We start from the raw sequence: 230,686 nt of genomic DNA, 5'->3' as shown, positions 1-230,686 counted from the left end.
AATCTTTTTACTGGATTCCATGTCTCTTTCAACTTCATCTTCAGTCAAATTTCGAATCCCGAAATTGTTCGAGTATGGTGCCAAGAAGCCATATAAGAGGGAGAAGACAAACCCGCCAAGGTTGAAAATTGCCCAAGGTAAGAATTCGAAGTTGCTCACTCCAAGGGTGGTGGCCATGAAGACACCTGAAACCGTCCATGGCATCAATGCTTCTGTGATGGTAACGGAATCTTCCATGCTTCTCGATAGATTAACTGGATGCAGTTTTTTCTTCTTGTACACATCTCCGAAGATATCTTTGATTAAAAAGTATGTCACCAAGGCATTGGACGTACAGTTGATTACGGCAAAGCCAGTGACAAGTGACGCAAAAATGACACTGCCTATTGACTTTAGATAAGAGATGATTTTTTCAAGGACGACATTCAGAGCCTGTGAAACCTCGATGGCTGCTGCAAAGAAAAAGGCACAAAACACAAAGAAAGTGGCATTATACATTGAATACAGGCCGCCGCGATTCAGGAGACCCTGCATCGCTTCTGAAATGACAGTTGAATCAATACCCGGGTTTGATTCCGTCACCATCTCAACATTGAATCCTTCAACAGCAGCAGTGAACAGCTGAGCAACTGTAGCTTGTTGGAAAAAGAACGCGATGACCATTGCCGTCAAGGCAGAGCTGAACAAGACGATCAGCGGGCTTTTCTTCATCAGGGAGCCGGCAATGACGATGACAGCAGGCAAGAGGACAAGGATATTCAAGTTGAAGAGTTGATCGATCCCTAAAAGCATTTCTTTGATGTTACTAAGTTGACCCGGCGTCGATTCAATGCTTAGACCGGCAAAATAAAAGACTAGGGTGGCGATGATGGATGAAGGGATTGATGTATACATCATATGCTGTATATGTTCGTACAAGTTGGAACCAGCGGCTAACGAGCTCATATTTGTCGTATCGGATAGCGGTGAAAGTTTGTCCCCGAAATAAGCGCCGGAAACGACGGCACCAGCAGTTATCGCAAGTGAGACGTCCATTGTTTGGGCAATACTCATCAAGGCGACCCCGATCGTACCAGCAGATCCCCAGGATGTCCCAACACATGTAGATACTATGGCGGTAACGATGAAAGCTAATACATAGAGATAACCAGGATGGATGATTTCAAGACCATAATAGACGAAAAATGGTATTGTACCCGATAACATCCAAGTACCGATGATCAGTCCGATGCTAAATAGAATCAGGATAGCGGGCAGTGCTGTTTTGATTTTTTCCCCCATGACGGTAAGGATCTTTTCCCACTTATGCCCACACCAAATAGCGTATATGGAAAACACGACGCCTGCAAATATCAACATCAGCTCAGCTTGATATTTCAGAATTCCAATTCCTCCAATGAAAATGACAAGGGCTATCATGATTGGAATCATGGCCATGCCAACGGATGGACGTCTAATACCCTCTTTACTCATTATGAATCATCTCCTCGATATTTAAGATTTGGTAAGAGATATTGATTGGAATGCGTTTTCTAAATCACTGATCAGGGAATTAGGGCTTTCAAGACCGATAGAAAAACGAACCAAGCCTGTGCTGATCCCTGCTTTTTTAAGTTCATCTGCGTTGTGTGGTTTTATTGGTGAGTTGACTAAGCTCTCATAGCCACCCCAACTTACTCCAATTTTGAATAACGTCAATGAATTAATGAATGCAGCGACGTTTTCAAACCCTCCTTCCTTGAGTTCAATGCTAAGAACGCCTGAATAACCTTTCATTTGCTTTTTCATATAAGGGTACTCTTCCGCTTTAAGAAGACTTGGATGATAAATCTTAGCAATTTCCTCTTTCGTTTTTAAATAATCTATCACCATCAAAGCATTTTGCTGATGCTGCTGCATCCGAATGGGCAATGTTCTTAATCCTCGAATGATGAGAGAGGCATCGTGAGGAGAAAGGGTTGATCCATTCAGCTGAAAGCCGAATTCAAAGATCCGATCAACAAGGGCATGACTCCCGATGACAGCTCCGCCGGTTACATCACTATGTCCACCGATATACTTCGTCAAAGAATGGATGGAAAGATCAAATCCATGGGTCAACGGTTTTTGGAAAAGGGGGGTCGACCATGTATTATCGATAACTGTATAGATGCCGTACTTTTTCGCAAGCGCAGAGATGCTCTCCAAGTGAATGACATTCATATTCATTGTTCCAGGGCTTTCCACGTAAATGACCCTTGTGTTTGGTTGAATGTGTGACTCGACATCGTCAAACGTAGTGGTATGTGAAATGTTGAATTTATTGAAAAAAGCGAGAAGCTGTTTTGTCGGTCCATAAATGTCATTTACGAAAAGCACATGATCCCCACTCTTCAGGAGCGAAAAGAAGACGGAACTAATTGCACCCATCCCTGATCCAAAGCACTTACACTTTTCTCCGCGCTCAAGTTTAGCTAGTTTCATTTCTAAAAGTTCGGTTGTCGGATTCACACCGCGTGTATAAACATAGTTCTCCCTTTCTTTCGTTTGTGCTTGTGAAAACGCTTCAAAATTTTCGAACGCAAAAAGACTGGTCTGATAAATCGGAGGAGATACCGCTCCTTTATGTTCAGAAGGGTGATCGCCATATTGCGTACAAATTTGAGTATCGTAGTTATCCATTTTGCCATCTGCCTTTCCTCTGTTGACTCTATTTGCTATTATATTATCATACTGTCAACCTGTATGAAAGGTTAGATTATTCAGAATATAAAATAAGTCCATTTTCTTATCAAACCTATCAATAGTATAATGAGAAAAATAGGTTATTCGTTGGGGTGAAGGAATGAAAGCTATAAAGAAAAAACGCTTATCAGAAATAGGAGCAGATGAAATAAAGAAATATATAGAGGATGAAGGATTAAAATACGGGGACCGCCTGCCTTCCGTGGCTGAGCTTGTAGACATTTTGCAAATCGGCCGGTCTTCCTTGAGGGAAGCACTGCAACTCCTTGAATCACAAGGGGTCATCGAGGTATTGAATGGAAAAGGGACGTTCATCAGGGAGAGTAAACCATTTCAAATCCAAATGGCTTTCGAAGTAGAAGATAAAAAGAATTTTCTCCTTGAAACACTGGAGGTAAGGGAGGCACTCGAGAAAAAGGCAGTCGAACTGGCGGTGAAGGCAGCGAATGATGAAGATGTGGAGGAAATGACTTATCACCTTCAGCAATATGTCCATTTTCTCCAAACGGGGCAACGACAGCTTGCAAACCAAGCCGATGCACGTTTCCATCAGGCCATTTACACAGCTTCAAAAAACATAATGCTTGAAAGCATCATCGACTCCGTTTGGGATGCATTTCACGAGTTCTGGAATGAGCCTTTTGGCATCGATGACATCTTTGATCAGAGCTACCCCTACCATGAAAAGCTGCTTCAGGCGATTCGTGAACGGAATTCTAAATCAGCTCTAGAGGCCTTTGATGAGATCATTCTGTCTGTGAAACAGTCCATTTATAATATTAACTGATGGGAGAAACTTGATTTAGGACGGGTTTTACTTTATGTTTCAAACATTATAGTTCAAGAGCAGTGATGAAAGGTTCAATATGACTTTGAAAAAGGAGCCCATCCTTCATAACGTGAACATTTTATATGATGACTCAATGTGTTTGAGATAAACGATTCCGAAGCCGGGGGAAGTGTCCAATATCAAAGCCGCTTGAATTAGTGCGGCTTTCGAATTTTTCAAGCTGTCCAGGTGCAACTGTTATCTGAAACTCTTTTGGTCATTTCCTTGGGGTATTGACGCTAGGGAGATGCAAGAGGCGGTGACGGTTCCCTGGTATAACTATTTTATGGTGTGACATTACTTGAAATTATAACCAATAAAAGAAGGAAATAAGACGAAGTTGTCAAATCTATTCAAAAGCACGATATAACTTAGGAGGTCATTCCATTTGAGTATCCCTTTCGAAGTGAAAAGAAACTTTCAGGTTTCCAAAGAAAAAGCATATGCGAGTCTATTAGACCTTGATTCTGCCAAACACTGGATGCAAGGATTAGTGGAAATAGAGAGAATGGACGAAGGGCCACTCCGTGAAGGCAGTCAGTGGAAAGAAACGAGAAAAATGTTCGGCAAAGAGGCTTCGGAACATTTTGAGGTAGTAGAGCTTAAAGAACCGGATAAGATAGTTCTGCGATGCGACGGAACGAAGGGAACGACAGGCAAAGGTGAATTTGTATTTACCTATTTACTTGCTTCATCAGGTGATCAAACAGAAGTTACGTTACTTGGTGAAATCAGAGGACTGACCGGCCTGTCAAAATGGTTCGGCAAATTGATGGTAGGCACATTTAAGAAGGCTTGCAAAAAGGATTTGGATTCCTTGAGAGATTATCTGGAAAAAACCAAAGTGGCAAGCTCCTGAATCTACGAACGTCCCAGTAAATCGACAGACAGGAGAATCATTCATGAAACACGAATGGAGAAGAAAAGAGAAGAATTTATATCTGCCGGAACAAACACCTGAAGTGGTCACTGTCCCAAAGCAGAAGTTTTTCATGATCAAGGGAAAAGGAAATCCAAATAGTGACGAGTTCTCGGAAAAAATCAATGCCTTGTATTCATTGTCATACGGTGTCCGGATGATGCCAAAGCAGGGTTACACCCCTGAAACGAGATCCAAGTCCCAACCCGCCACAAACATACTTCTTCCAGTAGGGAGGGGACGGTCTAATTGACGAGACCTATTAGAAGAACTATCATTTGTTGAGAGATGATTCGGAAGTTTTATGATGACAGTTCCAATCAGAAATGGTATAATTTTTAGCATAAAAATATCTTGTTGTAAATTTTATTCCTTTCATACAAAAGTGAGTGATTGTTTTCCACTCCAATCAATTTTGAAGGTTAATAATTAATTAGCTGTTTTATCTTGTACATTTTATTTAATCGGAATAATAATACCTTTTTAGGAAGTGGATTTTTATAGAGTTAGCTCTATTTTCGCCACACAATTGTCAATTGACAATTGTGTGGTTTTTTTATGTGAAAAAAAGGGGGAGAAAAAATGAAAACTTGGCAATATGCATCCATTGTTTTTTTTGGTGGATGCTGTTATGGGGTATTATCTACATTTGTCAAACTTGCTTATTCTGCAGGTTTTTCAGTGACAGAGGTAACAGGTGGTCAATATTTATTTGGAGCTTTGCTTACCTGGGTGCTAGTTCTGTTTACAAATAAAAAAAATATAACTTTAAATCAAGCTTTCAAACTATTATTATCTGGAATTCCATTTGGACTAACAGGTGTGTTCTATTATCAAGCGCTGCAGACACTTAATGCTTCGCTTGCAATCATTTTTTTATTTCAGTTTGTTTGGATCGGAACGCTATTCGAGTGGATCTTTTATAAAGAAAAACCAACTAAAGGTAAAATCATCTCAATTGGCATTCTTATAATCGGCTCCATTTTAGCTGCGGGCGCAGTTGCAAAAAGTGAAGTTGTTCTATCAATGCAAGGAACTGCTTGGGGGTTACTTTCGGCTTTGACGTTTACCACTTTTATATCACTCAGCAGTTCTGTCGGAAAAGATTCTCCACCCGTCTTGAAAAGTGCTTTCCTTTCCACAGGTGGTTTAATTGTCGTATTTTTAATATATCCACCCATGTTTTTATTTGATTTACCTACCTTGACGGGTGTTGCACAGTATGGTTTAGTGCTTGGTTTTTTTGGTGTTGCGTTACCACCTCTCTTATTTTCAATTGGAATGCCCCATGTTGGACCAGGACTTGGCACAATCTTAACAGCTTCTGAACTTCCAGTAGCTGTAACAATGTCGGCTCTTATATTAGCTGAAGTTGTCAGTTTTTCACAATGGATAGGAGTTGTCATCATTTTATGTGGAATTGTGATCGGCAATTTAAAATTAAAAGGTAGAATAAAATCCATATCATAAAGAATAAAAGGTCCGTCCCTCATTGCGGTAAAGTTTTACCGTGGTGAGGGACGGACCTTTATTTTCTCTTGATTTAGAGGAAGCATTCAAATGGATTGAACAGAGCCCTGCATTGAGTTGGAGAAGGAATATTCATAGATGGCAGTGCTTACATCTACACGCAAGTAGACAGATTCGACGTCTTCCGGGATGACAATCGGGTCATCTTTCAGTGGCTGGCTGAATGTGAAGTTGTCACAGACGGGTCAGTTCGAGAATTTGGCCATGTTCTTCATACCAGGTGATTTACCGGGCAGACCAGATATTGGAGGACTACAGGAAAGAAAAGTGATTGTCCTGTGTAGTTGAAAGAATGTGTGCGGCAAAATTCGTGGAGATGTAAAGGAACTGTTAACAGAAAAAATGGCGTACGTAGGACGCCATTTTTTCCTTAAAGATTGATCTTATTACGCTGCCCATTATCGATAATTCGGTTGTCAGGTACGGAGGGAGTATTGAGGGTGGTATCCATACTGTCAGCTGTCAGTTCAATCACAGGGCCGTTGTGCGGGATAGATGACACATCCCAAATCATTCCATCAAAATAGTTGAACTGTCCAGTAACTTTCATGATTCTGGTTGTTATGGATGTGGGTTGAATTTGGAGGTTTTTAAATTGGTTCCCACTAATTTCGTATGGGATTGTAGAGCTGCTAGTCATGGTGATCATTTCTATACAATCATCCAGTGACAAGCTGAGAAATCGGTTCGCATTGATCCAGGCCAATCCAGTAGAGGGACGGTTGGCAACCAGCTTTAAACCAATTTTCATTCCGGCTATTTTAATATTTTCAAAATGAACGAAAGAGATTTCATGGCCTGCACCGCCGGAGAATAGTGACAAGCCGATACCCTTGTGACTACTGTGCCAGTTGACAATATTAATATCTCTTATTTGGGTCCGGTGCCATGTATTATAATATTTGTATTTCCCATTTAAGAAGATAACCTCTGAATTAAATGCCGGGTCATTGATAGCAATATATGCCCCTTCCAGTAAAGCGTTTTGTTGAATTTCTAATACCCGAAAGTTCCCCTCGACAATAAACTGTGTTCCATAATCGAACAGTAATTTGACGCCTTGCTTAATAACGATTGGTGCTGTAATTAAATAATTCCTATTTCCCAACTTTACGGTCTTCCCATTATTGTTTCTAGCATAGTCAATGGCAGCCTGTATTTTAAGGGAGTCATTCGCACCGCTGAAGCTTTCTACATAGATGTCTTCATTCATCATTTTTCCCTACTTTCCTATGTTTAGCATTGTTTCATGAGAATCAACACAAATGTAATGCTTGTCTTTTATCTTATTCTCTGAAAATCCAAATTGTTCCAAAAATAAATGAGAGTTTTCAACAGAAATCAACCCTAGTTTTTTGTTCCGTTTCCATCTACTTTCATTTGCTTGATTTTCCTCTTGGATTAATCGACACGATTTTTTGTCAGGTGGTTTCGGTACGATCGACCTATTCTCCAAGTGTCAGAACAGGTTGATAACAGTTACTTGGAAAAATGGCAAATAATCCAAAAAAAATCTTTCTATTGAACTGGAAATCTGTTAAAATACATGCAAGCTTAAGTTCTTTATAGTGAACAATTATCGATAAAATTCGATAATTACCATTTTGGAGGTGAAGTTTTTGTCGTTGAAAGTCGATGATATTAGTGTTTCTAGGGGGAATTCTATGAATGACGATGTGTTCTTCATAGAAAACGTCTCTTTGTCATCTGCTTCATATCTCATGGTCCGAAGGTTATTTGATATTGTTCTGGCTACTTCTGGTTTAGTAGCTGCCATTCCACTTCTGGTTATTTTTTCAGTAGTTATTAAATTGGATACAAAAGGCACGGTGTTTTATCGACAGGAGAGGGTAGGAGTGAAAGGGAAATACTTTCAGTTGCTAAAGCTCCGCACTATGGAAATGGATGCCGAGAAAGAGGGACCAAGATGGGCAGGCATAAACGACCCACGGGTGACCAGAATCGGCAAGTATCTCCGAAAGACAAGGATCGATGAGCTTCCCCAGCTTATCAATGTGTTAAAAGGCGATATGAGTATGATCGGACCAAGACCGGAACGCCCTGTCTTTACCGAGATTTTCAATCAGAAAACACCAGGGTTTATCAAGCGGTTGGCCGTTAAGCCTGGATTAACAGGATGGGCCCAAGTAAACGGAGGATATGATATCACCCCCGAAGAAAAGCTCGCTTACGATTTGGAGTATATTCGTAAGAGGAGTTTCTTCCTCGATGTAAAAATACTTCTTTTGACTTTCAAAATCGTGATGACTGGTGAAGGTGCCAGATAAAATAATAGGAGGAACATTAGTGAATGTAATGTATATGTCTTCCAGACCGCCATACCCTCCGCATAAAGGGGACCAGCTGATTGCGTGGGAACAGATCAAGCAACTAAAAGCAAATGGTTACCAAGTTCATCTGATTGCATTTGTAAAATCGGAGCAAGAAGGGGAGCTCGTTAGGGATAAACTTGCCCCTTACTGTAAGGAGGTCATCCTATTTACTACCCATCCACTACAAAACCTGCTCAGGTCGTTAAAAACGATTTATAACTTTAAACCGATTCAAGTCAACCTATTTTTTCATCCTAAAGTAAAGGAACGTGTGATGGATATTTATAAAAGGATTAACCCGGAAATTATTCACGTGCAGACGGCTAGGGTTGCCGAGTATTTCATCGATACCAATGTCCCGAAATGTATCGATATGATTGATGCTCTGTCACTGAATATGGAGCGGCGTGCGAAAACTGAAAGCAATTGGCTAAAGCCATTATTCCTGCTGGAGTCACAACTGATGAAACGATATGAGAAAGTGATATTGAAGAAATTTGACCGGGCAATGATCGTTTCTGAAAGTGATAAAAAATACTTAAGTAACGGACATATTGTTGTAAATCCAAATGGAACCTCTATCACGAAACATCATCTGTCTCACTACCCTAAAATCACAAAGGAAAAAATCATCCTCTTTCATGGAAACATGCAATACTATCCAAATGTCGAAGCTGTTGTTGACTTTGTAAAAGAGGTTTGGCCTCATATTCATCAGGCATACCCGGAGTACCAATTTTATATTGTAGGAAAGGATCCGGTAAAGAAAGTGACAGCTTTGCATGGCAAAGATAATGTGGTGGTTACCGGGTTTGTTGAAGATATATGCAGTCGACTACTACAGGCGCAAATTGGTATTTATCCAATGAAATCAGGTACAGGAATGCAGAACAAAATTGTGGAATCGATGGCCTGCGGACTTCCGACAATCGCTTCCCCAATAGCTTTGCAGGGGATTTCAGGAAGACGAGGGGATGAGCTGATTTGCACGGGAAGTAAAGAAGGGATAATTGCAGCTGTTAAAGGTCTGATTGAAAGTCCCGGATTACAAGAAAATTATGCTGTTACAGGCCAAGCTTTTGTCCAGAGCAATTACTCCTGGGAACATAACTGTTCCAGGTTAATCCAAACCTGGAAGGATGCCGTTATGCAAAGAAATCCTGAAGCATCGGAAAAAAAGGTACAAATGCTCGTTCATTAGTGAAAGAGGGTGTTTACATGCGGATTGTATTGTTATCAGGAGGCTCAGGGAAGCGGCTATGGCCGCTTTCCAACGATGCTAGGTCCAAGCAATTCCTGAAAGTCCTGAAAAATGAAAATGGAAAGATGGAGTCAATGGTCCAGCGTGTTTGGAGGCAGCTCAGGAAAGTTAACCTTGCTGATGAGGCGATTGTCACAACAAGTAGTTCTCAGGTGGAAATGCTCCATACCCAGATCGGTTCGAATATTCCCGTGGTGGTCGAGCCAGAGCGGAAGGATACGTTTCCTGCAATCGCATTAGCAGCCGTATATCTTTATGCCGTGGAAGGATGCGGCCTGGACGAGGTCATAGGAGTGCTGCCAGTTGATCCATTCGTGGAAGATCATTTTTTTGAAACCATAACCGAGCTTGAGCGGGGGCTGCACGAGAGTGGTGCTGATTTAGCTCTCCTGGGGGTAACACCGACCTACCCGTCTGAAAAGTATGGGTATATTGTCCCGGGGAGTGAAACGCCAGGCGACTTTATTAAAGTAAGCAAGTTTTGTGAAAAGCCAAATGAGACAGCAGCAAAAAAGCTGATCCATCAGCGGGCACTTTGGAATTGTGGAGTGTTTAGTTTCCGGCTGGGTTATATTATTCAACTGCTCAAGCGTAAAAATATCCCTGTCCAGTACGATGCTTTACTGAAGTATTACAGTCAGCTTCAATCCAATAGTTTTGATTATGAAGTAGTCGAAAAGGCGAGCAATATCATCGCCATCCCATATTCAGGTTACTGGAAAGATCTTGGAACGTGGAACACCCTGACGGATGAAATGGAAACCCCGGTAATCGGAAACGGGGTCATTAGTAATGATGTAAAGAAATCTTGTATCGTGAATGAACTGGAAATCCCCATCATATTGATTGGAGTGGAGGATATCGTGGTGGCTGCAAGCCCGGATGGATTGTTGGTGACGGATAAAAAGAGCAGCCACAAAATCAAGGAGTATGTTTCCCATTTTCAAGATGGTCCGATGTATGAAGAATACTGGTGGGGATGGAGCAGAGTTCTTGAATATAGCAAAAGGGAAGAAGGGACAGAAACACTTACGGAAAAAGTCCATTTGACCGCCGGCAGGAATTTACATGATCAGGGTCAAGGGGACCGGGAAGTGTGGACGGTAACGGAAGGTGAAGGAACACTGGTCTTGAATGATGAATTCTCGAAAGTCGGCACTGGAACCACCCTTACGATTCCAGCAGGGAAAACCTATTCTTGGAAGGCGGGAAATGATATGGAATTGATCGTCATCCGGAGCGGAGAACATCTAATGGAGCATCGAAGAAAAAACAGCAGGTTAGACGTGGCCTTGAAGAAGCCAGTGTATTCGAAGTACTCATAGGCGGGGAATAAATATGAAGAGGCAGTATTTATATATTGTAACCATCGTCCTGCTTGCGGCAACGGTCGTGCTGTTAATTGGCTCATTATCCAGGGAGACTATTGAAGAGCCTGGCAGTGTCAGGGTGGAAGCGTTTGGGGCGGAAGGAAATGATCTACAGGATGACTCTTCAGCCATCCAAGCAGCAATTGATTATAGCTACAAAAACGACAATCTGCCTGTCCAATTACTGGGGAAGACCTACATACTGAAACGGGGATTGCAATTGAAAGAGGGAGTCACGCTCGAAATGGGTATGGCTACGAAACTTTCGGTTGAAGGAAATTTCAACGTTTTGGAGGTAGAGAAAAAAACGTCTATTACGAATGGAACCATTGAAATTACCACTCCTGAATTCCGTAGTGCTGCGATTTATGTTAGTGGTAAAGAACAGGTCTGGACGAACGATCGGATTCATATTGAAAATGTGACGTTGTATAACTCAAGCGGTACCAATCGAGGAAAAGGAATCTTTTTTCACGCCGGAACATCTGGAGAATTTATCAGCTTTGTGAATGTTTCAGGAGTGAGCGTGAGTGGATTTCACTCGGCGGTGCTTTTAGAAGCTACACCACCAGATGGAGGAGAGGAATACAATTTTATAAATGGTAACAGGTTCGTCAATATGACTTTGGATGACTGCATTGTCTGTATCCAGGTCAACAGTGCTGTTACCATTCCGAATGAGGCATCGGGGAATATGTTTGAAAATCTGCAGATCCAACTGACAGAGCGAACGGACAAAGCGGTGATTCTATCCGGATCCAATAACATCATAGAGGGCATGGTGTGGGACGTAGCTTTCATGAAAGATCGTCAAGCCTTAATAGAATTGACAAAAGATTCGTTTGAGAATCTTTTGAAAATGAATTTACCGAAAGACAGGGTCGCAGATGAGGGGCGGGGGAACCATTTTTCAACCTTTGAAGAGTGACTTGATTGGTATAGGATATTCTACGATAAATATCGGAAGGAAGGTTGCCATGAAAGTGTTAATAACTGGTGGGGCGGGCTTTATAGGATCGCATATTGTGGAAGCGCTATTAGATTCACAATACGAGGTTGTCGTGGTAGACAATCTAGTGACAGGGCATTTGAAGAATATTCCTCCACAGGTGCGTTTCTATCAGCAGGATGTTCGAAGGAATATGGATGATCTTTTTGCCAAAGAGGAGCCGGATTATGTTAGAGAAGGGGACATTCGCTCAAGTGTATTACAAAATGACCGTGCACAATTAATGCTGCACTGGTCACCTTGCCATTCACTGCAAGAAGGACTATTAGAAACCGTTCATTTCTATCGGCAGGAATCCCTTGCAGGTTTGAGGGGGTGAGTTCATGAGGGAACAGATGGATTTAAAAGCATTCTTCCATATTTTTAAACGAAGGGTAACGACCATTTTGATCACTACCATCTGCGTTTCGCTATTGAGTGGTGCAGCTATTTTTTTCTTATTGAAACCCACTTATGAAGCAAAAGAATATATCCTGATAGGAAACTTCGGTCATGACGGGGAGGTCTACACTGACACCCAAACCATTAACAGGCTAATTGCTTCAACTGTTGATTTTATTACCAGTCCGATTGTATTGGAAACTGTACAGGATCATTTCGACCTTTCCCCGGAAGAGCTGGAGGATAGAATCACAGTAAAAAACAAGGCGGATTCCCAGATTATTTCTATTGTTATACGAGATACTGATCTGGAACGGTCCAGGGAGCTTGCTCACCTTCTGGCTACCACTTCAGTGGAAAAGATGAAGAGTTCTTTGGAAATGGAAGATATAACGATGCTCAATAATAAAGAAGGAACAAACAAACCGGAAAAAGTGGGGAATCCAATCGTAAACCTATTGATAGGAACGATGGTGGGATTATCTTGTGGTATTGGATTGGCTTTGTTAAAAGACCACTGGGATGACTCCGTACAAAGTATCGTTCAAATTGAACAGGAATTGGGTTTGCCAGTGTTAGGTGTAGTGACATCCACTAAAGACGATCTGCCGAAAGTCTACCGAAAACAATTTAGAGAGCCGAAAGGAAATGTGGGAAAAGGAGGAGAAATCCATGCAAAGTCCCATTGAAGATATCATCTGTGGAAAAGACCAGAAAAAGAAGGGGATTGTCAACTTTGATCAAATGAAGGTAATCAGTAGCAAAGTAGAGAAGCATGACCCTTCAGTACTGATGGTTACTTCAATTCCTGCTGGAAAATCGGTAGGCATGATAACAGCAGAACTGGCGGCAGCTATTGCACTTCAAGGGAAAAAAGTACTTCTTGTGGAAGGGGATTTAAAGAAACCTTCGCTCCATGAATGGTTCCATATGGAGCAACCTGATGGAATTCATCAGGAGTCGTTAAAAACCGTATTCCCGACTTTTCTGCCGGGGCTGGATGTGGTTTTGGCAAACCATTCTGCCGAAAAGCCGATTGATATTTGGCTTTCACCGTCTTTTAGGCAGCATGTCGCGTCTTGGCAGGAGACCTATGATCGGGTTGTATTATCTGCTCCTTCTTTACATTCCGGTGTTGAAATGGAGCTGCTTGCTGAAGAGTGCAGGGAGGCGGTGTTGGTCCTTCAACGAAAGGATAAAACCGAAGATATAAGGAAAATCCAAGCCAAACTTGAAACGGCAGAATGTAAAATAATCGGTGTGGTTTACCAACAATGACTCATGACGAAGGGGTTAACATTCATGAGGGAGAATAGAAATTCCATTGTGAAGAATGTTTTTCATTTATTTTACAGTACCGCGCTATCTAGCATTATGAATGCAGCAGCATTGATTGTTCTTGCCTCTTTTATTCACACAGAGGATTATGGAAGGTTTAGTGTGGTGCTCGCCTTTGCTATGATCATGGCCTATTTGTCGGAAGCTGGTTTAAACCAGATTGTCCTGCGTGAAGGGGCGAAAAAAGAAGCCCCTATTTTTGAAATCATGGCCTCTTTTATAAAACTGCGCCTAGCATTGACACTGACAACGATGGTGATTGGATTCCTTTTAATTCATTGGATTTACCAAAATGACACGGAATTGATTATACTTTCCTACTCCCTGATTCTTCCGCTTGTGACCGGGATTTCCATGCAGAGCATCAGTATTACCTATTTTCAGATGCTGGAGAAGATGCAATATTCCGGATTAATACGAATCATCTCTGCAGGGCTGCTGATTACCGTTATCATGGTCGGGAAATGGTTTTACATAGATCCTATGATCGTCTTTTTCCTATATGGATCGGCCTATTTTTTGGCTGGATGCTTTGGAATATACTTGACGGCTAAAAATCTGACATTTTCCTTCAAATCGTCATTTTATAAAGGGCTGCGCAAGAACTGGGTTCCTTTTATGGTGACCGGTTTATTGTTTATCCTTCTCCCTCAGATCGGTCCAATTGTATTGGAACAGACACTGTCTTGGGAAAAAGTCGGGTATTTCGCTGTAGCTTACAGGATCCCACAAGCTTTGCAACAAGTGCCTTTTATCATTGCCGGCGCATTTTATCCAGTCTTATTCCGTTTATTCCAGGCTGGTGACCATCAGGAGCATGTAAGGAAGAGCATCTCACAGGTGAAATTGATGGGGCTCGTTGGTATGCTGGCCGCTATCCCTTTTTACCATCTTTCTGATTTTGTCATCGCGCTTTTATTTGGGGAGAGATGGATGGAGGCTGCGTTTTTACTGAAGGTATTATCCTTGGTCATGGTTTTTCAGGGAGTCAGCATCGCTCTGGGGGATGGGTTGACGACAAGGGCACTCCAGTCGAGAAGGATGATTATACAGGCTATTGCCGTGGCATCGGGGGTGCTTTTTTATACTGTATTCAGTCGATTTTACGGTTTGTCAGGAGCAGCGACAGCCGGAGTTCTCATTGAATTGGTCCTGTTATTCGGATTATTGTTCTGTCATCCAGATCGGACCATCCTATTCAAACGAGCAGTCTTCCCATATTTGTTTCCCTTTTTTCTCAGTCTTTTGGCGGTAGAGCTATTCTTATCTTCTTTCCCGTTCCTTGCTTTTTGCATCCATTTTATCCTTATTCTTTCCCTTGCAGGACTGGACAAGGAATGGAGGAAGAAAAGCATGGGAATTTGGAGAAAGTCTCCCTTGTACCAAAAATGGAAGTCGAAATTCAGAAAGGAGGCACACGATGGGGTATCCTGATGCATCTAACTTACCGCGAAACAGCCTGATGCTGTTTCTATTGCTGTTTTCAGTTATGCTTGGCAAGTATCACATCTACATCGGCTTCGCGTTCAAACCGTATATGATGTATCTAGGCATTCTTGTCTTGTTCCTTGCGGCTTTCTTTCGATTTCAAAAACTGCAGGTTTTTGAGGTGTTGCTTCTTTTCTTCTATTTGGTGTATGTATTTTCCGGTGCTTTTTCCCTGTATGCTACTTCCAGCTTAAGAGTTATGCTTGGGATCATTCTATATGTCATCTTCTATATCTTGATGAAAGGGATCCTCGGCATGTTCAAGAAGAAGGAACTGGAAAACGGGATTGCGAATGCTGGCCTTCTATTTAATGGTGGGAGTCTTCTCCTTTATGTGTGGGGGTTGAAAAGCAATGGGTTTTCCTTACTTGGAGACGGAGTGATACGATATGGGGCTTGGTTTGACCGAGATTACCCCAGATTAATTGGCCTGATAGAGGACCCGAACTATTTCGTATTTTATAATACGCTTTTTTTTACTTTCTATCTATGTAATCGTGACTCGTGGAAAAATAATTTCGGGCTCTTTTTGTGTTTAATAACGAGTGTCCTCACGTTTTCTAGAGGTGGATTGTTGATTCTTATGGTCATCTTCATGGTATTTTTTATCCTAAACAAACCTGCTAACCAATGGCGGTTATTTATTTCCACCATTTCTTTCCTAAGCATTGCATGGGTGGCAAGCTACCTTCTGGGTTTCCGTGTCCTGGATATACTCCAAAACAGGTTTCAGGACTTTTCTAATGATGGAGGAAGCGGAAGGCTTGAGTTATGGGGACGTGCGTGGGATTTCTTTATATCCAATCCTTTGTTCGGAATTGGAGCAAGCAACTTCGCCGATTACAACGCTTTTGAATACGGTGATCAACTTGTCGTTCACAATACATTCCTGGAAATCTTGACAGAATCGGGGCTTATCGGACTACTTATCTATGTCTTGTTTGTCTTCACCGTACTCTTTCAAATTTTCAAAGCCAATTTTCATAGGAAGCATCCATTTCTCTTTTTGACTTTCCTTGGATTCATTTTTCAGATGATGTTTCTGTCCCTGATTTTTAATGACATGTTCTTACTATTTCTTGCAATCTTATCTACATACTGTTCCTATGAAAGAGAAATTGGCTTGAACAATGAAAACGTACCTATGATAAAGGAGGCAGGATAGAGATGAACGTATTGATGCTGACGGATAAATTGACCATGGGTGGAGCAGAAAATTATTTTATCAAGCTGGAAAATAAAATGAAGGGCACTGGCTTCCATTTTTATACTGCTGCCGGTGGAGGAGAACTTACCGACCAAATCGCCAATAAACATAACTATATGGAATTATCTAGGAAAAATCACATTCTAAATTTATGGCGACTCACCCGGCATATCAATAAGCAGGAAATCGACGTCATCCATGCGAACAGCCTTCGGATGGTCTTGTATGCTGGATGTTTAAGGATGCTTGCCTGGAAACGAAAGATGAAAATTGTCTATACCAAGCATAATATCACTTCACTTGAAAAATTCCCGAAATTATTTTCGTCTTTGATGAATCATTGTGTAACAGGCATCATTACGGTAAGTGAGTACGAGAAAAGAGTGCTCGTACAATACGGGGTCATGGAAGAAAAGGTCACCACCGTTTACAATGGGGTTGATTTGGAAAAGTTCCCTTTCACGGAAAAGCCCCAGCCAGAGGTATTTAAAGTTGGTATCCTGGCGAGGTTGTCTCCAGAAAAAAATCATAGTTTGTTCTTAGATATTGCCGCCTCTATGAAGTCGGAAAAAGATTTACAATTTTATATTGCAGGCGACGGGCCAGAACGGGAGTCTATCCAGGAAAAGATTCAAAAGTTAGGAATCAACGATCGGGTAAAGTTACTCGGTGAAGTACAAGAACCCCATCCGTTTATTCAATCGATGGATGCACTCCTGCTTACCTCAGAGAGGGAGGTATTTCCCATGGTCATCCTAGAGGCAATGGCAACAGGCACTCCTGTGATAACCATTAACAAGGGAGGGATATCGGAAGCCATCGCAGACGGGGAAACGGGAATGATGGTAAACAGTCATTGCGTCAAAACTTTTTGTGAAAAAATCTTCTCATTAAAATCCAACTGGGAACTAAGGAAGATGATCATTTCTGCTGCCCGTCAGAAAGTAGTGAGAAATTTCACCTCCACGCATATGGTTACTCACACTTTCAAACAATATTAAATTACTATAATCAAATATCAAGCAATACTAAAAGATTTGAGGGGGATCCTCAGGGGTATAATTAGAGAACTCAAAAAGGTTTATAAAATGATTGTTCCGCAGGTGGCCGTTTATTAGGACTCTTCCCCCAAAAACAATTGCGCTCTCAGGGTTCCTCTGCTATGATCATTATAATTATAAATGAAATGGAGGTTTTCCTTTTGACAGCATCAATGAGATTGCGTTTCCCGCTTTTCACTCGTTAATTGAATACGTTTGAAAGCTCTGCCTATGTTCAGAGCAATGGGATTGATCTGTCTATTTTTAAGGAAACCTGTATTTGTCGGTATTTTTAAAGAGGGGAGGAGTATCCCCTCTTTTTTTGTGTCTTTAAAAAACTAATAGGCAAGGCTTGTTTTTATACTAAATAATAGAAATGAGTTGGTGGGAAATGAACATAGTAAATCAAAATCACAAGGAGAATTGGTTAAGGAATATCATTCTCTTTCTAAGCAGTCAGACAATCTCGCTATTTGGGTCGTCCCTGGTACAATATGCGATCATGTGGCATATCACGTTAACCACGGAGTCCGGTTTGATGATGACGTTGTTCATCATTTGCGGTTTTATTCCGACCTTCCTTTTGTCCCCGGTTGCGGGTGTTTGGGCGGATCGCTATAACCGGAAGTTGCTGATTGTTTTATCGGATGGACTGATCGCGTCTTCAACGTTGGTTCTCGCGATTCTCTTCTTAATGGGGTATGATTCGATTTGGTTGCTGTTTGTCATGGCAGCGGTCCGTGCCCTTGGAACCGGGATTCAGACACCTGCTGTCGGAGCGATTTTGCCGCAGATTGTCCCGAAGGAGAAGCTGACGAAGGTGAACGGGGCAAATGGAAGCATTCAGGCTGTCATCATGTTCGTATCCCCCATGGTCAGTGCGGCATTACTCGGGATGGCATCGATTGAAATCATTTTCTTTATTGATGTCATTACGGCAGCCATTGCGATTATCACACTGCTGGCCTTTTTAAAAATCTCGGTGCATGAGAAGGCAGCGGACAAACAAACAACAAGCTACTTCAGTGACTTTAAACAAGGCTTGCAATATGTCAACAGCCATGGGTTCCTGAAGAAGTTCTTCCTGTTTTTCTCCATCTTTTTTGTTCTGATGGCACCGGCAGCCTTTTTGACTCCGCTGCAGGTCACCCGGAGCTTCGGGGACGATATATGGAGACTGACGGCCATCGAAATTGCCTTTTCCATCGGGATGATGGCAGGCGGTGGAATCATTGCTTCCTGGGGCGGATTTAAGAATAAGATTGCCACAATGACATTCGCAAGTCTGATTATGGGGGTCTGCACCTTTGCCCTTGGCATCGTTCCGGTCTTTTGGTTCTATCTCGTATTCATGGCTATATTCGGAGTGGCCATGCCGATTTTCAATACACCGACAATGGTATTGTTGCAGGAGAAAATCGAAGAGAATTATTTAGGAAGAGTCTTCGGGGTCATGGGGATGATCTCCACCTCGATGATGCCGATTGGAATGCTGATATTCGGACCCTTAGCAGATGTCATCGCCATTGAATGGCTCCTCATCGGAACAGGCGTATTGACCATCCTTCTTTCCATCATGTTGGGCCGCGACCAAGTGTTAATCGAAGCGGGCAAGCCTGCCCCTGCCCTTGATTGAATGTAATCTATCTCATCCTGATAAAAAGGGCTGTCATTGTGGCAGCTCTTTTTTGTGTCATGAAATAAAGGAACAGCAATATTTAGGGAGAATACTTATACTAAACAGGAGTACTCGAATTAGATGTAAAGCTGATGCAAAACAGTTGGCCAATACGGTGATGAAATGAGAGGGGGAACTTGGACATGACCAATAACCTACCACCAGAAAGCGAATTGCCCAAGATGAGTAAGCCCGCGAACCGAGAGCTGCATAACGCTGGGTATTATCGCCTTGAGCAGTTTACCAAAGTGTCGGAATCCGATATTCTGAAGATTCATGGGGTTGGACCGAAAGCAGTGAGAATACTGAATGAGGCTCTTAAAGAGAAAGGGCTATCTTTTGTAAAAAAATCATAAACCGGTTTTAAAAGGTGATGCTGGAAACAAAAAAGTGTAGTCATGGTAAGATGGACAATCTATAAAATAAAGGAAGTGGATAGAATGGATTTACAAACGGTTATGCAGGAGCTAGAAGCACTTGGGAAGGAACGAACCAAGAAAATATACATATCCAATGGTGCTCATGAGCCGGTATTTGGTGTCGCAACAGGTGCGATGAAGCCAATCGCCAAGAAAATCAAGAAGGATCAGGCGTTGGCTGAGGAGTTATACGCAACAGGGAACTACGATGCCATGTACTTTGCCGGCATCATTGCCGATCCAAAGGCCATGACGGAGGCGGATTTCGACCGTTGGATCGACGGGGCGTATTTTTATATGCTGTCCGATTACGTGGTGGCGGTCACATTGGCTGAAGCAGATATCGCACAAGACGTTGCCGATAAATGGATCGCAAGCGGTGAAGAACTGAAAATGTCGGCGGGGTGGAGCTGCTACTGCTGGCTGCTAGGGAATCGCAAGGATGAAGAGTTTTCGGAATCGAAGCTTGAGGGTATGCTTGCAAAGGTGAAAGAGACCATCCACGATGCGCCTGAACGGACGAAATCAGCGATGAATAATTTCGTCACTACAGTAGGGGTTTCCTATGTCCCCCTTCATGAACGGGCCCTCCAGACGGCAAAAGGGATCGGACCGGTGGAAATGAAGCGGGATAAGAAAAAGAACAGTATCCTGAAGGCTGCCGATGATATTCAGAAGCAAGTAGAGAGAGGGAAGATTGGGTTTAAGCGGAAGTATGTGAGGTGTTAAGTGACTATGATAACGATGGGACGGTTCATATGCTTCAGTAGCATATGAACCGTCTCTTTTGTGTTCTTTCCTGAATGCAACAAGGGATTCATTCCCCTGCGTCGAACTTTACTTAAGAGATTAAAAGGAAATGGAGTCGTTCATATGAAGTTTCTATGTGTGGGTTACTTAAACCCGGAAACGATGGAGGTGGGGCCAAGGATGAAACTATGCTCTCGTGAAAATCATTTCTAGGGGGAAAGCTTATGAACTTTGAATTAAATGAAGGAATCGAGGTCTTGGAGAGAACCCCGAAGACCCTTGAATGTTTACTTGCCGGTTTGTCGAAAGGATGGTTGGAGTGTGATGAAGGTGAAGGGACCTGGAATGCCATTCAAGTTGTGGAACATTTAATCGAAGGGGAGAAACATAATTGGATACCGAGGTTGAAAATGATCTTTCAAGAGGGTGAAAGTACGGTGTTTCCTGCTTTTGATCGTTTTTCACACTTAGAAGAGAGTATTCAAGGAAGTCTTGAGGAGAAGATAATGGAATTTGCTTCGCTCAGATCAACGAATGTGAATGAGTTAAAGGCGTTATTGTCTAATCACCGGTACTCCCTTGATGCGACGGGTATGCATCCTGCTTTCGGCAAGGTCAGCGCCCGGGAATTAGTTTCCACTTGGGTGGTCCATGATTTGTCCCATCTCTCTCAAATTGCAAGGGTATTTTCCAATCGTTATATGGAAGATGTGGGACCTTGGAAGGAATATTTAGGGATATTGAACAGAACGAAGCAGTCTTAAGCATGAGAGAGTGGGCATATGACTCTAATGATATAAAAATTCCGGTGCCTGACCTCCGGTGCGTTATTACAATAATGCACCGGAAGTCAGGCACTGTTTATGGAGTTGGGTGGGAGGACGATTTAGGATTTACATCTGTATAAAATGGATGGTTGATCCAATCACTATTTTTCACAAAGACCTTCCATTCTCCCGAAAATCTACTATTTATCTTTAGTTTATTTTTTATCGTTATCCTCTTCTATCATTCTTCTGTCGTAATGGATCCGAAGTTCATGCCCCATTCCTGCAAGTATTGGACAACTGGTCTCAAACCTTCACCAAGATAGGTTAACTCGTATTCCACTTTAGGTGGTATAACAGGAAATACCTCTCTGTGGACAATTCCTGCTTCCTCCAGTTCCCGTAATTGTTCTGCGAGCATTTTATGGGTAATCCCGACGATGTTTCTATGAAGCTCCCCATATCGCTTTTTTCCTTCGAGAAGTTGGCAAATAATTGTGGTTTTCCATTTTCCTGAAAATATAGAGACCGAAAGTTCTATGGGGCAATGAAATTGTTTTCCGTTTATTTCGTACATTTCATGAGATACCGTCATAACCATTACTTCCTTTCTAGTAAGTATTAAACGAAAAAGTGCGTACTTACTTTTAAATAGTTTATTAGGTAACATTTGGTTTGTAAAATAAAAAAACGTTTCAAGGAGGTTTACATGGATAAATTTGTGAGGTTAGGTAATGTGAATGTAGCCTATTCCGTGAATGGAGACGGACCAGGATTGCTGCTGGTCCATGGGACAGGTGGCACATATGAGAATACTTGGGGAGATATGATCCAGTCTCTATCTGGAAATTATAAAATTATTTCTCCCAACTACAACCGTTCCAGTGACACAAAGGATCAAACGGGAAAATTGCAAATGGATGATTTGATTGAACAGCATATACAAGCGGTTCAGCAAGAAGGTATCGGGCAATTCCATGTAGTCGGCTATTCTCTTGGGGCAGAGATTGCTGCAGCCATAGCGGCTAAATATCCGGACCGGGTGAAATCAGTCACACTGATAGCCGGATGGGTAGAGAGCAATTTATCGTCCACCTTTCAATTTGACCTATGGCAAAAACTTTATCATTTGGATCGTACGTTGTTTGCCCAATTTTTGATTCATACCGGATTTAGTCCGGATTTTTATCATCGATTCAGCAGTATCGAGGAATTGCATCAAATGGCACACCAATTTGGAGGGATTCTATCCACGGGAACAGATAACCACTCAGAACTTGATAAACGGATAAATATTCGTCCCCTGCTTACCAGTATTTCCGCACCGGTCTTAGTCATTGGTTTAACATACGATCGCATGGTCCCTGTTGAAAAAACGAAAGAACTTGCCTCGTTAATAAAAGGAGCTCAATACAGGGAAATTGCCTCCGGGCATTTGGTTCCTTGGGAGAAAGGTGAAGCCCTTATGAAAGAAGTATCGAGTTTTCTTTATTCAAACTCCTGATATATGGATATCTCAAATCAATCAAAATTAGAACAAAAGGAGTGGAGATATAATGCATAAGGAAGTTGTATTGAATGCATTTAACTATAGACACGCATGCAAGGAATTTGAAGCTACGCAAAAGATTGCTAAGGAAGACTTTGACTTTATTCTCGAAACTGCAAGATTATCCCCGAGTTCATTTGGTTTCGAACCATGGAAATTTATCCTGTTACAAAATTCATATATACGTGAAAAGTTGAGTCCGGTCACATGGGGAGGGCAAAAGCAGCTCAAAACAGCAAGCCATTTCGTCATCATACTGGCACGGACAAAAAATGATATGTCTGCTGACTCGGATTATGTCATGGATATCATGCGCCATACTCACAAATTACCTGAAAATATTATAGAACAAAGAAGTTCTGCTTATGAGAAATTTCTTCAAACTGATTTTAATATATTTACAAATGAAAGAGCTATGTTTGAATGGTCATCCAGACAAACGTATCTTGCAGCTGGTAATATGATGACTTCTGCCGCATTAATCGGTATCGATTCCTGTCCTATAGAAGGTTTCAATAAAGTTGAGGCAGAGAATATCCTCGTAAAAGAAGGCCTTTTGGATAGGGATCACTTTGGTATAGCTTGTATGGTTGCTTTTGGTTTTCGCTTAAATCAGCCTCGAGAAAAAACGAGACAATCCATTGAAGAAATTGTTCAGTGGGTTCAATAATTCGGAACGCTAATACTTGCCTAGTATAAAAACAGTCTAGTTTCACATCGATTAGACTGTTTTTTTTATTCCTACCCTATATGTACTGTATAGAAGGAACTCATACATTTGGAGTGTTTAGTATCGTTCATATCAATGTCTACAAATAGGTAGAAATGGTTGATCATTTCTGAATCAAAATTTATACACAATGGATTAATATATGAATTTAATATACCGAATAAAAATTTTTGGAACATCCATAATAATGATTGGGCACACTTTATCAATGTATATCTAAAATTTGGTGAATTCTAGAGGCAGGAGAGAGAAAAACATCCATGTTCCAAGACAACCTAGAGATTTCTTTAAAGGAAAAGTTTAAGGGATTAAGTGATTTTTCCTTCCGAGAATTGAATGCGTATAAAATATTTTTTATTTCATCATTGGTAAATAAAGAAGACGTCAATAAATATGTAATCGAACACTTGCTTGAAAATAATTCAAATGAAGTCTCTAAGTTTCCTGTAACCAAAATCGAAAAAGATTCCTCAACAGAAAATGCAGAGAATAAAATTTTAAGAGGGAATATTATTGTTAGTAAAAAAAATGAACCATTCTTTTGGTCGATTAGCCTCCCGTCTGACGCAGGGAGAAGCATTGAATCGTCTGATCAAGAGTTTAGCCTTTATACATCGTTAGAAAGCTTTACAGAACAACTTGATATTAATCTTACTCTTATTAGAAGGTTTCTTCCCACAGCAGACTTAAAATCAGAGATATTTGAGCTAGGTAAGATATCTAAGAGTCAAATAGCCTTGCTGCAAATTGAAGGATTAGCTAATGAAGATGAGATAGAGTTGATTAAAGAGAAATTGCAGAACGTAGATGAAAAATTCATAATCAATTCCGCATTTTTGGGGCGCAGATTAGAAAATTCGCCTTTTAGCAGTTTTCCGCAATACCAAATTTCGGACAGACCAGATTTAGTCAGTCTTGCCCTTTCTTCAGGAAAAATTGTGTTAATCATTGATCAAAATCCGTTTGCTCTTATTGGTCCTGTTTCATTTTTAGATTTTTTTGAATCCACGGAAGACTATATATATAGCATTCGAACCGCATTTCTAATTCGAATCCTTAGATTGATTGGCTATATATTCTCTATCATGCTAGTGCCATTATATGTTGCCATTACCACTCATGATTATGAAGCCCTTCCGCTTGAGCTATTGTTTATCATCATTGAAAGCAGATCCGATGTCCCTTTTACTCCTTTTTGGGAATCGATACTTATGCTTCTTACTTTAGAGATTTTAAAGGAAGCAAGTAAAAGGATGCCTACAAAGACCGGAAATACACTTGGAGTGGTGGGAGGTATCATCATTGGGGATGCTGCCATCCAGGCAGGAATTGCAAGTAATGTACTGATTGTCATAATCGGTATAACGGCAGTCTCTTCCTTTGTTACTCCCAATTATTTAATGGGTGTTTCATCAAAAATTATACGGTTACTATTTCTTGTATTATCCTTTCAATTTGGATTATATGGTGTGATTATCGGTTTTTGTTTTTTAATCATCCATTTGAACTCCATTTATTCCATTAAAAAACCGTACTTGATGCCAAGTTCCTAAGAAAAGTTTATGGAGAGGGTTAATGATGAAATATCAATATTTTTTTAAATCTTTAAACCATACAAAGACTGCATCTTCTCCCATTAATGGGTGGCTTTTGGTGTTTGTCGTGAATCGTCTTCAAGTAGGGTACACAGTGTTATTATTACCAACTCAATTAGTCCGTGGAGATCATTACTGGATCATCCTCTTGGCTTTTATCATTTCACAAGTAAACCTGTTTTTGATAAGTAAATGGCTTAACCATCGTAATGGTTCAGAACCCATAGAGCTAAAATCCTTACTCCCTAAACCCATCCTTTATCCAATCGTTATGATTGGTATACCCATTTTGCTTATCAAATTTCTCGTGATCATAATAGGGTATACAAAGATCATTCAAATATATCTATTACCGGAACAAAGGCAATACATAATATTGATTGTGTTATTCACTGTTATTGCATATTTAACATCCAAAGGGGTTCATCAAATAACCAAGTTTGCTTTTTTTGCCTTTCTTTTTTCAGGTTGGATTATCTTTGCTTATATACAATTTTTCTTTTCACCTAACGTATCAATCAGAGAATTTTTCCCATTAATCGGTGAATTTAATTCCGGAAGAGATATCCATAGTTTTCTATATGTGTTATCTGCCTTTTCAGGTCCTGAGCTCCTTTTGTTTATGAAAGCTCGGATAAAAGATGATGGAAAGACATATAAATATTTAACCATTGGGAACACTGTTACCTTTATAGAATATTCACTGTTATTTATACTAGCCGTTCTCTTTTACGGTTCCGATTATTTGAAAAAGGTAGAATACCCACTCGTAACGATGGCAAGGTACATTCACACCCCTTTCATTGACCGTCTTGAAATGTTTATTATTCCTTTCTTTTCATTTCCATTGATCTTCTCATTATCACTTGTGAACTTTTATATATATAAAGGGCTGCAGTATTCATTAAGGTTCAAGGAAAACGATATTTCCTTTTTTTCCTTTCTCGTATTGATTGGTTGTACCATACTTTTTGTTCAAAGTAATTATTGGGTAGAAAGTTTCCAGGAGAGAGTATGGATTTCATGCTATATCTATACTACCGCCATATTATACTCACTTCTCCCACTGGGATTTCTTCTCATAAAAAGGATGAAGAAAATATGAGGAAATTAGCTTGTTTTATCTTTTTCGTACCAGTTGTTTTTTTGACATCTTGTGCTGGTAATCCTAACAATATTGTAGAAGACATTGCTCCCACGATTTTGTATTATTTTGAAAAAGGAGAGAGTGAAAAGTATCAAGTGTCCACGATGGTCCCTCCTGTTAAGAATGAAAAGAGAGTTGTTTTGTCAACAGAAGAAACGCTATTAAAAGATGTTAAAAACAAATTAAATAATCAATACTTTCGTGATGTGAAGGATGGTCAATTAAGATTAGTCTTTTTCAGTGAAGAATTAGCCAAAGAAGAAGGGATTAGAGAAATTATCAATGCTCTTTATATGGATCCCGCTATCTCCGATCGACTTTTTTTGGGAATCATTAAAGGTGATTTCAAAAAACTACTCTATCAAAATGAAATAGCAGATTATTTTCTTTTCAAAGAAATGAAGCATAATGAAAAGCGCGGAGAAATAATGGTAACGGACATGCACCAATATTTGAAAGCGGTTAATTCGAATTATGCCGATCCATACATACCGTATTATTCAATGACAGAAAAAGATCTGCATTATAATGGGGTTGCCTTCATGAAAAACCATAAAATGGTTCATCATATAACATTATTAGAAGCGAAGTTTTTTGATGTTCTTTTAGATAATTCAAAATTTCAAGATGTAATTCCTCTTAAAAATTTGCATGTAAGTATTGGTCTCATCAATACAGATCTGAAAATAAAAATGAATGAAACCAATAAAACAGTGAATTTAATTATTGGACTTAAAGGAATTATTAGTGAATACCAGGGAGAAAGGGATTTATCTAAAAGAAAAGAACAGTTGAAATTGAAGGAAGAAATTAAAGATGACATTCATAAAAGGACATTAGATTTATTAAGGTCTTTCCAGAATCAAAATATAGACCCATTGCAATTAGGGTTACATACAAAAAGGGCATTTTCACAAACATATCAAGGAAATGAGTGGGAGGAAGAATGGCCGCAATATAACATCAATTTAAAAATCGATTTAAATATTAAAGATTATGGAACTTACCAGCAAGAGAAAACTGAAGGAAATTAACAAGGGATAGCATCAGAAAATGAACGTTGTCAGCAGGGCCCATGCCCATCAAGCTTACAAACTAAATTACTAGATACGAAATAATCCTTGTTTCAAAACTAGCGAATGTTGGAAAAATAGGCCTACCAAAGAGGGCTGTTAAAACACGATTTTTTTGCTAGGCAGCTTGTCTATGCTTCACCGTCGTTTCATACACAACCCCTAGAATATCAAAAACGGTCATCTTCTTATATCGATGACATTATTTACGACCGTTCTTTTTTAGCAGCTGATAAAAACGATAAAGAATTTTCAAAAGTCCTTCTGTGCCAACTGAATCGCCTGAAACAGTAACGGAAAGTAATGCCCATTAAACGTTTACTTTTATCATTTATGACAATGCCTTTCTTCTTTTCACGTATCGCTTGATTTTTCAGGCGTGTCTGCGTTTGATCGTCGGTTAAACGATGGATAATGACACATGCTGGAAGCTTCTGACTTTGACCAATGTATGCCTCGGGGATTTCTATCGTTTCATCAGGGGTTAGACCAGACATCATTTGTGTCATATTCATAAAAAAACACCATCCTTCTCGTAAACTTCTTACTGTTGATTTTTAATAAAGTTTAATTAAAATGCAAGGGCAAACGCTGATTATTAATAGAAAATTATAGCCCCTATTTTGAACAAAGTTTGATCAAAATAGGGGCTATTTATCATACTTGTATAGCACATTATTATAATAAAGATTGATTATTTCGGTAGGCGAATAATCGTAAATTGCGCCCCTTATATAAAAATCATCTACTTATATCATGAAGAACACTATTTTTATGATGTGGCTCTTTCTTTATTACAGGTGTATTTTTTCCAATTATCACACATATCACAACAATAATGGCTAAAACAATCGTTAGCCATGTAATGGATTCTCCTAAGAATAATACAGAAAATCCGATCATTAAAAAGGGCTGTAAATATTGAATCTGTCCTACTCTTGCAATCCCTCCTAAAGACATCCCGCCATACCAAGCGACATACGCTAAAAATTGGCTTACAACAGATAAAAAGAACAAACTTATCCAAGCTTCGATAGGTGCTTGTAACATATCAACTGATATGCTTAAGCCAACAGGAATAATAAAAAACGGGGCTCCAATTAATATAGCCCAAGCGATGACTTGCCAACTACCAAGCTCTTTTGATAGTTTTCCACCTTCTGCATAACTTAATCCAAGTATTAAGACAGCTACAATTAGTGCCATATCTTCTTTTTGTAATTGACCTAAACCTAAATACACGGCATAAAGAAGCACTGTTATCGCCCCAATAATACTCGAAATCCAATAGCGTTTCGAAGGTCGCTCACCTCCACGCCACATAGCAAAACCAGCTGTCGCAAGTGGAAGTAAAGCCAGTTCAATTGCGCCATGTGATACAGGCAGTGATTTCATTGCAAATGTTGTTAATAAAGGAAAGGAAAGTACGGCACCAACAGCGACAATACATAAGCTTTTCATTTGGTTTTTATTAGGTAATGATTCTTTTTTTATGATAAAAATGATACTTACGATTATCGCTGCAATAACTGTCCTACCCAACCCAACAATTGTTGCACCAAAATAAGGGACAGCGATACTTGTAGCTGGTAATGTAAGACTAAAACAAACTATGCCAATAAAACCGAGTAGCATTCCTCTTTTTACGTTGTTTTCCACTCATATTCCCCCTTCACAAGCATACAAATGTATTTCATAATCATGGTTAAACGGAATAAGCGAATTAAACATGATTGTAATGGATATAAACTCTTTTTAATACAGTAGAATTCCACATCTGTCATGGGACAGATACAAAGGAGAATATATATGACAACAAAATATAGAGGTATTTTAAAATGGGTGAAACAACAAATAGAGGATGAGCAGTTAAAAGCAGGAGATAAATTACCTTCTATTCGGATGCTCGCTGCACAATTTCAATGTAGTAAAAATACGGTTGTAAAGGCATTACTTGAATTGGAAAAACAACATATTGTCTATGCTAAACCCAAAAGTGGCTATTACGTTGTTGATTATTATCAAACACCTAGTCCACATGAAAATGATATTGATTTTTTATCTGCTGGTCCAGATAAACGTATCATGCCTTATGAGGACTTTCAGCATTGTATGAACCAGGCGATTGACCATTATAAAGAGCAATTATTTACTTATAGTGAGCAACAGGGACTTTTTTCTTTACGAAAGGAGCTTACGAATTATTTACAGCATTTACAAGTATTCACGAAACCTGATCGACTTGCCATTACTTCTGGCTCACAACAAGCGCTTCATATTCTGTCTGTCATGCCGTTTCCGAATGGGAAAAAGAATGTATTAATTGAGCAGCCTACTTACTTTGGCATGATAGATACCTTACAGTTAAATCAGGTTACAACGTTAGGAATTGAATTAACAATGGAAGGTATTGATTTTCAAAGACTTGAATATTTATTTCGTACCAACGATATTAAATTCTTTTACACCATTCCAAGATGCCATAATCCGCTTGGTCATCATTATACAAATGAAGAAAAGAAAAAAATCGTTGTTCTTGCAGAAAAATACGATGTATACATAGTAGAGGATGATTACTTAGCAGAATTAGATACAGATTCAAAAACAGACCCTTTGTTTGCGTATGAACCCAACGGAAGAGTCATTTATGTAAAGAGTTTTTCGAAAGTATTCTTACCAGGGCTACGTATTGCTACTGTTGTACTCCCTGAAAAAATGATTGCCCCCTTCGTACGCTATAAATTTAGCGCTGATTTCAATACATCGTCACTTTCACAAGGAGCATTAGAAATCTATTTGAAAAATGGTATGTTTCTATATCATTTAGAAAATGCAAAAAAATTGTACATGAAAAAAATGAAAACATTACTAGAAGCTTGTAAATTGTATTTACCGAACTATATACAATTTACAAAGCCAAAAAGTGGTTTTTATCTCACCATCTTTTTGCCTTCACATATAGAGGTCGATAAGCTGATTTACCTATTACATGAAAAACACATTTATGTAGACAACGCTTCTAGAATGTACTTAGCTGAAAACAAACAGCAAGCAATCAGACTAAGCATTTCACAAGTAAAGGAAGATAAGATCCATCTCGGTATTCAACAATTAGCCACTTATATAATCGATATGTGTGAAAAAAAGAAATACAATCCTCTCTCGTTTACATCCTATCATTAAACTCAATAAGAGATCTTTGTTTCAATGTATCTTATATATAATCAATCCAACTTTATTTAAAATTATCGAACTTTGTTTTAACTTAGCTTGATGGGTATGCGGTAGGGCACCTAATTGTAGTTAAAACGGCAGTGATGACTGCCGTTTTATCAACGCTTTATTAATTTAGTTTGGTATATATTTGACCAGAGGGACATAATTATTCTTCTTCAACCTTCTCCTTAGTACAATCTTTCACCATTTCATCTGTATTTTAGCCTGAATACTGGAAATATTGCGAAAAAAAAAGGAATAGAATAAATTTCAAAGGAGGAAATAAAATGGATAAAAGAGTTCAGTTTGACTTTGTCATTGAATTTACCAATGGCGGTGGGATTCAAGGACAGGGATTCCGTCTAGATATTACGGAAGATACGATATCTGATCAGGAGTTAGCAAATTATATCGTGCAGGATATGAGATTACTTATGGTTGGTAAGGTGAGAATTCTTAACAAAAAAATTATGATTGAAAAACACAAACGCAGACCTATTAACGAAAAATCTGAGAAGGAAACATATATTGATTTAAGTCATACAATTGAACATGGACTAGTCACTTACAAAGGATTACCTGCTCCTATTATGTGTGATTATTTAAGTAGAGAGGAATCACGTGATCTATATGAAGAAGGAACTGAGTTCCAGATTGGCAAAGTTGAAATGGTTGGTAACACAGGAACCTATTTGGATTCTCCCTTTCATAGGTATAGCCAAGGCAAAGATCTGTCAGAAATGAATCTAGTAAACTTTGTTGATTTAGATGGGATTGTTATTCATGTTGACCATAAAAAAACAATGGCTATAGATGCTGACTTTTTTAGAGAAAAAGAAATAAGAGGAAGAGCCGTACTGGTGAACACGGGTTGGGATCAATATTGGAATAGTGAAATGTATTTTGAAAACCATCCGTACCTTACCCAAGATGCTGCACAATATCTAATAGATTGTAAAGTAAAACTAGTAGGTATTGATTCTATGAATATTGATAATACACAAGGAAAATCAAGGCCGGTTCATTCGCTACTACTTCAAGAAGAAATTCCGATTGTAGAGCATTTATGCTGTCTTGATCAACTTCCAGATGAAGGATTTACCTTTACAGCCATTCCACCAAAATTGAAAGGGGTTGGCACCTTTCCGGTTAGAGCAATGGCAAAGATCTTATAAATTTTTTAGCAAATAGTGAGAAAACAAAAATGATCCAATTCTGCAAAATTTGACTATAAAATACTGCACCTCCAAATGTTAGATGTGTCTAACATTTGGAGGTGCAGCTCAATTTTCTGAAAAGCGTCCGTTTGTTCAATCTGGTTTACTTTTTTTCCATGACGGCAAAGTAATTTTCTTCATGATCGGCAAAGTTAAATACCCTACCAGAAGGCATATTGACGATTTCACCGACTTTGATATTTTTATTGGATAAATCGGTATATAATTCATCAAAGTTTTCCGAGAAAAACATTAACGAAGGGGTACCAAGATTTAATCCAGGTGACATTTTAGCAACGAATTCCTTATTGTGCAGAATGATACTTGTTTCTGTGTCCTTTGTTGGAGCCATTTCAATCCATCTCATTCCTTGACCGTTATCTTCATCGGAAATTACGCTAAACCCTACTTTTTCTGTCCAAAAATTTATGGCCTCATCTTGGTTATTTACATACAACATAATTTGACCGACTTTATTGATCATTGATTTTTCCACTCCCTGGTAATAAGTAATTACAAACTCCATGCTCCAAATCATGACTATTGGTGCTGGTTTCTTTACTGAACCCGCCTCCGTGCGCGTGATATTTCTTATTTCAATTGCTGAAGAACTTCTTCTAGGCGGTCCCAAGTTTCGGTGATTCCTTGCATCATGCCCATGTCCATAACGTTCTTGAGAGCATCTGCCGAAGCATATACAGCGCGGTTGATCAGCTTCGTCTTGCCGCCCAAATCGATGAATTCTAATGTAATATCAGTCGATGGCATGGTATCATTCGTATTGCCTTCAGCATCCGAGAAGGAATCGACGTAGATGATCTTTTCCGGCTCGATGATCTCCTTATAAACCCCTTTCCCCCAAGATTCCATACCGTAAAATTCACCTTGGTTTTGATCCACGCACTTCATGCAGTAGTGCCAAACACCGCCCGACCGGAAATCCACGTTGCAAACAGGAAGCTCCCAGCCTTTTGGTCCCCACCAGTGTTTGAGATGCTCGGGGTCTTTAAACATATTAAACACGAGGTCGCGCGGCGCATCGAAAATTCGTTCCAGTACAAGTACCCGATTATTCTCCACCCTAGAATTCATAGTGTTGTTAGACATTTTCATTCCTCCCCATCATTTTTGTTAAGGTATTTCGGATGACTTACTAAAACGGTATTTCGCTTTTTTTGGTGAAAAATATTGGACCCTGCAATCAAAATGTACCCAATAATGAAAAATATCCAAAGATCGCCCATTGCTATAGTTGAATACATGGCACCCACCCGTCGAATCGATGACAAATCCGGCATAAGCCCATTCCTTCATCCGCGGAAAGGCGGGCATGATATCCGGAATAGACCCTAAAAGCATTAATGCCATCAACAGTCCGGTAAAAAAACAGTATCCGATTGTAATATTCTTCAAAGATGCCTTATTTCCTTCTTTAGTTTAGTCATTCTTGATGAGTTTCCGATCTTCTACAAGAAGTGAAAAGGTTTGACACGACCTCATTCCTCCAATGTCGTTTTTTATAATTTAGATATTTTTGTATTATTGATCAAGGATATTTGTTCATGCCCTCATTTAAAAAGAGCTATGAAACTACATCTTTCGACAAAGGGTTCATATAACTTAAAAGCTGGTTCATATATCAGAATCCCGGATCATAAATCCCCGATACCGGTTCATATATCTGAAAAGTGGTTTATAAAGAGTGAAAACCGGTTCATAAAAAGGGTGAGGAGGTGATAATCGAGGCTGTAGACCATTAAAAAGTCTCATGACGATCCTTTTGACATGAAAATAGAGCAGTTTCATACGTTTTGAAACAAAAAAGGAGCTATTTTTATATAAAATTAGAGTGTAGGAGACAAGTCTCTGGGTGTGATGGACCAAGTAAACTGGCCCGCGGCAACCGCCACGGGCCAGACATCATTTCTTATGTCTTCGGAAATGTAAATCCTTCCCCAAACACATCTCTTACATCATGGACAACAACAAACGCTTTCTCATCAATTTGTTGGATCGCCTTCTTTAAGAGAAATAACTCCTGTTTATTAATGACAACATACAAAATATCTTTTGATTCATTCGAATAATGCCCTCTTGCATTAATGATGGTAACCCCGCGATCCATTTCTTGGCTGACTTTCTCAGCGATGGCTATCGTATTTTGAGAAATGATCGTGACGGCCTTTCTTGTATCGAAACCATCAATCAAGTAATCTAATATCTTCGTACTGATGTAGATGGATATTCCTGTGTACATCGTATTCTCGAGCCCAATGACAAACGATGAACCAAGAACGACAAGGATATCGAACACAAACATCGATGTACTGACACTCCAGCCGAAATGCTGATTGAGCATGCGGGCAATGATGGTGGATCCTCCCGTCGTACCGCCTGAACGCAACACAAGCCCAAGACCGAGACCGATGAACACACCGGCAAAGACCGTCCCAAGCATGATGTCGACGGAGTTCCCCATGCCTTCTGTCAATTGAATGAAGAGGGAGGTAAAGAAAATCGCAAGCATGGTGTACCATGTCACGCGTTTATTGAGCACTTTATACCCGATGGCTAATAAGATGCCGTTCATGACGAAGTTTGTGATACCCGGCGACCATCCCAATACATAATAAAGGGTCATGGAGATACCCGTAACGCCACCTTCACCAAGTTCGTTCGGGATTGCAAACAAGTTTACCCCAAGGGCAAAGAACAGGGATCCTATAATAATTAACGTAATTTCTTTAACAGTCGTATTCATTTCATCACTCCGTTCTAGTTGAATACTAGGATACTATAGCACAGGGTAACCGCATGAGGAAGCACTGTTTTTTATTTTTTTATTGCAAATGCAACAAAATTAAGGTAGATTTTAAATATATTATTTACCAAAAATAAGGGGTTCATTATGAAAGGAATTCTTCGTGAAATTGGAATGATTGCAAGGGCGCTGGATTCGATCAGTAATATTGAATTTAAAGAATATGATCTTACAAAAGGGCAGTATTTGTACCTTGTGCGCATATGTGAAAACCCGGGGATCATTCAAGAAAAGGTAGCTGAGATGATAAAAGTGGACCGGACAACAGCAGCTCGAGCGATAAAAAAACTTGAAATCAATGGCTTTATTGAAAAGAAAGAAGATGAACAGAACAAAAAAATCAAAAAACTCTTTCCAACAGAGAAAGGGGAAACGGTTTATCCTTTTATAAAAAGAGAAAATGATTATTCCAACATCGTTGCATTAGAGGGATTTTCCGAAAAAGAAGTAGAAACCATGTTAGATCTCCTTCAAAGAGCAAGAAAAAATATTGAAAAAGACTGGGATTTTGTCAAAAAGGGAAACAAGAGACATTATTGATGATAGAAAGGAGCCCCATATGACGATCACGATTAAAAAATGTACCCTTGAAGATGCACGCACCCTTCAAGAAATTAGTTATGACACATTTAATGAGACATTTAAGCATCAGAATTCACCTGAAAATATGAAGGACTATTTGGAAAAGTCTTTTAACTTAAAACAGGTAGAAACCGAATTATCCAATCGTTCTTCACACTTCTTTTTTGTTTATGTTCATCATGAAGTCGCTGGGTATTTAAAGGTCAACACCAATGATGCCCAGACGGAAGAAATGGGTGATGAATCACTTGAAATCGAGAGGATTTATATAAAGAATGACTTTCAAAAACATGGGCTTGGAAAATATCTGCTGAATAAAGCGATGGAAATGGCGATGGAACATCATCTAAAGAAAATCTGGCTAGGCGTATGGGAAAAGAATGAAAATGCGATTGCCTTTTATAAAAAATTGGGGTTTGTTCAAAACGGTGCCCATTCTTTTTATATGGGGGATGAAGAACAAACGGATTTGATTATGACCAAAACACTCATATAACATTTCTGAAAGGTGGATCATTATGTATATTCCAAACGATTTTAAGGTCACAGATGAATCGGTGGCTTACGAGATCATGAAAGAACATAGTTTTGCGACTCTTTTTTCTCAACACAATGGAATGCCATTTGCCACTCATTTACCGTTAATTCTAAACCAGGAGAATACGTACTTATACGGACACTTTGCCCGTCCGAATCCTCAGTGGAAAGAGATTGAAAATCAAACCGTCCTGGCTGTTTTCCATGGTCCTCATTGTTATATCTCCCCATCCTGGTATGAGACGAATAAAGCAGTACCGACATGGAACTACGTGTCCGTTCATGTGTATGGAGAAGTCGAGCTTATAAAGGACGATAATGAGCTGATTGGTTCCTTACATGAAATGGTATCGAAATATGAAGCTCCAGACAGTTCATACAGACTACAGGATGTAGACCCTAAGTTTCTCGCTGGTATGAGCAAAGGAGTTCAAGGGTTCAAAATAAAAATCAATCAGATCGAAGGAAAAGCGAAGTTAAGTCAAAACCATTCATCGGAGCGGCAAGAGCGAGTGATCTATCAACTTGAACAAATTCCACATACAGATGAACAGCAGATTTCCTCACTTATGAAGGCAAATCTAAAAAAGTGATGGTTTACGGTTAGTGCATAAACCTGCGCATTACTAAGGTAGATTTGAGATTGTGAAAAAAATCTTCCAGAAGGTTGATAGGGGCTTCTATACATCTATGAAAAAAACACTTGGCATGATGATCACGGGCATTTGGGTAACTTTATTTTTCTACTTTTTTAACATGTTGATGCCTAGAGGTATTTTATACTTATTCATTTCGGTTCCGGTTATCTTGATTACATCCTTATTTATTTTAAGGAAATCGGGCTTTAAGATGTAATGGTTTAGGAAAATGGGGCCAGACCCCCGGTACGCTAAAGTGGTAGTGTATCGGGGGTCTGGCCCTTCATTTCCTGACACAGCTACTATAATTATGAAACTCCTTTGTTTCTTCCAGTTTGTTTGGAAACCACAAGAAACCAAATCATTGCTGGAATAAGGACAAGTGAAATAATTCCCCCACCTATCGAAAGGGCCGGATAACTTGAGAAAGCAACGATGACTCCTGATAGAACACCGCCGGCAGCACCGGATAAGGCTACGAATACGTCCACCGTTCCTTGGGTTTTTGCCCGGGTAGCAGGATCTGTCGAGTCGACAAGAATGGCTGTGCCGCTGATCAATCCGAAGTTCCAGCCAAGCCCAAGAAGTGCGAGTGCAATGGCAAGAATCAGGATTGAATCGGTTGGTGACATCGCTGCCAGGATTCCGGAAGCAAGAAGCGTAAGGGCAGATGCAAGAACCATGGGCATCCGCCCGACTTTATCAACAAGGACCCCGGTAACAAGTGAAGGAAGGTACATCGCACCGATGTGAATGCCGATAATTAGACCGATGGCCGATAACCCATGGCCATGATGGCCCATGTGGACAGGAGTCATGGTCATGACGGCGACCATGACGATTTGAGTCAAGATCATTACTGTCGCCCCTAGGAAAATGCCCCGTTTGTTTCTTTCGGAAGAAGTGATTATTTCAGTCTCAATTCCGCCATCCTTTGTTTTCAATGGTGTCGAAAGAGCTCTCGCCACCATATATGGGTCTGGGCGCATAAAGATAAAGATGACAATCCCGGCAAGGGTGTATGCAGCAAATGCCAGAATGAATGGTCCTCCCAGAGGTGGTATACCGATTGATTCGGCAAAACTGCCCATCACATCAACCAAGTTAGGACCGGCGACAGCACCTAATGTGGTCGAAACCATGGCAAAACTGACAGCAGTGGCTCTTTGTGAAGGTTTTGCCAAGTCTGTGCCTGCATAGCGCGTCTGCAAGTTAGTGGCAGTACCCGCACCATAGATCAGGAGAGATAAGAAAAGAAGGATGATCGAATTGGATACAGCCGCAGCGACGGTCCCCATTGCACCGATCCCTCCAATCAAGAAACCGGCAGAAAGACCAATTCGTCTTCCATAGCGCTGGGACAGCCGTCCAACAAAGAGGGCAGCCCCGGCTGAACCCAGAGTGAACAGGGCAACTGGCATGCCTGAGAAGCTGTCCGTCCCCAGCATATCCTGAGCGAGAAGCGCCCCTACCGTTATACCGGCAGCAAGCCCTGCGCCTCCAAAGATTTGAGCGATCATAATGATCATCAACGTACGTTTATATAGAACCTGTTGGTGTTCGGAAGAGTCCCTACATCTTGTAATGGCTTCTTCATTATTTGTAAAACTAGAACTCTTTTTCATCTGTTATCCATCCTATTCATTAGTGAGAGGTTATTCAAATTGATAGATGATTCGTTTATCAATCTCTAATTCTCCTAAAGAAATTATAGGAGTCTACTCCATTGTAGGTATGTTAGGGAGAAAAAAACAACCGGCTCCCGCCGGCTGTTTATCACTCTCATTAACTCTTCTGAGCATTCATCGCTTCCGATTCTTCCTTACTTGGACCGTACACACCCGGTACCTTCAATCCAGCCTGTCTCATAAGGACCGTCAACTGTCCACGGTGATGGGCCTGGTGCTGAATAAGCAGGCGGAATACGGCCTGTACTGGCATATCCATCCCAAATAGATTCACCATTTCGTTCATTTTCTCATCGGAAACTTGTTCAGAAACGGCTTCTGAAAGACGTGTGCTTACGGTTTTATACGTTTCGCTGATTTCTGAGGCAGATGTTGGTGCCTCTTTCCGAAGGTCAGGGACCTCAAAGGTAATTCCGAGCTGAGCAGGGAAGTAATAAGTGGCTCCCGTGACGTGCCAGGCGACACTTCCAATGCTGTACAGATCAGGTGCAACTTCTTGCTTCAATGACTCATCCGTCAGGGCATCCAGGACCTTTTGGGTTACTGCGGCTTCTTGTTTCCATTCTTGTAAGAAATCATTTACTGTTGTGAACATGGCAATTCCTCCCTTAATGTAATCAACATCATTGTAGCATGTTGAGTGATCATGACGCCTCTTTTAAGGACTGATGTTTTTCGACAATTGAATAACCCAAACAAACCGCGACGGCCGAGCCAGTCGCGGTTTTTCACACTGAAAACTAAATCACTCTGAAACGAGCAGATTCGTCTTACAACTGTTAAATTCCCCAATCCAATGGGGACTTACGTTCTGATCGGTGACAATATAATCAATCTTTTCAAGTGGGGCAATCCGGACGGTGACTTCTTTGCCGAATTTGGTGTGGTCCGCTGCCACATAGACTTCTTTCGAGAGCTCGATGATTTTCTTCCTTGTGACGGCTTCTTCAAGGTTATAATCCGATATGCCTCGCTCGGTTGTGATTCCGCTGGCGCAAATAAAGGCTTTGACAATGTTAAGCTCATCGAAATTAAATATATAATCGTAGGCAACGACGGAGCTTTCGTGTCTTCTGATTTTGCCACCGATAATGATGAGTTCGACTTCGCTGTTGATGAGCTCCGTGATGACAGGCAGTGAGTTGGTCACGACGGTCAGGTTTTTTCTGTTTTTGATGGCTTTCGCCAATTGGTAGGTCGTGGAGCCGCTGTCGATGTAAATGCAATCTCCCTCTTGAATCTGTTCATGGCATAGAAGGGCAATGCTTTCCTTCTCTTCCAGGTGGCTCACCATTCGATCAGCCATTGCGGATTCTCCTATGTCCGTTTCAACTAATTTGATTCCTCCATAAATCTTCTCGATCTCTCTATTTTCAGAAAGAATATTTAAGTCTCTCCTAAGTGTATCAATGGATATGCCTAACTCTTCCGTAAGTTCTGAGTGTTTTAGTATCTTCTTTTCTTTTAATAAGTCCATGATTCTTTGACGTCTTTCCAGTGGAAACATAACCTCACCCATTCTGAATTGTTACTTGTAGTGTAAGGGTATTGCTGAAAACTTTCAATCATGAAACTGTAAAAATATGAAAACATCTCTGTAAATATATGCATGAATTAATGATGAGTTATTAAAGATATGGGCAACTTTTACACAACGTTTACATAAAACGTGACGACTGTTTACACAAAGTTTTTATACTGAGGTTGTGATTGAGGAGGTGACGCGTTTGCTTACATTACATGGAGTTCGCAAACAATTCGATAAAAAAGTCGTGTTAGAAGATATCACGATTGATATTAACCAAGGAGAGATCGTTTCGCTTCTGGGTCCGAGCGGAAGCGGAAAAACGACGCTGCTCAACATCATCCTCGGGCTGACGAACATGGATGATGGAAGAATCCTATTCAACGGGCAGGACGTTTCAAACGTCTCGATGAAAAAGCGCGGATTCAACATCGTCTTTCAGGATTATGCGTTATTTCCTAATTTGAACGCCTATCAGAATATCGTGTATGGCCTCAAAAACCAGAAAACGAAAATCTCAGAGGCAGAACTGCAGGAATACATAGACTTCCTGGAGCTTGAGCCTCATTTGGACAATCGAATCGGCGAGTTGTCAGGCGGCCAGAAACAGAGAGTCGCCCTTGCACGGACACTTGTGACCAGGCCGAAAGTGTTGTTACTGGATGAACCGCTTAGTGCACTGGATGGCGTGATTAAAGAGTCCATCAAGGATCGGATCAAGTCGATCGCAAAGGAGCTGGGGCTTACGACGATCATCGTCACCCATGATCCCGAGGAAGCACTAACGCTTTCCGATAAAATTCTCATTATTAATGAAGGAAAGGTCGCCCAGTATGGAACGCCTAAGGAAATTATCCAACAGCCAGAGGATGAGTTCGTCCGGGAGTTTATATTAAAGCAATTGCAAATTAAGCGAAACAATATTTATGCCCTGTTCGGTGATAGCCATGATTAAAGTGAAACCGGAAATGAGGATCATCTTTTACGCTTCAGTGGGAGTGTTTCTGATCTTTTTGATCCTGCCTCTCATGGTCTTACTTATGAAGTCACTTGAAAATGATCAGGGATTTACGTTTTCGACGTATCTCGATGCCTTATCGAATGAGGACATTTTAACCGCGATGGGGAACAGCTTTAAAGTATCGGCGGTAACCGCATTGATTACAACGGTCCTGGCATTTGTGATGGCCTACTCGATCAATGCAACGAGAATACTGCCAGCTTTCAAGGGAGTGTTGAAAACAGGTATACTCCTGCCCATGCTGCTTCCGACGATTACATACGGGTTTGCCATTATGTACTCCTTTGGAAATCAAGGGCTGTTTTCGAAGCTGTTTGGCAGGCCGTTCTTTGACATGTATGGCTTTAACGGGCTGCTCATCGGTTATGTGATCTACACATTGCCGCCCGCTTTTCTCGTCATTCATAATTCGTTTCAGTACATTGACAAGAAATTTATCATCGTCTCCAAGCTGATGGGGGACAGCACCCTTAGAAGCTTTATGAATACGATTATCCGCCCGCTGTGGGGGACGCTCGGAGGGGCATTTGTCCTTTCGTTCATTCTAAGCTTTACAGACTTCGGGATCCCCGCTTCCATCGGAGGAACGTACACGGTTGTTGCGACCCTGTTGTACCGGGTGATGCTCGGCTCGATCCCGGACTTCAATCAGGGGGCCGTCATTGCCGTACTGATGCTGCTGCCTGCTGTCCTTGGGATCTTGCTCCTTCGCTATTTGGAGAAATTGAATTTTCACTATGACAAGGTGACGGACACGGAGCTGATGCGAAACCGATGGCGGGATACGGTCCTTGGATCACTGGCTTTTCTCATCCTGGCAGGGATGGTCGCGACGTTTGCGATTATGTTCATTGCTCCGTTCCTGAAGCAATATCCGTTCAATAATACCTTTACCTGGGAGCATATCATCGACACGTTCAGCTCCAATGATTTAACGGGAGTCTATAAGAATTCTCTTTACGTTTCAGTGTTGACCGCGATCTTCGGAACCATTGTCGCCTATGGAGCGGCCCTGATCAACGGAAGGACAGCCGTGAAAGGGAAATCCGTCATGGACGGGATTGCGATGGTGACGAATACGGTTCCCGGGATGGTGCTGGGGCTGTCGTATCTGCTTCTATTCAATGGGACGAGCTTTAAAGGCACCTTTGCCATATTGATCTTCTGTAATTTGATTCACTTTTTCACAACACCTTATTTAATGGCGAAGCATTCTCTGTCGAAGATGAATCCAGGCTGGGAAACGACGGGAGAGCTACTCGGGGACAGATGGTTCAAAACCGTGCGCCGGGTCATCATTCCGAACTCAGCCACGACCATTCTGGAGATGGCGGGCTACTATTTCATCAACTCGATGGTCACCATCAGCGGAATCATCTTTCTGATTACGGCCGAAACGTCATTGGTCTCGAGTAAAATCCAGCAACTTCAGCACTTTGCCAAGTTCAACGAGATCTTCGTCCTGTCCCTGCTGATTTTCGGGACCAATCTAATCGTCAAGCTGCTGCTTGGATACTGGCAAAAGAGGGGATCACTTCAAACGTTTTGAAAGGTTTGCGGCACATCATACCGGTCGCAAGCCTTGAAAATAAAAAATCAACTCAAAGGGAGAAATGAACATGCTAAGCAAAATGAAAAAAAGGTTCCTGCATCTAATGGTTGTATTATGTGTTGCCACACTGGCAGCATGCGGCAGTTCAGCTGCAGGGGAAGAAGAAAAAGTGGTGATCGCAACGAATGGGGATGATGAAGCGGTCGAAGCGATGGAAACCGCATTGAAGGGTGCAGGCTATGAAGGGAAATATGTCGTTCAATCCCTCGGAACATCTGAATTAGGCGGAAAGCTTTTAGTAGAGGGAGAGAAAACGGATGCTGATTTGATTACGATGAGTTCTTACTATATTGAAAGTGCTCAGAAAAAGTATGACATGTTTGCTGATTTAACCTTCGAACCGAAGGCATTGGATAAAAATCCAGCCTATTATACTCCGATTCTATCGAATACAGGTTCCATTTTTGTCAACACAGAAATCCTGAAGCAAAAAGGCTTAGAGATGCCAACGTCCATTAAGGACTTGGTAAAACCGGAATACAAAGATCTCGTATCAATTCCAAACATTATGGATTCCTCCACAGGTTGGCTCCTCGTCCAATCGATCATAAGCGAGTACGGTAAAGAAGAAGGCAAAACGATCCTACAACAATTGATTACGAATGTCGGGCCGCATCTTGAAAGCTCAGGCTCCGGTCCCATTAAGAAGATACAGGCGGGCGAGGTCGCCGTTGGATTCGGACTCCGTCACCAGGCAGTGGCCGCTAAGGAAAATGGAGAGCCGATCGACTTTGTCGATTCGACAGAAGGGAACTTCTCGTTAACTGAATCGGTAGCAGTTGTGAAAAAGGACGAAGCGACAACGGAGCTTGCGCAGGAAATGGCGAAGGTCATCATTGAAGACGGCCGAGAAGAGTTAATCGAGTCCTATCCTGTGGCGCTCTATGAAGGTGAAACCGTATCTGAGAGCAATAAACCGGCTCATTCGAAGACATTCTCAGAGCCGTTGACCGTCGATTTGTTGAAAAAACATCAGGATTTCTTTAAGTCTGCAAAATAAGGGGAAGGGAGAGGGTAGGAATGTATATGTATAAGCTATTAACACCAGGTCCCTTAACGACTTCAAGCACGGTCAAAGAGAAGATGTTGGTTGACCGCTGCACGTGGGATCAAGACTATAAGGTGATCACTCAAAAAATACGATCCCAGCTTCTTGAACTGGCAGGGTGCAGAAATGAGGACTATACGGTTGTCCTGATGCAGGGGAGCGGTACATTTGCGGTAGAGTCCGTCATGATGACCGCCATCTCTGAACAGGATAAGCCACTCTTGATCACCAATGGTGCTTACGGCGAGCGGATTGTCAAAATGGCTGAGGCCATTGGAATGACATTCAACCAGTACAGTGTGGAGTATGATGAAGTCCCGAAGGAAGAAGAGATTCGGAGAATACTAGAGTCAGACCGGGACATTACCCATATCGTGATGGTTCATTGTGAAACAACCACCGGGATCCTGAATCCATTAGAGATGATCTCAACTGTATCGAGGGAATACGGGAAAACCCTCATCATTGATGCCATGAGCAGCTTCGGTGGAATCCCGATCAACGTACCGGAGCTTGAGATTGACTACTTAATCAGCTCTGCGAATAAATGCATCCAGGGCGTGCCCGGCTTCGGCTTCATCATTGCGAAACGCGATAAGCTGATGGCCTGCGCGGGAAACAGCAAAAGCCTGTCACTGGATTTATATGATCAGTGGAAAGGGATGGACGTGGACGGCAAATGGAGATACACGTCCCCGACCCACGTCGTTGCAGCCTTCTCACAAGCGATCGATGAACTGCTGGAAGAAGGCGGCATTTCCGCGAGGTTTGAACGGTACCAAACGAATAATGGGATCCTGAGAGAAAGATTAAACCAGATCGGCTTTGAATCTTATATTGCAGACGAGTTCCAGTCGCCGATCATCACATCATTTGTGTACCCGTCGGATACATTTGAGTTCGAAGACTTCTACAGCTATGTAAAAGAAAGAGGCTATGTGATTTATCCCGGGAAGCTGACGGAAGTGAATACCTTCCGTATTGGAAACATCGGTGAAATCTATGAAGACGATATTCAAAAACTGTGCGACGTTATCGCACAATACATGGAGGATGAGACGAAATGAATAGAATGGAAGCTGTCATTTTTGACTGGGCAGGAACAACTGTAGACTATGGTTGTTTTGCCCCGGTAAAGGTGTTCATGGATATCTTCAAACAGGCCGGCATCGAAGTGACCATGGAGGAAGCGCGTGCCCCTATGGGGATGCTGAAGATCGACCATATCCGGGAGATGCTATCCATGCCGAGAATTTCTGGTCTATGGGAACAAGAACACGGCAGACCGTTTCAGGAAGAGGATGTAGAAGCTCTTCATTCAACCTTCGAAACCACTCTTTTAACGAATCTTGCAGACTATACGGATCCGATTCCCCATGTCATTGACACGGTGGAAATCCTCAGAGATATGGCGCTGAAGATTGGATCCACGACGGGCTATACAGGCTCTATGATGGAGATCGTCGTGCCACATGCAGAGAGGAAAGGCTATCGTCCGGATTTCTATATCACGGCGGACGACACAAACTCGTTTGGACGACCGTTCCCTTATATGATCTTCCGGAACATGGAGGCTCTTCAGCTGACGGCCCCGTGGAAAGTCGTAAAAGTCGGTGACACGGCATCTGATATGAAAGAAGGCGTCAATGCGGGAGTCTGGACCGTGGGTGTGATTGAAGGAAGCTCGGAAATGGGACTGACCCTGAAGGATTTCGCAAGGCTTTCAGAAACGGAAAAGAACCAGGTCCGATCCAAAGTGGAACAGGTTTTCTATGCGAACGGAGCTGACTTTACGATCCGTACCATGAAGGAGCTACCGGAGCTGATTGAGAGAATCAACGAAAAGATCGAACAAGGAAAGCGGCCGTATGAGCATGAACGAATTGAAGCGTGAGGGCGATATTAACAGCAGTTCCTTGCGTTCCCAGTGGAATCAGCGGTTAACCCAGAAAAGTAACACGTTTCTTCAGGAGGATGAACGTTCATTTTTAAAGCAATCGATGTCGACTCCCTGTCTGGAAGCGATGGCTGATGCGGAAGGCTGCTATATCACGGACGTGAATGGGCGAAGGTATCTGGACTTCCATGGAAACAGCCTTCATCAGGTCGGCTACAAAAACCCGTATGTCGTCGAGGCAGTCAAAAGGCAAGTAGAAGAGCTGCCGTTTATTCCTAGGCGGTTCACAGCGGACATCACGATTCGAGCGGCGCAGGCACTCGTGAACAAGACGATGTCAAAGGATTACCGGGTCCTGTTTACGCCATCAGGAAGTGCAGCTGTTGGACTCGCTCTTAAAATCGCCCGCAAGGCGACAGGCCGCCACAAGGTCATCTCCATGTGGGAATCGTTCCATGGAGCAGGACTTGATACGATTTCAGTAGGCGGGGAATATGCATTCAAGAAGGACATGGGCCCACTCATGCCCGGAGTACTGAAAGGGATCCCGTATAATAGCTATCGCAATCTCCTAAACAGTGAATCTACTGAAGAGATCGCGTCCTTTTGCCTCAGGTATCTGGAATACATGATTGAAAACGAAGGGGAAATCGGTGCGATCTTACTCGAGCCGATCCGGGCAACCGATACGCATATCCCACCGCGCAACTATTTCAAAGGACTGCGGAGGATCTGTGATCAATATGGTATTCTCTTAATCTTTGATGAAATCCCAACGGCCCTGTACCGCAGCGGAACATTCTACGTTCATCAGCAATTCGGCGTGGAACCGGACCTTCTTGTATTAGGAAAAGGCTTGGGAGGGGGAATCATCCCACAGGCTGCCGTCCTTGCCAAAAGGGAATACGATTGTGCTGGGGATATCTCCCTCGGGCATTATACACACGAAAAACCGGCACTCGGAAGCGCTGCCATTTTATCCACAATCGACTATATCGACGATCATAAGCTCGGGGAGCGGTGCCAGGCACTTTCTGCGTTTGTGCGTGACGAGCTGGACAGGCTTGCTGAGCGTCATGAATGCATCGGGGACGTACGGATTGCAGGACTCATGATCTCGATTGAACTGGTGAAGGACCGGGGAACGAAGGAAAAACACGATGATTTAGCCGAGAGCGTCTTGTATTACTGCCTGGAAAGAGGATTGTCGTTTAAGATTTCGGGTGGGAATTGTATGACGTGGCATCCTCCGCTTGTTGTGACGGAGGAGGAGTTGGGATTTGCAGTTGGTTTGATTGATGAGGTACTGGAAAAATTAGTATGAAAAATTGGGGAAGCAAGTAGAACACGCATGACGGTTCTCTTGCTTTTTTTTCATAAAGAGGAAGCATCAGATCCCTCCCCTTGCACTTGAAAAGTGAGACAGGAAGCTCACTCTTCGTCAAGGATTAGTCATAAAGTCACGTTTGATAGGTGAAGAGGTTTCGTTCATTGCCAAATGTGGTAAAAAAGAACGGTGAATATTTTCCTTTTTTTGTCATGATCTCACTTCTAAATAGAATGATGGAAAAAAGGGTGGTACTATATCTTTAGTGGAATAATCTGTAAGGGAGATGCCGGTATGGGACTCTATAATGACTTGAGTTACATTCAAAGTGTGATTCATTCCCGATCGAGCGATATTCAGGAAAAGATTTCTCGGTTGAGGGAAGCAAAAAGCGCCATTCTGAATGAGCAAAGTCAACTTCTAAATGAAATGAAGCAAATCCAGCAGCCGGAATTACATAAAAATTGGATGGGTCCGAGGTCCGATGATTATCATGAGGAACGAGATTCTGCGTTTCAAGCGATGAGGCAAATAGGACATGAAAACTATGACGAATACGTCAGTTCCATAGAATCAAAGATTCATTATTTGGAAGCGCAACAAGGGGTTATTAGCTTCTACGGCAATCTGGCCAATGACGCAGAATATTTACTGTCCAAGGGTGAAGATTTTTATGATCAGGTTTCCCATAAAATCAGTGATTTGAGAGGGAGGTTATTTTAGATGAATGTGATCCCGGGATCTGGCGGTGGATCAGCGCAACAAATAAAGCTCAACCATACTGCGGTCATGGCGAAACTGAATGAAGCGAACAACTCCCTGGAACGGCTTCAGCTTAAGCCGCCCGCACAGGAGCAGTTGGGACGGAACAAGCTGAATTATACAGATGCATGGATTCAGCGTGAACAGAACATTCAATTGTTATTGAAGGAATATATCGCCACAGTGGAAAAGAATATTGAAGATACCAAAGCAAATGTAGAAGCTTTAAAACAACAGGATGAAGCCATAACAAGATCCTGATAGAAAGGCAGACGCGACCATTGAAAGTATATGAAGCCCCCACTTTACTCGACGCAATGTCATCACGTCGACATGAATACGAGACATTAAGAGACCAACTTCTTACACTTAAAAGCACTTTTCAAGCCATTGTGGAACTTGACGATGAATTCCAGGGAAAGGGTGCCGATGCCATTAAAGGCTTCTACGGCGCTCAAATCGATGTCGTTGAGGTTTGGATTGAACTTGCTGAAAGTAACATCGCTTTTTTCAATGGCATTCAAGGTGACGCCGATGGGCGCAACCTTAGCGGGGAAACGGTGGAACTTCCATTTCTGGAGGAAGATCTTCATCAAAGCGAAAGACGTTCAGATGAAATGATCGCTGCACAGCAACAGGAACTCCAAAGCATCCTAAATCGTATAAGCGACATCCATCCACTGAATGTCTTTTCGCGGGATCGATTCGATACCCATATGGAAGAGGCAAGGAGGCAGCGAGAAGATACACTTGACTCTGTTAATCGATTTGATGAAGAATTAAAAAGGGAATACCAACACTTAGAGATCAGCGAACAGATACTCGCAGGGCTCATGAAGGAATTAATGGAATCGTCCAGGCAAGGGAATCAAATATCACCGCTGTATTTCAACGCAACAGCCTATTACTCCAGTGATGCCTATCAGCTGACGGACGACATCACAGCACAGACAGACTCTTATTTAAAATTCAAGGAATCTCAAGAACAGGCAAGAGAGCCCAAACCGATCGCGGAAGAAGAAGTCAACGAAAACCCCACCACCGAATCCCTTAACAGTTTCAAAGAAATTGGACAGGATCTCTGGGCCGGGATGGAGAAAAGAAATGAAACCAAATTTGACTCCGTCTATGATTTTGGAAACTATATCACGGCTGGCGGACTAGATTTAGGCAAGGGCTTCGCGAATGGTCTGAGTGAACGCGCTGAAGTAGCAACTGACTCAGGCTCTGACTTTATCAACTATTTGACGATGGGTGGAATGGATCTCTTTAACGGAGCAGTCAATCCAGATGACACTTACTCTAAAGAACACTGGTTGGACAGCTTTGGCCTGGCAGCACTTCTTGTCGGTGGGGCGAAACCTGGGTTAAAAGTCAAAGGTGGCACGAATATATCAACTCCTGCACCTAAGACAGTTCCGAAAGTTTCATTGACTCATAGATGGGATCAGATCCGGTTAGGGATTAATGATCTTTATAATCGTCCTATGATGGTTGCTGATAATGGGATGTTGATTGGTGGAGAGCCTGGGTGGAGTAGGTTTTCTGTGGAGAGGACGGTTAAGGAGAGACAAATAGGTACCGGTGATAGGGTTGGTACTAAGGGTACGGGTAAAGATGTAGAAATTCCTTCAATTAGAAATAATGAATTTAATATGTGGTTTGATAGCTTATCAGTTGATGAATTTGACGAAATGTGGAGTGTACCTCATTTGAGAAGTAAGATAGAAGATAGGATTAGGCGTCCAGGGGGTTACCATGAGTGGCACCTTGTGGCAAGAACACCCAAATTTAAACAATGGGGTGTTAGTATGGACGATATAAAAGAAATGAGGTCCTTAACTAAAGATGTCGAATTTGTAAATCCTCCCGGACGTCATGGTAGGCGGGGTTCTACAAAAGCTCATAATGAAATTTTAAAAATTATTGATACTGCTCCCGATTATGAAAGCTTTGTTAAGAGGTTAAATGAATGGGCTAGTAATAGAATGAAAAATGGAGTTATGGATTTACCAGAAGGTCTAAGGAGGTAAAAAAATGAAAAACGATGTTTCTTTATGGTTGGGAAACTTCAGCAATTTTGATGAGCTAGAGAAATACACTGAAATAAAATATGATGAAGATGGTGATAGTATTCCTTCTGATTTTGAGAGAGATTTTAAATTAGGGTATTATGACAGAGACTTAATCGAAAAAGATTGGATACAGGATGCTGAAGATGATATAAAAGAGCTTCTAGTGGATTTTTCATATGATGATCAATTAATAAAGCAGTTTATGGATGTTAAGTTAAATTCGAAATATAATACCATTATTTTAATTTATAACTATAATTATGATACAGATGGTAGAGCTGTAAATTCAATAAACAAAAATGCATACAAACTAGATTTTATAGGTACAGCAGAGTATATAGATTAAACTTGCTATTATACAGTTTAGAGTAAAGCACTTGAATGTCTAATAGGCAACTGGTGCTTTGTTTTTTGTGAAAAATTTTTGTTTCGGACAACATAGTTAATGCTTGTATGAAAGTAATAGCTCATGACTTCAGTAATGACTTTATCAACTACCTGACGATGGGTGGCATGGACCTCTTTAACGTTGCTCTGAACCCTGATGATGTCTATTCAAAGGAAAATTGGTTAAACAGCTTTGGCCTGGCAGCACTACTCGGCTATATTCGTGAAATTAGTCATTGAGGTGACGAGATGAACATTAGCATTATAGCAAAAATCATGAATAAGGCAGGAAAGCAGATAACAATAGAACCTGACAAGTTAGTTGAAATAAATCCCCCTTATGAAAACTATCACTATCTAAAAAAAGTAAGGGAAGAGTGGGAATTTGGCTCACTGTTGGTTGAGAGACAAGAAGTCCCTAATGAAAAAGTGATAAAACAGTTCAAATCAGAAAAGGAAGCAGCAGTGTACTTTTTAATGAATAGGCTGACTGCCTTCTATTTTGCTAAAAGAATCCGTCCGTTTATGATGGAACATGAGGAATTTGATATTGGTGGTCCGGAATTTAATGAAAGAAAGTTTCATGAAGCCATATATCTAATAGGGATCCCCCCAACTCTGTTTTCTTTAAATGACACCATCTTAAAAACTAACAGAATAATAATAGATGCAGAAGATGATAAATTTATAGTTAAGTATAGAGGTGAAGATGGGAAGACTATCAGCTCTACTTCACCTATCAGTAAGAAAAGAGCACTCTTCTTTGCTTTTAAGAAACTATTTCTGATTTATATATTTAATAAAGAAGTTAAAGATCTACTGATAGAACATGGGGAGGGAAATAATCTTACCGATGAAGACATTAGTGTATTCTTAATTTAAAAATCTTTATAAATAAAACTTAAAGTAGTATTTAGATGAATAGAAAAAAGTTTACAATACTTAACTAAAAACACTTGAGGCATTAAAGGAAGAAAAAGCACGGGAACAGTTCTCGTGCTTATTTTTATACTCTGGGGAAGCATCAGAACCGTCCCCGTGCTATATTGAACAAGGGCGTGCAATAGAAGGTAATGCTGCACAACAAGCAGCTCGGGAGAAAGCTTTAAATAAAAAAATAGAAGAATTATTTGAAAGTGGTATGTCTTGGGAAGAATCTGAGTTACAAGCAAATAGTTGGTTGGAAACGCAAGCAGCACTTCACAATCCAGACCAAATAGCAGGCGGTAACCCGCTAAATGTTGGCGGCATGGGAGATAAAAGAATAAACTCATCAATTGGATCACAGTGGAAATATAGAATTGATATTGTCGATGAACAAATAGAAGAACTAGCTCAATTAATGACACCTGAGCAGCGTAAAAATACGTATTTAAATGTTAAGCTTATACATTAGAGGAGGTTTGTAATTTGAGCTTATTTAATGATTTTAAGAAGGTAAGTGAAGTAGAGGAATATACAATTCATAAATATAAAGATATGCTCCCAAAAGAGTTGATCGAAGCATGGAAAACATATGGGTATGGTACATTTATGAATGGTTATTTAAAAATAATTAACCCTGATGAGTTTAGCTCTTTAGTAAATGATTCTTATTTAAGAAGCGAAGGAACAATACCTATTTTCAGTACATCCATGGGTGATGTTATACTGTTTGAAAAGGATGAAAACCAAGAGTCTTATCTTGTAATGATTAACTACCGAAAAGGTAAAACAAAAGTGCTAGCTTCAAAATATTCCCTATTTCTTAGATTTTTAGAGGAAGAGGCGTTTAGACAGAAGGCATTAGATTGGCTTCCTTATCCAGAAGCAATAGAAAAATATAAAGAACCAGAGTATGATGAATGCTTTGGCTATACCGCTTTACTAGGTTTAGGTGGAGCAGAGAAAGTCAAGAACCTAAAGAAAGTAAAAATGAAGGAACACATTCTTATTATTACTGAATTTATGGGACCAGTTCAGTAATCTTCAAGAGAATGTTACAGACTTAACTAAAAGCACTTGATTGTCATTATTGGCATCAAGTGCTTTTTTTAACCAACAGTGGGCTTGATTTAGGCAAGGGCTTCGTGAGTGGTCTCAATGAACGAGCCGAAGTAGCAACCGACTAAGGCTCTGACTTTATCAACTATTTGACGATGGGTGGAATGGATCTTTTTAATGGAGCAGTAAACCCAGATGACACTTACTCTAAAGAACACTGGTTGGACAGCTTTGGCCTGGCAGCACTTCTTGTCGGTGGGGCGAAACCTGGGTTAAAAGTCAAAGGTGGCACGAATATATCAACTCCTGCACCTAAGACAGTTCCGAAAGTTTCATTGACTCATAGATGGGATCAGATCCGGTTAGGGATTGATGATCTTTATAATCGTCCTATGATGGTTGCTGATAATGGGATGTTTATTGGTGGAGAGCCTGGGTGGAGTAGTTTTTTCTGTGAAGAGGACGGTTAAGAAGAGAGAGATAGGTACTGGTGATAGGGTTGGTATTAAGGATACAGGTAAATGAAAGCATTTAGATGATGTACTAAGAATAAAAGAAGTTGAAGTTAATTTTAAAAGAAATGATAAACATGACTCCGAAGAGTTTGTAAGACAACTGAAATACCAAGAAAAAGGCATGAATGAACTTACAATTGACGTGTATCTTGAAAATAGAGAAAGATATATTGCTGAAGTGCGGGCAATAGAAGGAAATGCTGCTCAAAGAATGGCTAGACAAGAAGCACTTAAAGATAAAATTGCTGAACTGCGAAAACAAGGACTTTCCAGAACAGATGCGACAAAGAAAGCTTCAGAATGGCTAGAAACAAAAGCAGCACTTCATAATCCAGATCAAATAGCAGGTGGAAGAGCAGACATTATTGGGGGTTTTGGGGATAAAAGAGTAAATTCCTCAATAGATTCCCAATGGAAATATAGAATTGATGTTGTTGATGAACAAATTAAGGAAATAGCGAAGAATATGTCGCCTGAGCAGCTAAGGAATACTTATTTAAATGTGAAATTAACTCAATAATCAAAGGAGGCAATGTAATTGGAAACTATATTTAGCGGTTTTATAAAACATGAAACAGTTGATGAAGATGTTATTTTAAAATATAAGGATAAAATTCCTGAAGGATTAATGGAAGTCTGGAAAAAATATGGTTTTGGTACTTTCGTAAATGACTTTTTAAAAGTAATTAATCCAGACGAATATTTAGATATTTTAGGGAGAAGTTATCCAAGGTATGAGCAGGCGATTCCTATTTTTACAACTGCAATGGGTGATATTATAGTATGGGAAAAAGATAAGTATGTAAATTTATTAAACTATAGGAAAGGATATGTTAATGTTGTTTCATCCGGATTTGAATTCTTTTTTGAAGACTTAAAAGATAATGACTTTATGAACGATGAATTAATGTGGGAGCCTTATCCTGAAGCGATTAGTAAATACAGTGCCCCTAACTATGACGAGTGTTTTGGATACTCTCCTCTATTAGGTTTAGGTGGAGCAGAAAAAGTAGAGAATCTTAAAAAAGTCAAATTGAAGGAACATATTCTTCTTATTACTGAATTTATGGGACCTGTTCAGTAATACTAGGGAGTTTGTTACAGGATTAACTAGGAAGCTGGGGACGGATCTCCTCTTTTTTCATTACGGACTTAATGGGAATGGTTCCGACTCCACTTTTGTAAACGAATCGGGCAGGATTTGTGGGCCGGGATGGAGAAAAGTGTATACAATTTTTCTTTTAAACTATGCCAATTTTATGACTCTATTAATAAGACTGAAGTGAAAAATGATCCTGATTTTATAGAAACGCTAAAAGAATTATATCTTTTGGGGTAAAGAATGCAAATATGGATTTCCATCATCAAAAACATCCAGAGTAAGAAACTCTGGACGCTTTTTTGTGAAGAATGTCAGCTGCCTGTCTGTTGTTTGTCTTTTTCCACGGCTTTCAGTCGTTGCCCTTCGTCTGCAGAGGTACTCTTCTCTTGATCGTTCCCGTTCATAAGGTCACTGGTAGCACTTTTGAATTCTTTTAATGTACTTCCGAAAGCACGTCCGATTTCTGGGAGTTTGGAAGGTCCAAAGATGATCAACGCGATGACTAGTACGAGAATTAATCCTGGGATTCCGATATTCGTTAGCATAATTTTCGCCTCCTGTTGGGTTTATAGAATGGGCATGCCATGGCGTGCGAACGCAGCTGCTTCTAAGTCTGACATTCCCTGAACTTCTGCAAAGGCCGATAGTTTGTCTGAAATGTTCGGTGCGTAGGCAGCCGGCGGTGCAGCATGGCCCATGAGCCTTCTGCGGGATGCATTTTTTCTGGCGAATGGTCCCCAGATCGCAAAGGTCATCCCGGGTGATTGAATATTAATGAAGAAGGTTCGGCCGTCTGTAGAGAACGTTGGTCCGGCAAGCTCGGAATTGTTTACTTTATTTTCTGCGAACACGTATGTTTCGCCTTCTGGTGTCATCCCGATGACACGATCGACACCGCCTCCGTCTTCAGCAATCCATAGATCTCCCCATGGAGTGATGCAAATATTATCAGGCATTTCCAGATCATTCTGCGCAGTAGATTCATAGAATAGCTCCAGGGTGTTGGTGGCCGGAATATAGCGGTACACACGGCCCAAATCTTTATCTCCAGCGGATGTATCATCAAACCAGAACACGCCGCCTTCAAAATAAGCCCCCTCGAGACGGCTGAAGGCAATGCATCCTTGTCTGCCTGCATCAAGGGTCGGTTTCTCTGGATTTACATCTTTCCATACAACCCCGAATTTCTGACCGGTATGGAATTGACTGGTTTCGTCTTTGCTCATCTCTTCGATGGCTGCCGCTTGAAGCTTGCCGCCTTTTTGCAGGGCACCGACCTTTTGACTGCGGTCGTTCGGAAGGAAGCGATACAAATAACTGGGACCAGCATCTTCGGTTAAATAGACGATCCCTGTTGTCGGGTCAATGGCCGTGGCTTCATGGGAAAAGGCACCCATGTCTCGGATCGGGGTTTTCGAGATGGTGTCTTCAGGGTTATGTGGATCCACTTCAAATACATAGCCATGACCTTCTTCCAGCGTTTCTTCACACGTGAGCCATGTGCCCCACGGAGTCGCCCCGCCTGCGCAGTTACGGATGGTACCGGAAGAAGAGACATATTCCTTCATGACTTGGCGGTCAGGGCCGACGACTAAGGAAGTGGTCCCGCCCGATTCTTCACGGCGGTAAGGATTTTTCCCGATCACGGGGTATGGACTATTTCCGCTCAATTCATGATTTCTCACGAGAATGGTGGAGTTATTGGGGCCACTATAGGCGGCCATCCCATCGAACTTGGCAGGGACGGGTCTGCCATCCGATAATGCTTTGCCTTCCTCTGAAATGATCCGGTATTGGAAACCGCGGGGAAGGTCCATCACGCCGCCAGGGTCCTTGACAAGGGGACCATAGCCGCCAGTCGTTTTCCTGTTTTGGGATGTGCCGGCAAATGCTTTATTTCCCCCGAAAGACATTAATCCAGTGCTACCGAGGGCAAGGGCAGCAGTACTGATCCCGCTTGCTTTCAGGAAGTCTCTTCTGTTCATATCGTGTTTATTCACGTCTTTTCACTCCTTAGAACTAAATTTTCTTGACCTGCATGTGATTCCGTCGATTGAGAAGCGCGTTTCTTATAAGCGATCGTTGAACATGTAATGCTGATTTCATATAAAAGGAGAAGCGGCAGGATGACGAGTACATCCGAAAGGAAATCCGGCGGCGTAATCAACACGGAAATGACAATCAGCAAAAAATAGGCGATCCTTCTTGATTTCTTCAATTTGGCCGGGTCCAAAATGCCAAGTACCGTCAGAAAGACGATCACTAAAGGCATTTCAAATAACAATCCAAAAGGTAGTGTAAGATGCAGCATAAATCGAAAGTACTTTTCCGCCGTGAACATCGTTTCAAATTGGCCGGCTGACAGGGTGGTTAAAAAATTCAGGACGATGGGAAAAAGTAAAAAGTAACCGAACCCAATGCCGGAAATAAACAAAAAGAACAGGGCGGGTATGAAGCGTAAGGTGACTTTTCGTTCTGTCGGGCTCAGACCCGGAGCGACAAACCGCCAAATTTGATAGGCAGCGACAGGAATGGTTGCAGCCAGTGAGAAGACAGCGGCAATCATCAAGTACACCCATAGAATCTCACTCGGTCCGAGAATCGCAAGCTTCATGTCTAAATCCCTGATCAGCCACCCGTAGATCGGTTTCATAAAGGCCATCCCCACTACAAGGAAACCAATAAAAGCGAGTACCGTTTTAATGGCTCGGCTCCTGAGCTCCTCCAAGTGTCCGATCAGCTGCTGGTTGCGATCTTTCATGGCCTCAGCCTCCTTGGTGCTAGTTCATTTGCATGTGTTTACCTTTTTGGGCCTGCTTTTTATGGGCCCGGTTGTGCGCTTCATGACGATCATCTTCCACCTCAGAAGACGTCTGTTTCCCTTGGGGAACGGTGGACGTTGAAATTTCCTTCAGTCCTTGTGAATCTTTTTCGTAAACAAATGAAGCTCTGGTAGAAATATCTGCACCAGGACTCGAGACGAATGGAACGACACGATAATCGGCTCTCCACTCGTTCGGCGTGACATGACAGCGGACATACCCGCGATAATCGTTGAAAAATTTAATATGTTCGTTCTGCGCAAGAATACGGTCCGTGTCAGCGCGCTTGTCCGCCCCGTTTCCTCCTGATGTAATCGACGTGCCGACAAACTCGGCTCCAAGCATGTTGGAAGACGGATCATCAAAGTCTGCCAGGATATTCGAAGCCCAGTTCGCGTGTACATCACCTGTCAGGACGATCAAGTTATCCATGTTTTCTTTACGGGCAAATTCCGTGATGCGCTCCCTTGCAGGTGTGTAGCCATCCCAGCCATCCATGCTGTAACGAGGTTGATCAGGGCTTGGACCATAATTTCGTTTGGCAAAAAAGATTTGCTGGGCAAGTACATTCCAGGAGGTGGTGGATTTGCCAAGATGATCAAGGACCCATTGTTCCTGCTCGCCGCCTAACAATGTGCGTGAAGGATCCAGGGATTCTGCCGTCTGCGGAGAGCTTTTATCTCCATTCGCTTGATCAGAACGATACTGACGTGAATCGAGCACCATAAAATTAGCTAAGTTCCCATATGAGAACTGACGGTAGAGCTGCATGTCTGTTCCATGAGGCATCGAAGATCTTCTTAATGGCATATGTTCATAGTAGGCTTGGTAGGCAGCAACACGCCGTTTCACGAACTCTTCCACAGACTGGCCATTTTCAGGAATCATGTCAGCATAGTTGTTTTCCACTTCATGGTCATCCCATGTGACCACCCAAGGAAATGCCGCATGAGCAGCTTGTAAATCCTTGTCTGAACGGTATTGAGCATGACGGTTTCGGTAGTCCTCCAAAGAACGGATTTCCGGACCTTTATGTTGTCTTACATTTCCTGTACTTGCTACATACTCATCAGGACCGTATTCATAAATGTAGTCTCCAAGATGGAAAACGAGATCAAGGTCATCTTTGGCCATGTGTTTATAGGCAGTATAATAGCCATGCTCATATTGCTGGCAAGAAGCAAAGGCAAAAGCCAAGCTTGCGACGTCTTCATTCAGGGCAGGAAGGGTTTTCGTTTTTCCGATCGGGCTGAAATCCTTCCCGACTTTGAACCGGTAATAGTACACCGTACCTGCTTCCAGGTTCCCTACCTCGGCATGAACGGAATGTGCGAGGGCCGGACTTGCAACTTCCGTGCCGCGCTGAACAATACGACGGAAATGTTCATCTTTCGCGATTTCCCACTTCACTGGAATGTTACGATCAGGCATGCCGCCGCCATTAAGCGGGTCGGTGGCTAAACGTGTCCATAATACGACACTATCCGGGAGCGGGTCACCAGAAGCTACCCCAAGTAAAAAAGGAAAATCTTGAAACTCGGCTTCTTCTGCAGAGACAGAGAAACCACCCATCGATTGAGCCATCACCATTCCTAAAGAAATGCCAGCGACTTTCCCAGCCCCTTGAAGGAAGCTGCGACGGTCAACCCCTTTATGTAAGGTCTCTTCATTAAGTTTTTGAATCCAATTTTCCATCGATTTCTCATTGGTCATGTGGATGACTCCCTTCATGAATCTATTGAATGGAACAGTTCATATTATAGGAGACCATTTTTAATTTACTGTAAATGAATGTAAACAGAGGATAGAACAGGAGGGTAGTCATTCCTGGGAAAAAAGATCGGTTATTGTTTGAATATTTCATTAAACGGGAGATAGTTAGCAGATTTCACCAGTATTAAGTAGGCGGGAAGTCTCGGTTTTCTTAACATTGGTGAAAAGAAAACTACATAATAAAATGAATATATTGGTAAAGATCAAATAGAGGGAAAGACAGCACGAAACTTAAGGGAGGGAAAAAGAAGGCTGCTGGATGGACACGGATCAATGCTATAAGTAGGTGTGTTTGAGACAGTACATTTTATCGTTGCAGTCCCAGTAGGGGAAGGGATCTGATGAGGATAAGAAGTTATTACATTTAAGAAAGTAGCTTGACATAACTGGGGAGGTCTTCAAGTTTGGTAAACTAAAAAAGACTTACTGAATTTGATGGATAAACGCAAACAGCAGCATGTAACCGTCTGAGTTCTTTTGATATTTGAATTTCGGCTGGTTTGGGGTAAAATTAATTGAAAATTAGAATAATAGAACGATAGATAGGAGGGGGAAGGTGGGAACCGAAATTTTTGAGAAGAGGGAGATGTACTCAAGGGTCTATTTATATATGATTTCCTTCCTGGGATGGCTGACTGTTATTTCAGCTGTGCTTACCGTGGAGCCAGTTGAAAACTATCTTGTCCTTTTGCTTTTATTTATTTTCCTTATTGTCAGTGAATATTATCCTATGCCTGTATGGAGAGGATTTACGGCCATTACTTTTCCTATTGTGTATGTCATTTTCTTGTTGTTTGGCTTTTCGGTCACAGCCATTACATACGCCGCGGCTGTTTTGCTGGTTAATGTAAAGCATCAACGACCTTTAAGAACCATTATTTTTAATCCTGCCCAATTGGTTCTCAGCCTTTTGGCAGCGACTTTTTTTCTGAAGGAGCTTGACCCCTTTATTCAACAGGCAATTGATACATCTTTCCTGCAGGGGATATTTCAGTATTTCTTTATGCAGCTCTTTTTTTTCTTGGTAAATAATTTGATTGTAGATATCGTCCTTTTGCTCAGGCCGCAGGCTTATACTTTAAAATCTTGGGCCACAAAAACCATTACAGAGTTAAACTGTGTGTTGATTTCCTTGCTTTATGGGGGATTGTTATATGTGCTTGGCAGCCAAAATAGAGGGGAGATAGATGTATTTTCTTATTTCTTTTTCTTTTCGCCGCTGGTCGGTTTCGCGCTTTTAAGCTCAGCCATTGTGAGGCTTCGGGCTGAAAAGAAAAGGTTGAAATCCCTTTTTGTTATCACCTCCCAACTCAACCAGCTAGTACCAGGAGAAAAATGGCTGAATGAGCTCAAAACTACTTTCTCAGAGTTTATCAATGCAGATGCATTTGCATTATGGGTCAAGGAGAATGGACAATGGAACATGCAATTTCAGATAGGGGATTCAGTTCATGTGATAGAGTTGGATCAGGAGACGGCTGAAGAATTTGAAGAAGTGAAGGAACCCATTATTCATGGGGATATGAGCATGAATGAAATGAAATCAAAGAGCTTATTTGATAAGCGCCTAAAAGCCCATGTTTATTTCCCTTTGCGGATCGAGAAAGAAACGGTCGGGATGCTGGTAGCTGCAAGGAACCGAACCAAAAGTTTTACGGATGAGGATGTTCAATCGATTGCGACACTATCAAACCAATTGGCAGTCACTATCAAGACTCGAATGCTGTTCCAAGAGAAGGAAAAGCGAATTTTACTTGAAGAGAGGAATAGAATTGCAAGGGATATCCATGATGGGATTGCACAGACACTCGCAGGGGCTGTTATGAAATTAGAATCGGCCGGCCGAAGGTTCAGTAAGAAGCCTGAAGAAACCCTGAAACTCATGGATGAAAGTGTCAGTGGGCTGCGGGAAGGTTTGCGTGAAGTTAGAGAATCCATATATGCCTTGAGGCCGTATCCTACAGAAAGAGTGGGTCTGTCAAAAGCTATAGAGGCAAGAGCGGCGGCAGCCAAAAAAGAATTTTCGCTCAATATCTCCTTCAAAGTTAGAGGAGATGAAGTGGAATTAAGTTCCATGGTTGAGAAAGTATTGTTTGATATTTTTCAGGAAAGCTTGCAGAACGTCATCAAGCATGCAAAGGCCACTGCCGTTGAGATTCTGTTGTGTTATCAATCCGAGAATATTTTACTGCGGGTCAAAGATGACGGTGTGGGATTTTCACTTTTTCAAGCCATGCTGGATGCGAGGGAGAATCCTCATTTTGGAATCCTGCAAATCAATGATTCTGCTGAAAAAATCCATGCATCCCTTCAAATCGACAGCCAAGAAGGTGAAGGAACGGAAGTGACCATTATTGTTCCTAGAATGGGATTGGAAGGAGAAAGCGACAATGATTAAATTATTATTAGTGGATGACCATGCAGTGCTGCGGGATGGGCTGAAAACAATCATCGAGTCAGAAGATGATATTAAAGTTATAGGGGAAGCCGTTTCAGGAAGCGATGCATTGAATAAGGTAAGAGAGTTGGCTCCCAATATCATTCTAATGGATATCAATTTGCCGGGGATGAACGGAGTAGAGGTAACAAGAATTTTAAAACAGCAATACCCTCATATCAAGGTTCTGATATTAACCATGCACAGCCATGAAGAATATTTTATGTCGGCCATCAAAGAAGGAGCAGACGGATATCTCTTAAAGGATGCACCATCGGATCAAGTGGTAGAGGCAGTAAGAACTGTGTTTCATGGAGAATCGGTTATTCATCCTTCCTTGACTAGAAAACTTTTAACCTTCCATCAGCAGAAACAAAGAAAGGACAAGGAAGAAAATTTACTCACGGAAAGAGAGAGGGAAGTTCTTACTTGTCTGGTTGAAGGGTTAACCAATAAAGAAATTGGTAAGAGGCTGTTTGTAAGTGACAAAACGGTTAAAATCCATGTGAGCAATATATTTAAAAAACTAAATGTTAAAAGCCGCTCACAGGTGATCATCCATGCTGTTCAAAACAAATTAGTGCCCTTCCCGCCAAGTTCTTGAAAGCGGAATAAGTGAAGCTATATTTAAACCGACCATGGGCCTTAGCCTATGGCCGGTTTTGTTGTGTTTGCACTCTATTGATTGCCCTTTGACATCTCACCTGATGTGTTCGTTTTTGAGGCAAAGAGTACTAGTTCATCTACTACTAAAGTAGTAATCATATACTGCTCATGCTCTGTTTATTTACTACAGTTGCATAATAGTCGGAAGATTAGGAAAATGAGAAAATAATTTTAAAGAAAGGAGTTGAAAAAATGAAGTTAAAAACGATTTTCATTTCACTTTTGTTGATGATATCGATGTTTTCTTCATCTTGGGCTCATCATGAGGCATCAAGCATTGACCGTAAGGCAGTTGTAGATGAGAACCTAGTTGAGGAGATGGCCTCAGCTTTGGAGCCTGTTGAAGTGATTGTCACCTTTAAAGAGGGAGCACATGAAAATAGGGCAGACATCTTAAAGAAAGCCGGTATTAATGCAGGTTTCAGCTTTGAAAGCCTGCCAATGGCAGGAGTGCTGGCCACCAAATCTCAGGTGGAAAAGCTTGCGGAATCCCCGGAAGTTGTTTCGATTTATTTAAATAGAGATTTGGCATATGAAAATGAAGATGCCACTTCCATAACGGGTGTGGATGAAGTACGTACCAACCCAGTTATGACGAAACAAAATGGAGGTCTTCCTGTGTCCGGTAAAGGAATCGGAGTGGTCATCAACGACAGCGGGGTGGATGGAACCCATAATGACCTTGAATACGGCAGTCATCTGGTTCAAAACGTGCTTGGTTCCACCAATCTCCACGCAGTGGATGCAATCCTTCCAGTTACATACACAGAGAATGTCCCTAACACCGACAATAACTCAGGACACGGGACTCATGTCGCTGGTATTGTTGGCGGTACAGGATCCATGTCGGGAGGGAAGTATGAAGGGGTTGCACCAGGTTCCAACTTAATTGGATATGGTTCCGGAGCGGCACTGGCTATGCTCGATACGATAGGGGGATTTGATTATGCCTTGACCCACCAGCGGGAATATAATATCCGGGTCATTACGAACTCCTGGGGAGATACGAGCCAGGCCGGTAAAGAGTTTGATCCCTATGATCCTATTAATATCGCCACAAAGAAATTATTTGACAGAGGGATCATAACAGTTTTTTCAGCGGGCAACTCTGGACCAGATGCTTCTACGATTTCAGGGAATTACAAAAAAGCCCCTTGGGTGGTAACGGCAGCAGCAGGAAACGATGCCTATGAACTTGCTGACTTCTCTTCACGAGGAGAACAAGGAAAAGGAGGTACAGTAATAATCGACGGAAAAGAGTGGACTTGGTCTGACAAGCCTACAATCACGGCACCGGGAGTGGACATTATTTCGACGCGCGTTGTGTCGCCGCTTCCGCTTCTTGGAGCAGCTAAGGACGCCGAATACATTGATCCCGCTTATATACCGTACTATACAACGATGAGCGGTACTTCGATGGCGGCACCCCATGCTGCAGGAGTCATTGCGCTATTATTGGATGCAAATCCGACTCTTACCCCTTTGGAAGTGAAGAGTATCTTGGAGAAAACGGCCAGGCCAATGCCAGATTATGAAGTATGGGAAACCGGTGCAGGTTATATTAATGCCTTCAAGGCAGTTGAAAGAGCTTTTCAACAAAATTAATAGATTTTGAGAGAGGAGAATACTATGAAGAAGATTGGTTTGGTTTTACTTGCGGTGTTCTTGATTATCCCTTCATTCTTTGTCGGAGGGGCAGCTGCCGAGACGACAGGTACTTCAGGTGCAGTTGTGGATTCGAAGATTCAGAAAGTATTGGAAACGGCTTCAACTGTAGAGGCTATTGTTACATTCAAAGGGGACGGTGCTCCTGAAGCCGATCATCTTGACTTATTAAAAGAGGCAGGTGTGACGACAGGGGTTACGTTGAAGTCTCTTCCGATGGCCGGAATCATTGCCACAAAGGCGGGAATTGAAAAACTTGCAGACTCTCGAGAGGTTCAATCCATTTACTTAAATGAGAAATTAGAATTTTTCAATGCTGATGCAACAGCCATCACTGGCGTTAACAAAGCAAGAACGGATCAATCTTTTCAAGAGAAGAACGGAGGTTTCCCTGTAACGGGTGAAGGCGTTGGTGTGGTTGTCAATGATAGCGGTGTCGACGGCACTCACAAAGACCATGAACTCGGAAGGAATCTTGTCCAAAATGTCATGGCCTCTTTGAATTTAAACGCACTTGAACCGTCTCTTTTACCAATTACTTATCAAGAAAACGTACCGAACACAGACACAAATTCCGGACACGGAACGCATGTGGCAGGTACGGTTGGCGGAACAGGTGCCATGTCTTCCGGAAAGTATGAAGGGGCAGCGTCTGGAGCGGATTTGATTGGTTATGGATCAGGAGCGGCACTATTTGTTCTTGACGGGATCGGCGGGTTTGATTATGCCATTACCCATCAACCGGAATACCAGATTAAAGTAATCACTAACTCTTGGGGCTCTTCCGGTGATTTTGATCCGAACCACCCAATTAACATCGCAAGTAAAAAAGCATATGACAGAGGAATCACTGTTTTGTTTGCTGCAGGGAACGAAGGACCTGGTGAAAATACACATAATCCGTATGCAAAAGCACCATGGGTCATTTCGGTGGCAGCTGGTGTGAAGGACGGTACACTTGCTGATTTCTCATCACGTGGCACAAAGGAAGCAGGCGGAACGTTCGTCATGGACGGCCAGGAATGGACATGGAAGGATGAACCATCCATAACAGCTCCAGGTGTAGATATCGTATCGACTAGGGTATTGGCCCCTGTTTCCAGTCTAGCGATTGACCAGGATGCCGAGACCCTTGATCCAGCACATGTGCCATACTACACAACAATGAGTGGAACATCTATGGCAACTCCGCATGTAGCGGGAATTGTGGCTCTCATTCTCGAGGCAGACCCGACATTGTCACCAGCAGAAGTAAAAGAGATTCTTCAACAAACAGCGACCAATATGCCAGGATACGAAACATGGGAGGTGGGAGCAGGGTATGTGAACGCATATGCAGCTCTTGATGCCATTTACAACGGAAAGGAATATGGTCAGACTCTTAATGTGAATCAGGCTTTCAACAGCAGCGTTGATTCGGAAACACAAAGAGAAGACTTTACTGTGGACTATGATCCAGCTGCTTTACTCTCTACTAACCAGCATGAGTTCACTGTGGAAGAAGGCTTAACTTCCCTGACAGCAAAGATCAATGCTAAAGGCCTGCTTGAAGAAACAGGAAACCCTGTTAACCTCATCCTTATTGCACCGAATGGAGAGGAATACAGTTCAGGCATCAGCGTGCTTTTTCCATTGTATACTGATCGCACTGTCTCTGTTAATTCTCCTCAGCCTGGTCAATGGAAAGTGGAATTAAGAGGGCTTAAAGGAAGTGAATCCAATCCGCTTGGTGTGAGTATTCCTGAAACGGTTAATGGAACTCTTGCATTTTCAAAAGTCAGTGGGTTTACGGGATTGAACGATATTAGCGGACATCCAGCTGCTTCTGCCATCCAGATGGGGATAAAGGAACGTCTCTTTGATGGTCTTACCAATGGCAATTTCAATCCTGATTCATACATTGACAGAAAGCATCTTGCCCGATACTTGGTGATGGGTGCTGAAATCCGTCAATCTTTACCTCTCGATGCAAGTGGTACCTTCACTGATGTGAAATCGGAGGATAAAGCATTTGTAGAGGCTGTGACTGCCAAGGGGAGTGCTTTCCGTGATGAAAGTCATAACCAGAACGCAGTTGTACGTGGGGATGAAACCACCGGTAAATTTTCTCCTAATGCAAGTGTAAATCGTGCAGATCTTGCTTATTCCCTTGTTCAAGCCATTGGATTACAAGAAGAAGCACAACAATTTGAAGGAGAATTAACGGTTCAGTATAAAGATGAAAGGATTGCAATCGAAGATGCTTCCGTTGTGCCGGCAGAGTTAAGAGGGTATGTGCAGCTTGCGCTGGACTTAAATATCCTTAATGCACAATTTTCAACTGTACAAGGACCTTATGACCTGAAACCAGTGATCAAGGCTTCCTTTAATCCAGAAGAAAAAGTCACGCGTGGAGACTTTGCGGTCGCGATGACACGCTATTATCAAGCATTTCTAAAATAAGAGAACAATTGAACGAGCAATTAAAAAAGTCATTTAAAACTGATATGAAAAATTGACCATATTAAAGAAGCTGCACCAACGTCGTAAGGTACAGCTTCTTTTTATTTTGATCCCATCACTTACTGGTAATTTGCGGCATTCTATGAGGAGTGTGATGATTATTCTGCTCTCGCGATATGCTAAGGAGCGGGCAGTTCTTGGCTTGAAGACGATTCACAGGGATTTGCCAAAAGAGATGCAAGGTGGAGATTTATGAGGAGATGACGCCTTCTCGTCAAGGGGACGCTGTGCGGAAGATTGCGAGTCTCTTTGAGAACGAGTTTGATTGGATTCGGGAAGAGCTTGGGGAAGGTGAGGTTGGTTCGTTTATAGGATTGATGATAGGGAGAGTGTTGGTGCGGTGAAAAGTGTTTTAAGAAAAAAATGCTAAGAATAATAATTATTTAAATGTATTCTCTAAGGAACCTAGCGATTTATGCTATGTTCCTATTCTTATGTACAAACTAACGAAAGCGTGGGGACGGACCTTGTGCTTCTTTTTACATTAAGAGAAAGCAGCAGATGCTCCGTCTCCATACGTCCTAGTTTTCAATCACTCCAAAAACGGTTATAGAATAGAGAAAGAAAGATTGTGTAGCAGATTTTGTCCTATAAGATGATATGCTTTCGTTTTAACATGGGCAGTGAGATAATTTGAGAAACCACAAGCTGGAGGAGGAGTTATCAATGAAAAAAGTCATGAATGAACCTGAAGATCTGGTCGTGGAAATGTGCAATGGGATGGCCATGGCTCATCCGGAGCTCGAGTTTATGAAAAAGTATAAGGTCATGAAGAAAAAGGATTTGAATGAAGATAAGGTAACCTTGATCAGCGGCGGGGGAAGCGGACATGAGCCTGCACATGCGGGGCTTGTAGGAAAAGGGATGCTCGATGCTGCTGTGTGCGGTGATGTGTTTGCGTCGCCTTCGCAGATCCAGGTCTATCAGGCGATTAAAGCGACGGCTGGTAAAAAGGGAGCCCTGCTCGTCATTAAGAATTACAGCGGGGATATTATGAATTTTAAAAATGCCGCTCACTTAGCTTCAGAAGATGGCATCCCGGTGGAATACGTCAAAGTCGATGATGATATTGCGGTGGAAGACAGCCTTTATACAGTGGGACGCCGTGGTGTTGCGGGGACCGTGTTGGTACATAAAATTGCCGGAGCGGCTGCTGAAGAGGGCAGGGACTTGATGGAAGTCAAAGCCGTGGCGGAGAAGGCTGCTGGAAATGTCCGCAGCATTGGCTTCGCACTGACATCCTGTACCGTCCCAGCCAGTGGATCTCCGACTTTTAAATTGGATGATGATGAAATCGAATATGGCGTCGGGATTCACGGTGAGCCAGGGACAAGAAGAGAAAAAATCGCGTCCGCTGATGAATTGGCACAGCGTATGGCGAACGACCTTCTGAAGGATCTGAAAATGGAAGATGGGGATTCATCCGAAATTGCGATCCTTGTCAACGGCTTTGGGGGTACGCCGCTGCAAGAACTCTACCTTTTCAACAATGCCGTTACCAGAATTTTGGCGGGTAAAAAGCTCGCGATTAACCGTGCCTTTGTTGGCAATTATATGACCAGCATCGATATGGCAGGAGTTTCCCTGACAGTAATGAAGCTGGACGAAGAGTTGAAAACATTGCTATCAAGCGTAAGTACGGCGCCTGCGTTCAGAGTGGACGGACCGGTTCCGGGTGTCGAGTACATCGACCTTGAGGAGGATGATGAACCGAAGCCGGTATCATTTGAGGTGGAAACACTGGAAGAGAACGCTGTAATCAAGAATAATACAGCCTCACTTGAGAACATCATCTACCTCGTGGATAAAATGAGCGACATCATCGTTAAGAATGAAGTACCTTTCTGTGAATTGGATTCACATGCCGGGGACGGAGATTTCGGAATGAGCGTTTCTAAAGGCTTCAAGCAATTAAAACGGGAGTGGAAAGACATCCTTAGTCAGGAGAATCTCACAATCGGCAGCTTCCTGGATGCAAGTTCCATGGTCATCATGGAGTATTGCGGCGGTGCTTCCGGTCCGATATGGGGTTCTGCATTCCGGGCTGCAGGCAAAGCGGCGCAAGATCGAATGGAGCTGACCGTGGAAGAATTCGCTGATATGCTGCAGGCGGCCGTGAAGGGAATACAGGATACAGGCGAAAGATCCTTCGGCAGAGGGGCAGAGGTCGGCGACAAAACCCTCGTGGATGCACTCGTCCCTTGTGCGGATTCCTGGTCAGAAAGTGCCAAAGCCGGTGATGACTTCAAGACAGCCTTTGAAAAAGGAGCAGCCGCCGCTGTAGAAGGAGCCGAGAAAACCAAGGAAATCGTTGCCCGGATGGGACGTGCCGGTACCGTAGGGGAAAGAAGCCTCGGTCATCCGGATGCCGGTGCATATGCGCTGGGGGTTATTTTTACAGAGTTATCCGAGAGTTTGAAGTAAAGGTTGGGAAGCAAAGGGACGGTTCTCTGGAAGCACATGGAAGCAAAGGGACGGTTCTCTTGCTTCTTTTTTTTGTGCGTTGGAAGCAGGAGAACCGTCCCTGTGCACATCCTCTGCACATCAAAAAAAGCAGTACCAGAAAAACATCTGTTTTCCGGACCTGCTTTTATTATAAGGATTTATCAGAGCCCTTTTCCTTTGAAGTAATTAGATCTGCCACAAGGATATAACGCTCAGGTGATGCCCCGATAAAATGAAAGGGATAGCATGTGGAAACCGTTAATGTTGCTTTAGGTTTTGGTACAATGACGGTTGAATCGTCCTTGTCCACAATACGTACTTTCTTTACCTTATACGTAAATTCACCCGCTGTGGTATGAACGATAAGCAGATCGCCTATACCAACATCTCCAAGTTTACGAAAGACTGTATCGCGATGCCCTGACAAAATAGAATTGTCCTTTTCACCAGGCAACACACTGCCTGCAAAATGACCCACGCCTTTTTCCAGTTCATCTTCATCTGTTCCATGAAAGATTGGCAGCTTTGCCTCCAACTTTGGAATAATAAGCTCACCTATATTTTCTCCTTTTTCCGGACGTTTGGAGTAAAGGGACTTTTGTTGTCGTTCTTTAGGTTGTTCCTTCACACCCGATTCTACCTTATAGTCCCTTGCTTCGACTTGACCTGTTTGAGAGAGCCAATACCCCTTCAGAAACGTATAGGCATTCGTCCCTCCAAACCATAGACCAAATACAATAAACAAGACAGAAAGGGAAAGAAGAAGCACGCGCATGCTTCTTCTCTTGTTGGGCTTTCTCATTGATTCATTCCTTTAACTCCGATGCGTCGGAATAAGAATACACCGGCTATGATGAAGGCAATCCCAACGAATGTTTTGCCGGCATAGTTGGAAGCTGTCGTTGGAAGCTCACCGCCTTTAACGGTTTTCGCCAGAGGTTTTACTGTCTTGCTTTCTAATGCTTTTGGATTTTCTGTCACGATTTCCTCTGCCTGCATCATGTCTTTACCAGTTTCCTGGATTAGTCCGGAGTCAAACATGTCAGCGGTCAATAAGATATCGGCAAGAAACGCTCCTTGATGGTTGTATAGTTCAATCAACAAATCATACCCATCTGTGGTGTCCATCGTCATTAAAGATTCAATCGATACGGGTTGTTTATCACCGTCTTTTACAAGGTAATAATTCGTCTTCAATTCAAATAAATTAAGCATGTCATTCAAAATATCAAAGAGCTCTGCCGTTTGTTGAACTGACAGTTCTTCCGCCGTTTCAAAATTCTCAAATGCCATCATTCTTTCACTTAGCTCAATCATCTGATCGATTAAAGCAGGATCTTCAAAATCAAGTGTCTCAAGATGTGTAAACAGTTTCTCGAATTCTTCATCCGTCAGTCCAATCTCTCCGAATAGATCAAATAGTTCGTCTGAACTGTCATCCCCGTTCACATAGAAATCAACGGCTAGCTCAAGATCTTCTATATATTCATAGTTTTCCATAGAATCATCGTTGTCATTTAATAACTTCTCCAATACTTCTTCTGAATCAAGTCCATAATCATTCAGAAGGTTCTGAAGATTTTCTTCATTAATCGGAGTACCTTCCCAACCGTTTAAATAGAAATCGACATATTCATGAAGATCTTCAGAAAAAATGATCCACGTTCCTTCTAATACATCTTGTCCTTCTTCTAGGTCACCATATTCAACAAGAAGTGCATTTAACTCCTCGCGGCTAAGGCCGAATTCTTCTAATACCACCCCAACGGCTTCTTCCGACAGAGGGGTACCAAGATTATCAATAGACTCAACATCTTCTAAATACCATTCTTTACTTTCAATGTAATCGATATAATCTTGCTTATTCCAGCCAATACCCTTTAAAAACTTTTCAAACTCTGATTCATTCGGCTCAATGGCATAAGTCATAACAGGTAAGACTCCAAAGCCGATGACAAGAGCCAAAAGTACAGAAACTAACTGTTTCATTCCTTGTCCCCCTAGGTTTCTCTTTATGATTTCTAGAATATTATAATTCTTGGGGCACTAATAGGATATAGGTATTTTTATCCAGGTATAAGAGGGCGGTTCTCTTGCTTCTTAGTCTGGTTTGATAGAATGTCATAATATAATTAAGTAGAGATAAATACGATTTAATAGTTAATATAATAGAGGCACGAGGACAATCTCGTGCTTCGATTTTTTTATTAGGCAGCTTCAAAGATGTCCCGATGTTTTCCAGATGTTTCAGCTTTGTAAGATCAAGACCGGGGAAGCGGTGTAGATAGCTGAGTGATGATGCGAATGCGAAATCTTGGAACCAATGCCGATCTGAAACGTAAATAAGGTAAAGGCTCAAGAGTGGGAGGCAAAATCATGAGGCAGCTTTATATCAAGCAAAAGGTATTCAGTCTTAGCGGGAAATTCACGGTAAAGGATCAAGAGGAGAAGGATCGATATTATGTAGAGGGAAGCTTTATGAAGGTTCCGAAGACTTTCTCCATAATGAATACAAGCAGGGATGAAGTGGCCCTTATTACGAAGAAGACGTTCAGCTTTTCACCGAAGTTTTTTGTCGAGGTGAATGGTCAAGAGGTATTGACGATCAAGAAGGAATTCTCCTTTCTGAAAGCACGCTATACGATTGATGCGGCAGGCATTGAAGTGCAAGGTAATTGGTGGGATATGGATTTTCAAATATTACAGCATGGCAACGTTGTAGGCGAAGTGGGCAAGGAATGGTTCACTTGGGGCGACAGTTACAGGGTGAAAGTAATGAATGAAGAGATGGAAACGATGATGATTGGTCTTGTTATTGCGATTGATTGTGTGAAGGCGGATGAAGCGGCTGCTTCTTCAGTTAATTGAGAGTGTAAGAAGCACGGGGATTATCGTGCTTCTTTTTATATTTTGAGGAAGCATAAGAACCGTCCCCGTGCTTCCCGTGCTTCGGATAATCTACTAAACGAGAAAATAAGTAAAACGTTGCTTAATTGCAACGTTTTATTTATTGAATAAAAGACTTATAGAGTCTTTTTCCTTTTTATAAACTTATTTTCTGCTAAAGAATGGCACTCACGCAACGATTGTTGCTTAATTGCAACATTTTATGATCTGCATTATAGTTTAAATATTGTAAAACATTGAATAATCAGTATTTTAGGAGCTTTCTAATGTTGGCACACTTCTTGCAATAGAAATAAATGAGTGGATCACTCAGAGGGAGCGAGCACATTGTTAGTGAAAGATGCGATGACTAGTACTTCTATAAAGTATTTTGAAAACGATTACATTGAAGTTGTTGCAAATCGTTTACTAGAATCTCGAGTGAAGGGCGGGTTGGTTTATAACATTAAGGATGAGTTGGTGGGATGTTTTACAGAGAATGATCTTTTAACTGGCATGCTAAAAAAGAAAAGAGCATTATCTGAAATTCATAAAACGAACTTTCATTTTCTTAAGGAAATGGATGAATTAAAAAATCTGGCCGAGACTGATCACGAAATCTGGCCGGTAATCAATAAGAACGGACAGATTTCCGGATTTTTGACGAAAGATCAGTATTTAGCCACCTTCGCAAGATTTTCTCAACTAGAAGTCAGCCGATGGGACGCGATTTTCAAATCTGCACATAATGGTATTCTCTCGATTGATCTCGAGGGGAAAATCACATCGATTAACCCTCCTGCGGAAAAAATGGCCATGACGTCAAAAGAGAAAGCGATTGGTAAATTTTTGACGGATGTCGTAACACCAAGTGGATTATTAAATGTGATCCGGACTGGTAAAGGGCATACAGAAAAATATCGTGTGGGAAGAAGAATGTATTTAACGCACAGAACACCACTTTATGATGGTGAAATTCTTACAGGGGCAGTAGGCGTCTTTCAGGATATTTCAGAAATAGAATTCGTTTCAAATGAACTGGAATCCGTCAAGCAGCTATTAAGAGAACAGGAAAGTGTACTAGAAAACTCAACCGACGGAATCTGTATTACAGATGGGGAAGGAACCATTATTAAGAATAACAAAAGCTTTTGTCAACTTTTTAGTCTTGATTCCGACACAGAAAATAAGACACCTGATTTTATTAAAGAGATTGTCAGTGAGGTGGTAGCCAAAGGCAAACAGCACAATGTCATGGAAACAAGTATCGGTAACAATAATTCATTAATCATATCCGCAAATCCAATAAAAAATAGCAGCAATCAAATGATTGAGAGAATTGTCATCTATGTTAAAGATATGACTGAGTTCGATGCTTTGAGGACTGAGCTTGAGAAAACAAAGTCATTGTTGGAGACCCTGCACATATCTGAGAAAACGGGTTCTTTTATTGCTGAATCTTCAGAAATGAAGAGGTTGATCGAAACCGTTGAACAGGTGGCTAAAGTAGATGTCACGGTTTTATTAACAGGTGAATCTGGAGTAGGAAAAGAAGAAATAGCCAAGTTAATTCAACAAGCAAGTCCGAGGGTGGAACAGCCATTCATTAAGGTGAACTGTGGTGCAATCCCTGAAACTCTCATGGAATCAGAGCTGTTTGGTTATGAAGGTGGAGCATTTACGGGTGCATTAAAAAAGGGAAAAGCAGGTTTGTTTGAACAAGCAAACAATGGAACGATTTTTCTGGATGAGATTGGAGAAATTCCTACCCATCTTCAAGTGAAATTATTGCGTGTTCTTCAGGAAATGGAAATAACCCGGGTGGGTTCAGCAGTCCCTAAAAAGATAGATGTTCGTGTCATTGCTGCTACAAATAAAGATCTGCAAGAACTGGTTCAAGAAGGAAACTTTCGTGAGGACTTATTTTATCGGCTAAATGTGATTCCGATTTCTATTCCTCCTTTGAGAAAGAGAATGGAGGATATACCACTCCTGGTGGATACGTATTCAAGAATGTTTGCTTCTAAATATGGTAAGCATCTTAGTTTTTCAAAGAAAGCCATACACGTTCTTAGTAGCTATAAATGGCCGGGAAATGTTAGGGAACTGGTCAATATTGTTGAAAGAATTTATGTAACATCTACAAACCATGAGGTTAGTGAGCAGGATGTGCTTTCTATGTTCAATAAAATCGATGAGCAAAAAGCGAGTACTAATAAGGCCATCGTTGTAAATGAAATATTGCCACTAAAAGAAGCAATAGAAGAGCTTGAAAGAGAACTGATTTATAAGGCATCACTTATTGAAAAATCTTATCGGGGCATTGCCCGGGTACTTAAAGTAAACCCCTCCACAATTGTTAGGAAGGTAAAAAAATTAGAAGGGGGACCTTTAAAATCATGAGTACAATACAGTCGATTGTTTCCCCTAATAGTATTGCCATCATAGGGGCTTCAGAAAGATTTCATCAAAATGCTGGGCGCGTGATGGTCAATCTCCAAAAATCAAATTTCGCTGGGGAAATCCATTTGGTGAATCCTAATTATGATTCGATTTCAGGAATGGCTTGTTATCCAAGCGTACTTGAGATTAAGGAAGAGATTGATCTGGCATGTATAATCATTCCTTTTATACATACTCCGAAAATTTTAAAAGAATGCGTAGAGAAACAAGTTAAGAATGTGATCATCCTAAGTTCAGGTTTTTCTGAAAGCGGTCCTGATGGAATCATCAGGGAAGAAGAACTTAAAAATATCGTAAAGGGAACAGATACAAGGGTTTATGGACCCAATTCACCTGGTTTCTATCATTTTATTGGGAATTGGGGGATCTCATTCTCACCTCGATTTGAACCTAAAAATTTTCACAAAGGGTCTGTTGGGTTGATCAGTCATGGCGGAAGTATAGGCAGGGCAGTCCTGGATGCGAATGAGAAAGGACTTGGTTTTTCCTACTGGCTTTCTCCTGGTAATGAGATGGATATTAACATGAATGACTGCTTTGAGTTTTTGATTCATGATCCTGATACAGAAACGATTCTTTTAATTATTGAATCGATTTCAGAAGAAGAGCGGTTTTTTCGTCTTCTTCATCAAGCCTATCTTCAACGTAAGCCTGTTGTCTTACTACCAATTGGCCATTCGAAAATTTCAAGGGTTGCCGTTAAGCATCACCTTGGTAGAAATAATGATTATGCGATTCCGTGGGATATGGTTAACCATCCAGGATTAATAAAGGCAGAGAGTATTGATGAAGTGGTGTCGATTTCCTGGTTTTTCGATTCATACAAGAAGGCAAAGGGAGGACGAACCGTCATTTTCTCATGGGCAGGCGCTACTTCGATTTACTTGGCGGACTTATGCGATAAATATGATATTGAACTTACTCCTCTATCTGAAGATCTACAGCAACAAATGATTCGCATAACAGGAATTCAGAAATCCTTTATGAATCCATTAGATGTAACCACCATTGTTTATGACGATCTATCCAAATTGACATCCTGCTTGGAGGTACTCCATGAATCAGGAGATTATGATAATATCATCGTTCCGTTTCCGTTCCAAGTAGACTATCAAAATGAAATATTATCTGGACAAATCCAACAGTTGATGAAAGAAAGTAATTGTATATTTTTACCTATATTTATGTCTCAGGGATACAACGATGAATTAGCCATCGATATTTTGAAGGAGACCAAGAAGCCATATTTCTTCCAGGAAAGCACAGCCATCAAATCATTTTCTGCCTATGTAAATTACTCGGCATCTCAAAAACAAGGGGAGGAACAAAATGAAGAAACGATTAAGTCTGGATGACGCGCTGCTTCACATTAATAGTGGTGACACATTGTTGGTCGGAGGTTTTGGCCTTTCCGGGACCCCACTGACCCTGATAGATGAACTGGTGAATTCAGATAAAGACAATCTAACCATCATCAGTAATAACCTGGGAGAGGAAGGGAGAGGCCTTGGGAAACTTTTAATTGCCGGAAAGCTCAAAAAGGCAAAAGGATCGTACTTCACGACAAACCGGGACGCAGTCATAGCCTGGTCAAAGGGTGAATTGGAAATTGAACTCATTCCCCAAGGCACTTTAGCGGAAGCGATTCGCTGCGGCGGGGCTGGAATCGGTGGTTTCTATACGAAGACCGGTGTGGGGACGAAACTGGCTGAAGGAAAGGAAGAAAAAGTGATTGACGGTGAACCTTACATTTTTGAAAAAGCAATCAGAGGAGATGTAGCCATTATCAAGGCACTGAAGGCTGATACGCTGGGAAATTTAGTTTATGACAAGACAGCAAGGAATTTCAATCCAGTGATGGCAACGGCAGCGAAGATCGTAATAGCCGAGGTGGATGAAATTGTGGAAGCGGGGTCATTTGCTCCCGAAGAAGTCGTTACACCTCACTTATACGTGGACTATATCGTTCAAAACCGCTACGTGAAGGAAGGGGGAAGATACGTTGAGTCAGTATGAAAGAATCACAATTGCTAAGAGGGTTGCTCAAGAATTAAACGAAGATGAAATCGTAAATTTAGGAGTCGGCATTCCCACCCTTATCCCGGATTATCTAGGAGACAAAAAAGTATACCTCCAATCGGAAAATGGACTGCTCGGAATGGGACCTACTCCAACTGGTGAGGACGTGGATATGGATTTGATTAGCGCAAGTAAGAAACCCGTTTCCATGGATATCGGCTCTTCATTATTTGACAGCTCTGATTCCTTCTTGATGATACGGGGAGGGCATATTGATACGGCGGTCCTTGGTGCTTTACAGGTCGATCAAACCGGAGAAGTTGCCAACTGGGCAGTGCCAGGTGAAACCATTCTGGGAGTTGGGGGAGCAATGGACTTAGTTGCAGGTGCCAAACGCATGATCATCGCTTCGATGCATTTGTCCAAAAACGGGAGTTCGAAACTTGTAAAAAAGCTTTCTTATCCAAGTAGCGGAGTGAGAAAAGCGGACATGATTGTAACGGAGCATGCGGTATTCAAGTTCATCGAAGAAAAGATGTACTTAATTGAAATCCTCTCCGACATTTCTGTAGAGGGGTTGAGAGAAATAACAGACGCACCATTTTATATAGTAGAAAAAACAAAAATAAAATCAAATTAAGGGGGACGTAATGATGAAAAAATATTTAATCGTATTGGTAGCCTTTTTATTAATGACTTTAGCTGCATGTTCTTCAGATGAAGCTGGAAGCACTAAGAAAGATAGTGCTGATGGGCCCCCTAAAGACATGGCGTTCGGATCAGCAACAGTGGGTGGCTTCTGGTACACATTATCCGGTTCAATGGGGGAAAAAATGAGTGAAGTATTTCCTGACTCATCTGTAACAGTGGTCGAGGGTGGATCTGTTTCCAACCTATTGGGGTTAAGTCAAGGCACGTTCGCTCTTGGATTCAGTAATGGTCAGACGGTTCCAGAAGCATTAAAAGGAGAAAATGCATTTAAAGAAAAAGTGGATAATGTCAGCACGGTTGCCACCCTATATCCGAATGTATTTCATATCGTCGTCCGCGCTGATTCTGATATCAAATCCGTAAAGGATTTAAAAGGGAAGAAAGTGAGTCCGGGGATTAAGGGATATAGTGGAGAACTTGCGTTTCAGGATATTTTAAAACTTAATGATATGTCTTACGATGATCTTGGCGGAATTGAGTATATTGGTACTGCTGATGGAGCAGATCTTCTTCGCGACGGTCATATCGATGCCATTGTAGGAATGGTAGCAGCACCGGTCTCCACTTTCCAAGAACTTGATACCACACTTGGAATTCGCTTAATTCCTTTGGATGATGAAACGATTAAAGGACTGCATGAGAAAAATGAAGGATACCTGGAATATACGGTTGAAGGCGAAACGTATTCAAATGTAAAGGAAGATGTTAAAACGGTTGCCGGGTACACCGTACTATTAGTTAACGATGATCTAATGGATGAAGAGACAGTTTATGAGCTTACGAAAATGATGGTAGAAGAAAAAGATACTTGGACAACATTATCACCGATTATGAAGGACTTTAATGCAGAGTATTCAGTGAAAAATAATGTAGGGAAACTTCATCCTGGAGCAGAGAAATATTATAAGGAAGTTGGCGCTCTTGAGTAAGTAATATACACATTATATCCATGAAAAAGAAGGTGAAAGTATGACTAAAAAGGATTCGTCAACAGAAATAGAAGCCTCGGAAATTGTAACTCAATATGATGAAGACGGTAACCTTAACAGTAAGCTGCGCTCTCTAAAGGGTGCAGCTGCAAAAATCATTTCGATTGTTGCTGTCCTTATGTCTTTGTTCCATTTATATACGGCATTCTTTGGCGTATTTGAGTCGATTCTACAGCGGTCTGCCCATTTGGCGTTTGCCCTGATCCTTACATTTGCGATTTATAAGCCATCCAAAAAAGCAGTGAAAAATGAGAGCATTCCCTGGTATGACTGGCTGTTTATGATTTTGTCGATTGCTTGTTATTCCTATTATGTGATGAACGCTCAGGTGATCTCATCACGGATGAGTTATATTGAACCGCTCACCATGCTTGAGATTACCATCGGGATCGTATCAGGCTTATTGTTAATCGAAGCGACCCGGCGTGTGATTGGTAATACGCTTGTCCTGATTATTTTCATTTGTTTGGTATATGGAATTTGGGGACACCTGATTACCGGTGAACTTTCCCATCGAGAGTTTACAGCTATGTGGATCGTGGACCATCTTTTCTATACAGTGACGGGCATTTTCAGTGTCCCTCTTGGAGTATCAGCCACTTTTATCTTCCTGTTTATCTTATTTGGGAAGTTTCTGGAGGTTTCCGGTGCAGGACAATTCTTCATTGATTTATCCGTTGCAGGTATGGGGAAATATCGCGGAGGTCCTGCCAAAACGGCCATTGTGGCAAGTTCCATCTTAGGAACCATCTCAGGAAGTGCAGTGGCAAATACGGTGACAACCGGTGCCTTCACGATTCCATTAATGAAGAAAACGGGATATAGAAGCCATTTTGCCGCTGCAGTGGAAGCGGTTTCTTCTACAGGGGGGCAAATCATGCCTCCAATCATGGGAGCATCGGCTTTCATCATTGCTTCTTATTTAGGGGTTCCTTATATGGATATAGCAGTGGCTGCCATTATACCGGCGGTTCTTTATTACTGCTGTTTATACTTTCAAGTCGACTTACGAGCGAAGCGACTCGGACTGAATGGTTTAAAGAAAGAAGATCTGCCAAAGGTTTCAACCGTATTAAAGACGGGCTTTATGTTCTTTGTACCGTTAGTCGTGATCGTCGTGATGTTGGCATCAGGTACATCTCCTATGCGAGCCGGCTTATTTTCAATCGGTGTGACGATCCTGGTGGCAGCTTTTAAGAAGTCTACTAGACTATCATTCTCAAAAATGTATAAAGCTCTCGATTTAGGGGCAAGGGCTGCCATTGAAACAGCGATTGCATGTGCAGCGTCAGGTTTTATTATCGGGATTATTGGCTTGACTGGTATTGGTCTCAAATTCAGTGGAATGATCATTGATATCTCAGGTGGAATTTTGATTGTTACGCTCATTTTCACCATGGTCACTAGCATCATCCTGGGGATGGGTCTTCCAACGGTTGCGGCTTACATCGTTCAAGTACCACTGACCATTCCAGCTTTGATTGAACTTGGTGTATCACCGCTTGCAGCCCATATGTTCGTGTTTTATTTTGCCGCTTTATCTGCAATTACACCACCAGTGGCACTGGCAGCATTTGCTGCAGCAGGACTTTCTGGATCAGATCCGATGAAAACAGGGATGACAGCTGTAAGACTTGGACTTGCCGCATTCATCGTTCCTTATATGTTTGTTTATGGAGAGACATTGCTCCTGGTAGGGGACGTTCCGAATATTATTCTATCAGTGGTCACATCCATTATTGGCATCATAGGGGTTGCTTGTGCTGCGGAAGGGTGGCTTTTAAGGAATGCACTTTGGTATGAGAGGGTCATTCTATTTATTGGGGCAATCCTAATGATAAACCCGGGGATTGTAACAGATCTTATTGGATTCGCCATCCTGGCACTCGTTTTCTTCTATCAAAAATTCAATCCGAAAAGTACGTCTGTTGAACATACAATATCCAGCTAAGGGGGGCTTTCATGTGCAAAATATTACAGTGGTAGGTTCGGGTGTAATGGGAAAAGGAATTGCGTATACCTGTGCGGTTTCAGGTTTTAATGTGTACTTGAATGATATAAACGAAGAAATCCTGCACAAAGCAAAGAATGATATTTTCAGTTTATTGGAAGGCAGCTTACAGAAAGGCTTTATTTCTGAACACCAATATGGGAAAGCAAAGGATCGCCTTCTTTTTGAATCAGATTTGGAATCGGCGGCAAAAGATGCGGATCTTGTCATTGAAGCAGTTCTTGAAAAAATGGAATTAAAGATTGATATTTTCAAAAAGTTGGATCGTATCTGTTCCGAAGAGACGATTTTAGCCACTAATACATCAACCATGAGTCCGACAGAAATTGGGGCTCAAACGTCACGCCCCGATAAAGTGGTAGCTATGCACTTCTTTAATCCGGTTCATAAAATGAAGCTGATCGAAGTCATTAGGGGGTTAGAGACATCTGATGCAACAGTAAAGCTTGTGAAAGAAGTCGGTGAGAGACTCAAGAAAGAAACGGTCGAAGTAAATGAATTGCCTGGGTTTGTGACTTCCAGAATGAATTGCCTGATTGGAAATGAAGCCATGAATATGCTGATGGAAGGAGTGGCATCGGCTGAAGATATTGATAAAGCATTGAAGCTTGGTCTCAATCATCCGATGGGGCCACTTGAATTGGCAGATTTAGTAGGTTTGGATACCCGTTTAAGAAATATGGAGTACTTACATCAGACACTTGGTGAAAAATATAGACCTAGTCCTCTCTTACTGAAGTACGTAAAAGCGGGACGATTTGGGAAAAAGAGCGGGAGTGGATTTTATCACTATTCGTAAGGGAGATGAGAGCGTGCATCAATATGAAAATTTGCTTGTTCGAATCGAACAGGGGGCGATGTGGCTGACGATTAACCGCCCGGAATTCCGAAATGCCCTGAACCTCGAAACCCTTCAAGAGATGGAGGATGCTTTCGGATGGGCAGAGGCAAGCGATGAAATAAAGGTCATCATGGTGAAAGGGGCAGGGGAAAAGTCATTCGCTGCAGGAGCGGATATTAAACAGCTGCAGCAAAAGAAAATGCTGGATGCCCTGATACCAGGAATGCAGGGACTATATAAAAAAATTCAACAATGCAGCAAAGTGACGATCGCGGCCGTTGAAGGCTATGCGTTGGGTGGAGGTTGTGAGCTTGCTTTGGCCTGTGATATACGGGTTGCTACAAAAAGAGCAAAGTTCGGTTTGCCTGAGCTCAACCTTGGTATCATTCCCGGAGCAGGAGGGACACAGGTTCTTTCCAGGATTATTGGGAAGGGGCGGGCCCTTGATATGATTCTCACCGGTAAGATTATTGATGGAGAGGAAGCAGAAAGAATCGGCCTTGTTTCATACCTTGCTCCTGAGGGTGAATTGGATAAGCAAGTAGAAGAGGTGACCGCTCAGATTTATAAAAAAGGTCCAGTTGCTATCAAACTGGCAAAGCTTGTCGTTCATAAAGGCTTTGATATTGATCTCGAGACAGCGATGCTGATGGAGAAGCTTTCACAAGCGGTAGCATTTGGAACAGAGGATAAAAATGAGGGCACATCAGCATTCCTGGAAAAACGAGCAGCGGAATTTACTAATCAATAAGGGAGAGGTACAAATGGACTTTAATTTTTCAGAAGATATAAAATTTTTAAGAGATAATGTACGGAAGTTTGTGAAAGAAGCAGCAGAACCTTTGGCGATGGAAATTGAAGAGAAGGATATGATACCGGAAAAACTGGTTGAAATGTCAAAGGAAATGGGACTCTTCGGTTTAAGTATCCCGGAAGAATACGGTGGCCTGGGACTTGATATGGTGGGGAAATGCGCCATATATGAGGAGCTTGGTAAAACACATAATGGCTATACAACCCTGATCGGGGCTCACACGGGGATTGGGTCTGTAGGGATCGTCGAGTTAGGGACAGAAGCACAAAAGCAGAAATATTTGCCTAAAATGGCCACTGGAGAATGGATTGGGGCATTTGCCTTAACGGAACCAAGTGCCGGCTCCAATGCAGCGGCGTTGAAAACCACTGCGGTCAGAAAAGGCGATAAATACATCCTGAACGGTTCCAAGCATTACATTACAAACGCAGTCGATGGGCATGTATTTACCGTAATGGCTGTAACAGATCGCGCCAAAGGAGCAAAGGGAATCACATCCTTTATCGTAGAAAAGGATTTCCCCGGCTTTGTTTTAGGTAAGGTTGAACAAAAAATGGGGTTAAAAGGATCTCATTCAGCTGAGCTCTTCTTTGAAAATATGGAGGTTCCTGCAGAAAACGTCCTTGGAGCAGAAGGACAGGGCTATATCAATGCTTTGAAAATCCTGGCAAATGGACGCGCCGGTCTTGCGGCAAGAAACCTTGGTTCTTGTGTCAAGCTTCTGGAACATTGCTTGCAATATACACAGGAACGGGAACAGTTCGGCAAGCCGATCATCGAGGTACAGGCCGTTCAGCATATGCTTGCAGAAATAAGTATGCAGATCGAGGTTCTTAGATCGATGACTTATCGCGTTGCCTGGATGACCGATCAAAAGATGAGGGTAGTGAAAGAAGCCGCCATAGCGAAACTATTTGCTTCGGAAGTATATAACAAGGTGGCGGATTTAGCGGTACAAATCCACGGTGGAATCGGATATATGAGCGATTATCCAATAGAGCGTTATTATCGTGATGCCCGAATTACAAAAATTTATGAAGGAACGTCTGAAATTCAGCGCAACATCATCGCGAATGAGCTGAAACGCGAATCCTCATACGTGGGGGTGTAAGGAATGAACCAGCCATATATCGTTGAATCAGTCCGGACGGCGATTGGAAGAATGGGAGGAACGGTAAAAGGTGTTCCTGTAGACCATCTTGCAGAGAAAGTCATTAGGGAAGTATTGAATCGAAGTCATTCTGAAGTGGAAGTAGATGAAGTCATTCTTGGTCAGGCAAAGCAAAGTGCAGATACCTCAAATCTTGCCCGTCTCGCTGCATTACGGGCGGAGCTCCCGATTGAGGTTACGGGCTATACGGTTCATAGACAGTGCGGATCAGGCCTTCAAGCTATTAATAATGCAGATATGCAAATAAGACTTGGTTATTCGGATGTAGTCATAGCCGGGGGAGCTGAAAGCATGAGTACAGCCCCCTATTATATTCGAAATGCACGTTATGGTTTTCAAGTCGGTAATTCGCAAGTACTGGATCCGAATACGGAAAGTCAACCGTGCTCCCAGCCAATCGAAAAATACGGAAACCTGACGATGGGTCTGACAGCAGAAAACCTTGCTGACAAATATACCATCAACAGATCGGAGCAGGATGAGTTTGCACTGCGAAGCCAGGAGCTTGCTCAGTCTGCCATTGAATCCGGAAGATTTGAGAAGGAAATTGTTCCAATTGAATATAAGGAGAAAAGAAACACTCTTCAATTTAGTGTAGACGAACACCCTCGGAGCACTACGATAGAAAAACTCTCAAAGCTGAAAGCGGTCTTTAAGGAAAACGGGACCGTGACAGCCGGTAATGCGAGTGGAAGGAATGATGGTGCGTCCGCGGTCCTATTGATGAATGAAGATAAAGTGAATGAGTATGGGATTAAGCCGAAAGCCAAAATCATCGCTCAGGCTGTAAGCGGAGTATCTCCGGAAATTATGGGGATTGGACCAGTGACTTCTACATTTAAAGCTTTAAAGCAATGTGGACTATCGATAAATGATATGGGTCTGATCGAGCTGAACGAAGCGTTTGCCGCCCAGGCGCTGTCAGTAATTCGTGAATCAGGGATGGATATCAATAAAGTAAATGTCAATGGAGGGGCCATTGCGTTGGGTCATCCAATTGGAGCAACGGGAGCGATCCTGATGACGAAGCTTCTTCACGAAATGGAACGCAGGGGTGAAAAATATGGTTTAGTCACGCTTTGTATTGGCGGTGGTCAGGGAATCTCGACTATTATTGAGAATCTTCAAGTCTAGCAGGTGATGTGCCAAAAGGGAGTGTTGTAATGGATAAGCCCCATATTGTTCAGATTCTGCCCATGTACCATCCGGATGGGGAGGAGCGATTGAACAAATACGCCGAAGTAAAGAAGTTCACTGAGTTTAACGAAGCGGAAATATGCGATTACCTCCAACACCATCATGTGGATGGAATCATCCTCCGGGCTCCCGCCAGGATCACATCTGCCATTTTGGATAGTTGCCAGCAAGTAAAGGCCATTTCCGGGGCGGGTGTGGGACTTGATAATATCGATGTACGATATGCATCGACAAAGAGGATTCCCGTTTTACATGCACCAAAGCTAAATAGTACGGCAACCGCAGAACACGCGGTGAGCCTGCTATTGGCGGTCATGAAAAAAACGGCTTTTTTCGACAGGGAAACGAGAGCAGGAAACTTTCAGTCAAGGGATGGAGAATATACCTATGAACTGGAAGGGAAGCAACTGGGCATTGTTGGATTCGGCAGCATAGCTCAAAAAGTTGCTCAGATTTTAGTACATGGTTTCGGGATGAAAGCGATGGCGTATGTAAGGAAAATAGACAATGAAAAACAGCAGGCTGCTGATCAAAAAGGGGTGGAATTAACCACATCTTTGGAGAAGATATTCTCCGAGAGTGATGCAGTGAGTTTACATATCCCACTGACGAAAGAAACAGATAAACTTGTTGATCATCGATTGCTGTCGCTTATGAAAGAAACAGCCGTCCTCATTAACACAGCCCGGGGCGGTGTGATAAATGAGCCGGATTTAGTGGATGCGTTAAATCAGAATCGGATTCTCGGAGCGGCAATCGACGTGTTTTCAAATGAACCGCCGCCGGCTGATCATCCATTTTTTCAGTTGAAACAAGTGACAATGAGTCCGCATATCGGGGGAATTAGCATAGAAGCAGCTCGTCAGACCTCGATCCTGATTGCAGAGAATCTGATCCGTGTGATCAATGGAGAGAACCTTTCAGTCATTGCCAATCAAGCTGAACTTTCAGAAACCGGAAAGGGGGCATTTTCATGACAGCAGAACATTTGCAGAAAGTAAGATCAGATTTTGAAAATAGCCCGTTCTGGAATTTTATCGGATTAGAGCTAAAAGAATTGAAAGAAGGTTATGTTCTACTGGCACTTCCCATCCAGAAAGAGTTTATTAATGTGAGAAATTCAGTTCATGGAGGTATATATGCGTCTGTACTTGATACAGCCATGGGCATGACGGGACGAACATTAGGATTCGATGAAGTAGCGACACTCCATTTAGATATTCAATATCTAAAGTCAGTCATGGACGGGAAGGTTTATTCAGAAGCATCGATTATTCATCAAAACCGGAATACGGTCTTCATTGAAGGAAGGCTTAAAAATGAAGACGGTGAACTTCTAGGCCACTGTACTGGAACATTTAAGCTCTCAAAGGGTGAGAGAATATGATGAATACGGCCATAACAAACATGTTTAACATTCGATACCCCATCATCCAAGGCGGGCTTCAGGGACTTGGAACCTCTCCTCTCGTTTCCGCAGTATCAGAAGCTGGAGGGCTTGGTCTCATAACAGCAGGTAGCTATTCTTCCAAGGAAGAGATGTTGGAAGATATCGACGCTGCAAGAAGCCTCACCTCTAAGCCATTTGGAGTCAATATTGCCATGGGGATCCGTAAACCGATGGATGAATTCGTTGATGGTGCCATAGAAGCCCGTGTACCAGTTGTCTTTACTTCAGGGAACAACCCTGAGAAATATATGGACAGTTTGAAAGGAAACGGAATAAAGGTGGTTCATGTTGTCCCATCCGTCAGGTTTGCCAAAAAGGCGGAAGCGATCGGCTGTGATGCAGTGGTGGTGGTTGGATATGAGTGTGGAGGCCACCCAGGAAGAGAAGACGTCACAAGTCTTACGTTAATACAGAAGGCTGTGGAGGAACTTTCAATACCAGTCATTGCAGCAGGAGGATTTTCAACAGGGAAATCCGCTCTTGCTGCTTTTGCTTTAGGGGCTCAAGGCATCCAGATGGGTACAAGGTTTTTAGCTTCAGAGGAAGTGGTCCTCCATGAATCCATTAAAAGGAGATTAATTGATTTACAAGAAACCGATACCATCCTTGTGAAAAAATCGATTGGAAAAGCAATGAGAGTGATGAAATCGGAACGGGCAGTCGAGCTGGTAGAAAAGGAGAGAGCAGGAGCCACGCTTGAAGAGATATTCCCTTACATTAGCGGTGAATCTTATCAGGAATTACTCACTACCGGAAATGACCATTCAGGTGTCATTTCATTGGGTCAGACAATCGGATTAATTAAAGAAATTAGAAGTGCCAAAGAGATCATCCAGAACATCGTGGCAGAATACGAGCAGCAGCTTGAGCGATTATACCAGAATCATAGAGGGGAGTGAGGTCATGCCACACTTAGAGAATCAGGTAGCCATCGTGACTGGGGCAAGCAGGGGAATCGGAAGGGAGATTTCCAAAAAGCTTGCCTTAGAGGGGGCCACTGTTTATTTAGTAGACATCCATGAACAGGCTTTATTGGAGACGTATCACCAGTTCATTGAAGAGAGTCTATCGGTTAAGGCAATAACAGCAGACGTCACCAAGGAAGCGGAAGTGGAAAAGCTATTCGCCGAGGTGGAAGGGGATCATGGGAAGGTAGATATCGTCATTAATAATGCCGGGATCATTCGTGACAATCTATTGTATAAGATGAGTTCCAATGACTGGGACGATGTGATGAATGTTCATTTAAAAGGGACGTTCCTTTGCAGTAAATATGCCCAGAAATCAATGGTGAAAAATCAGTACGGACGAATCATTAATCTATCTTCCGTTTCAGCACTCGGGAGCAGAGGTCAAGCGAATTACGCTGCAGCGAAGGCAGGCATACAGGGTTTTACAAAGACGTTAGCCATCGAGCTGGGGAAATATAATATCACGGTTAACGCGATTGCACCTGGCTTTATCATGACAGACATGACCAAAGCAGTAGCAGAACGGCTAGGGATCACTTTCGAAGAATTGATAGAAGCCAAAGTAAAACAGATCCCGGTCAACAGGGCTGGTACACCGGAAGATATCGCACAAGCAGCAAGCTTTTTTGCGAGCCCTGATTCTTCCTTTATAAGCGGTCAGGTGTTATATGTTGCCGGTGGACCAAAAGCATAGGAGGTCAAGGAAATGAAACAGAAGAACATTGCCCTTATCCCAGGGGATGGGATAGGACCTGAAGTCGTGTCAGAAGGTGTAAAGGTATTAAAGATGATTGAGGAAATCGATCCACGGCTTACTTTCAGCTTTACGGAGTTCCCTTGGGGATGTGAGTATTATGTGGATACTGGGAAGATGATGGCTGACGATGGCATTGATCAATTGAAGGAATTCGATGCCATCTATTTTGGAGCGGTAGGATATCCCGGAGTTCCCGATCACATCTCTCTTTGGGAATTACTCTTGGAAATTCGCAAAAAGTTTGATCAGTATGTAAACCTCAGGCCGATTAAACTCTTGCACCCTGATTTAACCCCCCTTAAGAATAAAAGTGAAAAAGAATTAGACTTTCTAGTGATTCGTGAGAACAGCGAAGGGGAATATGCTGGAGCGGGTGACTGGCTCTTTAAAGGAAAGCCTGAGGAAGTAGTATTACAGACGGGCGTCTTTTCACGGAAAGGTACTGAACGGATTATTCGCTATGCATATGAAGAAGCCCGTAAACAGAAGAAGACGCTGACGAGCATCAGCAAAGCGAATGCCCTTAATTATTCCATGGTATTCTGGGATGAAGTATTTACCGAAGTAGGGAAAGAGTATCCTGATGTTCAAACATATTCTTACCTTGTGGACGCAGCAAGCCTTTATTTCGTCCTTCAGCCGGAAAGGTTTGAAATTGTCGTGTCATCCAATTTATTCGGAGATATCCTGACGGACTTAGGTGCTGCGATTACAGGTGGCCTTGGTTTGGCAGCAGGAGCCAATATCAATCCTGAACGAACGTATCCTTCCATGTTTGAACCCATCCACGGCTCTGCCCCTGATATTGCCGGCAAGGGTCTTGCAAATCCCTTAGCTGCCATATGGTCTGTCAGTCAGATGATGGATCACTTTGGTGAAAAAGAATGGGGGCGTACCATTTTGTCAACCATTCAGGAGATTCTTTCCCAGAAGGATTCTCTCACCCCTGATCTCGGCGGAGGGGCAACGACTGAACAACTCGGGAATGAATTCAGGGATCTATTAAAGCATCATGCGCCTCTCCAGGATAAAGTACAAAGGGGATAAGGAACCGCCCTCTGAATCATTCTCGCACAGTGTGTTTTGTAGTAGATTGTTAGAGACTTAAAGAGAGAAGGGACAACATGTTACGTTTTTCTCTCATCATGAGCATGTGTTTTCTTTATATTATTGAGGCTTTTGCGCCAAACGTTTATATTGGTTTGGTTTTTAACATGGTTGCCACTGCCGTATTTTTACTCTTCCTTCCTTTATTAGAATGGAAAGGCCGGATATTTACACTTGGTCTGTTTGCTGCAGGGGGAATCATTCACTATAGTGTTGGAGATACAGGCTTCGATCTAGTACAGGGAATCACGCAGAATATGCCCCTGTTATCGATTCTCATTTTAGCTCCACTTCTGTCAGTGCCACTGAGAAGAGAAGGGATCATTGATTCTGTTATCCTTTATTTGAATGAGTTGAAAAACAACCCCCGGAAAACGTTTTATGGAATAAGCACGTTTATGCTAACACTTGCACCTATCTTGAATATGGGTGCCTTAAGGATTGTTCACGGGTTTGTGGAAAGTATACACCTTCCCTCCAAGTTACTATCAAGATCCTATTATGTAGGGTTTACCCCGGCGGTTATATGGTCACCATTTTTTGCTTCTGTGGGGATTGTCTTATTTTATTTAGATATTACCTATCTCTCATATGTCGCCGTAGGAGTCATGTTCGCCGTTATTCAAATGACGGTGGGAATCGTTCTTTTTCGACCTAGGATTGTAGAAGAGACTGCTGCAGCCGAGGAAAAAAACGTAATGATATCACATGATAAAGATAAAGGGCCTAAGAAGGATATGTATCTCCTCTTTGGTTTTGTCCTTGGATTGGTTGTGCTGTTGATTGTCATGGAGCAGGTATTTCAGAAGTCCATGCTGCTCCTGGTTAGCATTATTTGTTTTCTGGTTCCTGTAGCCTGGGTGATCTTCCGGAAAAGGAAATCAATCGTTAAGGAAGAAATTATTCTCTATAAGAAAAAGCTGCACTCGCAAAAAATGGAGATTTGCCTATTCTTAAGTGCAGGGCTTTTCGGGAATGCTGTTTCCCATACACCCGTCAAAGAACTATTGGAGAGGTCCATACAGTGGTCGGCCACACAATCCATTGGCGTTTTGTTTCTCTTTATCATCCTATTGGTGACCTTTATGGCGTTTCTCGGAGTGCACCAGATTATCGTAACACCGTTAATTCTAACCTCACTTGACTTTACAGCCATGCCTAATGTAGCGGTTGCCAGTGTAGCGTTTATGTGTATTTTTACGTGGATGCTATCCTCCGCGATCTCTCCGTTAAATGCTATGAATATTATTATTAGTCAGTGTGTTCAGAGGAATGGTGTCACAGTGGCCTTTAAGTGGAATGGGGTATATTTTCTTTCGATAACGGGGTTGGCGTTTGTGTATGTTTATGTTTTGAATTGGATATGAGGAAGGTCCGTGCCTGAGATTTAGGGACGGACCTTTTCTTCATGTTCATTTTAATTTTGTGAAGATTTCTGATGCTCATAACAATAAATCTTTCCCTTAAAAGTATGATTCCCTAAACAATACGCCCTAACCTTGTCAGAAACCGGCTTATTGCAAACAGCACAAGTAGAACTGGAATTGGTCTTGTGTTCAGGTGCATTCAATACCTGCTTATGTTCTTCTCTAACTTTTAGGTCAGTAATATTTGCCTCTAAGAAAGCTTGATAAATGGAAATGATGTCACTCTCAATTAATAGAGGTTCTGTATGCTGAATTTTCAATACCGATTCTTTCCGATGAATAAACTCCGACAACTCTATGTCATACACAATCAGTTCGTTAGAAGCGATCTTACGGTAACCCGGATCCACTTTAAATGTAGAGCGTTTTGTAAAAGAACTCACCGGAAAATTATTGTTTTCCACAACGACCTATAAAACACTACCCACAATTTGTTATAATTATGAAGAAATGTTACATATGTGTAACAACGGAAAAATTATGAGTTGGATCTAAGAGCTAAAACAGCTCTTCTTTTTTTGTAGAGAAAACATAAAGTAAGAAGTATTAGCAACAGAAAGAGGTTATAAAATTGAAAGACCAATTAATACACATGCGAGACAAGTTAAACAACATAAATAAGAGGAATCGGTCTGTGAGGCTGTTGAAGCTTTACAATAAGTGGAGCTTCGATTTGACGGAGCTTGATAAGTTGGATGAGAAAGAGGAAAAGGTCAGTAGTAAGTTAGTGGAGAAAATCGTGAAGCAATCAAAGTCAGAGCTTACGATTCTTAAGCCTTCCATGGACAATGATGATTCTATGATGCTTTCTAAGAAGCTAACGGATCTATCGAGAAATATGAAGGGTATTGAAGAGGAAAAAGGGATTCATGATCTTTATTTGGGCTTCCCATTTTTGTCGGGAACGCTGCAGGATGGTACGTTCTTTCAAGCTCCGTTATTCTTATATCCTGTGAGACTGGAGCGGAATAATGTGAATAGCCAGAAGTGGCTGCTTCGTTTGGATGAGGGGGAGCCTCAGATTAACCGGACGTTATTTTTGGCTTTTAAGAAATACAATAACCTAACCTTTACGGACGATTTCTTTGAAAAAGCGTCTGAGTTAGCTACTACTCTCGATTATGAGGGCTGGTTGAGTTTTCTTAAAGAATACGATTTGAATATTTCGTTCTCACCAAAAGGAATTACGAAGTTAGCTCAATATAAAACTGAGGACATTCCTGAGGTTTCCAATTTAGCCCTTACTGAAAACGCCATTGTTGGACATTTCCCTCAAGGCAGTACAGCTTTGGTAAAGGATTACGATTTGCTGATTGAAAAATCGGAAGAGGGGAACGGTTTATCTCTTGCAGGTGAACTGATTAACCCTGAGGCTAATCAATTTGAAGAAGGGGATGAGGATGATAGAGAAGACATCGAAGAGCTGGATAACGATATCTCAATCTTAAATCTTCTGCAGGCGGATGGTTCTCAAGAGGAGATTTTAAAAGAAGCCAGATACAGAAAAGGCCTGGTCGTTCATGGCCCTCCTGGAACGGGTAAATCCCAGGTCATCGTAAATCTAATCACCGATGCTCTTCAGAGGCAGAAGAAAATCATGGTGGTCTGTGAAAAACGTGCTGCCCTGGATGTCGTTTATCAACGGCTGGACGGTCTTGATCTAAGTAATCATGTAGCGTTGGTTCATGATGAAAAGCAGGATCGAAAGAAACTATATGCGAAGTTATCATCTGTGCTTGAGCAGAATGAAATTACCTTTGAAGAAGCGATCAGTACATTGAAGTCTACTTCTTCAAAGCTCCAGAGCCAGGAAGATCTACTCAATGGAATCGCTAAAGCTTTATATGAAAGGCAGGCCTTTGGACTGCGCTTATACGACTTATATGGTCTGGCAAACTCCGTTGAGGAAACGACTCAAATGATCGATTTAAACGGAGTCATGCCAATCTTGAATAGAGAGAAGTTAGATGATTTTTCAGAAAAGATCTACACCTATGCTGAATGGTATGAACGATTTGGGAGCGATGACTACCAACTCAAGGAGCGTAAAAGCTTCGCCAACATGGATATGAAAGAAAAGCTCCGTGCCATTGAACTATTAGATGGGGTGATGGCGAAAGCGAAAAATTCTGTTAGTTATCTTGAAACGCTGGATCATGAAAAAATCACTCCAGCCTACACGTGGATGATCGAGAACAAATTAGACAAAGTTTATCCGGATTTAGATGATCAAAACAAACGAACCCTTCAAGGGTTACGCCTGTGGTGGTGGACATCCTTCTACGGCAAGTCCATTATTGAAGAGCTATTGGACGGGGAGAAATTTAAAGGAACGAATTCGACAGAATGGTTGAAGATCAAACAAGCCCTAATTACGATGCATAAGTTAGGAGCAGAAACGAAAGCCATGTCGGATGAAATAGAGAAGCTGCGTAAGTACTTGAAAGATGAAAAAATCGATGCCTTTAAAACGAGAATTTCTGAGGGAGATATTCCATTAAAAGAAATAGATGAAATCGTGGAGTATTTTCATCGAGATTTTGAAGAACTTCAGCAGATGGATAACTACTGGATGAGATGCGACACAGAAGTTCAGGAAGTAATCAAGAAACTCCAAAACAAAGAAAATCTCTCTGACATGTCCTTATCTGACTTCTGGGTGGACTTATTTAGAAACTCTGCCTATGTTCATTGGATTGATGACACAGAAAAGAAATATCCTGACGTTCAAAAGATTTCAACCAATGAATTTGGGAGAATCAGAGAATCGTTTTCAGCTCTCATTGAACAGAGAAGAGCAGTAGCTACCCAATTTCTCATTCATACCCTTACGAAAAATGTGGACTTTGCACAATCGACTCATCCAAGGAAAGTGAAGGAACTGAAACATCAAGTCGGGAAGAAACGGATGATTTGGTCTCTAAGAAAACTGGTGAACGAATTTGCCGCGAATGGACTTGTGGATATTTTGCCGGTCTGGTTAGCGTCCCCAGAGATTGTGTCATCCATTTTCCCTTTAGAAGAAGGACTTTTTGACTTAGTCATATTTGATGAAGCGTCTCAGTGTACAGTCGAGCATGGCATTCCATCTGTGTATCGTGCCAAACAGCTCGTTGTGGCAGGAGATGAAAAGCAGTTGCCTCCAATGACGACTTTCCAAGGAAGCGTCCAGAACGATGATGAGGAAGAAGTAGAGTACGAGACGGATGAATCCGTCAGCCTATTGAATTTGGCAAAAAGAAGATTTCCGGAAAAGATTCTACAGTGGCACTACCGTTCTAAATATGAAGAATTGATCAATTTCTCCAATCATGCCTTCTATAACGGTCATGTCCAAATCGCACCGAATGTCATTCCATTTAAGAACCCGCCTGCTATCCAGTGGAAAAAGGTAGACGGCAGATGGATCAATCAATCCAATGAAGTGGAAGCGATAGAAGATGTGGCGATATTGAAGGATCTCCTGATCAACGAACCGGGTAAATCCGTCGGAATTATCACTTTTAATGCCAAGCAGCAAACGAAGATCATGGACATCATTGACAAAACTGCAGGGGAAGACGAAGAATTTAATGCGGCCTATCAGCAAGTCATGTCACAGGAACTGGACGAAAGAGTGTTTGTGAAGAACATTGAAAACGTCCAGGGGGATGAAAGGGATATTATCCTCTTCTCGATCGGCTATGCGAAAAACGAAGAAGGCAAGATCTACAATCGCTTTGGCTCATTAAATCAAAAAGGCGGAGAAAACAGATTAAATGTCGCCATTACGAGGGCAAAGGAAGGCATCATCGTCGTTTCCAGCATCGAGCCGGAAGAACTCAATGTGGCCAACGCCGCTGAAATGGGACCAAAACTGTTTAAATCGTATCTAAAATATGCGAAAGCAGTGGCGAACTCCCAATTAGAACACATAGATGCCGTCATCCATGAAATAAACGAAAACGTAAATACTCATGTGAAATCGCAAGAGCTTCACTTTGACTCACCATTTGAAGAACAAGTCTATAAACAACTTCGCAATCTCGGCTATGAAGTCACCACCCAAGTCGGCATGTCCGGCTACCGAATCGACATGGCCATCGTCCATCCGAACGATTCATCCCGATACATCCTGGGTGTCGAATGCGATGGAGCCATGTATCACAGTTCCCAGAATGCGAAGGAACGTGATGTATACCGTCAGAAGTTCCTTGAAAGCAGAGGCTGGACCATTGAGCGGATTTGGAGCCGGAATTGGTGGAAGAGTCCTGGGAGTGAGATTGAGCGGATTCATGAGCGGGTGAAGGAATTGGTGAAGAGTGAGGAAGTTAGGGGGAAGGTGAAGGTTAGGTAATTACTTGGGGGGGATTTTAGAAGGGGTCAAAAATTACTTACTGATGCCTTTCTTTCTTATTTAATGCTGAAACAATCCACCAGGACATCTTGGACTCGGTAGGGCTGGATTTCACCGTTTATACGAAAAAGAAGAGGGATCCGAAATTCAGGGAGAAAATCCTAAGGGCATACGGGTATAGTTGTGCCATTTGGGGTTTTAATGTAAGACTTGCCCACACACTTGTCGGAGTAGAAGCAGCCCATATCAAATGGCACCAAGCCGGTGGTCCGGATACTGAAGAAAACGGAATAGCTTTGTGTTCTTTGCACCATAAGCTATTTGATAGGGGAGTGTTCACGTTGACACCCGAGCGAAAGATGGTGGTGTCTCAGGATGCACATGGGACACATGGGTTTGAGGAGTGGCTGTTAAGGTATAATGGGCAGACGGTTAGGGAGCCTATTCAGTCTTATTACTATCCGGCCCAGTCTTTTATGGATTGGCATGTTAGGGAAGTTTTTAAAGGTCTACAATATGGAATGTAAATTAACTAGTAAAGTAGAATGGATCATTAATCCGGATAACAAAAGCATGAGTAAAATACTGAACTTCCAGATCTAAAATTGACGCCTCACATATCAAGAGTGCAACCCAAAAAGGTAAGCACGGATAGATGAGTGCTTTCTCGTGTGATACAGGCTTGGTAGGCTTGCTCATGGAAAGTTACTCTAACCGCTTTTATTTCTTGATATACCACGGATGTTTATAAATTTGGTCATGACAATGACATGGCATTTTACATGTAGCCTGTTAAAGTAATAAACATGTTAACATAAAAATTTGATTTGAATCGGCTTAAATATAATTAAATTGTATTATCTGTTTCTTTATCTAATGTAGGTGTATAACTACATGATAAACCTGGGGAGGATGTATTTTTTTGGAGAAATCAATAAAGTTTAGTCTAATTAAAGATGCGCGCTTAGAATATGAAACACTCAATTCAGAAGATAGTGAAGAAATTGTAAACCATATAATTGAAGACTATCCTGAAGTGCACTGGGTAATAGCCTTTCTCGACTGCTTGTTTCTCAGGCATTTAGCCAGGCATCGGTCATCTTGCCGTTTGAATCACACTAGCCACCGTATTTCTTGAATGACCTTTACTCGCACTGATCGTACGCTGAATCACCCCCTCCAAATGAAGGGTTAGAATGTTATGACAATTAATAACAAAAACTCTCCCTATAAAAGATTTTTCATACGGTAACGCATGCTTCTCAATTATACAGGGAGGTATTTATATACCACAAGTGGCTAAATACTTCGCACTTAGTGGCTTTCTCTACCGCGTTAGGTGGCTCAAAACTATGCACTAATGGCTCATTCTGTCTGCAATAGTCAAAACTAAATTCTAATTAAAAATTCTGGAATGACTGTCTACTAGAGCTTATTCAGATTGCACAAGTACAAAATGCCTACATATTGCTAAGTTTTAATGAAAAGACAGCTGCCTAAATGGAGCTGTCTTTTCGTTGTAACTTATCTAGATTTTTTAATAAAGTAGATGCTATACCTTTTGCTAATAAAGGGGGTACAGCATTCCCTACTTGCTGGTATTGTTCATCTTTCCGTCCATAAAACTTAAAAGAATCTTGGAAAGATTGTAGCCGTGCAGCTTCCCTAACGCTCAGCGCTCTTGCCTTTCTTGGATGCTGCCACATTGACTTCCGAACATTTACAACAGTGGGTGAGGGTTCGTCGTAATTTAACCTCAGGTATACAGTATTTTGAGTTCTAGAAGCGTCGCTATAACTAGATTTCAGCTCATCGGAAAGGCTATGGAAATTCTTTCCGTTGGTCATTCTTATCTCTTCGAACCTTCTTTGGATAAGAGGTGTACTATTAGTATTTATGTGGTTGTGTAATATATCAGTATGATTCAATTTTTCTCTATAGTATCTTACCAAAGGAGATCTTATTTGATTGAATGAATAGACTTCCGCATTGTATTCTGACAAATCCTTTTGAGGTTCAATATCTTCTAAATCTAAAATCGCATCTTTAACAGTGTATTTGCCGGAAGGTAATTCATCGGGCAAATCTAATTCTAAATTTCTATTTTTAATTCCCATCAAAATAAATCTTTTTCTTTTTTGTGGAACGCCGTATTTAGAAGAGTCTAAAACTTTGTATTTTACCGAATAGCCATAATGATTAAAAACTTTTTCAAGATAATCTACCAAGTTGTAGGAGTACACTTTTGCTTTAGCTGCAAAGAACTCGTTTTCCTGTAAAATATCTAATTTTAAACAATCTATATCTTCCTCTTTTAGTTCCTGACAACGAGTTAGAAATCGATTATATTCATTAAATTTAATTAAAGGTGTTATTAAGTCATTTGATGTAATAGACTCTTTCAATAGTTGAGACAAAAATTGCTTAATATCTATTAACAAATCAACTAATATAGGATTCTGAGTAGGATACTTTGAGATTAGACTCAGTGTTTCTTCAATTTCACCTATCTCTTTTTTGTTTTTAAGCTCTATTCGTTTACTCTTTAAAAATCTGCGTTGAAGAGTCCTTAACCTTATTAATAAATCAGTTTGGCTTATAATTGGTAGTGGAACATCAGAAAGAGCATAAATTTCTGCAAAAAATTCTTTTGTTAGATTATTTGTTTTAAGCAATTCGATGGTATCTGTTTGATAAATAGGATCCTCTTCAGTGGATATTGAGTTCAAATGCGAAATGGAACTATAGTCACCTTTTGCTGCGTGTTTACTTTTAGTCACAAAAAACTTGTGAGTTGAGGATTGCATAGTTTTAACGTTTTCCAATACAAAAGCTACTGGCTTTATCTCATCAATAGCTCTGACAAATTCTTTTACCAACTGGTTGTTACCTGAAATTAAATAATTTTTTTGTCGGTTAGCATTAGAAAAGCCTTGACATGGAGGTCCACCAACCACAACTGTAGAACCAGAGTCTAATTGAAGATCTTCTTTCACCTGCTTAAATCTAATTTTAGTTATATCACTTTTACCGTCTTTATCTCGCAGAATTATTTCTTGGTTATTTCCATGATTCTTAATATATGTCTTTTGAGCTGCGTCATTTATTTCAATGGCTCCAGCCACCTTAAAACTTCCGGTTTGTTCAAAACCATTACTTAACCCTCCAGCCCCTGCAAATAAGTCCAATAAGTTATATATTTTCTTTTTCATTAATAATCACTTCCCACAAATGTTTCTTATATAAGCAGCATAGTCTAAAAGTGGTAATAGAGCAACTATTTATTATAAAACTGGAAGGGGTGTGGTGTCTAGTGTAAGATCAAGTTTAAATTCTTTTAGGCTTGTGGGTGGACTTATCTGAATAGATTTATGAGTGTTTTTCTTTCGCATGACCTATAAAGGAGATAACCTTATCTATGGTAGAGCCATAATCCTTTTTAAATTCATGCTCCCAAATTCGCAAAAGCTCCCAATCATTTTCAAGGTAATATTTGTTTATTTCCTTATCCCTTTCCTGGTTCCTCTTTAATTTTTTCAACCAATACTCCTGATTTGATTTCGGCATATTCCCATGCGAAGGACAGACATGCCAAAAGCACGAGTCGATAAATATAACTACTTTATACTTCTTAATTGCAATGTCGGGCTTTCCAGGCAGAGATTTTACATTCTTGCGAAATCGAATTCCTTTTTTCCATAACTCACGTGAAACCCTGTTTTCTAACTTGGATTGTGACCTAATAGCTTTCATGTTTTTGGTTCTTTGTTCTTTGGTTAGGTTGTCTGTCATAATTATCATTTCCTTTTTTACATATATCTAAATTTTCCCCCGGAAAAAACAGGGAGAAACTATAATTAGTTTGAAAAATGAAAAAAAGATATGTATATACCTTCAATTATGTGTGCCTTTCTGAATAGGTGCTATTCTAAAACGAATTTGAGAAGGTCAATCTCAGACGTATGAATTTAAGTGCCTAGCTGTACTTAAGTGTTAAACCTGCTAGAATAATATATATGGAATCCAATTGGAAATAGGTGAACTATATGAATGAAGTAACAACACAACCATCGGCTGCTCCTGTAATTCAGGCATTAAGAAGTATTGGATACAACTCTCAGACAGCTATAGCTGATTTAATAGACAATAGTATTGATGCAAAAGCACTTAATATTAGCCTTGAATTTTCATATAACGAAGGTAACGGCTCTATTAAAATTATAGATAATGGTAATGGTATGGATGATAATGAACTACAAACAGCAATGACCATTGGATCTAAAGACCCAAGAGATAAACGTGAGCGTGATGAATTAGGTAGATTTGGAATGGGGTTAAAAACTGCTGCTTTTTCTTTAGGAAAGAGATTAACTGTTGTTAGCAAAAAAGACTCTAAGATTTCTGTCAGGTGTTGGGATTTGGACTATGTTAGTGAAAAGAATGAATGGTTGCTATATACATCAATTCCAGAAGATATTTCATTGGGATTTGACGAAATACAGGGCGATAACGGTACTGTAGTGCTTATAGATAAACTAGATAGATTCTGCGGTTATGGGACTAAAAATATAGTAAAGTCAATTAGTTTCTATAGCAAGGTAAACCGCATCCGGAAGTACCTAGAGTTGGTTTTTCACGTTTTATTAGAAAGAGAAATTTTAATGGAGATTAACGGTAATCAACTGCTAACATGGAACCCATTCTTAGAAGGGAACCCTAGGTGTTATGAAGGAGAGGTTCAATATCTTCAATTAAATGGAAAAAGGGTGGTGGTTACTCCTTACGTACTTCCACATCCATCAACTTTTAATAAGAAAGAGCATAAAGAGGCTGGTGGAATAAAAGGATGGAGAGATCACCAAGGTTTTTACATTTATAGAGAGGAAAGATTGGTTTCATATGGAGATTGGTTTGGTTTGTTTCCCAAAGATGCAATCTCAGAACTAGTAAGGATAAAAGTAGATTTTGCTAATGAAGCCGATGAAGAGTGGAGGCTAGACGTTAAGAAGTCAACTGTCACCATACCAGAAGACATTAAGGAAGCATTAGCAGCAATAGCGAAATACTATAGACGACTCTCTCAAGAAATTATGCTGTATAGAACTCGAGCATCACGAACAGGTGAAAAAGTTAAAGGTTCTTTAAACACGTGGGAATTACAATCTGATGAAAATATTAGTAATTACGTGCTTAACAGGAACCACCCTGTATTGATGCATATTTTGAAAGAGTTAGATGATGGAGTAAAACGGAAATTAAATCTCTATCTTAAGTTAATTGAGTTAGGATCACCCAACAATCTATTGAAGACGGAATCAATGGTTAAACAGGAGAGGCAAACGGTCGATGAAAGTCAGAGGAAAACAATTATTGAATATGCAGAAATACTTATGAACTCCGGAATGGACGCAAGCCTGGATCAAATCTCCGAGTCCATTTCATTAATGAGCGGATTTGAGAGTATAGAGATTCATACTATAAAAGATATTCTACAGAAAGAAGTTGATACTAGTGTCAAATTTTGATAGAGATAGCTATATGATTATGATTGATGATTTTTACTCAATCTACAAAAACTTTGGTATGCAAGATCCATTAAATCTAGCGATCAGGGAAACAGAAAAAAATCTCACTAATAAATTTGGACAAATAGGTGAAGATTTTAAGGAAAGTTTGGCCTTGGAAGCTTACGCAAAGTACGGTTCTTTTAATGTAGAAAAGCCTGGTGTGTTAAAAGGGCCAGGATCATTTAATTGGAGAGGGGACTCTAGGGGATATTCATATTTCTGGCCGAGATATGAAAAGTATCTTCTAAATGAGAAGAACTGGGATGTTAATACGGTTAGTTCTATAGATATTTCTACTAATGAGATACTAGATTGTATAGGTAATCCAAAAGTAAAAGAGGACTTTGATAATAGGGGTTTAGTATTGGGGTATGTCCAATCGGGTAAGACTGCTAATTTTACTGGGCTTATCAATAAAGCTTTTGATGTTGGTTATAAACTAATAATCGTATTAGCAGGAATGCACAACGACTTAAGGACTCAAACCCAGCTCCGTCTAGAAAAAGAGGTTGTAGGGACCATAGATCCTATCACAAATGAAAGGCAAGGGGTAGCTAAGTTAAAAACTGGTGGTACTCAAATAGAAACATGGACCACACCACAAGAGGATATCTCAACAGCAAATGCCATTGGGATTAGGAACTTAGAGAAGCCTATATTGGCAATTGTAAAGAAACATAAGGATGTTCTTCCAAACCTTATTGATTTGATTAGGAATAGTATTAAAATGTCAGATGTTAATCCGCCAACATTAATCATTGATGATGAAGCTGATCAAGCTAGTGTTGATACAGGTAATAAAACCAAACCAAGCACAATAAACAAGCAGATTAGAGAGCTATTAAGTTTATTCGATAAAAAGGCATATGTGGGGTATACTGCTACGCCGTTCGCGAATTTATTAATTGACGCTGAGGCGAACCACAAAGATGTTGGAATAGACTTATACCCAAAAGACTTTGCAATCTCTCTGCCTAAACCTAAAGCCTATTGTGGCCCAGACGAGTTTTTTAACACATCAGGATATATGGAAGATAATAAGCCAATGTATATTAGATATCTTAGTGAAACAGATATTAGATTACTAGATGATATAAAAAGTAAAGATGATACAGATTTATTTAAACAAGTTCCACCAACTATGGAGGATGCTGTTCTTTCTTTTCTATTAACAATTGCTATTAGAAATCTGAGAGGGCAGAATAACGAACATAATTCTATGCTTATACACACTAGTAGGTTCACGGATATCCAGAACTCCATGTGCAGCGTTATTGAAAAGTTTTATAAAAAATTATCTAATGAAGTACTTTACGATTCGGATAGTAAGTATATAGATAAATTAAGAAATTTATATGAAGAAGATATTATTCCAGTTCAATCATTTAATGAATTCTCTGAAGAAAACCCAAAAGTATATTCTTGGGTTGAAGTCTTTAAAGAAGTTCGAAAGGTTATTGGTAAGGTGGAGGTCATGGAAATAAACGGTGAAAGTGATGATGCACTAGAATATGAAAAGCATAAAGAAAATGGATTAAATGTAATTGTAATTGGCGGGAACAAGCTATCAAGAGGATTAACCTTAGATGGATTATCTATTTCATATTACTACCGAAACAGTGCTATGTATGATTCGCTAATGCAGATGGGAAGATGGTTTGGGTATCGTAAAGGTTATATGGATCTGTGTCGTATTTATACAAGTAAAGAGCTGGCAGACAACTTTGAACACCTAGCGAGTGTGATGAGCGATCTAAGAGAAGAATTCAAAAAATATGATGAGTTAGATGTTACTCCGGAAGAGTATGCTGCTAAAATGAAAGATCACCAGAGCATGAGTGTTACTAGTCCAAATAAAATGAGGGCTGCGGAAAAAACTCCAAATTACTCAAACAGTCTTCAACAAACTCGTATTTTTGATAAGGATAAGGCTTTCTATGATAGGAACATGGAGGCAGCTCTTAATTTACTCAATAATATTGATGATCAATTTAAGATAAAAGAAGGTTCTACTCGTTACCATATAGCTAAACAAATACCAAGTACAACTATTATTGAATTTTTGTCTAATTATCAAACTAGTAAAACTGCTTCAAAGGTAAATAGTAAGAAGATAGCTAATTATATAGCTGAGTTAAACGATAAAGGAAAGTTGAATAAATTTAATGTAGTTGTTGTCGATGTCACACCTAGTACTTTGAAAACAGCACAAGTAAAGATAAAGAATATAAAAAAGTGGAAAGTCAATTTAGGTCCCATATCAATTGAGAGTGCTGTATTAAGAAGTATCGACAGAGACAAAGGAAAAGCTAATAAACTAGTAGATCTAGGCGCAATTGTTGCTTCTAATCAAGAGTTTGTTGATATTGAAGGCAATTCTAATAACAAAACTGAAAATAGAGAACTGCGGAACAAAGAGAACCCCGTTCTTATGATATATCCATTGCATCCAGATGTGGAACCATTTAAGAAGTTAAATATTAACTTCAGTGAGAATCTAGTACCAATAGGAATAGCTCTATCTTTCCCAGATATTGAATTAGAACCTTCAAGATCAGGTGATAGAACTCAAACTAAAAATGGGTACGTTCATAATCGAACAGTTGGAAGGAACAAATAATATGATAAATATATCAAATAGTTTTAACACACTAGTGGAACGAGCGTCAAATGAAGAAAGTAAAGATGTATACCAGCTAGAGCCAATCTACTTTCAAAAGCCCTACCTGTTAATAGGGTTAGATTTATTAAATAATCAAAAGCGATTATATATAGATATCACTAATGAGAATTGGAATTCTGAACAACTAAAAGCATTTCCAATGTGGAGAGGAATCCATATTAATCAAGAGTACTTTGGCAAAATTGGACCATTAAAAGAAAAAAATTTTTTAGTTATATCACAAGAAGTTGATGAAAGTGATGATATATTTGAAAATGTGCTGCAGAATATTGTGGATCACATTTTGGTCGACGAAGAATTACCTTTGTATACCTCGATATATGAAGTGCTAGATAGATGGCATAATTTCTTTAAAAGGAAATGGGATGCAAAACTTTCTGAAGAAGAAGAAGCGGGTTTATATGGAGAATTATATTATATTAACAAATGGATGGAATATTTCCCATCAGATCCTCCGTTAATTATTAATGATTGGAAAGGACCATTAAGGTTCCGTATAGACTTTGTAAGAAAGAAAAGTGGTATAGAGATTAAAACTCTTTCACCAAAGATACGGGATGAAGTCAAGATTTCTAGTGAAAAGCAGTTAGAGCTAAATCCAGTTATTAACGAGTTATTCTTATATGTACTAAAAATTGAGAAGAATGCCACGGTTGGATGCACCTTAGAAAATATAGCAAAAAGCATTGAAGAGAAGCTTATAAAAAAAGCTCCATCACTTGCGGTTAAATTTAGAGAAATACTTCTATTTAATAATATTAAAGTGGAAGAGTATACCAGCAATTATTTTTTTATTCATGAAGAATTAGCCTATGAGGTAAGAGAAAAGTTTCCTAGAATAGAATCGAAACAGCTTCCTAAAGGTGTAAGCAGGATTTCCTATTCCTTAGACTTATCTCATTGTGAGGATTTCATAGTGGATGTGGAAGACATTTTTAAGTTGGATAAAAGGAAGTAGAGAAATGATAGAAGATAAACGAAAGCTGGAGTTTTTACAAGAATTTTTAGACACTGTGGAGCAGAAGGCAAATGTAGTGGGATCAAGACAAACACCTTTTTTGCAAGAGGTTCTACCGTATATCAACATGGATGACGAACCTACACTTACTTTCTATGCTAAACGGGAACTGAAGCTACAAATAAACGGGTACCTTTACTTTGAAGATACCAATGTGCTTAACCTTTATGTTGTTGATTATGAGCCATTATTTATAAACGATTCTATACCGGTAGTTAATATGACGACAATAAAAGAGGTGGCAAATAAAGCGAAAAGATTCTTTACCAACGTAGACTCTATCTTGGAAATAGCGGATAAATCAATGGAATTCCTTGATCTTATTAAGTTAATCAGAAGTAATCGTAATGAGATAGAAGAAGTAAATATATTCGTAGTATCTAGTAAATTTTATCTTACTAATAAACCAATAGATTTATCTATTCCTGGAATAGAAACAGTTAATGTACATGTTTGGGACATGGACAGAATATATAAACTCTCTGAAGCAGAGCAAGGAATAAGAGACTTTGATATTAAATTTGAAGCAGAGTATAATTCAACCATCCAGTTAATGCACGTTCCAAACCCAGAAGGAAATGGTTTAATAGTTTGCTACATTGGTGCGATCCCTGCTACCTTACTAGCAAAACTATATGATGACTGGGGACCAAAATTGGTAGAGAGAAATGTGCGTTCATTTCTACAAGCTCGTGGAGGAACAAACAAAGGTATTCGAGATACTTTAAAAGATCCAGATCAGCGAGAGCTGTTTGTAGCATATAACAATGGTATTTCTAGTGTTGCAAAGTCTGGTGATATTGTTCAAATAGGGGATTCAAACCTTTACGAGATCAAATCATTAACTGGTTGGCAAATTGTCAACGGAGGTCAAACAACAGCATCTATCCATCAAGCATTTAAGAATGACATTGATCTGGATGGAGTATATGTACAAACTAAATTAACCATTTTAAATACAGGTGAGGCAATCGCTGATACACATGTTGATCGTCATGATGTAGAAGATCAACTAATTGCAAAAATTTCTGAATATGCAAATACACAAAACAAAATAAATAAGTCTGATCTTATGGCTAATACAAGGTTTATGTCAGATATTGAAAAGCTATCACGCAATACATGGATACCAACTTTTGATAACCGTAAAGAAGAGTCAAAATGGTATTTTGAACGTGCAAGGGGTCAGTACATGGTTGATATTAGCCGACGTTCAAAAGGAAAAGAACAAACAGCATTTAAAAAGATGTACCCTAAAGAAAAAGTCATTAAAAAAGTAGAGTTGGCCAAATACTTTATGTCATGGGAGGGGCATCCTCACGTTTCTAGTAAAGGTGGAGAGGAAGCTTTTAAGAAGTTCATGGACTTAAACAGTCAGTATTGGAAACAAAGCTTGACTACTAATGAGGATAGTGAAGTCATTAAGCCGATAGAAAATATCAGCAGCAATTTTTACAAGGAACTCATTGCTAGAAGACTAATTAATACCTACGTAGCGAATGTAGTTGATGAAATGAAACTAAAAGGTTACAGGGCGAATGTTATTTATTACACCGTTGCTATGCTTGGCCACCTATACAAGGAGCGTATTTCTCTAATTGATGTATGGGATAAGCAAGGGCTTTCTGAAGAATGGAGAGATGTAGTTAGGATAATAGCTGCTAATGCGTTAAATTATCTAAGGGAGTCAGCAGGCGATCAGAATGTTACTCAGTGGGCTAAAAAGCAGGATTGCTGGTCTGGGTTTATTAAAGAATCGGCTGATGTTTTGAGGGCACTAGTGTAAGTTTAGAGGTATAAAAAACATCTCCTAGGAATTTTAATCAGTTTAGGGACCAAGAGCAGCACGGGGACGGTTCTCTTGCTTCCGAAGCATAAGAACCGTCCCCGTGATTCCTTAAATAGAATCACAAAATTAAAAGAAACGATTGTTTTAACCGGATTTAGTAGGCTAACAATAAAAGAGGAAGTTTCAGTAAAGAACGAACTCTTAAAAGGTAAACAATTATTATTTGAAGAGCCTCATTTAAATGATAATAATTGGTTACCTGCTTACAAGGTTTTTCGTGAGGGAATTTACTTCACAATAAATTTTGAAAAAATAACGATATGGGAGCAGAGAGAAGATGTTAAACATTACTTCTACAGATTTCTTACGCGTGTAGAAAAAAGAGGGACCATTGTTGATGAAAGTATAATAAGCCCCAGGAAGGTTCTCCTTCATACGCTTTCACATTTAATCATTGATGAATTAGCCTTAACATGCGGCTATAATTCTGCTTTGATTAAAGAAAGGTTGTATCTTAGTGAAGAACATAACGGAATTTTAATTTATACTTCTTCAGGGGATATTGATTGTACATTTGGCGGTTAGTAAGAATGGGGAGAAAAGAAAATTTCTTTCCTGTCGTTGAAAAAGCTTTAGATAAGGCTCGCTGGTGCAGCTCGGACCCTGTATGTTCAGAAATTGGAAGATCCTCAGGACAAGGAGTGAATAATCTAAATGGTGCAGCCTGTCATAGCTTCTCTTATCTTCCTGAAACATCATGTGAGTTTGGAAATCTTTTCTTAGATAGGACTTTGCTTATTGATCCTATGATTGTTTTTTTATTAATTAGCCAAGGGCGGTTTCTCTTCACCTGATTATGGTGTTAGAGAGCCGTTTTGTCATTTAAAGATGAAATATCATAAGACGGGAGAAATTAAGGAATGAAAGACAAAGAAGATGTGATATTAATAAAATTAACAGTATCCTATAAAGAAGGTATTACTCCGGATGAATTATATGAAGTAACAAGCGTTAGCTGGAAAATAGGAGAAGAAAGACTGAAAGAAGGCTTTAAGTATTACTGTGCTGTATATAAAAATGAAATTAAAGAAGTTTATAAGTTTTTAAATTATGAAAAAGACCTTCATCCAGAAAAAGCAGGAAGGTTTATCTTGAAAGGTCGTCCTGCAGACGAAGAAATACGTTCAAAGTTAATCGGAATGGATGTATCAAAGATTCATAAAGGCTCTGGAAATCCTATCAAATATACTACATTAGAAAAATTATTAATAGAAGATAAATTAATAGATAATTTTAGTGATCTTAAGATTTTACACCATATTCACAACTATATCTTATCTAAAGGTTATCACTATACTTTGGAGCAAATAACAAACTTTTACCTTTCCTTGAAGACTAAACCCTTCGTTATTCTATCAGGCATTTCAGGAACCGGTAAAACAAAGATCGTCCAACTATTCAGTGAGAGTCTTGGAGCCACCGCAGATAACGGACAATTCTCTTTAATCCCAGTCCGCCCTGATTGGAGTGATGGATCAGATCTTATTGGCTACCGTGACATTAAAGGCGAATTCCGAGCAGGGCCATTCACAAAGGTATTAATGGAGGCTAATAAACCCGAAAACAGGGATAAGCCTTATTTTGTATTGTTAGATGAGATGAATCTAGCTAGAGTAGAGTACTACTTTAGTGATCTATTAAGTGTGATGGAAAGCCGTGACCATAAGGATGGAGAGTTGGTTTCTGCTCCCGTGGTTGAGGAGACGGAAGTTGGCCGATTACTGATGAGAGACAATCTATTTATCATTGGAACGGTTAATATGGATGAAACTACTCATCCATTCAGTCCGAAGGTTTTAGACCGTGCCAATACGATTGAATACAATGAGGTGGTTCTAGATCACTTTGGTTTCTTGAGTAAAGAGTCTGCTGCTGAACCATTGTCTGTATCGAATAAGCAGGTGGCTGGCCGGTTTCTGAATTTAAAGGATGCTTATTTTGATCATGAAGATTTGGTTAAAAAGATTACTAGTTTGCTAGTTGAAGTGAATTCAATTTTAGAACCGATAAAGGCTCATTTTGGATACAGGGTTCGAGATGAGGTTTGTTTTTATATGATTTATAACGATGAGGGGCAAATGATGTCATTTGATGAGGCGTTTGATTATCAGTTGCTTCAGAAGGTTCTTCCAAGATTAACAGGGAATGACCTGAAAACGGAGGAAGCATTGAAGAAGCTGTTCCTGTTCTGTACAAGTCATGAGTGGGATGAGATGAATGCAATCTCTATTGTGAAAGAAGCTCGTTTTTCAAAATCAGCAGAAAAGCTATCTAATATGATTCCGAAAATCATGCATGATGGCTTTACTTCCTTCTGGGGTAGTTAAGGATGAATGGATCGGAAACGAAAGAGCTGCTGTACATTGAGACCGAGGATTTTTCTCTTTATATCAAAGGAATGCCGTATAATGCGAGATTTGAGAGTCTATCACAGTATCGGAAGCATTCGGCTCTTGAGAAGGAAGCGATGACGTTTACCTATAGCGGTGAGAGTGTTCGATCGGTTGAATTGTACGATGTGGAAACGGATTCCCTTGAGGTAGTTCAGGGGCAGCCTTTTTCTCCTATTTTCTTTGAAAATGGTGTGTATCAGATTGTGATATCACCGAAGACGGATAAAAGCCTGTCCTTTTATCATGAGCATCCAGTTTTGAGGAATGCGGTTGAACCAGTAGGTAGAGGAAGTCAGCCGATTCTTATGGGGAATTTGCAGTTTATGAATGAAGTGGGGTATACGAGCTTTTCAATTAAGCATCATGAGAAGACCTTGCTTGAAGTGAAGCTTGAGATTTTCCCGACTAAATTAAGTTATAAGGATGATTATCGTAAGCTTCTAGAGGAAGTGAACGATGAAGTATATAATCTTGCTTTTCATTTTATTAAGAAGACGTTTCTAGGGGCTTCGAATCATTTATCGGAGAATCCTTCTTTGACGGAGTTTTATCGGTTGATAGAGTTTTATTATCAGAGCTTTATCAAGTCTATTCAACGGATTGAGGAACAGCCCCATCACCAGTTGCTGACGGAGCATCAGATGGTGAGAGGGGAACGAATTAAGAGGTTGAATAGTAGGGGTAGGAAGCATTTACGAAGCAATCCTCAGTTGTTTATGGAAGCAGAGAGTGGACTGGTGCTGCATGATAAGCCTGTTTTTCCTGTTAAGGGGTTAAATGCTCGAAAAACGATTACCTATGATACGTTAGAGAACCGATTTGTGAAGTGGATGATGGAGCGGCTTACTCATAAACTAGCGGATCTTGCTGCGAAGGTAAGCAGTCAATCAGGTAGATATGAGCGGAAGGTAGATGAAGAACTACTGGACAAGGTCACACGGATGAAAGGTACCTTGAAGACTTATTTGAATAAACCATTTTGGAAAGGTATTAGCAGTGTTGATCGAACGGTGACAAGCATGGTGATACAGAGGAAGATTGGTTATCGGGATGCGTATAAAATCTATCTTGTCGTGACCAGAGGGTTGATGCTTGAGGGTGAGCTTTTCAAAATGTCGGTGAAGGATGTCGCGACGCTTTATGAGTATTGGACCTACCTGAAGATGGGGCAGATATTACGAGCGAAGTATGTGCCTGAATTTCAGGATGTTGTGGCGATTCGTCATGGAGCATTATTCGTTGACCTGGATCAAACTTCGAATGGAAAGCAAGTGTTTACCCACCCTCAGACTGGGGAGCGGATTGTCCTTTCTTTTCAGAAGAGAGAAGGGAAGGTACCTACGGTTACGCAGAAGCCTGATATTATGCTGGAGGTGGAGAAAAAGTATTCTCATAATCGCTATCACTATGTGTTTGATGCGAAGTATCGAATTGATTTTGGTTTCAGAACTGATCAGGCTGAAAAGGTCGGGCCACTGGAAGAGGATATTAATACGATGCATCGATATCGAGATGCATTGGTAAAAAAGCATCATGAGAGAGATAGTTATGAGCGGTATTCTTTTGGTGCGTATGTGTTGTTTCCATGGAATGAAGAGCAGGCTTACTTAGAACATTCTTTTTATAAGAGTATTGATGAGGTGAATATTGGTGGACTGCCATTTTTGCCGAATTCGACTAGGTTGGTGGAGACATTAGTAGAGAGGTTGGTGGAGAGTAATCCTGAGGATCTGCAGGAGGAGGGTGTGCTGCCTACTGGTGCTTGGATGCATTGGGAGTCTTCTTTGGATGAGAAGGTGCTTGTTGGAACGGTGAATGACAGGTTGGATTATCAAGAGTATAAGAGGGGCAGGTATTTTGAGCTGGACTCTTCTTCTTTGAAGAGAGGTTGGCAGGAGAGTTTGTATGTTGCCTTATATGTTACAAGTGAAGTGAGTAGTGAGGCAGGTCCTTCCAATGGAATTCAGTATTTTGGAAGAATCGAAGATATAAAGGTATATGAGAGTAGAGTAAGGTTTGAATTGGGTAGCTGGCAAACCTTGAAACAAGTGATTCGACCAGTAGGATATGGCATTCAGTCTCATATGATAACAACAATGGCTTTGCTTAATCAGGTTGAGGAGCTTCCTGAGTTGTTTATGAAGTCTGGAGAGGAGATTAAACTGTGGAGGATGTTGCGACGGTTTACTAGTAAAGTGGAGACGAGTTTGGATGAGAGGACTTTGGATCTTGCAAGGAAGGTACAGGCTTATCAAATTGGTCATGTTGAGGTGTTGGTGAATCCTACGAGTCAACAGATAGAAATATTACAGGATTATGAGATTGTTAGTACTATTCCTTTAGAGTCCTTACAGAAACAGCCAGCGCAGGTGTTCAAACTAGTTAAAGATACAGTATTTGAAGCTCATAGAGAGTAAAAGTCTTTCCGTTATGGAAGGGCTTTTTTTTGAGTGTTTCTTCTTAGAAGGCGTTCTTTTCCCTTTTCCTCCCAATAGTATGCTAGTCTAGAAATAGAAATTACAATTAGTGGGTGATTACAATATTAAATCTTACATATTATCAATCATTATTTAATGAAGACAATACGGAGATAAGGTGCCGCAGGGTACTTGATGAAGTGGCTCCACATGTAAAAAGAGTATTTGAACGATTCATTACCTCCATGGACATCCCTTTGGGGGACAAATTATACATTCGCAGCTACGATATGACTTTGACAACGACTTATCATGATTCACGAAATCCTGCGTATGCCGAGAAGAAAAAGAACTCGGATATCGGCCGAAAGTACTTTGTGGGCCTTTATATGAAATCGGAGGAGAAGGAATATAATCTTTTGACATTGGAATTGAATGGGATTGATCATTCAGTATTGATACATACGGAAATAAGCTTTATCCCTTTTTGGTCCTGGTTCAGGAGTGGTGTCATCCGGGACGTGTTGTTCTCGATTCCTGATGAGTACTCGATTTACACTGGATGGAAGGAAAAGTCGAGAGTGCCCAAAGAAGATTTTGAAGATTATGTGAAAAGTTGTATAAAACCAAGAAAGAGGCCTTGGTTCCAAGTAGGGAAGAGTATCGATCTGGAAGGACAGATGAATGAAGAAGAACTGAGTGGATATTTACAAGAAGTGTGGGTCGGGTTGAGCGAGTTCAGGGGTCTCATCAACAAAGAAATACACACAGGGCAGAGGGCTTGGACTGCATTAAAGCAATTGTCTTCCATACGGGATATTGAAGAAACCCAATTACTTGGCCGTCCTTATACTGTAGAGGTTTCTTCTGTTGAAAACCTTAAATATCAAGGGAAGAGACAATCTTTTCAAATCAATGAAGGAAATCAAATGATTACGAAAGGTAATATTGATTACCTTGATTATCATGATAAAGTCACCCCATACCAAACGATTCTTTTGAGGGTGGCAGGGGGCAACCAGATTTTCACCAATGTACGTGAAATCTTGGCTAATGGCACAAAGGAGTGGTGGATCAAGAAGTTATTTGCCACTCAGAGCATGGATAACCATGAAATCAAGGCGGAAGCCATGCGCTTGCTTCAGGAACATGGGATCAAGGTGGGTGATGCTTCTTATTGCGTAGGCACCTATGACAATGAGTCCGAGACCTTCATTGAAGGTGCTCATCAGGTCAAGAAGAACTTTATTGATGCAGCTCTTCTGTTTGCCCATGCACGGAAAACGGTGGAGCTCCCTTCTGATAGTGTAGACAATGAATTGGATATGGAAGGTGAGAATGAACTTACCGACACGGAAACACTTGAGCCAAACTTCAGGTTCGCAGAGATTTATGACATGATCGATAACAGTCAATTTACTTTTTCCAAATCGATTGTGAGGGATTTGCACCTGAATCTGACTGCACTCGATGATAAGCATTTCGTTGTCCTCAGCGGGATTTCCGGGACTGGGAAAACGCAGCTTTGCCGCTTATATGCCAATGCTGTGTATGGACTCGAGTATGAAAGCGAAAACCCATATTTTAGCATCATACCGGTCCGACCCGACTGGACTGATGCCAGTTCCTTGTTCGGGTACTACAGTTCATTCGAGAAACGTTATGTGAAAACGGAATTCTTGAAAGTGATATTGAATGCATTGAAGGAACGGGAAAAGCCACACTTCATATTGCTGGATGAAATGAACCTGGCCAGGGTGGAGTACTATTTGAGCGATTATCTAAGTGCGGTGGAGTCGAGAAAAGAAATCCCGCTTCATCAGGATGATCATATAACGGATGTCCCTCAAAAACTCAGCATTCCGCCTAATGTTTATATACTTGGAACCATCAACATCGACGAGACCACTCATCCCATATCGGATAAAGTATTGGACCGTGCTTTTGTCATGACATTATCGGATATGGACTTTACTTCCTTCTGGGAAAGGGTGGACCAGGATCTGAAGGACTCACTGTTCAGGGAATTCCTTCTCCTGAAAGCGTTGCATGCCACATTGGCTGCGCATGAACTTCATTTTGGCTACAGGACCATGGGGGAGATGCTTCAGAAACTCTACGCAAATCATCAGCTGGGATCGGAGCATGCAATGGATCCGATGGAAGCATTGGATGGCGTGATTGCCGAAAAAGTGTTGACGAAGATTCGGGGGGACGAACGAATATCGGAAATGCTTATGGAACTGAATCGCTGGTTGACTGCCAATCTGGAAGGCAGTTCCGTCTCTTTGCAGCATGTGAAACGGATGCAAGAGGAGTTGGAGTACTATGGCGCCACTCAATTCTGGAGATAAATCATTGGAAGTCTGGATGTCTTCCGAGGGGTGGATTCCCTTTGAGGAAGCCTTTTTAACGGAGGCAACGGAATACAAGTTACGGTGTAAGGGGACTGGAATCGATTTAAGAATACAGGGAATACCGATACCTTTTCATAAGGAGGCGAACCTGTTCTTCACTTCACTCATGACTCCCTTTCAAAGCGGATCAGTCCAAATCTTCCTCAATGGTCAGGAATATGAAACATTCATCTATCCTGATTTTCGTAAACTATCAGAACAGCAATTTGATGTGATGATTGTAGAGATATTAGAGGAAAGCAACAGCTGTTTTCAATTGAGCGGATTGGAGAGAGAAGTTTCCGTATCCGGTAAGAGCCGGGGAGCCTCCTGGACACAGTGGATTTACATTGAAAGGTCCATGCAGCAGCTCCGTCAGGTTTTTGCCCGTATCGAGAAACAGCCATTCAGCAGGCTCATCAAACTTCCGATCGTACAGAAAAGAGAGAGGGTACAACGTGTTGAACATACGACTTTGCATTGGCTTGAAAAGAGAGGGTACGGTGAAAATATTCCCCTCAATGTTGAGACGACTAAAACTTTTGAGACAGTGGACGTGTATGAAAATCAGGTTTTGAAGAAGCAGTTGTTTGACCTGAATGCTCTCCTAAGGACATACATGAAAGTGGAAAGAGTGGAAGTATCCAAGAAGGCGGCAAAATTTCATTCTCTAATTAGAAGGTGGATGAACTCTCCTTTTCTACAGGAAGTTTCCATGCATCAAGGACCGTACTCCATCACCCAGAAATTCAGGAAACACCCTATTTATCGTCAGTGGTATAAATGGTTTGAACAGCTATTCAAACATGACAGGGAAGGAATCGGCTTTGATTATCCCATTGCCATGAAGGACACGTTCGAATTATATGAGATGTGGTGCTTCATGAGAATCGTCAGGATATTGAGGGAGATGAACCTGGTAGAGGAAACCAGGGGGTTATACAAGACGACGGAAAGGGGAATCTTTATCGACCTGGCCCAAAACAAAGAAAGCAGGATCAGGCTTCGAGGTGGAAAGTCACTCTATTTTCAACGAAACTATCAGTACAATTCAAAAGAATTCTACACTTATACCCAAAGGATGATTCCTGATATCGTTATGGAATGTGGAAAACAAATCATCGTATTCGATCCAAAATACCGGGTGCCCGGGAATCTTGGTACCGCCCTTGGTGAAATGCACAAGTATCGGGATGGAATCGTTCATAGGGAAACAGGGGATAGAGCTGTCCGGGAAGTGTATATTCTGACACCGACGAGCGATGATTCGGTGGAAACGATGAGGTATTTTCAGGAAGGGTACCATGATAGCTATAAACTGGGTGCCATTCAGATGGTTCCTGGAGTTGAAAGTGAGCATTTAGAAAAAAAGTTATTGGCGAAATTAATGGGGAAATCTGAAATTGTGTAAAGCAGGGTCTACCTCCGGCAAGATATATTCAAGGTGCCTTGGGTAGACCAAAACTTTGTGATTGTACCGAAGGTGGACCAATTTATAGCTTTAGATCTATGCGAAAGCTCACAGGGAGGAAAAGACATCTTAGATATAAACGGGGAGGAGTTACCGTTTATTCGATTGCTTTTGAAGCATGAGATAGAGTCGTCACTTCATTATCTAATCTATTTGTCTAAAAAATAGAGCTGAGTGTATAGAAACCCCAGCTCTTACTCAAGGTTATAATACTTTCTCAACTCTTAATTAACCTTTTATTAGACTTATTTAATATTATGTCGCCAACTCTCTGCATTTGATCTTGATCAAAGATTTCATCAAATTCTAATCTTCTTTTCCCATATTGTATCTTAAGGCCTTTTTCAAGCAATCCGTCTTTGAACCAATTGACGTTGATTACGGTCTGGTATCTGAATTTATCCATAAATGTAATGTTTTTATTTAAAAACAGAATTCTTTTGGTGGTGGGTATTAAGTAACCCTTTATTTCTTGCTTTTTCGTTTTATCATACTCACAGTAAATAAAGGTCAGCGCCTTCTCATTTGGTTCAAATACGTTAGTCAATAGGGATTGAAAGAAAACTTTATTTCTCTTAATCTCATTAAATTCATACGCGGTATAAGAATGATTGCTGTTATCCATCACTTGAGAGATTATATTTTCTATCTCCCTTTTTTCCTCTGCTTCTTTTTTACGATTTACTCTTTCTCTTTCTTGCTGCTGTTGAATACGAATGCGTTGTTGTTCTTCAGCATTTTTCTTTTTTTCCTCTTTTAGCTGGAGAAGTCGATCCTCATTTTTAGTTCGATAACTAGTGACTTTTTCTCTAATGATGGTTTCATCTTGATTTTTTGTAAGTGTCTTGACGAAGAAATCTTCAACTTTATAACATAATTTTTGATAAACGCCCATTTTTTCACCTCTTAGCTAATCATTTTTTTTGCAACATATAGCCTTCTACCGAACCATCCTAATGCTGCTAATCCAAATCCACCGGCAGCAGCTGATCTTGTATTTCTTTGTTGTTCCTCATGTTCTTTATATCCCAGTTCATAATAATGCTTAAATATTTTCTCACCTTTAGCATATTCAGTTGGAATAGATATTTTTTCCCCTTGCTGTCCTAAGGAAAATCCAGCTTTTTCAATGTTTTTGACTTCTTTGTTGGAATCAAAGCCATCTTTGAACCAAGAGTTGAATTTATCATTCTCGTAACCTGGATCTTTGTATTCAATCAAAGAAAAGGCAGCTTTATATCCGTTATCGTAATATTCTTGTCTTAATTCCTCTTGAGCCTTTTTATAGCCAGTTTCATAAGCAGTGACTAGTTCGTCATCTTGCCCGTTTGGTTGGGAATGTTTATCCTTTTTCCCATCATTGTAGCCTTGTTTGGTAAACTCCTGCTTTTTTGCTTCAAGACGTTCTTGCAAGGCTTTATTAAAACCATTTTCAAATGACATTTTTAATCCGGCATGGTTAGCGTATTTATCAGGTAAAGTTAGTTCATCTTGTTTCTGTCCATGTGAGTAACCGTCATCTGTAGCTTGTTTCTTTTCAGAATCTATTTTTGATTTGCCCTCAGCATATCCTTTGTCATACCCTGCATTATATCCCTTATTGAATGCATCAGATCCTTTAGTGGTCGAGTTGTTAGAAGTTGCCTCCTGATAACTGTCTTTTACTCCTTGAGCGTACCCTTGTTCCTCTCCACTAGCCATATCCGTTTCATCTTGTTGGTGCTGAAGTTGCTCTGGACTATTATTAATCTTCGTTTTGTCGTATCCGCTAGGTGCTTCACAGGGTATCCCGTCATCGACCACCCCATTTCCCCAACCATCAAGGTTTTCTGGGTCATAAGTGGCAGAATAACCTTTAGCATTCCAGTAATTCACTACCTCATCATAACTACCAAAATCAGTACAGTCTTTATCACTACGAGTAGCAGCTGGCTGACTTGTTGGAGAAGAGGTGTTTGAAGAAGTTCCTCCTCCATTATGAGAATGGTATCCAGTACACAATCCTTTGGCTTTAGATTTATCACTACAATTATGACCACCACTTGAGTCTGTTCTACCACTATGTGCAAATGCAATCGATCCAAAGACTAATAAGAATAATAAAGTTAAAAAGCAGACTTTCTTAATCATTTTTTTCCTCCATTGTAAGATTATTTCCTGATTTTCATTATAAAGTTAAATTTTGGAGTTTGCTAGATACCAAATTTATCTAAAAATATGTTTATGGTTGATGCTCAGGTTAAATACATAAATTATTTTTCAAAAAAAATTAAAACCCAAGGGTATCCTTTCCCACCCCCTCCCCCTATATAAAAGATGAATACAATCTGAAACAGGAGTGAATCAAATGAGCGGATGGAGAAAACTAGAAAAAGACATAGTGGATACGGAAATCTTTCATCACCCGGAGGACATTCGATTGTATGTATGGATTCTATCGAAAGCAACCCATAAAGCTGGGGTTCAGGTCGGGGGAGTGGTTCTTGGGGAGAGGCAGTATATCAGGTCAATTGGAAAGCTGCAGGAGGATTTGTGGTTTTTCAATGGAAAGAAGAAGGATGAGTATACGACGTCGCGGATTCAGCGTTCGATTAAGCGGTTGGAGAAGTGTGGTTGGTTGAAGGCGGAGAAGTTTAAGCATGGGTTCATCTTTACGGTTCGGCCTGTGAAGGATCCGGAGTGTGGGGAGTATTTGAAGTGGATGGGAATCCCTTGGCAAGTGAATGGGGATTCCGCCGGTGACCAGCCTGATGAGGGGGCTGGTACCGTTTTGTCCACTGGATGTGAATCAGATATGAAGGAGGAGCGAATGAGTTGTGAAAACAGACTTGAGATTGTAGAGAAAGAAGAGAAGAAAGAGAACAGCAACAAAGGGCTTGCTGATGAGGGCAGACTTCAGACGCTGATCGGTTATTTTGTCGGCAGGAGAGGGAGGGGCTTCTTATTGACACCGATTGAACAGATGGCGATGGAGCGGATCAGCTTGAACAGGATGTCGACAGACGAGTTGATTGGCTTTATGGATGAGCAGTTTGATAAGCAGGAGAGAATCGCTCCCGGCTTACGATCAATAGCCCGAAGTACTTGGAGAAGGCCCTTGAATCGTACCGGCCGCAGCAGGATGCGATGGGGAAACTGGACAACATGCTGGATGAGTTGGAGGAGAGCGTGATGGGGCCATGACGTTCCAGGAGTTCAGGGAGCTGATCAAGGTGATCCAAGGGGCTTTCCCACACAAGTCGCTCACCCGTGACACGGCGGCGATCTGTTTTCAGCACCTGAAGGACTGTGATTATCACCAAGTGAAGAGGCGAATCGAAGCCCATATTAAAGAGAGCAAGTACATTCCGACGATTGCTCAGCTGTATGAACAGGCAGTGGAAGAAACGACGATACTACAAACCATTCAACAATGGGAAAAAGAAGGAGCGGAACGAATTGACGATGAAAAACGAAATCGACGTGTCAAACCCAAACCACCTTGGGCACAATGAACAAACCTGGAGGGAGCTGCTTGAAGCCGAAAGCATGATCATCGGGGCCATCCTGATAGAGCCTACCCTCATCGAGAAGCTGACCCTGGAGGAGAGGCATTTCAGTCAAATCCGAAATCGGATTGTCTTCAAGGCCATGAAGGAGCTGCAAAAGAAGAGACTTGAAATCAATCTTGTCATGCTGATGGAAGAACTCGGGGATCAGATTGAAAAAATAGGAGGGGTGCACTTTCTCCTGGAGATTGCCAACTACTGCCCGAGTACCTCGAATATCGAACAATACGAACAGATTGTCCTGAAATACTATGAACTGGACTTGATCCGCAACTCGGCGAACCACTTTCTGAGCGACTACACCCCGGAATCCGCACAGGAACTCTACAAAGCACTCATCGACATGCATACCCAAATCTCTCAAGAAGAAGAAACGAAAGACTCGATCATCATGGATCTCTATGAATCCCTGTATGAGGAACGGGCCGGACTCCCGGGTGTGAACACCGGATTCGAAAGCCTGAATGCCCTGACAGGAGGTTGGAAGGAAGGGGAACTCATCATCCTTGCCGCCAGACCTTCCATGGGAAAGACCGCCCTTGCGATCCAATTCGCCTGGGAATGTAACAAGGAGCAGGGGGTCTCCCTCTTGTTTTCACTGGAAATGAGCTCGAAGCAAATCATGCAGCGCCTTTTATGCAGCCTGACCGACATCAATATGATGAAATGGAATAATCCCTATAAATACTTAACCAAAGACGAAATGCCTAGAATGCACGAAGCTTTGAACACTGTGTTCAAAGCGAATCTATCTGTCTCTCAAAACGGTCTGATTACACTAGCGGAGATGAGGCAGCGGATTTTGAATCTGAAGCGGGAATTCCCGACAGAGCCCTTTCTGGTCGTGATCGATTACCTGCAGCTGATCACGTTGAAGGAGCGGTTTGACCGGCATGATCTGGTCATCGGGCATATCACAAAGCAGTTGAAGAGCATGGCGAAGGAGTTCAAGATACCGATCATTTTACTGTCCCAGCTATCAAGGAGTGTGGAATCCAGGGATGATAAGAGCCAAGACTATCGGACCTCCGTGACTCGGGGAATATCGAGCAGGATGCAGATGTAGTGATGTTTCTCTATCGGGATGATTACTATCACGCCAATCCCAAGACGGCGAATGAAGTCGAAGTGAAGATTGCGAAGAACCGGAATGGACCTGTGGGCACGGTGAAGCTTGAGTTTGTGAAGGAGTTTGGGAGGTTTGGGACAGTGGGGACAGGCACCTTGTTCCGAAAGTGATTAATAAAAGGGGGATATGGGATGTTGATTACGGAGTATGCGAAAGGGAGCGGGTTGGAGTTTCAGATTGAGAGTTTGAAGGTGTATGGTGTGGTGATGGGGTTGCTGGGTCAGAAGAGGGCGAGGAGGGAGGATGGGTATGGATTTATCAGCTATAAGGAGATATGGGAGGCTTGCAAGGAAGCAGGGCTGTTATTCAGGTACGAGCAGCCGTTTGCGGTCATGATGGATATGATGACGGTGGTGGAGGATGGGGGATTGATAGGGAGAGATCGAGTGACTGGAGGGAGTTGGGTTGGAGTGGTTTATTGAGTAGAATATTTTTTATAATATACATCTAAGTCTTTATCCTTTAAGTTATCCTTTTGTGATGGCCCTATCATAATGAACTCTGATCTGGAGTATTTCCGATTAATCTCAGGTGTTATGAAGATGGGGTTATTTTTGTTTAAAAGATATTTTATGCTAGGCGAGTATTGGATTCCCGATTTAAGTGTGTGAGTGTTCATTATTATGGGACGCTCTTTTTTTATCCCTAATTTTTTATTAAGGAAATGATGTTAACCCTTTAACACTTTTTGTTAGGGCTCACTTTAATAGTTAATGAGAGATAATGTTACTTATATGTATTAATGGTAAAATTAGGTCTATAAAGTTTTGAAACTCTCTAGAGCATCTAAAAGGAGTGGCAATCGTGTACTGATCAGTACTTTTGGATGACTTACCTAATGGACGGTTCAAGTGAGAGTTATAAGTAACGAAAGTAACGAAAACAAACAAATATTTTAGGAGTTTGCCCTCTCAGGATAATCGTCATATGCAATAGCAGGTGCAAGTAACAGGAGGGTTCTTATGTTCTGGGTGAAGTTTAGTTTGATTGCTATCATTGTTTTTGTTTTTATTGTAATCATTCAGTTTATTCTAAGAAAGGTTTTTAAAATCAGGAAAGTAAAAAAAGAGTTTTTCTCTTATAATCATGTCAATGAATTACACCGTATTGTTGACAGATGGATAAGACGTACTAATGCAATCACTTTCATTATTTTTATTTGGGTTTCGTTGTACTATGATGAAGCCTTTACTTACTTATTAATAGTGGGAGTAGTCTTTTTTCTAGTGGTGGACTATGCAGTAAGGGCATTTTTTGAGTTGAAATATAGTAAGGTTCCAAAGCAAGCCATTTTAACGTTAGCTGAAATGTTCCTGATTATAATAGCGATCTTCATTGTGTTTCAATTTGGCTTACTCGGTTCTAATTATTAGCACTGCCCCGCTAGTATAGCTAAGTTTGGTGTACCGGGGGACAGGCAGCTTTTACTTGGTAGAGTGTGGACGGTTCCCGCTCTATTTGGAGATGTGGGAAGAGTGTCAGGAAGCTGGAGTTTTGTCGGGGTATGAAGTGCCGTTTGCGGTGATGATGGATATGCAGAGTGTGGTGGAGGATGGGGGATTGATTAGGAGGAAAAGGGTTAGGGGGAGTTGGGTTCGGGGTGAAGAAAATGAGTCACTTTCGGATATTGAGAGTAGTCTGGGGTACCTAGGAATCATAAGGGACGGTTCTCACTCTATTAAAAAAGTAGAATGGGAACCTTCCCTCAGTTAGCCTCTAATTTTACATATCATTAAGGAGTCATTGCATGAGTTTAATAAAACGATTATTATTTGGTAGTGCTTTCTTTGTAATATCGTTAACATTAATATTTTTAAATGTTAAACCAAGCATTTTTCAAAGTAGTTTACTTACGATTACAGCACTCTGTACAATTTTTATCATTAAGTATAAAAAGAAGGGTTAGTTAAGGAAAAGCGTATACACAGAAACCTGTGGTATACGCTTTTTCTTTGCTATCAACCTCATACTAAGAGGCCACACATATGATATATACTTACTTTCTTGCAATCTATTCAATTGCCCCAACCGGAACTCTTCTCCAGTAACTGTGTCAGTGTGTAAGCTGGTCGCCTCGTTTATATATGCCTCCTTCACCTTTAGCTGTAGGTGCTTGGGAAGACCTGAATACCAAGCGTTTTGCCTCTCAAGGGGTGCAATTGAGCATTCTTCAAATTGGGGTAGTTTTAACTTTTCACACATTTCCCATGCTAAGGCTGGAACCCTTATTATTTAAGGTCGCTTTAGTAGATTGGAGACGGTTCATAACTGCACGGCTCGATGCACCTTGGAAAGTAGGGTATGAAGCATAAGAACCGTCCCCGCACTTCCATTGATAAAAGCCAACGTACCTGTCCCCTTGGTATTCACTAAAAATTAAAGTAATTTAAATTGTAACAATATTCAAAATTAACTATTTACATTTATCTGAAAATTCGATAGTATTCAATATAGATTACTAATTGATTTATGAATTTTTGAATGCGCATTCAAAAAAGAAGACTCGTCCTTGGAATAAAGTGGGAGGTAACCATGAGTAATTATCAAGAAGAGAAAAGAATTGTAAGACGTTACTTCGAAGAGCTCGAGAAATCTACACCAGAAAACGTACAAAGTGTATTAAAGGAATTTACTGGTGAACATTATAGTTGGCAAGGGGTGTATCCCTTCCGTGAACAGGAGGGAGTTCAGGCAGTTGCGGAAACATTTTGGGTCCCTTTATTGAGTTCTATAAGAAAACTGCAGCGTCGCCAAGATATATTCATGGCTGGAACAAACGAAATAAGTGGTGAAACATGGGTCATGAGCATGGGGCATTTTATGGGCCTCTTTGATCAAGATTGGATGGGTGTCCGTCGAACAGGGAAAATGATCAACCTAAGATATGCAGAGTTTCATTGTGTGGAGAATGGAAAGATCACCAAAACGGGGTTATTCGTTGACCTGATCGGATTCATGATCCAGGCAGGGGTGAATCCACTGCCTCCATCAACGGGTACATACTTTGTTTATCCAGGTCCAAGAAATCATGATGGCCTGCAATTTGAAGATGCTCCAGAAGAAGAAGGTGTGAAAACGCTGAATCTTGTAAATCAAATGGTCAATGACTTATCAGACTTGAATAAGAGCGGAGCCATGGGGTGTCCTCCTGAGGTCTTGGAACGTACTTGGTCGGAGGATATGATTTGGTACGGTCCTGGCGGGATCGGGGCAAGTTATACCATTCCGAGATACCAACAACAGCATCAGCTTCCTTTTAGAAATGGTCTTAAGGATAAGGAATTCAACGGTCATGTGTGCCGGTTTGCTGAAGGACAGTTCGCGTGCTTCTTTGGATGGCCGAACCTTTCAAATACACCAATTGGTGGATTTCTGGGGCTGCCAGGCGGGAATATTCGAGCCGACATGCAAGTGGTGGATGTGTATTACCGTCAAGGAGAGAAGCTTTCTGAGAACTGGGTTCTAATCGATATACCTTATTGGCTTAAGCAGCAGGGATTGGATATTTTTGAGCGTACACAAGGGATTATGAATCAGTCACTATAAGGATCAGCTTCAAGGTTAAGTACATGATCACTTCTCCAACGGTATAAATGGAAATAAGAAATAATGAATGCGCTTACAACATGAATGCTTGAAACTCTGCCTATATCAATTCCATACATCTTCGTCTCAATCATAAGCCTCTTGATAAAGGCAGTGGGTAGATCATCTTGCTTTTTTATGAATCCGCATTCAATAAATATGGATATGGGGGGCTTAGTTCAATATGGGTTGGATTGATATGACGATTGTTGCTGTATATATGATTGCTCTGATCATTATGGGTTATAAACTGGGGAAGGGAAATCACACACAAGATGACTATTTTGTAGGTGGGAGATCTGTTGCAACATTCCCGATTGCTCTTTCTATAGCAGCCACCACGGTCAGTGCAAATGGGTTTATCGGCGGACCAGGCTGGGCGTATGGTTCGGGACTGATCGCTTTTATGCTGAATTTCAGCATTCCTATCGTACTAATATTGACTTTATCGATCTTTCTACCTTTTTTCTATAATCTAAGGGTGACTTCCATCTATGAATATATCGAAATGCGTCTGGGAGGGAAAAGTAGACTTTTAGTTGTCTTTGGATTTATTGTTTCAAATGTGATTCAAGTAGGTTCATTCTTATTTATTCCTTCACTGGTCATCCAAACCTTCACAGGATGGTCATTGACGATTGTCGTTCCCATGGTTGTGGCAGTGGCGATTCTGTACACGTTACTAGGCGGGATTAAAGCGGTTATCTGGACTGATGCGATTCAAATGTTTGTCTTGTGGGGAGGAGTCATTGCTGCATTTGTCATAATTTTGAGCAATTTAGATATTGGCTTCTTTGAGGCGATGAAGGTTGTGAAGGAAGAGGGGAAACTGGATCCACTTGATTTCTCGCTGGATGCGAAATTAGAGAATGGTGTATGGGTTGGACTGATTGGCGGACTCTTTATGTGGCTTAAATATTATGCCACGGATCAGACACAGACTCAAAGGATGTTCGCAGCAAAGTCGATCAATGAAGTGAAAAAGTCGATCTGTATTAGCGGATTTGTGATGAATATTATGTATTTTGTGTTCATGTTCATAGGAGTATTGCTTTTCGTCTTCTTTGATGGCAAGGAATTCGATAATTCCAACAACATTATGATTACCTTCATTTCTAATAACATCCCTGTAGGAATCTTGGGGCTGATCATGGCAGGGATCTTTGCAGCTGCCATGTCCAGTATAGACTCCGTATTAAACTCAGTTACGACCGTCTTCATTAAAGACATTTATGAAAAGTTCATCACGAAAGGAAAACCGGCTTCTCTAAAGGTTTCTATGGTCTTCACCCTTGTGTTTGGGGTATTGCTGATCGGATTTACCTTGATGGCATTCAGTGGTACGACCGCTTCGATCTTAAAGACAGTGGGAAGCTACCTCTCATACTTCTCAGGTTCAATACTGGCTATGTTTCTTCTGGCGATGTTCACGAAGAGAGCTAATGATAATGGAGTAGCCATCGGGTTTGCATTAGGAATTGCCATTACGGCGTATATTGGAAATCTTGGACTAGTGAATTGGCTTTGGAATTATCCTATCGGATGCGTGATTACTCTTATCATTGGTTACATTTTCAGCTTACTATTTAAAAGGAATAGAAGAATTGAACTGGAAGAATTCACGTTTAATGGTCAAAGAGCACGGTTGATGAAAGAAGGAACTGTAACGGATGAAGAGGGTCATTCCATTGTTCCAGGGGGCATGGACAAATATTCTTATGCGCTCATCGGATTGTTTATTGCACAGGTTATCATATTGGGACTTATCCAGTTATAGAGGATGAAGCTTTGTAATTGTCTGAATTTTTAATTATAATAGAATGTGAATCCGGATTCATATTTGGAGATAGATGATCTCACCATAAAGGCATCCGGATTTAATAACTGAAGGTAACTTTTGAAAGGGTTTTGAAAAATGAACGGCAGAATTAGTGCATATGATGTGGCCAAAAAGGCAAGCGTTTCACAATCTACAGTTTCCAGGGTCCTGAACAACTATCCTCATATCAAGGAATCTACAAGAAGGAAAGTCCTTGAAGCGATAAAGGAATTAGGGTTTACAAGAGATGAGATTGCCAGAAGCCTTGCCAGTAATAAAACGAGAACAATCGGGTTAATTGTCGGGGATATCACGAATCCCTTTTTTGCAGAATCAGCTAAAGTGATTACGGGAAAAGCACAGGAGATGCAATATGATGTGATCCTCTGCAATACCAATCATAACGAAGAGAATCTGGATAAATACATCCAAACCCTTAAAGGGAAGCGAGTCGATGGGATCATCATTGCTTCTGCAGATAAGGACAATCAAAGGATTAAAGAATTGTATGATCAAGGATTTCCTGTCATTCTTTTCAACAGTATCTTGGAACACGAGAAGGCTAATTATATAGCCGTCAACAACTACAAAGGAGCAAGACTTGCGGTGGAACATCTTTATCAACTAAACCACCGTCGTATTGGATATATTGCAGGTCCTTCGAAGTATGTAACCACCCACTTGAGGAACTTAGGATACAAAGAAGCACTTGCGGACTTAGGCATAGTAGGAAATGAACAGTTTGTCTATGATAAAGAGTTCTCTTACGATGAAGTATATCAATTCACGAGAAAGTTATTAAAACAGAGTGATCGGCCAACGAGCTTTTTCTCTGCTTCCGATCAAATGGCCCTTGCCGTGTTAGATGCTGCAGCAAGTGAAAACATCAAGGTACCGGAAGAATTATCAGTCGTCGGATTTGATGATATTGATTTGGCTAAAAATCAATATATTGGACTCACCACCATCACCCAACCGAAAGAAAAAATGGCAACCCTCGCGTTGGAAAAACTGGTCTCCCTGATTGAAGAGGGGGAAGGGAAAGATGAAGGGTTTCAAATCATATTAGAACCCGATTTAGTTCAACGAAAAACAACGGGAGTATGCAGGAACGAGAAAGGAGGATAAGAATTGCCGCATTTTGATGAATTGAAAGGAAAAAGTGTCTTGGTTACTGGAGGAAGTAAAGGCATTGGAAAGGATATAGCGCTTTCCTTTGCCAAACTGGGGGCAACAGTGGTGATTTCAGGGAGGAATGATGAAGCCCTGTCAGCTGCTGTCCTTGAGCTAAATCGTTATTCCCCCAATTGTTCTTATGTGAAGGCTGACATCCGGCATGTTGCTGGCATTCATAAGATGGTGGATGAGGCTGTCGCTCATATGGGGGGACTAGATGTACTGGTTAATAACGCCGGTGTGAATATTCCTAAACCAGCCATGGAAGTGACGGAGGAAGATTGGGACTCAATCGTTGATACAAATCTTAAAGGAAGCTTCTTCTCTTCTCAGCGTGCAGCGAAGTATTTTCTTCCACAAAAAAGTGGGAAGATCATCAACATTGTGTCACAGATGGCATTCGTTGGCTATATCAAGCGGGCAGCCTATTGTTCCAGTAAGGGGGGGGCGGTTCAAATGACAAAGGCTCTTGCCGTTGAATGGGCTCCCTACAATATAAAGGTAAACGCAGTCGCCCCGACTTTTATTGAAACGGAACTAACCTCCAGCATGTTTGAAGATCGTGAATTTTATCAAGATGTTCTAAATAGAATCCCATTAGGGAAACTCGCACAGCCCTCCGATGTGACAGGAGCGGTCCTATTTCTGGCGTCAGACATGGCAAACTTTGTGACGGGTGAAACAATCAAGGTGGATGGTGGGTGGACAGCGATTTAAAGAAAATCATTTTAATGCATTTTGAATGCGCATTCAAAAAAGAGGAGGAATCAAGATGCCGAAAGTGGATGAACGAAAAGAGGAAAAAGTAGAAATGGATCGTCCTCTTAATCAAGTACCTCAACATGACAACGTATTCTATGGCGACTCAAACGAAGTGAACCGGGTTGGCTATTCGGATTACAATGAATTTTCAAAGAATACAAAACGTAAACAACGAATGAATGGGTTTGATGAGGAGTATCTCGATTTTGTGGATTATATCATCAAGATCACCCATCGCATCTGGGAAGAGAAAGGAATCGGAATTATCTATCAAACCTATCATAATGATGTCACCATGCACACGGGAATGGACCATATACAGGGGGTCAATGAGGTTGTGTCAGGGACCTTACAGGCTTTGCACGCCTTTCCGGATCGAAGGCTGGTTGGGGAAAATGTCATATGGTCAGGCAATGATGAGGAAGGATTTCTCTCTTCTCATCGAATTGCATCGAGTGCAACCAACCTGGGGGATTCCTCATTCGGGCCCGCTACAGGTAAGAAAGTTTTCTTCCGAACCACGGTTGACTGCTTTGTCCATTCAAACCGGATCGTGGAAGAGTGGCTTGTACGAGACAACCTGTATCTAGTCAAGCAGTTAGGATATGATCCAATAGAAGTGGCAAAGAAACTGGCACAGAATTCGGAGAACAAGACCCCGGCATTGCAATCCCACTTCGGTTCAAGCGGGACAATGGAAGGGCAGCTGATGCCTCCAGTTTATTCTCCAAAGTCGGAAGGTTTTGAAATTGGTGATTTTATTTTAGAAATGTACAACAAAGTATGGGAATGGCGATTATTTAATCATGTGAAGAACTTCTACGCAGATCATGCGGTAGTCCATTATATTTGCAATAAAGATTTGATTGGGACCAGCCAGATCCAAGGAATGCTAGTCAGTTTGTTTGCCTCTTTCCCACGTGCTAAATGTATTGTCGAGAGAGTGACCTGTAACGAGGGAGTCCAGAAGGGCGAATGGGATGTTGCTGTAAGGTGGAGATTGCAAGGGATTCATGAGGGGATTGGATATTTTGGACATCCAAGTGGAAAAACAGTAGAGGTATTAGGGATTTCTCACCTGAAAGTGAGGAATGAAAAAATTGTAGAAGAATGGATGACATTTGACGGGTTGGATGTACTGAGGCAAATCTATTTAGGTACAGAGTCTAATGCTGACGATACAGAATCCGGAAAATACAAATAAATCATCTTTCAATATTTGGTTTTGAATGCGCATTCAATAAGGAGGCAATACAATGTCAGTACAAACGTCAATTCAGAAAGATCCATCAAGTATATGTCATCAGGATTTTCATATGCCTGGGAATGTCCGTTTTGGAGTCGACACATTTTATTCATTACCCGATGAGATTAAGAAATTAGATGTTAGTAGAGTCGTCATTATTAGTGATAAAGGTCTTGAACGGGTTGGAGTCGTTGAACGTGTACTGGAATTAGTGGAATCGGCAGGAATCGAGAGTAACGTGTTTACAGATATTGAAGGAGAACCGACCTTTACTTTGGTACAAAAATCAGTAGAGTTTGTGAAGAAATCAGGAAGTGAACTCGTGATCGGCATCGGAGGCGGAAGCGCTCTGGATGTTGCTAAAGCGACGGCAGCTCTGGTTGATAAAGATAACGTGAGTCCTTATTTAAGTGGGACCAAAACCATTGAATCCAGACAGGTCAAGTGCATTCTGCTTCCGACGACTTCAGGAACCGGATCGGAAGTGACGATGAATGCCATATTCGGAGATGAAGAAGTGGAAGTAAAACGGGGGATTGTCAGCAAGCATCTTCTGCCGGATCTCGCCATCATCGATCCCGCTCTTACCCGCTCCTGTCCGCCAAGGGTCACCGCTGCTTCAGGAGTGGATGCTTTCACTCATGCCATTGAATCGTATGTTGCCGTGAAAGCTACCCCCTTAACCAAGATATATGCTGAAAAGGCCATGAAGTTATTTAGTTCGAATATTACAAAGGCAGTTCATCATGGGAAGGACATGGAAGGACGCATCGGAATGAGCTGGGTAAGCATGTTGGCTGGAGTTTCGTTAGCCAATGCAGGTGTGGGGGCCGTCCATGCCTTAGCTTACCCGCTCGGTGGAAAGTATCACATCGAACATGGGGTTGCCAACGCTCTCCTTATGCCCTATGTTTTCGAAGAGACAGGGAAAACGTGCACTCAGGAAATGGTAGAGGTTGCAAGCTATCTTGCATTAGGAGATTACTCAAAAAATCCACATCAAGCGCTTAAGGCAGTAGTGGGGTATTTATATGAATTACTGACAAATCTTGAACTCCCGACATCATTAGCAGAGCTTGGGATCATGGAGGAAGACTTGCCTCTTCTTGCCGGGCAAGCCTCACAGATTGATCGCCTTTTGTCCAACACGCCGTATCAATTGACCGAAAAGAAGATCTTAGACATTTATCAAAAGGCATTCGTAGGATACGAGAAAGGACGTGATGAAGGTTGCTGAAAAATCAATTAAAAAAGAAACTCTACATTGATGGCAGGTGGCAGGAAGCAAAGGATTACTATGATTTAAAATCCCCATTCAGCGGAGACGTCATTGCCAGCGTCCCACTGGCAGATGAGCGTGAAGTGGAAGACGCCTTAGAAAGTGCACAATCAGGTTCTGAGAAAATGAAGCAGATGACTTCCTTGGAACGGTCGGAAATCCTTGAGCGGGTTTCGCGTATTTTTGAAGAGAGGTCTGAGGAGGCAGCGGAAATCCTTGCCATGGAATGTGCTAAGCCACTGAAGGCAGCTCGTGCTGAAATCGCGCGAACGATTGAAACGTATAAATTTGCAAGCGAAGAGGCGAAAAGGATTCATGGGGAAACCATTCCCATGGATGCCGCCAAGAGTGGAAAGGACCGCTTTGCCTTTACGATCCGTGAGCCTTTAGGGGTCATTGCAGCGATCACGCCCTTTAACTTCCCATTCAACCTAGTGGCCCATAAGCTGGGTCCCGCCTTTGCTGCCGGGAATTCAGTGGTCCTGAAGCCGGCGAACCAGACGCCTTTAAGCGCTCTCCTGACTGCGGAAATCTTCGAACAGGTAGGCCTACCTGCAGGGGGGCTAAATGTAGTCACGGGGAGAGGCAGTGTCATTGGGGATCAGCTCGTAAAAGATCCGAGAGTAAAAATGGTCACCTTTACAGGGAGTGTGGAGGTTGGGCTTGGCATTAAAGAAAAAGCAGGACTGAAAAAAGTAACACTTGAACTGGGTTCGAACTCTGCTGTCATCGTCGATGGGTCGGAGGATATCAATGCTGTTGTTGATCGATGTGTGGAAGGTGCTTATTCATTTGCCGGTCAAGTATGCATTTCGGTGCAGAGGATCTACGTGCAGGAAAAACTCTATGAATCTTTTGTTGATCAATTCGTTGAAAGAACGAAACAGCTTGTGATCGGCGATCCCCTGTCAGAAGGCACAGACTTATCGGCCATGATCAATCAAGGGGAGGCAGAAAGGATCGAAGAGTGGTTCAAGGAAGCAACAGAAGCAGGTGCGCGCATCTTGTATGGAGGAAAGCGGGAGGATGCCATCATACACCCAACTGTGATCACGGGGGGATCATCCGCTCTATCCCTAAACTGTAAGGAAGCATTTGCCCCCATTGTTACGATTACACCCTACGGTTCTTTGGATGAAGCGATTGAACTCGTGAACGATTCGGAATACGGATTGCAGGCGGGGATCTATACTACCTCTGTTCATAAAGCATTCGATGCACTGCATCGACTCCAAGTCGGGGGAGTCATGATTAATGATATCCCTACATACAGAGTCGATCATATGCCTTATGGGGGAGTAAAGAACAGCGGTACCGGCCGTGAAGGAATCAAATATTCCGTGGAAGAGATGACAGAACTGAAATTAGTGACGTTTAAATTGTAAGAATAGTAAATAAATAACATTCTGAATAATAGAAAGGGAGTTTCATATGCCGACAGAACAACCGAAAGTAAAAAGACACGTAACAAATGAAAAGATGGAAGAGAACTGGATTGTCCGATTTAATAATCTAAAATCAAAAGCCATTCCTCTCATGTTTATTGATAGTATCATACCTGGTCATCAACGCCTAAATTACGCACTAATTGGGGATACCGCCAGTGAAAATGATGCCTATTCCCCTGAAATCACAGAACCACACGGGTTTCAAATTGGCATGGTGAAAGCACCTCCAGGGAATGGACCGGCTTATCATACTCATGACTACATTGAGGCGTTCCTCCCTCTTTCCGGAAAATGGCGTTTCTATTGGGGGAATAGTGAAGATGAGATCGAGGGTGAAACCATTATTGAAGAATGGGATTTAATTTCTCTGCCGCCAGGATTATGGAGAGGCTTTGAAAATATCAGTGATGAAGATGCTTGGATCTTTGCCGTGCTTGAACAGCATGAAGTATTCAACGGGAAAGATCCATACTGGGCTCCACAGGTCGTCAGGAAAGCTGCGGAACATGGCTTCCATGCAGATCAATCAGGAAAAATGATCAAACCTGAGAATTTTTCCGCACTTGAGAAACAAATGGCGGAGAAGCTGCGGGCGGGAGAAAAATAGTAGATGAAGAAAGAAGCGTTAGTATTATTACCGGGTACGCTATGTAATGAGAGACTTTGGGAGCATCAGTTGGAACATCTGACTGATGTTTCCGATCCTTTCGTCTCTATGTTAACTGAAGCAGACACCATAGTGGGAATGGCTGAATCAGTCTTGAAGCATGCCCCTGAACACTTTGCTCTTGCTGGGCTTTCACTTGGTGGGATTGTAGCAATGGAAGTCATTCGGCAAGCACCAGAAAGAGTGACCAGACTTGCCCTATTGGACTCGAATCCACATGGCCCTAAGCCAGAGCAGTTGGAAAGCTGGAAGGACCTTATTTCAAAGGTGGAATCTGGGCAGTTTCTAAGCATAGTAGAGGAAAATTTTTTACCGAATCTCATTCATCCCAGCAGGCAAGAAGATAGTGGTCTAGTATCAACCATAAGGAATATGGCGGAGGAAATCGGGCCAGAAGTATATGTGCAGCAATTAAAGGCAGTTTCTACGCGTTCTGACCTTCGGGAAGGCTTAAGAGAAATTAACGTTCCCACTCTCCTTTTAGTAGGAAGGGATGATCAAGTTTGTCCATTGTCCTTACATGAAGAAATGCGGACATATATTTTAGAGTCACAGTTAGTTGTCGTCGATCACTGTGGGCATTTAAGCAGTTTGGAGCAACCAGAAGGAGTGACGGCTGCTTTACGCAACTGGCTGATTAAGTGAAAGGATGTAAAGTAGGGAGGTAATTTCATTGGTCAATCCTGTAAAGGACAAACTCAGAAACGGGGAAAGAGTACTTGGAAGTTTCATTGGATTCTATTCTCCTAACTTCATTGAAATGATAGGGTATGCCGGATTCGATTTCGTGGTCATAGATGACGAGCATGGTGCATTCAGTCCTTCTGAATTAGAAAACATGATTCGGACAGCCGAATCAGTGGATTTAGTCCCCATTGTGAGAGTCTCATATGATCCTTCCAGTATCCAGAAGGCTTTGGATAGAGGGGCCAAAGGAGTACAAATCCCGATGGTCAACACAAGGGATGACGCCATACAGGCTGTGAAAAGGGCGAAATTCCCCCCTTTAGGAACCAGGGGTGTCGCTTATTCACACAGGGCGGCGCGCTATGGAAATGAAGGGGGGAAGGCATTCTTAGATAGCTCCGATGAAAACATCTTAGTCATTCCACATATAGAAACCCTTGAAGCGGTGGAGAATATTGAGGAGATTATGGGTGTTGAAGGTATCGATGCTATTTTCATCGGTACAACGGATTTATCGGTTGATATGGGGTTTAAAGGAGAAGGTGCCAGGCATCCAGAAGTACAAGGAGTCCTTCGAATATTGTATGAGATGGCCTCAGAAAAAAATGTTGCAATTGGAACTGTAGCTGCTGACATGACAGGAGCGCAACAATCTTTTGAAAAAGGGGCAAATTATGTAGGGGTTGTAGCGAATTCAGTTATTCTTAAAGCACTTCAGGGAGTGGTAGAAGGTACTGAAAGAGTGAGAAATTGAATAATCCATGAGCTATATAAATGGCGAAATATTCAATTATAAAAAGTAAAAGCCTTTCCGTTATGGAAGGCTTTTTTTGCATATAGAAGAATTTTCCCAATAGGTGCCACTCAGCATTTCAGAATTAAGGTATTTCAATAGAGGTTCTTAAGCCTTTCTCATTTAATCAGTTTCTCCTGGCGCTTGCCAACTACTGCCAGACGACGGTGAACATCGAGCAGTATGAACAGATTGTCCTGAAGTATTACGAACTAAGCCTTATCAAGGGAACTCGGCCCATCACTTCCTGAACGCCTACACCCCGGAATCCGCACAGGGCCTCTACAAAGCACTCATTGACATGCATACTAACACCATCACAGAAGAAGAAACGAAGGACGAGATCATCATGGATCTCTATGAATCTCTTTATATGGAGAGGGACGGACTTCCCGGTGTCTCGACGGGATTCGAGAGCCTGAATGCTCTGACGGGAGGGTGGAAGGAAGGAGCTCATTATCCTCGCTGCGAGACCCTCCATGGGGAAAACCGCCTTCGCCATCCAGCTTGCATGGGAATGCACGAGGGAGCAGGGGGTGGGCATGGTGTTCTCCCTTGAGATGAGCTCCAGGCAGATCATGCAGCGCCTCCTCTCAAGTCTCACGGATATCAACATGATGAAATGGCAGAATCCCTATAAGTATCTGACTAAGGAAGAGATGCCGAGGATGCATGGGGCGATGAACGCCGTGTACAAAGCGAAGCTCGAACTCTCGCAAAATGGGATGATCACCCTGCCTGAGATCAGACAGCGGATCATGAATCTGAAGCGCGAGTACCCGACGGAGCCGTTTCTCGTGGTGATTGATTACCTGCAGCTGATTACGGTGAAAGAGCGGTTTGACCGGCATAATCTTGCGATTGGACATATTACGAAGCAGCTGAAGGGCATGGCGAAGGAGTTTGGGATTCCGATTATATTGTTGTCACAGTTATCAAGGGGAGTCGAATCGCGGGATGACAAGCGTCCGAGGCTGTCGGATTTGCGTGACTCGGGGAATATTGAACAGGATGCGGATGTGGTGTTGTTTTTGTACCGGGATGATTATTACTATCCGGACTCGAAGAACGGGCAGGAAGTGGAAGTGAAGATTGCGAAGAACCGGAATGGGCCGGTGGGAACGGTGAAGTTGGAGTTTGTGAGGGAGTTTGGGCGGTTTCGGGGTGGATGGACGCAGGGGGACGGTTCTGGTGCTTCGGTTTGAGTGAGCCGTGGGGACAGGTCCCTTGGCTCAGAGTTTGATGATGAAAATGGGGAGGGATTGGGATGTTGGTGACGGAGTATGCAAAGGGTAACGCGTCGGAGTTTCGGATTGAGAGTTTGAAGGTGTTTGGTGTGGTGATGGGGTTGCTGGGTGACGAGCGGGTGAGGCGTGAGGATGGGTATGTGTTTGTGAGTTATCGGGAGATGTGGGAGGGGTGTAAGGAGGCTGGGATTTTGTCAGGGGTTGATCAGGCGTTTGCGGTAATGATGGATATGCTGGGTGTGGTGGAGGCTGGGGGATAGTAAATTATGTTACTACTTTATAAAGTCCCCCATATATATAGGAATAAAAGCAAACAGGGGTAGATAGCATTGGACATACGCACTAACAGATTCAGATGGGTTATCTTTGCTTCCGTATTGTTTACTTACTTAATCATATCGAGTCAGCGGACGGCTCCGGGTTTGATTACAGACAAATTAATGGCTGATTTTAGTGTGAAGGCTTCCACGATAGGATTGGTGGCAAGTATTCAGTTTTTTGTATACACTGGCTTACAAATTCCAATGGGTATATTGGTTGATCGATATGGACCGAATCTTTTTCTTGTTTCCGGTGCGGCACTTACTGGTATAGGTACAATCCTTTATAGTTTGGGCACACATGCCTTTATCCTGTTTTTTGCCCGAATCCTAACGGGAATCGGGGATGCGACCATCTGGGTAAGTATGGTGTTAATACTGAGTGTGTGGTTTGGCAAGGGGGAATTCCCACGATTAATTGGTTTGGCAGGGATGACAGGAAGCCTGGGCTTCCTATTGGCGACCGTTCCTTTCTCTGCAGTGATCGTCTCGTTTGGATGGAGGGGATCATTTCTATCAACGGGGATTCTTTTGTGTGTATGGAGTTTTTTTCTTTTTTTGATACTTGTCAAAAAACCAAAACAGCCGTTACTTGTGAAAAGTACATTAGAACATGAAAAAATACCAGTGTTACTGCGAAGAATATTCTTAAATCGACAGGCCTGGGCATTATTCTTGTGTCACTTTGGGATTGTAGGAGGATATATAGGGTTTATCGGTTCATGGGCGGTTCCCTATGCAATGGATGTATATGGAATGACACGTATAGAAGCAAGTCAGGTCATTATGATCAGTCTAATTGGAGCACTAGTTGGAGCACCGCTTATAGGATGGGTTTCAAGCTATTTGGGAAAAATTAAACGGCCCTATGTTGTTTTTCATATCACGGTTTTAATGTGTTGGACTGCCTTTCTATTATTTAAAGGGCAACCACCACTTTTCCTGGTGATAATCCTATTCTTTATTTTAGGATTTGGATTCGGGGCAAATTCATTGACGTTTGCCGCAGTTCGTAAATCTTTTCCTGTAACGGAATCCGGCAGCGTTTCAGGGTTTGCGAATACGGGTGGATTTCTAAGTGCCGTATTGCTGCCTGGCGTTTTTGGCTCTATATTGGAAAGTGTTCAGTCCACATCGGGCAGTATCAGTGATGGATACTTCTACGGTTTCTTCACCCCGATGATTTTCTCAATGGTTGGCTTGATCGGTGTGATGTTTTTAAACGAAGAGCAGGGTGCAATTGGTAAGCAGGGGTAGGGCAGGGGTCTTGTCCGCTCCCCGGCTTTATTTCCTGAGACAGAGTGCTGTCTCTATGGAATAATAAGCTCCTCGGCAAAGCCACGTTATTCATTAGTGCTAAAAATGGTGATTAAACCACCATTAAGAATCGTTGTTGATTTTAGAAACCAAGGACAGATGTATGCTATAAAGCAGCCATCTGTCCTTTTCCCTTTAAATTCTAGCTTGGTATCGGATGCACCGAATAATCACTGACTACAGATTCAGAGCGGATCAGTCTTTCTTGCAGAGCAGCTCTGCTTATCTCTGCACCTATCCCGGTTCCTGATGGTACCTGAATATAGCCGTTCTCCATGACGATATCTTCCGTTATGATGTCTTCTTTCCAGTAGTGGGAAGAAGGGGCGGTGTCACCAGGAATGGTAAAGTTAGAAAGTGTTGTCATGTGAAGGTTATGGGACCTCCCGATACCTGTTTCAAGCATACCGCCGCACCATACAGGGATGTTGTGGTCTTTACATAAGTCATGAATTCGAATTGATTCCTGTAATCCTCCTACGCGTCCAATTTTAATATTGATGATTTTACAGCTGCCCAGTTCAATGGCCTTTCGCGCGTCTTCATAGCTGTGGATGCTTTCATCAAGGCAGATCGGGGTGGACATTTCTCCCTGAAGAACACTGTGATCAATGATGTCATCATGGGCGAGGGGTTGTTCGATCATAAGTAGATTATATTGATCTATTTGCTTCAAGTGCTCTATGTCTTTAAGTGAATAGGCTGAATTGGCATCAGCCATTAAATTGATGTCAGGAAATGCTTCTCTGACTTTCCTGATATACTCTATGTCTGCACCGGGGGCGATTTTTATTTTGATCTTTTGAAAGCCTTCATGCACGTATTGAGAGACTTTAGAGACAAGTTCTTCAGGGGAATTCTGTATTCCAATGCTTTTTCCAACAGCCACCTTTTTCTGGTGTCCCCCGAGGACTTCACATAAAGGTTTATGGTTCTTTTTACTAAAGACGTCCCAAATGGCCGTTTCAATTGCAGCTTTAGCGATTTGATGCCTCCGTACGAAGGAAAGCATTTGGTGGACTTCCTTCGGATGGCTGATTTCTTTCTTAATCAATTTTGGAATGAGGAAGTCTTTTAGAATATATAACGCCGTTTGGGTCGTTTCTTCATTGTAGTAAGGCTCGTCGCTTGTGACGGTTTCTCCCCATCCAGATAAACCAGATTCATCAATTACTTCTACTAGGCAGACCTCTTTTGTCTGAATAGTTCCGAAACTTGTAGTGAAAGGAGATTTCAGAGAAACGTTAATCGTGTGAAGAATCACTTCTTTAATGAAAATTGGTTTCATTCTTACCCATCCTTCCTGGAATGGAGTTTCACAATTTCTGTCAAAATCTCGATGCCATTAAACAAGGAGTCCTTTTCAAAAGCCATATCAGGATGATGGAGGCCGGGTTTTAAATCACAGCCAAGGCCTACCATAGTGGCTTTAAGGTAAGGCTTTTTAATGGTGTAAAAGTGGAAATCATCCCCGCCGGGTGTCACAAGTGGAGGGTTCACTTTCTCTTCTCCCAACACATTCACGATTGCTCTGTGTGCATATTCTTGTGCTTCTTCACTCACTACTGACGCAGCTATACCGTAATCTTTCGTCACTTCTATCGGTACTCCATACAATTCACTTGTTGTATGAAGAATTTCGTTTACTCTCTCATGCAATTCTTTCATGAGTTCATTGGTTTGGGAACGGAGGTCAAGACCGATAGCTGCACTGCCTGGAATAATGTTAAGGTTCTTTCCTCCAGCTTGAAATTTAGTTACTTTGATAGAATGGGCAATGCTTGGATTTAAATGAATCGTATTTAATGTATTAAGGATATGATTTCCAATTTCAATGGCATTGTGAGTCAAGTGGGGACGGGCTCCGTGGGCATCGTCCCCTTTTATCTCAAATGCGAATGAGCCTGTCGCTCCGTGAAGAATCGAAGGTGAGGCGAAGCCATTCGCCGTCTCCTGAATGGGACGTAGATGAATACCATATAGATAGTCGATTTCATCCACAACGCCCTTTTCGACCATCTTTAATGCACCCGCCCCGACTTCCTCTGCAGGTTGAAAGATAAAGCGAATACCAATATTGTCTTTTAGTTGCTCATCCTCCTGAATTTTCCACATAACCCCAAGGACCATGGTCATATGAGCATCATGACCACAGGAATGATTAGCCTGTAGCTCCCCGTCGACTTTCTGCCATAGTGCATCGATATCTGCCCGTATTCCAATTATCGGAACATCTCCACTGAAGTTCCCATAATCGCCAATTACCCCAGTACAGTCTTCGAACGTTTGTACATGACAACCGGCTTGTTTAAGCGTGTTTTCGATATAGGTGGTGGTGTTCTTTTCCTCCCAGCTTATTTCAGGGTTGGCATGGAGGAAATCAAAGGTATTCCGTATCTTCTCTTTAAAGGGTGCGTTCATTATAAGTTCTCCTCTCACTTTATATAATAGGTGTTGGCCGGATTAACAAAGTCCATTTTTCCCGTTTTCTGAGCAACGTGCAGAAGCAAAGCGTTTAACACTGAAAACGTTATGGGTCCTTTTTCAAGTATCGATTTCTTTGCTGAGTGAATGGTAAGAACGTAATCACCATATTCAGCAATGGGGGAGAGCTGGGAATCTGTGATGATTACAATCGTGTTCCCGTTTTCTTTAGCTTCCTTTGCAAGTCGGATGCCCTCTAAGGCATAACGGTAGTAGGAAAAGATGATAACCGTATGATCGCTTCCTTTTTTCGTGAAACCGATATCCGTTTCTGGTCGATAAAGGGAGGTGTTATCAATTAAATGATGCAACAGGAAATAAAACCAGTGAGCATAGGAAAACGAGTGGTAATATCCGACTATGTTGGTGGACTCGGATTGAACGAGACAATCAACGATTTGTTTGGCAACTTCCCAATCAATGTTGAGGGATGCCTGATGAATGTTCTCTTCATCAGATTGCATGATTCGTTCGAAAGAATTCACTTGTTCGTGATCGTTATCCCTTTTTGGAGGCTTTAAGGATAAAAGACTTTGTTGAACATCCTTTTGTAACTCCCCATAGCCTGCATAGCCGATCGCTTTGCAAAAGCGAATAACCATTGTTTCACTGACATCAATGATTTCAGCTGTTTTTTTCGCAGGGTGTGTTGCGAACAGAACAGGATTTGCCCGTAAGGATTCTGCGACCTTTTTAAGACCTTTTGTTAAGTGATGATAGTTTTTCTGAGTATTTTCTAAATAAGCCATAATCAAATCTCCATCAGAATAAAGTTTTTAAATTATTGTTGTTAAATTAAATTGTATGATTTAATATGGTGTTAGTCAACAGAATATTCAGAAGATTAAGAAGGGAGAGGGAGAAAACGATGGAAGTTCAAACAATCACGTCAAAAGAAAAGAAACGGAAGTGGGGTATACCCGATGCTTATGTCATCTTGTTTGGGATACTCGTATTAATTGCTATCATGACATACATAATCCCTGCTGGAGAGTTTTCGAGAGAAGAAGTGGATGGCATTACAATGGTCGTTCCAGACAGCTATCAGAATGTGGAGTCATCCCCTGCTACCTTAATGGATGTGTTCTTGGCAATTCAAGAAGGAATGATCAGCTCTGCACCACTGATTTTCTTAGTGTTGATAATTGGAGGAGCATTTGCAGTCATTGAATCGACGGGAGCAATAGATGCACTAATCCTCAAAACGATTGAAAAGACTAGGAATAAAGAATTGCTATTGATTGCAGGTGTCAGTATTTTATTCTCAGTTTTTGGAGCGCTAGGTATCATTGTCAATGCCGTCATTGCTTTTATACCCATTGGTATCATCCTTGCTCGCTCCATGAAGCTCGACGCCATCGTCGGAGTAGCCATTATCTATTTAGGCGCATATGCAGGTTTTAATACTGCATTCTTAGATCCTCTGACTACAGGAACTGCTCAGCAAATCGCACAACTTCCATTGTTTTCTGGTATAGGCTATAGAATTGTTATATATATCGCTATATTGATTTCAACCGTTACCTATGTGGCCTATTACGCTAAGAAAATTAAGAATGACCCTTCCAAAAGCGTCTTAGGAAAGACACCATTTCCAAAAATTGATCAAAAGGAAGAAGTTTCGGGGAAACAGGAAATAACAGGACTGCACAAGCTTGTCCTGGCATGGTTGGTTGTAGGAATTGGTATTTATGTTTTCGGTGTATTTCAATATAAATGGTCATTGAATGAAATGGCCGCTATCTTCTTGATCATCGCTGCAGGTACAGCCATCATTGCGAAAATGAGTCCGAATAAACTCGTATCCGAATTCTTTGAAGGGGCGAAAGGATTAGTATACGGCGCATTAATTATCGGTATGGCCCGCTCCATCGTTGTCATTCTAGAAGATGGTAGGATTCTCGATACCGTTGTCGAAGGGATGGCCACCATGATGACCCCTTTCACCAGCGTGGTAGGTGCATTGGTTATGTTCGTAGCCAATTTAATCTTCAATATTCTTGTTTCCTCAGGAAGTGGACAAGCTGTGATAGTTATGCCTATCATGACACCTCTTGCAGACTTAATGGAAATCCCTCGTCAAGTGGCTGTTCAAGCATACAAAATGGGCGATGGGTTTACGAATACCATAACTCCAACATCTGGGATACTTATGGCAAATTTGGCGATAGCCGGGATCTCTTGGACTAAGTGGATTCGTTTTATGATGCCTTTATTGTTGATCTGGATTGTGCTTGGTTCTATCTTTCTTACAATAGGGGTTTTGATGAACTGGGGGCCATTTTAAGGTTCATTACAATGTAATAGTTTTGGGACGTGTGTAGAAATGTGTAAGATAATATTCGATTAAACTATAAAAGGTTTGATAGAAAGCCAGTAGGCAAAATCTATCAAACCTTTTATTAACATTTAATATTTCAGATGCTCACCCTTATTTCTCCTTTAACGATTTAGGTGTCTTCGCAAAAGCGGGCACCCTCTAAATATCTATAATCATATTCCAACCTCCCCCTATCTTTCTGTCTTTTTCCCACCCTCATTCTATGGTATATTTAAAAGAATAATAGTTTCACTCTTCAAATAATAAGCATCGACCATGGAGGCACTATGTTTTTCTCACTTCGCAACCGATTATTTATGATTTTCACCTTGCTTCTGACCTTTCCATTTCTAGTTCTGTCGATTCTGATTCCAAACGGGTTTACGTCCAAGGAATTTATTTTCGCATAATTTAGAAAATTCGATATTCCATATTGACAATGAATGCGATTACATTTATACTCCAAAGTGAAATACATGTTATCAGTAATGATAAAAGACAAGTGAAATAACGCTGGCGAAGGGCGTAAAGCGATGGATTCTTTTATCATGAATTAACTGGTAATGACCTCACTACCACTAAAACTGCTTCCTAGGCAAGAAAACACCGAAATTTTCCCACTGAACGTGAAAGCTTTAAACCTAATCCATTTTGAATACAACAAGTAGACTGGACTTGAATGAATAAAGAGGGATCGTGTAAAAGGGCTTTTGTTCCTTAACCAACAAGAGATCACGTCATGCTTTATCCTATACGTACCTTTATGTAATTTAATTTCATTCCCACCATGAATCAGGTTTTCACATGGGTTAACTGGTAATGATGTCATAACGTAACGATATTATTTCATAAGATAAATGGATATAAGGGTTGAATAGTGGTCCGCAAATAATTTCCTTGATTAAGAGAGTGAAAGGGAACATTTGTGGATGCTGCTCAAGTGGGATGAATGGTTTAAAGAAAGTGGTAGGTTTTGAGGTTACGGTCACCTGATCACCTTATCCTGGTGAAAGGGGTTCAAAAAATACAATGTTAATAATGGAGGGGGAAAAGATCATGCCGAATATTTTATTGACAAGGATTGACAATCGTCTTGTGCATGGGCAGGTTGGTGTGACGTGGGTCAATCATCTTGGGGCGAATCTGATTGTTGTGGCGAATGATGTGGTGGCAGAAGATGAAGTGCAGCAAGATTTGATGGAGATGGTCGTTCCGGAAGCGATAGGGATCCGTTTTTTTTCGGTTCAGACAACCATTGATATTATCCATGACGCATCGGATGACCAACATATTTTCTTAGTAGTCAAAACACCACAGGATGTAAATCGTCTTGTGAAAGGAGGTGTCCCGATCGATAAAGTGAATATCGGAAATATGCACTTCTCAGAAGGCAAAACGCAAGTGTTCTCTACTGTTTCTGTTGATGAATCTGATAAAGAAGCTTTCCGTGACTTGAAGGAACAGGGTGTGAAGCTTGAAGTACGTCGTGTTCCGGATGAAAGGCCAGATGATATTTATACCATTTTATAAGGGAAAGGTGTGATCTTGTTGGACCAGGAAATCTTGCTTCAGGCATTATTGATTGCCATATGGGCAGGTATCGCAGGGATTGATTTGTTTAATGGTTTGTTTCATATCCATCGCCCCATTGTAACGGGGGTCATTATTGGACTCATTCTTGGAGATTTGAAGACAGGTGTCATCACCGGTGCAGCCATTGAATTAGTATGGGCAGGAATGGTTCCACTGGCAGGGGCACAACCTCCGAACGTGGTGATAGGGGGAATTATTGGAACGGCATTTGCTATCTTAACAGGCCAGGATCCACAGGTGGCCATTGGAATCGCTGTACCGTTTGCCGTTGCGGTCCAGGCTTGTATCACCTTGATGTTTACAGCTTTTTCACCTGTTATGCACAAAGCAGACCGATATGCAGAGGCTGCCAACACAAAAGGGATCGACAGAATTAACTACATGGGGATTCTTACCTTGTTCGTCTTTTACTTTGTTGTTGCCTTCCTTCCTATCTATTTTGGGGCAGAAGCGGCAAGGAATGTTGTCGAGACGATGCCGGAATGGCTGGTCACAGGGCTTGGGACAGCGGGAGGTATGATGGCGGCAATCGGTTTTGCCATGCTCTTGAAAATCATGCTGAAAAAGCAGTATGTAGCTTATCTCATCGTAGGTTTCATCCTTGTCACGTATTTGGAAATGCCGATTATCGCAGTCGCACTGATTGGCCTTGCTATTGCTATGTATGACTTTTACAAGACATCCGGCGGCCAGGGAGCTGCTGTGAGAGGGGGAAGAGGTCGTGGCATCTGAACAAGCAGCTGTTGATCAAAAGCCTCAAGTACACGTTGAAGATTCAGAATATTATGAAGATCATTCTAGTGAACAGGTAATGACGAAGAAAGATCTCAATAAAATGGTGTGGCGTTCTTTGTTGCTCCAGGCGTCTTTCAACTACGAAAGGATGCAGGCAGCAGGCTGGCTTTATTCCATCCTTCCAGGGTTGAAAAAGATCCATAAGAATAAGCACGACCTGAGTAAGTCGATGAAGAGCCATATGGAATTCTTCAATACCCATCCTTTCCTGGTGAATATCATTATGGGAATTGTGCTTGCCATGGAGGAGAAGAAGCAGAATCGAAATACCATTAGGTCGATCCGTGTGGCTATGATGGGGCCGTTGGGTGGAATCGGGGATGCGCTGTTCTGGCTCACACTCCTGCCGATTTGTATCGGGATCGGTGCGTCCCTTGGGGCAGATGGTAGTCCGATGGGGGCTCTTGTGTTTCTTGTGATCTTCAACATCGTTCACTTTGCCCTGCGTTTCGGACTTATGCGATATGGATACAAAACGGGAACCAATGCCATCAGTTCCTTAAAAGAAAATACGAAAAAAGTTTCCCATGCAGCTTCTATCGTTGGATTGACCGTAGTGGGCGGACTGATCGCTTCTTTTGTCAACGTATCTGCCAATCTGGTCATTCATGCGGGAAAAGCAGAAATCGCGATCCAGGAAGATTTGCTGGATAAGGTCATGCCTAATATTCTACCTTTGGGTTATACCTTATTGATGTACTATTTATTGAAACGCGGTTTGTCACCGGTACTACTCATTTTGATTACAGTGATCATTGGCATTATTGGTGAAATACCATTCCCGTTCGGTACCATTCTGTAAGCGGGGAACAGGAGGAGAAACAATGAACGGTTTACTTGTATCAGGTCATGGATTCTTTGCATCTGGTCTTCGTTCTTCAGTGAAATTGATTGCAGGGGAGCAGTCGCACATAGAGTATGTGGATTTCCAAGAAATAGACTCGATGACCGATTTGGAAGAAAAGCTGAAGGCGGCATTTGATAGATTGAAAGAGTGTGAAGGAGTGTTGGTTCTTTGTGACCTCGTTGGAGGCTCCCCTTTTAAAACGGCTGTTTCACTTATAAGGGAAAGGGATGACGCTAGGGTCATCGGAGGAGCCAATCTATCCATGATTCTGGAAACAGCGATCATGAAAGACACGGTTCCCATAGATGAATTAAAGGATAGAGCCTTGTCTTCAGGGAAAGAAGCAATCAAATGCTTTCAGAAATCCGGTCGCCTCAAACGGGATGGGGCAGGCATCTAAAGACATTACTTACTGCAATAGATCTCGGTCAGTCTATTGGGAAGGAATCTAGTTAACAATTGTGGAGGTGGAGGATGTTGTTTAGAAAAGCAAATAAGCGTAAAAGATTTGCCTCACTGTTATTGGCACTCATGATGGTCCTATCGTTTATTCCGACTAACCTAACGAAAGCTAGTGAAGATACCGGTGGGCCTTCCATCGGGAAAGTCAGCGGGATAGATAAGAAAGGTAGTGATGTCTTCATTGATCTGTCAACCGGTGAAGGAATCAAAATTAGCTTTCTAAGAGAAAATGTGTTCAGATTACATCTTGATCCCGATGGAAAGTTCCCAGAATATCCGACGCCTAATAAACCGGATCATGTAACCAAAATCGTGGATAAAGATCAAGAGGAATATAAAAAGGAGTATGGGGTAACACGCATAAGATTAGAGGAAGATTCCCATTTTTATCGAATCACGACGAAAGTATTGGAACTGAAGATTTCAAAAGCAGACTCTAAGATGAGCCTAGTGGATAAAAAAAGAAACAAGATCCTTTGGAGCGAAAAAGTGCCCCTTACTCTTGCAGAGGATCAAACGGTTCAGACATTGAACACCAAAGGAGAAGAATATTTCTATGGAGGAGGACAGCAGAACGGCTATTATTCTCATAAAAATACAAAAATCAACATTGCCATTGGCGGCGGTTGGGATGCTGGTGCAGCTTCAAGTCCCGTTCCCTTTTACTTGAGTACAGAAGGATACGGTGTGATGAGAAATACGTTTAAGCCTGGTGTCTATGATTTCTCCGAAACGGCCACCTTCTCGCATCAGGAAAACAGGTTCGATGCCTACTACTTCGTAGATGATTCCATCCCGGAGATCATTGACGAATATACCGAACTGACCGGAAAAGCAGCATTGATGCCGGAGTATGCGTTTTACCTTGGGCATGCGGACTGCTTTAATGGGATCCATAATGGTCATAAGGATAAGAGAACCCTTCTTGGCAAGGGGATGGAAACATTGAATCAGTATGTGAACAAGGATATGCCCATGGGCTGGTTTTTGCCGAATGATGGATATGGATGTGGCTATAGTGGCTTGGATAATCTGAAAAACTTTGTGGATAAAGCAAATGATCAGGATGTTGAAGTCGGTCTCTGGACACAAAGTAACCTGTACCCTGATCCTAATCTCCCTGAGGACAGCCCATTGCAAAGGGATCTTGATGGCGAAGTTCAGGCAGGAGTTAGAGCCATCAAAACCGACGTTGCCTGGGTTGGGCAGGGCTACTCCATGGCCCTAAATGCCACACGTCAGGCAGCAGAAGGAATCGAGAAGCAGGAGAACTCGGGTGGTGCACGTCCGTTTGTCATTAGTCTTGACGGCTGGGCAGGCACCCAGCGTTACGCTACCCTTTGGTCAGGCGACCAATATGGAGGCGAGTGGGAATATATCCGCATGCATATCCCCACTTATATCGGAGCAGGGTTGTCCGGTAATCCGAATGTCGGATCCGATATGGACGGTATTTTCGGAGGGGATCCTGTCATCCAGACAAGAGATTTTCAGTGGAAGGCCTTTTCACCTATCCAAATTGATATGGACGGCTGGGCATCTTCCGGAAATGATTACAGCAAATCAAAGAATCCATGGAATTATGGTGAACCTTACACATCCATTAACCGCATGTATCTAAAGCTGAAGTCACAAATGATGCCGTATATTTACACCATTGCCGAGGAATCGACTTCGACATCGATGCCATCGGTCAGAGGGATGATGCTTGAGTATCCGGAAGATCCCTTTACGTATGGCAGGGAAACACAGTATCAGTATATGTGGGGCCCCAATTTATTGGTAGCTCCTGTATACAATGAAAAGGATCAGGAAGCGGGAGTACGCAACGGTATCTACCTGCCGGATAAGGACCAGATTTGGATTGACTATTTTACAGGGGAACAACATAAAGGTGGAGCCGTAGTCAATCATATCGATGCTCCATTATGGAAAACACCTGTATTCGTAAAGAATGGTGCGATCATCCCGATGGCTCCGGCCAATAACTCGATTAATGAGCTAGATGGTTCCGAGAATAGAATATTTGACATCTATCCATCAGGGAAATCAGAGTTTACCCTTTACGAAGATGACGGAAAGACAGTTGACTATAAATCCGGAAAGAATACAAAGACCAAAATTACATCCGTTGTGGCAAACGATAAAGCGAAAATCACCGTCCATAAAGCCAAAGGAAAGGGCTACGATGGGATGGTGAAAGATAGGGGAACAGAATTCCTCATCAACACCCGCAAACAACCTGAATCCGTCACCGTAAAAGTCGGGGGCAAGAATGTGAAGCTGAAAAAAGCCGGGTCAGAGAAGGAATACAATCAGTCAGAAAATGTTTACTTCTATAATGAAAGTCCGAACTTGAATCACTATGCAACGGAAGGATCCGAGTTTGCCGAAACCAAGATTACAACTGCACCTAAGCTTTATGTGAAGGTTGGGAAGACGGATATTACGAAGAAAGCCGTGCGACTTACTGTGAATGGGTTCGATAATACCCAAGTGAAGGAAATCATTGATGAAGAAGTCCCTGCTGTTCCTGGAGGACTTGGAGCAGATGATGAAACGATCACAGATAAAAGCATTACCCTTCACTGGGATGAGGTCGAAGGAGAAAATATTTCCTATGATCTTAAAATTGGTGGAATGATCTATAGAAACGTGTTTGTGGAAAAAGTGGGAGAGAATCAGCCGTATTTCGAGCATGAAGATCTGGATTTCGATACGGAATACAGCTATCAAATCCGGGCAGTCAATTCCAAAGGTGCTTCGGAGTGGAGTGATGAAGTCACTATTAAAACCAAGCTCGACCCGTTCCGGAATGTACCGGAAAACATGACCGCCACCGCTTCGAGTCATCAATCTGGAAGTGAAGCGTCGAAAGCGGTGGATGGGGATGAAGGTACACAATGGCACACACAATGGTTCTCTGGGAATGTACCTCCTCATACGTTTGAAATCGATATGAAGCTTGCGTATCAATTAGAACAGTTTGAGTATGTACCAAGGCCTGACGCGGGGAATGGTACAATCCTGAAATATGACCTTGAAGTCAGCCTTGACGGAAAAACATATAAGAAGATTGTGACCGATGGAACGTTTGAGAGAAGCAAAGACATAAAGACCATCATATTCAATGAGGATGTAACGGCACGCTATATCAAATTGACGATAAAGGATGCAGTCGGAGGGTTTGGTTCTGCCCAAGAATTTAGACCATACAAAAAGGATAAAACGGAAGGGATGGTTGTAGGCGAAAACATCCCGAATGGTGCCATCGATGAGGAGGATCTCCTGTTCTTTGCGAGTTATATGGGCGTGGACAGTACAGATACATCCTGGGATCAGGTTTCAAAGGTGGACATAAATTATAATGAAGTCATCGACGCATACGATCTAATGTATGTAGCAGGTCAGCTGGGTGAGACAAAGCTGCAGGGCACCGGGCGTCCAGTGGCTGGAACGTTGAGCATTCGTCCCGATAAACAGGAATTAAAGGCAGGAGAAGAAGTGACAGTGGAGATCATCGGTGCCGGGATGAAGGATATCAATGCATTCCATCTTGAGATGGAGATTGACCCGAACAAATATGAAATCCTCACGGGCGGGGATAGAGTTGCTGCTCCTACAGATGCCACGGAAGAAATGTTGAATTATTCCATTCTAGCAGGAATCGGAAACGATAAGCAAAGGGTCATGACCGCCTTTTCCAATAAAGGCTCACAAGCTACACTGGAAGGTACATCCACTCTCGCTGTCATTAAACTTAAAGCGAAGCAAGATGGGACGTTCGATGTTCCAATTACAAGATCATTGCTTGTGAATACTGGCTTTGACACTATTGATCAGATAGGGGATGTCTTACAGCCCGGTGAAGAACCTGGAGAAGTCGAGCAGCCTGAAGAACCAGAGGAACTGCTCCTGACAGCAAGGGATATGGCCGTGACAGGCGAAGCAGATAAGATGCAGGATGGAGCGGCGGCGTTTCCCCGATTGATAGACGGAGAGATCAGCGAATCATCCCTTGCCGAATTGAAGTGGAGCATTACGGAAGCAGACGGAATTTCCCTGCCACTGACAGTCGACTTTACCTTCAATGACCCACAGGAGCTGACGACATTTGAAGTCTTTAACAGACCACATTACACCAATGGGAAAATCAAAAAGCTTCGCGCAATCGGAACAGATGAAGAAGGGAATGAGTACGACCTTGGAGCGAAGGAAGTACTCTCCACCGATAAAAAGGTCACATTTGATTTAACAGAAGACGGTACAAAGATGAAAAAAGTGACCATTGTATTCGAAGAATCACATAGCGGTCCGCTCATGCTATCCGTTGCAGAAGTGCAATTCCGGACCCAAAACAGCGCTTACCAGGGAGAATAGCGAACCAAATAGTTTAGAAAAACCATGGACTACTTTATCCATGGTTTTTCTTTTGCAGGGACAGAGGGACATTCACGTTGTCCCATATAACAATATTCGAAGTGAAAAATAAGGTAAGAAAATCAACAACAGATAAGTCTATAAGTGGTGTTTGTGGAGGCATAGCTGAGTATTTCGGTATCTCTTCTTTGGGGGTAAGGTTAATATTTATTTTTTTACCTGCTAATATACTTATATATTTAATTCTTGTTAATACGATGTCTGATAGGCCTCCGTCAGTATAATATCTTTTTCAATTAACCGGGGTCGTTTGCTTAATGTGAAACTATGAGTATGGTTTTATATTAAAGATAAGGAGGATTTGATTATAATGAATATAACTAACAAATTAGTTGATTATACTATCGTATATGATGACAGAAAAGAAGTAAATTCAGGAAAATACGAAAATAAGAAAGCCATCATAGAAGAGGTAAAAAAGATATTTAAGACCGATGTTGAGAATAGAAATGGTAAGGAAGTAATCGTGGTTTATGATTGGCGTAAACACATAGTGGAATGGAAATTATATTATATGCCTATGAAAAATAATCTTTAGTGAAGTTATTAAAATAACGGAGTGATAGCTGAAGATCGGACAGCTAATTTTTAGCTTTTCGTTATTCTACGAAAGGGCAGGAAAGTGAACAAGAGAACAAGAATAGCTCCTTATACAGGAGCGAAAAAATAATAAAGTTTTTATTTTATTAATTTTTTAAACGTAATCTTAATCGAGTGTGGTTCAAATCCATTTTGTTTAACAACACTATGTACAATTATAACCTCTTCTTTGATATCGTCGGATACTAATTGTGATAAAGTAATGTTTAGGCTAAATGGTTGGGAGCTGGTAACCATACCTGAAACTGGGTATCCATCCTTTATCAATTTGCTACTGATTTTAGTTAATAATGTCAGTTTCCTCTATTTTTCCTTGTTCAGCTTGTTTTTGACTTATGACAAATACGGATGACACAATAACTAACAAAGAAACAACACCAATAACTAGATATTTATGTTTCACAATAACCTCTCCCTCAAATGAATTCATTACAAGTATATGCCTTGTACTAAGGGAGGATTACTAATTGCTATTCCAATTAATCTTCCATAGGGGGCTGAATAATTCAGGAAGTACATTATTCAAGAAACTCTAATATCGAGGTGTTTTATTTTGCAGAAATGTGATAAATGTAATACTCAATTTAGATGGAGTAAAATCTATAAATCTTTTGTATGGACATACAAACCAATTGAGTGTAATAACTGTGGAACGGAACACAGAATAACCATTTTGGGGAGGTTATCTTTTGTTTTTTGCACAATTGTACCTTCGCTGATTTTTTTAAATTTCCCATCCCCTTTCGAAAGTTTCATTCTAACTCTTGTAATAGGGTTATTCATACTCTTGGTTGGTTCGTTGTTAACACCATTTTTAGTTAAGTATAAGGGGTTATTGTGAGGTTTTTCACTTAAGCTAAAGAGGGCGTTTGCTGAAGAATGGGAAGCTGGTCTTTAGCTTTTCCTTTATATTAATATTGGGGCAGGTTTGTTTATAGGACATAAATGTTAGTACAGCGTCAGTGGGGGTGTTTTAGATTAGTGTAATCATAAGTTTTTTTCTTTATTTAATTATTCTTTTTGGTGTATCTACCTTATTATTTTTCTCGTTAGTTTCAATATGGAGTACCTCTGAACCTGTTATTGCATACTTATTGTCGATAATTATTACTCACTTGATATTAAATACATATGGGCTAGTTGGTAAAAAAGAATAGTGATTTGGCTATTAAGCTAAAGAGGAAATTCATTCCATTATAGGCGGCGAATAAAAGAAGTGCAATCACTGATCTAAGCAGGATTAGTGGGCCTTTTTCAAGTTTGATATTTGTATTGTATGAAAAGTTAGTATTATAAATTGAAGACGTGACCTAATAATAGGAGGTATTTTAACTTATGAAGCGAGTAGATGTCACATATGTGCTTCTCTTAGATGAACTGGGCGAGAATGTATTGATGGTGAAAAATATAGGGGAAAACTCTTCATATTATACACTTCCTGGAGGGGCAGTTGAGCCAGGAGAAACGCTTGAAGAAGCTGCAATTCGCGAAGTAAAAGAAGAGACAGGCTTAGATGTCGAAATAGGTGATGTCTTTTCTGTAAGTGAAGCGTTTTTCGAGGATAGAGGACACCATGCCGTTTTCTTTATTTTTAGAGGGGAGATAACTGGTGGAGAGATTACTATATCTATGCCGGAAGAAATAGAAGAAATAACTTGGATGGATTTTCTAAAAGCAGAAGACTACATACATATAACAGGCAATACAAAAGGATTGATAAAACGTAGCACGTCCGCACCATATTTACTTAGAAAAAGAAATAATTATAGTTCCTAAGCCAGGGGGGATCTTCAGCTTATTCTTCATTCCGTTAAAGGGGCAGGATAACACTATAATAAATGAATATTTCACCAATAAATGCAAACCTTATAAAAAATAGGTAGAAGGTAAAAATATGCATCTTATATATAATTTAGCATTCATAATAGCTGCGTACCGTTGGGGTGATTGGCGGAACTGGAAACAGTATTACCCCACAATAATTTTCTTTATTTTAATAGACCTTTTTGAAGATTTTTTAACATATAATCATCCACTGTGATCATTCAATGATATGATCCTTCCTAATCATACAATTATTGCATCGTCGATAATGTTCATGAGATACCCTGCGATAATATTGATTTTCTTAAAATACTTTTATCAAACCGATATTATCAAAAAAAGGGTATTTTATTTAAGTTTCTGGATTCTGCTTTATTCGACAATAGAATATATTAACTTGCATTTAGGTTTTATTGTACATCATTATAAGTGGAACATGTGGTATTCTATTCTATTTTATTTTGCGATGTATACTACCCTTATTATTCATCATAGAAAACCTCTCATAGCATGGGGGTTAAGCTTTTTCTTCCTAGTAATAATTTGGATAATATTTGATTTTCCTCAGTATATGAGGTAAAAACATAATCTTTCACCTTACCTTATTCAATTATAGAGGGATATAATTGAATAAGGTAAGGTGAAAATAGAAAAGCTCAGAGCAGTAACTCTGAGCTTTTTTGCGTGCTAATTACTGTGTGATTTAATCTGTGATTTCAAATGTTATCTAGCTTGTTATAAGTTTTCTCCACAATAACTGAACTACTAATTAAAAGATCCTTCTTTTCTATAACGTCATTTACGCTAATCTCTCATGCTTCCGATCCAATCGATAACTCAAGAAAGTCAACAGGCTCGCACAAACCGCAACCACCCCACCGACAAGTGACACATTCATCAATGGTCCTTGATGGTAGACAAGCCCTCCTAGTGCTGAGCCCATGGCGATACCGACATTGCTTGCAACGGGCATCAATGAAGCGGCGAGTCCTGTCGCTTTTGGTTGATACACACCGGCAAGGTCGATCAAGTAAAGCTGGGTTGAGGTGGTTAGCAGGATAGCCATCAGGGACATCAAGCCAATGTTGATCAATCCGATGATAAAATGATCGGTCGTAAAGTATAATCCGATCAGGACAAATGCCTGGATAAGGAAAACGAATCTGAGGCGTCCGATGGCATTGTGACTGGCAATCTTTCCGGCCAGTATGTTGCTGAAGATCGAGATGAATCCGTAGGCAAACAGGATCAAACTGATGGAGTTGCCTGGAGCTCCCATCATGTCCAGAATCGGGACAAGATACGTAAAGACCGCATAGGTTGCACCGAATCCCAGAGCTGGAATGAAGAAAGCCATCAAGATCCGTGGATGAGTCAATAAAGAAAACTGATCACGCATGGAACTGCGGTATTGACTGAGCTTACTGGGCAAATTCATGAAAGATGCCAAAAAGGCAACCACACCAAGAATCGTCGTTAACAGGAATGTGGCATGCCAGTCGTACCACTCAGCGATGACGGTACCGATGGGAACTCCGATCACGTTTGCCAGAGTGAACCCACCGAAAACGAAGGAAATGGCCACCCCGCGTTTTGTCACTGGAATTGCTTCGCTCGCGATCGTCATGGCAAGGGAAATTGAAACGCCTGTGACAATGGCTGTCAGCATTCGGAGTACAAGGAGCATAATGTAACTTGTCGAAATCACGCACAAAGCATTCAGAATGATAAATGCCCCTATCAAAAACAACATCCATTTCCGCTTTGGAAAATGGCTTGTTGCGGACATGACGATCGGGGTGGCGATGGCAAAGGTAATGGCAAACGCTGACACAAGCGTACCTGCCTTTGCGTTGGTTATATGAAGGCTCGAGGAAATCTCCGTTAAGATCCCAACGATGACAAATTCGCTTGTCCCGAGAACAAATGTCAGTAACGTAAGGGTGAAGATGAGAAACCAATGTTGTTTGGATAATACAGTCTCTTGCATAAGTACCTCTTTTCTAAGATGAATATACATAAGTATTTGTTTGGGCAAACAATTTAATCATCATACCATAAATTATTTTAATGACGTATCCCTTGCATTAAGATAGTCAAACACAAATAAGGCAGGACTCAACCATGTGTTGTCCTGCCACGTGTAATCATCCGGATTGATGTATTTTCTTCTACTCTAGTGCCGGAGGTCAGGCACCGTTTTTTGAAATGGTTTTGCTATGTCCCTCTGTTTCAAGGACGCTCCAACACATTCACAAGCATCGCATGTACCACCTCATGATCACGCACATCATGCAAACGATACTCCTCACCCGGCAACGTATACCACTCCTCAGCCCCAACATACGTGATAGCGAGTGTTAGAACGCCATCATCATTGCAGGTGGTTCGCAGTTCAAGCTCGCCGCTGATCACACCGACCTCAGAGGTCTTGACACCGTGAGTTGCGGTAAAAATGGTCGATTTCTTTTCCATACAAGTGCATCCCTTCTTTGGTTGGTTGATAACAAAGCCATTACGAACAACGGCCGATTACTCGTACTGGCAATCACAATATCAGAGTCAGTAAGCGCAGCTGTTCAACATACCCTGAAGCGCGGACTTCTCTGAAGACTGCAGGCTTAAATTCCATTTGGACTTGGTGCTGATCCACCACTTTGCGTACCCACAGTCTGCGCTGGAACGCGGTGGCTGCCATGTTGATGGGTCCTGGTCACCTTTGGAGCGGTTGGAGCTGGCGGTCACCGCGATCAGTTGCGGGCCGCTGAGGTCGTTGGCGAAGTCCTCGCGCTTGTCAGTGGTCCAGCTGCTGGCACCGGAACGCCATGCCTCGGCCAATGGGACGACGTGATCGATGTCGAGATCGGACGGATCGTACACAATGACACCGTCGTAGTAGCTGTACCATTTGCCGGACGTCACAGGGCAGCTGCCGCTGTAGTAGTCAGCGTCACGCTGGAGGACTAACTGGCGGGTGTCGCAGCCACTGCCTTGTCCTATCCAGTGTGGGAACTTGTCCCTTGAGTAGCCGGTCATGGAACTTTCGGATTTCACGGTCAGTGCGTTCAGCTGGGATTGGGCCGTGGACTTGGACGGTGTGCCAGGTGGAAAGGCAAAGGCGGTCGGCAAGAATAAAGCGAACGAGAGAACCAGTACAAAAACAAACAACATCGATTTCTTCAACATAGAAATGCCTCCTGTATGTGATTTTTTATATCAACCTGTCCTTCTTAGAGAATGAAAGGTTAATAGTAAGAAAAAGATGGCAATCAAAGTGTGTGGCACGGTCATGATTCAGTGCGTTTAGGGACTGTTTAAAAGCAAGATTGGTTGAAGTAGTTTTCAATGAGGATTGGCCATTAGTTGAATATGCTCTACTTGCAATGATAGTGTACGGAGTTATTTTTTCTCAAGTTAATTTCTTGTAAATAGTCTAACGGAAAATGTTAATAAATGTAGTCATCAAAGCAGATATTGGATTGGTGCTTGGGTTCGTTCCTCTGGTGGTGTTTGTGTAGGATGAATGATGGTTTATTCTAAGTTTGATTGCGGTGTCTATTTTCATTATGATGATACCGTATTTAAAAGACAATGGGACATAAGTACATAAATGACGATCAGTAAAATGATACTTCACTTAGAATGTATTCCACAATGAAACCTCTGCCGTATGGGGTCAATGATAGATGAGGAATTTTCCCCTTTAACATAAGAAAGGAACCTATCACCAAGAATTCACAACGAATTAAACAAGATTTTTCATTTGTTAACTTTTACTTCAATAAAAAAAAGGAACTGATATGACAGTTCCTTTTTTATTTCTTTTGATTAACAACTAAATCCACTCTGCACTATCATCAGCAAGTCTTTGTAATTCATTCATAAAAACACTCGCATGATAACCATCACATACTGCATGATGAATTTGTAATGAGACAGGTAAGAATAATTCTTCCTTTTGTCTGGAATATCTACCGCCAGTAACAATTGGTAAAAGAAAGTCTCCACCATTATTAATATTTAAATTAAATGCTGTAAAAGAACTCCAAGGAATCATCGAAATGGGAACATTATTTTCTGGTATAGGAGTCTTTGGAAATAATCTACCCGTACCATTGTATTTTTCTACATCTTTTTCATACTGAGTGTGAAACTCATGAAATGTTGATAAATATGGTGACCAGATGCCCGAAAACGTGCATGTCTTCTTATCAAAAATTGTATAAGAGGGGACAATTTCTGTCCAGTAACCTAACTTCCCTTCATAGTTAAAACTGGTTCTAAATTCTATATGCGAATTGACTACTTTTGTAATCATAAAAATAAACGCAGGATATAACTTATGATCCTTTTCCTTTAAGTTTTTCATAAGAATTGTAATATTTATTTCATTCGTTATACTGAAAGTTGTTTGTTGTTGTAAAAAGTGTTCAAAATACTCTTTTCGATACCAATTTTTACGGTCTATAATATTGAATTTCATTATTAACGCCTCCTAATTTTTTTATCTTAGGAGGCAATTTTGTCTGCTTTTTTCATCATACTCTTCCTTTTAAAGATATTTAATACCAAAACATTATCAAATATTTCAATTGTTAAAGTCAACAATAGATTTCTTCTTTGTTCTATTAACCTGCTCCTTTAACCCAAAAAAGCGACTGTCTCTTCATGAACAATCGCACTCTTAGAGACACATTACTTTTAATTGTATAGCCCTCTGAAGATTAAATTTGCGGTCACTGGTTCCCGTCCAAGTTCTCTCGCCCATACAGACAACTGACCAACGTGATGTATTTCGTGAGCTATAACATGCCGCATTATTTCCCCGTGATTGAAAGTTGCACTTTTACCCTCGGAATTGGTAACTGTATTAGTTCGTGATTCCATTTCATTCGTCCAAGACATAATAAACGGTTTAATCTCTTTGTGATATTGATTGGATAGGGCTTTCACTTTTTCCAAGCTGGCGTAATCTTCAAACGGTGGTTCTCCTGGATCTTGTTGTGTTTTCAAAAAGTGAATCCAACTTCGTTCGACCTCCACGATATGAAACAGCGTGTACAGGATACTACCGACCCCACCAACCCGTTTTTTAAGTAATTCCTCTTCCGGTACATCTTCGCACCATGTAAACCAATCATCTCTAACCTGCCAGTTATACTGAAATAGCGTTTTCATTCCTGAGCTCCCACCCTTAATACGAAATTTAGACCACAATATCTATAAGAGTTCTACATTGACGTACCTATTTCCTCTTCTGTCGCTAAACTGCCCTTTAATTGAATAACATCTTTATCTATATTTTACTTAAAATGCCATAAACCTTATGTTTATTATTTGAAAACCGCAATATTCTAGAAATCAGGCAAAGAAAAAGAGGATAATCCGTGGACATTTATTTGGGGATCTATTCTATCTCTCATAGGATTATATATGTACATTGTTGGAGTCGTTCATAATCTAAAAGTATAAAGTCTATTTCCTATGTTTTGATGGAAGATTTAATGAAGTCGAACGAATAGAGGAACCCTTTAGGGACTTAAGAAAGAGACAAATGGAACGAATGGAAGAATGGGCAATGGATCCGGATAACGTTGTGAATCCACGAACTTCTCTTAATAAATAATTTGTTATTCAAGTAATAGGGGCAATAGCTGAAGATTTGTCTCAAGCGAATGTAAGTTATTTCTTTAGAGGACCATTTGGCACGAAATGGTCCTGACCCAAGTGAATAAGGTTAGGCATTTTTAGATTTCTAAAACTGAAAGATTATGTCGAGGAGTCGAATAGCACGCTGTTTAGTAAGTAAACGCGTGCTGTATTTCAACTACGAAAATCCAGGTTTCCCCTCGTTCCATAATGGGTTCATGCTGTAAGGTATACCACAATTCCTCAAAGAAGCTAAAACATTTTACCCAAACTATACTTAAAAGTGTAAGCTCCATTTGATTCTAAATATGAAATGTATTTTTCATTTATGAAGGTTGTACTATTCACTTATATTCATATTTAACGTAGATATTTGGACATCTACTTGATAATCGATGTTTGCTTGACTGAAAGTATTGTCCCATTCATCTTTATGACTTTTCCAATAGTCTGGGTGATGAATTCTAACGTAATCGTGAAATCCTAAGACGTCTACTTTCAAGTCCTGTTGGATTTTCTCTAAACTTTTTTTTATTTGTTCTTTGATTTTTTCTTGTATTTGTTTTTCTAAATCCTTTATTTTCTCTTTCTTTGTGAGTTCATCCGTTTCTGTGATCAATTCAGATATGTCCCCGCTTACTTTTGTATCTACTTGAAAGGACATTTGTCCATTCTCTAGTATAGGTTTTACTTTGCGCTTGATAGTTTCCAGCTCATACGTAATCGGTTTGTTGCTGCCTTCTTCCCTTATCTTTACGATTCCTCCATCTGTTAAAGCGGTTAACCAATTCATTCCTACCAATTCTTCTTCATTTAAGAATCCGATTTGAGTGAGAGTGTCTCCTTTAATCACAGCTGCGCCAGTGAGGATGATTTCATCATTTCTCTTTTCTATATTTTGCAACAAAAAACTAGATTTCGCTTCCATAGTTGCGTTGATTTTCGAAAGAGTCATGGGTTCGATTAACTTATTCGATTTTTCAATATGATCTGAGATCTCTTTTATATGCACTGAAGGAATTTCATTCGTTTCCGTGCTCATGATGTCCTTAGACAGTCCATCTGTAACCATGATTAAGCAACTCATTCTGGCTTCGGGATCACGAATGAAGAAATCTAATAATTCTCTAATATTTCTTTTTTGGGCTACTTTACTGCTTAATACAACCAGTCTTTGATGTTGCCCGTTTAGAGTGTTTTTTCGTTTTAGTAAAACTTCCCGTGCGGTCTCAAGTAATGATTCACCTGTTTCATTAACATTGACAAAAGGCTTTGCATTACCTGAATACGTGTTAGAAGATTGATTGCCGGACACATTCACGAGTTGAAAGGTAACATTAATTAAATCCTCTTCTGAATACTCATTACTATTACTTTGCCCCTCATCAATCCCAATACCCAATAGAAGGTCCAATTTTTCAATATCCTTAGAACTCCAACATCCTGTTAACATGAGAACAGTGAGTAAGAAGATGAAAAGATATGTAAGATGCTTCAATTGAATTTCCTCCTTAAGAAAGAGACTGCTAATAAAATGATTGGTAGTACACCAAATAAAAGGATTGCAGCATTTCCAAGTAGATCTCCTAATGCGAATAATTGGTATATATCATTCGGAACCATCGAGATTATTAATACAATGGGAAGAAAGACAAGCAGAAACACCTTTATGTCCTTGTTGAATAATTGTGAAAAACCAAGAGAAGCAACATAAAGTGTGATGGAGATTGTAGCGAATATTTGTAAAATCCATACGATTAAAAACAACGAGTCAAAGCGTTCAAAAAAGATGCCTGGAAATTCAAACGAATTGATGAGAGAAATAGTTGGCCAAGTTAGATTGCCTACCCCATCTATTGATAATGCACCTATGACAATAACGACTGTCACTAGATAAAAAATCATCGGCAGTAATACTCCTATAAAGATAATCTTTTTCCCTTTCTTAGGTTCAGTTAAATAGGCCGATAGAATAATCATTAACTCAATCCCAATGTATGATAAAGAGGTTGTTTTAACGCCCTTTAACACGGGGAGGATTCCATTTCCAAGAACAGGGCGTAAATTATTGATTTCAAATAAACCTAAACTCATTGTGGAAATTAAGATGAAAATGATGACGGTAAGGGGAAAAATAACTTGGAACACACGTGCAATGGAGTTAATTCCATCCGTATTTAAATAAAAGGCAAGCCAAAGAAACAATACAATTAAAACTTGAATAGGAGTCCCCTCGAGCAAATATGTTTCGATTACTTCAGCCATTACCCTGACTTCAAAACTGGTGAGTGTGATGAAATAAATAATCATTGTTACCCCAAGGATGATACTGAGTATTCTCCCGACAATTTCTCTACTATACTGAAAAAAAGTTTTTTTAGGATATCTGTTATTAAGGATTAAAATGATCATCCCTGCTATGATGGGAAAAATACTGCTGATAATAATGGTTATCCAGATATCAGGCGTCCCTACTTTAGCAGCAGCTGTCCTTGGCAATGTTAATATTCCGACACCAAGAATATAGTTAATGATGAGGATTATAGCTTGAGTAGGACTAATTCGTTCCTTTTGATTCAAGTTCATTCATGACAAGTCCTTTCAATAAGTGAAGTCCATTTCTAACCTTTTCTAATTTTGTCGCCAGGCTTCAGAGTTTCGGGTCTCTTTTTCATTAATTGGATGGGCAGCCTGATTAAAAAGTCTTTCCAATCGTTGATTTGGTACGGTACTGCAGGACCGAGAAAAGGGATTCCAAAGCTTTTTAAACGGACAAGGTGAATACAGAAAAAAAGAAAAAAGACGATTACACCGTAGAGTCCCAGAGTAGCACCTAAAAACATGGCTATAAATCTTAATATTCGTAATGAAATACTTAAAGTATATTGTGGGAGTGAAAAGGAAGAGATCGCCGTTATGGCCACAACAATTACTGTAACCGGACTAACAATACCTGCTTGCACCGCAGCTTCTCCAATCACAAGACCCCCGACTATCCCAATGGTTTGACCGATAGGTTTTGGTAAACGCAACCCTGCCTCCCTTAATATTTCAATAGAAACTTCCATTAACAGAGCCTCAATGAGAACAGGAAATGGGACTCCCTCACGAGAGCCGATAATGGAAATGGCTAGATTTGTTGGAATTAAACCCTGATGGAATGAGACAAAGGAAATATATAAAGCGGGAGTGAAGACAGATATGAAAGCAGCCGTATAGCGTAATAAACGAATCAAAGAGCCAGGAATCCATCGATCATAATAGTCTTCTGGTGATTGCAGATACATATTGATGGTTACAGGAGCAATCAAGACAAAGGGGGTACCATCCAGTAATATGCCGACTCTACCCTCTGACAATGCAGCAATAACTCGATCAGGTCGTTCAGTGCTTTGAATTTGCGGGAAAAGTGAGAAAGTACTCTCTTCAATTAATTCCTCTATATATCCAGATTCTGGTGCATTATCAATTTGAATAGATTCAATTTTTTCCTTAACGTTCTGTAGGATTGTTTCATTGGTAATGCCCTCTATATAGGCGATGACTAATTCCTTTTTAAATCGTTCTCCAACTTGAAAGCTCATGAACCTTAGATCCTTATTTACACCCGCTTTTCTTAGAAGTGCTTGATTCTCATTTATATTTTCATTAAAACAATTTCTAGGACCTCTCACCACCTGCTCGGTTACAGGTTCTTCAATACTCCGATCTTTTGATTCACTAGTTTTTAAAATGATTGCTTTAGTAGACTTTTCATGAAGCAATGCTGTTTCCCCTCTTAAAATATAGGAGGTGATTGTACTTATGTCCGATTCCTCATGACATTCACTGACAGGAAGCATTTCTTTAAGGGAATCAGGGATCCTCTCGTCATTTATAGCGTTGAACATAAGAGGGTTCAATATATTATTATTAATAATATTTGTATCCACTAACCCTCTCGTGAAAATGATCGAAGCTCTTGAATGATTAATGAAAAATTCTCGTGTGATGATATCGTTATTTTCCCCCAGAATCTCATTTATCATCGATAAATTCTTAGATAAATCGCTTGTCATCATAAGGGTTGATTCCTTCTGTTTTGGTGAGTTAGGTTGATTCATTACACCCATAAGTAAGGTCTTTATTTTCATGATTATAAGGGGTACGATCAACGTTAGTATGGCGTAGATGTATACGTTGAAATCGGGAAGGAACCCAATGACCTTATTAAGAAAATCCACTAAACAAACCTCCTAAATAAGCTTTGTTCACACATCTAGTTTCTCTTTAAATCTAAGGTTTTATTCCGAAGGTACACGATATCTGTGTAATGAGTTATTTCAACTGGTGCCACGTCCTATTCCTCATCATTAACCAGAAAAAATACAATGGTAGTCTGCTAACTGGGTGTACCATCAACACCAATGTCAAACTCCCTCCTAACCTGTTATGGAATTGATGAATAACTAAATTTTTATAAGCTATATCCTTTACCTTTTTAAGAAGTTAATAAAGAGTGAAAAACCCGGAACCATTAGGATCTGGGTTTTTCACTGTTAAAATATAGTGCTTATTACTCTGTTATTTTTATACCTAATTTAAGTGTGATGTAAGTTTTTCCCTCCCTAAACAATAGGGGGGATTTGACTCTACTTAATATATTATAATTTCAATCAAAGTATAATAACTATAATATTACCTTGACTGTCATAGTAATATATTACATAATACACATATGGAGGTGGTTAGATGAGCAAGAACAAAATCACATCCGACCTGCTGCGTGGCCATACGGATACGATGATTTTAAGGCTTTTATCCGAAGCTGATCGTTATGGATATGAGATTGTGAAGATGGTTGCCGAACGTTCGGACGGCAAGTATGAGTTAAAGGAAGCCACGATGTACTCAAGCGTTCGACGACTTGAAGCAGACGGAGATATCGAGTGGTACTGGGGCGATGGATCTCAGGGAGGACGGCGTAAGTATTTTAGGATTACTGAAAAAGGTAAAAACACTTATGCCGACAACAAAAGCAATTGGGAGTATGCAAAGCGTGTACTCGAAAACTTATTGTGAGGAGATGGGAAGGTATGAACGAGAAATTAAATCAATACTTGAACGGCATTTTTGCCCGTTACGATGGAATCAAAAGTGCCGATGAACTAAAGGCTGATCTACTCGCCGATTTACAGGAGCGGTTCCAAGAACTCAAAGAAGAGGGTATTGACGAGGAAACAGCCTTTAAGAGGACGATTGACAGCATCGGGGACATCGAACAAACAGTACAAGAGGTTGCTGATCTCTCCCGAACACTTGAGCGTCAGGTGCAAACAAACTTAAGCGGGAGTAACTTAACCAATAGTGACTTCGTGGGTGTGACCGCCTATAAAGGGAAATTTAATGGGAGCGCAATGCGGGGTTCCGACTTTGAAGGCTCGGACCTGACTGGTAGCTCATTTAAGAGCAGCGATGTGCGTGAAGCCAATTTTGACAAGGCAAATCTGACAGACTGCACCTTCGCCACACTGGATCTTACGGATTCAAGCTTTAACCAATCAATCCTTGTGCGCACAAACTTCAGTAAGTCGGCGCTCGCCGGAGTAAAATTCAGAGGTGTAAAACTAACCGATGTCACGTTGACTATGACCGACCTTAGAAAAACAACCTTTGAACATTGTGTCTTTGACGGTGTGGACTTCCACTATTCCGATTTGACCGGGCAGTGTCTGGACGGTCAGACCTTTATCGGAGTGAAGTTTGATAAAGCGGGGCTAAAAGACGTTTCGTTTAAAGGTGCCACACTCAAAAATGTCTCTTTCCATGCAGGATTTACGTGGTCTAAGAAATATTACCGTGCCATCAAAACCATCTGCTTTGACGGAGCAATGATGGATAAACTGACCTATGCTGCTCTGAAAGGCATAGAAGCAGATGTATCCAAGGTTACGGTGGTATAAGGAGGAGAAGACATGCAAAGCAAATCCATTCACGTTAGAGGGTTGCGGAAGTCTTATAAGAATCTTGATGTCTTAAAGGGTGTAGATTTTGAGGTCGAAAAGGGTAGCGTTTTCGCCCTCCTCGGCTCCAATGGCGCGGGTAAAACAACGATTGTCAAAATTCTCACCACGTTGTTGAAACCGGACGGAGGGACCGCCTGCGTAAACGGATTCGATGTTGTCTCAAAGGATGACGATGTGCGGCAGTCGATTAGCTTGACTGGGCAATTTGCCGCAGTGGATGAGATGTTGACCGGGCGGGAAAATCTGATCATGATTGCCAGGCTGCGACACCTTGATCATCCGCGTCAGGTGACGGATGATTTGCTGAAACGCTTCGGCTTGATGGAGGCTGCTGACCGTAGGACGTCCACGTATTCAGGCGGTATGCGACGCAGGCTCGACATCGCCATGAGCCTTGTGGGAAAACCTCAGATCATTTTCCTCGACGAACCGACTACCGGGCTTGACCCAGAAGCCCGCATCGAGGTTTGGAAGGTAGTCAAAGAACTTGCTGAGAGCGGCACGACGGTATTCTTAACCACGCAGTATTTGGAGGAGGCAGAACAGCTGGCTGATCGAATCGCCATTCTACATGAGGGGAAAGTGATCGCCAATGGGACGCTGGAGGAACTGAAGAAGATGCTCCCGCAGGCAAAGGTGGAGTACGTCGAAAAACAACCTTCATTGGAGGAGATATTCCTCGCTATCATTCGTAAGAAGGAGGAAGTGTCATCATGAATACACACTTTTTCAGCGACATGGGCGTGATGCTTGGACGTTCCATGCGCCATATTATGCGAAGTATGGACACCATCATTACGGTCACCATCATGCCGATTGGTTTTATGCTCCTGTTCGTATATGTGTTTGGCGGCGCCATCCAAACGGGTACGGATCATTATGTGAACTACCTCATGCCCGGCATACTATTGATAGCGATCGCAAGCGGTATATCCTATACGGCTTACCGCCTGTTTTTGGATATGCAACGGGGTATATTTGAGCGGTTCCACTCCATGCCGATTGCGCGTTCCACCGTCCTGTGGGGGCACGTACTGACCTCATTGGTATCCAACGCCATTTCTGTTGTCGTCATCATTCTTGTAGCACTCATGATGGGCTTTCGCTCATCAGCGGGGGTCCTATCATGGCTCGCCGTTGCTGGTATACTCGCTCTGTTTACTCTAGCCTTGACTTGGATTGCGGCGGTTGCCGGACTATCAGCGAAAACGGTGGATGGTGCAAGTGCCTTTTCCTATCCGTTACTCTTCCTGCCCTTTATCAGCTCAGCGTTTGTACCGACCGAAACGATGCCGTCAGGAGTTCGCGCCTTTGCCGAACATCAACCGGTAACGTCGATCGTGGAATCCATTCGTTCACTGTTGGCAGGTCAGCCAGTGGGTCATGATATATGGGTTGCTCTTGCCTGGTGTGTTGGGATTATGGTTGTGGCTTATATCTTTGCGATGAAGGTATATAAAAAGCGGGTGTAAAAAAGTATAGATTTCCGTTTTGGGGTGGTGCATAGCCTGATAGTAGAAATGTCCTGAGAATTGGCGCAGGACATTTTTATTTTTGTATCAAGGGTTATATTATTCCTTTATGCGACAACCCAAGGGGACAGGTACCTTGGCACAGATATAAACGATGAATAGAGGAGGAAATGGGATGTTGATTACGGAGCATGCGAAAGGGAATGAGCTGGAATTTCAGATGGAGAGTTTGCAGGTGTATGGGGTGCTGATGGGGTTGTTGGGTGCTAAGAGAGAGCGGTATGGGAATGGATAGGGTTTTTTGAGCTTGGGGAGATTTGGGAGGTGTGGAAGGAGAGGTGAATTTTTGATGATGAAGAGCTTTTTAATTGAGCTGTCCCCGCAACGTTGTCACTTCGACGTGGCGCGGGGGACAGTCCTTTTTGAATCGAGTATTAGTGATTTCTTAGGCTTCCTTAACAACCTCTTGTCCACGAACATTCCAAGTGAATGCGAATAGAATGGTTGCCAGTAAACATGAACCCACTAGAAGCATAAATCCTGCGTCCCATCCAGCTCCTTCTACTATGAATCCCATGAGTGCATTGGCCATTACGGCACCACCCAGGTATCCGAAGAGTCCTGTAAGTCCGGCTGCAGTACCAGCGGCTTTCTTTGGTACAAAATCCAGTGCTTGTAAGCCTATCAACATGACGGGACCATAAATGAGGAAACCGATCGCGATTAAAGCCATGTTGTCAATCAGAGGGTTACCAGCAGGGTTTAACCAATAAACCATCACAGCAACTAATACCCCCAGCATAAACACGAATCCAGCCGGGCCACGGCGACCCTTGAACAGTTTGTCAGAAAGATAACCACAAAGTAATGTGCCGGGAATTCCTGCCCATTCATAGAGGAAGTAGGCGACACTTGACGATTCCATGTCAAATCCTTTTTCTTCGCTTAGGTATGTGGGAGCCCAGTCAAGAACCCCGTAACGGACAAAGTAAACGAACACATTGGCAATTGCGATAATCCAAACCCATTTATTGTTCAGAACATATTTAAATAGGATTTCTTTGGTTGTTAATTCTTTTTCAAGCGATACTTTTGATTTAGTAGGATAGTCATCACGGTATTCCTCAATGGGTGGGAGTCCAACTGATTGAGGTGTGTCTCGAATAAGCATGAATGCAACCCCGGCCACAACAAGGGCTACCAGGGCAGGAAGAATAAATACTCCTTCATAACCGGAGTAAACCGCCCCGAAGTAAGTCCCGATAATGGAAACGCCGGCAATGGCGAGTGGTGCCATCAATCCTCCACCTACATTATGAGCAACATTCCAAATAGCTGTTTTCCCACCCCGTTCACTTACACTGAACCAGTGGACAAGTGTACGTCCCGATGGAGGCCAGCCCATCCCTTGGAACCATCCATTCAAAAATAACATCACAAACATGATTGTCACCGAAGAAGTGAAGAATGGGATTAATCCCATAGCTAAACTAATCAAGGCTGACAGGACCAACCCTGCAGTCAAGAAATACCTGGCGTTACTCCTGTCTGAAACGGTCCCCATGACAAATTTACTGATCCCATATGAAATGGAAATCGCAGATAATGCAAGACCAAGTCCTCCTTTGGAAAAACCTTCTTCTGTCAGGTATGGCATGGCTAAAGAAAAGTTTTTACGAATTAAATAATAGGCCGCATAGCCGATGAAAATACCTATGAAAACTTGTAATCTTAGTTTCTTGTATTCAGTATCGACCTTATCTTCCGGCAGTCTTTCAATGGATGGTGCCGGTTTAAATAATTTCAGCATCCAATTCCTCCCTCTATAGATCGTATTTCAGGACAAAAAAACAAAAAGACCCGCACACTTAAACATACTTTTCTAACGAAAAGCATTCAAGTAGCGCGAGTCTCTGATTCTCCTGCCCTATTTTTAACTTGTATAAAAAGATACATGAATGTGAAAGCGGTGTCAATAAGGAATTGGAAATTACTAGACTAGCTATTGGTAAAGATATGTAATCTAGCCCCTTATCTATATTCTCTCACCGAAAAAAGGAAGGCATTCATGGTGAGTGTGTATGAAAGGATCAAATGCTTCTTCATAAGAGCTATTTAATTCCAGTTGGGGTAATAGGGAATATTTTTTTGTACGATAAACTGGAGGAGATCAGATGTTAGTTACGGACTATGCGAAGGGAAACGAGCAGGAATTTCAGATCGTGAGTTTGTAAGTGTGCGGGGTGATGATGGGATTGTTGGGGGGAAAGAGAGAGTGGCCCGGGGGTGGCTATGGATTTCTGAGTTATAGGGAGATTTGGGAGGCATGTAAGGAGAAGGGGATTTTTGAGAAATATGAAGAAGGGATTGCGGTGATGATGGATATGATGACTGTCGTTGAAGATGGTAGATTGATTGGGAGGGATCGAAAAACAGGAGGGAGTTGGGGTGGGACGATTTATTGATGGGGATAATCTAGTAAAGTGATCTAGTCATTACTTTCTTGAGTTGTTATATTGAAATTCTCATTTGACCCTCCTGATTTTTAGGAGGATTTTTTTATTTGGACTGGTCCTGGTCATAATCTTTGTATACTTTCGCATATATATTTAAGGTTATAAGTCAGATATAAGGATGGTTATGTTGCTCAATTAGAGGGGCATATTTTTGAATAACTTATTGTGGAAAATGGAAATTCGAGATAATTGTATTAAGTTAAAGAGAAGGATTCTTTATCAAAAACGGCTAGACAGAATGTTGTAAGAGTCAAGTATTATGAACTTGATTTGGGGAGGGTGAAATGGAACCGAAAATAAATGTTAAAAGTTCAACATATTTTTCCTGGTTGTCGAGCTGGCCGCAGTGGACTGGGTATGCAGCGGCTCTATGGTCCCTACTATACGGGTTACTCGGGCTGTACTGGTTATTAGGTGGGAACGGATTTCCTTTCGGTAAAAATGATCCACGAGCAGAAATGATGGGATCATTTTTATTAAATCTTAATGTTGATGTCGGGGGTTCAGTCATCGCCATAGCTGGATTGGTAGGTACAGTAGTAGCTCTAGCGATGGTAAATACATGGGGACTTCGTTTTCCTCGAATTATATTACTCTCCTTTGCGTGGATAATGAGTGGGACGCTTATATTTGTCGTTCCAGATTCACGAATTGTGCAGAATTTTGCTTATTTGTTTTTGCTTCACTTTGATCTGCTGGACTGGAGAGTGGTTAACCAAGTTTTTTGTCTAGTTGGTGGGTTCATTTGGGGAGCTACTGCCATAGCATACTTTCGTCATACACAGAATGCTTGCGGTAATTGCGGTAGGAATGACGATAACGAAGTATCATCAGAGAAAGCGGCAGAATGGGGAAAGTGGTTTACCTATTTAGCTGTTGTTATGGCATTGCCATACGGTATTGTCCGATGGGCGTGGGCCCTAGGCATTCCTTTGGGAACAAACAACTCATCAATGGTTGGGAATGTAGACATTATCATAATTGAAGCCATACTGGGGGGATTATGTATTGTCGGTGGAATTCTGACCCTTGGACTTATTCAGAAATGGGGAGTGATTTTTCCACGGTGGTGTTTATTTCTTGCAGGTAAACAAATCCCAATATGGTTTGTTGTGGTACCTGCTACATTGATGTCTGCTATTATCACAATCACGGCTTTAAAGCTCAGTCCACAAATCATATTTAGGATGATGAATGGTTCCATTACAAGTGAGAACTGGGGACATTTTGTTCCTTTTTTATCCTGGTTACCATGGGGAATTTCCCTAGGGATAGCCATTCTAGCCTATTACTTAAAAAGACGAGGAAGATGCAAGCATTGTGGTAAACTTTAACTCATCATTCTAATGGTTGTTAAAAAACAAGAGTGGCGAATTTAGAATTACTAATAGACTGGTTATATTATGATATTTTTTATTTTTCTTCTCCTTGCTATTCGTTGATATTCTATGAAAGGGCGCATTTCTGGAGCAAGAAATGTACCCTTTTTTATGAATGGATCCATTTTGGTGAATATGAGGGAGGGATATTTTATTTTAAAAAAGGAATTGAACATGAATAATGAGAAATACATCTCTATAGGTTATTGAAGGGGTGTTGTGTAAACCTTCTTCTACTTTCATTTGTAAACGATCCAAAATTAGGAGGTACTTAGTGAACAAAAGAATAGATTTTACGATACAACCACCAGAAAATTTTGAAGAATTATTGAAATTATATGAAGCGTTAGGGTGGAATTCACTTAAATTAACCGTTCATGATTTAGAACGAATGTGTAAACAGAGTTGGTATGCAATATATGCTTTTGATGAGCAGCAATTAGTGGGAATGGGACGTGTTATTTCGGATGGTGTCATTACGGCAATTATATGTGGAGTATGTGTTCTCCCAAGCTATCAGTCTAAAGGAATTGGTAAAGAAATTATGAACCGAATAATCGAACATTGTGAGCAAAAGAAAGTAATTCCTCAGCTTATGTGTGTAGAAAATTTGGAGTCCTATTATAAAGATTTAGGTTTTAAGAAATTTTCCATTGGAATGACAAAAAATATCATTCGGTAATATTATTCATATCAGATTGTGAAGGAATGTACTTAGACAAACGGGGCTAATCCAGCACAAGGAAGCGTCTTTTTTTATGGTATTTTGAAGGGTTTGTGCTAATAAAAATAGATATAATTAGTAGTTTAATTAAAATAAAGGATAGTCAAATGGCATAGAAAACAATCAATTCTCTATATACTTAAAAGATCGTTGTTCTTAATAACGATCCGAAACATTCACAAAGAATAGAGGGATAGACTATGAATATTATTCGTGCGAGTGAAGCAGAAAAAAATATAAGAAATGAGATGAGTACAATCTTTGTAGACGGCTTCTATCAATGGCTGAATTATTTTTCAAAGAATAAGCCTAAACTTTACAAGACATTTGCCCATATGTTTAATGAAGAGGTCTTCTATACGGCTGTAGTTGACGATAACATTACGGCTATAGCAGCCTGCACAACAAACAATATGCCTTCTGTAAGATTGAAATATAGTGAATTTAGAAAGCATCTTGGCTTATTTAGGGGGAGTATTGCTTATGTTATTCTCAAAAAAGAATTTGAGAAAAAGCAATATCCCTTTCAAATTTCAGAAAATATGGGTGCAATAGAGTTTGTGGCAACGTCGGTAAATTATAGAGGACAGGGTGCGGCGACTGAACTGCTGAAATCGATAATGAATTCAACTTCATACCACGAATATGTTTTAGAGGTAGCAGATACCAACATAAGTGCCATCAAGCTTTATGAAAGGCTGGGTTTTGCAGAGTTCATGCGTATACCTCAAAAGCATAGTGAAAAAAGCGGTGTCAATCATCTTGTTTATATGAAGCATGTGAAGATGAAAAGTTGAGTCCTAAAAGCCTATCCTCTGATGTGATAGCCAAAAGGACGAGCTAAAAAATCTCGGGATGAGTATGTTAATACAGAAAAAAAGTAGCAACCAAGGATATGGTTCTAATTGTAGAGGGGACCTTTCTATTCAAGAAGGATTTGTGTAACCTAAATGAATTTAAAATAAATACTAGCTTTGAATTAGCGGTAAAAAGAGGTGCTAAACGGGAAGAACGAGCTTTTGGAAGCTATGAAGAAGCCGAAAAATTGTTCATTAAAAGGTATCATACAGCTTCGAAACTCTATTTAGATCAACATTCACCTCAATTGGATGCGGATGTAGTCAGTAACAATCATAATATAAATAATCCAGATTTTGTTTTGTTTAGAATGGTTACTGATGGTTGGTGAAATGAAAATATTTAACAAAAAAATAATTAATGAAAAACATAAACGAAAATTTGTTGAAAAGAAATCTGAACAGTAACATTTGAGTCATTATTTTGTGACAAAAAAAAAGATCGATCGTCTGAACCGTGCCCTAAAATGAGATTCGCTTGGAAAGAAAGAAACACTTAGGATATTTCTAAGTACTATCTTATGTTTTCTTTTATTGTTTGCGTGTGTGTTTGCGGATATAGACTGATACTACGTAATACTGCAAATTTAGTACTAAATTTGCAGTATCTTTAGCTCTTATATGAAATTTCACTTGTAACAATGGTTAATAAGATGAATGATATTTGTATCAAATCATCTTTGGTAACCGTTTTCAATAAAACAAGAAATACAATGAAAATAATGGGATCGTCCTTAAGTAGAATGATTACAAATATATTTAAAATTGAAATAACCGTACTGATAATAAGGTTTTCACTTTGAGTATTCATTGTTTTTCCCTTCGGTTTTGTATTAGCATATATTATCAAGTGAAAAAGGTGTATGTTTTTTATTACTTATCTTTTTGACCTAATGACAGCAGTCAGTTATTTCGATTGATGATGACTAATCATTGTTCTGCCATATAGTTGGAACTGTACTTAAATCTGCTATTTATCCATTCGATATCAAGCCGAAAATAGCGTAGGAATGATAACTGGAGAGAAGTTCTCTGTTTACCGATGATTCATGTCACGGTCATCGAAGTCTTGCATGACAGGTTCTTCAGAATATCACATAGTTTATATTGGAAGCCTGGTAAAGGGCCGCTTTGGCGTGCCAATCCTATTAAAAAAATAGACTAAAGGTTTCTTGGGAGTGCTTTTCGAATAAATGACCTATGCATTGGCATAGGTCATTTTCTTGTGTAGATTGCCAAAGGAAGGGGATTTTATCTAGTGGCAGTCATCTTACAATATAAATATTCTGATGATCTGAAACACAGGTTAGAATATTTAGTTCCAATAATATCGAAGAAAAGATAGCATAACGCATGTTGCTTAACATCATACTATAAACAAAACCTTTAAACGGAGGATAATATTGTGGAGAAAAAAATGTTAAGCGTACTCATTTCCTTATGCCTGATTTGCTTCCCATTCTTATTCAGGGGTTCTACGATGAAGCAGAACTTAATCGTTTTCTTTTCAAAAGGCATCGTGTCTACTCTCATTGATACATATGTTGTGGCAGATAAACGTGTGGCCTATCCCATACGCCCCTTTCCAGGAGTGTTTAAGACCAACATCATTTTTGATATGCTGTTTTTTCCATTGTTGAGTGTGGTCTGGGTTAAACAAACGTATCATGACGGTTTATGGAAGATCTTTTTGAAAAGTTTAACCTGGAGTGTTCCCATGAGCATAACTCAATGGTTTCTTGTGAAACACACTAAGTTAATCCAATGGAATAAGTGGTCGCCATTTCATACCTTTGGTTCTGTAAGTTTCACATTATTTATCATCAGAGGGCTTGTATCCGTAGTGAAAAGAATGGATCAAGCTAAGAGTACTTAATATTAAAACGTCAACTAGAGGTTTGATCATATGAAAAAGACTCAAAAACTAGAAGTGGTGCTCTGGAGCATAGCATTTCCAGGCTTTGGGCAGTTGTTGAATGGTCATGTTATAAAAGGATTCTTATTTATTTTATTAGAATTTATCATTAATAGCATGAGTACATTTAATCTGTCTATCATGTATAGCTTTCTTGGCAGAATTTCGGAAGCCGGAGAAGTCATCCAATACCAATGGATCATGTTTTATCCATGTGTTTACATGTATGCGATGTATGATGCCTACAAATTTTCAGATGGAGAGAATCCTCCGTTATCGTTTCTTCCATTTGCTTTCGCTGCCTATTTTGTCACGATTGGAATCATGTATTCCCCCCAACCATTCCTTTCCGTTCACTTTGGTCCGATTTGGCTGCCCATGCTTGCACTAATACCGGGACTGGCGGTAGGGTTTATCATTCGGGCAATTATGTTGAGGTTTGCATATAGATGATTTCAGAGCTTGTCATAACTGGATAAGCCCTATTATTTAAGTAATGACACTACTGAAGGACTAATGGTCATAGTTGTACCGATACACAATCTTACTACCCTTCACACCCAATCGAAAGGTAGTCTCCAGCTCCACTTTGTACAAAGTCAAAAGACCCGTCGAATTCGACGGGTCTTTTTGCTTTAACCTAAGCCAATGGTGGCGCCTTTTATAAGGCGAATGATGTATTGTGAAAAGACCTTCTTCGGTAAATTCGTTAAGGATTGCCCGGTAGCTGAGGCCGTCAAATTCGTTTCTTATTCAAACCCATCGACTGCTTCAATCCGGGAAAATTTTTGCGCAAACGTCTCAAGTCATTGTCTTTCTTCACTCTACGGTCTCTTCTTGACATATGGAAGAACTTTCAGAGCCGGTTCCATTGGATAATCTGGGTGGGTTACCTGAGAGCAAACTGTCCTACCATTTTGATTCATTAATAACTTTGAATTGTAACGTCTTTTCCCAGCTGAGATGAACAATCTGAGCTGGGAAAAAATTCCCTTATAAAAAATATATTTAAATTTAAAAAAACCATTGTAAAACGCTTTCATTTTTCTTATAATTGAAAACAATCAACAACTAAACCGATTTAGTAAACCGATTTACTCGTTCGAAGAATAGGACAACGCCAAAAAAGAGATGAAAGTCAAAATTTTTTCCTTTGTTACTAAACCGATTTAGTAAAAAGGGTATGGAGAAGGATTTATGAAAAGAATAACGATTTCAGATGTGGCACAGCATGCCGAGGTATCAAAAAGCACCGTCTCTCAATATATGAATAAGCGATACGACTACATGGCGCCGAAAACAAAGGAGCGCATCCGGATGGCCATCGAGGAATTGGGCTATCAGCCGAATATCGTGGCCAGAAGTTTGAAGCAGAAGTCGACGTCCACCATTGGCGTGATCGTGGCGAATATTTTACACACCTTTTCAACACAGACGATCAGGGCAGTGGAGGACATTTGTAATGAGCAGGGGTTCCACATCATTGTCTGTAATGCAGATGACAATCCTGAAAAGGAACGTGAATATATCGAGATGCTGAGAGCGAAGCAAGTAGACGGGCTCATCATCTTTCCGACGGGAGGGAACATCGAACTGTATCAAAGGATGGTCAAGGAAAAGTATCCTCTCGTATTTGTCGACCGGATCGTGGAGGGTCTCGAAACGTCATCGATCATGCTTGATAATGAAAGCGCTATAAAAATGGCCGTCGATCATTTTGCTGAAAAGGGCTACGAACGGATCGGCATCATGACCACTTCCTTGCATCGCCATGTGACTCCCCGTGTGGAACGGATCAATGGTTTCAGAAGAGCGCTGCGAGAGAAGGGAATTCCTGTTCGTGAAGAATATATCAAGTCTATGGAACTGGAATTCATACAGGATGGTCTCCGTGACATGCTTTCAGCCAGTGAACCGCCTCGGGCATTGATTGCCGGGAACGATCTGACGTTGATCGAGATCTTAAGGTATATAAAGACAAATCATATCCGGGTGCCGGAGGAGTTGGCGCTGATCGGGATAGACGATGTATCATTTGCGAGTTTGTTTACACCGGAACTGACAACGATTGCTCAACCGACGTTCGAGATGGGGAAACAGGCTGCAGAATTATTATTGAACAAGATCAAAGACCCGGACTTTATCGAGGAAAAGCAGATTTATCGATTCATACCAGAGCTGATGATTCGGCAGTCTTGCTGAAAATGTGGAAGAAAGAGGGGGATGGCACCATGACCATGAAAGATGTAATCACCATTGGAGATGCCATGATTACGATGAATCCGACATCAAAAGGACCTATGAGATTCGTTCATTCATTTGAACGGAATGTAGGGGGGGCGGAATTGAATGTCGCCATCGGATGTGCGCGGCTGGGGTTGGATACCGGCTGGATCAGCCGATTGGGGAATGATGAATTCGGCCGTTATATCCAGCATTTTGTGAGGGGGGAAGGAATCGATACTTCCCAAGTGAAGCTGGTAGACGGGTATCCGACTTCCGTCAATTTCAAGGAAGTGTTGGAGGATGGGTCGGGACGGACGTTTTACTACCGGTTGAATTCTCCTACGCTGACCCTTACGACTGATAGTTTAGAAGAATCCTATATTGCCAATGCGAGAATCTTACATATTACAGGAGTTTTTCCAGCAATCGATGAAAAAAATGTGGCGATCATCAAGCATGCGGTCACGATCGCGAAACGGAATGGCGTCCTCGTTTCCTTCGATCCAAATATCCGATTGAAATTGTGGAGCAGGGAGAGGGCGAAGGAAGTGCTATCAGACATCCTTCCATTCGTGGATATCGTGCTGACGGGAACGGATGAGGCCGAGCTCCTGTTTGATACAAAGGATGAGAAGGAAATCATCGAAAAGTCGAAACTGCTCGGAATCTCCTATGTCGCCTTGAAAAAAGGTGAGGAAGGTTCAGTGGGCTACCACAATGGTGAAATCATTCAATCAGCTCCTGTCACAGCCAGGAAAGTGGTCGACACAGTGGGTGCGGGAGACGGCTTCGATGCTGGTTTTCTATATGGGGTCCTGCAGCATTGGCCGTTAAAGAAGATACTGATGTTTGCAAACACAATCGGCTCCATGGTGGTCAGTGTATCCGGTGATAATGAAGGGCTTCCTTATCTGGAAGATGTACTGGTCCAGCTGGGGGAGAAGGAATTTATCGAACGCTGATTCACTGGACTTCCATGGCGGAGAGAAGAAAGGGGAACTCACTCGATGATGAAGAAAATGATCGAAACGATTCTTCATGAAAACGCACTTGTGCTGGCCGGGGTTGATAAGAAAGAAACCAATGAGCTGCTGAAGAAGATCAAGGAAGCAACGCGCATCTTTCTGTATGGAGAAGGACGTTCGGGATTGATTGGCAAGGCATTCGCGATGAGGCTGATGCACTGTGGATACGATGTGTATGTCATTGGCGAGACGATCACCCCGAGCATCGACAAAGGCGACCTCATGATGGGAATCAGCGGATCGGGCACTTCGTCTTCGCTTTTACATCATTTTTCGAAAGCGGAAGAAGTGGGTGCTACTCCGTTTGTAGTAACCGCTTCCACCCAACATGGGCTGCCCCCGGATTGCACACTGGTGATTCCGGCAGCGACGAAGCACCGGCGCAAGGAAGAACCGGCAACGATTCAGCCGCTTGGAAGCCAATTCGACCAAAGCGCACACCTGCTGCTGGATGCCATCATTCTTGCCCTTCTTGAAGGAAAGGGTCATAACGAAGAACTGTTACAAAGACATGCGAATGTAGAGTAGCAATCCAAATTTAGTATGGTGGTGAGAACATGGGGGAAGTGAACGTATCACATGAGGAGCTGCGGCAATGGACTGCCGCAAAACTTGTCGGGGCAGGCCTGGAGCCGCATCATGCCGGGGTTGTTGCCGACGTCCTGGTTCATGCCGACCTCCGAGGCGTCAGTTCCCACGGAGTTCTGAGAACCGAGCACTACGTCAGAAGGCTGCATGAAGGGGGACTGAATAAGAACCCGGCATTCTCGTTTGAACAGACCGGACCTTGTTCAGGAATTTTCAATGGGGATGACGGCCTCGGTCATGTCGTGGCAAAGAACGCGATGGAAGAGGCGATCAAACTCGCGAAGCAAAGTGGGATCGGAATGATCACCGTCACAAACAGCAGTCATTGCGGGGCGTTATCCTATTTTGTCCAGCAGGCAGCCGAAGAAGGACTGATCGGTGTCGCGATGACGCATACCGATAAGATCGTCGTCCCGTTTGGCGGATCGGAGCCCTTCCTGGGAACGAATCCGATCGCGTATGGGTTCCCGGCAAAGAACCACAAGCCCATCATTTTGGATATGGCGACGAGCAATGTGGCCCTTGGGAAAATCCTTTACGCAAGGGAAGTAGGGAAGGACATCCCAGAAGGATGGGGTGTGGATGAACAGGGAAGTGCTACGACGGACCCCAATAAAGTAAGCGCATTAACCCCATTTGCAGGTCCAAAAGGATATGGACTCGGCATGGTGGTGGATATCTTCTCAGGACTATTAGCCGGCGCAGCCTTTGGTCCCCATATTTCGAAAATGTATGGCGACTACAACGAGTGTCGGAAGCTGGGACACTATGTGTGTGCGATCAATCCTTCCTTTTTTACAAATAAAGAGGATTTCTACTGCTCGATGGACAGGATGATCGATGAGATTCATGGGGTGAAGCCCGCTGAAGGTTTTGATCAGGTATTCGTACCAGGGGAGCCTGAACAGATAAAGGAAGAGAAACATCTGAGAGAAGGGGTCCCGATGACCGAAACCGTTTATCAGTATCTGCAATCAGGAGAGTGACGATTTATCTTGAAAGGGGTGATGAGGAGAGGGGCATTTTCTTCAGGAAGATCAAACTCTTTAACGCATGTTCAAGGCGGAAATGAAAAAACAAGGGGGATATGAAAATGAAAAAATTCAAATGGGTTGCGATGATCACAGCGATCATGTTGCTTCTTTCAGCTTGTGGATCGGAATCATCTTCAGGCAGCGGAGGAGAAAAGATAAAATGGAAATTCGGACATCTGGCGGATGAGAATCATATCTGGCATCAAACAGCTTTGGAGTTCGCTGATTTAGTCAAAGAAAAGACGGACGGCCAAATTGAAATTACGATCTACCCTAGTAATCAGCTCGGCGGGGAAACCGATACGATCAACAGCATCAAAGCTGGAACGGCGGACCTGGTCATTTCAGGTGAAACGATGGCGAACTGGTCTCCGAAAGCTGCCTTGATGGCGGTACCATACGCATTCAGAGATGCAGAACACCTTCAAAAAGTGGTGGAAGGCGACATCGGTAAGGAGATTGAAGAAGAGATCAAAGATAAAGTGGGTTTGACGCCTCTTTATTACCATACACGTGCACCTCGTAATTTAACGTCAAAAGAACCGATCAGCACGCCTGACGATTTGAAAGGTTTCAGTATGCGCGTTCCGAACGTCCCTTTATTCCTTGATGCATGGAAAGCGGCAGGAGCGAAACCGCAGGTCATGGACTTCAATGAAGTATTTACCGGCTTACAGCAAAATGTGATCGATGGTCAGGAAAATCCGGTTGACCTTATCCACAGCGGAGGGTTGTATGAAGTGCAAGACTATGTGAATGAAACAGAGCATGTGTATTCATGGATTTATATCCTTGTAGGAAACAAGCAATTTGAAGAATTGAGCGATGAAAACAAGAAAGCGGTTCAAGAAGCGGCCAAGGAAGCTCAAGCTTTCGGGAAAGACCTTTTCGACAAAGAAATCACCGAGTATGAGAAGAAGCTGAAAGATGAAGGTATGAAATTCAATGAAGTCGATCAGGATGCTTTCCGTGAAGCGATGAAGCCGGCGATCAAAGAGAGCTTGACCGACGAACAGTACAAATTATATGAAGACATCCTGGCAGTGGAATAGACCATGTAAGGCATATGTGAAGCATATGCCTTCTTTATAGAAAGGAGTGGGGAAGAATGAAAGGGACAAACATCCTTACACGGACGTTGGAAGCGGCGACGATTTTATCGTTTCTGGGTGTTATCGTAGTGGTGCTGATACAAATCCTTTCCCGTTATTTACCATACACAGCCATATGGACAGAAGAACTCACGAGATTCCTATTTATCTATGCGATTTCCTTCGGGGCTCCGCTTGCACTGAAGAATAAAGAATTCATCAGCGTGGATATCTTGACGGGATTACTGCCCAACAAAATTCATGAAATATACGAAGCGTTCATTTACTTAGTCGTTGTCGTTCTTTCCTTTGTCATTGCCTATCATGGATATACGTTTATATCCGTCGGAAAAGGGCAGACATCAGCGACAATGGCCGTGGATATGTCCATCATTCATGCGAGCATTACGATATCCTTTGTGTTCATCACCATCTATTCGATCATGCATGTCATGAACGCATTCATGAGTCCCAAAGAAAGGAGTGAAAGCTGATGTTAGCAGCCATTTTATTTATTTCATTTTTAATCCTTATCTTTATCAGTGTGCCTATCGCATTCAGCTTAGGGATCTCTTCCATCATTTATCTGCTTATCGCCGACATCCCTCTTTCCATCGTCCCTCAAAAAATGTTTGCAGGGTTGAATTCCTTCGTATTGCTTTGCATACCTGGATTCATTTTGGCAGGAAACTTGATGAATGCCGGCGGGATCACAGAGCGCATCATCGGCTTTACGAATCATTTTGTCGGACATATCAGAGGGGGACTGGGCCTTGCGAATGTCGGTTCTTCCATGGGGTTTGCCGGCATTTCGGGTACCGCCCTCGCAGATACGGCGAGTATAGGGGCCGTAATGATTCCGGCGATGAAAAAAGAAGGGTACGATGCGGACTTCTCGGCAGCCGTCACCTCGTCATCATCGACGGTGGGGCCGATCATTCCGCCGTCATTGCCGATGATCATTGTTGGAACTCTGGCGAGCGTATCGATTGGGGATTTGTTCTTGGCCGGTGCCGTTCCTGGTGTCCTGCTGGGATTAAGTTTGATGCTCGTCACGTATGTCATTTCGGTGAAACGGAAATACCCGAAAGGTGAACGACAGCCAATCAGTGTGATCGCTAAATCGTTTACAGGTGCTTTCTGGGCATTATTAATGACCTTTGTTATTTTGTTTGGGATTCTGGGAGGCTACTTTACGCCAACAGAAGCTTCCATCGTAGCCGTTGTGTATGCGTTAGTGGTCGGAATGTTCGTCTATAAGGAATTGAAATTCAAAGATCTTCCTAAGATTCTACTGGATTCCATGGTCAGCACGGCCTCCATCATGTTCCTGGTGGGCTTTGCCAATTTGTTCGGATGGATCTTGGTGAGTGAGCAGATTCCGATCCTCGTGGCAGATGGAATCCTGGGTATTTCCGAGAATCCGATTGTTGTCATTCTATTAATCAACTTGCTGCTGCTGTTTGTCGGAACATTCATGGAAACCATCGCAGCGTTGGTCATTTTATTCCCGGTCTTGTTACCGGTCGCATCGAGTGTTGGAATGGACCCTGTTCATTTCGGCGTGATGATGGTGCTGAACCTGGTCATCGGATTATCCACTCCACCAGTCGGGGTGTGCTTATTCGTTGCCTCGAGTATCGGGAAGGTATCCATAGGGAAAACGTCAAAGGCATTGCTGCCCTTCCTGGGAGCGAGTCTTGTCGTGCTGCTACTGGTAGCCTTCATTCCAGAAATCACACTATTCCTGCCTGGTTTATTCAAATAGATTACTAGAAAGAAAAGGAGTTGCTTATCCATGAAAGCGGTTCAAGTCACCGGACCACATCAGTTGAGCATTGTGGAAAGAGAGAAGCCTGTCATCACCCATGAACAGGACGTTTTGATCAAAGTAAAAATGGTCGGCATCTGCGGATCCGACATTCATATTTATCACGGGACCAACCCCCTTGCGACCTTACCGAGAGTCATCGGACATGAAGTCACCGGGGTAGTAGAGGCTGTCGGGGATGGAGTAGCCACCCTTTCTGTTGGAGATAAGGTAGTCATTGAACCAATCGAGTCCTGTGGCCGATGCTATGCGTGCCGGTCAGGCAGGGGAAATGTGTGCAGCAACCTGGAAGTTTACGGGGTCCACCGTGACGGCGGCATGCAGGAATATATGGTCATCCCGCATAAGCTGGTCCATAAAGTGAACGAAGAACTGGACTATAAAGAATCGGTCCTGGTCGAACCGTTTACGATCGGGGCACAGGCGAATTGGCGCGGTGATGTCAGGGATGGGGACACTGTCTTCATCATGGGCGCCGGACCGATCGGGCTCTGCTGTCTTAAAGTCGCGAAAACAAAAGGCGCCACCGTGATCATCAGTGATTTAAATGAAAGCCGCCTCGCTTTTGCCAAAGAGTGGGGGGCTGACCATACGATTGATGCTTCCTGCGTCAATGTCATAGAAGAAGTCATGGAGCTGACGAAACAGGAGGGAGCAAATGTGGTCATTGATGCCGTCTGCATCCCGCAAACCTTTGAACAAGCCATCGAAGCCGCATCAGCAGCAGGACGGGTGGTTGTCCTTGGGTTCGATGAAAGGCCATCCCAAATCACGCAGCTGCCGATCACGAAAAAGGAAGTGACGATCACCGGGTCAAGACTGCAGACTAATCAATTTCCGGTAGTCATCGAGATGTTCAATGACAGGACAATCGATACGAGGGGAATGGTGACGCAGGAATTCCCGCTGAACCGAATCGAAGAAGCGATCCACTTAATCGAGACATCACCAGAAGACGTACGGAAGGTGGTCATTTCATTCGGGTGATGCGGAAGACTCTAAAGAAGGAAGGAAAGATGCGCTATGATCAGAAAAATCGACATACTGAATCGAATGATGGAGTCCGGAGTAGTGGCAGTGGTGCGTGCAGAAAATAAGACAGATGCAGAACGGATATCGGATGCCTGCATCCAGGGCGGGATCAAGGCCATCGAAGTCACCTTCACAGTCCCGGGGGCTGAAGAGGTGATCCGCTCCCTGAAAAGCACGTTCAGAACAGAAGAACTCATCCTGGGGGCTGGGAGTGTCCTAGATAGCGAGACAGCGAGAATTGCCCTATTGGCGGGAGCAGAATATATTGTCAGTCCCTGCTTTGATAAAGAAACGGCTAAGCTGTGCAATCGATATGGAATTCCATACATGCCCGGCTGCATGACGATTACAGAAATGAAGACCGCTATGGAATATGGTGCAGATGTCGTTAAGTTATTCCCGGGGAATACGTTCGCCCCTTCCATCATTTCATCCATTAGAGGGCCAATCCCTCAAATCTCTGTGATGCCTACCGGAGGGGTCAACCTCCAAAATGCAGCAGAGTGGATCAAAAGCGGGGCGGTTGCCATAGGAATCGGAAGCGATCTGACCAAGCCTGCGTCCCTGGGAAACTATGATGAAGTGACAAAACTGGCCACACAATATTGCGAGATTGTGAGAGAAGCAAGAGCGGCAAAAATGTATACATAAGAAGAGGAGGTTCGATCGATGAAGATGACATTCAGATGGTATGGAGAAGGAAATGATAGTATTACCCTCAAGCAGATCAAACAGATACCTGGTGTGGAAGGGATCGTCTGGGCGCTCCATGATGTCCCTGCCGGGGAAGAGTGGCCCTCAGACAAAATAGAGGAAGTTAAGAATCAGGCAGAACGATTCGGTTTGAACATTGATGTTGTGGAAAGTGTAAACGTACATGAAGATATAAAGCTTGGTTTGCCTTCCCGTGATCAATACATTGAAAACTACAAACGAACGATCGAAAAATTGGCAGCTGCCGGTGTAAAAGTGATTTGCTATAATTTCATGCCGGTCTTTGACTGGACAAGAACCGATTTATTTAAGGAAATGGAAGATGGTTCAACGGCTCTATTCTTCGAAAAAGCAAAAGTGGAAGATATGGATCCATTCGAATTGGTCGATAAAATCTCCAGTAACTCCGCTTTCACCATGCCTGGATGGGAACCAGAAAGATTGTCAAAGCTGAAGGAGTTATTCGAAGCCTATAAACAGGTCACTGAAGAAGACTTATTTGATCACCTCGAATATTTTCTAAAAGAAATCATACCGGTCGCCGAGGAGAACAATATCAAAATGGGAATCCACCCAGATGATCCGCCTTTCTCCATATTTGGATTGCCGAGGATTATAACAAATAAGCAAAATATCAAGAGAGTCCTTTCTCTTGTGGACAGTCCTTCCAATGGAGTGACCCTATGCAGCGGATCCCTCGGTGCGAACCCTGATAATGATATAGCGGATATGGTCAGAGAGTTCTCCGATCGAATCCCATTTGCTCATATCCGTAATGTAAAGGTATATGAAAATGGAGATTTCATAGAGACATCCCACAGGTCGGAGGATGGATCTGTCGATATCCTTGAAATCATAAAAGCATACCATGAAAAAGGTTTTACAGGATATGCAAGACCTGACCATGGCAGACATATTTGGGGAGAAGAGTGCAGACCTGGATATGGCCTTTATGATCGAGGGCTGGGCATCATGTACCTATGGGGAATATGGGATTCTCTAGAACGTGCGGGGAGGAATGGATAATGTTACCTCAACATGAAAGCTTGAAAGGAAAAGTGGCTGCAGTTACGGGAGGCAGCGGGGTACTCTGCCGTTCGATGGCCAAAGAACTCGCCAGGCAGGGAGTGAAGGTCGCGATCCTGAATCGGACAGCAGAGAAAGGAGAGGCAGTGGCCAAGGAAATCAGAGAGACAGGTGGTGAAGCCATCGCCATCTCTTGTAATGTACTCGATGCTGAAAGTGTGAAGAAAGCGGAAAAGGTTATCATCGAAGAATTGGGCATTTGTGATATCTTAATCAATGGAGCAGGCGGTAATCACCCTCGTGGTACCACTTCTAACGAAACATTAAACGTGGAAGACTTGGACACAGAAGGTATTCAAACGTTCTTTGACCTTTCTCCAGAAGGGTTTGGATTTGTCTTTGACCTTAATATCCTTGGTACACTGATTCCGACCCAGGTTTTCGCGAAAAATATGGTGAATCGGAAAGGTGCTGTCATTATTAATATGTCCTCCATGAGCTCACCGTCTCCCATGACGAAAGTTCCCGCCTATAGTGCAGCGAAAGCAGCGATCGATAACTTTACCCAATGGCTCGCTGTTCACATGGCTGACTCTGGAATTCGCATCAACGCTATCGCCCCTGGCTTCTTTTTGACCGAGCAAAACAAGGCATTATTAACCCATGAAGACGGTAGTTTAACAGAGAGATCAACCAAAATCATCTCTCAAACCCCGATGCGCAGGTTCGGTAAACCCGAGGACTTACTGGGCACGTTACTATGGCTTGTAGACGAAGACACGGCAGGATTTGTAACAGGTATTACGGTTCCTGTTGATGGTGGATTTATGTCTTATTCGGGGGTTTAAGGATGTTAGAAACCCATTCGATGCTAAAATGTTTATGAACTTAAAAACAAGAGTGAACCGGATTTTGATTCAATTCGGTTCACTCTTGTTTTGGGTTAAATAGCGGAAATCTGATAAGTTAATTCTTTTTATCTGAATATTAAAAGTTATCCAAAAATAATATTGAACTGGGATACAGTATGTCATATAATAAAATGCAAAGGAGAGATAATATGAAAAAAATATCAAATACTCTTATAAGAGAAAACGCTTTCGCTGAATTAAGAAGAATGATTCTCTCTCAAGAAATTAAGCCGGGTGAAAAGCTGAATGAAAAGGAGGTAGCAGAACAATTAGGTGTTAGTAGAACCCCTGTCAGAGAAGCATTTCATAAATTAGAATTGGAAGGTTTAGTGGAAATCTTCCCAAGACGTTATTGCTTGGTTAAGGGTGTGACTCATGGTTGTATTCGTGAAATTCACCTGATTAGGTCCCAGTTAGAGCCTATGGCTGCTTACCATGCTGTTGACCACTTGTCGGATGAGGATATTGATCAATTAAGTAGTTTAATAGAAAAAACAAAAGAACTTATGGTTGAAGGCAATGCTCAAAAAATCATGGAACTGAATGATCAATTTCACCGAATCATCAATGAAGCGTCGAATCTTTCTAGAATCGTATCAATATTGAACAACATGCAAGATTACATTGTATCTTTCAGATATTCTTTCATTTCAAGACCGGAACTCGCGCAAAGGTCAATTGATGAACACGAAGAAATATTGTTTGCATTGAGAAAGAGAGATAAAGAATTAGTGAAAAACTTAGTAACGCAGCATTTAGAGGGCATCTCGGAATATGAAGATGTGATCTTGGAAGATCTAAAACCGGTCCCTAATTAATCAAATGAAATCCACAAAAAGGAGTGTGTTTCTATGATAAGAAAAAAATTGGAGTTAAGATGGATGGTTTCTATTCTATTCACAATGGCTATTTTGTTATCGGCATGCAGCAATGAAGCTGGAAAGGCGGGAGAAGATAAGCCAATAACTTTAAGCTTTGCTTATGAATTACCAGAAGACCACCCTTGGGGACATGGTGCTACGAAATTCAAAGAGATAGTAGAGGAAAAAACGAATGGGGAAGTGAAAGTAGAGGTTCATGGAAATGGGTCTCTTGCAGCATCCGGTAGGGAGATACAAGAAGGGGTGAAAATTGGAACAATCGACATAGGTATTTCTTCCACGCCTCTGTCTCAAATGAATCCATACCTGGATTTGTTCTCATTACCCTACATTTTTAGTAGTCGTGAACAAGCGTGGGAAGTACTAGATGGAACCGTTGGGGAAGAGGTTGGAAAAAAATTAAGTGAGCACAACTTAACCTTCTTAGCTTATTGGGAAGATGGGTTTAGACAGATAACCAATAATGTCCAACCAATATCAGAGATTGATGATTTTAAAGGATTGAAGATTAGGGTACCTGAAAGCGATGTCAGACTTGAAACATTTAAAGCGTTAGGGTCGAGTCCTTTACCTATGGCATGGTCTGAAGTATTTACAGCCTTACAACAAGGATCCATCGATGGTCAAGAAAATCCTTTATCTGTTGTGAGCAGCTCCTCTTTCTATGACGTTCAGAAATATTTGACCATTTCTAATCACGTTTATTCACCGGCGACACTATTTATCAATTCTTCTAAATGGGATTCACTAACAAAAGAACAACAGAACATCATTCTTGAAGCTGCTGGTGAAGGAAGAGATTTGAATCGTAAAATGAACCAAGAACAAGACGAGGAACTGGTAAAAGGGTTAGAAGAGAAAGGGATGGAAGTAACAGTGATTGAAGACGTCAAACCATTCCAGGAAGCTACCAAACCAGTTTGGGATCAAGTATCAAAAGAGATTGGCGGAAATTCACAAGAACTAATAGATGATATTACTAAGACACAGTAAAGGGTTGGTGTTACATGAAGAAAGTACGCCACTATATACATCTTTCTGTTAAAAGCATAAACATTCTCGTCATGTTTTTCATGTTTTTAATCTTGCTAATACAGGTCTTAACGAGAAAGTTTTTCAATTATCCTTTATCCTGGCCGGAAGAATTATCATTGATCACAATGATTTGGATTACTTTTTTTGGAGCTTATCAATGTACAATTGAGGGAAATCACTTGAAAATGGATTTTCTGGAAAGTAAAATCCCTGAAAAAATCAAGCCTTATCTTTTGATCATTTCTAAAGGATTCGTCATCTGGTTTTTATTCATCACATGTTACTGGGGATGGACCTTCATTCAAAAGGCTGGAAATATAAAAATGCCGGTATCCGGTCTTCCTATGGGGCTTCCTTATTGTATTATTTGGATTAGTTTTCTTCTAATGTTATGTGAGTTTGTGATTCAAATAATCTTCCATATTAAAGAAATATCAAACCCGACAAATGGTAAAGAGGAGGGTGAAGAATGCTCCCACTCTTAATGTTAATATTCATTCTCCTTTTTCTTGCTATAGGAGTTCCAATTGCATTCACACTTGGCCTAACAGCTGTAATCTTCATTATGTATTACTCGGACATCACGTTAGAACTGATTATTCAACAACTTTATTTAGGTACAAATAGTTTCCCACTTTTGGCCATTCCCTTATTTATGTTTGCTGGAGCATTAATGAATCACGGTGGAATATCGGTGAGATTAATTAATTTTGCTCTCGCCATTATTGGAATGGTAAGAGGTGGTTTAGGAATGGTCAATGTTGTGGCATCGGTCTTCTTCGGTGCGATAACCGGAACTGCAGCTGGAGCGAGTGCAGCAGTAGGACAAATCATGATTCCGGCCATGAAAGAAAAGGGGTATTCACCAAGTTTCGCAGCTGCGGTAACCTCCGCAGGATCATCTCTTGGTATTATTATTCCTCCTAGTGTACCAATGATTCTGTACGGCTCTATCTCTGGATTATCCGTTGCGAGCTTGTTTTTAACAGGCGTTCCTATTGGCATTGCGATTGCGATAGGTTACATGATTGTCGTCTATATCATATCTACCAAGAAGAAATATGATTTTAAAGAAAATCCTTTTTCCTGGACCCTGGTGTTTAAAACCTTTATCAATGCCTTACCTGCATTACTCGTCCCAGTGGCCATAATGGGTGGCATCTTAACGGGATTCGCAACACCTACTGAGTCGGCTGCTATCGCTGTACTATGTGGAATCATTGCAGGATTAATTTATAAACAATTAACATGGTCAAGCTTTATAAAAGCTTTAAATGAAAGTGTCGTCAATACGGCACTGGTGATGCTGATCGTAGCGACAGCCAAAATACTCGGATTTTCATTTTCATCTCTTGGGATCGGACGAATGATGCTGGAACCGATTATGGGATTCACAGATAACACGATCATGTTGATGTTAATTGCCAGTCTGATTCTATTCATTGGTGGTTTCATATTTGATGGAACTGTCATGGTCCTTGTCATTGTGCCTCTGTTTTTACCTTTGGTTCAAGCCACATCCATTGATCCTATGCAATTTGCTATGGTGGTCATTATCGTATGGGCAATCGGACAGCAAACACCTCCTGTTGCCAGTGGGCTTTACATAACAACCGCAATAGCAAAGGTCAGTATGCTTCAGGTAAGCCGGTACAATGTCTGGTTTATACTCGTTCTATTTATAGCTTTAATCGGAATGATTTTCTTCCCGGATGTGATGTTATATATCCCAAGATTAATGATTTAATCATTTCTAATAAAAAGGAGAATGCTAAATGAATTTTACAAATGTCGTTCAAGTGATTGATACCCACACATACGGGGAACCTACAAGAGTCATTAATGGAGGATTATTAAAGTTAAAAGGAAATACAGTGGCAGAGCAACGGGATTATATGGTTGAACACTATCAATGGTTCAGAAACTCACTAATTCAAGAGCCACGAGGACACCGTGATATGTTCGGGGCTGTATTACTACCTCCATTACAAGAAGGAGTGGACTTTGGCGTTATTTACATGGATAACGCGAACTTCTTGAATATGTGTGGTCATGCAACAATCGGAGTGGCAACGGCGATTGTGGAAACGGGACTAGTAGAAATTAAAGGTGATGAGACAGAACTTGTTCTTGAAACCCCTGCAGGTCTGGTTTATCCACGTGTGAAGGTTGAAAACAATCGAGTCACTTCCGTAACATTTAAAAATGTTCCCGGGTTCCTTGAAAAGCAGGATGTTGTCATAAACGCAGGAGAACTTGGTGAGATCACAGTAGATATCAGTTTCGGTGGAAACTATTTTGCCTGGGTAGACATTGACCAATTAGGTGAGACAATTCATGTGTCCAATGGATCGAAATTAAAAGCAATGGCAAAAATCATTAAGGAAGAAGTGAATAAAGTGGTAAAGGTGCAACATCCAACGAAACCATATATCAATCATATCGATATCGTAACATTCTTTGGAAAACCTACCATTCCAGAAGCAACCTATAAAAATGTTCACGTCTTTAGTGAAAATCAAGCGGACCGTTCACCAGGTGGCACAGGGACAACAGCAATGGTTTCAAGAATGATTGGAAGAGGAGAACTGGAAGTTGGGCAGGAAATCATCTGTGAAGGATTCATTGGCGGAAAATTTTACGGTAAAGCGATTGAAAAATTAGCTCTCGGAGAAAAAGAAGCCTATTTAACAGAAGTGAAGGGGTCAGCCTTTATAACAGGGTTTAATAATATCTTAATTGATTCTAATGATCCATTTAAGCATGGGTTTATGGTGGATTGAGTAAATAAAATTGGGACCAGGTACTCTGTACGTTTGTTCTTTAACGCACCGGGGACGGGTCTTCAATTTAAGCATATTCAGGTGTACGGATGTTTCAATAAGAAAGCCAGTAATCATAGCGATTACTGGCTTTCCTTATTCTTTGAACGACGGGGACGGTTCTTATGCTTTCGAAGCAAGAGAGCCGTCCCTGTGCTTTGTTCGCATTATTGGTAGTTGATGATGGCAGGGCTCGGGTCCATTTTCAACACATCCTCGGGCTTCATGACGGGCTCATCCTTATCATAAAAGATCTTGAATGCGCCATACTGTTTCGGTTCATCACGTATGTACTTCCGGTACAGGGCCTGCTTGTCCGCAGATGCTCCCCAGCCGTCAAAGTTTATGGCGATTTCGACGTTGTTTGTCGGTTCAATCGCATCTTTATTCGTCAGTACGGCACCGGTGAATTGGTGGATGAGGACGAATTTATCCGGGAGGTTGTTCTTTTCCGTAAGCTCCGATACATACTCGACTGCCTTCTGGATTTCCTTGCCATCCACTTGTCCGAGATCCTCTCCGGGTTTTTCCCCTTCAGCTACGTGGAATTCCGTATCGATTGCCAGGTGAACATGAGGGTGCTTAAGCCACTTCTCAGTCATTTTCACCTGCTCCATGACCGTGTCCGTTCCGAGCTGAATATCGAGCAGCACCAGTGCGTCATGCTTCACCGCAAGCTCCACATACGTTTCAATATTTTCCTCCGACGTCATTCGCACATAGTCTCCATCAGGACCAGGCTCACTCTGGGCCATTGTCGTAATCAACTCGATCGTCGGGACCGCCGGACGGTCGGGATCAGCGTCGGAATAGGCCTGCGTCTGTTCCTTCAGCTTCTTCATATACTCCTCAGGCTCCATCTCGCCCAGAATCCCCATATGTTCAGACTCCGGCGTCCCATAGTAGGCGACCAACCGATGATCCTTTAATGGTCCATCGGAGGGATCTTTCACCCCGTCTGCCAGCGTTTCACCCGCAGGAACCGTACGCTCGGGATTTCCGCCCTGCGCCTGCATATCAGGCATTTCCTGCTGTTCCTCTTCTGACAGGCTATCCTTCAAAGACACAGCATCTTCAGACGGTTCCAACGGTTTAAAGGGCTTTTCGTGCTTTTCTGGTTCTTCTTTTTCCGTTTTTTCCGTGTTGGATTCGTCCTGTTCGGAAGCCGGCGCTTTCTTCTCACTCTCCTCTGTGGTCGAAGGATCAGCGCACGCTCCCAGTATAAGTAATCCAGCTGCAAATAGCAGCAATAATTTTTTCATTGCCTCACACATCCTTTTTATATAGAAGAATATGGAGGACTTTAACACATTTTCCTGTACTTGAAACCTATGTAAAGAAATTGATAGAAACTCTTAATCCAAACGTTAATGGGGACAGGTTCCCTGTCCCCTTTGGTGGGACAGCGGGGACAGGTCCCTTGTCCCAGAAGTGACTTTTATAAAAGGGAGGAAATGGGATTTAGATTAAGGAGTATGCGAGGGGGAACGAGTTGGGGGGTTCAGATTGAAATGAACGGAATTCCGTCTAGTATTAAGCCGTTTAGTAGACTAATGGACTTACAAGACTTGAATTTGGGAAAATACATAGATTTGTATCTACTTTGGTATGCCTAAGGGAAATCCCGAATTTCTCACTCCAAAAAGTCAAATCTTCTTCTCTTTCCTTCCTATTTATCATAGTGGTGAAAAAACAGGGACGGACCTCTGCTTCTTACAGCAGAGGTCCGTCCCTATGCACTTAAATATTAATAGGTGAAGGAAGAATATCCAGCGCAGGGTAAGCTCTTTATTTTTGAAAATTTGTCTTGAGTGTGATTCTCTAATTTTGAAATGTCTTAAAAATGATGGTTAGGAAGTCTTATGAAAAACTGGGAAGATACAATGGAAACCATTTCATATGTTTTTTAAAAAATATGACAGATAATTTTTTACAACCATAAGAAACAGGATATAAGAGAGAGTGGCCTTGTTCGTGTATAGGCACCGATAACCATGCTTCGCCTTAAGTTGTTGCATAATCAATACAACGTTCTGCAAAGTCCAGTACCTCTTCTAAAACGGGTATAGGCCAGTTTCTTCGGCAGGTTTTGTAAAATGAAACGGGGTATGCAACTCCTAAAGTGGATATCCTGGCTGTTGTAGTCAGGGACGATAAACTATTGATGGTCAGAGAAACGACAGATGGTGACTGGTCGCTTCCGGACGGTTGGGGTGACATAGGACTGACCCCAGGTGAAGTGGCGGTCAAGGAAGTAAAAGAAGAGTCAGAGTTTGATGTGAATGCAACCAAATTGCCGGGAATACTTGATAAGAAGTGCCACCCGCTAATCATTACTGTTGTGTTAGCAAGATTCCACTCTGTCTCATCTTTAAGGTTCATCCGAGCCTTGTTTTTTTATTCTTCTTGCATGGATTCTTCAAATTCCTCGAATGTTCTCCATTAAAAATTCAAATACTTAGGTAATGGCAGATCAATCCTTAAAGGGTGGTTTGATTGAATGAACAATTGCAAGAATACGACGAAGATAAGTAATTGGTGCGTGGTTAGTATGGCCTCGATTCCTTTGGTGATGACCTTGGGGAATTCCATGCTGATCCCTGTATTGCCGATTTTTGAGAAAGAGGTGGGGATCACTTCTTTTCAAACGAGTATGATTATTACCAGTTACTCTATTGCCTCTATATTTCTGATTCCGGTGGCTGGATATTTGTCGGATCGGTTCGGAAGGAAGGTGGTAATACTTCCCGGTTTAATCATTGCGTTAATTGGGGGATTGGTTGCAGGCTATGCTTCATGGAAGATGGATGATCCCTTTACGTGGATCATCATCGGTCGAGTGCTGCAGGGGATCGGTGCGGCTGGTGCAGCTCCGATCATTTTACCGCTGGTGGGTGATTTATATAAGGATGATGATGAGAAAACAAGCTCCTGTCTTGGGTTGATTGAAACCTCAAACACATTCGGCAAGATGTTAAGTCCTATATTGGGGGCATTGTTTGCCGCTTATTTATGGTATCTTCCTTTTTTTTCTATTTCTGTTTTTAGCCTCATTTCGATTGTCCTTGTCATCTTCTTCATTAAAGTCCCTAAGAAGAAAGAGAAGCCGGTTGTGCTGACAAAATTCATCAAGGATACGAAAAAGATTTTTAAACAGGAGGGGAAATGGATTTTTACTGTATTTCTCGTGGGTATCTACATCATGCTCGTATTGTTTGCCGTCTTGTTTTTCCTTTCTGATTCATTGGAGAAAACACATGGCCTGTATGGGGTGAAAAAAGGATTCGTTCTGGCTATTCCTCTACTGGCTCTGTGCATCGCTTCCTTTATAACAGGTAGAAAGATTAAAGGTGAGCTAAAGGTAATGAAGGTGATCATGACGGTGAGCTTGATTCTAATGAGTGTCAGCGTTTCTTTGATAGGCTTTGTGGATGAGCGCCTGATTCTTCTCCTGTCCGTTTCAAGTTTCCTTGGTCTATCGATTGGTGCCCTGCTACCTACAATGGATGCATTGATAACCGAAAATATTGAAAAAGAGGAGAGAGGCACAATTTCTTCTTTCTACAGTTCATCAAGATTCATCGGGGTCGCTGCCGGTCCGCCATTAATGGCTGTTGTGATGAAATCTCTATTGAATCAAAGTCTCATCGGTGCAGGAGTCCTTGGTATTGGGATGTTTCTTCTCGTACTGTTTTTTATTCGAACTGAAAACTCACCTGGAGTGAGTAGAATAGGAGGGAAAAAATGAAACCACTAGATAGCGATTTTTCCGAAACACATCTCCCTTTCTATAGTGTAAATAACGAGAAAGGAAGGGAAATATGTGAAGATCTTTATTATTGGACGAATGAGATTGTGAACGTCTGTTTCTACGGAGTTCCGGGAAGCAGGGATTGGGTAATGATTGATTGTGGGATGCCTCACTCTAAGAATAAGATTATGGAAGCGGCTGAGGAGTGGTTTGGTCACTCGGGTAAACCGCAGGCCATTGTGTTGACCCATGGCCATTTTGATCATGTCGGGTCATTGGAGCCGCTCTTAAAGGAATGGGACGTTCCTGTTTATGCCCATGAATTAGAAATCCCTTTTCTTAACGGTGAACAGGACTATCCGAAGGGTGATCCCACTGTGGATGGTGGTTTGATCAGTGAGTTGTCACCACTGTATCCTCATCATGGAATCGATGTGTCTGATAGTCTTCACGTTCTTCCGCAAAATGGTGACGTCCCCTTTATGCAAGGGTGGAAATGGCTCCATACACCTGGCCACACGCCGGGGCATATATCCCTTCACCGGGAGTTGGATGGAGTGCTGATAGCCGGTGACGCCTTTGTTACTGTGAAGCAGGAATCCCTGTATCGGGTTGTGTTTCAAAAGAAAGAGATCAGCGGTCCTCCGAGGTATTTCACGATGGATTGGGAAGCAGCAAAGGAATCAGTGGTGACATTATCGAATCTGAATCCGAAGATGGCTGTCACTGGTCACGGAGAAGTGATGGCTGGGAAAGAGTTGGAAGGATCTTTAAGAAAATTGCTCGAAAACTTTGATGACATAGCTTTACCGGCTAATCGGAACCCCCATTCATGACGTTCTCTTTCGAATAATTCCATCCGTGTAGGGAAAGCTAATCTAGAAAACACCATTTTCCCTCTTCTGACTGAGAAGAGGGTTTTTAGCGATGAAAAGGTCGAAAGGATGGAATGTCTAATGGATTTGGATTGGGTTTGGAAAGCGATTCTCATTGTTTTGGCGGGAACCTTATTGTTAAGAGTGGCTGGGAGGAAGTCGATTTCCCAGATGACATTGGCACAGACGGTCATTATGATCGGAATCGGGTCATTATTAATTCAACCGGTAGCTGGAAGGAATATCTGGACGACGATAGGTGTCGGGCTTGTTCTTGTCTTAACGCTGATGGTCATGGAATATTTACAGGTGAAATCAGATCGTGTTGAACAAATGATCACTGGAAGATCCAAGCTTCTCATGGAAAATGGCCTATTGATTGAAAAGAATTTTAAGAAGTTACGAATGACGGTAGATCAATTTGAAATGAAACTAAGACAGCAGGGAGTCAGTAAACTTTCTGATGTGAAATGGGCGACGCTTGAGCCGAATGGACAAGTCGGAGTGGAATTGATGCCCCAGGCGAAGCCGGTTACGATGAAAGATTTCGAACAACTCCAGGCACAAGTACAGAGACTGATCAATATGCTTGAGGTACAACCTTCCACGAGGAGGTCAGTCAGTCAGGAAGTGGGAGGAGAAGATATGTTTAAAGAGATCAAACAGAACTCCTCCGTCAATCCTCCCCCAAAACATCTTCAGTAGTAGTAAGACAGGAATCTGCGAATGGAGGAAGTTCATGAAAGCAGTCACGTATCAAGGAAAGAATTCCGTAGCCGTCAAGAGAGTAGAGGACCCGCGGATACAAGACTCACAAGACGTCATTGTCAACATTACATCAACAGCCATCTGTGGATCCGATTTGCATCTTTACCAGGGGAATTTCCCACTCCCGATCGGGTTTGTCATTGGACATGAGCCGATGGGGATCGTAGAGGAAGTCGGGAAAGACGTGACCAAAGTAAAAAAGGGAGACCGTGTCATCATCCCCTTCACGGTGGCGTGCGGGACATGTCACTATTGTCAGCATCATTTGGAGAGTCAATGCGATCATTCCAATCCCCACTATGACTCTGGAGGATTGTTCGGGTATTCGGAGAAGTTCGGTAATTATCCCGGGGGACAAGCGGAATATCTCCGGGTGCCATACGGGAACTACACCCCTTTTTTAGTACCGGAAAATTGTGAACTGGAGGATGAAGAGCTCCTCTTATTATCCGATGTACTCCCGACGGCCTATTGGAGTGTAGAGAATGCCGGTGTGAAAAAAGGGGACACGGTCATCGTCTTGGGATGTGGGCCGGTCGGATTGATGGCCCAACAGTTTGCCTGGAAAAAAGGGGCAGAGAGGGTCATCGCGGTGGATTATTTCGAATATCGCTTACGTCACTCAAAGAAGATGAACCATACGGAAGCCTTTGATTTCACCCAATACGACGATATGGGGGAAACGTTAAAAGAGTTGACCAGGGGCGGAGCGGATGTGGTGATCGATTGTGTCGGCATGGACGGGAAGAAGTCACCCCTTGAATATATGGAACAGAAATTGAAACTTCAAGGGGGAACGATTGGACCGATTCAAATCGCCACCAAAGCTGTCAGGAAGTGTGGAACCGTTCAATTGACCGGGGTATATGGCGGTCTATACAATCTGTTCCCCCTTGGAGCATTCTTTGCCCGTAATATTACATTGAAAATGGGGCAGGCTCCTGCGAGATCCTATATGGCCCCCCTTTATGAACAAATCGTCAAAGGGGAAATCGACTCCACTTCCATCATCACACATATACTTAAGCTTGAGGATGCGGCAAAAGGGTATCAACTATTTAACCAAAAAGAAGACGACTGCATCAAAGTCATCTTGAAGCCATAACGGTAACTAGGAGGGATTTAGTGTCCCTCCTTATTTTTGTTCACGGGACACTATACGCTTACATAAAGTGGAAGGGTGTTGTAAAAGAGAGATAGACAGAGGAGATGAGACTGTGTTTTATCATATTAAAGAGCTCCAGTATGAGGCAAAACCATGCAAGCCCAACCCGGCTTATGCGAACCAGCTACAAGAAATTTTAGGTGGACAATACGGGGAAATTTCGGTTATGATGCAATATTTATTCCAGGGATTCAACGGACGGGCGGACAAAAAATTCCGTGATTTGTGCCTGGACATCGGGACGGAGGAAATAGCCCATGTAGAATTACTGGCCACCCTTATTGCCCGCCTGCTGGATGGTGCCCCCGTATCTGAACAGGAAGCGATGTATAAGAGCAATCCGGTTCTCGCGGCAGCGATGGGTGGAATGAATCCACAGCATGTGATTGTGAGCGGGCTGGGTGCGATGCCGGTGGACAGTGTGGGAAATCGGTGGACAGCGTCATATATCGGTGCAAGCGGTAACCTCCTGGCCGATTTTCGTGCCAACTTAACGGCAGAATCAATGGGCCGGTTGCAGGCAGTGAGACTATATGAGCTGAGTGATGACCCAGGTGTCCGTGATACGCTTTCCTTCCTGATCGCCCGTGACACAGCGCATCAGAATCAATGGGCAGCAGCCATCGCGGAACTAGAGGAGCGTGAAGGAGATATTGTCGTACCGACGACGTTCCCAAGGGAACTTGAGAAGCAAGCTGTTTCTTACGACCTTTATAACCTATCCAGAGGGGAAGCGAGTGCCGAGGGACGATGGGCGCACGGACCGAGCATGGACGGGAAAGCGAATTTTCAATATATCAGTGAGCCTGGACCATTCGGATCAAAACCTAAACTAGCCCCGGCTCCTAAATATGTACATGATACCGTGCCCATGCCCCCAATGATGAAATAATCAAAAAAAACCGGGGAAGTTGAATTTGACTACTTACATCGGTCCATGTCATTAAAGTACCTAAAAAAAGAACGGCTGCAATGGCAGAATCGGGCCTGCTGGCGCCAGTCGGAATATCATCAAGGCAGGCATGGAGGCTCTGGAGGTGTGGGAGGCAATCCGATCCTCTTTTCCTTCAGAAGTTTTTCCACTTGCTTGATTTCTTCTTGCCCACCCTCTATGCAGTCCTTCATTAACTCCTGCATGGTTAAGCTGCATCTGATATCCTGCAACAGTGGCTTTAGCTGTCAACAGATCGTTCCACGTTCCAAATACTTCACCATAATAAGCAACGGTTCTTCTTGTGGGTTTCCACTTAAATTACCCATAATCAGCTCGAAAAAACCTCCAAATTATATGCCAGGTAGAGTAAAGACAAAGAGATGTGCTTCTTTTGAAAGGTAAGAAGCACGTCTTTTTTATATGCAATTCCTTCGCTATCATGTGTTGCTTTATAAGACAACTGCGAAATATGTCGTAATTTGTATATTGAAAATATTAAGAAAATTTTAAATATACAGTTGACCTATAACGTCATATGACGTATTATAATTATCAATATGATGTTATGAGACATCATAAAATCTCGGAGGTGCTTTTATGACACATTCATTATCCCAATCAGCAATTAAAAACAATGGAAAGGAGAAGGCTTTAATGAAACAAGAACATGTTAATCAAATTCAAAATGTAATGAACGCAATTGAGAAAAAAAATGTTCAAAATGTATTTTTCGTAGCTTGCGGCGGATCAATGGCCTCCTTATCTTTTGGTGACTATTTCATCACAAAAGATACTGGAAAACCTAGCTTTGTTTATACTTCTAATGAATTTGTTCATTTGGATCCTAAAGCTTTGAATGAAAACAGTTTAGTTATCTTACGTTCTCATTCTGGAACAACACCGGAAACAGTTAAAGCAGCTACATATGCTCGAAATATAGGTGCTCTCACTGTTGCCATCTCTATGGATGTAGAATCTCCACTTTGCAAAGAAGCAGAATATATCCTTCACTATAATTACAAAGATGGATCAAATGCCATTGATGGTGAAATCGGAATTTATTACACATTCATTTTTAAACTATTGAAAACCCTTACAGGTGACGAAAAGTATGATAGGGGAATTGATCAGTTAAGCAATCTTGAAGGATTAATCGGAACGAATCAGGAGAAGTATAAAGACGCAGCTTTTGAATTCGGTAAGCGGAATAAGAGAGAGAAAACCATTTATACGATGGCAAGCGGCGCTTATATCCATCATGCATACTCATTCACTAGCTGCCTTCTAATGGAAATGTTATGGATCAATTCAAATGCTATTCATTCAGGAGAATACTTCCACGGTCCTTTTGAAATCACGGATTATGATGTGCCTTTCCTCATGATTGTTGGTGAAGGTCCAAGTAAGCCTTTAGATCAGCGGGCGCTGGATTTCGTCACAAAATACAGTGAGAAAGTAGAAATAGTAGACGTTAGCAAATTCGATTACAGCGGTGTGGATGATGACTTGAAAGAGTATTTTGGTCCAGCCTTGGCAGGTCCTGTCATGCGACTTTATGCAGATGGATTAGCAGAACATACAGGTCACCCGCTATCTGTAAGAAGATACATGTGGAAAATGGAGTATTAATTATTATTTAATTGGTGTAGAATCTATTATTAAAAATAACGGTATGGATGAGGCGATAATATGAAAAAAATGTTCAGCTTTCTTCTAGTAGGCTTAACCGCGGCTGGTATTCTGGCAGGGTGTAACTCATCTGTTGACTCAAGTTCCGAATCTAAAGAGGATGAGGTCGTTATTGATTTCTTTCACCGTTGGCCCAATGAACCGAGAAAATCATTCTATGATGAGAAAATCAAAGAGTTTGAAGAATCGCATCCTGGTGTCACCATTAATGTCGATTCTGTTTTAAATGACTCTTATAAAGAAAAGGTTAGAGTTTTAGTATCAAATGATGGCCTGCCAGATATTTTCTCTTCATGGTCAGACTCTTTTGCTGAAAATCTAGTCAGCTCAGGCCGGATAAAAGGACTAAATGACATCATGAGTGAAGATCAAGAATGGAGTGGAAATATTCTTGAATCACAGTATGCAGGGTTTACATTTGATGACGTAACATATGGTATTCCTTTCACAGTAGATGGAAAAGCCTTCTTCTATAACAAACAAATCTTTGAGGAAAATAATATTGAGGTTCCAGAGACATACGATGAGATGATTGATGCATTAGATCAATTAAAGTCGGCTGGTTATGAAACTCCTCTTGTAGAAGGATTAACAAATGCATGGGCTATTTCTCACTATATGGGTACGATCTTTGATCGTGTCGTGGATCCTGAAGTTCGCGAGGCAGACTATAAACTGGAAAGTGCTTCACCCTATACAGATGAAGGATATATTCAAGGTTTAGAGATGTTCCAAGAGCTGACTACTTATATGGGAGAAGTCTCTACCGCCATTGATCACGAAGCAGCAAGAAATATGTTTGCCGCAGGAGAAGTGCCGATTCTATATATGCAATTTGCTGAAGTAGGTTTGGTTCAAGACATTGGAGATGTAGAAATTGGTTTCTTCAACTTCCCTGAAGTAAAGGATGGAGAAGGACGAGCGGATTCCCTGACGGGTGCTCCTGAAGGCTGGGTGCTTAGCAAGGATGCTCCAAAAGAAGCGGTTGAATTCCTGAAATTCTTGACTTCTGAGGAAACAGCTCAGGACTTTACGAAAGCAGATGGCCAATTAAATGCTGTGAAAAATGGTGTCACGGAAGAGAATACCAGTCCTACCAGCTATGAAGCGTATCAAATTGTGTTAGATGCATCCAATACAGCACCATGGTTTGATAATGCGGTTGATATTACGATTGCTGATATCTTCATGCGTGGTGGTCAGGAACTGGCTACGAAACAAAAAACACCAGAAGATATTATGAAAGAGGTTCAAAAAGAAGCAGCGAAAATGAGTGAGTAAAGGGAGGGCCCTGACATTCGGGTGTCGGGGCTTTCTAATTATATTGAAAGTGGGTGATACGTATGAAATTAAAAAAAATGTCTTTGACGCCAATTTTATTCCTTTTACCAACCGTCCTATTTTTAGGCGTTTTCATTTACATACCACTCATTCAAAACTTTTATAACAGCTTCTTTGATTTCAATGTATTTTCAGATTCAAAAAGTTTTGTGGGTTTAAGCAATATAAAAGAATTATTCCGGGATGAAGTAATCGGTATCGCATTCTTAAACAATCTGAAATATGCAGGGGTATCGGTGATTTTTCAGATATTTTTTGCCTTAATACTGGCAAGTATTCTAGAAGATAAGATGTTTCGTAGAGTCGCTCCAGCACTAAGGGTCATTTATTTTATCCCTGTCATGATCTCCATTTCAGTCATCGCGCTTTTGTTTGGCTTTGTTTATAATCCGCAAATAGGTTTGTTAAACAGCTTTCTGGAGTTAATTGGACTCGGTGATCTTGCAAAACCTTGGCTTGGTAATTCGACGACTGCTATCTATAGTGTCATTGCCATGTCACAATGGCAAAGTATAGGCTTAATCACCATGCTGTTTATTGTAGCTATTCAAAAAATACCTAATGAATTGTATGAAGCTTCCCACATAGACGGTGCAGGGAAGATCCGTCAGTTCTTTCACATTACTCTTCCTCAAGTAAAGGAAACAATGTTTGTTAATCTATTGATTACAGTCACTGGTTCCATTTTGGTCTTTAATGAACCCTATATTTTAACCAATGGAGGACCTGGTAACAGCTCGATGACATTAGCCGTCCATATGTATCAAAATGGATTCTTTAAGGACAATATGGGTTATGCTTCTTCGATCGCCACTTTAATGTTTTTGTTGTCGGCTATCTTTGCATTAGTCCAAATCAAAGTGTCTAAAACAGGAAAGGAAGATTGATGATGAAATTAGAAAATCTTACAACTGAAAAATCAATTTTCCCGGCTGCTCAAAGAAAGTACATGCCACTTAAAACACGTATATCCAGAAATGTAGTTTTTCTTGGATTATTGATTTTCGCCTTGATGATCTTATACCCACTTTTTTGGATGTTTATCTCTTCTTTTAAAAGTTATCAAGAAATTTATTCAAACGTTTGGGCACTTCCTAGTGAATGGCACTTTGAAAATTACGCATTGGCCTGGGAAAAAGGGATTCAAAACTACTTTTTGAATAGTGCTTATGTTACTGGCTTTTCAATCCTCCTTACGGTAATGACTGGTACGATGGCTGCCTTTGTTTTGGCCCGATATCGGAATCGCTGGATTGATGCGGCTCTTCTATTTATCATTGGTGGTTTGATGATGAATCCAGAAGTTGCTCTCATTCCTTTGTTTGAGATTTTAACATTCTTTAACTTAATCGATACGAGATGGGCGTTAATTTTAACGTATGTTGCTTATAGACTTCCTCTTACGATTATCTTAATCCGCGCTTTTTTCATAACTGTACCAAAAGAGCTATCAGAATCTGCCTTAATTGATGGATGTAGTGAATTTGGGATCTATTGGAGAATCTACTTGCCTTTATCTATTCCAATCGTCATTACTTCGGTCATTATTAACGCCTTTTATGCATGGAATGAGTTCTTATTCGCAACGGTATTTATCAATTCTAGTGAATTGAAAACGATTCCATCCGGCTTAATGGTCTTCAGGGATGCTTTAAGAACCGATTGGGGTGTCTTATTATCTGGAATGGTTATTGCTTCAGTACCGATGGTTATTTTATTGATTGTTCTGCAAAAATATTTAGTACGAGGCCTATCAGAAGGCTCGGTGAAAGGATAGTGACCTATGAAATTAATTACGGTTGGTGACAATGTTGTAGACTGCTATTTGGATCGTAACGAATATTTTCCAGGAGGGAATTGTGTTAATGTCGCTGTTAATGCTAAACGCAATGGCGCGAGCACTGTTGGCTATATTGGTATTTTTGCTACGGATGAACCTGCTAAACATATTAAAAAGTCATTGCAGCAAGAAGGAGTTGACTTTCATTTTTCACGGGATGCTATTGGCATTACCGGCCAACCCAAAGTGACGCTTACAGAAGATAATGATAGGGTGTTTGTTGGAGGTCCTAAAGACTCTGTCCAACATCGGTTTAAAATTCAACTTATTTCAGAGGAAGTTGACTACCTTAAGCAATTCGATATTTGTCATGTGAGTTGCTATTCGTCAATGGAAAGTGAGTTGCCTAAGATTGCTAAAGAGCTTAACGTTTCGTATGACTTTTCAAATCGAAAAGATCTGGAATATATCTCATCCATTGCTCCGTATGTAACCTTTGCCTTCTTCTCGGCTGCAGAACTATCTGAGGCAGAACTTAATGAATTCATTGAAAGCCTTGCCCCTTTTGACTTTAAAATTATTGGTTTAACACGGGGAGGAGAGCCTGCGGTATTTGTTCATAAACAAAACATCTATAAACAAAAATTACGAAGCATTGAAGTGGTCGATACAATGGGGGCAGGAGACAGTTTGATTGCTGGCTTTCTAACCGAATATGTGAAGAGTGTTGACATTGAAAAGGCAATTGAAAAAGGGACCATTTCTGCTGAAAGGACATGTCAAGAGTATGGAGGGTTTGGCTACCCTGCAAAGATGTAATTCATTTTATTTCGGCCGTGGTTCATGTATAATTATTGTAAAATTGAGATATTGAGGCGTTGACAATGGAAAAAGACAATCTTAATCGAGATCAGCTTTACTTATATGAAGAAATAATGACCGGCCTTACCCAATATATTGATAGCCATGGACTAAAAGAAGGAGATCGAATCCCAACGGAAAAAGAGCTGGGGGATTTGTTTAAGGCAAGCCGTATATCCATTAGACGTGCCATCAAGGAATTAGTAGAGGAAGGCACGCTAAAAATTGTTAGAGGTAAAGGAACGTTTGTAAGCGCTCCAAGAAAAGAAATTCATTTGTTAGATTTGCAAGGTTTTTCAGAAGGATTAACAACCGAAAATGATACCATTACGAAAGATATCATTTCAATCCAGAGAGTGAAAAGTAATAAGGATCTAGACCGCATTTTTGAAAGTCAATACGATGAATATATAGAACTGGTAAGAAAAGTTTATCGCAATGATCAGGCATTAAGCCTGGACTTTGCCTATTTACCGACTGCCCTTTATCCAGGCATCGAAGAAAAAATCACTCCTGAAAGTTCCACCTTCACCATTATTCATGATGATTATGGAATAGAGTTTAAAAAAGTAAATAAGAACTTGGAGTTTGTTCATCCTGATGAAGAAATACAAGGACACTTAAAGGTGAATAGCTTAAATTTGCTCATATTGGTGGATAAAGTGATTTACGGTGAACATGATGCACCTGTCCATTATTCAAAATACTATTTAATTGCTGAACGGGTGAAATTAAGATTGGAACATATCATTAACCAAAATTAAATAAAGAGGATGAAAGGGATGTTTAAAGCAGTTATTTTTGATTTTGATGGGCTGATCTTAGATACGGAAACCCTTCATGTGGAAATATTTCAAGAAATGTTTAGTGACCATAATATTGAATTTCCATATTTAGAATGGATTGAAAATATCGGTTCAAAAAGCAAATTCTCTATATTTGATTTATTAGAAAGGGAACTGGTTTCAGCGAAGGTAGACCGCGAGCTATGGAAAGTCCAAAACCAACAAAAATTTTCTGAACGGGTAAGCGCTCTCGAGGCACGGCCAGGTGTTATTGAATACTTGAATGCCGCGAAAGCCGAAGGGCTAAGGATTGGACTGGCATCAAGTTCTACCAACAAGTGGGTGACGGATCATTTAACGAACCTTAATCTGATCGATTATTTTGAAACCATTAGAACGTCGGATGATGTGGAATTCGTAAAGCCGAATCCTGCTTTATATAAGTTAGCTGTAGAAGACTTGGGTGTGTCGCCTTCAGAGTGCCTTGCATTTGAAGATTCTGCAAATGGAGCATTGGCTGCAGTTGAGGCTGGTTTAACATGTATCATTGTCCCCAATCATACGACCCGGCATCTGAAGTTTCCAAATGTGAAACAAAGATTGAACTCCATGAATGATGTACCTTTCTACCAATTGCTAGAAGAGAAGAAATGAATAATCATTCCCCGCATACTTCATGAAATTTAGTGTTAGGTTTATACAATAGACTGTATGCGGTCTACATGTGAATGGTCATACGTGTAGACATGCATCACCTCCAAATAAAGATCAGATTGCCTCTTTATTTTCTACTCAAGATTGGAATTAGTTGTATGATTCAATTATTCATGACTGCCTCCTTCAGAAATGAAAATGTAGGTATTGTTTAATTGGCAGTGGCTTCTGATGAATAGGAAAGTTGGAACCTTCTTTGCTTTGCCTTCTATGGTTGAAGAAATCGGAGAAGGTATCGCAGGTCAATGAATTGGATACTTAAAATGAATGGTAAGCAGAGAAATAGACGAAATATCGGAATAACAAGCCATTGCGATCATCAGGCAATGGCTTGTTATTTTCTTGAAGATAAATGGTTGCATGTCCGTTGGCTCATTTCGATTTGTGAGTCAGCACGTGATAGGTCCCTCAGGGGCAAGCATGTATTTAAGATAGTCGTGAAAATAGGGGGACGGACCTCAGGTTCTTACAACTCTGTTCCCTGATAAGATGAAGTTTATGTGCCAGAAGGTTAGGTACCAATTTCAACAGCGGTGTTCAACACAGCCAATCATAAATAAACTTGCTCAACCACCAGTCCATTTGGTGGTTCTTTTTTTACAAAAAACATACTTCATCCCAAAAAACTTCCCATCCTGTACATAGATTGTTCATAGTTTCGTAATAATTTCCTTCTAAGATGAAATCAACAGCAGAGTTCAACCGAGCAGAATAAATGGAGGAGGAAACAAAATGCTAGAACATAACAATCAAAATGAAGAAATGAAGCATATAGAATCAGACAATGAAGCTAGGAATAAAGAGGATATGCAAAGAAGCGAGAAGCCGAAAAAACCTTTTAAAGGACGAGGATTTCTATCCACTGTGGGAGCGGGGATCATCGGTTCGGTCCTAACACTGACGGTATTACCTCAAACCGACTACTATCAGAACCTGTCCCAGCCGAGCATCGAACAGCCAGCAGGGACCACCGAGCATGAAGAAGCTTCGGCTGATTCAGGAATCACTCCCACTACAGTGTCAACTGGGGGCGATGTGGCGAATATCGTGGAAGATGCCTCTGAATCGATTGTCGGGATCGTCAATTATCAGCAGCAAAGTAACCGCTCCACTGGTGGTTCACAAGATGCTCAAGCAGGGACAGGTTCAGGGGTTCTCTTCAAGAAAGAAGGGGAAAGTGCTTATATTATCACCAACAACCATGTCATTGAAGGTGCTTCAACGATTGAGGTTTCTCTCTATGACGGTGAAAAAACCAACGCGGAGCTGGTCGGGGCAGATCCACTGACAGACCTTGCTGTATTGAAGATCGATGGTAAATATGCGGACAACCTGTTGGAAGTGGGGGATTCCAGTGCGTTGCGTGCCGGTGAACAGGTCATCGCCATCGGGAACCCCCTCGGCCTCGATTTATCAAGGACTGTTACACAAGGAATTGTCAGTGCCGTCGACCGTACCATTCCGGTGCAGACATCTGCAGGTGAATCTGAATTGAATGTCATCCAAACAGACGCGGCGATCAATCCGGGTAACAGCGGAGGGGCGCTTCTGAATTCAAAGGGTGAGTTGATCGGGATCAACAGCGCGAAGATCTCCAATTCAGGAGTAGAAGGGCTTGGCTTTGCCATTCCAAGTAAGGATTTCCTGCCGATCGTCAATGAAATCATCGAAACGGGAAAAGTGGAGCGGCCGTATATCGGAATCGGAATGACGAATCTTGCCGAAGTTCCCCGCAATTACCTGAAGGATTTGCCTAATGAAGTGGAAGCAGGTGTGATTGTTGCAAGTATCGATGAAACCTCAGCGGCATCAGAAGCCGGGATCAAAGAGGGTGATGTCATCACGGAGCTTAATGGTCAATCAATAGAGGACGTGGCCGACTTGAGAAGGCAGTTGTATGCTGACCTGAAGGTAGGAGATCAGGTTGACTTGACCATCTTCCGTGGGGATGAAGAAATGACAATCAGTTTGACTCTGACTAGTAATGCAATGATTAACTAATAGATTTGGTTGTGTGGTGCCTGGTACAAATCGGGTGGGTTTTACCAGGTACAGATGGAGTGAAATGTACCAGGTACAAATTAAGTGGATTGTACCAGGCACAAATCATGTAAATTGTACCTGGTACCAAAATGAAGCGAAAATAGGCACCGGAAAATGAGTACAAAGGAGAACGAGTGAGTGAATAAAAAGAAGCGTACGATCACATCATGGAGTGTAATAGGGGGCATTGTCGTCGTCGGCACGATGCTTGCCATGTTTGGCTTTTCGAAGGAGGAAGTGGTGGCGAAGGTGGGAAGCAAGTCGATCAGTAAAGAAGACTTGTATACGACGCTTGTGGACCAGTATGGGGAAGCAGCCCTGGATACACTGATTGCCGAGAAGATTGTGGAGCTTGAGAGTGACAAACAAGAAATCAAAGTCAAGGACAGTGAAATAGATGAGGAACTGCAGACAATTAAAGATTCATATGGGGGCGAAGAGGCATTCAATGAGGCATTGGCCTCAAGCGGAGCGAGTCTTGATAGTGTCAAAGAGAATATCCAATCCTTTTTGTTAACAGAAAAATTGCTGAAGGACAGAGTCTCTATTTCAGATGATCAGATAAAAGAATATTTTGAAGCGAATAAAGACTCGTTTGCCGAAGAAGAGCAGATACAGGCAAGCCATATTCTTGTAGAGGATGAAGAAACGGCAAAAGAAGTGAAGGACAAGCTTGATGACGGTGGGGATTTCGCGGAGCTTGCCAAAGAATACTCCACTGATACTTCCAATGCCGAATCAGGCGGGGAGCTGGGCTATTTTGCAAAAGGTGAAATGGTGTCCGAATTTGATGAGAAGGCGTTTGCCATGAAGACGGGGGAAATCAGTGAGCCTGTTAAGACGGAGTTTGGTTTCCATATCATCAACGTGACAGACAAAAAAGAAGCGAAAGATGCGGTTCTTGAAAATCATAAAGAGGAAATAAAGGATATTCTGTTTGATCAGGCACTACAAACGGAGTACGGGACTTGGCTTGAGGAACAAAAAGAGGAGTACAAGGTCGAAAATATATTGAAAAGTTAATGAACAGGCAAATGTTTGTTCATAATTTGGCCATAGCTTCTGGAGAAAATGATATGGCAGGGGATTGAATCCTGACTTCATCGTCAGCTACATAAGTGGGTTCGATACCTGCAACACAAAAAAAGGAGGAAATAAAATGAATAAGAAAACACTCACGTATGTACTGACAGGTGCATTATCTGTCGGGATCCTGGGGGCTCTTCCAGCCTTTGCTGCTGAGGAGGACACTGCGAAGACAAACGACTCGGCGGTTGTCAGCAAAGAGACTGATCGGGCATTTGGCGCACATCGCGGCGGTGGACATGGGAAGCTCCATCTGAATGAGGAACAGTTGAAGGAAAAAGCAGAAGAGCTCGGAATCGACAGCACCGATAAGGATTCAAGGGAATTGGCCAAAGAGATTATGGATGCCGAACTTGAAAAAAGAGCGAACGCATTAGGGATTGAAACCGAAGGGAAAGATCACCCTGCAGTGATGGAAGAAATACGCCAAGCGGAAATGAGCGAAAAAGCGAAAGAGCTGGGGATTTCAACTGAAGGAAAAGACCAGGAGGAGCTTGCTCAAGAGATAAGGGAAGTACTGGTGATACAGAAGGCAAAAGAACTTGGAGTGGAGACTGAGGGCAAGGATCTGGACGAACTGGCAGATGAAGTCAGGGAAGCAGCAATTGCGAAACAGGCAAAGGATCTTGGAATTGAGACAGAAGGAAAAGAGCATCATGAATTGAAACAAGAGGTTTTTGAAGCCTCCATTTTAAAAGCCGCCAAAGAACTGGGCATTGAAACAGAAGGCAAAACGACAAAAGAACTGATGGAAGAAATCATGACCTATCATGCCGATGAAGCGAAAAAACTGGATTTCTTCCCATTCAATAAGGAAGAGGGATTCTTTTTCCACATGGGCGGTAAGAGCCATCACGGCGATCCTGGACATGGAAAAGGCACTCATGAATCTGCGCCTGAGGCAGAACAGAGTGAAGTACCATCAGCCGAATCCCAAAGTGACACATTATAGGACAACCCTGACAGGAAATCCCCGCCAAGTGAGCGGGGGTTTTTCATTAGGGGGAAATAGATAGAACCGAGGGGTGAAAACGACTATAATTTAAATAGAGAGAAGTCGGGAAAGGAGCGATGTTGATGAACGTGCTGGTAGTAGAAGACAATAAAAGTGTCACGTCCATGCTGGAGATGTTTTTTATAAAAGAAGGGATTCAAGGAGAGTTTGTCCACGACGGGGCTGAAGGGTACCGGCGTTATAAAGAAAGTGATTGGGATCTCATCATCCTGGACTGGATGCTTCCAGGGATGGATGGGGTCACCATTTGCAGGAAAATCAGGGAGGAACGGTCACAGATCCCTGTCATCATGCTGACGGCGAAGGACAGTGAATCCGATCAGGTGCTCGGGCTCGAACTCGGTGCCGACGATTATGTGACCAAGCCCTTCTCGCCCCTTGCCCTGATGGCAAGGATACGGGCTGTCACACGGCGGTATCAAGGGGAGAAAAACAGTGCGTCAGGAAATCACGATGTCTCGACGGCTGACTTCCAAATCAGTAAGGAAACCCGTGAAGTTCTTCTTAAGGGTGTTCCGCTTACCAATCTGACGCCGAAAGAATTTGAATTGCTTTATTATCTTTCACGTCATCCACGTCAAGTGTTCTCGAGGGAACAGCTTCTCGAACGCGTATGGGGGTATGATTTCTACGGGGATGAACGGACGGTCGATGTCCATATCAAGCGGCTTCGCAACAAAATCGGCAGCAAGGAGAAGCCGTACCTGCATACGGTCTGGGGGGTAGGGTATAAATTCGATGAGACGGCGGCCGGGGATGAAATTTAGATATCTTTATCAGCTGCTTCTCAGCCATACAAGCGTACTCATCATCGCCTTCTTGATCCTTGGCACCCTGTTTTCCCATTATGTCGAAAATCTTGTCTACGAAAATAAGGTCACGGAACTCAGGTCATACGGAGACAAGATTTTATCGGACCTCGAAAGGCCAGGTCCGAGAAGACCTCTCTATCTGGAGGAATACAGCAACTTGCTTCATGCACGGAACATCGATGTGATCACGTTTAACCGACAAGGGGAGGTATCCTTCTCCAGGGGAGGCGTGTACCCGCGGATCGAGCTCTCAAAAGAAGAGTGGCAAAAAATCGAGCGCGGTGAAACCGTCCCGCTGAAAAAAGATTTCGGACGTTTTGACCAGGCTGTATCTCTCGTCATCATGCCGCGGATCATCAATGATCAGCTGGCTGGCGGCCTGATCTTGATTTCCCCGATCAGCGGCTCGAGGGAAATGCTGAGTGAAATCAATCGCTATCTCCTGTATATCGTGCTTCTGTCACTCGCGATTTCACTCTTGATCAGCTTGTTCTTATCAAAGCTCCATGTCAAAAGAATTCAGCGGATCCGGGATGCCACTTCCCGTGTGTCATCCGGACATTACGATGTTCAAGTCCCAAGCTCCAACTTCGATGAAATCGGCGATCTTGCCGAAGACTTTAATAATATGGTCACGAAACTCCGGGCATCCAAAGAGGAAATCGATAACCTGGAGAACCGGAGAAGGCAGTTCATGGCGGATGTGTCCCACGAACTGAGAACCCCGCTGACCACGATTCGCGGTGTCATCGAGGGAATCAGAAACGACATGATCCCAGAAGAACAGAAAGAGAAAAGCTTCGGTCTCGTAAGCCAGGAAACCAGACGGCTGATCAGACTTGTGAACGAAAACCTGGACTATGAAAAAATCCGCTCCCACCAGGTAGCCCTCACGAAAGTAACCTTACCATTACTGGATGTCTTCGAAGTCATTAAGGAGCAGCTCGATTTGCAGGCTGAAGAAAAAGGGAACGAAATCACTATTCTTGCAGATCCTGATGCAAAGATACATGCCGATTATGACCGGCTCATTCAAATACTGATCAACATTACGAAAAACAGCATCCAATTCACCTCTGGAGGAACGATCACGTTAAGCGGCTCCTCTTCCGGGACACAAACCGTCATCGAAATCGAAGACACTGGAATCGGCATGGACCCCGAAGAAATCCAATCGATTTGGCGCAGGTTTTACAAAGCGGACTTGTCGCGGACGAATAATCCATACGGTGAATTCGGCATCGGACTCTCCATCGTGAAGCAATTGGTGCTGATGCATGAGGGGACGATTGATGTTTTCAGTGAGAAAGGGAAGGGTACGAAGTTTGTGATTCGGTTGCCGCTGTAGGGGAGGGTGAGCATTCATTGAATTGGAGCCTGCCGCTACGGCGGAGGGCAGGTGTAATTGAATCAAGTAAAGATTCTATGACTTACTTAGCTATTATTTGATGCTGGTTTCTCCATTGAAGTAAAAAACCGCATGGATTTCAAAAATCCATACGGTTTTCATCTTTTATATAATCAGTTCATCTCTTCAAGGAATGCTTTTTCAAAGATATCCAGAAGATATTCGAGTGTGATTGGATCACTGTACGTAATCGCTTTTGTATCTAATTCTAGGACTCTATTGTTTTTAACAGCAGGGATATTCTTCCACGTCTGTGTTTCCATAAATGAACCGTCACCGTCCTGGTTTTTACTAAGGACGATATAATCTCCCGCAAACTCTGGAAGAACTTCAGTGCTTAGGGCATAGTAGCCTGGCCCTAATGCATTTTCTTTCACTTTTTCAGGCATTTCCAGTTTCATTGTTTGATATAATAATTCGGTGCCTCGAGCCCAGTTGTTCCCAAATACGTAAGCCGACTTCGTATCATATTCAAAGACCGATACAGTGGCATCCTCACCGATCTTTTCTTTAATCTCTTTCCCTGTTTCTTCCGCACGGGTCGTGAAATCTTGAACCCAATCTTTTGCTTCCTGCTCTTTATTAAGAAGTTTGCCGATTTCCATTTGCTGTTCCAAGTAATCCAATTTCCCCCACGTGTAGGCAACCGTAGGAGCGATTTCACTCATCTTATCAATGTTCTTCAAGTGGGATCCCACGATGATAAGGTCTGGCTCCAGTTCAACGATTTTCTCGATGTTTTCATCGGATACCACTTCAATTCCCTCCAGCTTCTCTTGAAAAAGGGGATTCGTATTCGTCCATTCATCGACACCGACAATTTTACCTTCCAAGGCAAGTACGTTTGGAGCGTTCGAAAGCGCCACAATACGGGAAGGATTCGCAGGTACCTCAACAGGGCCGTTTTCTGATTGATATGTAATGGTTTCCGATGCTGATTTCTGATTAGCATTCTCTTCCTTTTGTTCAGTCTTTGCCGTCTCAGTGCTGCCACAAGCATGAAGAATGAAGATTGCCATGAGCAGGAAGGGGATGAGTATTTTTTTCAATTTGTTTTCCTTCTTTCTAGTTAATAGTGATAATCATTCTCATTATAGTTCTAAATATACTAATAATGATTATCATTGTCAATGAAATTTGACATTGGTTCTAAAGTTGGATTTCTAATTGAAGTTATTTTATACGAGGGGTGCTTTAAAGACAGGGGGGCGTTATTTTAAAAATTGATTAGAGGCGCTTCTGGTTTATCGTATCAAGCGTATATCATGAAAAATAAGGTTATTGAAACTAGTAATATTAATCAAAGGTTAATTACTGGGATCTGCCCCTGTATACTCTAACGTTCCGGGGGCAGGTCCTGATTTTATGGGCCAAGGGACCTGTCCCTGTGGCTCTTTAACAGACATAATCCACATCAAAACCCGGTGAAATGAACTCCATTTTGTCTAAATCCCAATCAAACGTCAGAATGGCCGATTGTGTTGATTTGTGTGAGAGGAGGTGTTTGCCATTCTTGATCACCAGGCTTTCCGCTTCCCAAAAGATAACGGACTCATCTTCTCCGGTACGATTACAAACCAATACACATAATCCCGTATCGATGGATCTTTGTTCCCACTCACCCGTTGGTCCGTGCAGCCCTGGACCCCAAGCCGACGGGGCGATGAGGATCTCTGCTCCTTTAGCTGAAAAGGTGTCTGCGATATTTTTCGTGTAGGCATCTGCACAGATTAAAACGCCCACTTTCACATTCTCCACATCGATTGGGTCAAGGGAAGTACCAGAAGTAGACCAATCATCGGTGATACTTGTGACCTTCCTCTGTTTTCCGATTAGTTGACCATCACGGTTTATCACAAACACTGAATTATAAAGCGCTCCATTGTCTGACTTTTCAGGGCAACCAAGAAAGACATTCGTATTCAAAGACTGAACGAGTGATAAAAAACTTGTCATCCATTCATCAGGTTGAGGCTTGATCCACTCAGTTCCCACTTTCTGAGAAAATTGCAAACCACTAACGGCTAATTCTGGGGTTATAATCCAATCTACCCCATGATCTGCTGCTTGTTTAACTGCCTTTTCAATTAGGCGTTGATTGTGTTTGATGTCACCTGCTATGGGCAGCAAATGCAACAGAGCTACTCTTAATTTATTCACATGAAATCCTCCTTTGGATAGTGAAATGATAGTATTCTGTTTACCAATGAATGAAAAAAAAGTGAAAATCGCATCATCGTGGAGACCTCAAGAAAACCATGATTGTTAACCTTCATGGATCATATGGCGGCACGGTGAGAATGGAACTACAGAGGATACCCGATGCTGTTACCATCATAATTTTGTCGAAAAGTTAAGTTGGGACTTTTTAATTATAAAACAAAATCGATTATATTTTCAGTTATAATAGAATTTAAAAAGTGAGTTTTGATAATTTTTAAAAAATTACCGAAAGTAGGGAAGCGATGCCGATGTATCATTCTGAGTTATTGACCGGTTTACTTCTTAACCTCCTTGTCATTTTGATCATGATTTTACTTATAAGCTTTCATTATCTTTCCCGAAATAAAGTACATAAGCTCCACATTAAACCACTGTCGATCTATGTGGCCAATTCGCTTCTTCTATTATTTAGTCTCGCTTTGTCAGTTCGATTGGAAGATGGATTTGTCTATGATTTGCGGTTCATCCCATTTCTATTGGGGGGGATTTACGGTGGGAACCGGGTCTTACCTTGGCTTGCTGTCACGATGATTGCGGTGCGTGCTCCGATGCTGGGGCCGGGATTAGTGGTTACGGTGATCATGGCGATTCTCTTCACGTTTGTGATTATGTATATGCGTCCGAGATGGGAGAACAAAGCATGGAAGACGAGGGTATACTGGTATACCTTGTTGTCGTTCGGTTACTCGGTCCTTTCGTTATGGATTCCGTCCATGATCTTTGATTTCGATTACACGAGCTCGTTCCTGGTCTATTCGGCTGTCCTGAGCGGGTCGACGTTCTTTGTCTTTTACTTATGTGAAATGATTCGAACGATCTATACTCTTCAGTTAGAAGCGATTAAATATGAGAAAATGCAGGTGGTCAGTCACTTGGCTGCCAGCATGAGTCATGAGGTACGGAATCCATTGACAACGGTGAAGGGCTTTCTTCAGCTGATTAATGAGGATCCTTCGAACGTAAGTACCAATAGTGAGCTTTCAAAGGTTGCCGTCAGTGAAATCGACCGTGCCACGGAGGTGATCAATCAATACTTAAACTTTGCCAGGCCACACCCGGAGCTTGAGATGGAAGTGAAGATCCGGAATGAGATCAACCGATCGAAGGAAATCATCATGCCCCTGGCGATCAAAAAAGGGATCATCCTAAAGGCGAGCATCCTCCATCACCATTCCATTATAGGCGACCCCAACAAGCTTCAGCAGATCCTCATCAACGTGATGAAAAACGGGCTGGAGGCAATGGAAACGGGTGGTACACTAAGAATCTTCAGCTACCAGGAAGGAGACAAGGTATTCGTTGTCATTAATGATACGGGAATCGGGATGACCAAGGAACAACTCATGCGCCTCGGGGAACCCTACTTCTCCATGAAAGGCAAGAATGGGACGGGCCTCGGCATGATGACCGTCTTCCAACTAGTAGAAGGCATGAAAGGCACCATCAAAGTCCTAAGCAAACCCAACAAAGGAACCTCTGTGATCCTATCCTTCCCGATCTATAAAGGAAAGGGAAAGGTAAGTAGCGTTAAACAAACAACAGAGGTCCGTCCCTCACTGCGTTAATGCTTTAGTAGAGTGAGGGACGGACCTTGGTTTTGGGGAATGGATATGAGCTCTTGGGAGAAGGATGATATATTTAATTATTCGTTCCGTGAGGTAGCCAGTATAGAGGACGGGAGAGTAACCTGGTGAAAAATTCTTTAAATGACGTGCATAATCCCTTTTTTGTGAGAATAGGATCCATTTTTTTACTTGTATGTTTATTAAACGCGATTATACGGCTGTAAGGAGTCATTGGAGGGGGAAATCCTTTAGTGGTTCACCCTCTTTTAACTTTTATGATCCGATTCCGGTACTTTATGATCCGTTCTTCGAATTTATGAACCGGCTTCGGCACTTTATGATCCGAAAATCTGATTTATGAACCACTTTTCCCCTTTTATGATCCGTTTGTCGAAATTTGTATGCTGGTCCAAGACCATGATAGGACCCTTTTCTTCACCGCCCAGTAATCGTCACAATTTACAAAAATCCCCTAAACAACTACCCGGATCTTCCTGTTATATTTATAGTACAATGAATGTGGAAATGAAGTAGAAAAAAAGTCTATTACTATAGCAATGGTAGGGGAAATCAATCATGACACTAAAAAAGGTGAAAAGTATCCTGTTTATGCTGCTTGGGTCGATATCCCTGGTGTTGGGGATTGCCGGCACTGTGCTTCCGGTTCTGCCGGGCGGTCCGTTTTACTTGTTTGCCGCGTTTTGCTTTGCGAAAAGCTCCAAGAGGATCGATCGTTGGTTTAAGAGCACAACCATATATGAGAAATATGTTTTAGCCTTCCTTCAAAAAAAGGGAATGACCCGTAGAGAGAAAATCAGGATCAACGTGACGGCTGATTTCTTTATTCTGCTCTCAGTAGTTTTCGTGGATATCCTGTTCGTTCGGATCATTTTAATCGGGCTCGCATTTTATAAGCATTATTATTTTATTAAGAAAATCGAGACGATATATCCGGATTCGTATCAGGTGGAGGAGAGCAAGTGATCTATGGGGATTACGGGCTTGTAATGAACCAAGGAGTTACTAGAGACAATGCTGAAAAGATATCAATTAAAAAGCGATTTCAGAGGGTTCAAAAAGGGGGCCAACTTTTATTTGATTGCTGAATCTGAGTATATTGGCATCAAGGAATTTGTTTTACGAACGAAAGACTTATCCACGAGAATGATTATCTCTGAAAGGGAAATGGAGAAATATTTTATTCCTTTGAAATGATACAGCCTAAAAGACCCGTCGATGAGACGAGTCTTTTTTAATTACAAGATAAAGAACATTCGACAACCTGGCATGATTATGAACGAAAGTCGTAAATGGGATTCCGGCACGATTTTTCTAAAGCTGACTTGATTACTTCAAATCCGGCATGATTGTCCTCGAAACCGGTATGATTAATAAGCCACGGTCCTCCCCACTCCACGATTCAACCCCAAAATCGGTCTGCGTGCCCATGAAATATCGATTTCCCAGATAAAACAGACAATCTTAGGGTTTTTCATCGAAAAATTTCGATAAGATTTATGGGAAATGCAATGGAACCACACCTGTGCCACTTAAATGGAGCCAAGGAACCTGTCCCCTTGGTGCATCTCTGAATAGGTGTTGCCCTACACCACAATATTTGAAATAATTTACATTAACCGAACATAAAGAGTAAGGAGGGGGAAACAAAATGATGTATTTTTTTATTTTCGTCGGAATTCTAATCCTTTACTTTGGTATTAGGATTTGGATCGGTTCTAGGAAGATGGAGTTTTACGGAGATAGCATAAAGAATACGTCCCGAAATCCCAGGGATGAAGCATACGAAAAGTCGGCACGACATTCCCAGCAAGCCATGAATCAGAATCACCATTCAGGTGGCGGTCCCAATGTATAAGTCTGAGGGGAGAGGGGAATTTCATTTTTAAAAAATAATGATTACCGTTGTAAGCTTGATAGCAGTCCTTTCACTATTAGGTTGTTCGAATGATGGAACGGAAGTCATCAGCAGTGAGAAAGCTGAAGCCATTGCCATGGAACAATTTGAAAAAGATGTAAAGGAACATAATGAAACAAGCCGTAAGAAAATCAGTATGGATGAAATGGAACTCCTTTCTAAAGAAACCAATTTCAGTAGTTATTCAAAGGCATGGGAAATTACGTTTAACTATAAAGATGGGCTTACTAGAGAAGGCTCAGCAACCAACTCAGTTGCTCATTATAGTGTAAGCCCTGGGGGAGAAATAATTAAAAAGTCAACTTCATTCTAATGAATAACGCAAGGACCACTCATCTCATGAGAGGTCCTTGCGTTCATTTTTTTATTATGCGAGCTCTTTTTATGAGGAAGGCGAGCAGCATCAAGAAAATTTGACACGGAGGATCAAATATGTGAAAAAGCGGCTTAATAAATCAAATTCCGGCACAATTAATCTGAAACCGGCATGATTATTTCAAATCCGGCACGATTATAGCTCTCACTGTTAAAGAGAAGCTGGTTTACAGACTAAAATAGGACTCCACCAGCTAGTTAACCTGCTCAAAGAAGGAATCCGATCCCAAAAGCAAGTATATATATGTCAAAGGACTAAAAAAATCGCATACATAGGATGTGAACGATGTTGAAAAAATGGATCTTCCCCACTCTTATCGGAATAATGGCCGCCATCTACATATTCATCATTCCTCCAGAACTGTTGACACTGAAAATCGTCTTTAAGCTGATCCCAATGGCACTCATCATTCTCTACGCATTCCGTCAGCTGCCCTCCAAACCATCTCCGGCCATGCGCCTCATCATGATCGGCCTGTTTTTCTGCATACTTGGCGACGGGTTTATCGCCGTGTCATTTGTTGCAGGACTTGGGGCATTCCTGGTCGGACATCTATTCTATTTATCGGGCTTCTTGAAAATGTCCAGTATGAACAAGATGCGCCTCGCCGCCTTATTGCCGATTGCGTTGTATTCCTTCTTCATTGGCCGCGAACTGATTACTTCACTGCTAACGGAAGGAAATGAGGGACTCGTGATCCCGGTCGTTGCCTACATGTTAATCATTTCCATGATGGCCCTATCCGCTATCCTGACCGGAAACAAGTGGGCTATTGTCGGGAGCATATTGTTTGTCATCTCCGACTCCATCCTGTCATGGAATAGGTTCGTGTCAGCCATCCCTTATTCGGATGTCTTGATCATGATAACCTACTACTCGGCGCAATTCCTGATTGCCACCAGCCTCGCAAGCTTAGGGAACTCAGTCAGGTATGTAGAAGGAAAAAGTATCAACATGTAAACAGCGTTTGCGTCTGTCGAGAAGTCTCGCCAGGCGTGTTTTTTTGACAAATTGTAAAAAAATCCAAACTTTTTCTATATAAGAAACGTCTTATTTAGTGAAGATATATATAAAGCAGGTGAGTGTTTGAAACCCGGAAATAGTTCTAAATCCGAGAAAGATCGACTACTCGAGAAAGCCATGACGGAATACGGAAATGATGTTTATTATATTGTCTATTCCTATGTGAAGGAACATAGCCTGGCTGAGGATCTGACTCAAGAGATCTTCATCAAGTTTTATCAAAAGATGGATACCTTTCGCGAGGATTCCTCTCTCAAAACCTGGATCATCAGCGTGGCCGTCAATCATTGTAAGGATTATTTAAGACGGTGGGATACGAGGATGGTCAGTATATCGAATAAAATCAATGACATGGTCAAAGGAAAGGTAGGGGCTCCGGAACAAACCGTGATCGAGAAGGAAAAGAATTCAGAGCTGATCCAAAGCGTTCTGTCCCTACCCATCAAATATAGAGAGGTCATCTTTCTTTATTATTTTGAAGAAATGAAGCTATCTGAGATCGGGGCCTGTATGGATTTAAACACCAACACGGTGAAGACCCGATTGACAAGAGGGAAAGCGCTGCTTGGTTCAACGATTAAACGTAACGAGGTGTATAACAATGGATGAACTTAAACATTTGCGTGGTTTAATGAAAGAAGAGACCTTTAAAGGCCGTGGTTTTACCAATAAAATGAGGGAGAATATTTTGAATGAGATTCATTCGAAGCGGTCAAAATCGTTCACTTTCAATAAAAAACCAATCCTGGCTCCGTTGATGTCCTTTTTATTTGTTGCGGCATGTCTCTCTGTCTTTGTTTATTTCGGTGGAACCCAATTGGGACTGATTGACGGAAATAACGCCAGTGCCCCCTTTTATCAATACGACGATTCTGATCGTCCTGAATCCCTAGGAGATGAATTCAAGTTTCTCACAAAAGCGCCATTTGAAGTAAAGAATGTCTCGACCAAAACAGGTGAAGATCCATTAGGAAAGATAGATATGGTGACCTTGGTGGGGAAGGAAAAGCAAACGATCAAACTGACGTTTCAATCCATTGAAGGAGATCCCAATCTAACATTGTCCCAGGAAGAAGTGAAAGTGGGTCAATCCAAAGGAAGCTATTATGAATCTGAAGGCCCGGCAAAAGTCAGCCACCTGACATGGATTGAAGGGGATACCATCAAATACGAAATGGAATACTTGCCCGGGGGATCTGACGTCACCTTATCCAAAAAAGACATGATCAAAATGGCCGAGTCGTTTCATTAATCAAAGAAAAGGATGATGGATACAGAATCCATCATCCTTTTGCCCTTAGTATGTTCCATACACAACCTTAACGATATTTCCGTATTTGTTATAGGTGACTTCTTTCCACTGATTCCCGCCGTTTGCACTTCGATACACAATGATGGTATTACTTCCTGAAGCCTTCCGATAATACTCCGACCAGGTGACTCCCCCTTGGCCGCCGCCATCCTCTATTACGTTGGTGCCGGCATTCTCTGCTGCGAATGTCTGCGTCACTCCTACAGCTGCACCGGCAGAAAAAATCAACGAAGACGCAACCACATACTTTACTGAACACTGAAGGAAACCCATCACTATTGCCATCCCCTTTTGTTAATAAATGTCATTATGTAGTCAATCATACTATATAAATCGTTATTTAGTTTAGGTCTTATTCCCTGTTATTCGGGAGTATTGACCTCCGAATAGGAACATATCTCTCTAATTCTTGTTGGGATATTAATATTTTTATATTTTGCTAATACAAGTTGACTTCGTTGTGTCCATTCGACCTACTCTTGACTATTAAGTGGTGGATAAGGGATTGTGTAAATGTAAATACTTTGAAATAATTGGAATTAAGGTAAAAGACAGCAGACATGAATTCCTTGAATTGAGGTGGAGTTATGTAAAAATTCTTTTGGCTCCCGCTAATGGCGGCTATTGGAACGATGATCGTACTATATGTCATTGGCTTTATAGGAAATATAGAATTCCTTGTGTTTAAAGTTTCACTCTCAAACACAGAAATTGCCATACTACCAATCGCTGTTGGCATCGTAGTGGCGTTGGTTAGTGACCGGGTTATTAAATCCAGGTTTCTAGAATAAGTCAATTGATCTTTTGTTCTTAGCAGAATGGTTGAAGATGTAAGTTGTTCAACATTAAGAAACCTCGATGGGGAGGAAGTAAATGGGACCAGGCAAAATTATTTTAACTGCAATCATGGCAGAAATTTACTCTGGTATTTTAGATGGTGTGGAGAATCATTACGGACTAAATAAACTGGCAAGTACATTTATTTTAATACTGTTAACATATGTAACTGGATACGCTTTGTATAGGAATAGATTAATAAAATGATATTCTAGTTTTTCTGTTAAAGGGGACATCGCTGCATAAGGTGATTCTCGAAAGTAAGCATTATGTTGTTTGTCATAGCCCCATTTATCCAGAACAGGGTAAGCTGATTGGTTATGAAATAATTCTTCTTAAGACACTGAATATTACAAGATATATTTGCAGGCCTTACAACCATCCATGAAAGGAAAGGATTTATAAATGAATAAACGAACAAAGTTTCTCTATATAGCTACTGCCGCACTTATGCTAGCAGGCTGCTCCGGCAAATCAACCGCAACAGATGAAAGTACCTCAACAAAAGAGGTGAAGGAATCAGACACTCAGGGTGCAAATCCCACCTCTTCAGAAGGCTCAGAATCTGTGACTTCGGATAGTACCTCATCTGAGGATCCTGACTCGAATGTAGAGGATATGGAAACCAAAGAACCACTTTCCCAGTACTCTAGTGAACAAATTGAATACGTCCGGGTTTGGCTGCAGCTTGGACCCAATCAAGCCCTCGATGAATTGAATGTCCGCCATCTTCCTGCAGGAGAAGTAATGAATCCTAATGATGAAAACAGTGCCACCTATCCGGAAAATGTCATCCAATTGGCAGGTTCCCGCTTAGTGGATGGGTCCGTCACGTATAGTGGGAACGGAGATGGAACCATTAATGTGTACAACGTTCCTTTACGCTGGGATGGCGATTATTCTAAGGTAGGCGATGACTTCTACAAAGATATCATTGAAAATACGAAGCTAGTATACGTAGATCCAGGTGACGATAAAAAAATCATAAAATTGATCGAGCTGCTAAATGTTCATTCTTGAATAAAGGTTTAATTTTAGGAGGGTATAAATGTCGTACGATGTAAATTGTCCTTTATGTAATCCACATAAAGATAAGGAACAAAATATTGTTTTGGAGAATGAAACATGTTATTTTTTACAGCATAACAAACATCAAGGTGTCTTAGAGGGAAGTGGTTTGATTGTTCCTAAAAAACATCATATCGATGCTTTTGAGTTAACACAAAAAGAGTGGAACGATACATATGAACTGCTACAGGATGTCAAAAAAGTCTTAGATGAGGAGCATTCACCAGATGGCTATACACTTGGCTGGAATGTAGGAAAAGTCTCCAACCAGGAAATTCCCCACAGTCACCTCCACGTAATACCAAGATACAAAGATGAACCATTGGCTGGAAAAGGTATTAGATTTTGGTTAAAACAAGAGGAAAATAGAAGATTGAAAAGGTAAAGGTGCATACTACAATTCCTTAAAACGGGAAAAAGCTGAAGATCCGGCAGTAAATCTTCAGCTTTTTCTTGAGTGGAATGAAACAAACCACAATGAAGCGTTTTGTTTGGAAAGAACCTAATTATATACTACTTGAAAGGAGTGAAAAGAGGCTTAAGGTTATAAAGTAAGGAGGATGAAATGATGAATGAATATGGAACACTACATGAATCAAACGGTAGTTATGCTTTAAGATTTGAACGAATTTTACCTCATCATCTAGAAGATGTTTTCCGTGTCATTACGAATCCTAGTTACTTCTCCCAATGGTTCCCTTTCGCAACAGGGGAGATGGATCTCAGACTTGGTGGCAAGATTGCCTTCGATGATGGTGAAGGAACGACATACAGTGGGACCATTACTGAATTAGAAAAACCATATTTATTTGGTTTCCGTGAAGTTGATGATCTGATAAAAATTTCATTACGGGAAGAGGGTGAAGGGTGCCGAATGATCTTCACCCATACTTTTAACGACGATACATGGGCAGTTAATACCGCGACAGGATGGCATAGGTGCCTTGAAGTATTGGTCCAAATCGTCAATGGTAATCCAATTAAGTGGCAAGATAACTCAGCTAAGCTTCATAAAATCTATAGTGAAGTATTAAATAAGGAACGTTAAAAGAATATAAAAACTTATACCTCTGGTCACTATTTTTTCAATATTAAGAATGAAAAAGAAACGATTGGGTACTTATGGATTAAAGAAGACAAGGAAAAGAAAAGTGCCTCTCTTTATGAAATATATATTTTAAATAAATTTAGAAATATGGGATATGGTACGACTGCCATGAAAAAAATTGAAGAGTGGATGAGGCAGCATGAACTTTTATTCTTAAAGCTCCACGTCTTTGGGAATAACAAAGAAGCACGTAATTATCATTAAAACAATGGTAATTATTGATATAAAGCATAATAATGGTATACTAATAATACAGGAGAAATATGGAAGGTGGAATTGGATTTGCCAGCATACTTGTAATGGTTTAGCAACTAAATAGTACATTTCTTTTTTGAACATTATTGTTCAACGACAGGAGAAGTGTGCCTATTTTTAACCATTACAGGGAACGCAGGATAATCAGTTGTTTTAATTCCAGCGGGATACCTATAAGGTATTCCGCTTTTTTAATGGGAAATCTTTCTCCATTCAACCATTTTTTGCGTTCCTCTGAATAAATAGGAGGAACCGGTGTATGAGTTTTAATAATTTATTCGCTTATGAGATCATTGCTCAGGAAACACCTTATATAAAACGAAATTGTAGTAAATGTAAAACGAACACAGAATTTTATTGTAGTGAGAAATTCAGGGTGAATGCGAATCAGAAAATAGTTGATATTTGGCTTATTTATAACTGTATACATTGTGAGGGAACTTGGAATTACCCTATTTTATCAAGAGTAAAAATTAATAAAATTGACTCTATGCTAATTCAAAAGTTTATGAATAATGATAAAGAGACAATCTGGTACTATGCTTTTCAAATCAACAAATTAAGAAAACTATGTAATGATGTAAATACAGATATACGATACGAGTTAAGAAAAGAAAAGCTCGATTCACTATCTAACGAGGTTACTATTAGACTTTGCTATAAATATGATTTTGGTCTTAGAATAGATAAACTAATAGCAGAAATCTTTGGCATTTCAAGGTCAAAAGTAAATAAATTGTCTCAGAATGGAACTATTTTACTAAATCCAAACATTAATATGAAGAGCAAAGTTATAAATAATTTACAAATTACAGTCAAAGGTGATTGGTACAAAGTTGATGCTTTGACATAATAGTCCATTATCATTGTTAAGGCTATTCTCTAAGGGGGGGGTTAGGCCGTTTCTTATTGAACAATCTGATGCTTTACTTTAATAAGGTCTTTGAAACGATCTTCAGCAATCGGGCGCATTTCCAGAACAAGGAAATGTGCTCGTTTTTTTATTTTGGGGCGCTTATCTTGAGTAAATTGTGATCTTTCTTTGTGTATAGAGCCATTTGAAAAAGGATTGTTTGAATGTGATGAAGAATATATACTTTATTATGTGGTAGAGGTGGGAAAACATGTCAGCGAAACAAGACTACAAAGCTATGATTCGGACGGCTCTAATAGAAGATGCTGAAGCAGTACTTGATATTCAACGTGAGGTCATTAAAGAAAAGGCCTATTTTATAGCGGTTTCAGAAGAGTTCAATAAAACGGTGGAAGAGCACCAAGAATGGATAAAAAAAATCATCGAGCATGAAAGAGAAACGATGTTTGTTGCAGAATATAATGGAAAAGTAGTAGGTTGGATCGTGTTCCGGTCACAAGAGAGAAAAAGGATGCACCACACAGGATCCATCGCCATCATGCTTCAGAAAGACTATCGAAATAAGGGGATCGGCAAGCTTTTGATCAATGAGATCCTCTCATGGGCAGAGCGACATCCAGTAATCGAAAAAGTATCGTTAGGTACGTTCTCCACGAACTCAAGAGCCATAGAGTTATATAATAAGCTGGGGTTTGTCGAGGAAGGGAGAAAAGTAAAAGAGTTTAAGATTAGCGAAGATAAATATGTAGACGACGTCTTGATGTATAAGTTGGTTAAATAGGTAAGAATTATAGCTTTGATATAGAAAAGTTGACTCTTGTGGCGCATTTTAGACTTTTGTCAATAAAAAAGAGACTAATAGAAGAACTCCCGTTATTCCGTTATTGAGGGTGTTTGCTGAAGATCGGGCAGCTGGTCTTCACCTTTTCCTTTGTTCAACTATAGGGAGTTTAACGGAATACATATTTCTTGGTTGCAAGGATATCATCATTTTTTCGAAGGTGGGTGTGTGCTTGTCTGACATAAAATGGTCTATATTAATTCATTCACTCGTTGCTATTATTATCATCATTAGTTTTTTCTTCACGAAGCACCTTGTTCTTACTAGAGTAATGTTATTACTATTTGTAGCAACTGATTTGTTAATGGTTTTAAATCGTGGAAAAATAAGAAAGAGCTTTTCTTCGTATGTTCCATAATCTTTCTAACAGGGCTTGTCGTAGCCAGTTTATTAGATAATAGGGGTATGACTCTTTATCCATATATTTTCGGGTGTTGTTCTATCGATTACATCGTATAGAACATTATTTGAGTCAAATGAGAAAAAGTGTGCATAAGAAAAAGCCCAGATCTTGTATGTATAAGAGAAGAGATTATTTGATAAAGGAAAAATATGTGGTAAACTATTTGAAAATTGGGAATTAAAGGGGGCGTTACTTGTGATAAATTATGATGGACGTAAGTTTGTATCAATTGAAAATACAGCTAATGGAGAAGTTTCTTCAAAAACTTTTTTTGAATATAAACAGGAAGGGAATATACTTTCCGCAACTTATAGTGGAGGAGAAATTGTAAAAGGAACATTAATTGGGATTGTGAAGGAAGATGGATGCTTACAATTTAGATATAACCATGTAAACATAAAAAATGTTATTAGGGGAGGTCAATGCTATTCTACTCCTGAAATTCTATCCGATGGTAGAATTCGCCTCCAAGAGAGTTGGAAATGGTTAGATAGCAACCAAAGCGAAGGAGAATCAATTGTTGAAGAAGTTGTACATATATAAAATTGGAATAGGGAAAGTAGAACTAGCACAGAAGAGGATAACGGTAAAAATAAACTAAATATTAATAGTAGATTTTCAGTAGAATGGAAGGTCTCCGTGAAATAGTAATTAACGCTACTAACTAAATAAATGAAAAACGCCAAGACTCCTTGATATGGAAGGAACATTGGCGTTTTTCATTCAAACAAACGTTACCCAGAAAATTCCCATTAACGACAAAACAATGACATTCTAGCTGTGTGGAGGCTAAGGATGTTAGTGAAAAGAAACTTCACTTTTATTCAATAAAAGGGCCATTTAATTGAATAAGGCCCCCATACAAAACTGGATATTTATGTTAATATAGGTACGGGATTGTGAAGAAATGTACTTAAAGTAACGGAGCAGGTTTGTTTAACAAGAAAGGAAGATTTTAATGGGGTATTGGGAAAGGAATTTACTCAAAACATCACGTGGAATATTCGAAATATTTGTAAAGGGTGAAGGAGAACCACTTTGTGTTACCCATCATTATTCAGAATTTAATCAGACAGGGGATTATTTTGCAGAGACATTTACAAAAACAAACAAAGTATTTTTGATAAATTTAAGAGAAGCAGGTAATTCAGAGAAAGCTAAAGAACCGTATCAACTAAGTTTCTTGGAGACAATATTTGATATAGAAGCTATTCGAGAAGAATTAGGGTTTGATAAATGGGGATTTGCTGGGCATTCAACTGGAGGTATGTTAGGTATAATCTACGGAATATACTTTTCAAAATCCCTAAAATTTAATGTAATTGTCGGAGCTGCTGCAAGAGAATATATGACATTTTCAAAAGATTGTATTTATAATCCTAAAAACTCTAAATTTAGCAGAATGCAAGAACTCAATGAAACCTTAAAACGTTCAGATTTATCATCAAAAAAAAGAAAAGAACTAAAAGTTGAAAGAACGAAACTATCTTTATTCGACCCTGAAAAATATGACGAGCTTTTTTATCTAAACATTAGTAAAGGAATGTCTGCAATTCGTATGAATTTTTTCAACCGAGAATTGCAGGTTTATGATGTAACGAAAAAGCTAGAGTTTATATCAACCCCCTCTTTAATAATTTGTGGTAGAAATGATGTACAGTGTCCAGTAATATACTCTATTGAAATGGAGGAAGGGATACCCAATTCAAAATTAATTATCTTTGAGAAAAGTAATCATTACCCTTTCTTAGAAGAAGCAGAACAATTTAATGAAGAGTATAATTTATTTATAAAGGAACACCAGTCCTTATTAAGCTAACGGGCGCAATAATTGAAGATCGGATAGCTGATCTTCAACTTTTTCTTTAATTCATAAAAAAGGAGTTAAATCGAATAACTTTTTCGAAAGCCCAACGGCTTTCTTTTTTATTTTTTTTGCAACCATTTCTGATCAGAGTCGTCTAAAGTTTGAAAGGGAGTAAATGATGTTAGGAGATAAGAGGTTAGTTATGGAACTTATGATAGTAACAGAGAAGAAACTGTGGAATGGTTAATGGATGAGTATGGAAAGAAAGTTGTGCGACTCGCCTATACATATTTAAAACAAGAGCAACTCGTTGAGGATGTTGCACAGTTACGGTTATCATATATCGATATAAAAAATGGACAACCAGAAATATTTTCATTTCTAGTTGACCTTATAATACGAAAGGTGGCGTTTGCTAAAGATTGGGCAGCTGTCTTCGGCTTTCTTTATTTAATTTTTGGGCAGGCTAGCTCAATAAGAAATAATAAGAGTGTGGTAAAATTAGGGCATAAAATAAGAAAAAGAAGGTAACTTAATGGAGTTCTTAACTGAAAAATTATTATTTATATCTTTGTTTATTTTTATTATCCATTCCATAGAAACACTAGCTTATGCTGTAAGGTTATCCGGTGCAAGAGTTAAAATGATAGCGTCAGCATTATCTCTCTTTAACATTATGGTACTTGTCTCGAGATTAGCGAATATGATGCAACAACCTTTCACTGGCAGTCTAATTGATACTGCTCCAAATGAAAATGCTCTGGAATTTGTAGAAACTCAATTTCGGGTTCTTATTGGAGCATCAACTGTTGGGACGGTAGTTGGAATAATTCTACTTCCAACTTTTTTAGCGTTATTTTCAAGGGCAATTATACACTTATCAGAGGAAAAAGGTTCTGTTCCTTCTTTAATGAAAAGGATATTTTCTATACATTATATAAAGCGTGGCGTCACACATTTTAGTCTACCTAAGTTTTCCTACTTACAAGATACCAGAATTAAGGATATTCCAATAAAACTATTTTTTGTAAATATGATAATAACAGCGATATATACTATCGGTGTATTATCTGCACTATATGCAGCCTTATTAGTTCCTGAAAGAGCTAATACGGCTATCATGGCATCTGGTTTAATAAATGGGATAGCAACGATACTTTTGGTTATTTTTATAGATCCGAAAATATCTGTAATAGCAGATGATGTAGTTAATCAAAGAGGAAGTTACAATAAACTAAAAAGTATCTCTATAATGATGGTAATTTCAAGGTTATTTGGCACATTACTTGCTCAACTGTTATTTATATGGGGAGCAAGATATATAGCTTGGTTTACACAGTATATTGTGTAAACCTTTATTCAAGTAAAGGGGGCGTTGATCTAAGAAGGATTAACGCTTTTTTGTTGAAGTTATTGGATTAACGGGCAGGATTATGGAATAAACGGATAAGGAGGTAACTTGACTTTAAGATGGGGTGGTTTTATTTCAATTTCGCTAATAAAATTATGTTTTTTTCTTCACTCTTAGTTCTATAGAGAACCCTCAAGAAGGTGATAAACATGTTGCTGTACAGTCAAAGATAGCAGCAATTGTTTGTCTTGGGTTATCCCTTTATATTCTTTTCTTATAATTGCATATGAACTCTAAATACAATCTTTTGCTTATGAGGACTTATCAGGAACGGGATGAGTTTTTTTAGTTTCAAATATTTTTTGAGACCACTGCTTGATTTTGAAATAATTTTTATTAAGCTAAATTGCAGATTATTAAAGCTTTTAAACAATAGTTAACCATTTCCTTTCCTTCTGTTAATTCCAAAGCTTGAGATAAGGTATTTATTGCAGTCTCACTTTCCGTGAACTTCAAAAAGGCAAATCCCTTTATGCCAACGAACATATTGCATTAGATTTATATCATTCAAATAAAATAGCCTACTTTCAAGGGACAGTACTAAACTATACAATTTGTCGTATCTTTGATTCGTTCTTAAAGAGTCCATCTCGTCTATTGATTCTTGAACATAGTCTAAATTTGGTGTATAGGGAACGAAGGATCCGCTTGTCCACAAGAGGATCGAGCGAATTAGGTCAACCCGTCGTGGCACAACCCAGTCGTAAAGCCTCAACGCGAAACCGTTCTGAAAGCGTCCAGCAGAGACCGAGTATTGGGCCCCGTGTGTCAACACGCTCTAAGGGTAACGCCATCCGTACAACCACTGATTCACCGGCGGTGCGCCCGTCTACCCGACCGCAAAATTCAACATCCAGCCGTACCGAGGTGTATGGGGAGCGAAGGGAAGCCAAGAAGCTCACAGCTCCCATTCAGTTCGTCCTGGTGATGTTTATTGTGGTAGTCGTCTCGGTATTTGCGTTCGGGTTGTTAAGGGGAGACCCTACGGCCCTACGACCTGATCGTCCGGATCAGGAGCGCGGGGCAGGGACGGAGGTTTTCTATGAAAAAGAGGGAACAACCAGTACAAACACTGGTATTCTCCGCGGTCACTGATCTAACAGTACCAAAGATAAAAAGCACAGGGCTTATAGTTCTGTGCTTTAGGTGATTATATAATGATTAATTATTGGACTGGTTAATCGAACTAAATAAAATACTGTATTTAATTTCTCCAAGTATCCCCTCGTATGCCAACCCCCCCTGTAGTAAACTTTCTAGAATAATTTTGTTTCCTATGAAACTTTTTACGAGTTTTTTTAGTCTAACGGTTAGAAAAGAGGTGAACATCTTGATTGAACAAATAATTAAAAAGGCGAGATCCGGAGATGAAAAAGCGTTTGAAGAATTACTTCGAATAGAGAGAGAGAAACTTTATCGTATGGCATACCTCTACGTGAAGAATGAAGATGATGCCCTCGATATTGTTCAGGAGACCGCATGCAGGGCTTTTACGTCTATTAAGAGATTAAAAAGACCTGAATACTTTTCAACTTGGCTGACCAGGATACTGATAAACTCTGCTCTCGATTTTATAAAAAAGAAGAAGAATGTAATCCCGTTCGACGATATTAGCATCTTTCCCGAAGAGGAGGATACCTCTCTGGAGGATAACATGGACTTAGTAGAAGCCATTAATCGATTAGATGACCACTATAAAACAGTTGTCATTTTAAGATATCAACAAGACTTACCCTTAAAAGAAATATCATCCATTTTAAAGTGTCCGGAGGGAACAGTAAAAACTAGAATTCGCAGGGCTCTTAATCAACTAAAAAATGAATTAAAAAGGGGTGTCCCGGATGGACAATCTATCTAAAGATGTAAAAAAGGTGATGGAGCAAATAAACATACCTGAAGAGAAATTGAATCAAGCTGTTTTACTTGGGGTCCAAAAAGCAAAAAGAGAAAAGAAGTTAAGAATAAAAAAATGGTCTTATGTCTGTAGTGTAGCTGTTTTGATGTTTGGGCTTTTTCTTGGTTCGGCATCAGTCTCCCCCACAATGGCAAAAATTGTGTCTAAAATCCCTTTATTGGGTCAAATATTCTATTCCGACGCTGATGTAGGTTACCTCATTTCTGAAAAACTTGAAGATAACGGATATAAAAGTTCTATTCAGATCTCGAGTATTAATAAAGAAATTAACATAAAAATAAAAGACCCTATAGACGATGAACAAAAACGAAAAAAGGTAGCAGGTATCGCCCAGAGCATCTTAGATGCCAAACAATATGACGCTTATTCAGTAACGGTTGCTAGTGATACAAACGTATCAAAAGGTGAGCCTATGAAAGACGAAGATGTACAAAAAGAAAGCGAAAAATTTCAATCGATTGATGCAGAGCTACGAAAAGAATTAAAACAAAGAAATATTGAAGTGTGGAGCATTATGTCAATGAATAATCCTAATACTCTTGTTTTAACCATTTCTGATACAGAGACTAGAACGGACGAGATTAGACAAATCGCAAATGGCATTTTCGAGAGAAACCAAACATCCATCTCGCTTGATATAAAGAAAGTTGAATTAGATAAGAAAGAGCAAGAAAGTAGATGGGCTGAAATCGTACGTTTAATTCAGGGCGATTTAAAAGGAAAAAAAGAATATAAAGTAAGAACGGTAGGTTTCACTGTAAATCCAGAACCGACAATACTAGTGCATTTGTCTATTTCCAATGAAGATGATGGAGCAAAAAGTTTCGCTAAGGAGCTTGAAAAGGTTATCAACGATTCCTTAGAGACTGAACAGATTCAGCAAAAAATTAAAAACGATAACTATAAGATAGAAATATACAATTCAGAAGAAAAAAAACTAAATTAAATTCATTTCTTTTAGAAAAAGCTGAAAATCTAAATAGTGATTTTCAGCTTTTTTTCTATTTTAAAAAATGAAACATGAAACACATCGACAAAAATAGTGAAAATGCCCCATTTTAGTATAAATTCTACCAATTAAGTAAATATAATGGTATATTGATAGATGGATTTAACAATAAAGAGGGGGAAACGAAATGAAAAAAGCTTTAAGCACGATTGCAATCGCTACAGGTTTATTTGTCTCTACTTCCATGACATCTCTAGCCGCACAAGGGGAGGAGAGTATTGCTGTTAAGCCTAGCGTAATGCCTGAAAACAATGAAGCTGTTCAAGTAATAGATTTAGAAACAATTGGGTTGTCAAAAGACACCTTGAATAGAATTGCAGTGAGTGGTGATACGCAAAGCACCATCCAAAGGGCAGCAGGGTGGCAATTGCTGGACCCATCACATACAGTATGGCCAAATGCTGATAATGGTACATGGAACACCACAAATTGGGATTACATATCACAATCGTATACTGCAGTAGATGGAGGAAATATTGGTTGGTCGGTTTATAATCTCTCTGGTGTTTGGCAAGGTGCAAAATATCTTTCTCCTTCACTGGCAAGGATTGAAGTGATGGTATATGAAGATGATGGAGTATGGTCAGACGATGACTTTGTTACGAAATTTAATGTATACCCGTTTAATGGCGATCAACAAAAAATGTATACGATACCCATTAGTGGATGGGCCGATGGGACAAATGCAAAAGCAGAAGTTGAATTCCGATATACTTACAACTTTACAGCAACTAGTGAAGGTATTGGTAATGTTTGGGATTGATAACAAATCATATTAGTAATTAGGATAGGGTCACCGAAAGGCTTAGAGAAATGAAAATTCTCTAAGCCTATTTATTTTACGGTAGTCAATTTCATATCCTCACAGGGGATTTTTGCTCTTCACCTACGTATAGTATTTCTCGCATACCTACTTTTAGGGGGCATTTTACTCTGCCTTTTAATCCAATGTTTATTTTCGTGCAGTTGTTCTCCAGCTTTCTCTTTGAACATTTAAATAGACATTGTTCAACAAACGGGGGCAATAACTTAAGATCACCTATCTGAACTTAAGCTATTTCCCTTGTTCAATTATTGAGGCAATAAAACAGAATAACTCTCGGAAGGCGTAATCCGAAATGATTACGCCTTAATTTTTAATTAGGAATTGTGGAACATTCAGGAGTTTGAAATAATTAAAGTAACAGTTTTTTCTATATTTTTTAAAGGGGTGAAAATGGTGGATAGATTATTTGGAGCATTAATTATATCACTAGCTTTGTTAACATCTGCCTTGGTATCAGTGATTCTCTCGGAAGAAGGGTTTATTTTCTCTGTTGTATGTATAGGACTAGCAACTTTTATCGGCATTATACTATTGACTAACCGAGATGAAAAAACAAGAAGAACAATAAGTAATGAAGAAATAGAAAAGGAATTAGAAGAAGAGCTTACTAAAGGCTAAGCAAAAATTAGAGTGATCCTCAATAAACGAGGCAGTTTAATGGAATAACTCGAAATTTAAATACCTGAAAAAAATCAGGTTAACAGACGAGCAAGAATCAATCAAACTTTTTTTGAAGGAATACCTTGCATTATTAAGTAATATAATTTATAACTGAGATAGGAGGTGGATGAATTTGGAAGTGAACAAAGAAGTTTTAAAAGGTCATATTGATACGCTGATATTGTCTTTATTACATACTAGGGATATGTATGGCTATGAATTAGCTAAACTCGTCCGTGAAAAAAGTGAAGAACAATTTGAATTAAAAGAAGGAACGCTTTATTTATCTTTAAAGCGATTAGAAAAGAATGAGTGGATCTCGTCTTACTGGGGTGCCGAGCAAGGACCTGGAGGGAGAAGAAAATATTATAAACTTACTCCTTTAGGTGAAGAAGGTTTTGAAGAAAAACGTGCAGAATGGAAGTTCATTAAAAAGATTATTGATTCATTTATAGAAGGGGGGAGAAAAATATGAAACAAATTGAAGCGTTTGTTGATGAGGTGTATCACAGTGTCGGCGGGAACAAGAAAGAAATAGAAGAATTAAAAGCGGAAATGAAAAATCATCTGTTAGAGGCAGTTCACGAACTGAAATCAGAAGGAAAGTCTGAAGAAGAAGCGATTAATATTGCCATCGAACGTTTCGGCGGGGAAACAGAAATGAGATCCATTGTCGGTCAATTGTTTCAAGCACAAAAAGTCTTTGCAAAACGTGTGCTTTATATAGCATTATCTTTTTTTGTCCTTACTTCTATTGCTTGTGGAGTTTTATGGGCGATGGATGAAGAAGATATGAACGAAAACTTAACTGTTGCTAGAGAAATACTCAATAGATTAGAAGGTCAAGATGCAATTTCTGAAGATATGAAAGAAGGAATATTCGCTTTAGTAGAAGATAAAAATCAAATCTTAAATCTTCAGATTTATAAAATGGCTGATGTTGAAAGAGTATCAGAAACTGGTTCTGTTTCATACCATTGGAACGAAGCTGCACCAGTTTATGAATATGGAGTATTCAATGATCCTGATAAACCAAATTGGATGTTGATTGATTTAGGTTATCCATTAAATAACACTGAATGGTATGTGCAAATGGAATCAATAAAACTCTTTAGTTTTATCCCTTTCATTTTTAATGCAGGCATTGCAATTTATGCAACCTTGTTTACGATTTGGGCAACGATTAACGCATACCATCATAGACGATTAAATGCTGGTTGGATCATTGCTTTTGCTTTATTGAATGTCGTCGGCTATTTGATTTATGTCTTAATGGGAAGGAAAACAAAACAAGCTGCAATCTTCCATTAAAGGGGGCTATAGCTGAAGATCGTGCAGCTGATCTTCAGCGTTTTCTTTGTTCAGTTAAAATTATAATCGTTTCCGTAAAATCAATATGGAGGTGATGATTTGGTATTCAGGCACCGTAATTACGATACCACTGTTAGCAAGATGATTGTTGGATGCTGTCTATTCTCAACGAATGCAACCAATGATAAACTTAGTTTATCAAATTTTCCTAAATGAGTTCCATTAAAGATTTGTTTAATAAACAACAATTAAAGGTTTGATAATTTTTTTGGAGGCTGATTAACGTTGCAAAACGTCCCAAGGTTTAAACCAGAGTATATTACCATCTCGTTAATGGTATTAGTAAGTATCGTTTTACTATTAACACTATTTACTGGTCTAACATCAATAAAAGAAGCAATTACATATATCTTAATTATTGTATTACTTTCTTTTTTAACAGTAGATATTAAGAATAATTCAAACAAGAAGAAATCATTAACTACCGCTTATAAGTATGTTGTATTAATATTTCTGTTCTCTTATTTAACTTTATTTTAAGTAGCACTTATTCAATAAACGGGGGCTTATCCAGAACAGGATGAGCTTCTTTTTAGTTTTTTAAATTTTTCTTGAGTAAACTCCTCTATTTTGAAATAATTGGTATTAAGTTTAAAAAGCAGGTTGAAGAAATATATGGAAAAAGGGAAAGGTTACATTTTATATAAAGGTGGATGTTATATGACTATGCCAAAACACTCACTTTCGGCAGGTGCTGTGGTTCTAAATGATGAAGGGGAAATCTTACTTATTAAAGGTCCACGAAGAGGCTGGGAGTTTCCTGGTGGAGTAATAGAATTAGGAGAAACCATAGAGGCTGGTATCATAAGAGAAGTGAAAGAAGAATCTGGAATCGATATTGAGGTAATAAAGTTTTGTGGGATCTATCAAAATATAAAGGCTAATGTTTGTGCTACTTGTTGGCTTGCAAAAGCGATAGGTGGTGAACCGCAGACAAGCAACGAAAGTTTAGAGGTTGGATTTTTCACTTTGGAAGAAGTGCTAAATATGGTTACTTGGTCAAATTTCAGAGAAAGAATTATTAAGATACTAAATGAAGGTGAACAGCCCTTTTATGTTTCGTTTTAATAACCTTATTCACGAAGGGGGCGATTGCTGAACCATCAGCCGCCCTTTGTTCAAGTAAAGGACATTTTCATACGAATATGATATTTAAAATGTAATGTTTTGGAGGTTATTTTCTTGTTTTTCTTGTTTTTGATTATTGCAGCAAGCTTTCTTGGATATCTCTTAATCCCGTTAGATGAAATCGGTGTAGTTATTGCTTTCGGAATAATTTTAGGGTGTCTGGTGAGAGTACTTTATTACTTAAAAGAGATACATCAAGAGTTATTAAGAAAATAGGAGAATCTTGTTCTGTAAACTAGCAGCATC

The 230,686-nt window shown here is 41.2% G+C and carries 219 protein-coding genes and 5 pseudogenes (1 of these 224 running past the window's edge); 184 read left to right on the top strand and 40 right to left on the bottom strand.

Annotated elements, in window-relative coordinates; all coding sequences use genetic code 11:
- Both nhaC and AC6CIB_RS08920 read right to left on the bottom strand, forming a co-directional pair.
- On the bottom strand, positions 1 to 1,473 hold the 5' portion of the coding sequence (nhaC, locus tag AC6CIB_RS08925) for a Na+/H+ antiporter NhaC (protein ID WP_498279779.1). Its footprint begins 6 nt before the window's first position; 1,473 of the gene's 1,479 nt are visible here — the first part of the coding sequence; its start codon is at positions 1,471 to 1,473; its stop codon lies beyond the left edge, outside the window.
- A gap of 21 nt (positions 1,474 to 1,494) precedes the next feature.
- The gene (locus AC6CIB_RS08920) at positions 1,495 to 2,661 is read right to left on the bottom strand and encodes a trans-sulfuration enzyme family protein (protein ID WP_498279777.1); all 1,167 of its coding nucleotides are present in this window, start codon (positions 2,659 to 2,661) and stop codon (positions 1,495 to 1,497) included.
- A gap of 163 nt (positions 2,662 to 2,824) precedes the next feature.
- On the opposite strand from AC6CIB_RS08920, the gene AC6CIB_RS08915 reads away from it, so the two are divergent.
- The 4 genes from AC6CIB_RS08915 (at position 2,825) to AC6CIB_RS08900 (ending at position 5,942) form a co-directional block, all read left to right on the top strand.
- Entirely contained in the window at positions 2,825 to 3,511 is a 687-nt protein-coding gene (locus AC6CIB_RS08915) for a FadR/GntR family transcriptional regulator (RefSeq protein WP_498279775.1), read from the top strand.
- Positions 3,512 to 3,941: 430 nt separating this feature from the next.
- Positions 3,942 to 4,412: an SRPBCC family protein gene (locus AC6CIB_RS08910; RefSeq protein WP_498279773.1), complete on the top strand. Its 471-nt coding sequence runs from the start codon at positions 3,942 to 3,944 to the stop codon at positions 4,410 to 4,412.
- Between the two features lie 43 nt (positions 4,413 to 4,455).
- Entirely contained in the window at positions 4,456 to 4,725 is a 270-nt protein-coding gene (locus AC6CIB_RS08905) for a hypothetical protein (RefSeq protein ID WP_498279771.1), read from the top strand.
- A 329-nt stretch (positions 4,726 to 5,054) separates the two neighbouring features.
- Positions 5,055 to 5,942 carry an EamA family transporter gene (locus tag AC6CIB_RS08900; protein WP_498279769.1) on the top strand — a complete coding sequence of 296 codons (888 nt, stop codon included), beginning with the start codon at positions 5,055 to 5,057 and terminating at the stop codon, positions 5,940 to 5,942.
- A gap of 430 nt (positions 5,943 to 6,372) precedes the next feature.
- Here the strand turns inward: AC6CIB_RS08900 and AC6CIB_RS08895 are convergent, their stop codons facing one another.
- Complete coding sequence (locus tag AC6CIB_RS08895; protein WP_498279767.1) at positions 6,373 to 7,215, bottom strand: hypothetical protein; 843 nt, start codon at positions 7,213 to 7,215, stop codon at positions 6,373 to 6,375.
- Positions 7,216 to 7,666: 451 nt separating this feature from the next.
- Here AC6CIB_RS08895 and AC6CIB_RS08890 point away from each other — a divergent pair, with 451 nt between their 5' ends.
- The 14 genes from AC6CIB_RS08890 to AC6CIB_RS08825 all read left to right on the top strand — a co-directional run bounded on the left by AC6CIB_RS08890 (position 7,667) and on the right by AC6CIB_RS08825 (position 21,040).
- Positions 7,667 to 8,290, top strand: coding sequence for a sugar transferase (locus AC6CIB_RS08890; protein WP_498279765.1), 624 nt, complete (start codon positions 7,667 to 7,669; stop codon positions 8,288 to 8,290).
- A gap of 28 nt (positions 8,291 to 8,318) precedes the next feature.
- Positions 8,319 to 9,536 (top strand): glycosyltransferase family 4 protein, encoded by a 1,218-nt coding sequence (locus AC6CIB_RS08885; RefSeq protein WP_498280543.1) that lies wholly within the window; start codon positions 8,319 to 8,321, stop codon positions 9,534 to 9,536.
- A 17-nt stretch (positions 9,537 to 9,553) separates the two neighbouring features.
- Positions 9,554 to 10,921, top strand: coding sequence for a sugar phosphate nucleotidyltransferase (locus AC6CIB_RS08880; protein ID WP_498279763.1), 1,368 nt, complete (start codon positions 9,554 to 9,556; stop codon positions 10,919 to 10,921).
- Between the two features lie 13 nt (positions 10,922 to 10,934).
- Positions 10,935 to 11,894, top strand: coding sequence for a pectate lyase family protein (locus tag AC6CIB_RS08875; protein WP_498279761.1), 960 nt, complete (start codon positions 10,935 to 10,937; stop codon positions 11,892 to 11,894).
- Between the two features lie 49 nt (positions 11,895 to 11,943).
- On the top strand, positions 11,944 to 12,294 hold the full coding sequence (locus AC6CIB_RS08870; RefSeq protein ID WP_498279759.1) for an NAD-dependent epimerase/dehydratase family protein: 351 nt from the start codon (positions 11,944 to 11,946) through the stop codon (positions 12,292 to 12,294).
- Positions 12,295 to 12,298: 4 nt separating this feature from the next.
- A complete protein-coding gene (locus tag AC6CIB_RS08865; protein WP_498279757.1) occupies positions 12,299 to 13,045 on the top strand; it encodes a YveK family protein in 747 nt (248 codons plus the stop codon).
- On the top strand, positions 13,029 to 13,634 hold the full coding sequence (locus AC6CIB_RS08860; protein ID WP_498279755.1) for a tyrosine-protein kinase family protein: 606 nt from the start codon (positions 13,029 to 13,031) through the stop codon (positions 13,632 to 13,634). The genes AC6CIB_RS08865 and AC6CIB_RS08860 overlap by 17 nt, the downstream gene beginning before the upstream one ends.
- Before the next feature lie 24 nt (positions 13,635 to 13,658).
- Positions 13,659 to 15,128 (top strand): lipopolysaccharide biosynthesis protein, encoded by a 1,470-nt coding sequence (locus AC6CIB_RS08855; protein WP_498279752.1) that lies wholly within the window; start codon positions 13,659 to 13,661, stop codon positions 15,126 to 15,128.
- Entirely contained in the window at positions 15,115 to 16,347 is a 1,233-nt protein-coding gene (locus tag AC6CIB_RS08850) for an O-antigen ligase family protein (protein ID WP_498279750.1), read from the top strand. The genes AC6CIB_RS08855 and AC6CIB_RS08850 overlap by 14 nt, the downstream gene beginning before the upstream one ends.
- 2 nt (positions 16,348 to 16,349) lie before the next feature.
- Positions 16,350 to 17,390: a glycosyltransferase family 4 protein gene (locus AC6CIB_RS08845; protein ID WP_498279748.1), complete on the top strand. Its 1,041-nt coding sequence runs from the start codon at positions 16,350 to 16,352 to the stop codon at positions 17,388 to 17,390.
- A gap of 430 nt (positions 17,391 to 17,820) precedes the next feature.
- Positions 17,821 to 19,065, top strand: a complete 1,245-nt coding sequence (locus AC6CIB_RS08840) for an MFS transporter (protein WP_498279746.1) — start codon at positions 17,821 to 17,823, stop codon at positions 19,063 to 19,065.
- Between the two features lie 185 nt (positions 19,066 to 19,250).
- Positions 19,251 to 19,463, top strand: a complete 213-nt coding sequence (locus AC6CIB_RS08835; protein WP_498279744.1) for a helix-hairpin-helix domain-containing protein — start codon at positions 19,251 to 19,253, stop codon at positions 19,461 to 19,463.
- 84 nt (positions 19,464 to 19,547) lie between these two features.
- On the top strand, positions 19,548 to 20,255 hold the full coding sequence (locus AC6CIB_RS08830) for a DNA alkylation repair protein (protein WP_498279742.1): 708 nt from the start codon (positions 19,548 to 19,550) through the stop codon (positions 20,253 to 20,255).
- A gap of 245 nt (positions 20,256 to 20,500) precedes the next feature.
- Positions 20,501 to 21,040, top strand: a complete 540-nt coding sequence (locus tag AC6CIB_RS08825) for a DinB family protein (protein ID WP_498279740.1) — start codon at positions 20,501 to 20,503, stop codon at positions 21,038 to 21,040.
- A gap of 244 nt (positions 21,041 to 21,284) precedes the next feature.
- Here the strand turns inward: AC6CIB_RS08825 and AC6CIB_RS08820 are convergent, their stop codons facing one another.
- Complete coding sequence (locus tag AC6CIB_RS08820) at positions 21,285 to 21,638, bottom strand: winged helix-turn-helix transcriptional regulator (RefSeq protein ID WP_498279738.1); 354 nt, start codon at positions 21,636 to 21,638, stop codon at positions 21,285 to 21,287.
- 114 nt (positions 21,639 to 21,752) lie between these two features.
- Here AC6CIB_RS08820 and AC6CIB_RS08815 point away from each other — a divergent pair, with 114 nt between their 5' ends.
- The 5 genes from AC6CIB_RS08815 to AC6CIB_RS08795 all read left to right on the top strand — a co-directional run bounded on the left by AC6CIB_RS08815 (position 21,753) and on the right by AC6CIB_RS08795 (position 27,098).
- Positions 21,753 to 22,547, top strand: a complete 795-nt coding sequence (locus AC6CIB_RS08815) for an alpha/beta fold hydrolase (protein ID WP_498279736.1) — start codon at positions 21,753 to 21,755, stop codon at positions 22,545 to 22,547.
- A 52-nt stretch (positions 22,548 to 22,599) separates the two neighbouring features.
- A complete protein-coding gene (locus AC6CIB_RS08810; protein WP_498279734.1) occupies positions 22,600 to 23,262 on the top strand; it encodes an NAD(P)H-dependent oxidoreductase in 663 nt (220 codons plus the stop codon).
- 320 nt (positions 23,263 to 23,582) lie between these two features.
- On the top strand, positions 23,583 to 24,875 hold the full coding sequence (locus AC6CIB_RS08805; protein WP_498279732.1) for a spore germination protein: 1,293 nt from the start codon (positions 23,583 to 23,585) through the stop codon (positions 24,873 to 24,875).
- 22 nt (positions 24,876 to 24,897) lie between these two features.
- Positions 24,898 to 26,022 (top strand): GerAB/ArcD/ProY family transporter, encoded by a 1,125-nt coding sequence (locus AC6CIB_RS08800; RefSeq protein WP_498279730.1) that lies wholly within the window; start codon positions 24,898 to 24,900, stop codon positions 26,020 to 26,022.
- On the top strand, positions 26,019 to 27,098 hold the full coding sequence (locus tag AC6CIB_RS08795) for a Ger(x)C family spore germination protein (protein ID WP_498279728.1): 1,080 nt from the start codon (positions 26,019 to 26,021) through the stop codon (positions 27,096 to 27,098). The genes AC6CIB_RS08800 and AC6CIB_RS08795 overlap by 4 nt, the downstream gene beginning before the upstream one ends.
- Before the next feature lie 157 nt (positions 27,099 to 27,255).
- On the opposite strand, the pseudogene AC6CIB_RS08790 reads toward AC6CIB_RS08795, so the two are convergent.
- Both AC6CIB_RS08790 and AC6CIB_RS08785 read right to left on the bottom strand, forming a co-directional pair.
- Positions 27,256 to 27,652: pseudogene (locus tag AC6CIB_RS08790) on the bottom strand (IS4 family transposase); the annotation flags it as partial.
- A 226-nt stretch (positions 27,653 to 27,878) separates the two neighbouring features.
- Positions 27,879 to 28,772 carry a DMT family transporter gene (locus tag AC6CIB_RS08785; RefSeq protein ID WP_498280541.1) on the bottom strand — a complete coding sequence of 298 codons (894 nt, stop codon included), beginning with the start codon at positions 28,770 to 28,772 and terminating at the stop codon, positions 27,879 to 27,881.
- A 174-nt stretch (positions 28,773 to 28,946) separates the two neighbouring features.
- Between AC6CIB_RS08785 and AC6CIB_RS08780 the strand changes: the two genes are divergently transcribed.
- From AC6CIB_RS08780 to AC6CIB_RS08770, 3 genes and pseudogenes are all read left to right on the top strand, one after another.
- The gene (locus tag AC6CIB_RS08780; protein ID WP_498279726.1) at positions 28,947 to 30,320 is read left to right on the top strand and encodes an aminotransferase-like domain-containing protein; all 1,374 of its coding nucleotides are present in this window, start codon (positions 28,947 to 28,949) and stop codon (positions 30,318 to 30,320) included.
- Positions 30,321 to 30,640: 320 nt separating this feature from the next.
- Positions 30,641 to 30,859 (top strand): annotated as a pseudogene (locus AC6CIB_RS08775) (cyclase); the annotation flags it as partial.
- On the top strand, positions 30,851 to 31,528 hold the full coding sequence (locus tag AC6CIB_RS08770; protein WP_498280539.1) for a cyclase family protein: 678 nt from the start codon (positions 30,851 to 30,853) through the stop codon (positions 31,526 to 31,528). The pseudogene AC6CIB_RS08775 and the gene AC6CIB_RS08770, both read left to right, overlap by 9 nt.
- Before the next feature lie 145 nt (positions 31,529 to 31,673).
- Here the strand turns inward: AC6CIB_RS08770 and AC6CIB_RS08765 are convergent, their stop codons facing one another.
- From AC6CIB_RS08765 to AC6CIB_RS08755, 3 genes are all read right to left on the bottom strand, one after another.
- Positions 31,674 to 32,054, bottom strand: coding sequence for a VOC family protein (locus AC6CIB_RS08765; RefSeq protein WP_498279724.1), 381 nt, complete (start codon positions 32,052 to 32,054; stop codon positions 31,674 to 31,676).
- 107 nt (positions 32,055 to 32,161) lie between these two features.
- Positions 32,162 to 32,677 carry an SRPBCC domain-containing protein gene (locus AC6CIB_RS08760; RefSeq protein ID WP_498279722.1) on the bottom strand — a complete coding sequence of 172 codons (516 nt, stop codon included), beginning with the start codon at positions 32,675 to 32,677 and terminating at the stop codon, positions 32,162 to 32,164.
- Positions 32,678 to 33,497: 820 nt separating this feature from the next.
- Positions 33,498 to 34,331, bottom strand: coding sequence for a YitT family protein (locus AC6CIB_RS08755; protein ID WP_498279720.1), 834 nt, complete (start codon positions 34,329 to 34,331; stop codon positions 33,498 to 33,500).
- A 147-nt stretch (positions 34,332 to 34,478) separates the two neighbouring features.
- On the opposite strand from AC6CIB_RS08755, the gene AC6CIB_RS08750 reads away from it, so the two are divergent.
- Genes AC6CIB_RS08750 through AC6CIB_RS08740 form a run of 3 tightly spaced genes read left to right on the top strand, consistent with a single transcriptional unit; the run spans position 34,479 to position 36,103 of the window.
- On the top strand, positions 34,479 to 34,931 hold the full coding sequence (locus AC6CIB_RS08750) for a MarR family winged helix-turn-helix transcriptional regulator (RefSeq protein WP_498279718.1): 453 nt from the start codon (positions 34,479 to 34,481) through the stop codon (positions 34,929 to 34,931).
- A gap of 19 nt (positions 34,932 to 34,950) precedes the next feature.
- Positions 34,951 to 35,469, top strand: a complete 519-nt coding sequence (gene paiA, locus AC6CIB_RS08745; RefSeq protein ID WP_498279716.1) for a spermidine/spermine N(1)-acetyltransferase — start codon at positions 34,951 to 34,953, stop codon at positions 35,467 to 35,469.
- A 22-nt stretch (positions 35,470 to 35,491) separates the two neighbouring features.
- Positions 35,492 to 36,103, top strand: coding sequence for an FMN-binding negative transcriptional regulator (locus AC6CIB_RS08740; protein ID WP_498279714.1), 612 nt, complete (start codon positions 35,492 to 35,494; stop codon positions 36,101 to 36,103).
- 353 nt (positions 36,104 to 36,456) lie between these two features.
- Here AC6CIB_RS08740 and AC6CIB_RS08735 read toward each other — a convergent pair whose 3' ends face one another.
- The 3 genes from AC6CIB_RS08735 to AC6CIB_RS08725 all read right to left on the bottom strand — a co-directional run bounded on the left by AC6CIB_RS08735 (position 36,457) and on the right by AC6CIB_RS08725 (position 39,343).
- A complete protein-coding gene (locus AC6CIB_RS08735; protein ID WP_498279712.1) occupies positions 36,457 to 37,773 on the bottom strand; it encodes an MFS transporter in 1,317 nt (438 codons plus the stop codon).
- Positions 37,774 to 37,933: 160 nt separating this feature from the next.
- Positions 37,934 to 38,431, bottom strand: a complete 498-nt coding sequence (locus AC6CIB_RS08730) for a DinB family protein (protein WP_498279710.1) — start codon at positions 38,429 to 38,431, stop codon at positions 37,934 to 37,936.
- Between the two features lie 150 nt (positions 38,432 to 38,581).
- Positions 38,582 to 39,343, bottom strand: a complete 762-nt coding sequence (locus AC6CIB_RS08725; protein WP_498279708.1) for a DeoR/GlpR family DNA-binding transcription regulator — start codon at positions 39,341 to 39,343, stop codon at positions 38,582 to 38,584.
- 220 nt (positions 39,344 to 39,563) lie between these two features.
- On the opposite strand from AC6CIB_RS08725, the gene AC6CIB_RS08720 reads away from it, so the two are divergent.
- The 17 genes from AC6CIB_RS08720 (at position 39,564) to AC6CIB_RS08640 (ending at position 53,072) form a co-directional block, all read left to right on the top strand.
- Entirely contained in the window at positions 39,564 to 40,316 is a 753-nt protein-coding gene (locus AC6CIB_RS08720) for an ABC transporter ATP-binding protein (RefSeq protein WP_498279706.1), read from the top strand.
- Entirely contained in the window at positions 40,309 to 41,931 is a 1,623-nt protein-coding gene (locus AC6CIB_RS08715; protein WP_498279704.1) for an ABC transporter permease subunit, read from the top strand. Before AC6CIB_RS08720 ends, AC6CIB_RS08715 begins: the two co-directional genes overlap by 8 nt.
- 70 nt (positions 41,932 to 42,001) lie before the next feature.
- On the top strand, positions 42,002 to 42,994 hold the full coding sequence (locus tag AC6CIB_RS08710) for an extracellular solute-binding protein (RefSeq protein ID WP_498279702.1): 993 nt from the start codon (positions 42,002 to 42,004) through the stop codon (positions 42,992 to 42,994).
- Between the two features lie 20 nt (positions 42,995 to 43,014).
- The gene (gene phnW / locus AC6CIB_RS08705; RefSeq protein ID WP_498279700.1) at positions 43,015 to 44,109 is read left to right on the top strand and encodes a 2-aminoethylphosphonate--pyruvate transaminase; all 1,095 of its coding nucleotides are present in this window, start codon (positions 43,015 to 43,017) and stop codon (positions 44,107 to 44,109) included.
- Complete coding sequence (phnX, locus tag AC6CIB_RS08700; protein WP_498279698.1) at positions 44,106 to 44,936, top strand: phosphonoacetaldehyde hydrolase; 831 nt, start codon at positions 44,106 to 44,108, stop codon at positions 44,934 to 44,936. Before phnW ends, phnX begins: the two co-directional genes overlap by 4 nt.
- Positions 44,911 to 46,263 carry a (R)-1-hydroxy-2-aminoethylphosphonate ammonia-lyase gene (gene pbfA / locus AC6CIB_RS08695; protein ID WP_498279696.1) on the top strand — a complete coding sequence of 451 codons (1,353 nt, stop codon included), beginning with the start codon at positions 44,911 to 44,913 and terminating at the stop codon, positions 46,261 to 46,263. Before phnX ends, pbfA begins: the two co-directional genes overlap by 26 nt.
- A gap of 297 nt (positions 46,264 to 46,560) precedes the next feature.
- The gene (locus AC6CIB_RS08690; RefSeq protein WP_498279694.1) at positions 46,561 to 46,989 is read left to right on the top strand and encodes a YwqH-like family protein; all 429 of its coding nucleotides are present in this window, start codon (positions 46,561 to 46,563) and stop codon (positions 46,987 to 46,989) included.
- A complete protein-coding gene (locus AC6CIB_RS08685) occupies positions 46,990 to 47,289 on the top strand; it encodes a DUF5344 family protein (protein ID WP_498279692.1) in 300 nt (99 codons plus the stop codon).
- A 20-nt stretch (positions 47,290 to 47,309) separates the two neighbouring features.
- Positions 47,310 to 49,061, top strand: coding sequence for a ribonuclease YeeF family protein (locus AC6CIB_RS08680; protein ID WP_498279690.1), 1,752 nt, complete (start codon positions 47,310 to 47,312; stop codon positions 49,059 to 49,061).
- A gap of 4 nt (positions 49,062 to 49,065) precedes the next feature.
- Entirely contained in the window at positions 49,066 to 49,449 is a 384-nt protein-coding gene (locus AC6CIB_RS08675; protein WP_498279688.1) for an immunity 22 family protein, read from the top strand.
- 107 nt (positions 49,450 to 49,556) lie between these two features.
- Positions 49,557 to 49,730 carry a hypothetical protein gene (locus AC6CIB_RS08670; protein WP_188048349.1) on the top strand — a complete coding sequence of 58 codons (174 nt, stop codon included), beginning with the start codon at positions 49,557 to 49,559 and terminating at the stop codon, positions 49,728 to 49,730.
- Positions 49,731 to 49,739: 9 nt separating this feature from the next.
- Complete coding sequence (locus tag AC6CIB_RS08665; protein WP_498279686.1) at positions 49,740 to 50,372, top strand: hypothetical protein; 633 nt, start codon at positions 49,740 to 49,742, stop codon at positions 50,370 to 50,372.
- A 163-nt stretch (positions 50,373 to 50,535) separates the two neighbouring features.
- Entirely contained in the window at positions 50,536 to 50,886 is a 351-nt protein-coding gene (locus AC6CIB_RS08660; protein WP_498280537.1) for a polymorphic toxin type 15 domain-containing protein, read from the top strand.
- Positions 50,887 to 50,900: 14 nt separating this feature from the next.
- On the top strand, positions 50,901 to 51,455 hold the full coding sequence (locus AC6CIB_RS08655; RefSeq protein WP_498279684.1) for a T6SS immunity protein Tdi1 domain-containing protein: 555 nt from the start codon (positions 50,901 to 50,903) through the stop codon (positions 51,453 to 51,455).
- A gap of 182 nt (positions 51,456 to 51,637) precedes the next feature.
- Positions 51,638 to 51,943 carry a hypothetical protein gene (locus AC6CIB_RS08650; protein WP_498279682.1) on the top strand — a complete coding sequence of 102 codons (306 nt, stop codon included), beginning with the start codon at positions 51,638 to 51,640 and terminating at the stop codon, positions 51,941 to 51,943.
- 79 nt (positions 51,944 to 52,022) lie between these two features.
- Positions 52,023 to 52,508, top strand: coding sequence for a polymorphic toxin type 15 domain-containing protein (locus tag AC6CIB_RS08645; RefSeq protein WP_498280535.1), 486 nt, complete (start codon positions 52,023 to 52,025; stop codon positions 52,506 to 52,508).
- Positions 52,509 to 52,526: 18 nt separating this feature from the next.
- A complete protein-coding gene (locus AC6CIB_RS08640; protein WP_498279680.1) occupies positions 52,527 to 53,072 on the top strand; it encodes a T6SS immunity protein Tdi1 domain-containing protein in 546 nt (181 codons plus the stop codon).
- Between the two features lie 329 nt (positions 53,073 to 53,401).
- On the opposite strand, the gene AC6CIB_RS08635 is transcribed toward AC6CIB_RS08640, so the two are convergent.
- The 4 genes from AC6CIB_RS08635 to phoD are packed head-to-tail and all read right to left on the bottom strand — an operon-like array spanning position 53,402 to position 57,625.
- A complete protein-coding gene (locus tag AC6CIB_RS08635) occupies positions 53,402 to 53,635 on the bottom strand; it encodes a twin-arginine translocase TatA/TatE family subunit (protein WP_148967593.1) in 234 nt (77 codons plus the stop codon).
- Positions 53,636 to 53,656: 21 nt separating this feature from the next.
- The gene (locus tag AC6CIB_RS08630) at positions 53,657 to 55,090 is read right to left on the bottom strand and encodes an alkaline phosphatase PhoX (protein ID WP_498279678.1); all 1,434 of its coding nucleotides are present in this window, start codon (positions 55,088 to 55,090) and stop codon (positions 53,657 to 53,659) included.
- Complete coding sequence (tatC, locus tag AC6CIB_RS08625) at positions 55,087 to 55,851, bottom strand: twin-arginine translocase subunit TatC (protein ID WP_498279676.1); 765 nt, start codon at positions 55,849 to 55,851, stop codon at positions 55,087 to 55,089. Before tatC ends, AC6CIB_RS08630 begins: the two co-directional genes overlap by 4 nt.
- A gap of 19 nt (positions 55,852 to 55,870) precedes the next feature.
- Entirely contained in the window at positions 55,871 to 57,625 is a 1,755-nt protein-coding gene (phoD, locus tag AC6CIB_RS08620; RefSeq protein WP_498279674.1) for an alkaline phosphatase PhoD, read from the bottom strand.
- Between the two features lie 616 nt (positions 57,626 to 58,241).
- Here phoD and AC6CIB_RS08615 point away from each other — a divergent pair.
- From AC6CIB_RS08615 to dhaK, 6 genes are all read left to right on the top strand, one after another.
- Positions 58,242 to 60,083, top strand: a complete 1,842-nt coding sequence (locus AC6CIB_RS08615) for a GAF domain-containing sensor histidine kinase (RefSeq protein WP_498279672.1) — start codon at positions 58,242 to 58,244, stop codon at positions 60,081 to 60,083.
- Complete coding sequence (locus tag AC6CIB_RS08610) at positions 60,076 to 60,726, top strand: response regulator (protein ID WP_498279670.1); 651 nt, start codon at positions 60,076 to 60,078, stop codon at positions 60,724 to 60,726. Before AC6CIB_RS08615 ends, AC6CIB_RS08610 begins: the two co-directional genes overlap by 8 nt.
- A gap of 254 nt (positions 60,727 to 60,980) precedes the next feature.
- Positions 60,981 to 62,393, top strand: a complete 1,413-nt coding sequence (locus AC6CIB_RS08605) for a S8 family serine peptidase (protein WP_498279668.1) — start codon at positions 60,981 to 60,983, stop codon at positions 62,391 to 62,393.
- 24 nt (positions 62,394 to 62,417) lie between these two features.
- Positions 62,418 to 64,895, top strand: coding sequence for a S8 family peptidase (locus AC6CIB_RS08600; protein WP_498279666.1), 2,478 nt, complete (start codon positions 62,418 to 62,420; stop codon positions 64,893 to 64,895).
- 242 nt (positions 64,896 to 65,137) lie between these two features.
- The gene (locus AC6CIB_RS08595) at positions 65,138 to 65,299 is read left to right on the top strand and encodes a hypothetical protein (RefSeq protein ID WP_498279664.1); all 162 of its coding nucleotides are present in this window, start codon (positions 65,138 to 65,140) and stop codon (positions 65,297 to 65,299) included.
- Positions 65,300 to 65,621: 322 nt separating this feature from the next.
- Positions 65,622 to 67,379 carry a dihydroxyacetone kinase subunit DhaK gene (gene dhaK / locus AC6CIB_RS08590; RefSeq protein ID WP_498279662.1) on the top strand — a complete coding sequence of 586 codons (1,758 nt, stop codon included), beginning with the start codon at positions 65,622 to 65,624 and terminating at the stop codon, positions 67,377 to 67,379.
- Between the two features lie 169 nt (positions 67,380 to 67,548).
- On the opposite strand, the gene srtD is transcribed toward dhaK, so the two are convergent.
- The gene (srtD, locus tag AC6CIB_RS08585) at positions 67,549 to 68,202 is read right to left on the bottom strand and encodes a class D sortase, LPxTATN-specific (protein ID WP_498279660.1); all 654 of its coding nucleotides are present in this window, start codon (positions 68,200 to 68,202) and stop codon (positions 67,549 to 67,551) included.
- Complete coding sequence (locus AC6CIB_RS08580) at positions 68,199 to 69,389, bottom strand: processed acidic surface protein (RefSeq protein WP_498279658.1); 1,191 nt, start codon at positions 69,387 to 69,389, stop codon at positions 68,199 to 68,201. Before AC6CIB_RS08580 ends, srtD begins: the two co-directional genes overlap by 4 nt.
- 387 nt (positions 69,390 to 69,776) lie before the next feature.
- On the opposite strand from AC6CIB_RS08580, the gene AC6CIB_RS08575 reads away from it, so the two are divergent.
- The 17 genes from AC6CIB_RS08575 to AC6CIB_RS08495 all read left to right on the top strand — a co-directional run bounded on the left by AC6CIB_RS08575 (position 69,777) and on the right by AC6CIB_RS08495 (position 88,154).
- Positions 69,777 to 70,268, top strand: a complete 492-nt coding sequence (locus tag AC6CIB_RS08575; protein ID WP_498279656.1) for an LURP-one-related/scramblase family protein — start codon at positions 69,777 to 69,779, stop codon at positions 70,266 to 70,268.
- A gap of 372 nt (positions 70,269 to 70,640) precedes the next feature.
- The gene (locus AC6CIB_RS08570) at positions 70,641 to 72,689 is read left to right on the top strand and encodes a sigma 54-interacting transcriptional regulator (protein ID WP_498280533.1); all 2,049 of its coding nucleotides are present in this window, start codon (positions 70,641 to 70,643) and stop codon (positions 72,687 to 72,689) included.
- Positions 72,686 to 74,104 (top strand): CoA-binding protein, encoded by a 1,419-nt coding sequence (locus tag AC6CIB_RS08565; protein WP_498279654.1) that lies wholly within the window; start codon positions 72,686 to 72,688, stop codon positions 74,102 to 74,104. The genes AC6CIB_RS08570 and AC6CIB_RS08565 overlap by 4 nt, the downstream gene beginning before the upstream one ends.
- Complete coding sequence (locus tag AC6CIB_RS08560; RefSeq protein ID WP_498279652.1) at positions 74,079 to 74,765, top strand: CoA transferase subunit A; 687 nt, start codon at positions 74,079 to 74,081, stop codon at positions 74,763 to 74,765. The genes AC6CIB_RS08565 and AC6CIB_RS08560 overlap by 26 nt, the downstream gene beginning before the upstream one ends.
- Entirely contained in the window at positions 74,752 to 75,408 is a 657-nt protein-coding gene (locus AC6CIB_RS08555; RefSeq protein ID WP_498279650.1) for a 3-oxoacid CoA-transferase subunit B, read from the top strand. The genes AC6CIB_RS08560 and AC6CIB_RS08555 overlap by 14 nt, the downstream gene beginning before the upstream one ends.
- A 13-nt stretch (positions 75,409 to 75,421) precedes the next feature.
- Positions 75,422 to 76,408, top strand: a complete 987-nt coding sequence (locus tag AC6CIB_RS08550; RefSeq protein WP_498279648.1) for a TAXI family TRAP transporter solute-binding subunit — start codon at positions 75,422 to 75,424, stop codon at positions 76,406 to 76,408.
- A 40-nt stretch (positions 76,409 to 76,448) separates the two neighbouring features.
- Positions 76,449 to 78,419 carry a TRAP transporter permease gene (locus AC6CIB_RS08545; protein ID WP_498279646.1) on the top strand — a complete coding sequence of 657 codons (1,971 nt, stop codon included), beginning with the start codon at positions 76,449 to 76,451 and terminating at the stop codon, positions 78,417 to 78,419.
- Positions 78,420 to 78,432: 13 nt separating this feature from the next.
- On the top strand, positions 78,433 to 79,278 hold the full coding sequence (locus AC6CIB_RS08540) for a 3-hydroxyacyl-CoA dehydrogenase (RefSeq protein WP_498279644.1): 846 nt from the start codon (positions 78,433 to 78,435) through the stop codon (positions 79,276 to 79,278).
- A gap of 13 nt (positions 79,279 to 79,291) precedes the next feature.
- Positions 79,292 to 80,071: an enoyl-CoA hydratase/isomerase family protein gene (locus tag AC6CIB_RS08535; protein ID WP_498279642.1), complete on the top strand. Its 780-nt coding sequence runs from the start codon at positions 79,292 to 79,294 to the stop codon at positions 80,069 to 80,071.
- A 13-nt stretch (positions 80,072 to 80,084) separates the two neighbouring features.
- The gene (locus AC6CIB_RS08530; RefSeq protein ID WP_282137381.1) at positions 80,085 to 81,245 is read left to right on the top strand and encodes an acyl-CoA dehydrogenase family protein; all 1,161 of its coding nucleotides are present in this window, start codon (positions 80,085 to 80,087) and stop codon (positions 81,243 to 81,245) included.
- Between the two features lie 3 nt (positions 81,246 to 81,248).
- Complete coding sequence (locus AC6CIB_RS08525) at positions 81,249 to 82,439, top strand: thiolase family protein (RefSeq protein ID WP_498279640.1); 1,191 nt, start codon at positions 81,249 to 81,251, stop codon at positions 82,437 to 82,439.
- 29 nt (positions 82,440 to 82,468) lie between these two features.
- Positions 82,469 to 83,479 (top strand): hydroxyacid dehydrogenase, encoded by a 1,011-nt coding sequence (locus AC6CIB_RS08520; RefSeq protein WP_498279638.1) that lies wholly within the window; start codon positions 82,469 to 82,471, stop codon positions 83,477 to 83,479.
- On the top strand, positions 83,476 to 83,889 hold the full coding sequence (locus tag AC6CIB_RS08515) for a PaaI family thioesterase (RefSeq protein ID WP_498279636.1): 414 nt from the start codon (positions 83,476 to 83,478) through the stop codon (positions 83,887 to 83,889). The genes AC6CIB_RS08520 and AC6CIB_RS08515 overlap by 4 nt, the downstream gene beginning before the upstream one ends.
- Entirely contained in the window at positions 83,886 to 84,851 is a 966-nt protein-coding gene (locus tag AC6CIB_RS08510) for an NAD(P)H-dependent flavin oxidoreductase (protein WP_498279634.1), read from the top strand. The genes AC6CIB_RS08515 and AC6CIB_RS08510 overlap by 4 nt, the downstream gene beginning before the upstream one ends.
- 4 nt (positions 84,852 to 84,855) lie before the next feature.
- Positions 84,856 to 85,617 (top strand): 3-oxoacyl-ACP reductase FabG, encoded by a 762-nt coding sequence (gene fabG, locus AC6CIB_RS08505; protein ID WP_498279632.1) that lies wholly within the window; start codon positions 84,856 to 84,858, stop codon positions 85,615 to 85,617.
- Positions 85,618 to 85,629: 12 nt separating this feature from the next.
- Positions 85,630 to 86,727 carry a tartrate dehydrogenase gene (locus AC6CIB_RS08500; RefSeq protein WP_498279630.1) on the top strand — a complete coding sequence of 366 codons (1,098 nt, stop codon included), beginning with the start codon at positions 85,630 to 85,632 and terminating at the stop codon, positions 86,725 to 86,727.
- Between the two features lie 77 nt (positions 86,728 to 86,804).
- Positions 86,805 to 88,154 (top strand): hypothetical protein, encoded by a 1,350-nt coding sequence (locus AC6CIB_RS08495; protein WP_498279628.1) that lies wholly within the window; start codon positions 86,805 to 86,807, stop codon positions 88,152 to 88,154.
- 50 nt (positions 88,155 to 88,204) lie between these two features.
- On the opposite strand, the gene AC6CIB_RS08490 is transcribed toward AC6CIB_RS08495, so the two are convergent.
- Positions 88,205 to 88,597, bottom strand: coding sequence for a hypothetical protein (locus tag AC6CIB_RS08490; protein ID WP_498279626.1), 393 nt, complete (start codon positions 88,595 to 88,597; stop codon positions 88,205 to 88,207).
- A 251-nt stretch (positions 88,598 to 88,848) separates the two neighbouring features.
- On the opposite strand from AC6CIB_RS08490, the gene AC6CIB_RS08485 reads away from it, so the two are divergent.
- Positions 88,849 to 92,550 carry a PDDEXK-like endonuclease domain-containing protein gene (locus AC6CIB_RS08485; RefSeq protein WP_498279624.1) on the top strand — a complete coding sequence of 1,234 codons (3,702 nt, stop codon included), beginning with the start codon at positions 88,849 to 88,851 and terminating at the stop codon, positions 92,548 to 92,550.
- A gap of 68 nt (positions 92,551 to 92,618) precedes the next feature.
- Positions 92,619 to 93,077: pseudogene (locus AC6CIB_RS08480) on the top strand (phosphorothioated DNA-binding restriction endonuclease); the annotation flags it as partial.
- A gap of 969 nt (positions 93,078 to 94,046) precedes the next feature.
- On the opposite strand, the gene AC6CIB_RS08475 reads toward AC6CIB_RS08480, so the two are convergent.
- On the bottom strand, positions 94,047 to 95,762 hold the full coding sequence (locus AC6CIB_RS08475) for a DNA cytosine methyltransferase (RefSeq protein WP_498279622.1): 1,716 nt from the start codon (positions 95,760 to 95,762) through the stop codon (positions 94,047 to 94,049).
- Positions 95,763 to 95,919: 157 nt separating this feature from the next.
- The gene (locus AC6CIB_RS08470; protein ID WP_498280531.1) at positions 95,920 to 96,342 is read right to left on the bottom strand and encodes a very short patch repair endonuclease; all 423 of its coding nucleotides are present in this window, start codon (positions 96,340 to 96,342) and stop codon (positions 95,920 to 95,922) included.
- A 254-nt stretch (positions 96,343 to 96,596) separates the two neighbouring features.
- On the opposite strand from AC6CIB_RS08470, the gene AC6CIB_RS08465 reads away from it, so the two are divergent.
- The 10 genes from AC6CIB_RS08465 to AC6CIB_RS08420 all read left to right on the top strand — a co-directional run bounded on the left by AC6CIB_RS08465 (position 96,597) and on the right by AC6CIB_RS08420 (position 112,284).
- Positions 96,597 to 98,075 carry an ATP-binding protein gene (locus tag AC6CIB_RS08465; protein ID WP_498279620.1) on the top strand — a complete coding sequence of 493 codons (1,479 nt, stop codon included), beginning with the start codon at positions 96,597 to 96,599 and terminating at the stop codon, positions 98,073 to 98,075.
- A 13-nt stretch (positions 98,076 to 98,088) separates the two neighbouring features.
- A complete protein-coding gene (locus AC6CIB_RS08460; protein ID WP_498279618.1) occupies positions 98,089 to 100,737 on the top strand; it encodes a Z1 domain-containing protein in 2,649 nt (882 codons plus the stop codon).
- A gap of 1 nt (position 100,738) precedes the next feature.
- Positions 100,739 to 101,758: a PD-(D/E)XK motif protein gene (locus AC6CIB_RS08455; RefSeq protein ID WP_498279616.1), complete on the top strand. Its 1,020-nt coding sequence runs from the start codon at positions 100,739 to 100,741 to the stop codon at positions 101,756 to 101,758.
- Between the two features lie 4 nt (positions 101,759 to 101,762).
- Complete coding sequence (locus AC6CIB_RS08450) at positions 101,763 to 103,604, top strand: AIPR family protein (protein WP_498279614.1); 1,842 nt, start codon at positions 101,763 to 101,765, stop codon at positions 103,602 to 103,604.
- 75 nt (positions 103,605 to 103,679) lie between these two features.
- Positions 103,680 to 104,192, top strand: a complete 513-nt coding sequence (locus tag AC6CIB_RS08445; RefSeq protein WP_498279612.1) for a hypothetical protein — start codon at positions 103,680 to 103,682, stop codon at positions 104,190 to 104,192.
- Positions 104,193 to 104,197: 5 nt separating this feature from the next.
- Positions 104,198 to 104,461, top strand: a complete 264-nt coding sequence (locus tag AC6CIB_RS08440) for a hypothetical protein (protein WP_498279610.1) — start codon at positions 104,198 to 104,200, stop codon at positions 104,459 to 104,461.
- 66 nt (positions 104,462 to 104,527) lie between these two features.
- Positions 104,528 to 105,994: an McrB family protein gene (locus AC6CIB_RS08435; RefSeq protein WP_498279608.1), complete on the top strand. Its 1,467-nt coding sequence runs from the start codon at positions 104,528 to 104,530 to the stop codon at positions 105,992 to 105,994.
- A 2-nt stretch (positions 105,995 to 105,996) separates the two neighbouring features.
- On the top strand, positions 105,997 to 108,477 hold the full coding sequence (locus AC6CIB_RS08430; RefSeq protein WP_498279606.1) for a DUF2357 domain-containing protein: 2,481 nt from the start codon (positions 105,997 to 105,999) through the stop codon (positions 108,475 to 108,477).
- 113 nt (positions 108,478 to 108,590) lie between these two features.
- Entirely contained in the window at positions 108,591 to 110,831 is a 2,241-nt protein-coding gene (locus AC6CIB_RS08425) for an McrB family protein (protein WP_498279603.1), read from the top strand.
- Positions 110,806 to 112,284, top strand: coding sequence for a DUF2357 domain-containing protein (locus tag AC6CIB_RS08420; RefSeq protein WP_498279601.1), 1,479 nt, complete (start codon positions 110,806 to 110,808; stop codon positions 112,282 to 112,284). Before AC6CIB_RS08425 ends, AC6CIB_RS08420 begins: the two co-directional genes overlap by 26 nt.
- A 277-nt stretch (positions 112,285 to 112,561) precedes the next feature.
- Here AC6CIB_RS08420 and AC6CIB_RS08415 read toward each other — a convergent pair whose 3' ends face one another.
- Positions 112,562 to 113,239 carry a PH domain-containing protein gene (locus AC6CIB_RS08415; protein WP_498279599.1) on the bottom strand — a complete coding sequence of 226 codons (678 nt, stop codon included), beginning with the start codon at positions 113,237 to 113,239 and terminating at the stop codon, positions 112,562 to 112,564.
- Between the two features lie 11 nt (positions 113,240 to 113,250).
- Positions 113,251 to 114,474 (bottom strand): YHYH domain-containing protein, encoded by a 1,224-nt coding sequence (locus AC6CIB_RS08410; RefSeq protein WP_498279597.1) that lies wholly within the window; start codon positions 114,472 to 114,474, stop codon positions 113,251 to 113,253.
- Positions 114,475 to 114,691: 217 nt separating this feature from the next.
- Here AC6CIB_RS08410 and AC6CIB_RS08405 point away from each other — a divergent pair, with 217 nt between their 5' ends.
- From AC6CIB_RS08405 to AC6CIB_RS08315, 19 genes and pseudogenes are all read left to right on the top strand, one after another.
- Positions 114,692 to 115,516, top strand: a complete 825-nt coding sequence (locus AC6CIB_RS08405) for a hypothetical protein (protein WP_498279595.1) — start codon at positions 114,692 to 114,694, stop codon at positions 115,514 to 115,516.
- A 7-nt stretch (positions 115,517 to 115,523) separates the two neighbouring features.
- A complete protein-coding gene (locus tag AC6CIB_RS08400; RefSeq protein ID WP_498279593.1) occupies positions 115,524 to 115,838 on the top strand; it encodes a replicative helicase loader/inhibitor in 315 nt (104 codons plus the stop codon).
- Positions 115,789 to 117,131 (top strand): annotated as a pseudogene (locus AC6CIB_RS08395) (replicative DNA helicase). Before AC6CIB_RS08400 ends, AC6CIB_RS08395 begins: the two are co-directional and overlap by 50 nt.
- A 21-nt stretch (positions 117,132 to 117,152) precedes the next feature.
- Positions 117,153 to 117,443 (top strand): hypothetical protein, encoded by a 291-nt coding sequence (locus tag AC6CIB_RS08390; RefSeq protein WP_498279591.1) that lies wholly within the window; start codon positions 117,153 to 117,155, stop codon positions 117,441 to 117,443.
- 540 nt (positions 117,444 to 117,983) lie between these two features.
- Complete coding sequence (locus tag AC6CIB_RS08385; protein WP_498279589.1) at positions 117,984 to 118,394, top strand: DUF4181 domain-containing protein; 411 nt, start codon at positions 117,984 to 117,986, stop codon at positions 118,392 to 118,394.
- 1,159 nt (positions 118,395 to 119,553) lie between these two features.
- A complete protein-coding gene (locus AC6CIB_RS08380; protein ID WP_498279587.1) occupies positions 119,554 to 120,567 on the top strand; it encodes a hypothetical protein in 1,014 nt (337 codons plus the stop codon).
- A gap of 223 nt (positions 120,568 to 120,790) precedes the next feature.
- Positions 120,791 to 122,383 carry a sodium:solute symporter family transporter gene (locus AC6CIB_RS08375; protein ID WP_498279585.1) on the top strand — a complete coding sequence of 531 codons (1,593 nt, stop codon included), beginning with the start codon at positions 120,791 to 120,793 and terminating at the stop codon, positions 122,381 to 122,383.
- A gap of 138 nt (positions 122,384 to 122,521) precedes the next feature.
- Positions 122,522 to 123,553, top strand: coding sequence for a LacI family DNA-binding transcriptional regulator (locus AC6CIB_RS08370; RefSeq protein ID WP_498279583.1), 1,032 nt, complete (start codon positions 122,522 to 122,524; stop codon positions 123,551 to 123,553).
- A 3-nt stretch (positions 123,554 to 123,556) separates the two neighbouring features.
- Entirely contained in the window at positions 123,557 to 124,318 is a 762-nt protein-coding gene (locus AC6CIB_RS08365) for an SDR family NAD(P)-dependent oxidoreductase (protein ID WP_498279581.1), read from the top strand.
- A 55-nt stretch (positions 124,319 to 124,373) separates the two neighbouring features.
- A complete protein-coding gene (locus tag AC6CIB_RS08360) occupies positions 124,374 to 125,567 on the top strand; it encodes an ester cyclase (RefSeq protein ID WP_498279579.1) in 1,194 nt (397 codons plus the stop codon).
- 52 nt (positions 125,568 to 125,619) lie between these two features.
- A complete protein-coding gene (locus AC6CIB_RS08355; RefSeq protein WP_498279577.1) occupies positions 125,620 to 126,846 on the top strand; it encodes an iron-containing alcohol dehydrogenase in 1,227 nt (408 codons plus the stop codon).
- A complete protein-coding gene (locus AC6CIB_RS08350) occupies positions 126,843 to 128,273 on the top strand; it encodes an aldehyde dehydrogenase family protein (protein WP_498280529.1) in 1,431 nt (476 codons plus the stop codon). Before AC6CIB_RS08355 ends, AC6CIB_RS08350 begins: the two co-directional genes overlap by 4 nt.
- Positions 128,274 to 128,319: 46 nt before the next feature.
- A complete protein-coding gene (locus AC6CIB_RS08345; RefSeq protein ID WP_498279575.1) occupies positions 128,320 to 128,943 on the top strand; it encodes a cupin domain-containing protein in 624 nt (207 codons plus the stop codon).
- A 3-nt stretch (positions 128,944 to 128,946) separates the two neighbouring features.
- Complete coding sequence (locus tag AC6CIB_RS08340) at positions 128,947 to 129,648, top strand: alpha/beta fold hydrolase (RefSeq protein WP_498279573.1); 702 nt, start codon at positions 128,947 to 128,949, stop codon at positions 129,646 to 129,648.
- A gap of 28 nt (positions 129,649 to 129,676) precedes the next feature.
- Positions 129,677 to 130,444 carry an HpcH/HpaI aldolase family protein gene (locus tag AC6CIB_RS08335; RefSeq protein WP_498279571.1) on the top strand — a complete coding sequence of 256 codons (768 nt, stop codon included), beginning with the start codon at positions 129,677 to 129,679 and terminating at the stop codon, positions 130,442 to 130,444.
- A gap of 340 nt (positions 130,445 to 130,784) precedes the next feature.
- A complete protein-coding gene (locus tag AC6CIB_RS08330; RefSeq protein ID WP_498280587.1) occupies positions 130,785 to 131,042 on the top strand; it encodes a hypothetical protein in 258 nt (85 codons plus the stop codon).
- The gene (locus AC6CIB_RS08325; RefSeq protein ID WP_498279569.1) at positions 130,963 to 131,688 is read left to right on the top strand and encodes a DnaB helicase C-terminal domain-containing protein; all 726 of its coding nucleotides are present in this window, start codon (positions 130,963 to 130,965) and stop codon (positions 131,686 to 131,688) included. Before AC6CIB_RS08330 ends, AC6CIB_RS08325 begins: the two co-directional genes overlap by 80 nt.
- Positions 131,689 to 131,750: 62 nt before the next feature.
- Positions 131,751 to 131,990, top strand: a complete 240-nt coding sequence (locus tag AC6CIB_RS08320) for a hypothetical protein (protein WP_498279567.1) — start codon at positions 131,751 to 131,753, stop codon at positions 131,988 to 131,990.
- A gap of 69 nt (positions 131,991 to 132,059) precedes the next feature.
- On the top strand, positions 132,060 to 133,307 hold the full coding sequence (locus AC6CIB_RS08315; RefSeq protein WP_498279565.1) for an MFS transporter: 1,248 nt from the start codon (positions 132,060 to 132,062) through the stop codon (positions 133,305 to 133,307).
- Positions 133,308 to 133,509: 202 nt separating this feature from the next.
- On the opposite strand, the gene menC is transcribed toward AC6CIB_RS08315, so the two are convergent.
- Genes menC through AC6CIB_RS08300 form a run of 3 tightly spaced genes read right to left on the bottom strand, consistent with a single transcriptional unit; the run spans position 133,510 to position 136,600 of the window.
- Entirely contained in the window at positions 133,510 to 134,655 is a 1,146-nt protein-coding gene (menC, locus tag AC6CIB_RS08310; RefSeq protein ID WP_498279563.1) for an o-succinylbenzoate synthase, read from the bottom strand.
- Positions 134,656 to 134,657: 2 nt separating this feature from the next.
- Positions 134,658 to 135,788, bottom strand: coding sequence for a M20 peptidase aminoacylase family protein (locus tag AC6CIB_RS08305; RefSeq protein WP_498279561.1), 1,131 nt, complete (start codon positions 135,786 to 135,788; stop codon positions 134,658 to 134,660).
- A 14-nt stretch (positions 135,789 to 135,802) separates the two neighbouring features.
- Entirely contained in the window at positions 135,803 to 136,600 is a 798-nt protein-coding gene (locus tag AC6CIB_RS08300) for a MurR/RpiR family transcriptional regulator (protein WP_498279559.1), read from the bottom strand.
- Between the two features lie 119 nt (positions 136,601 to 136,719).
- Here AC6CIB_RS08300 and AC6CIB_RS08295 point away from each other — a divergent pair, with 119 nt between their 5' ends.
- The 11 genes from AC6CIB_RS08295 (at position 136,720) to AC6CIB_RS08245 (ending at position 149,312) form a co-directional block, all read left to right on the top strand.
- Positions 136,720 to 138,138, top strand: coding sequence for a YfcC family protein (locus AC6CIB_RS08295; protein WP_498279557.1), 1,419 nt, complete (start codon positions 136,720 to 136,722; stop codon positions 138,136 to 138,138).
- Between the two features lie 1,089 nt (positions 138,139 to 139,227).
- Positions 139,228 to 139,701 (top strand): PTS N-acetylgalactosamine transporter subunit IIB, encoded by a 474-nt coding sequence (gene agaV / locus AC6CIB_RS08290; RefSeq protein ID WP_498279555.1) that lies wholly within the window; start codon positions 139,228 to 139,230, stop codon positions 139,699 to 139,701.
- 18 nt (positions 139,702 to 139,719) lie between these two features.
- Positions 139,720 to 140,496, top strand: coding sequence for a PTS N-acetylgalactosamine transporter subunit IIC (gene agaW, locus AC6CIB_RS08285; RefSeq protein WP_498279553.1), 777 nt, complete (start codon positions 139,720 to 139,722; stop codon positions 140,494 to 140,496).
- A complete protein-coding gene (locus AC6CIB_RS08280; protein ID WP_498279551.1) occupies positions 140,486 to 141,361 on the top strand; it encodes a PTS system mannose/fructose/sorbose family transporter subunit IID in 876 nt (291 codons plus the stop codon). Before agaW ends, AC6CIB_RS08280 begins: the two co-directional genes overlap by 11 nt.
- 22 nt (positions 141,362 to 141,383) lie before the next feature.
- Positions 141,384 to 141,806 carry a PTS galactosamine/N-acetylgalactosamine transporter subunit IIA gene (agaF, locus tag AC6CIB_RS08275; protein WP_498279549.1) on the top strand — a complete coding sequence of 141 codons (423 nt, stop codon included), beginning with the start codon at positions 141,384 to 141,386 and terminating at the stop codon, positions 141,804 to 141,806.
- Between the two features lie 74 nt (positions 141,807 to 141,880).
- A complete protein-coding gene (locus AC6CIB_RS08270; RefSeq protein WP_498279547.1) occupies positions 141,881 to 146,248 on the top strand; it encodes a discoidin domain-containing protein in 4,368 nt (1,455 codons plus the stop codon).
- Between the two features lie 101 nt (positions 146,249 to 146,349).
- A complete protein-coding gene (locus AC6CIB_RS08265; protein WP_498280527.1) occupies positions 146,350 to 146,532 on the top strand; it encodes a PspC domain-containing protein in 183 nt (60 codons plus the stop codon).
- An 86-nt stretch (positions 146,533 to 146,618) separates the two neighbouring features.
- Positions 146,619 to 146,846, top strand: coding sequence for a hypothetical protein (locus AC6CIB_RS08260; RefSeq protein ID WP_498279545.1), 228 nt, complete (start codon positions 146,619 to 146,621; stop codon positions 146,844 to 146,846).
- A gap of 615 nt (positions 146,847 to 147,461) precedes the next feature.
- Positions 147,462 to 147,749, top strand: coding sequence for a TIGR04104 family putative zinc finger protein (locus AC6CIB_RS08255; RefSeq protein WP_498279543.1), 288 nt, complete (start codon positions 147,462 to 147,464; stop codon positions 147,747 to 147,749).
- Positions 147,750 to 148,243: 494 nt separating this feature from the next.
- Entirely contained in the window at positions 148,244 to 148,684 is a 441-nt protein-coding gene (locus AC6CIB_RS08250) for an NUDIX hydrolase (RefSeq protein WP_498279541.1), read from the top strand.
- A gap of 277 nt (positions 148,685 to 148,961) precedes the next feature.
- The gene (locus tag AC6CIB_RS08245; protein ID WP_498279539.1) at positions 148,962 to 149,312 is read left to right on the top strand and encodes a hypothetical protein; all 351 of its coding nucleotides are present in this window, start codon (positions 148,962 to 148,964) and stop codon (positions 149,310 to 149,312) included.
- 219 nt (positions 149,313 to 149,531) lie between these two features.
- Here the strand turns inward: AC6CIB_RS08245 and AC6CIB_RS08240 are convergent, their stop codons facing one another.
- The 8 genes from AC6CIB_RS08240 to AC6CIB_RS08205 form a co-directional block, all read right to left on the bottom strand.
- Complete coding sequence (locus tag AC6CIB_RS08240) at positions 149,532 to 150,722, bottom strand: MFS transporter (RefSeq protein WP_498279537.1); 1,191 nt, start codon at positions 150,720 to 150,722, stop codon at positions 149,532 to 149,534.
- Positions 150,723 to 150,964: 242 nt separating this feature from the next.
- Positions 150,965 to 151,207, bottom strand: coding sequence for a hypothetical protein (locus AC6CIB_RS08235; RefSeq protein ID WP_498279535.1), 243 nt, complete (start codon positions 151,205 to 151,207; stop codon positions 150,965 to 150,967).
- 87 nt (positions 151,208 to 151,294) lie between these two features.
- A complete protein-coding gene (locus AC6CIB_RS08230; RefSeq protein ID WP_498279533.1) occupies positions 151,295 to 151,918 on the bottom strand; it encodes an HNH endonuclease family protein in 624 nt (207 codons plus the stop codon).
- Between the two features lie 649 nt (positions 151,919 to 152,567).
- Positions 152,568 to 153,215 (bottom strand): type A chloramphenicol O-acetyltransferase, encoded by a 648-nt coding sequence (catA, locus tag AC6CIB_RS08225; protein WP_498279531.1) that lies wholly within the window; start codon positions 153,213 to 153,215, stop codon positions 152,568 to 152,570.
- 218 nt (positions 153,216 to 153,433) lie between these two features.
- On the bottom strand, positions 153,434 to 153,910 hold the full coding sequence (locus AC6CIB_RS08220) for a DinB family protein (protein WP_498279529.1): 477 nt from the start codon (positions 153,908 to 153,910) through the stop codon (positions 153,434 to 153,436).
- A gap of 811 nt (positions 153,911 to 154,721) precedes the next feature.
- Positions 154,722 to 155,879: a Ger(x)C family spore germination protein gene (locus AC6CIB_RS08215; RefSeq protein ID WP_498279527.1), complete on the bottom strand. Its 1,158-nt coding sequence runs from the start codon at positions 155,877 to 155,879 to the stop codon at positions 154,722 to 154,724.
- Positions 155,876 to 156,967, bottom strand: coding sequence for a GerAB/ArcD/ProY family transporter (locus AC6CIB_RS08210; RefSeq protein WP_498279525.1), 1,092 nt, complete (start codon positions 156,965 to 156,967; stop codon positions 155,876 to 155,878). Before AC6CIB_RS08210 ends, AC6CIB_RS08215 begins: the two co-directional genes overlap by 4 nt.
- Before the next feature lie 35 nt (positions 156,968 to 157,002).
- Positions 157,003 to 158,514, bottom strand: coding sequence for a spore germination protein (locus AC6CIB_RS08205; protein ID WP_498280525.1), 1,512 nt, complete (start codon positions 158,512 to 158,514; stop codon positions 157,003 to 157,005).
- A 598-nt stretch (positions 158,515 to 159,112) separates the two neighbouring features.
- Between AC6CIB_RS08205 and AC6CIB_RS08200 the strand changes: the two genes are divergently transcribed.
- From AC6CIB_RS08200 to AC6CIB_RS08185, 4 genes are read left to right on the top strand one after another with little or no spacing between them, the layout of a single operon-like run.
- On the top strand, positions 159,113 to 159,442 hold the full coding sequence (locus AC6CIB_RS08200) for a PadR family transcriptional regulator (RefSeq protein ID WP_498279523.1): 330 nt from the start codon (positions 159,113 to 159,115) through the stop codon (positions 159,440 to 159,442).
- A 14-nt stretch (positions 159,443 to 159,456) separates the two neighbouring features.
- A complete protein-coding gene (locus AC6CIB_RS08195) occupies positions 159,457 to 160,323 on the top strand; it encodes a pentapeptide repeat-containing protein (RefSeq protein WP_498280523.1) in 867 nt (288 codons plus the stop codon).
- Positions 160,324 to 160,335: 12 nt separating this feature from the next.
- Complete coding sequence (locus tag AC6CIB_RS08190) at positions 160,336 to 161,103, top strand: ABC transporter ATP-binding protein (protein ID WP_498279521.1); 768 nt, start codon at positions 160,336 to 160,338, stop codon at positions 161,101 to 161,103.
- On the top strand, positions 161,100 to 161,858 hold the full coding sequence (locus tag AC6CIB_RS08185; protein ID WP_498279519.1) for an ABC transporter permease: 759 nt from the start codon (positions 161,100 to 161,102) through the stop codon (positions 161,856 to 161,858). Before AC6CIB_RS08190 ends, AC6CIB_RS08185 begins: the two co-directional genes overlap by 4 nt.
- Before the next feature lie 445 nt (positions 161,859 to 162,303).
- On the opposite strand, the gene glpT is transcribed toward AC6CIB_RS08185, so the two are convergent.
- Positions 162,304 to 163,668: a glycerol-3-phosphate transporter gene (glpT, locus tag AC6CIB_RS08180; protein ID WP_498279517.1), complete on the bottom strand. Its 1,365-nt coding sequence runs from the start codon at positions 163,666 to 163,668 to the stop codon at positions 162,304 to 162,306.
- Positions 163,669 to 164,113: 445 nt separating this feature from the next.
- Here glpT and AC6CIB_RS08175 point away from each other — a divergent pair, with 445 nt between their 5' ends.
- From AC6CIB_RS08175 to AC6CIB_RS08065, 23 genes are all read left to right on the top strand, one after another.
- Positions 164,114 to 164,323 carry a hypothetical protein gene (locus AC6CIB_RS08175; protein ID WP_498279515.1) on the top strand — a complete coding sequence of 70 codons (210 nt, stop codon included), beginning with the start codon at positions 164,114 to 164,116 and terminating at the stop codon, positions 164,321 to 164,323.
- A gap of 335 nt (positions 164,324 to 164,658) precedes the next feature.
- Positions 164,659 to 165,708 carry a hypothetical protein gene (locus AC6CIB_RS08170; protein ID WP_498279513.1) on the top strand — a complete coding sequence of 350 codons (1,050 nt, stop codon included), beginning with the start codon at positions 164,659 to 164,661 and terminating at the stop codon, positions 165,706 to 165,708.
- 319 nt (positions 165,709 to 166,027) lie between these two features.
- A complete protein-coding gene (locus AC6CIB_RS08165; RefSeq protein ID WP_498279511.1) occupies positions 166,028 to 166,435 on the top strand; it encodes a GNAT family N-acetyltransferase in 408 nt (135 codons plus the stop codon).
- A 242-nt stretch (positions 166,436 to 166,677) separates the two neighbouring features.
- The gene (locus AC6CIB_RS08160) at positions 166,678 to 167,274 is read left to right on the top strand and encodes a GNAT family N-acetyltransferase (protein ID WP_498279509.1); all 597 of its coding nucleotides are present in this window, start codon (positions 166,678 to 166,680) and stop codon (positions 167,272 to 167,274) included.
- 98 nt (positions 167,275 to 167,372) lie between these two features.
- Positions 167,373 to 167,666: a nucleoside/nucleotide kinase family protein gene (locus tag AC6CIB_RS08155; protein WP_498279507.1), complete on the top strand. Its 294-nt coding sequence runs from the start codon at positions 167,373 to 167,375 to the stop codon at positions 167,664 to 167,666.
- Positions 167,667 to 168,814: 1,148 nt separating this feature from the next.
- Positions 168,815 to 169,210, top strand: coding sequence for a CBO0543 family protein (locus AC6CIB_RS08150; protein WP_498279505.1), 396 nt, complete (start codon positions 168,815 to 168,817; stop codon positions 169,208 to 169,210).
- A 30-nt stretch (positions 169,211 to 169,240) separates the two neighbouring features.
- Positions 169,241 to 169,702, top strand: a complete 462-nt coding sequence (locus tag AC6CIB_RS08145; protein ID WP_498279503.1) for a hypothetical protein — start codon at positions 169,241 to 169,243, stop codon at positions 169,700 to 169,702.
- Positions 169,703 to 170,446: 744 nt separating this feature from the next.
- Positions 170,447 to 171,451, top strand: coding sequence for a LacI family DNA-binding transcriptional regulator (locus tag AC6CIB_RS08140; RefSeq protein WP_498279501.1), 1,005 nt, complete (start codon positions 170,447 to 170,449; stop codon positions 171,449 to 171,451).
- A gap of 35 nt (positions 171,452 to 171,486) precedes the next feature.
- The gene (locus tag AC6CIB_RS08135) at positions 171,487 to 172,437 is read left to right on the top strand and encodes a sugar kinase (RefSeq protein WP_498280521.1); all 951 of its coding nucleotides are present in this window, start codon (positions 171,487 to 171,489) and stop codon (positions 172,435 to 172,437) included.
- A gap of 45 nt (positions 172,438 to 172,482) precedes the next feature.
- Positions 172,483 to 173,028: a 6-phospho-3-hexuloisomerase gene (gene hxlB, locus AC6CIB_RS08130; RefSeq protein WP_498279499.1), complete on the top strand. Its 546-nt coding sequence runs from the start codon at positions 172,483 to 172,485 to the stop codon at positions 173,026 to 173,028.
- 29 nt (positions 173,029 to 173,057) lie between these two features.
- Positions 173,058 to 174,074, top strand: coding sequence for an ureidoglycolate dehydrogenase (gene allD / locus AC6CIB_RS08125; RefSeq protein WP_498279497.1), 1,017 nt, complete (start codon positions 173,058 to 173,060; stop codon positions 174,072 to 174,074).
- A gap of 107 nt (positions 174,075 to 174,181) precedes the next feature.
- Positions 174,182 to 175,174 (top strand): TRAP transporter substrate-binding protein, encoded by a 993-nt coding sequence (locus tag AC6CIB_RS08120; RefSeq protein WP_498279495.1) that lies wholly within the window; start codon positions 174,182 to 174,184, stop codon positions 175,172 to 175,174.
- Positions 175,175 to 175,230: 56 nt separating this feature from the next.
- A complete protein-coding gene (locus tag AC6CIB_RS08115) occupies positions 175,231 to 175,707 on the top strand; it encodes a TRAP transporter small permease (protein ID WP_498279493.1) in 477 nt (158 codons plus the stop codon).
- Positions 175,707 to 176,981 carry a TRAP transporter large permease gene (locus AC6CIB_RS08110; protein WP_498279491.1) on the top strand — a complete coding sequence of 425 codons (1,275 nt, stop codon included), beginning with the start codon at positions 175,707 to 175,709 and terminating at the stop codon, positions 176,979 to 176,981. The genes AC6CIB_RS08115 and AC6CIB_RS08110 overlap by 1 nt, the downstream gene beginning before the upstream one ends.
- A gap of 30 nt (positions 176,982 to 177,011) precedes the next feature.
- Positions 177,012 to 178,031, top strand: coding sequence for a zinc-binding alcohol dehydrogenase family protein (locus AC6CIB_RS08105; protein WP_498279489.1), 1,020 nt, complete (start codon positions 177,012 to 177,014; stop codon positions 178,029 to 178,031).
- 36 nt (positions 178,032 to 178,067) lie between these two features.
- Positions 178,068 to 178,727, top strand: coding sequence for a bifunctional 4-hydroxy-2-oxoglutarate aldolase/2-dehydro-3-deoxy-phosphogluconate aldolase (locus AC6CIB_RS08100; RefSeq protein WP_498279487.1), 660 nt, complete (start codon positions 178,068 to 178,070; stop codon positions 178,725 to 178,727).
- 18 nt (positions 178,728 to 178,745) lie between these two features.
- Positions 178,746 to 179,816, top strand: coding sequence for a mannonate dehydratase (gene uxuA / locus AC6CIB_RS08095; RefSeq protein ID WP_498279485.1), 1,071 nt, complete (start codon positions 178,746 to 178,748; stop codon positions 179,814 to 179,816).
- On the top strand, positions 179,816 to 180,664 hold the full coding sequence (locus tag AC6CIB_RS08090) for an SDR family oxidoreductase (protein WP_498279483.1): 849 nt from the start codon (positions 179,816 to 179,818) through the stop codon (positions 180,662 to 180,664). Before uxuA ends, AC6CIB_RS08090 begins: the two co-directional genes overlap by 1 nt.
- A gap of 212 nt (positions 180,665 to 180,876) precedes the next feature.
- Positions 180,877 to 181,545: a GntR family transcriptional regulator gene (locus AC6CIB_RS08085; protein ID WP_498279481.1), complete on the top strand. Its 669-nt coding sequence runs from the start codon at positions 180,877 to 180,879 to the stop codon at positions 181,543 to 181,545.
- Between the two features lie 33 nt (positions 181,546 to 181,578).
- Complete coding sequence (locus tag AC6CIB_RS08080; RefSeq protein ID WP_498279479.1) at positions 181,579 to 182,601, top strand: TRAP transporter substrate-binding protein; 1,023 nt, start codon at positions 181,579 to 181,581, stop codon at positions 182,599 to 182,601.
- 14 nt (positions 182,602 to 182,615) lie between these two features.
- Complete coding sequence (locus AC6CIB_RS08075; RefSeq protein WP_498279477.1) at positions 182,616 to 183,128, top strand: TRAP transporter small permease; 513 nt, start codon at positions 182,616 to 182,618, stop codon at positions 183,126 to 183,128.
- The gene (locus AC6CIB_RS08070) at positions 183,113 to 184,390 is read left to right on the top strand and encodes a TRAP transporter large permease (protein WP_498279475.1); all 1,278 of its coding nucleotides are present in this window, start codon (positions 183,113 to 183,115) and stop codon (positions 184,388 to 184,390) included. The genes AC6CIB_RS08075 and AC6CIB_RS08070 overlap by 16 nt, the downstream gene beginning before the upstream one ends.
- Positions 184,391 to 184,418: 28 nt before the next feature.
- Positions 184,419 to 185,426: a proline racemase family protein gene (locus tag AC6CIB_RS08065; protein ID WP_498279473.1), complete on the top strand. Its 1,008-nt coding sequence runs from the start codon at positions 184,419 to 184,421 to the stop codon at positions 185,424 to 185,426.
- Between the two features lie 206 nt (positions 185,427 to 185,632).
- On the opposite strand, the gene AC6CIB_RS08060 is transcribed toward AC6CIB_RS08065, so the two are convergent.
- Positions 185,633 to 186,727 carry a hypothetical protein gene (locus tag AC6CIB_RS08060; RefSeq protein WP_498279471.1) on the bottom strand — a complete coding sequence of 365 codons (1,095 nt, stop codon included), beginning with the start codon at positions 186,725 to 186,727 and terminating at the stop codon, positions 185,633 to 185,635.
- Between the two features lie 833 nt (positions 186,728 to 187,560).
- On the opposite strand from AC6CIB_RS08060, the pseudogene AC6CIB_RS08055 reads away from it, so the two are divergent.
- The 6 genes and pseudogenes from AC6CIB_RS08055 to AC6CIB_RS08030 form a co-directional block, all read left to right on the top strand.
- Positions 187,561 to 187,791 (top strand): annotated as a pseudogene (locus tag AC6CIB_RS08055) (NUDIX domain-containing protein); the annotation flags it as partial.
- Between the two features lie 174 nt (positions 187,792 to 187,965).
- Positions 187,966 to 189,213 (top strand): MFS transporter, encoded by a 1,248-nt coding sequence (locus tag AC6CIB_RS08050; RefSeq protein WP_498279469.1) that lies wholly within the window; start codon positions 187,966 to 187,968, stop codon positions 189,211 to 189,213.
- Entirely contained in the window at positions 189,210 to 190,052 is an 843-nt protein-coding gene (locus AC6CIB_RS08045) for an MBL fold metallo-hydrolase (protein ID WP_498279467.1), read from the top strand. The genes AC6CIB_RS08050 and AC6CIB_RS08045 overlap by 4 nt, the downstream gene beginning before the upstream one ends.
- A gap of 120 nt (positions 190,053 to 190,172) precedes the next feature.
- Positions 190,173 to 190,796, top strand: coding sequence for a DUF421 domain-containing protein (locus tag AC6CIB_RS08040; RefSeq protein WP_498279465.1), 624 nt, complete (start codon positions 190,173 to 190,175; stop codon positions 190,794 to 190,796).
- A 34-nt stretch (positions 190,797 to 190,830) separates the two neighbouring features.
- Positions 190,831 to 191,964, top strand: a complete 1,134-nt coding sequence (locus tag AC6CIB_RS08035; protein WP_498279463.1) for a zinc-dependent alcohol dehydrogenase — start codon at positions 190,831 to 190,833, stop codon at positions 191,962 to 191,964.
- A 112-nt stretch (positions 191,965 to 192,076) separates the two neighbouring features.
- On the top strand, positions 192,077 to 192,916 hold the full coding sequence (locus AC6CIB_RS08030; protein ID WP_498279461.1) for a manganese catalase: 840 nt from the start codon (positions 192,077 to 192,079) through the stop codon (positions 192,914 to 192,916).
- Positions 192,917 to 192,976: 60 nt separating this feature from the next.
- On the opposite strand, the gene AC6CIB_RS08025 is transcribed toward AC6CIB_RS08030, so the two are convergent.
- Positions 192,977 to 193,207: a hypothetical protein gene (locus tag AC6CIB_RS08025; protein WP_498279459.1), complete on the bottom strand. Its 231-nt coding sequence runs from the start codon at positions 193,205 to 193,207 to the stop codon at positions 192,977 to 192,979.
- A gap of 405 nt (positions 193,208 to 193,612) precedes the next feature.
- Here AC6CIB_RS08025 and AC6CIB_RS08020 point away from each other — a divergent pair, with 405 nt between their 5' ends.
- The 12 genes from AC6CIB_RS08020 (at position 193,613) to AC6CIB_RS07965 (ending at position 206,432) form a co-directional block, all read left to right on the top strand.
- Positions 193,613 to 194,587, top strand: a complete 975-nt coding sequence (locus AC6CIB_RS08020) for an SIS domain-containing protein (protein WP_498279457.1) — start codon at positions 193,613 to 193,615, stop codon at positions 194,585 to 194,587.
- A gap of 60 nt (positions 194,588 to 194,647) precedes the next feature.
- Positions 194,648 to 195,928: an ABC transporter substrate-binding protein gene (locus AC6CIB_RS08015; RefSeq protein ID WP_498279455.1), complete on the top strand. Its 1,281-nt coding sequence runs from the start codon at positions 194,648 to 194,650 to the stop codon at positions 195,926 to 195,928.
- A gap of 62 nt (positions 195,929 to 195,990) precedes the next feature.
- A complete protein-coding gene (locus AC6CIB_RS08010) occupies positions 195,991 to 196,875 on the top strand; it encodes a carbohydrate ABC transporter permease (protein ID WP_498279453.1) in 885 nt (294 codons plus the stop codon).
- Positions 196,876 to 196,877: 2 nt separating this feature from the next.
- On the top strand, positions 196,878 to 197,765 hold the full coding sequence (locus AC6CIB_RS08005; protein ID WP_498279451.1) for a carbohydrate ABC transporter permease: 888 nt from the start codon (positions 196,878 to 196,880) through the stop codon (positions 197,763 to 197,765).
- Positions 197,766 to 197,771: 6 nt separating this feature from the next.
- Positions 197,772 to 198,587 carry a PfkB family carbohydrate kinase gene (locus tag AC6CIB_RS08000; protein ID WP_498279449.1) on the top strand — a complete coding sequence of 272 codons (816 nt, stop codon included), beginning with the start codon at positions 197,772 to 197,774 and terminating at the stop codon, positions 198,585 to 198,587.
- Between the two features lie 65 nt (positions 198,588 to 198,652).
- Positions 198,653 to 199,393, top strand: coding sequence for a GntR family transcriptional regulator (locus AC6CIB_RS07995; RefSeq protein WP_498279447.1), 741 nt, complete (start codon positions 198,653 to 198,655; stop codon positions 199,391 to 199,393).
- Positions 199,394 to 199,411: 18 nt separating this feature from the next.
- Positions 199,412 to 200,068, top strand: coding sequence for an HAD family hydrolase (locus AC6CIB_RS07990; protein WP_498279445.1), 657 nt, complete (start codon positions 199,412 to 199,414; stop codon positions 200,066 to 200,068).
- 792 nt (positions 200,069 to 200,860) lie between these two features.
- Positions 200,861 to 202,129 (top strand): S1C family serine protease, encoded by a 1,269-nt coding sequence (locus tag AC6CIB_RS07985; protein ID WP_498279443.1) that lies wholly within the window; start codon positions 200,861 to 200,863, stop codon positions 202,127 to 202,129.
- Positions 202,130 to 202,309: 180 nt separating this feature from the next.
- Positions 202,310 to 203,194 (top strand): peptidylprolyl isomerase, encoded by an 885-nt coding sequence (locus AC6CIB_RS07980; protein ID WP_498279441.1) that lies wholly within the window; start codon positions 202,310 to 202,312, stop codon positions 203,192 to 203,194.
- Positions 203,195 to 203,330: 136 nt separating this feature from the next.
- The gene (locus tag AC6CIB_RS07975) at positions 203,331 to 204,209 is read left to right on the top strand and encodes a hypothetical protein (RefSeq protein WP_498279439.1); all 879 of its coding nucleotides are present in this window, start codon (positions 203,331 to 203,333) and stop codon (positions 204,207 to 204,209) included.
- Between the two features lie 125 nt (positions 204,210 to 204,334).
- A complete protein-coding gene (locus AC6CIB_RS07970) occupies positions 204,335 to 205,039 on the top strand; it encodes a winged helix-turn-helix domain-containing protein (RefSeq protein WP_498279437.1) in 705 nt (234 codons plus the stop codon).
- Positions 205,029 to 206,432, top strand: coding sequence for a sensor histidine kinase (locus AC6CIB_RS07965; RefSeq protein ID WP_498279435.1), 1,404 nt, complete (start codon positions 205,029 to 205,031; stop codon positions 206,430 to 206,432). The genes AC6CIB_RS07970 and AC6CIB_RS07965 overlap by 11 nt, the downstream gene beginning before the upstream one ends.
- 173 nt (positions 206,433 to 206,605) lie before the next feature.
- On the opposite strand, the gene AC6CIB_RS07960 is transcribed toward AC6CIB_RS07965, so the two are convergent.
- Positions 206,606 to 207,541 carry an iron-hydroxamate ABC transporter substrate-binding protein gene (locus tag AC6CIB_RS07960; protein ID WP_498279433.1) on the bottom strand — a complete coding sequence of 312 codons (936 nt, stop codon included), beginning with the start codon at positions 207,539 to 207,541 and terminating at the stop codon, positions 206,606 to 206,608.
- 346 nt (positions 207,542 to 207,887) lie between these two features.
- Positions 207,888 to 208,652: a carbon-nitrogen hydrolase family protein gene (locus tag AC6CIB_RS07955; protein WP_498279431.1), complete on the bottom strand. Its 765-nt coding sequence runs from the start codon at positions 208,650 to 208,652 to the stop codon at positions 207,888 to 207,890.
- Positions 208,653 to 208,957: 305 nt separating this feature from the next.
- On the opposite strand from AC6CIB_RS07955, the gene AC6CIB_RS07950 reads away from it, so the two are divergent.
- The 8 genes from AC6CIB_RS07950 (at position 208,958) to AC6CIB_RS07915 (ending at position 214,867) form a co-directional block, all read left to right on the top strand.
- Entirely contained in the window at positions 208,958 to 210,280 is a 1,323-nt protein-coding gene (locus AC6CIB_RS07950; RefSeq protein ID WP_498279429.1) for an ATP-binding protein, read from the top strand.
- A gap of 576 nt (positions 210,281 to 210,856) precedes the next feature.
- Positions 210,857 to 211,264, top strand: coding sequence for a YbaN family protein (locus tag AC6CIB_RS07945; RefSeq protein ID WP_498279427.1), 408 nt, complete (start codon positions 210,857 to 210,859; stop codon positions 211,262 to 211,264).
- A gap of 48 nt (positions 211,265 to 211,312) precedes the next feature.
- A complete protein-coding gene (locus tag AC6CIB_RS07940) occupies positions 211,313 to 211,495 on the top strand; it encodes a hypothetical protein (protein WP_498279425.1) in 183 nt (60 codons plus the stop codon).
- A 454-nt stretch (positions 211,496 to 211,949) separates the two neighbouring features.
- The gene (locus AC6CIB_RS07935; RefSeq protein WP_498279423.1) at positions 211,950 to 212,156 is read left to right on the top strand and encodes a hypothetical protein; all 207 of its coding nucleotides are present in this window, start codon (positions 211,950 to 211,952) and stop codon (positions 212,154 to 212,156) included.
- A gap of 55 nt (positions 212,157 to 212,211) precedes the next feature.
- The gene (locus AC6CIB_RS07930; RefSeq protein ID WP_498279421.1) at positions 212,212 to 212,529 is read left to right on the top strand and encodes a hypothetical protein; all 318 of its coding nucleotides are present in this window, start codon (positions 212,212 to 212,214) and stop codon (positions 212,527 to 212,529) included.
- A 348-nt stretch (positions 212,530 to 212,877) separates the two neighbouring features.
- Positions 212,878 to 213,552: a lysoplasmalogenase gene (locus AC6CIB_RS07925; protein WP_498279419.1), complete on the top strand. Its 675-nt coding sequence runs from the start codon at positions 212,878 to 212,880 to the stop codon at positions 213,550 to 213,552.
- A gap of 126 nt (positions 213,553 to 213,678) precedes the next feature.
- Positions 213,679 to 214,224 carry a sigma-70 family RNA polymerase sigma factor gene (locus tag AC6CIB_RS07920; RefSeq protein ID WP_498279417.1) on the top strand — a complete coding sequence of 182 codons (546 nt, stop codon included), beginning with the start codon at positions 213,679 to 213,681 and terminating at the stop codon, positions 214,222 to 214,224.
- Positions 214,217 to 214,867, top strand: a complete 651-nt coding sequence (locus AC6CIB_RS07915; RefSeq protein ID WP_498279415.1) for a hypothetical protein — start codon at positions 214,217 to 214,219, stop codon at positions 214,865 to 214,867. Before AC6CIB_RS07920 ends, AC6CIB_RS07915 begins: the two co-directional genes overlap by 8 nt.
- Before the next feature lie 45 nt (positions 214,868 to 214,912).
- On the opposite strand, the gene AC6CIB_RS07910 is transcribed toward AC6CIB_RS07915, so the two are convergent.
- Positions 214,913 to 215,212, bottom strand: a complete 300-nt coding sequence (locus AC6CIB_RS07910) for a hypothetical protein (protein WP_498279413.1) — start codon at positions 215,210 to 215,212, stop codon at positions 214,913 to 214,915.
- 347 nt (positions 215,213 to 215,559) lie between these two features.
- Here AC6CIB_RS07910 and AC6CIB_RS07905 point away from each other — a divergent pair, with 347 nt between their 5' ends.
- The 20 genes from AC6CIB_RS07905 to AC6CIB_RS07810 all read left to right on the top strand — a co-directional run bounded on the left by AC6CIB_RS07905 (position 215,560) and on the right by AC6CIB_RS07810 (position 230,380).
- Positions 215,560 to 215,718 (top strand): hypothetical protein, encoded by a 159-nt coding sequence (locus tag AC6CIB_RS07905; protein WP_498279411.1) that lies wholly within the window; start codon positions 215,560 to 215,562, stop codon positions 215,716 to 215,718.
- 82 nt (positions 215,719 to 215,800) lie between these two features.
- Positions 215,801 to 215,971 carry a hypothetical protein gene (locus tag AC6CIB_RS07900; protein WP_498279409.1) on the top strand — a complete coding sequence of 57 codons (171 nt, stop codon included), beginning with the start codon at positions 215,801 to 215,803 and terminating at the stop codon, positions 215,969 to 215,971.
- A gap of 198 nt (positions 215,972 to 216,169) precedes the next feature.
- The gene (locus tag AC6CIB_RS07895) at positions 216,170 to 216,784 is read left to right on the top strand and encodes a YdeJ family lipoprotein (protein ID WP_498279407.1); all 615 of its coding nucleotides are present in this window, start codon (positions 216,170 to 216,172) and stop codon (positions 216,782 to 216,784) included.
- Positions 216,785 to 216,812: 28 nt separating this feature from the next.
- Entirely contained in the window at positions 216,813 to 217,217 is a 405-nt protein-coding gene (locus AC6CIB_RS07890) for an HIT family protein (RefSeq protein WP_498279405.1), read from the top strand.
- 180 nt (positions 217,218 to 217,397) lie between these two features.
- Positions 217,398 to 217,880, top strand: coding sequence for an SRPBCC family protein (locus AC6CIB_RS07885; RefSeq protein WP_498279403.1), 483 nt, complete (start codon positions 217,398 to 217,400; stop codon positions 217,878 to 217,880).
- A gap of 6 nt (positions 217,881 to 217,886) precedes the next feature.
- Positions 217,887 to 218,144, top strand: coding sequence for a GNAT family N-acetyltransferase (locus AC6CIB_RS07880; protein ID WP_498280519.1), 258 nt, complete (start codon positions 217,887 to 217,889; stop codon positions 218,142 to 218,144).
- Between the two features lie 310 nt (positions 218,145 to 218,454).
- Complete coding sequence (locus AC6CIB_RS07875; RefSeq protein ID WP_498279401.1) at positions 218,455 to 219,048, top strand: DUF1062 domain-containing protein; 594 nt, start codon at positions 218,455 to 218,457, stop codon at positions 219,046 to 219,048.
- Between the two features lie 271 nt (positions 219,049 to 219,319).
- Entirely contained in the window at positions 219,320 to 219,850 is a 531-nt protein-coding gene (locus tag AC6CIB_RS07870; protein ID WP_498279399.1) for a GNAT family N-acetyltransferase, read from the top strand.
- A 658-nt stretch (positions 219,851 to 220,508) separates the two neighbouring features.
- Entirely contained in the window at positions 220,509 to 220,856 is a 348-nt protein-coding gene (locus AC6CIB_RS07865; protein ID WP_498279397.1) for an avidin-fold protein, read from the top strand.
- 415 nt (positions 220,857 to 221,271) lie between these two features.
- Entirely contained in the window at positions 221,272 to 222,132 is an 861-nt protein-coding gene (locus tag AC6CIB_RS07860; protein ID WP_498279395.1) for an alpha/beta fold hydrolase, read from the top strand.
- Between the two features lie 222 nt (positions 222,133 to 222,354).
- A complete protein-coding gene (locus AC6CIB_RS07855) occupies positions 222,355 to 222,651 on the top strand; it encodes a hypothetical protein (RefSeq protein ID WP_498279393.1) in 297 nt (98 codons plus the stop codon).
- 4 nt (positions 222,652 to 222,655) lie between these two features.
- Positions 222,656 to 223,471 (top strand): lipid II flippase Amj family protein, encoded by an 816-nt coding sequence (locus AC6CIB_RS07850; protein WP_498279391.1) that lies wholly within the window; start codon positions 222,656 to 222,658, stop codon positions 223,469 to 223,471.
- Between the two features lie 708 nt (positions 223,472 to 224,179).
- Positions 224,180 to 224,626 (top strand): hypothetical protein, encoded by a 447-nt coding sequence (locus tag AC6CIB_RS07845; RefSeq protein ID WP_498279389.1) that lies wholly within the window; start codon positions 224,180 to 224,182, stop codon positions 224,624 to 224,626.
- A 226-nt stretch (positions 224,627 to 224,852) separates the two neighbouring features.
- The gene (locus tag AC6CIB_RS07840) at positions 224,853 to 225,389 is read left to right on the top strand and encodes a sigma-70 family RNA polymerase sigma factor (RefSeq protein WP_498279387.1); all 537 of its coding nucleotides are present in this window, start codon (positions 224,853 to 224,855) and stop codon (positions 225,387 to 225,389) included.
- Positions 225,373 to 226,392, top strand: a complete 1,020-nt coding sequence (locus AC6CIB_RS07835; RefSeq protein ID WP_498279385.1) for a DUF4179 domain-containing protein — start codon at positions 225,373 to 225,375, stop codon at positions 226,390 to 226,392. Before AC6CIB_RS07840 ends, AC6CIB_RS07835 begins: the two co-directional genes overlap by 17 nt.
- A gap of 190 nt (positions 226,393 to 226,582) precedes the next feature.
- The gene (locus AC6CIB_RS07830; protein ID WP_258262398.1) at positions 226,583 to 227,218 is read left to right on the top strand and encodes a YndA family protein; all 636 of its coding nucleotides are present in this window, start codon (positions 226,583 to 226,585) and stop codon (positions 227,216 to 227,218) included.
- 456 nt (positions 227,219 to 227,674) lie between these two features.
- Positions 227,675 to 227,899, top strand: coding sequence for a hypothetical protein (locus AC6CIB_RS07825; RefSeq protein WP_498279383.1), 225 nt, complete (start codon positions 227,675 to 227,677; stop codon positions 227,897 to 227,899).
- A 175-nt stretch (positions 227,900 to 228,074) separates the two neighbouring features.
- Positions 228,075 to 228,416 carry a PadR family transcriptional regulator gene (locus AC6CIB_RS07820; protein WP_498279381.1) on the top strand — a complete coding sequence of 114 codons (342 nt, stop codon included), beginning with the start codon at positions 228,075 to 228,077 and terminating at the stop codon, positions 228,414 to 228,416.
- Entirely contained in the window at positions 228,413 to 229,252 is an 840-nt protein-coding gene (locus tag AC6CIB_RS07815) for a permease prefix domain 1-containing protein (RefSeq protein WP_498279379.1), read from the top strand. The genes AC6CIB_RS07820 and AC6CIB_RS07815 overlap by 4 nt, the downstream gene beginning before the upstream one ends.
- Positions 229,253 to 229,972: 720 nt before the next feature.
- A complete protein-coding gene (locus AC6CIB_RS07810) occupies positions 229,973 to 230,380 on the top strand; it encodes an NUDIX hydrolase (RefSeq protein WP_498280517.1) in 408 nt (135 codons plus the stop codon).
- Positions 230,381 to 230,686: the final 306 nt, after the last annotated feature.

The sequence above is a fragment of the Rossellomorea sp. GQ25 genome (assembly GCF_059758515.1).
Note: the sequence above shows the minus strand (reverse complement) of the source record. Positions and strands in the feature narration are given on the sequence as shown.

Bases quoted from the DNA above. Each gene is read 5' to 3' on its own strand.
- AC6CIB_RS08920 (WP_498279777.1), bottom strand. From the start codon at position 2,661: ATGGATAACTACGATACTCAAATTTGTACGCAATATGGCGATCACCCT.
- AC6CIB_RS08915 (WP_498279775.1), top strand. From the start codon at position 2,825: ATGAAAGCTATAAAGAAAAAACGCTTATCAGAAATAGGAGCAGATGAA.
- AC6CIB_RS08905 (WP_498279771.1), top strand. From the start codon at position 4,456: ATGAAACACGAATGGAGAAGAAAAGAGAAGAATTTATATCTGCCGGAA.
- AC6CIB_RS08900 (WP_498279769.1), top strand. From the start codon at position 5,055: ATGAAAACTTGGCAATATGCATCCATTGTTTTTTTTGGTGGATGCTGT.
- AC6CIB_RS08895 (WP_498279767.1), bottom strand. From the start codon at position 7,215: ATGAATGAAGACATCTATGTAGAAAGCTTCAGCGGTGCGAATGACTCC.
- AC6CIB_RS08890 (WP_498279765.1), top strand. From the start codon at position 7,667: ATGAATGACGATGTGTTCTTCATAGAAAACGTCTCTTTGTCATCTGCT.
- AC6CIB_RS08885 (WP_498280543.1), top strand. From the start codon at position 8,319: ATGTATATGTCTTCCAGACCGCCATACCCTCCGCATAAAGGGGACCAG.
- AC6CIB_RS08880 (WP_498279763.1), top strand. From the start codon at position 9,554: ATGCGGATTGTATTGTTATCAGGAGGCTCAGGGAAGCGGCTATGGCCG.
- AC6CIB_RS08875 (WP_498279761.1), top strand. From the start codon at position 10,935: ATGAAGAGGCAGTATTTATATATTGTAACCATCGTCCTGCTTGCGGCA.
- AC6CIB_RS08870 (WP_498279759.1), top strand. From the start codon at position 11,944: ATGAAAGTGTTAATAACTGGTGGGGCGGGCTTTATAGGATCGCATATT.
- AC6CIB_RS08865 (WP_498279757.1), top strand. From the start codon at position 12,299: ATGAGGGAACAGATGGATTTAAAAGCATTCTTCCATATTTTTAAACGA.
- AC6CIB_RS08860 (WP_498279755.1), top strand. From the start codon at position 13,029: ATGCAAAGTCCCATTGAAGATATCATCTGTGGAAAAGACCAGAAAAAG.
- AC6CIB_RS08855 (WP_498279752.1), top strand. From the start codon at position 13,659: ATGAGGGAGAATAGAAATTCCATTGTGAAGAATGTTTTTCATTTATTT.
- AC6CIB_RS08850 (WP_498279750.1), top strand. From the start codon at position 15,115: ATGGGGTATCCTGATGCATCTAACTTACCGCGAAACAGCCTGATGCTG.
- AC6CIB_RS08845 (WP_498279748.1), top strand. From the start codon at position 16,350: ATGAACGTATTGATGCTGACGGATAAATTGACCATGGGTGGAGCAGAA.
- AC6CIB_RS08840 (WP_498279746.1), top strand. From the start codon at position 17,821: ATGAACATAGTAAATCAAAATCACAAGGAGAATTGGTTAAGGAATATC.
- AC6CIB_RS08835 (WP_498279744.1), top strand. From the start codon at position 19,251: ATGACCAATAACCTACCACCAGAAAGCGAATTGCCCAAGATGAGTAAG.
- AC6CIB_RS08830 (WP_498279742.1), top strand. From the start codon at position 19,548: ATGGATTTACAAACGGTTATGCAGGAGCTAGAAGCACTTGGGAAGGAA.
- AC6CIB_RS08825 (WP_498279740.1), top strand. From the start codon at position 20,501: ATGAACTTTGAATTAAATGAAGGAATCGAGGTCTTGGAGAGAACCCCG.
- AC6CIB_RS08820 (WP_498279738.1), bottom strand. From the start codon at position 21,638: ATGACGGTATCTCATGAAATGTACGAAATAAACGGAAAACAATTTCAT.
- AC6CIB_RS08815 (WP_498279736.1), top strand. From the start codon at position 21,753: ATGGATAAATTTGTGAGGTTAGGTAATGTGAATGTAGCCTATTCCGTG.
- AC6CIB_RS08810 (WP_498279734.1), top strand. From the start codon at position 22,600: ATGCATAAGGAAGTTGTATTGAATGCATTTAACTATAGACACGCATGC.
- AC6CIB_RS08805 (WP_498279732.1), top strand. From the start codon at position 23,583: ATGTTCCAAGACAACCTAGAGATTTCTTTAAAGGAAAAGTTTAAGGGA.
- AC6CIB_RS08800 (WP_498279730.1), top strand. From the start codon at position 24,898: ATGATGAAATATCAATATTTTTTTAAATCTTTAAACCATACAAAGACT.
- AC6CIB_RS08795 (WP_498279728.1), top strand. From the start codon at position 26,019: ATGAGGAAATTAGCTTGTTTTATCTTTTTCGTACCAGTTGTTTTTTTG.
- AC6CIB_RS08785 (WP_498280541.1), bottom strand. From the start codon at position 28,772: ATGCTACTCGGTTTTATTGGCATAGTTTGTTTTAGTCTTACATTACCA.
- AC6CIB_RS08780 (WP_498279726.1), top strand. From the start codon at position 28,947: ATGACAACAAAATATAGAGGTATTTTAAAATGGGTGAAACAACAAATA.
- AC6CIB_RS08765 (WP_498279724.1), bottom strand. From the start codon at position 32,054: ATGATCAATAAAGTCGGTCAAATTATGTTGTATGTAAATAACCAAGAT.
- AC6CIB_RS08760 (WP_498279722.1), bottom strand. From the start codon at position 32,677: ATGTCTAACAACACTATGAATTCTAGGGTGGAGAATAATCGGGTACTT.
- AC6CIB_RS08755 (WP_498279720.1), bottom strand. From the start codon at position 34,331: ATGAATACGACTGTTAAAGAAATTACGTTAATTATTATAGGATCCCTG.
- AC6CIB_RS08750 (WP_498279718.1), top strand. From the start codon at position 34,479: ATGAAAGGAATTCTTCGTGAAATTGGAATGATTGCAAGGGCGCTGGAT.
- paiA (WP_498279716.1), top strand. From the start codon at position 34,951: ATGACGATCACGATTAAAAAATGTACCCTTGAAGATGCACGCACCCTT.
- AC6CIB_RS08740 (WP_498279714.1), top strand. From the start codon at position 35,492: ATGTATATTCCAAACGATTTTAAGGTCACAGATGAATCGGTGGCTTAC.
- AC6CIB_RS08735 (WP_498279712.1), bottom strand. From the start codon at position 37,773: ATGAAAAAGAGTTCTAGTTTTACAAATAATGAAGAAGCCATTACAAGA.
- AC6CIB_RS08730 (WP_498279710.1), bottom strand. From the start codon at position 38,431: ATGTTCACAACAGTAAATGATTTCTTACAAGAATGGAAACAAGAAGCC.
- AC6CIB_RS08725 (WP_498279708.1), bottom strand. From the start codon at position 39,343: ATGTTTCCACTGGAAAGACGTCAAAGAATCATGGACTTATTAAAAGAA.
- AC6CIB_RS08715 (WP_498279704.1), top strand. From the start codon at position 40,309: ATGATTAAAGTGAAACCGGAAATGAGGATCATCTTTTACGCTTCAGTG.
- AC6CIB_RS08710 (WP_498279702.1), top strand. From the start codon at position 42,002: ATGCTAAGCAAAATGAAAAAAAGGTTCCTGCATCTAATGGTTGTATTA.
- phnW (WP_498279700.1), top strand. From the start codon at position 43,015: ATGTATATGTATAAGCTATTAACACCAGGTCCCTTAACGACTTCAAGC.
- phnX (WP_498279698.1), top strand. From the start codon at position 44,106: ATGAATAGAATGGAAGCTGTCATTTTTGACTGGGCAGGAACAACTGTA.
- pbfA (WP_498279696.1), top strand. From the start codon at position 44,911: ATGAGCATGAACGAATTGAAGCGTGAGGGCGATATTAACAGCAGTTCC.
- AC6CIB_RS08690 (WP_498279694.1), top strand. From the start codon at position 46,561: ATGGGACTCTATAATGACTTGAGTTACATTCAAAGTGTGATTCATTCC.
- AC6CIB_RS08685 (WP_498279692.1), top strand. From the start codon at position 46,990: ATGAATGTGATCCCGGGATCTGGCGGTGGATCAGCGCAACAAATAAAG.
- AC6CIB_RS08675 (WP_498279688.1), top strand. From the start codon at position 49,066: ATGAAAAACGATGTTTCTTTATGGTTGGGAAACTTCAGCAATTTTGAT.
- AC6CIB_RS08670 (WP_188048349.1), top strand. From the start codon at position 49,557: ATGAAAGTAATAGCTCATGACTTCAGTAATGACTTTATCAACTACCTG.
- AC6CIB_RS08665 (WP_498279686.1), top strand. From the start codon at position 49,740: ATGAACATTAGCATTATAGCAAAAATCATGAATAAGGCAGGAAAGCAG.
- AC6CIB_RS08650 (WP_498279682.1), top strand. From the start codon at position 51,638: ATGGATCTTTTTAATGGAGCAGTAAACCCAGATGACACTTACTCTAAA.
- AC6CIB_RS08635 (WP_148967593.1), bottom strand. From the start codon at position 53,635: ATGCTAACGAATATCGGAATCCCAGGATTAATTCTCGTACTAGTCATC.
- tatC (WP_498279676.1), bottom strand. From the start codon at position 55,851: ATGAAAGATCGCAACCAGCAGCTGATCGGACACTTGGAGGAGCTCAGG.
- phoD (WP_498279674.1), bottom strand. From the start codon at position 57,625: ATGACCAATGAGAAATCGATGGAAAATTGGATTCAAAAACTTAATGAA.
- AC6CIB_RS08610 (WP_498279670.1), top strand. From the start codon at position 60,076: ATGATTAAATTATTATTAGTGGATGACCATGCAGTGCTGCGGGATGGG.
- AC6CIB_RS08605 (WP_498279668.1), top strand. From the start codon at position 60,981: ATGAAGTTAAAAACGATTTTCATTTCACTTTTGTTGATGATATCGATG.
- AC6CIB_RS08600 (WP_498279666.1), top strand. From the start codon at position 62,418: ATGAAGAAGATTGGTTTGGTTTTACTTGCGGTGTTCTTGATTATCCCT.
- dhaK (WP_498279662.1), top strand. From the start codon at position 65,622: ATGAAAAAAGTCATGAATGAACCTGAAGATCTGGTCGTGGAAATGTGC.
- srtD (WP_498279660.1), bottom strand. From the start codon at position 68,202: ATGAGAAAGCCCAACAAGAGAAGAAGCATGCGCGTGCTTCTTCTTTCC.
- AC6CIB_RS08580 (WP_498279658.1), bottom strand. From the start codon at position 69,389: ATGAAACAGTTAGTTTCTGTACTTTTGGCTCTTGTCATCGGCTTTGGA.
- AC6CIB_RS08575 (WP_498279656.1), top strand. From the start codon at position 69,777: ATGAGGCAGCTTTATATCAAGCAAAAGGTATTCAGTCTTAGCGGGAAA.
- AC6CIB_RS08565 (WP_498279654.1), top strand. From the start codon at position 72,686: ATGAGTACAATACAGTCGATTGTTTCCCCTAATAGTATTGCCATCATA.
- AC6CIB_RS08560 (WP_498279652.1), top strand. From the start codon at position 74,079: ATGAAGAAACGATTAAGTCTGGATGACGCGCTGCTTCACATTAATAGT.
- AC6CIB_RS08550 (WP_498279648.1), top strand. From the start codon at position 75,422: ATGAAAAAATATTTAATCGTATTGGTAGCCTTTTTATTAATGACTTTA.
- AC6CIB_RS08545 (WP_498279646.1), top strand. From the start codon at position 76,449: ATGACTAAAAAGGATTCGTCAACAGAAATAGAAGCCTCGGAAATTGTA.
- AC6CIB_RS08530 (WP_282137381.1), top strand. From the start codon at position 80,085: ATGGACTTTAATTTTTCAGAAGATATAAAATTTTTAAGAGATAATGTA.
- AC6CIB_RS08525 (WP_498279640.1), top strand. From the start codon at position 81,249: ATGAACCAGCCATATATCGTTGAATCAGTCCGGACGGCGATTGGAAGA.
- AC6CIB_RS08520 (WP_498279638.1), top strand. From the start codon at position 82,469: ATGGATAAGCCCCATATTGTTCAGATTCTGCCCATGTACCATCCGGAT.
- AC6CIB_RS08515 (WP_498279636.1), top strand. From the start codon at position 83,476: ATGACAGCAGAACATTTGCAGAAAGTAAGATCAGATTTTGAAAATAGC.
- AC6CIB_RS08510 (WP_498279634.1), top strand. From the start codon at position 83,886: ATGATGAATACGGCCATAACAAACATGTTTAACATTCGATACCCCATC.
- fabG (WP_498279632.1), top strand. From the start codon at position 84,856: ATGCCACACTTAGAGAATCAGGTAGCCATCGTGACTGGGGCAAGCAGG.
- AC6CIB_RS08500 (WP_498279630.1), top strand. From the start codon at position 85,630: ATGAAACAGAAGAACATTGCCCTTATCCCAGGGGATGGGATAGGACCT.
- AC6CIB_RS08495 (WP_498279628.1), top strand. From the start codon at position 86,805: ATGTTACGTTTTTCTCTCATCATGAGCATGTGTTTTCTTTATATTATT.
- AC6CIB_RS08475 (WP_498279622.1), bottom strand. From the start codon at position 95,762: ATGAAAAAGAAAATATATAACTTATTGGACTTATTTGCAGGGGCTGGA.
- AC6CIB_RS08470 (WP_498280531.1), bottom strand. From the start codon at position 96,342: ATGACAGACAACCTAACCAAAGAACAAAGAACCAAAAACATGAAAGCT.
- AC6CIB_RS08465 (WP_498279620.1), top strand. From the start codon at position 96,597: ATGAATGAAGTAACAACACAACCATCGGCTGCTCCTGTAATTCAGGCA.
- AC6CIB_RS08460 (WP_498279618.1), top strand. From the start codon at position 98,089: ATGATTATGATTGATGATTTTTACTCAATCTACAAAAACTTTGGTATG.
- AC6CIB_RS08455 (WP_498279616.1), top strand. From the start codon at position 100,739: ATGATAAATATATCAAATAGTTTTAACACACTAGTGGAACGAGCGTCA.
- AC6CIB_RS08450 (WP_498279614.1), top strand. From the start codon at position 101,763: ATGATAGAAGATAAACGAAAGCTGGAGTTTTTACAAGAATTTTTAGAC.
- AC6CIB_RS08440 (WP_498279610.1), top strand. From the start codon at position 104,198: ATGGGGAGAAAAGAAAATTTCTTTCCTGTCGTTGAAAAAGCTTTAGAT.
- AC6CIB_RS08435 (WP_498279608.1), top strand. From the start codon at position 104,528: ATGAAAGACAAAGAAGATGTGATATTAATAAAATTAACAGTATCCTAT.
- AC6CIB_RS08430 (WP_498279606.1), top strand. From the start codon at position 105,997: ATGAATGGATCGGAAACGAAAGAGCTGCTGTACATTGAGACCGAGGAT.
- AC6CIB_RS08420 (WP_498279601.1), top strand. From the start codon at position 110,806: ATGGCGCCACTCAATTCTGGAGATAAATCATTGGAAGTCTGGATGTCT.
- AC6CIB_RS08415 (WP_498279599.1), bottom strand. From the start codon at position 113,239: ATGGGCGTTTATCAAAAATTATGTTATAAAGTTGAAGATTTCTTCGTC.
- AC6CIB_RS08410 (WP_498279597.1), bottom strand. From the start codon at position 114,474: ATGATTAAGAAAGTCTGCTTTTTAACTTTATTATTCTTATTAGTCTTT.
- AC6CIB_RS08405 (WP_498279595.1), top strand. From the start codon at position 114,692: ATGAGCGGATGGAGAAAACTAGAAAAAGACATAGTGGATACGGAAATC.
- AC6CIB_RS08400 (WP_498279593.1), top strand. From the start codon at position 115,524: ATGACGTTCCAGGAGTTCAGGGAGCTGATCAAGGTGATCCAAGGGGCT.
- AC6CIB_RS08390 (WP_498279591.1), top strand. From the start codon at position 117,153: ATGTTGATTACGGAGTATGCGAAAGGGAGCGGGTTGGAGTTTCAGATT.
- AC6CIB_RS08385 (WP_498279589.1), top strand. From the start codon at position 117,984: ATGTTCTGGGTGAAGTTTAGTTTGATTGCTATCATTGTTTTTGTTTTT.
- AC6CIB_RS08380 (WP_498279587.1), top strand. From the start codon at position 119,554: ATGAGTAATTATCAAGAAGAGAAAAGAATTGTAAGACGTTACTTCGAA.
- AC6CIB_RS08375 (WP_498279585.1), top strand. From the start codon at position 120,791: ATGGGTTGGATTGATATGACGATTGTTGCTGTATATATGATTGCTCTG.
- AC6CIB_RS08370 (WP_498279583.1), top strand. From the start codon at position 122,522: ATGAACGGCAGAATTAGTGCATATGATGTGGCCAAAAAGGCAAGCGTT.
- AC6CIB_RS08360 (WP_498279579.1), top strand. From the start codon at position 124,374: ATGCCGAAAGTGGATGAACGAAAAGAGGAAAAAGTAGAAATGGATCGT.
- AC6CIB_RS08355 (WP_498279577.1), top strand. From the start codon at position 125,620: ATGTCAGTACAAACGTCAATTCAGAAAGATCCATCAAGTATATGTCAT.
- AC6CIB_RS08345 (WP_498279575.1), top strand. From the start codon at position 128,320: ATGCCGACAGAACAACCGAAAGTAAAAAGACACGTAACAAATGAAAAG.
- AC6CIB_RS08340 (WP_498279573.1), top strand. From the start codon at position 128,947: ATGAAGAAAGAAGCGTTAGTATTATTACCGGGTACGCTATGTAATGAG.
- AC6CIB_RS08330 (WP_498280587.1), top strand. From the start codon at position 130,785: ATGCATACTAACACCATCACAGAAGAAGAAACGAAGGACGAGATCATC.
- AC6CIB_RS08325 (WP_498279569.1), top strand. From the start codon at position 130,963: ATGGGGAAAACCGCCTTCGCCATCCAGCTTGCATGGGAATGCACGAGG.
- AC6CIB_RS08320 (WP_498279567.1), top strand. From the start codon at position 131,751: ATGTTGGTGACGGAGTATGCAAAGGGTAACGCGTCGGAGTTTCGGATT.
- menC (WP_498279563.1), bottom strand. From the start codon at position 134,655: ATGAAACCAATTTTCATTAAAGAAGTGATTCTTCACACGATTAACGTT.
- AC6CIB_RS08305 (WP_498279561.1), bottom strand. From the start codon at position 135,788: ATGAACGCACCCTTTAAAGAGAAGATACGGAATACCTTTGATTTCCTC.
- AC6CIB_RS08300 (WP_498279559.1), bottom strand. From the start codon at position 136,600: ATGGCTTATTTAGAAAATACTCAGAAAAACTATCATCACTTAACAAAA.
- AC6CIB_RS08295 (WP_498279557.1), top strand. From the start codon at position 136,720: ATGGAAGTTCAAACAATCACGTCAAAAGAAAAGAAACGGAAGTGGGGT.
- agaV (WP_498279555.1), top strand. From the start codon at position 139,228: ATGCCGAATATTTTATTGACAAGGATTGACAATCGTCTTGTGCATGGG.
- agaF (WP_498279549.1), top strand. From the start codon at position 141,384: ATGAACGGTTTACTTGTATCAGGTCATGGATTCTTTGCATCTGGTCTT.
- AC6CIB_RS08270 (WP_498279547.1), top strand. From the start codon at position 141,881: ATGTTGTTTAGAAAAGCAAATAAGCGTAAAAGATTTGCCTCACTGTTA.
- AC6CIB_RS08260 (WP_498279545.1), top strand. From the start codon at position 146,619: ATGAATATAACTAACAAATTAGTTGATTATACTATCGTATATGATGAC.
- AC6CIB_RS08250 (WP_498279541.1), top strand. From the start codon at position 148,244: ATGAAGCGAGTAGATGTCACATATGTGCTTCTCTTAGATGAACTGGGC.
- AC6CIB_RS08245 (WP_498279539.1), top strand. From the start codon at position 148,962: ATGATCCTTCCTAATCATACAATTATTGCATCGTCGATAATGTTCATG.
- AC6CIB_RS08240 (WP_498279537.1), bottom strand. From the start codon at position 150,722: ATGCAAGAGACTGTATTATCCAAACAACATTGGTTTCTCATCTTCACC.
- AC6CIB_RS08235 (WP_498279535.1), bottom strand. From the start codon at position 151,207: ATGGAAAAGAAATCGACCATTTTTACCGCAACTCACGGTGTCAAGACC.
- AC6CIB_RS08230 (WP_498279533.1), bottom strand. From the start codon at position 151,918: ATGTTGAAGAAATCGATGTTGTTTGTTTTTGTACTGGTTCTCTCGTTC.
- catA (WP_498279531.1), bottom strand. From the start codon at position 153,215: ATGAAATTCAATATTATAGACCGTAAAAATTGGTATCGAAAAGAGTAT.
- AC6CIB_RS08220 (WP_498279529.1), bottom strand. From the start codon at position 153,910: ATGAAAACGCTATTTCAGTATAACTGGCAGGTTAGAGATGATTGGTTT.
- AC6CIB_RS08210 (WP_498279525.1), bottom strand. From the start codon at position 156,967: ATGAACTTGAATCAAAAGGAACGAATTAGTCCTACTCAAGCTATAATC.
- AC6CIB_RS08205 (WP_498280525.1), bottom strand. From the start codon at position 158,514: ATGAAAATAAAGACCTTACTTATGGGTGTAATGAATCAACCTAACTCA.
- AC6CIB_RS08200 (WP_498279523.1), top strand. From the start codon at position 159,113: ATGAGCAAGAACAAAATCACATCCGACCTGCTGCGTGGCCATACGGAT.
- AC6CIB_RS08195 (WP_498280523.1), top strand. From the start codon at position 159,457: ATGAACGAGAAATTAAATCAATACTTGAACGGCATTTTTGCCCGTTAC.
- AC6CIB_RS08190 (WP_498279521.1), top strand. From the start codon at position 160,336: ATGCAAAGCAAATCCATTCACGTTAGAGGGTTGCGGAAGTCTTATAAG.
- AC6CIB_RS08185 (WP_498279519.1), top strand. From the start codon at position 161,100: ATGAATACACACTTTTTCAGCGACATGGGCGTGATGCTTGGACGTTCC.
- glpT (WP_498279517.1), bottom strand. From the start codon at position 163,668: ATGCTGAAATTATTTAAACCGGCACCATCCATTGAAAGACTGCCGGAA.
- AC6CIB_RS08170 (WP_498279513.1), top strand. From the start codon at position 164,659: ATGGAACCGAAAATAAATGTTAAAAGTTCAACATATTTTTCCTGGTTG.
- AC6CIB_RS08160 (WP_498279509.1), top strand. From the start codon at position 166,678: ATGAATATTATTCGTGCGAGTGAAGCAGAAAAAAATATAAGAAATGAG.
- AC6CIB_RS08155 (WP_498279507.1), top strand. From the start codon at position 167,373: ATGGTTCTAATTGTAGAGGGGACCTTTCTATTCAAGAAGGATTTGTGT.
- AC6CIB_RS08150 (WP_498279505.1), top strand. From the start codon at position 168,815: ATGAAGCAGAACTTAATCGTTTTCTTTTCAAAAGGCATCGTGTCTACT.
- AC6CIB_RS08145 (WP_498279503.1), top strand. From the start codon at position 169,241: ATGAAAAAGACTCAAAAACTAGAAGTGGTGCTCTGGAGCATAGCATTT.
- AC6CIB_RS08140 (WP_498279501.1), top strand. From the start codon at position 170,447: ATGAAAAGAATAACGATTTCAGATGTGGCACAGCATGCCGAGGTATCA.
- AC6CIB_RS08135 (WP_498280521.1), top strand. From the start codon at position 171,487: ATGAAAGATGTAATCACCATTGGAGATGCCATGATTACGATGAATCCG.
- hxlB (WP_498279499.1), top strand. From the start codon at position 172,483: ATGATGAAGAAAATGATCGAAACGATTCTTCATGAAAACGCACTTGTG.
- allD (WP_498279497.1), top strand. From the start codon at position 173,058: ATGGGGGAAGTGAACGTATCACATGAGGAGCTGCGGCAATGGACTGCC.
- AC6CIB_RS08120 (WP_498279495.1), top strand. From the start codon at position 174,182: ATGAAAAAATTCAAATGGGTTGCGATGATCACAGCGATCATGTTGCTT.
- AC6CIB_RS08115 (WP_498279493.1), top strand. From the start codon at position 175,231: ATGAAAGGGACAAACATCCTTACACGGACGTTGGAAGCGGCGACGATT.
- AC6CIB_RS08110 (WP_498279491.1), top strand. From the start codon at position 175,707: ATGTTAGCAGCCATTTTATTTATTTCATTTTTAATCCTTATCTTTATC.
- AC6CIB_RS08105 (WP_498279489.1), top strand. From the start codon at position 177,012: ATGAAAGCGGTTCAAGTCACCGGACCACATCAGTTGAGCATTGTGGAA.
- AC6CIB_RS08100 (WP_498279487.1), top strand. From the start codon at position 178,068: ATGATCAGAAAAATCGACATACTGAATCGAATGATGGAGTCCGGAGTA.
- uxuA (WP_498279485.1), top strand. From the start codon at position 178,746: ATGAAGATGACATTCAGATGGTATGGAGAAGGAAATGATAGTATTACC.
- AC6CIB_RS08090 (WP_498279483.1), top strand. From the start codon at position 179,816: ATGTTACCTCAACATGAAAGCTTGAAAGGAAAAGTGGCTGCAGTTACG.
- AC6CIB_RS08085 (WP_498279481.1), top strand. From the start codon at position 180,877: ATGAAAAAAATATCAAATACTCTTATAAGAGAAAACGCTTTCGCTGAA.
- AC6CIB_RS08080 (WP_498279479.1), top strand. From the start codon at position 181,579: ATGATAAGAAAAAAATTGGAGTTAAGATGGATGGTTTCTATTCTATTC.
- AC6CIB_RS08075 (WP_498279477.1), top strand. From the start codon at position 182,616: ATGAAGAAAGTACGCCACTATATACATCTTTCTGTTAAAAGCATAAAC.
- AC6CIB_RS08070 (WP_498279475.1), top strand. From the start codon at position 183,113: ATGCTCCCACTCTTAATGTTAATATTCATTCTCCTTTTTCTTGCTATA.
- AC6CIB_RS08065 (WP_498279473.1), top strand. From the start codon at position 184,419: ATGAATTTTACAAATGTCGTTCAAGTGATTGATACCCACACATACGGG.
- AC6CIB_RS08060 (WP_498279471.1), bottom strand. From the start codon at position 186,727: ATGAAAAAATTATTGCTGCTATTTGCAGCTGGATTACTTATACTGGGA.
- AC6CIB_RS08050 (WP_498279469.1), top strand. From the start codon at position 187,966: ATGAACAATTGCAAGAATACGACGAAGATAAGTAATTGGTGCGTGGTT.
- AC6CIB_RS08045 (WP_498279467.1), top strand. From the start codon at position 189,210: ATGAAACCACTAGATAGCGATTTTTCCGAAACACATCTCCCTTTCTAT.
- AC6CIB_RS08040 (WP_498279465.1), top strand. From the start codon at position 190,173: ATGGATTTGGATTGGGTTTGGAAAGCGATTCTCATTGTTTTGGCGGGA.
- AC6CIB_RS08035 (WP_498279463.1), top strand. From the start codon at position 190,831: ATGAAAGCAGTCACGTATCAAGGAAAGAATTCCGTAGCCGTCAAGAGA.
- AC6CIB_RS08020 (WP_498279457.1), top strand. From the start codon at position 193,613: ATGAAACAAGAACATGTTAATCAAATTCAAAATGTAATGAACGCAATT.
- AC6CIB_RS08015 (WP_498279455.1), top strand. From the start codon at position 194,648: ATGAAAAAAATGTTCAGCTTTCTTCTAGTAGGCTTAACCGCGGCTGGT.
- AC6CIB_RS08010 (WP_498279453.1), top strand. From the start codon at position 195,991: ATGAAATTAAAAAAAATGTCTTTGACGCCAATTTTATTCCTTTTACCA.
- AC6CIB_RS08005 (WP_498279451.1), top strand. From the start codon at position 196,878: ATGAAATTAGAAAATCTTACAACTGAAAAATCAATTTTCCCGGCTGCT.
- AC6CIB_RS08000 (WP_498279449.1), top strand. From the start codon at position 197,772: ATGAAATTAATTACGGTTGGTGACAATGTTGTAGACTGCTATTTGGAT.
- AC6CIB_RS07995 (WP_498279447.1), top strand. From the start codon at position 198,653: ATGGAAAAAGACAATCTTAATCGAGATCAGCTTTACTTATATGAAGAA.
- AC6CIB_RS07990 (WP_498279445.1), top strand. From the start codon at position 199,412: ATGTTTAAAGCAGTTATTTTTGATTTTGATGGGCTGATCTTAGATACG.
- AC6CIB_RS07985 (WP_498279443.1), top strand. From the start codon at position 200,861: ATGCTAGAACATAACAATCAAAATGAAGAAATGAAGCATATAGAATCA.
- AC6CIB_RS07975 (WP_498279439.1), top strand. From the start codon at position 203,331: ATGAATAAGAAAACACTCACGTATGTACTGACAGGTGCATTATCTGTC.
- AC6CIB_RS07970 (WP_498279437.1), top strand. From the start codon at position 204,335: ATGAACGTGCTGGTAGTAGAAGACAATAAAAGTGTCACGTCCATGCTG.
- AC6CIB_RS07965 (WP_498279435.1), top strand. From the start codon at position 205,029: ATGAAATTTAGATATCTTTATCAGCTGCTTCTCAGCCATACAAGCGTA.
- AC6CIB_RS07950 (WP_498279429.1), top strand. From the start codon at position 208,958: ATGCCGATGTATCATTCTGAGTTATTGACCGGTTTACTTCTTAACCTC.
- AC6CIB_RS07945 (WP_498279427.1), top strand. From the start codon at position 210,857: ATGACACTAAAAAAGGTGAAAAGTATCCTGTTTATGCTGCTTGGGTCG.
- AC6CIB_RS07940 (WP_498279425.1), top strand. From the start codon at position 211,313: ATGCTGAAAAGATATCAATTAAAAAGCGATTTCAGAGGGTTCAAAAAG.
- AC6CIB_RS07935 (WP_498279423.1), top strand. From the start codon at position 211,950: ATGATGTATTTTTTTATTTTCGTCGGAATTCTAATCCTTTACTTTGGT.
- AC6CIB_RS07925 (WP_498279419.1), top strand. From the start codon at position 212,878: ATGTTGAAAAAATGGATCTTCCCCACTCTTATCGGAATAATGGCCGCC.
- AC6CIB_RS07915 (WP_498279415.1), top strand. From the start codon at position 214,217: ATGGATGAACTTAAACATTTGCGTGGTTTAATGAAAGAAGAGACCTTT.
- AC6CIB_RS07910 (WP_498279413.1), bottom strand. From the start codon at position 215,212: ATGGCAATAGTGATGGGTTTCCTTCAGTGTTCAGTAAAGTATGTGGTT.
- AC6CIB_RS07905 (WP_498279411.1), top strand. From the start codon at position 215,560: ATGATCGTACTATATGTCATTGGCTTTATAGGAAATATAGAATTCCTT.
- AC6CIB_RS07900 (WP_498279409.1), top strand. From the start codon at position 215,801: ATGGGACCAGGCAAAATTATTTTAACTGCAATCATGGCAGAAATTTAC.
- AC6CIB_RS07895 (WP_498279407.1), top strand. From the start codon at position 216,170: ATGAATAAACGAACAAAGTTTCTCTATATAGCTACTGCCGCACTTATG.
- AC6CIB_RS07890 (WP_498279405.1), top strand. From the start codon at position 216,813: ATGTCGTACGATGTAAATTGTCCTTTATGTAATCCACATAAAGATAAG.
- AC6CIB_RS07885 (WP_498279403.1), top strand. From the start codon at position 217,398: ATGATGAATGAATATGGAACACTACATGAATCAAACGGTAGTTATGCT.
- AC6CIB_RS07875 (WP_498279401.1), top strand. From the start codon at position 218,455: ATGAGTTTTAATAATTTATTCGCTTATGAGATCATTGCTCAGGAAACA.
- AC6CIB_RS07870 (WP_498279399.1), top strand. From the start codon at position 219,320: ATGTCAGCGAAACAAGACTACAAAGCTATGATTCGGACGGCTCTAATA.
- AC6CIB_RS07860 (WP_498279395.1), top strand. From the start codon at position 221,272: ATGGGGTATTGGGAAAGGAATTTACTCAAAACATCACGTGGAATATTC.
- AC6CIB_RS07850 (WP_498279391.1), top strand. From the start codon at position 222,656: ATGGAGTTCTTAACTGAAAAATTATTATTTATATCTTTGTTTATTTTT.
- AC6CIB_RS07835 (WP_498279385.1), top strand. From the start codon at position 225,373: ATGGACAATCTATCTAAAGATGTAAAAAAGGTGATGGAGCAAATAAAC.
- AC6CIB_RS07830 (WP_258262398.1), top strand. From the start codon at position 226,583: ATGAAAAAAGCTTTAAGCACGATTGCAATCGCTACAGGTTTATTTGTC.
- AC6CIB_RS07815 (WP_498279379.1), top strand. From the start codon at position 228,413: ATGAAACAAATTGAAGCGTTTGTTGATGAGGTGTATCACAGTGTCGGC.
- AC6CIB_RS07810 (WP_498280517.1), top strand. From the start codon at position 229,973: ATGACTATGCCAAAACACTCACTTTCGGCAGGTGCTGTGGTTCTAAAT.